We start from the raw sequence: 200,693 nt of genomic DNA, 5'->3' as shown, positions 1-200,693 counted from the left end.
TGGCACGCTGTTGAGTTCTCAAGGAACGGACGCTTCCTTCGGACCGCCTTCCAGCGGGCCCTCCGGGCGCTTCGTTCTTTCGTGTTTCCAGTTTATCAGATGTTTTCCGCTCCGTTTACCGGAGTTTCATTCATCTAATTTCCCGAACTGGCCGGGGCCGCTTTCTGCGACGACCACCACTTTAGCTTATTCCGAGCTGTTACTCGAAATTCACACTCACGCCCGGTCGACGAAAACGTCAACGAACCCAACTGAATGGGCATCGAGGTGAGAGTGGGTCTTGCTGAGTGGGGTGGCCGCTCCAGCGACTCGTTCAACACTAGGCCACCTGGAGGGCATCGTCAAACGTCGAGGGCCGGATCTGTCCAGATCCGGCCCTCGGGGCTCAGAGTCGCAGCTCAGAGCGGGTGCGCTTTCAGCCAGTCGATCAACCGGCAGCTCAGGGAACCGGTCAGCCGGCCGAGACCAGCTCCGCCGCCGCCAGGTTTCGCTTGCCGCGCCGCAGCACCAGCCAGCGCCCGTGCAGCAGGTCCGCCTCGGTCGGCACAGCCTCCTCATCCGTCACCTTGACGTTGTTGAGGTAGGCACCGCCCTCCTTGATCGTCCGGCGGGCGGCCGAGCGGCTCGGCGCCAGGCCGACGGCGACCATCAGGTCGACCACCGGCTGGAGTTCGGACACCTCGGCCTTCGGAACCTCGGCCAGGGCTGCGGCCAGGGTCGGGGCCTCCAGGTCGGCCAGGTCGCCCTGCCCGAACAGCGCCTTGGACGCGGCGACCGCGCGCTCGTACTGCTCGGCGCCGTGCACCAGCGTGGTGAGCTCCTCTGCCAGCGCACGCTGGGCGAGGCGGGCGGCAGGGCGCTCGGCGGTCTCGCGCTCCAGCTCCTCGATCTCCTCCTTCGAGCGGAAGCTGAAGATCCGCAGGAAGTTGGAGACGTCCCGGTCGTCCGCGTTCAGCCAGAACTGGTAGAAGGCGTACGGGGTGGTCAGCTCGGGATCGAGCCAGACCGTGCCGGACTCGGTCTTGCCGAACTTGGTGCCGTCGGCCTTGACGATCAGCGGCGTGGCCAGCGCGTGCACGGACTTGCCGTCGGCCTTGCGGATCAGGTCCGTGCCGGCGGTGAGGTTGCCCCACTGGTCGCTGCCGCCGGTCTGCAGGGTGCAGTCGTAGCGGCGGTTCAGCTCCAGGTAGTCCATGCCCTGGAGGATCTGGTAGCTGAACTCGGTGTAGCTGATGCCCGCGTCGGAGTTGAGCCGTCGGGAGACGGCTTCCTTGGCGATCATGTTGTTGACGCGGAAGTACTTGCCCACGTCACGCAGCAGGCTGATGGCCGACATCCCGGAGGTCCAGTCCAGGTTGTTGACCATGCGCGCCGCGTACGGGCCCTCGAAGTCGAGGAAGCGCGCGATCTGACCACGCAGGCGCTCGACCCAGCCGGCCACCGTCTCGGGGTCGTTGAGCACGCGCTCGGCAGTGGGCTTCGGGTCGCCGATCAGACCCGTGGCACCGCCGACCAGGCCGAGCGGGAGGTTCCCCGCCTGCTGGATGCGGCGCATGGTGAGGATCTGCACCAGGTTGCCGAGGTGCAGGCTGGGGGCCGTCGGGTCGAAGCCGCAATAGAACGTGACCGGGCCGTCCGCGAACGCCTTGCGCAGTGCGTCCTCGTCGGTGGACAGGGCGATCAGCCCACGCCACCGCAGCTCGTCGACGATGTCCGTCACGGTCACGCTTCTCCTTCGATCGGGCGTCTGCCCGGTGTGCTGGCCCGGTTCGGTCGGGCCCCGGGTCGATACGACTCCAGCCTGATAGAGCCTACGCGGTCCCGGCCAGCGAGTTTTCGCCGAGGCACCGTGCCGGGCACCCGCCGCTCTCCCCCGGGTGCCTCTCCGATACCGGAAATTCCGTTGTTCGTCGGCTGTGGGCCCATTCAGAGTGGTTCCACCGCCGTGCGGCGGCAGTGACGTGTGTGGAGACGGTCGTGCCGCCGTGGCACGCCCGTGGGAAGGGTGTGCCGAGTGCGCAACACGCTGGTTCTGAACGCGAGCTACGAGCCCCTGACAACGGTGTCGCTCCAGCGCGCCGTCGTCCTGGTGCTCCAGGACAAGGCGGTGGTGGAGCAGGCGCATCCGCTGCGCTCGATCCGGGGGACGGGCGTGGCCGTCCCGGTGCCACGGGTGATCAGACTGCAACGGTACGTACGGGTGCCGTTCCGACAACAGGCACCGTGGTCGAGGCGGGGTGTCCTGGCCCGGGACCAGCACCTGTGCGCGTACTGCGGGCGCCGGGCCACCACGGTGGACCACCTGCACCCCAAGTCGCGCGGTGGCGAGGACAGCTGGATGAACACCGTGGCCGCGTGCGCCGAGGACAACCAGCGAAAGGCCGACCGGACGCCGGAGCAGGCCGGGATGAGACTGCTGCGGCGGCCGTTCGTGCCGACGCCGCAGGCCACCCTGATGCTGGCGCTCGGCCTGCGCGGCTCGGAGGCCGGGGAGCTGGCCGACTGGCTGCCGGACGTACCGGGCCGGCCGGTCCCGGCGGCCTGACCACACGGTCGTGTGCAAGCGCGTCCGCAAGGGCCTCCGCACAAGCCTGACCGCGAAAGCCTGACCGCGAAGGACCTCAGCCCTTCGCCTGGTAGCCCGCCGCCGTGCCGAAGTTGGCCGAGTGCTCGGGTATGACGACCACCTGGTCGCCGCCGATCACGACCCGCCCGGAGACCAGCAGCGAGCCGGTGCCGGGCGGGAAGTTGCCGCCGACCGCCTCCTGGCCGCCCGCCAGCGGGAAGCGGCCGAGGCGGGCGGGCTGGTCGCGGCGCTCGTCGGCGGCCAGCACCAGCGAGCCGCCGTCGATGCCGACCGCCCGGACGGTGCCCTTGGCGGTGGTCTGCGCCTTCCAGCGCTGCTTGCCGGTGTCCAGGTCGTAGCCGACCGCGGACACCGGCCCGCCGCCGTTCGCCGGGACCAGGGTGGCGACCATGGTGCGGCCCTCGAAGAAGACGTTAGGGGTGGCCGAAAACGTCCCGTGGGCGACGTCCAGCCGGCCGCCGTCGGTGACCACCGGGATCTCGGCGGCCGGGTCGCCGCCGGTGCCCCAGGCGAACACCCGGTCGTCCTCGGGCTTGCCGCCGGTGGTCAGCACCACGGCCGGCTCGGCGGAGAGCACCGCGACCGTCTTCGGCTGGTTGTTCAGGCCCCGCCACCAGGAGACCTTGCCGTCCGCCGTGTTCAGCGCCACGGCCTGGTCGGCGGGCGTCGAGTCGGCGCAGGAGGAGGCGACCAGCACGGTCTTGCCGCTGACGCCACCGGACAGCGTGCAGAACTTGCCCTGCCCGGTGTACTGCCAGACGTCCTTGCCGTCGGCGGAGTCCCAGGCGACCGCGCGGTCGTCGCCGACCGCGATCACCTTGTCCTCGGTGACGCCGATGCGGGCGGTGTAGGCGCCCTTGGCGTCCGAGATGTTCTTGGTCCAGGCGGTCTTGCCGGTCTTGGTGTCCACGGCGGCGACCAGCGTGCAGGGGCTCTTCGGATCGGCCTGCGGCCGGAACAGCGCCGCGCCCAGCCCGGCCGGGTTCACGCCCGCCGACAGCCCGCACGGGACGGCACCGGCCGCCGGGGGCTCGACCGACCAGGTCGGCTTGCCCGCCGTCCGGTCGTACGCGTGCACGCCGGAGCCGTCGGCGCGGACCACCGCGTCGGCCAGCAGCCAGCTGCCGACCAGGGTGTCGTCGCCCCCGCCCTGGGTGGCGGCCGCGGGCTGCGCGGACCAGGCCTTGGCGTGCGCCACCGCGAAGCCGGGCTCGCCGCTGCTGGTCGCGGACGCGCTGCCGCCGCCCTCGGCACCGACCGTCAGTGCGGCCGTGATCAGCACCCCGAGCGCGGCCACCCCGGCGCCGGCCCGCACCATCAGGGCGCGCCGACTGGGCACGTGTTCCCCGGTCAGCACGGCGTCGGCGGCCGCCCGGGCCTTGGCCGCGAGCGAGGAGCCGGAATCGGTGCCGGAGCCGGAACCGGTGCCACCACCGCCCCGCCGAGCCGCCCGGGAGGACGCGGCGGACACGGCAGGCACGGCAGGCACGGCAGCCACGGCAGCCACGGCAGCCACGGCAGCGGCGGACCCAGCGGGCTCCGCCGGCTCCTCCTCGGCAGCGGGCTCAGGCTCCTCCGCAGACTCCTCGATGTGCGGATGGCCGTCGGCCGGGTACCCGGTGCCCGCCGGGACGTACAGCGCCTCCTCAGCCGGCTGCTCCACAGCGGCGTACGGCGCGTACGGCTGCTGCCCGTAGTCCGGGTACTGCTGCTGGTACGGCTGGTACTGCTCCTGGCCGCCGTACTGCCCCTGGCCGTAGTCGCCCTGGACGTACCCGCCCTCCACGTACCCGGTCTGGCCGTACCCAGCCTGCTGGTCGTACTGCGGCTGGTCGTACTGCGGCTGGTCGTACTGCGGCGCCTGCGGCCCGTACCCGGCCGCGCCGTCGTAGCCCGCCGACGGCGCCGGCTGCTGCCACTGCCCCTGCGGCTGCTGCGGGTCGTAGTACCCGCCTTGGGGGTACCACTGCTGCTGGGCGTGGGCGTCTCCGAAGGGCTCCTGCGCCATCGTTACGTCCCTCCCAGCCCCGCCTGCCTGCCGATTGCGGCAGTCAGCATCTCACGCCCGTCCAGGTGCCCCACCCGGGCCCTCGGCGCAGCGCAGCGGGCCGGTCTCAGGCCGCCGACTCGGCGCGCAGGGCCTCGTCGATGCGGGCGGCGAGGGTGAAGTCCAGGCCGGTGAGCCCGCCGGCGCTGTGGGTGGACAGGACGAAGCGCAGGGTGCGCCAGCGGATGTCGATGTCCGGGTGGTGGTCGAGTGCCTCGGCCTGCTCGGCGACGGCGACCACCACCCGGATCGCCGCCGGGAAGTCCGGGGCGTCCGCGCCGCGGGCGATGCTGTCGCCTTCCCGCGCCCACTGCGGCAGGGCCGCCAGGGCCGCCGTGATCTCGTCCTCGCTCAGCCGTGCCCTGCTGCTCATCGGTGCGCTCCGGGTGTCGTCGGTCGGGTGCCGGTCAGGCGGCCTTCCGGCGCGGACGGGCCACCAGTTCGCCACCGCAGTTGGGGCAGCCGGCGGCCATGGCCTCGGTGCAGTCCGGGCAGAAGGTGCACTCGTAGGAACATATCGAGGCGGGGCCGTCCGCGGTCAGCGACACCGCGCAGCGCTCGCACGTCTCGCGCATCTCCAGGGCCACGGCGTATTCCTCCGACTTGAGTACGGTCTGACGTTCATTCAGTTCAGCAGTAGCTTGGTCACGGCCGCGAGCCCGACCACCACGATCACCCCTCGCAGCGCGGTCGGCGGAAGCCTGCGGCCGACCTTGGCGCCGAGCAGGCCGCCGACCAACGAGCCCGCCGCGATCAGCCCGGCGGCCGTCCAGTTGACGGTCGAGGTGAACAGGAAGAACAGCGCGGCGACCCCGTTGACGATCATAGCCAGGGCGTTCTTCACCCCGTTGATCCGCTGCAGGTCCTCCTGGAGCAGCATGCCCATCAGCGCCATCAGCAGGACGCCCTGCGCGGCGCCGAAGTAGCCGCCGTAGATGCCGGTGAGGAACACCCCGGCCAGCAGCACCAGGCTGCCGTCCGGGTCGCCGTCGGGGCGGCGGCGGGCGGCGACGGCCTTGGCCACCCGGGGCTGGATCACCACCAGGACGAGGGCGAGCAGGATCAGCGCCGGGACGATCGCGTCGAAGGCCCCGCTCGGCAGCTTGATCAGCAGCAGCGCGCCGACCAGCCCGCCGAGCAGCGAGGCGGTACCCATGCGCAGCAGGCGGCGGCCCTGGCCGACCAGTTCGCGGCGGTAGCCGATCACGCCGCTGAGCGAACCGGGCACCAGACCGAAGGAGTTGGAGACGTTGGCGGTGACCGGCGGGATGCCGACGGCGAGCAGCACCGGGAAGGTGATCAGAGTGCCGGAGCCGACGATCACATTGATCATCCCGGCACCGACGCCGGCCACCAGGACGGCGATCGCCTCCCAGAGCGTCACGGGTCACCTCTCCTCTCGGTCCTGTCCGAGGGGATCATGCCGGACCCCGTGCCGGCCGGACCAGGCCCGCCCGCCATTCGGGACGTACGCCACAGCGCATTCGGGACGTACGGGACAGCGCCACCGCGTGAAGGCGCCGGGAAAACCCGAGGGCCCGCCACCACCAGGCAGCGGGCCCTCCACCGAACACGGTCACATCACTCCGGGTCGTTCTTGCGGTACTCCCGGGCCGGGTCCACCCGGGGACGGGCGGCGCCCTTCTCGACGTCCACCGGCCGCGGCCCGGCCGCCGGGTCGAGCGGCACCTGGGTGGCCGCCGGGGCCGCCTGAGGGACGCTCGGCGCCGCCACCGCGCCGCCGTTGACCCCACCGTTGGCGCCGCCGCCGTTACCGGTCAGGCCGTTGAAGGCGCCGCCCAGGCCCTTGAGCGCGTCGCCGACCTCGCTGGGGATGATCCAGAGCTTGTTGGAGTCGCCCTTGGCCAGCTCGGGCAGGGTCTGCAGGTACTGGTAGGCGAGCAGCTTCTGGTCGGCGTCGCCGTCGTGGATGGCCTCGAAGACCGTCCGGATCGCGGCCGCCTCACCGTCGGCGCGCAGCACCGCGGCCTGGGCCTCACCCTCGGCCTTGAGCACCTCGGCCTGCTTCTCACCCTCGGCCTTGAGGATCTGCGCCTGGCGCTGACCCTCGGCAGTGAGGATCGCGGCGCGCTTGTCACGGTCGGCGCGCATCTGCTTCTCCATCGAGTCCTGGATGGAGGTCGGCGGCTCGATCGCCTTCAGCTCGACGCGGTTGACCCGGATGCCCCACTTGCCGGTGGCCTCGTCCAGGACGCCGCGCAGACCGGCGTTGATGACCTCGCGGGAGGTCAGCGTGGACTCCAGGTCCATCGAACCGATGATGTTGCGCAGCGTGGTGACGGTCAGCTGCTCGATCGCCTGGATGTAGCTGGCGACCTCGTACGTGGCGGCCCGGGGGTCGGTCACCTGGTAGTAGATGACGGTGTCGATGTTGACGACCAGGTTGTCCTGGGTGATCACCGGCTGCGGCGGGAACGGCACGACCTGCTCGCGCAGGTCGATCCGGTTGCGGACGCGGTCGATGAACGGGACGACGATGTTCAGCCCCGCGTTGAGCGTCCGGGTGTAGCGGCCGAAGCGCTCCACGATCGCGGCGCTGGCCTGCGGGATGACCTGGATCGTCTTGATCAGCGCGATGAAGGCCACCACGACCAGGACGACCAAAACGATAAGGACGGGTTCCACGGACTCTCCCCTAGACGACCAGGGCGGTCGCGCCCTGGATTTCGACGACGTCGACCTTCTGACCCGGCTGGTACACACTGTCCGGATTGAGCGCGCGAGCCGACCAGATCTCGCCGTTGAGCTTGATCCGACCGCCCTCCCCGTCAACGGTTTCCGCGACGACCGCGGTGGCACCCTGGAGCGCCTCGATGCCCATCTTGATCTGCGGGCCCTTCCGCAGCTGCCGGCGGGCGATCGGGCCGACGAAGACCACCAGCCCGACCGAGACCACGACGAAGGTCAGGGTCTCGAGGACCGCTCCCCCGCCCAGCCCGGCCACCCCGGCCGCCGCCAGCGCACCGATCGCGAACAGCGCGAACTCCGGCACCGCGGTGAGCACCAGCGGTATGCCGAGGGCTGCGGCGGCCAGGAGCCACCAGGTCCAGCTGTCCACATGTCCATCCTAGGGAGCGAAGGGCCTTCGAGGCGGACAGTTCCCGCAGGTCGAGGGGCGGAAACCGGTCGCACGTGCGACCGGTTCCGACGGCCTTCCGAGTGATGGGCGGGCGAGGGGTCGGCGAGGGATTCGCTGCGGGGTCGGACGGGGCCTCAGCCCAGCGGCAGGCCCTGGGCCGACCAGCGGTCGCCGTGTCGCTCCAGGGTGAGCGGCAGCCCGAAGCACTTGGAGAGGTTACGGGCGGTCAGCTCGGTGTCGATCGGACCGGCGGTGAGCACCTTGCCCTGGCGGATCATCAGGACGTGGGTGAAGCCGGGGGCGATCTCCTCGACGTGGTGGGTGACCATCGCCATGGCCGGGGCGAACTCGTCCTGGGCGAGCGCGCCGAGCCGGCGGACCAGGTCCTCACGGCCGCCGAGGTCCAGGCCGGCCGCGGGCTCGTCGAGCAGCAGCAGCTCGGGGTCGGTCATCAGGGCGCGGGCGATCAGGGTGCGCTTGCGCTCGCCCTCGGAGAGGGTGCCGAACTTGCGGCCGGTGAGGCTGGCCATGCCCATGCGGTCGAGCAGGGCGAGGGCGCGGCCCTCGTCGGACTGCTCGTAGGTCTCCTGCCAGCTGACCGTCATGCCGTAGGCGGCGGTGAGCACGGTCTGCAGGACGGTCTGCTCGGCCGGCAGCTTGTCGAACATCGCGGCGCCCGCCAGGCCGATCCGGGAGCGCAGTTCGAAGACGTCGATCTCGCCCAGCTTCTCGCCCAGCACCGAGACCTTGCCCGAGGTCGGGAAGAGGTACGAGGAGGCGATCTGCAGCAGGGTGGTCTTGCCGGCGCCGTTCGGGCCCAGGATGACCCAGCGCTCACCCTCGGAGATGGACCACGAGACCTGGTCGACCAGCGCGCGCCCCTCCCGGACCACGGATACGTCCACCAGCTCCAGCACGTCGCTCATGCCTACGCCTTCCCCAATACAAAAAAATCTCGGCCGTCGGTGCGGGCGGCGAGCCTACTCCGGCAGCCGGTGGGCACGGGGTGGGTGCGCCGCACACGCAGGGGCAAACCTACGCCACGCGGATGACCGCCGATTCCGTAGGCTGGCCGGATGCTCGCGACTCCCGCCGACAATCCGTACGAAGAACCCCGTTCGGGGCGCCTGACCGCCTGGGGCAACGCCCTGCTCAGCGGCCTGGTGCCGCCCGACAACGCCGCCGCGGCCGTGCTCGGCGCCGACGAGAGTCACCGGGTGACCGGGCTGCCCGGGGACGAGCCGGGCGAGCAGCACGGGCTGACCTGGGCGCTGGGACGGCTGCGGGTGCTCGGGGTGAAGGGCCTGCGCCTGGCGCTGCCCTCGGCCGGGCACCCGCTGGGGCTGACCGGCCCGGCGGCCTTCAACGAGCGGGCCATGGCGGCCGGCGAGGCGGTGCTCGCGGTGGGGGTGCCGCTCGGCCTGGTGCCGGAGATCACGGTGTACGGCCCGGAGGGGGACCGCTCCGCCACCGTGCTGTGGCGCTGCTCCGAGGTCAACGACGCCGTGCCGGCCGACGTGCCCTCACTGCACGAGGCCGAGCGCGAGCTCGCGGACGGGCTGCGCGAGGCGACCGTCCTGCTCACCCGGCTCGACGTGGCCGGCGCCGGACCGCAGGCGCTGCGCGCCCTGGAGGCCTACCGCCGCCGCGACCACACCGAGCCGCTCGCCCCCGGCTACCCGCCGCGGGCGGTACGGGTCCTGGAGTCGGCCCGGCAGGTGTCCGCGCTGCTGTCGATCGCCTCGGGCGGCCACGGCGCGGCCGTCAGCGCCTCCGAGATGGCGGCCCGCCAGTCCGTCCTGGCGCCGCTGCGGCGCACCGCCCGTCGGGCCCAGGTGGCCGCCTACAACGCCCTGGTGGACGAGCGCGAGGACCGTTAGGGCGGGTCTGACCATTCGCGTCGGATCAGCGCGCGGCGGGAATCACCGGACACGCCTCAGGCGCGCGTCTCACCGTTCCGGACGGCCCAGAGCGCGGCCTGGGTCCGGTCGGAGAGGTCCAGCTTCATCAGGATGTTGGAGACGTGGGTCTTCACCGTCTTCTCCGACAGGTGCAGGCTGCGGGCGATCTCCCGGTTGGAGCGGCCGTCGGCGATGTGGCCGAGCACCTCGCGCTCGCGTTCGGTGAGGGTGCCGCCGCGGCCCTGCGGGGCGCGCGGGCCCTCGTCGGAGAGCAGCGCCTCGGCCAGTTCGGGCTGGAGCAGCACGTGGCCGGCGTGTACGGAACGGATCGCGCCGGCCAGCGCCTCCGGGTCCACGTCCTTGTAGACGTACCCGGCCGCGCCGGCCCGCAGCGCGGGGACCATCGTGCGGTGCTCGGTGAAGCTGGTGACGATCAGGATCCGGGCGCGGCTGCCCTCGTCCTTGAGCGTGCGCAGCGCCTCGATGCCGTCGACACCGGGCATCTTGAGGTCCATCAGGACGACGTCCGGGTCGAGTTCGCGGGCGCGGTCGACGCCCTCGGCCCCGTCGGCGGCCTCCCCGACCACCTCGATGTCGTCCTGGACCTCCAGGAACGTGCGCAGCCCGCGGCGGACCACCTGGTGGTCGTCGACCAGCAGGACGCGGATCGACGGCGTGCTCTCAGGCACCGGGGACCTCCATCTCGACGAGCGTCCCCTTGCCGGGGGCGGATTCCAGGGTCAGCGTGCCGCCCACGGCGGCGGCGCGGTCGCGCATCGACGCCAGGCCGAGGTGCTTGCCGGCCCGGCGGACCGACTCCGGGTCGAAGCCGCGCCCGTCGTCCCGGACCTGCAGGACGGCGCCCCGCGAGGGCGTCCCGAGCAGGGTGACGGTGACGCGGCCGGCGCCGGAGTGGCGCAGCGCGTTGTGCAGCGCCTCCTGGGCGACCCGCAGCAGCGCGGCCTCCTGCGCGGGCGGGAGCGCGCGCACGCCGTCGGCGGCGAAGGCGACGTCGGCGGTGTGGGCCCGGTCGAGGACCTGGACCTGGGAGGCGAGGGTGGCGCTCAGCCCGTCCTCCTCCAAGGCGGCGGGGCGCAGTTCGACCACGACGGCGCGCAGTTCGTCGGCGGCCTCGGCGGCGAGCCGGGCGACCTCGGCGAGTTCGGCCCGGGCGCGGGCCGGGTCGCGGTCGACGAGCTTGGCGGCGGCCTTGGCGGTCAGGCGCAGCGAGAAGAGCTTCTGCGAGACGGCGTCGTGCAGGTCGTGGGCGATCCGGGCGCGCTCGCCGGCCAGGGTGAGTTCGCGGCTGCGTTCGTACAGGCGGGCGTTGGAGAGGGCGAGGGCGGCGTGGGCGGCGAGGATCCGCAGCAGTTCCTCGTCGTGGTCGGTGAACAGGCCGCCGCCGCGCTTGTTGGCGAGGAAGATGACGCCCATCACCCGGGGCTCGTCCTCGGCGGCCTCGCTGTCCAGGACGGGCATGCCGAGGAAGGCGTCCATCTCGGGGTGGGCGGCCGGCCAGCCCTCGAAGGCGGGGGCCCTGCGGACGTCGGCGAGGCGGGTGGGGCCGGTCTCGTGCAGCAGTTCGGCGAGCACGCCGTGCTGGCGGGGCAGCGGGCCGATCGCCCGCCACTGCTCGTCGGTGATGCCGTCGACGACGAACTGGGCGAAGCCGCCGTGGTCGTCCGGCACGCCCAGGGCCGCGTACTCGGCGCCGAGCAGGTCCCGGGCGGAGGCCGTGATCCGGCGCAGCACCTCGCGGACCTCCAGGTGCCGGCTCATCGCGAGCAGCGCCTGGCTGACGGCCTCGATGCCGGCCAGACACGGATCACAGGCCGGCAGCAGGCCGTCGTGCAGACGGCCGACCGGTATCCGGCCATCGGGAAGGGGAGCGGCCGAGGACCGGTGGTCGCTGTACGCGCTGGGCATACCGCCAACCTACCGCCGGGCCGACCGCCCCCGCGTCCGTCCGCGGCCGCGCGGGACGCAGGTCCGCGGACCTAGGCCGATGGGCCCGGAACAGGGCCGATGGGCCCGGAACAAATGAGGGGCGGCTCTCCCCCGTGGGAGAGCCGCCCCTCATCCGAGCAGTGGCCAAGGGCGTCAGCCCTTCTGCATGACCTCCGGCTCGTGCCGACGCTGAAGCCTCGTCACGATGACGCCGATGATGATCGACATCACGACCAGCACGCCCGCATCGATCGACCACTGGGCGACGCTGTGCTTCCACAGCGGGTCGTAGTTCGGGTGCTGGAAGTCCTTGTTCCAGGGGCCCAGGAGGTGCGACAGGTCGAGCGTGGTGGCCACCATGCCGGTGCCCCAGCGGGCGGGCATCAGCCAGCCGACCTGCTCCAGGCCGGGCTTGCCGAAGATCTGGAAGAGGCAGCCGGTGAAGACGACCTGGACGATCGCGAACATGACCAGCAGCGGCATGGTCTTCTCGGCGGTCTTGACCAGCGCGGAGATCATCAGGCCGAACATCATCGCGGCGAAGCTGAGCAGGATCATGCCGCCGGTCATCTCGATGATCGGCAGGTTCTTCACCAGCAGGCCGCCGTGCTCGGGCAGCTTGCGCGGCAGGTAGCCGACGGCGGAGATGATCGCGCCCTGGATCACGCTGAAGAAGCCCAGCACGATGACCTTGGACATCATGTACGCCGAGCGGGAGAGGCCGGTGGCCCGTTCTCGCTCGTAGATCGCCCGTTCCTTGATCAATTCGCGGACTGAGTTGGCCGCACCGGAGAAGCAGGCGCCGATCGCCATGATCATGATGATCGGCCCGGCTCCGGAGTTGAGCCCCGCCGGACTCTTCGGGTTCGGTGCCAGCCCGGGCTCGTTCGGCATCAGCACGCTGACCACGCCGATGACCGCGGGCAGCAGCACCGAAAGCGCCAGGAAGCCGCGGTCCGAGGCGAGCACCGACATGTAGCGGCGCATCAGGGTCCACAGCTGCGAGCCCCAGCTCTGCGGCTTGGGCGGGCGGACGGCCTCCTGGGCGACCTGGACGTGCTGCACCTCGCCCGCGTCGACGGTCGGGGCGGAGTACTGCTGGTAGTGCACCGAACCGCGGTAGCGGCCGGCCCAGTCGTGGTCCGGGTAGTTCTCGAAGGCCTGGAAGACGTCCGCCCAGGTCTCGTACCCGAAGAAGTGCAGCGCCTCGTCCGGCGGGCCGAAGTAGGCCACCGAACCGCCCGGCGCCATCACCAGCAGCCGGTCGCAGAGCGCCAGTTCGGCCACCGAGTGGGTGACGACCAGGATCGTGCGGCCGTCGTCGGCCAGACCGCGCAGCATCTGCATGACCTCGCGGTCCATGCCCGGGTCGAGGCCGGAGGTGGGCTCGTCCAGGAAGATCAGCGAGGGCTTGGTGAGCAGCTCCAGGGCGACCGAGACGCGCTTCTGCTGACCACCGGAGAGCGCGGTGATCTTGTTGTCGGCGCGCTTGTCCAGGCGCAGCTCGTACAGCACCTCGTCGATCCGGGCGTCGCGCTCCTTCGCCTCGGTGTCACCGGGGAAGCGCAGCCGGGCCGCGTACTTGAGGCCCTTTCGAACGGTGAGCTCGCGGTGCAGGATCTCCGACTGCGGCACCAGGCCGATGCGGGAGCGCAGTTCGGCGAACTGCTTGTAGAGGTTGCGGCCGTCGTACAGCACCTCGCCGCGGTCGGCCGGGCGGTAGCCGGTGAGGGCGCGCAGCAGGGTCGACTTGCCGGAGCCGGACGGGCCGATGACCGCGACCAGGGACTTCTCCGGGAGGCCGAAGCTGACGTCGTTGAGCAGGACCTTCTTGCCGCCCTTGTGCTCGACCTCGACGGTCAGATGGCGGGCGGAGAAGGAGACCGCGCCGGTGTCGACGAACTCCTGCAGCTGGTCGCCGACCAGGACGAAACCGGAGTGGCCGACGGTCAGCCGGTCCTGCGGGCCCATCAGCTGACGCTGCACCCGCTGGCCGTTGAGGAAGATGCCGTTGTGGCTGCCGAGGTCGATGATCTCGTAGCGGCCGTCCGGCAGCTGGCGCAGCTCGGCGTGGTGACGGGAGACCTGGAGGTCGGACACCACGACGTCGTTGTCCAGCGCACGGCCGATCCTGACGGTGCGCATGGCGGCCGTCAGGTTGCGGATCATCGTGGGCTGCGGGGCGCCACCGCCGTGCTGCGGCGGGGCCTGGAAGCCCTGCTGCTGCGGGAAGCCGTCGTGCTGCGGCGGCTGGGGCTGCGGCGTGTACTGCGGCGCCTGCTGCTGCGGCACGAACGGCTGCGGCGGCTGCTGCTGGCCCGGCCAGGCCTGCTGCTGGTACGGGTCCTGCCCCGGCCAGGCCTGCTGCGGCCCGGGCTGGTGGGGCGTCGGGACGGGGCCGCGGGCGGTGGCGGCGTCGTGCACCGGGGACGGCTGCGGGGCGGCCGCGACCACGGGTGCCGAGAAGGCGAGGCGGGGACCGTTCTCCGGGTTGCCCAGGTTGACCACGGCACCGGGGAACAGCGGGGCCTGCATGGTGCGGGCTCCGGCCACGTACGTTCCGTTGGTGCTGCCGTGGTCGTCCAGCAGCCAACCGCTACCGTTGAAGCTCATGGTCCCGTGCTGCCAGGAGACCCTGGCGTCGTCGAACGTGAAGTCCGACTGCGGGTTGCGCCCGATGGTGTAGGACCGCCCGGGCTCCAGAGTCCGCTGCTGTCCGTTGATCTCAATGACGAGTTGCGGCACTGCGCGCCTGCCCCGCTCTCTCGGTTCCCCCGAATTGTGGCCCCCGGCCGGGGGTGCTCTGTTCCTCTGACTGACGGGGGGAATCATTCCAGCCCGCCGACCGCCGATGAAAGTCACCCCGGGTGACTGTGACCAGGCTGCTACCGGAGCCCGGGCGCACCCGTGTCCCGCGAGGTGGGACGGGTACCCGCCCCTCAAGGGCCGACGGGTAGCGTGGGACTCACCATGAACGCATCGCCCTTGGCCGCTGAGCCCCTCCCCGCCGCCCAGCCCCGGACCGCGGACGAGCGCACCCTGCTCGTCAAGGTGTTCGGCAAGGACCGCCCCGGCATCACCGCCGGCCTCTTCGCCACCCTGGCCGGCTTCGGCGTCGACGTGATCGACATCGAGCAGGTCGTCACCCGTGGCCGCATCACGCTGTGCGCCCTGGTCACCCCGCCCCACGCGCCCGGCGCCGAGGGCGGCCTGCGGGCCACCGTGCACCGCTGGGCGGACGAGCAGAAGCTGCAGGCCGAGATCCTCTCCGGAATCGGCGACAACCGGCCGCGCCGCGAGGGCCGTTCGCACGTGACGGTGCTCGGCAACCCGCTGACCGCCTCCGCCGTCTCCGCGCTGACCTCCCGGATCACCGCGGCCGGCGGCAACATCGACCGTGTCTTCCGACTCGCCAAGTACCCGGTGACCGCGGTCGAACTGGCCGTCTCCGGTGTCGCCACCGAGGAGCTGCGGGCCGAGCTGGCCCAGGAGGCGGCCACCCAGCGGGTGGACGTCGCGGTGGTGGCGGCCGGACTGGAGCGCCGCGCCAAGCGCCTGGTGGTGATGGACGTGGACTCCACGCTCATCCAGGACGAGGTGATCGAGCTGTTCGCCGCCCACGCGGGCTGTGAGGAGCAGGTCGCCGAGGTGACGGCGGCGGCGATGCGCGGCGAGCTGGACTTCGCCGAGTCGCTGCGCGCCCGGGTGGCGCTGCTGGCGGGGCTGGACGCCTCGGTGACCGACAAGGTCCGCGAGGAGGTCCGGCTCACCCCGGGCGCACGCACCCTGATCCGTACCCTGCAGCGGCTGGGCTTCCAGGTCGCGGTGGTCTCCGGCGGGTTCACGCAGGTCACCGACCACCTGGTGGAGCTGCTGGGGCTGGACTTCGCGGCCGCCAACACCCTGGAGGTGGTGGACGGGAAGTTCACCGGCCGGGTGGTCGGCGAGATCGTGGACCGGGCCGGCAAGGCCCGCTGGCTGGCCCGCTTCGCCGAGCAGGCGAAGGTGCCGCTGGAGCAGACGGTGGCGATCGGCGACGGCGCCAACGACCTGGACATGCTGAACGCGGCCGGGCTCGGGGTGGCCTTCAACGCCAAGCCGGTGGTGCGCGAGGCCGCCGACACCGCGGTGAACGTGCCGTTCCTGGACACCGTGCTCTACCTGCTGGGCATCACCCGTGAGGAGGTCGAGGCCGCCGACGTGCACGACGGCACCCCGACCGAGTGAGGCCTGCGGACGTGAGCGAGGGGCGTGCGGATCCGATCCGCACGCCCCTCGCCGACGTTCCGGCCGTCAGTCCTGCGGCGTGTGGTACGAGACCAGCTCGGCCATGCCCGGCTCGACGCCCTTCCAGGAGCCGGAGAAGCTGAGCACCGCGACCGCCGCCGTCGGGAAGCCGCCCAGCCGCAGCCGGTCCAGCGCGTCGGGGTCGCCCGCGTCCCCGGCCAGCACCTGGGTCAGGCCCAGCACCCCGGGGTTGTGGCCGACCAGCACCACGTCCACGTACTCCTCCGGGGTCTCATGGAGGACGGCGATGATCTCGCCCGGGCTCGCCTCGTAGATCCGCTCCTCGTACACGGTCTTGCGCGTCCGCTTGGGCAGTTCGTGTGCCGCCAGCTTCCACGTCTCGCGGGTGCGCAGGGCGGTGGAGCAGAGCACGAAGTCGGGGTTGATCCCGGAGTCGGCCATCCAGCGGCCGGCGTCCGGGGCCTGGTGGCGGCCCCGGTCGGCCAGCGGCCGCTCATGGTCGTCCACGCCGTTCGGCCAGTCGGCCTTGGCGTGGCGGAGAACGATGATCCTGCGGGGCGTGTCGGCGCTCATACCCAGCAAGCTTGGCAGAAAAGCCGCCCGGGGGCGCGGCGCTCCCGCTCGCCGCCACTCCCCGGGGTGGCGGGTGCCGTCGTGCCCCGTCCACCCGGCCGCCGTCTCGGAATGAACGGGCACCGGGGTACGGCGGCGGTACGGGCGGTGGTCAGCCGATCTGGGCGGCGACGGTGGCGATGATCGCCACCAGCACCACGATGGCACCGAAGGCGAGGGCGATACGGCCGAGCTGCTTGCGGCCGTCGGTGGGGTTCGGGTCGAGAACGGGCATGTCCGGAATTCTCCCACCCCGAACACGCCCGTCGGTCCCCGGCCCTCCCGCCTTGGGCGAGCCTTGACCTTCCCCGTCAGGCCTTGACCTTCTCGGCCGGGTGGACCGCCTCGTCCTCGATGTGCCGGGCCCGCGCGGCACGCAGGCCGAACAGCATCTGCGGCACCAGCAGCAGCGCCAGGAAGCCCAGCGGCCAGTACCACTCGCCGGTGACCTGGTAGATCCGGCCGATCAGGATCGGTCCCGGGATGGAGATCAGGTAGCCGACGCCCTGGGCGAAGGCGGACAGCTGGGCCACCCCGCCCGCGGTCCGGGCGCGCAGCCCGATCATGGTCAGCACCAGCGGGAAGGCGCAGTTGGACAGGCCCACCAGGACGGACCAGACCCACGGCGCCCCGGCCGGGGCGAGCGCCAGACCGGCGTACCCGGCGATGCCGCAGGAGGCCAGCACCACCACGAACAGCCGCTGGTCGCCGCGCCGGGCGGCCAGGTTGGGCAGCACGAAGGAGACCGGCACGCCGATCACCATGGTGACCGCGAGCAGCACCCCGGAGGTGCCCTTGTCGATGCCGGAGTCCTGGAAGATCTTCGGCAGCCAGCCCATCACCACGTACGCGCCGGTGGCCTGGAGCCCGAAGAAGCAGGCCAACGCCCAGGCCGTACGGCTGCGGGTGATCGGCAGCCTGGCGGGGGCCGCGGCGCCGTCGGCGCGCTCGCCGCGCTCGCGCTTGGCGATCAGCACCGGCAGCCAGAGCACCAGGGCGAGCGCGCCCAGCGCGGCCCAGACGCCCAGGCCGTAGCGCCAGTCGCCGCCGAGCGCACTGGTCAGCGGCACGGTGACGGCTGCGGCCAGCGCGGTGCCGGCGGACAGCGCCATGGAGTACAGGCCGATCATCGGACCGACCTTCTCCGGGAAGTACCGCTTGATCACCACCGGCAGCAGCACGTTGGAGACCGCCACACCGGCCAGGGCGAGCGCGGTCAGCAGCAGGAACACCGCGGTGCCGCCGGCGAAGGAGCGGGCCAGCACGCCCGCGGTGATCGCACCCATCCCGGCCGTGACCACCGCGATCGGGCCGATCCGGCGGGCCGCCGCGGGCGCGGCGAAGCCGAACAGCGCGAAGCACAGCGAGGGGACGGCGGTGAGCAGTCCGGCGAGCGTCGGGTTCATCCCGAGATCGCCGCGGACCTGGTCGAGCAGCGGCCCGAGGCTGGTGACCACGGGGCGCAGGTTGAAGGCGGCGGCGGCGATCGCGACGGCGAACAGCAAGCCGAGGTACTCGGCGGAGCCGGAGGGCCGCTCGGTCTGCGGCCGGGCCTCGGTTCGTGGGGAGGCGGCGGTGGTGTCTGCTGCGGGAGGCATAGGCGCCATCATAGAATGATGGGATGAATTGATGCACCTTGGAATTGGCATGATGTGCCGACCGTTCATCAACCGGCCACTTCCCCCAGGGCCCCACCCACCCCGTAGCCGCAAGGAGTCCCCGTGGCGCTGTCATCGCCGAGGCGCACGCCGCTGTCCGACCAGGTGATCGCGCAGCTGCGCGCCCAGATCACCTCCGGGGAGTGGCCCGTCGGCTCGCGCATCCCCACCGAGGCCGCGCTGGTCGAACAGCTCGGGGTGGCCCGCAACACCGTCCGCGAGGCCGTCCGCGCCCTCGCCCACAACGGGCTGCTCGACATCCGGCAGGGCTCCGGCACCTACGTGCTCGCCACCAGCGAGCTGGCCGGGGTGATGCACCGCCGCTTCGCCGACGCCGACCAGGCCCAGGTCGCCGAGCTGCGGACGGCGCTGGAGACCTCCGCGGCGGGCCTGGCCGCGCTCCGCCGCACCGCGCGCGACCTGGAGCTGCTGGACGCCGCGCTCGGCCGCCGTGAGGCCGCCTGGCACTCCGGCGGCGCCGAGGACTTCGTCCAGGCCGACGCCGCCTTCCACCAGGCCGTGGTCGCCGCCGCCCACAACGACGTGCTGCTCGCCGTCTACGCCGACCTCGGCGAGGTCACCCGCGCACACCTGCGCAACGACGTCGGCCCCGAGCTGATCGCCGAGCGCTACATCGGCCACGACACCATCCTGGACGCCATCCGGGCCGGCGACGCCCCGCGCGCCTCGATCGAGGCCGGCCGCGCGATCGGCGCGTGCGGGCCCACCGAGGCCTAGGACCTGCAGAAACGCCGCTGCCCGGCACCCCCGCGGAGGGGGTACCGGGCAGCGGCGGTTTCAGCGGATCAGGCGCCGATGGCGTGCACACCGCCGTCGACGTGGATGATCTCGCCGGTGGTCTTCGGGAACCAGTCCGACAGCAGCGCGACGACGGCGCGGCCGGTCGGCTCCGGGTCGCTCATGTCCCACTTCAGCGGGGAGCGGTGGTTCCAGGTGTCGGCCAGGTCGCCGAAGCCCGGGATGGACTTGGCGGCCATCGAGCCGAGCGGACCGGCCGAGACCAGGTTGCAGCGGATGTCCCGCGGGCCCAGGTAGCGCGCCAGGTAGCGGCTGGTCGACTCCAGGGCGGCCTTGGCCGGGCCCATCCAGTCGTACTGCGGCCAGGCGAACTGGGCGTCGAAGGTCAGGCCGACCACCGAGCCGCCGTCCTGCATCAGCGGCAGCAGCGCCATGGTCAGCGACTTCAGCGAGTACGCCGAGACGTGCATCGCGGTGGCCACGGACTCCCACGGGGTGTCCAGGAAGTTGCCGCCCAGCGCGTCCTGCGGCGCGAAGCCGATCGAGTGGACGATGCCGTCCAGGGTCGGCAGGGTCTCGCGGACCTGGTCCGCGATGCCCGCCAGGTCCTCCGGGCTGGAGACGTCCAGCGACAGCACCTTGACCGGCTTCGGCAGCTTCTTGGCGATCCGCTCGGTCAGGCTCGGGCGCGGGAAGGCGGTGAGGATGATCTCCGCGCCCTGCTCCTGCGCGAGCTTGGCGGTGTGGAATGCGATGGAGGACTCCATCAGCACGCCGGTGACCAGGATCCGCTTGCCTTCGAGGATTCCACTCATGATCAGTGACCCATGCCCAATCCGCCGTCGACGGGAATGACGGCTCCGGTGATGTACGCGGCCTCGTCCGACCCGAGGAACCGCACGGTGGAGGCGACCTCGGCGGGCGCCGCGTAGCGGCCCAGCGGCACGCCGGAGACGATCTCCTTACGGCGCTCGTCGCTGAGCACCGCGGTCATGTCGGTGTCCACGAAGCCGGGGGCCACCACGTTGACGGTGATGTTGCGCGGGCCGAGCTCGCGCGCCAGCGACCGGGCGAAACCGACCAGGCCGGCCTTGGAGGCGGCGTAGTTGGCCTGGCCCGGCGAGCCGGACAGGCCCACCACGGAGGAGATCAGCACCACGCGGCCCTTCTTGGCGCGCATCATCAGCTTCGACGCGCGCTTGACCACCCGGAAGGCGCCGGTCAGGTTGGTGTCCAGGACGGACGTGAAGTCCTCCTCGGACATCCGCAGCAGCAGGGTGTCGTTGGTGATGCCCGCGTTGGCGACCAGCACCTCGACCGCGCCGTGCTTCTGCTCGATCTCGGTGAAGGCGGCGTCGACCTGGGCGGCGTCCGTGATGTCGCAGCGCACCGCGAGGACGTCGTACTTCGCCAGGGCCTCGGGCACCTCACCCGAGCGGCTGGTGATGGCCACCTTGTCGCCCGCTTCGGCGAAGGCCTGGGCGATCGCGAGGCCGATGCCCCGGTTTCCTCCGGTGACGAGAACCGAGCGGCTCAACGATCCACCTCTCTCCGTGTGTGAGCACGTACGTCGGATTGCGTACGCAGTGTGACGCTATCGGGCGGTCGGCGGAGCGGGCGCATCGGGCTCCCACAGCGCCGCACCGGAGGAACTGTCGCAATCCGACAATCCGTACCCGCAGCGTCCGGTGCCCGTCGTCGGGTCCCCGCAGGCCGGAGCGCCCGCCGCGATCGGGGTGACCGCGCGGGAACAACACGGACCGACGCACCCGTTGCCCCCTCGGTGTCGGCCGACCCGGGATTGGCCGTACCCTTCCCCGAACAGTCCCGGCGAGGAACGAAGGCAGGGCGCATGACCAAGGCACGGCCCGGGAGCACCCACCGACGCGGACGACTGCTCGCCCTGACCGCCCTGGCGGCGGGCCTGGGCGCGGCCGCCTGGTCGCTGCGCGACCTGCCCGCGGCGTTCGGGCGCCGCCCGGACGGCGAGCGCGAGGAGCGGGTTCGCAACTCCCCGCAGTACCGCGACGGTGTCTTCCACAACGCGCCCTCGACCCTCGCCCGCGCCGCCGACGCCCCCGGTGTCGACCCTGCGACCGTCCGCCGGATGCTGTTCGACCGGGCCGGCCGCGTCCCCGCCCACCCGGTGCCCACCGTCCGCCCCGCAGCCGCGACCGGCCCGGCCGCCGAGGGCGTGGAGATCACCTGGTACGGGCACGCCTCCGCGCTGGTGGAGATCGAGGGCTCCCGCGTCCTGCTCGACCCGATCTGGAGCGACCGCTGCTCCCCCGCCGCGCACGTCGGCCCCAAGCGGCTGCACCCGGTGCCGGTCGAGCTGGAGGAGCTGCCGCCGGTCGACGTCGTGCTGATCTCGCACGACCACTACGACCACCTCGACATGGCGACCGTCAAGCGCCTGGTGCGCAGCCAGTCCGCGCCCTTCGCGGTGCCGCTCGGCATCGGCGGCCACCTGCGCCGCTGGGGCGTGCCGGAGCACCGGATCATCGAGCTGGACTGGGACGAGACCTGCACCCTGGGCGAGCTGGTGCTCACCCTCACCTCCGCGCACCACTTCTCCGGCCGCGGCCTCACCCGCAACACCACCCTGTGGGGCTCCTGGGTGATCGCCGGCCCCACCCGCAAGGTGTTCTACACCGGCGACTCCGGTTACTTCGAGGGCTACGGCCGGATCGGCGAGCAGCACGGCCCCTTCGACGCCGCCCTGGTGCAGATCGGCGCCTACGACGCGGCCTGGGCCGACATCCACATGACCCCCGAGGACGCCGTCCTCGCCCACCGCGACCTCAGGGCCGGGCTGCTGGTGCCGGTCCACTGGTGCACCTTCAACCTGGGCCTGCACCCGTGGGCCGAGCCGGTCGAGCGGCTGCTCAAGGAGGCCAAGGCCCAGGCCGTCCCGCTGGCCGTGCCGCGCCCCGGCGAGCGGGTCGACGTGGACAACCCGCCGGAGCTGGACGGCTGGTGGGACTCCGTCTCCTGACGGTCCGCCCCGGCGGCGAGCGAAGAACGCCGCCGGCCGAAACCTCGGCGCACCGGGCGAAATGCGCTGGCCGGAAACCCTGTGGACGGGAAATGATGCGGTGCGGGCGTCCCTGTGGGCACCCGCACCGTCACCCTCCGCGACCTGGGAGCCCGATTGCCTCCGATCCCTCCGGCCGACAGCGCAGGCACCCCGCACGGACGCGCCGTCGACCCGCTGTTCCTCGCCCTCCCGCTGCGCACCCTCGCCGACGCCGCCCTCACCCGGGCCCGTGAGCTCGGCGCGAGCCACGCCGACTTCCGGCTGGAGCGGGTCCGCAGCGCCTCCTGGCGGCTGCGCGACGCCCGTCCGGCGGGCACCTCCGACAGCGTGCAGCTGGGCTTCGCCGTCCGCGTCCTGCTGGACGGCTCGTGGGGCTTCGCCGCGGGGGTGGACCTGACTGCCGAGGCCGCTGCGGAGGTCGCCGCCCGGGCCGTCGCGGTGGCCCGGCTCTCCAGCGGGATCAGCCGGGCGGCCGGCTCCACCGAGCGGGTCGAGCTGGCCGACGAGCCCGTCCACCGGGACGTCACCTGGGTCTCCGCGTACGAGGTCAACCCCTTCGAGGTGTCGGACGCGGAGAAGACCGCCCTGCTCGCCGAACGCAGCTCCCGACTGCTGGCCGCCCAGGGCGTCTCGCACGTCCGGGCGGCCCTGCTGACCGTCCAGGAGAACAAGTTCTACGCGGACACCGCGGGCACCATGACGACCCAGCAGCGGATCCGGCTCTACTCCGACCTGGAGGCCACCTCGGTCGACGAGCGCACCGGCGCCTTCGACTCGATGCGCACCCTGGCCCCGCCGGTCGGCCTCGGCTACGAATTCCTCACGGGGGTCCGGGGGTCGTCCCCCGATGGGCGGAGCCTGACCGGCGGCGCGTGGGACTGGGACGCGGAGATCGCCGAACTGCCCGTCCTGCTGGCCGAGAAGATGAAGGCCCCGAGCGTCGAGGCGGGCCGCTACGACCTGGTCATCGACCCGTCCAACCTCTGGCTGACCATCCACGAGTCGATCGGCCACGCCACCGAGCTGGACCGCGCGCTCGGCTACGAGGCCGCCTACGCCGGCACCTCCTTCGCCACCTTCGACCAGCTCGGCACCCTCAAGTACGGCTCCGAGCTGATGCACGTCACCGGCGACCGCACCGCCGAGCACGGCCTGTCCACCATCGGCTACGACGACGAGGGCGTGGCCACCCAGTCCTGGGACCTGATCAAGGACGGGGTCCTGGTCGGCTACCAACTCGACCGCAGCATGGCCAAGTTGAAGGGCTTCGAGCGCTCCAACGGCTGCGCCTTCGCGGACTCCCCGGCGCACGTCCCGGTGCAGCGGATGGCCAACGTCTCGCTCCGGCCCGCCGCCGACGGTCCGGACACCGAGGCCCTGTTCGCCGGGGTGGAGAACGGCCTGTACATCGTCGGCGATCGTTCGTGGTCGATCGACATGCAGAGGTACAACTTCCAGTTCACGGGGCAACGCGCCTACGCCATCAAGAACGGCGAACTCGCCGGCCAGGTCAAGGACTTCGCCTACCAGGCCACCACCACCGACTTCTGGGGCTCGATGGCGGCGGTCGGCGGCCCGCAGACCTACGTGCTCGGCGGTGCCTTCAACTGCGGCAAGGCGCAGCCCGGCCAGATCGCGGCGGTCAGCCACGGCTGCCCGTCGGCGCTGTTCCGCAACGTCAACGTGCTCAACACCCAGCAGGAGGCGGGTCACTGATGACCGCGACGCAGCCCCACGAACTCATCGAGCTGGCACTCGCTCTCTCCCGCGCCGACGGCTGCGTGGTGATCGCCGACGAGGAGTCCACCGCCAACCTGCGCTGGGCCGCCCCTGGAAACAAACCCGGAGGCGCGCTGACCACCAACGGGGTCACCCGCAGCCGCAGCCTCACCGTGATCGCCACCGTGGCCGGCGCCGAGGGCACCGCCTCCGGCGTGGTCTCCCGCGAGGCCGTCACCGCCGAGGACGTCGAGGACCTGGTCCGGGCCGCCGAGGCGGCCGCCCGCGCGGCCGGCCCGGCCGAGGACGCCCAGCCGCTGGTCGCCGACCAGCCGCCTTCCCCGCACTTCACCCAGCCGCCCGCGGAGACCTCGATCGAGGTGTTCGACGCCTTCGGCCCGGCCCTCGGCGAGGCCTTCGCCCGCGCCGCCGCGCAGGGCGAGCTGCTGTACGGCTTCGCCCGGCACGAGATCACCACCAGCTACCTGGGCAGCTCCACCGGCCTGCGGCTGCGCCACGACCAGGCCACCGGCACGGTCGAGATCAACGCCAAGACCGCCGACCTGTCCGGCTCCGCCTGGGTCGGCGCCGCCACCCAGGACTTCGAGGACATCGACGTGGAGGCCCTGCACACCGAGCTGACCAAGCGCCTCGGCTGGGGCGCCCGCAAGATCGACCTGCCGGCCGGGCGGTACGAGACTCTGCTGCCGCCCTCGGCCGTGGCCGACCTGATGGTCTACCTCAGCTGGTCCTCCGGCGGCCGCGACGCCCACGAGGGCCGCACCGTCTTCTCCAAGCCCGGCGGCGGCACCCGGATCGGCGACAAGCTCGCCGGCCTGCCGCTGACGCTGCGCTCCGACCCGCACGAGGAGGGCCTGGAAGCCGTCCCGTTCGTGCTGGCGCACCGCAGCGCCGGCGACGTCTCGGTCTTCGACAACGGCGAGCCGATCACCGCCACCGAGTGGATCCGCGAGGGCGTGCTGGCCGAGCTGATCACCAGCCGCCACGCAGCCGGCCTCACCGGCCTGCCGCTGCGCCCGGCGATCGACAACCTGGTGCTGGAGACGGCCGGCCAGGAGTCCGCGCCGACCCTGGACGAGATGATCGCCCGCACCGAGCGCGGCCTGCTGCTCACCTGCCTCTGGTACATCCGTGAGGTGGACCCGGCGACACTGCTGCTCACCGGCCTCACCCGGGACGGCGTGTACCTGGTGGAGAACGGCGAGGTGGTCGGCGCGGTCAACAACTTCCGGTTCAACGAGTCCCCGGTCGACCTGCTCGGCCGGATCACCGAGGTGGGCCGCACGGTCCACTGCCTGCCCCGCGAGTGGAACGACTGGTTCACCCGCACCGCGATGCCACCCGTGCGTGTCGCGGACTTCAACATGAGTTCGGTCAGCCAGGCCTCATAGCCACTGACCAACGGGGGGATACGAGAGACATGATGGACGAGAAGCGGCTGGTCAGGACGAGCAAGATGCTGTCGCGCATCCTGCGGCACGAGCCGGGGCTGGTGGGGGTCACGCTGGACGGGTCCGGCTGGGTGCGGGTCGACGCCCTGCTCGCCGCCCTCGCGGCGAGGGGCAGACCGGTCACCCGGGCCGAGTTGGACCACGTCGTGGCCGCCAACAACAAGCGCCGGTTCGGCTACTCGCCGGACGGTCTCTCGATCCGCGCCAACCAGGGCCACACGGTGGCGGTCGACCTCGGTCTGACCGCCACCGAGCCGCCCCACGTGCTGTACCACGGCACCGCCGACCGCCACCTGGCGTCGATCTTCCGCGAGGGCCTGCGCCCGATGGCCCGCCAGGACGTGCACCTGTCGGCGGACACCGAGACCGCGACCCGGGTCGGCGCCCGGCACGGCCGCCCGGTGGTGCTGACCGTGAACGCGGCCGCGATGGCGGCGGCCGGCCACGAGTTCCGGCTCAGCGAGAACGGCGTCTGGCTCACCGACGCCGTCCCCCCGCAGTACCTCTCCCGCCGCTCCTAGACCCCACCTGTAGACCCACCTGCGGCCGGACGGCTCCCCTATCACGCCCGACCGGGTGGGCCCCGCCCACCCGGTCTCGTCGTGCCCGGCGCCCGGGCGTACCGTGAGGAGGCCGCGCGGCACGGCGCGCGGGTGCGTGGACGAGGGCGGTAGGACACATGGGCAAGAGCGCCGACGGCGGGCACGTCTACCGGATCACGGGGGCTCGCAGCAGCCTCAGCGAGGACGTCCGGGGGCGTCAGCGCCGTTACGTCATCTCGATGCTGATCCGCACGCTCTGCGTGCTGCTCGCGGTGGTGCTGTGGGACGTCCAGCGGTGGCTGGCCCTCGCCGCGCTGGCGGGCGGCGTGCTGCTGCCGTACTTCGCGGTGCTGATCGCCAACGCGGGCCGGGAGCGGGCGCCGGGTCTGCCGAGCGCCTTCGACATCCCGCACGACACCCCGCTGATGCTCGGCCCCGGTGGTACGGGTGGGGCTGGTGCGTCGACTGGTACAGGACATGCAAAGACCCCCGGCAGCGAAACTTCACAGGACGCGAACTGACCGCCCGATTCGTGGGGGTTGAGCCGGAATCGGCTCGGTGAAAGCTCAAAAGAAGCTCAGATTAATCATGCAAGACCTCCCCATCCGGGGGTCTCGGCGTGACATACTGCGTACGCGCTCCGCATCCCCCGTCGGAGCGACAGACCGACGCCGGGCGGCTCCCCCCGTGGCTGCCCGGCGTCGCCATGCCCGGATCCGGACGGGCCGAGGCCACGTGAAAGACTGACGGCGACGATCGACCCGCCGAGCACCGAGGACGACCCCGATGGACACGCCGCAGACGCCGATCTGCTCCGCCAAGGGCTGCCGGGCGGACGCTCACTGGGTGCTGGTGTGGAACAACCCCAAGCTGCACACCCCGGACCGCCGCAAGACCTGGCTGGCCTGCGAGGAGCACCGCGAGCACCTGTCCCAGTTCCTGGGCGTGCGCGGCTTCCTCAAGGAGGTCGTCGCCTTCGCCGACTACCCCAAGACCCCTGAGGGGCCCGGGACCGAGCAGCCGGGTTAGAGCGTGTCCGACGATTCGCGCCCGGCGGGAATCGTCGGACGTACCTTAGCCCCCGATCGCCGACATCGGCCGCTCGGGCTGGTGGAACTCCGGGTCGTCGATCCCGGCCCCGGCCTTCTTGCCCCACATCGCCGCCCGCCACAGCGCGGCCAGCTCCGCGTCGTCCGCCCCCGAGCGCAGCGCGGTGCGCAGGTCGGTCTCCCCGGTCGCGAACAGGCAGTTGCGCACCTGCCCGTCGGCGGTCAGCCGGGTCCGGTCGCAGGCCCGGCAGAACGGCCTGGTGACCGAGGCGATCACGCCGACCCGGCCCGGCCCGCCATCCACCGACCAGCGCTCGGCGGGCGCCGCGCCCCGGCCCGCGGACGGCTCCGGGGTGAGGGTGAAGCGGGCGGCCAGCAGGTCCAGGATCTCCGCCGCGGTGACCATCGACGAACGGTCCCAGCCGTGCTGGGCGTCCAGCGGCATCTGCTCGATGAAGCGCAGCTCGTAGCCCCGCTCCAGGCACCAGGCCAGCAGGTCGGCCGCCTCGTGGTCGTTGACCCCGCGCATCAGCACCGCGTTCAGCTTCACCGGGGCCAGCCCGGCCGCCTCGGCCGCGGCCAGCCCGTCCAGCACGTCCTGGTGGCGACGGCGGCGGGTGAGCGTGAGGAACACCTCGGGGTCGAGGGTGTCCAGCGAGACGTTGACCCGGTCGAGCCCGGCCTCGTGCAGTGCCGTCGCGGTGCGGGCCAGTCCGATGCCGTTGGTGGTCAGCGACAGCTCGGGGCGCGGCTCCAGCTCCGAGCAGGCGGCCACGATGGCGACCAGCCCGGGACGCAGCAGCGGCTCGCCGCCGGTGAAGCGGACCTCGCGCACGCCCAGGTCCCGTACGGCCAGGCCGACCAGCCGGACGATCTCCTCGTCGGTCAGCAGATCGGGCTTGGCCAGCCACTGCAGGCCTTCCTCCGGCATGCAGTAGGTGCAGCGGAGGTTGCACCGGTCGGTCAGGGAGACCCGCAGGTCGACGGCCTGTCGTCCGAAGGTGTCGAGCAGCACGTGCGTCCCTTCCCGAAATACGGCCGGCCCGGCCACCGTCGCGGCGGGGGCCGGGCCAGCATAGTCATCACGGGACGATCAGTGGGCGCCCAGCCCGGTGAGCGAGCGGACCTCCAGTTCAGCGTACTTCGCCGGGTCGGGTCGCTCCTTGGACAGCAGGGTGCCCAGCCAGCCGGCCAGGAAGCCGATCGGGATGGAGACCAGGCCGGGGTTCTCCAGCGGGAACCAGTGGAAGTCGGTGTTCGGGAAGAGGGAGTTCTTGCCCCCGGACAGCACCGGGGAGAACACCACCAGCACCACCGAGGAGATCAGACCCGCGTAGACCGAGCTGACCGCGCCGGTGGTGGTGAAGCGCTTCCAGAACAGCGAGTAGAGCAGGGTCGGCAGGTTCGCCGAAGCGGCCACCGCGAAGGCCAGCGCGACCAGGGCCGCGGTGCTGAGCTTGCCCGCGTAGAGGCTGAGCACGATGGCGACCGCGCCGATCCCGACGGCGGCCCACTTCGCCGACAGCACCTCCTCCTTCTCGCCGGCCTTCCCGCGCCGGATCACGTTGGCGTACAGGTCATGGGCGAAGGAGGCCGAGGAGGCCAGGGTGAGCCCGGCGACCACCGCGAGGATGGTGGCGAAGGCCACCGCCGAGATCACCGCGAGCATGATCGCCCCACCGGTGGTCCCGGAGCCGCCGCCGAGCTGTTCGGCGAGCAGCGGCGCCGCGGTGTTCCCGGACGGCGTCTTGCCCTCGACGGCCACCATTCCGCTGCGGCCGACCAGCGCCGCCGCGCCGAAGCCGAGCGCCAGGGTCATCAGGTAGAAGACGCCGATGATGCCGATCGCCCAGAGCACCGACTTCCGGGCCGCCTTGGCGGTGGGGACGGTGTAGAACCGGACCAGGATGTGCGGCAGACCGGCGGTGCCGAGCACCAGCGCGATCCCCAGGCTGATGAAGTCGAGCTTGGAGGTGTCGCTGGCCCCGTACTTCAGCCCGGGTTCGAGGAAGGCCGTGCCCTTGCCGCTCGCGGAGGCGGCCGCGCCGAGCAGCTCCGAGGGGTTGAAGTGGTACTTGGCGAGCACCAGGACGGTCATCAGCGCGGCGCCGACGATCAGCAGCACCGCCTTGACGATCTGCACCCACGTGGTGCCCTTCATGCCCCCTATCACCACGTAGACGATCATCAGCGCGCCCACCGCGAGGATGGTCCAGCGCTTGGCGCCCTCCCCGGTGACACCCAGCAGCAGGGCCACCAGCGCCCCGGCGCCGACCATCTGGGCGAGCAGGTAGAAGATCGACACCACGATGGTGGAAACCCCGGCCGCGGTGCGCACCGGGCGCTGGCGCATCCGGAACGCGAGCACGTCCGCCATGGTGAACCGGCCGGAGTTGCGCAGCGGCTCGGCGATCAGCAGCAGCGCGACCAGCCAGGCCACCAGGAAGCCGATCGAGTAGAGGAAGCCGTCATAGCCGTTGAGCGCGATCAGCCCGGCGATGCCGAGGAAGGAGGCGGCGGACATGTAGTCGCCGGAGATGGCCAGACCGTTCTGGAAGCCGGTGAAGCCGCGGCCGCCGGCGTAGAAGTCGGAGGCGCTGCGGTTCTGCCGCCCGGCCCGGACGGTGATGACCAGGGTGGCCACCACGAAGAGTCCGAACAGGGTCATGGTCAGGCCGCGGTGCTCGGTGGCGGAGCTGGCGAGCACGATCATTCGGCGGACTCCCGGGGAGCGTGGACGACGGCACCGTGGGCCTCGCGGATCGCGGCGGCGGGTGGGTCGATCCGCCGGTCCGCGTATCGGGCGTACCAGGCGGCGATGGCGAAGGTGGTGCCGAACTGCAGCAGCCCGAGCACCAGGGCCACGTTGACGTGCCCGAGGACCTTGGCGCCCATCAAGCCGGGCGCGTAGCAGGAGAGCAGGACGTAGAGCAGGTACCAGAGCACGAAGCCGATGGTGACCGGGAAGGCGAAGCTCCGGAACGAGCTCCGCAGGGTACGGAACTCCTCGCTGTCGTCGATGAGTTGGACTTCCGTAGGCGAAGTGGTGATCGGCGGCGAATCCACTCTGTCTCCTCACTCCTTCGGATGCGTAGCGTCGCCCGAGTGGGGCGATCGCACGTGAGGGGTGTCACATGTCCGGTGCGCGCCGCGCAATGCTAGGAGCGTCGTGCCCGCCCCGAAAGGGGTTCACGGCGATCAGTCAGTCATTCACCCCTTCGCACTATCCAATTGGCTGAAAACCGCCACTCGCGCCACTTCCAGGCGCCGCCGCCCCATGCGAAAGGGGTGACACCGACCAGCGGTGCCACCCCTTTTGACGACGCGTCAGAACGCGATGCGGACCTTCAGCGCCGAACGGTCGTCCATCGCCCGGTAGCCGTCCGGCACCCCGTCCAGGTCCACCGTGCGGTCGAACACGAGCCCGGGCTCGATGGCCCCGGACAGCACGTCCGGCAGCAGCTCGGGGATGTACGCGCGGGCCGGCGCGACGCCGCCGTTCAGCGAAACGTTTCGGCCGAACATCTGACCGATATCGACGCCCGCGCTGCCGCCGTGCGGCACACCCACGTAACCGACCGAGCCACCGTCCCGGGCGATCGAGATCGCCGTCCGCATCGACTCCTCGGTGCCGACCGCCTCCAGCACCGCGTGCGCGCCCAGGCCGCCGGTCAGCTCCTTCACCGCCTCGACCGCCGCGTCCCCGCGCTCGGCCACCACGTCGGTCGCCCCGAAGCGCCGGGCCAGCTCGGTCCGGGCGGGGTGCCGGCCCAGCGCGATGATCCGGCCCGCACCCAGCCGGTGCGCCGCCAGCACACCGCACAGGCCCACGGCGCCGTCGCCCACCACCGCGACCGTCACACCCGGACGCACCCGGGCGGAGACCGCCGCGTGATGGCCGGTGGACATCACGTCGGACAGCGCCAGCAGCCCCGGCAGCAGCTTCTCGTCGCCCGCCGCCTCCTTCGGCAGCTTCACCAGCGTCCCGTCCGCGAACGGCACCCGCACCGCCTCGCCCTGGCCGCCGTCCGAGCCGACCTGCCCCCAGAACCCGCCGTGCGGGCAGGAGGTCTGCAGGCCCTCCCGGCAGAACTCGCAGACCCCGTCCGACCAGACAAAGGGCGCCACCACCAGATCGCCCTTCGCGAAGCCCCGGACCTCGGCGCCGACCTCCTCGACCACGCCGAGGAACTCGTGCCCGATCCGCTGCCCGGCCACCCGCTGCGCCACCCCCCGGTAGGCCCACAGGTCGCTGCCGCAGATGCAGGCGTTCACCACCCGGACCACCACGTCCGTCGGGTGCTGGACCGCCGGGTCCGGCACCTCTTCGATCCGGATGTCGTTGGGTCCGTGGATCACGGTGGCGCGCATGCGTTCTTCCTCACACAAATCCGGCCAGAGGGCCGGAAACGATCTCGACCAGGTGTACGACACCCCCGCCGACCACTCTATTCCGGCTCCCCGGTCGCAACATTCCGACCGGCCCCGACCACCACGCCCCTTATCCTGTTGGACCATGCAACCGATCCAGCCCGAGACGTACGGCGCGCCGCGGACCGCCCCGGTCCCCGCCCAGCGCTCCGCCGCCCCCGCCGAGGGCTTCGCGGTCGTCGACGTCGAGACCACCGGTCTCGGCCGCTCCGACCGTGTCATCTCCGCGGGCGTCTACCAGCTGGACCAGGACGGTGAGGTCACCGACCACTGGTACACCCTGGTCAACCCCGAACGGGACCCGGGCCCGGTGTGGATCCACGGCCTCACCTCCGAACTGCTCTCCTGCGCCCCGACCTTCCCCCAGATCGCCGACGAGTTCGCCGCGCGCCTGGAGAACCGTGTCCTGGTCGCCCACAACGCGCTCTTCGACTGGAACATGATCTCCCGCGAGTTCTCCCGGGCCGGCCGCCGCGTCCCGGTCGAGCAGCGACTGTGCACCATGGTCCTCTCCCGCGACCTGCGCCTGCCGCTGCCCAACGGCAAGCTCGCCTCGCTCGCCGCCCACTTCGGCGTCCAGCAGCGCCACGCCCACAACGCCCTGGACGACGCCCGGGTGCTCGCCGAGGCCTTCCGCCCCAGCCTGCACCTGGCCCGTCTGGGCGGTGTGCCCCTCCCGCTCCAGACCTGCGTCGCGGTCACCGACCTCGGCGAGGACGAGCCCGACACCCCCGCCCGCGGCAACTGGACCGGTTCCCAGTACCGCCAGGCCAAGAAGCGCCCGCCCTGCCCGTACCCCAACCCCGGGCGCTGGGAGGACGGCAAGCCCCTGGTCCAGGGCATGCGGGTGGCCTTCACCGGCGACACCGCCACCGACCGCGAGGTGCTGGAGGACCGCACCGTCGAGGCCGGCCTGCACATCGCCACCTCGGTGAGCCGGCTCACCAGCCTCCTGGTCACCAACGAGCCGAACAGCTGGAGCGGCAAGGCCCGCAAGGCCCGCGAGGTCGGCACCCCGGTGGTCGGCGAGGACGCCTTCCTCCAGTTGCTGCGCGAGGTCGCCCCGCACCCCGGTGCGTGAGGCGGTTGTGAGGTCGGCGTACGGTTCCCGTGTGTACCGTTTTCTGCTGACCCGGCAGTGGCTGATCACCATGCTGATCGCGCTGCTGCTGATCCCCGCGACGATCAAGCTGGGTTTCTGGCAGCTGCACCGCCACGAGGCGCGGGTGGCCCGGAACGAGCTGATCGGCAAGGCCCTCACCGCCTCGCCGGAGCCCTACGACACCCTGTCGCCGACCCCCGGCTCCGCGGTGCCCGAGGACGTCACCTGGCACGCCGTGACGGCCACCGGGCAGTACGACCCGGCACACGAGTTCGTGGTCCGCAAGCGGACCGACTCCAACGGGACCATCGGCTACTTCGTCGTCACCCCGCTGAAGCTCTCCGACGGCAAGGGCACCGTCCTGGTCAACCGCGGCTGGGTCCCCTCCGGCGACGGCGCCACCGAGTACCCGCCCGTCCCGGCCGCTCCGACCGGCGAGGTCACCCTGGCCGGCCGCCTGCGCCCCGACGAGACCGCCGGCAGCAGCGGCGGTTTCGTCAAGGACCGGGCCGGCCTGCCCGCCCGCCAGTTCAACCTGATCAACACCGAACAGCAGGCCAAGGAGACCGGCACCACCCTCCTCGGCGGCTACCTCGAACTCACCGGCACCACCCCGGCCCCCGCCGACCAGCCCCAGCTGATCCCCGAGCCCAACCACTCCGACATCGGCCCGCACATGGCCTACGCCATCCAGTGGTGGCTGTTCACCGCGATGATCCCGGTCGGCGTCTGGGTCCTCATCCGCCGCGAAGCCAAGGACCGTGCCAAGCAGGCCGCCGAACCCGAGGTCCCCCTCGACGCCCTCCCGGCCTAGAACATCTAGATCACATCCTCCAACTCCCGCAACAACCGCGCCTTCGCCCGCGCCCCCACCACCGACCGCACCGGCTGCCCACCGCGGAAAACCATCAGCGTCGGCATCGACAGCACCCCGTACGCCGCCTGCGTCCGCGGATTGCGGTCCACGTCCACGCTCACCACCCGCAGCCGGTGCGCCTCCTCCCGCGCGATGTCCGCCAGCACCGGCGCCATCATCCGGCACGGCGGGCACCAGTCCGCCGTGAAGTCCACCAGCACCGGCCCCTCCGCCGCCAACACCTCCGCGGCGAAAGTCTCGTCCGTCACCGCCGGCACACCCGCGATCTCCACCATCGCCTACTCCTTCGTCAGTTCACACACCGGTGGCCGCTCGGAAGCCGCGAGCTCGTCCCGCGCCCGCACCGCCCGCTCGAACTGCCCGGCCACCTGCTGCCGCACGTCCTGCAACTTCGCGATGCACTCGTCCAACTCGGCCAGCTTCCGCCGATACACCTCCAGCGACGCCGGACACGAATCCCCCTCCGGGTGCCCGGCCCGCAGGCACTCCACGAACGGCCGGGTCTCCTCCAACCCGAACCCGAAGTCCTGCAGCATCCGGATCTCCCGCAACAGCCGCAGATCCCCCTCGTCGTACGCCCGGTACCCGTTGCCCGCCCGCCGGGCCGGCAACAACCCCAACTGCTCGTAGTACCGCAACGCCCGCGTGGTCGTCCCCGCCCGCTCCGCCAACTCCCCGATCCGCACGCCGAACCACTCCTCCCGAACAGCCGCCAACGACCGTAAACCTTGCCGCACACGTCAACGCCAGCCACGCCACGCACCCACCCTCCCGAGAGCCCTCCCCCCACACACGAACACCCCCGCAGCCCGGCAAGATGTCCCCATGGATCTAGGACTCAAGGACAAGGCCTACATCGTCACCGGCGCCACCCGAGGCCTCGGCCTCGCCGCCGCCCGCGAACTCGCCGCCGACGGCGCCCGCGTCCTCATCAGCGGCCGCACCCAGCAGGCCGTCGACGCCGCCGTCACCGAACTGAACACCCTCGGCACCGCCCACGGCCTGGTCGCCGACAACGCCGCCCCCGACACCGCCGAACGCCTGATCGCCGAGGCCCACGACCGCTTCGGCCGCCTCGACGGCATCCTGATCAGCGTCGGCGGCCCCCAGGCCGGCCCGGTGGAGACCACCCCCGAGTCCGCCTGGCGCGACGCCTTCGAATCGGTCTTCCTCGGCGCCCTGCGAATCGCCCGCACCGCCGCCGCCGATCTCCGCTCCGGCGGCGTGATCGGCTTCGTGCTCTCCAGCTCGGTCCGCCAGCCGATCCCCGGCCTGGGCATCTCGAACGGCCTGCGCCCCGGCCTGGCCATGGCCGCCAAGGCCCTCGCCGACGAGCTCGGCCCCCGCGGCATCCGGGTGCTCGGCCTGCTCCCGGCCCGGATCGACACCGACCGGGTCCGCGAGCTCGACTCCCTCACCCCCGACCCGGCGGCCGCCCGCGCCCAGCACAGCGCCGACATCCCACTCGGCCGCTACGGCACCCCCGAGGAGTTCGGCAGGGTCGCCGCCTTCCTGCTCTCCCCCGCCGCCTCCTACCTGACCGGCATCATGGTCCCGGTCGACGGCGGCGCGCTCCGTTCCCTCTAGGGCCTGTCCGGCGGACCTCGCCGGGCAGGCCCTGGGCACGCCCTGAGGACGCCCCCCGCCTACACCACCCGCGGGTGCCCCCGCCGACGCCGACGGAACCAGCGCCGGCGCTCGACGGGGGCCCGCTGCAACACCCGGATCCGCAGGTCGGCCGGCAGCTCCGCCAGCCCCAGGCTCCCCAGGGCGTCCGTCCGGGGCCCGTCCTCGAAGTGCTCCACCAGCCCGACCGGATCCCCGCCCGGCGTCAGCCGTACGGCCCCCCGCAGCCGGGGATGCCGCGGCGCCCGCACCAGTCGCACGCCCGCCCGCTCGACCTCCGGCAGCACCGCCGTCCCGTTCTCCAGCGCCTCCTCCAGCGCCCGCGCGCTCACCCGCAGCCGCAGTCCGCCCACCCCCGGCGTGGGCACCGCGATGCTCGACAGCCCGGTCCGCCGCAGCTGCGCCACCAGCCACCACGCCATCCCGACCACCAGCACCGAGAGCACGCCGATCACCGTCGGCCACCACCAGGACGAACCGGCCCACCGCCACCGCGACGGCTTGCTGACCACCGGCTGGTCGGGCGAGGTGAGCGGCCACCAGCTCGGCGGATCCACGCCCAACCGCCGGTACAGGTCGAACCCACCGGCGAGCACCAGCACCCCGCACCCCAGCACAACGACCCCCACCACCCCCAACAGCACCCGGTTGACGACCGTTCGAGTCACCCCGCCGACCCCTCCCCCGCCCCGCCGACGCCGCCACCGGCGGCCCCGCCGGCACCCCCACCGGCCGTCTGCCACCCCGTCGTCCGAACATCCAGTCGCAACGGCCGCGCCAACCCCACCCGCTCCAACTCCTCCCGCAGTTGCCGCTGCACCAACGCCGGATCGGCCGACCCGCTCACCTCCACCCGGATCCTCCGCCGCCCCACCCGGCTCCGCAGGTGGTCGATGCCGTCCAGCCCCGCCGCCCGGTCCGCCAGCAGATGCCCGATCCCGCCCTTGTCGATCGCCGCGCTCGTCCCCCCGTACGGCCGCAGCACCAGCCACCGCCGCAGCCCGGGCGCGATCGCCAGCCAGAGCAGCCACCCGCCGAGCAGGGTCGCGACCCCCGCCCCCACCAGCACCCACGGGTCGTCGAGGTGACGCGTCGCCAGCTCGCCCGCGATCTGCACCCGCCACCGCTTGGCCGGCTGCCCGGCCCGCACCGCGATCACGTCGTACAGCAGTGCTCCCGCCCCCACCAGCACCACCGTGGCGACCAGCGTCGCCGCCCCGGCCCGGGTCGCCCGCAGCCTGGGCACCTTCGGTACGGCCTCCGGGGACTCCTGATCGCCGCTCACAACGCTCCCCGGATGACCAGCTTCTCCACCACGACGACCACGTCGGACACCCTGGTCCCGGTCAACCCCGCCACCTGCGCCCCGACCCGCTCCCGCAGTCCGGCGGCCCACCTGGCGAGGTCGGCCGGAAACGGCAGCTCAACGGCCACCCGCACGGTCACCGTGCTGCCCGGCACCGCCACCGACACCCGGGGCGGCGCCCCCTTCGCCGACCGCCCGGCCCAGGCCTCCGCGAGCAGTTCCCGCGCGACCTGGTCCGCGATCCGGGCGTAGACGCGCTCCGAGACCCGCAGTCGCCCCCGCCGGCCCGGAACGACAGCGGCGGCGGACCCGGGGGCCTTCATCAACGCCGCCGGTCACGGCCGCGGAGCAGGTCCCCGAGGTCACCCAGATCGATGTCGCCCTCCAGCAACCGCCCGACCACGAAGCCGACCAGCCCGAGCGCCGCCACCAGCAGGAACGCCGCGAACCCGCCGAAGTACCCGGCGAAGCCGAGGGCCATGCCCACCACCAGACCGACCATGGCCAGGTCCATCCGCTACTCCCTCGTCCTCCGCCGAACACCCTGGCCGATCCCCGCGGCCGGGTGTCACTTGAGCTTGGGCCGCTGCCCCGGCGCCGTGATCGGCTCCTCTTCCTCCTCGAACTCCGGTTCGTCCGGGAGGTGGACATCGTTGACCGCGATGTTGACCTCGACGACCTCCAGGCCGGTCATCCGCTCCACCGCGTCGATGATGTTCTCCCGCACCTGCCGGGCCAGTTCGGGGATCACCACGCCGTACTCGACCACCAGGGCGATGTCGATCGCGGTCTGCTTCTCGCCGACCTCGGCCTTGATGCCGCGGCCGATGCTGGACTTGCCGCCGGGCACCCGGTCCCGCATCGCCCCGAAGGTACGGGCCAGCCCGGACCCCAGGGCGTGGATGCCGGAAACCTCCCGGGCGGCCATCCCGGCGATCTTCTCGACCACCCCGACGGCCAGTGCCGTCCGGCCGCGCTCGCCGGCGGACCGACCGCCGTCCCCGCCGCCGCCCGTGCCGGAGCCGGGCCTGGCTCCGGGCGGACCGGGGGTGGGGGCGTTGCCGGGGTTCTTGTGCAGGGTCGCGGGCGTCGGAGTGTCAGGCATGGGGCGCATCTCCCGTCGTACGGCTCCAGCTATATCGCAAACCTCCCCAACTCTGACATTTCGCCACGTTCCCCGCCCGCCGGGAGCGCCACGGGGAGCAGCCCGGGGAACACCGAAGGCCCGGCCCCGGGTGTTCCCCGGGGCCGGGCCTCCCACGAACGGCCTACCGGCTCAGTCGCCGATCCCCGCGAGCTCCCGCAGCCGGCGCGCCTGCGCAGCCCGCTCGGCGGAACGCTGCTCGTCGAAGGAGCGCCCGGAGGCCCCCTGCAGCAGCGCCTTGGTCTCGATGACGGCGCCGCGCGGCGCGGCCAGCAGGGCGGCGGCCAGGTCACGGGCGGTGGCGTCCAGCTCGGCGCCGGGGACGGTCACGTTGGCCAGCCCGATCGCGGCGGCCTCCTCGCCGCCGACCCAGCGGCCGGTCGCGCAGATCTCCAGCGCCCGGGCGTAGCCGACGAGTTCGACCAGCGGCTTGGTCCCGGCCAGGTCGGGGACGAGGCCGAGCGAGGTCTCCTTCATAGCGAACTGCACGTCGTCGGCGACCACCCGCAGGTCGCAGCCGAGGGCAAGCTGGAAGCCCGCGCCGACGGCGTGGCCCTGGACGACGGCGATGGAGACCAGGTCGGAACGGCGCCACCAGGTGAAGGCCTCCTGGTAGGAGGCGATGGTGTCGTCCAGCTCCTTGTCAGCGGAGCCCGCGAGCTGGAGGAAGGTGGGCTCGCCGGGGATGCCCTCGGCGGTGAACATGGCCCGGTCCAGCCCGGCGGAGAAGGAGACGCCCTCGGCGCGCAGCAGCACCACCCGGACGCTGCCGGGCAGTTCGCGCCCGGCGGCGGCGAGGGCGCGCCAGAGCGCGGGCGACTGGGCGTTGCGCCGCTTGGGCTGACAGAGGGTGACGACGGCGAGTTCGCCGTCGATCTCCAGGCGGACGCCGTCCCGCTCCCAGCTCGGGGCCTGCGGGTCGGTGGCGGGGGCGGTCATGCGGGGACCTCCGGTGGCGAGGGACGTGGCTACCGGAGAGTAACAAACCTGGGCGCGCGTGGGCAGGGCCCAGGCCCGGAAAGATCGACGGATGGCCGGGAGCCCGGGGATCCGGGCATGACGATCGGCGGCCGGTCCGCTCGACCCGAGGGTGGACGCCCAGCTGCGGTCAGCTGTCGTCTCCCCGGTCGGCGCCGTACCGCCGCGTCATCCAGCTATGGGGTGATGGACCGTCAGGAACCGGCCCCGGCAGTCGCCTTGTTCTTGCCCCGCGTGGCACCGCCGCGGCCCCGGAGGATCACTCCGGACTCGCTCAGCATCCGGTGCACGAAGCCGTACGAACGACCGGTCTCCTCCGCGAGAGCGCGAATGCTCGCCCCGGAGTCGTACTTCTTCTTGAGATCGGCCGCGAGCTTCTCACGCGCGGCACCGGTCACCCGGCTGCCCTTTTTCAGAGTCTCGGCCACCCGTGCCTCCTCGTAGCGTTGCTCGGTCAGATTCCCATGATCACCCATCCACCGCGTCCTGGCCACCCATTCGACGAGGTCGATGTCGCAAATGCGTGGTCCTGCGGTGGTGATCCGAGCGCACCAGGGCGCTCACGCAGAGTGCACGCCCCCGGGTGGGTGCCGCCGTTCGCCGCGAAAGAGCTGATCAGCAGCGTCGGCCCGACCACGATCGAGTGGCGGGCCGACAGGAAGTCCTTAAACGGAATCCGGGGCTACTTCATTCCCGGACACGCCGAAAGGACTAGATTTTCTGGTCCGAAAAACGGATGCGGCGTCTACTTCCGGTCAGGCCAGCGAGACCAGATCGGCGTAGGACGGGTTCCACAGGTCCTCCACGCCGTCCGGCAGCAGGATGATCCGCTCCGGGTCGAGCGCCTCGACCGCTCCCTCGTCGTGGGTGACCAGCACGACCGCCCCGGAGAACTCGCGCAGCGCGCCCAGGATCTCCTCGCGGCTGGCCGGGTCGAGGTTGTTGGTGGGCTCGTCGAGCAGCAGCACGTTGGCGGAGGAGACCACCAGGGTGGCCAGCGCCAGACGGGTCTTCTCACCACCGGAGAGCACCCCGGCCGGCTTGTCCACGTCGTCGCCGGAGAACAGGAAGGAGCCAAGGATCTTGCGGATCTGCACCAGGTCGGTGTCCGGTGCGGCCGAGCGCATGTTCTCCAGGACGGAACGGTCCGCGTCGAGCGTCTCGTGCTCCTGGGCGTAGTAACCGATCTTCAGCCCGTGGCCCGGGATGACCTCCCCGGTGTCCGGCGCCTCCACCCCGGCCAGCATCCGCAGCAGGGTGGTCTTGCCGGCACCGTTGAAACCGAGCACGACGACCCGGGAACCCCGGTCGATCGCCAGGTCGACGTCGGTGAAGATCTCCAGCGAGCCGTAGGACTTGGACAGGCCGCTGGCGGTCAGCGGGGTCTTGCCGCAGGGCGCCGGCTCCGGGAAGCGCAGCTTGGCGACCTTGTCGTTCATCCGGACCTGCTCCAGACCGGAGAGCAGCTTGTCGGCGCGGCGGGCCATGTTCTGCGCGGCCACCGTCTTGGTCGCCTTGGCGCGCATCTTGTCGGCCTGGGCGTTCAGGGTCGCGGCCTTCTTCTCGGCGTTGGCCCGCTCGCGCTTGCGGCGCTTCTCGTCGTCCTCGCGCTGCTGCTGGTACTGCTTCCAGCCCATGTTGTAGACGTCGATGCAGGAGCGGTTGGCGTCCAGGTAGAAGACCTTGTTGACGACCGTCTCGACCAGGTCGACGTCGTGCGAGATGACGATGAAGCCGCCCTTGTAGGTCTTCAGGAAGTCCCGCAGCCAGACGATCGAGTCCGCGTCCAGGTGGTTGGTGGGCTCGTCGAGCAGCAGCACGTCGGAGTCCGAGAACAGGATCCGGGCCAGCTCGACGCGGCGGCGCTGACCACCGGAGAGGGTGTGCAGCGGCTGGCCGAGGATGCGGTCCGGCAGGCCCAACGCGGCGGCGATGGTGGCGGCCTCGGCCTCGGCGGCGTACCCGCCCTTGGTGAGGAACTCGGTCTCCAGCCGGGCGTACTTCTTCATCGCGTTGTCCCGGGTGGCGCCCTTGCCGTTGGCCATCCGGTCCTCGTTCTCGCGCATCTTCTTCAGCACGGTGTCGAGGCCGCGGGCGGAGAGGATGCGGTCCTTGGCGAGGACGTCCAGGTCACCGGTGCGCGGGTCCTGCGGGAGGTAGCCGACCTCGCCCGAACGGGTGACCGTACCGGCGGCCGGCAGGCCCTCGCCGGCCAGCACCTTGGTGAGCGTGGTCTTCCCGGCGCCGTTGCGCCCGACCAGACCGATCCGGTCGCCGGCGGCGACCTTGAAGTTCGCGGACTCGATCAGGATCCGGGCACCGGCGCGCAGCTCAAGGGCGTTGGCGGAAATCATGGCTGGGAACTACTCCTGGGACGTGGGCGGGCGGCCGGGTGCGGGCCCGGGCGGCGGGAAGGGGGGCTTCATCGACGGTCGGCGCGGTGGAGAGGGGCGCCGCCCGCCCGCTAGTGCCCGGAGAAGATAGCCATGACGGCCAGTCTACCGGGCCGCGCGAAACGTCCCGGGGCCGTGACCGCCCCGGGGTGGCCGAGTACCGCCCCGGGGTACCCGAAGCCCCTCGGCTACTGCTGCGCCGCCGTCGGCTGGTCGGTGGGTTGGGCGGTCGCGGTGGCCGTCGGGGCGGCCGGCGCCGCCGGGGTGGCCGTGGCGGCGGGGGCGTCCGCGGTCGGGCCCGCCGACGGGTCCGCGCAGCCGCCCTGGGGTCGGACCGCGGCGAACGGCGCGTCCGGGTTGCCACAGGTCGTCTCGGGCGCGGCCGCCTTGGTGTCGAACACCTTGGGCGGGACGATCGGGCCGTCGGCGATCTCCACCCGACTGGCGTCCAGCACCTTGACCGTGGCGGCCGGGCCGGTGCTCGTCGCCCAACCGTTGCTGTCCAGCCGGTAGCCGGTGATGCCACCGGAGACGGCCAGCCCGCTGCTGTTGGTGCAGCTGCGCGGGATGAGCACCGCGTAGTCGGTGTGGACGGTGCGCAGCGGGTCGTAGAGGCAGCCGTTGGAGGGCCGGTCGTTGTAGCGCAGGTCGCCGTCGGCGTCGCGCAGGCCCATGGTCAGGTTCGGCGTCACCACGGCCAGCCAGGGCGAGCCCTCCCGCTGGACGGTGTGCAGCGCGGCGGCCGCCCGCTGCGCGGCGGTCTGCTTGCGCTGCGCGTCGGTGCGCTTGTCGGCGCCCGGCTCGCCGTCGGCTCGCAGGTAGTCCGCGAGGCCCGGCACCGCGCGGTGCCAGCGCACCTCGTGGTCGCCCGGGCGCACCGACGTGACCAGGCCGTCGTCCCAGACCACGATCGCGTTGTCGCCGGCCATCGCCAGGTAGAGCGCCTCGGCGCCCTCACGGCGGTACGACCAGGCCCGCTCGCCGGTCGTCTTGTGGTAGGCCTCCAGACCGGGGCCGACCACCTTGAGGTCCAGGTCGGCCGAGCTGACCGACTGCGAGTTCACCGGGGTCGCCTCGGCGTCGCCCGACCCCGCCACCCGGTCGCCGAACGGCACCGGCTTGTTGGCGTGCGCCGCCGCACCGGCCGCAAGGACCAGCATCACCGCCAGGGCAGGCAGGATCGACCGGGGGGTGAGTACGCGCGGCGGCTTCCAGGACACGGCCGGAGCGTACCTTTCACCGGGCGCGCGAGTCAGCCCGAAATCGCCGCCCGTCCAGGGTGTCGACCGACCGCCCGGCCTCGCACGCCCGGCCCGCACGCCCGCCCGCCCACCTGCGTCGTCGGCTCCTCGGCCAGGTGGCCGGACGCTCCGCGGTAGGCCGCGCAGGCCTGGTCGGAACGTTACAGAGCTGATACACGGGCGCGTCCCGGCGGGTGTTGCGGCTGACGGCGTTCGAATATCGCCCACTTTAGGGTGACATTCGGCGTTCCCTCCCTCCGGCGACCCTACTGTCGGCGAACGTGACGCCACGGTCCGTCCCCGTCGTCACCGCCCCGCCCCTCTCGCGACGCCCGGAGGAGAGACCATGCGAATCGGTCGTCTGACGCTGGCCGCCGCCGCTCTGCTACTGACGGCCACGGCCAGTGTCCCGGCCGGGACGCCACTCAGCCGGACCGAGCGGCACAGCCTCTCCTCGGACGCCTTCGAGCCGCGCGGCGCCGCCTCCCGCCCGCCGGTCCAACGGCCGGAGCACGAGCCGCCGTTCGGCGCCTTCGTCGGCTCCTGGGACGACTACATCCCACGACTCGGCCAGTACGCCCACTGGCTGGGCAACGCGAACATGCAGGTCGGCCACACCTATCTGGCGGGCAACGGCTGGGCCGACATCGAGGGCGAGCCGGTGGTGCTCGGCAGGTGGTCGCAGTGGCGGCTGGCCGACCCGTCCCGGATGCTCGTGCTCGGCGTGCCGATGCTGGTGCCGGGCGAGGCGAACGTGTCGGACGGCGAGGTCTCCAGGCTGCTCGCCCAGGGCTCGCGCGGGGACTTCGACGGCCACTTCCTCCGGCTCGCCCGCCGACTGGTCGGGCTCGGCGGCTCGGACACCGTCATCACCCTCGGCTGGGAGATGAACGGCGTCACCTACACCCACCGCTGCAAGCCCGACCCGGCCGCCTGGAAGGCCTACTGGCGGCGGATCGTCGGGGTGATGCGCTCGGTGCCCGGGCAGAGGTTCCGCTTCGACTTCGCGCCGAGCCGGGGCCTGGACGCGATCCCGTGGACCACGTGCTACCCCGGCGACGACGTGGTCGACATCATCGGCATGGACAGCTACGACCAGCCGGCCGGCAGCACGTTCGACGATTACGTGCGCGAGCCGTACGGCCTGCAGGATCAGGTGGAGTTCGCCGCCAGGCGCGGCAAGCCGGTCTCGTACCCGGAGTGGGGGCTGTTCCGCAACGGCGACAACCCCGAGTTCGTCCGGCGGATGGTCGACTGGATGCGCACCCACGACACCGCCTACCAGACCGTCACCGACTACTGCCCGCACGGCTTCTTCCAGTGCAGGAGCAATCCGCGTTCGACCGCGGCGTTCAAGCAGCTGCTGTCCGGTTCGAACGGGGCGCCGGCGGTGGTGCCGACGGCGCCGCCGGCCCCGATCGTGCCGGTGGCGCCGAGTACCCCGGCCACACCCACCCCGCCGACTCCGCCCGCCGCGCCCAGCACTCCCGCCGTGCCGGGCGCGACGGCGAGCCCCCCGGCCGGCGCCTCGCCGAGCCCGTCCGCGGCGGGGACGCCCTCGTGGCGGTGAGCGCTGCTGAGCCGTGCTGAGCGGTGCTCGGTGACCGCTCAGCCGCGGCGGCGGGCCGACAGGACCTCCTTCAGCCCGGCGAAGCGGGTGCGCAGCCGGTGCGCAGCCTGCTGGCGGCCGTGCACCGCCCCGGCCCGGGCGGCGGCGGCCGGGGCAGCGCCCGCCGGGCCCAACAGCAGGCGCTGGTTGTGGAGTCGGTCCGGCCGCCACCGTTGCTTGTACGACTCCTGGCCGCGCAGCAGGCCGAGCACCGGGATGCCCGCGCCGACCGTCTCGTCCAGGGCGGCGCTGAACAGCAGCCCGGCGATGTCCAGCCGCTCGCGCAGCACCGGGTGAGCGCCGTACAGGTACAGGCCACCGAAGGACGGGCAGAGCAGCAGCAGGTTCACCGCGACCAGTTCGCCGTTCAGGTGGAACCGGTGGACGGCCGCCCGGCCGGTGGCGACCAGGTCGGTGGTGGACTCGGTCAGGTGCTTGGCGAAGCGCTCGGTCCGGTGCTCGGAGGTGACGCCGCGCTCCTGCCACTGCAGGAAGTGCAGCCGCAGCAGCCCCTCCACCGCGGCCGGCACCTCGGCGACCGGTGTGGAGCTGACCTGCACCCCGGCCTCGGCGATCTTGCGCAGCTTCACCCGGCTGCGCTGGGCGGTCTTGCCGGGCACCCGCTTGAGCAGCCGCTCCATCGGGACGGCCGGCAGGTACTGGCAGAGCGAGTCCTGGTAGCGCCGACGGGACCCGCGCCAGTGCTCGTACACCCGCTGCACCGCCGCCTCGGGGTGCACCTCGCGCAGCTCCAGCCAGTGCCAGGGGCGGGTGAGCGGGAGGGCGGCGGCGAACTCGGCGGCGGCCCGGTCGGCGCACTCGTCGTCGAGCAGGATGTCGTCGTAGTCGACCAGCCCGGCGCCCAGGCCGGTCAGGCCGCCGAACGGGCCGGGGCGCCGCGTGAAGGCGCCGGCGCCGACCAGCCGGCCGTCACGGCGGACCAGCACCACCAGCAGCGCACCGGGGCGGCCGTAGTGGCGCCACCAGGAGCGCTGCCAGCCCGCGGCCTGGAAGAAGGTGGCGGTCCGGCAGCGGGCGGCCAGGTCGTCCCACTCCTCGGCGAGGGTGTCCAGGGCGTCGTCCTCGCGGCGCAGCTCGGTGGTCCAGGCCGGTGCCGCCGACTGGGCCGGCAGACCGGCGGCGGCGCGGGCCTCGGTGCTCATCGCTTGCTCCCGGCGGCGGCCTGGCCCTCGCTGCGCGGGCGGGGGGTGGTCGGGGTTCCGGCCGGCTCAGCGGCCCGCGGGGCCCGCACGGCCTCGGCGGCGGCCCCGCCGCGGCGGCGGGTCGTCATCACCAGCGACCCGAGCAGCACCCCGGCCGCGGCGCCGACCGCGACGTCCAGCTTGCCGGAGGGCGTGGTCGGCTTGTCCGGCTCGGCGGCCGGCGCCAGCGTCACCAGCCGGACGTTGGTGTCCTTGCTGCTGGTGTTGGCGAAGGCGACCAGCGAGCGGGCCACCGCGTCGGCGGTCTGGGCGGCCTCCTGGGCGCGCCTGCCGGTTCCGGTGATCTCGATCATCGGGGCGTCCGGGGAGGTCGTCCCCGACACCAGGGTCTCCAGCTCGGCCAGGGTGTGGCCGGTCTCGGCGGCCGCGACCGCGAGCACCTGCGGCTGGCCCGTCAACCGCCCGTACGCCTGGGCGAAGTTGGTCGCGGTCGCCGCCTCCCCCGGGTTCTGCGGCACCACCAGGACGTAGGCGCTGGCGGCGTACGAGGGGTGCGAGACGACGGCGTACCCGGCGCCGGCCGCGGCGCCCAGCGGCACCGCGAGCGCCACCGGCCACCAGCGGCGGACCAGGCGACGGGCGCTTCGGCGCGGTGTGGTCATGGATGTGGCTCCTCGGGTATGGGACGGCGGTACCGGCGGCGGGCGGTCACACGCGGGCCAGCCGGTCGTAGAGGGCGCCCAGGTCGGCGGCGACCCGGGCGATGTCGTAGTGGCCGACGGCCGGAGGGTGCGGCAGCGGGTCGGCGATGTGGCCGCTCAGCTGCCGCAGGTCGCGCAGCGCGGCGGCGTACGCGGCGGGTTCGGAGGGGATGCGGCGGGCCTGCGGGGCGGCGCTGGGCGGCAGTTCGTCCAGCGCCGGGCAGGCGCTGTGCCGCACCGGCAGCCCGGCCGCGAGACCCTCCAGGACACCGAGGCCGAAGGTCTCCGCGGTGGAGGGGGCGGCCAGCACGTCCATCGCGGCCAGCAGGTCGGGCACGTCGTCGCGCTCGCCGGCGAGCACCAGCCGCTCCCGGACGCCGAGTTCGGCGGCCCGCCGCTCCAGCGCGGCACGCTCGGGACCCTCGCCGACCAGCACCAGCCGGGTGGCCGGGTCGAGCTCGACCAGCGCCTCCAGCAGCACCTCGAAGCGCTTGCCGGAGACCAGCCGGCCGACCCCGCCGACCACCCAACTGCCCTCCGGCAGGCCGAGTTCGGCCCGCACCCGGCGGCGGGCGGCGGCCCACTCGGCGGGCGGGCGCCGATAGCCGGCGGTGTCGATGCCGTTGGGGATCAGCTCGATCCGGCTCGGCGGGACACCCCAGGAGCGCAGGGTCTGGGCGACCTGGCGGGAGACCGCGACGGTGGTGCAGCCGAGTCGTTCGGCCGCCAGGTAGAGGCCCTTGACGCCCCGGGTGACCGGACGGCCCTCGATCACCCCGGCGTGCAACGAGTGCTCGGTGGAGACCACCGCGCGCACCCCGGCCAGCCGCGCGGCCAGCCGGCCGTACAGCTGGGCCCGGTAGAGGTGGGTGTGCACCAGGTCGTAGCGGCCGGCCCGGATCAGCCGGACCAGCCGGGGCAGCGCGCCGAGGTCCCGGTTGCCGCGCATGCCGAGGTGGTGGACGGTCACCCCGTCGGCGCGCAGCGCGTCGGCGACCGCGCCGGGGTTGGTCAGGGCGAGCACCTCGCACCGCTGGTGCGGTGGCAAGTTCCTGAGCAGCAGGTGGAGTTGACGCTCGGCGCCGCCGGAGCCGAGCCCGGTGACGATGTGCAGGACCTTCATGGCCGACGCTCCGTCACTGCCCGCTCTCCACCGAGGTGCTCGGGGTGGACCCCGCGACCACGGCGCAGCTCGGCGACGGCGTCGCGCAGCCGGTGGCGTCCCTTCTTCGCCCGCAGCCGCCAGGCGCCGTCGCGGTCGCCGACGTAGCAGCGCGGCAGGGCGAAGCGGCCGGTGAGCGGGGAGTGGGCGATCGCGACGGCGTAGTCGTACCCGGCCTCGCGCACGGCCAGGGTGGCGGGCAGGTCGACGGCGCCGTACGGGTAGCAGAAGCCGGTGACCGGGCCGCCGACCACCTCCTCCAGCAGCCGCCGGCTCTCCCGGGTCTGGCCCGCGAGGGCGTCGGCGGGCAGGCCGGGCAGCGCCTGGTGGCCGAGGCCGTGTGAGCCGATCTCCCAGCCGGCGGCGGCGAGTCCGGCGACCTCCTCGACGGTGAGCAGCTGCTTGCGCGGGCCCTCGGTGTCCCAGCCGTTGTCCCGCCCGAGCAGATCGGCGACCACGTACGTGGTGGCGGTGAAGCCGTACACCTGCAGGATCGGTACGACGTGGCGGGCGAAGTCCGCGTAGCCGTCGTCGAAGGTCAGGCCGACCAGCTTGTCGTCCCGGCCGCGGGCCCGGGCCCGCATCAGCTCGCGGACCGAGACGCCGCGCCGCCCGCGCCGGTGCAGCCAGGCGATCTGCTCGGCGAACCGCTCGGGGCTGACGGTGAGTTGGTACGGGTCCTCCTCCTCCACCGCCACCGAGTGGTACATCAGGATCCACGGCGAAGAGGAGCCGGAGACGGTCGGTTCGCCGACCGGACGGCGGCTCCTGGGCAGTCGCGCCCGGTCGGGCGGGGCGTCGGTGACGCCCACCCCGGCCGAACGGACGGTCCCCCGTTCATTGTCCATGGGGAAACTTCCCTTCATCGGCGACGGTTGGCGGGTTCAGGGCCTGTCCGGCGGATCTGGTCGGATCGGACCGCGGCGTCCGAGTGCATGCATCGCAAGGCGGAGGATGGGGGCACCTCCCGGCCGCCGGGCTCGGGAAGGGTCCATCGGCGGCTGACGACACCGCGGCGCGGCGCGCTTGTGCTCTGGGGGTACCTCCCGGCCGAAGGCTGGGGGAGCGTCGCGGGCCCGCGCAGATCCGCCGGACAGGCGCTACGGCCCGGGCGGCGGCGAGGAGCGGGCCGCGCACCTCGCGGGCACCGAGCCCGGTGCCGAGGGCGGCGAAGGCCAGCGCCACGGTGAGGCCCCCGAGGAGGGTCGAGAGCAGCGGATCGTCGGTCAGGCCGCCGACGGCGGTGCCGAGCGCGGTGGCCCCGGCGGCGGCGGCGACCAGCCGGCCGTGGCCGCCGATCACCCGGCGCAGTCGCAGCGGGATGCCGCGCAGCACCAGGCCGCGCAGCAGCAGCACGGCGGTCATGGTGATCCCGGCGGCGTTGCCGGCGGCGAGGCCGAGCGCGCCGAAGCGGGCCGTGGCGAGCAGGCCGACCGCGACGGTGACGCCGAGGCCGAGCAGCATCGCGGCGGCCGGGTACCAGTCCAGCAGTCGGCGGCCGCCGTCCTCGGTGCGCGGGTCGGCGGCCCCGCGGACCACCGGGCGCAGCGAGAAGTACGGGCGGATCATCACGCCGATCAGCGCCTGGGCCGGCAGGCCGAAGCTGTACACCCGGATGGCGTCAGCGGTGGCGGCGGTGTCACGGGGGCCGAAGGCGCCGCGCTCGAACAGCAGCGAGACCACCGAGGGGGCGCAGGCCATCAGGAAGGCGGTGCCGAGCAGCACCACCGCCGCGGCCTGGCCGAGGTCCTTCTCGACCCGGTCGCGGGCGGCGGTGAGATCCCCGGCCGCGAGCGCCCGGGCGACCAGCGGGAAGGTGACGGTGCAGATCAGGATGCCCGCCGTCATGGCGAGTTGGGAGACCTTGGCGGCGTAGTTGAGGTGCGAGATGGTGCCGGGCGGCAGGGCCGAGCCGAGACAGCGCTCGACGAAGACCTGGGACTGCCGGGTCAGGGTGAAGGCCGCCACCGGCAGCAGGGCCAGCGGCATCAGCACCAGGGTGTGGCGGGAACGGCTGCTGCGGCCGTCGGCGGCCGGGCCCCGACGCAGTCGGCGCAGGAACGGGCCGATCAGCAGACCGGCCATCAGCAGGCTGCCGAACGCGACGCCGAGGGCGGCGGAGCGTACGCCGAGGTAGCCGTGGAAGCCGAGCAGCAGGGCCAGGATGCCGAGGTTGTAGGCGACGTAGATGCCGGCCGGGGCGGTGAAGCGGTGGTGGACGCGCAGCGCGGCGGCCAGGTAGCCGGCCACGCCGAAGGGCAGCACGGTGATCGCGGTGATCCGGGTGCAGGTGACGGCGAGGTCCGGGTCGGGCAGGCCGGGGGCGAGCAGTCCGACCAGCTGCGGGGCGCCGAGCGCGGCGGCCAGGGCGAGGCCGCTCAGGGCGAGCAGCAGCCAGGGCAGGGTGGCACGGATCAGCTGGCGGACCGGGTCGGGGGCGTCCGGGTCCTCCTCGCGCAGCACCAGGGCGAGGGCGAAGGCGGGCACCATGAGGAAGGACATGGCGTCCTCGATCAGCAGCGGCGCGGCCGTCTCCGGGACGGTCCAGGCGACCAGGAAGGCGTCGGTGCCCTGGTTGGCGCCGAAGTAGCGGGCCAGCAGCAGGTCGCGCAGCAGGCCGAGGCCGGAGCCGGCCGCGCTGAGCAGCGCGGTGATGCCGAAGGCCCTGGCGAGGAAGCCGCGCCGGGGCGCCGGGTCGGGCCCGGGGGCCGGGGGCCTGGCGGGCGCGCTGCGCGGGGCCGGGAGGGTGGAGGCGAGCACGGCCGGCTGGTCGGTGGTCACTGGTCCGCCCCCCGGATGGCGGGAGTTTGAAGACACGCCCTAGCGGCGAGGCCGAGGACGACGGAGGTCAGCACGGTGGTGGTGCCGCCGATGTCGGCGTACAGGAAGTCGACCAGCACCCAGGTGAGCAGGGCGAGCGCGGCAAGGGTCGTGCCGCCAGGGCCTGCCGCTGAGCCGTGACGGTGCCGCAGACAGCCGAGCAGCAGGCCGAGGAAGAGCGCGGCGTAGGCGGTGATGCCGATCAGGCCCTGCTCGCTGAGCACCAGGAAGTACATGTTGTGCGGGGAGAGCAGCGGCTCGCGCTGGAAGCCGATGGTGGAGTCGGCGGCGTCGCTGCCGGAGGACAGCCGCAGCGGAGCGCGGCTGTCGCGCAGCCGCGGGAAGGCCTTCGGTCCGGCGCCGTGCACGGGGTGGTCCTGCCAGATCCGCCCGGCGGTGGCCCACAGGTCGTAGCGGTCGGAGACGGACTGGTCGGGGGCGGCGGAGACGGAGCCGATCGAGCTGAGCCGCTGGGTGACGCCGGAGGCGCCGAGGCCGAGGCCGCCGACCAGGACGACCGCGGCGGCGAGGCCGAGGACGGCGCCGCGCACCAGCAGCCGGGCGTCGGCGCGCAGCAGCAGGACGGTGACGGCGACGCCGGTGGCGATCCAGCTGCCGCGGCTGAAGGAGACCGCGAGCGGGAAGACGAGGAAGGCGGCGGCGGCGAACATCGCGCGGCGCAGCCGGACGTCGCCGCCCGCGCCGCGCTCGCCGAGGGCCAGGGCGAGGGCGGCGAGCAGCCCGTAGCTGACCACGGTGGACATCGCCATGACGTCCAGCGCGCCGAAGGTGCCGACGGCCCGGATCGGCTGGCCGGTGTAGGAGGCGCCGGTGTGGGTGAGGTACTGCTTCGCGCCGACCACGCCCTGGATCTGCGCGGCGAGCACGAAGGAGCCGAGGACCAGGCGCTGGTCGGTGCGGTCGCGCAGCGAGCAGAGCACCGCGGCGGGGACCAGGACGAACACCTGGGTGAGCCGGACGAAGCCGGTGATGCTGGTGGCCGGGTCGATCGAGCCGACGGTGGCCACGGCGGCGGCGACCACGATCCCGCCGAACAGCACGCAGGTGGCGCGGCTGAGCGCGGGCAGTCGGCCGCGCAGCAGGTTCAGCGCGGTGAGGGCGACCAGGGCGAGCGAGGCGACGTCGGCGGCGGTGACGTGGGCCGCGGCGGTGACGTCCTTCTCTCCGCTGGGCACGCAGACCAGCAGGACGGTGGCGGCGGCCAGCAGGCTGGGCCGGTCCGCGAGCGCGGGCAGGGCCCGTCGTAGGGCCGGACGCGGGAGGGCCGGAAGGGTCAGGGCCACGTGGGTCAGCTCCCGTCCGGGTGGAGCATCAGGGCCGCGGTACGGCAGAGGATCTTGACGTCCTGCCAGAGGCTCCAGCTCTCGATGTAGCGGTTGTCGAAGCGGGCCCGGTCCTCGATCGAGGTGTCCCCGCGCAGGCCGTTGACCTGGGCGAGGCCGGTGAGTCCGCCCGGCACGCGGTGGCGGTCGGCGTACTCGGGGTAGGCCTGGCTGAACCGCATGACGAAGTACGGGCGTTCGGGGCGCGGGCCGACCAGGCTCATGTCGCCGCGCAGCACGTTCCACAGCTGCGGCAGCTCGTCCAGCGAGCTCTTGCGCAGCAGGCGGCCGACGGCGCCCATCCGGTGGTCCTGGGAGATGTTCCAGCGGGTCGCCGACTCGTGCTCGTTGCTGGGGCGCAGGGTGCGGAACTTGAGGACGGTGAAGACCCGCCCGTCCAGCCCGGTGCGCTGCTGGCGGAAGAGCACGCCGGGGCCGGTGTCGAAGCGGACGGCGAGGGCGCAGAGCGCCAGGACGGGGGCGAGCACCAGCAGGCCGAGGCCGGCCGCGGTGACGTCCAGGGCGCGCTTGGCGGCCCAGCCGGGGCGGCCCGTCGCCGGGCGGCCGACCCGCAGGCAGGGGAAGCCCCACAGGTGGTCACCGCCGGAGATCGGGGCGGTGGGCAGCGCGCCGTACTCGCGCAGGGCGGGGACGAGCCACACCTGGCAGCCGAGCCGGGCGGCGTCGCGCAGGGCGGCGGCGGTCTCGGCCTCGTCGGCGGCGCCGGCGGTGGCGATCACGTGCTGGACCCGGTGCCGGCGGACCTCGCGCTCCAGCACCTCGCAACCGCCGAGGACGGGCAGGTCGGTGTCGCCGGCCAGCAGCGGCGGGTCGGCGTCCAGGAAGCCGACCGGGCGCATCCCGTACTCGCCGTGCGCGGCGAGTACGGCGGCGACCTTGCGGCCGAGCCGGCCGGCGCCGAGCACCAGGGCCGGACTGGGGCGGCCGCGGCGGACCCGACGGACCAGGGGGTAGAGGACGGCCCGGCCGACGGCGGCGATCGGCAGCTGGGCGCCGAGCAGGACGGCGAGCCGGGCCGGGGTGGCCGGGCCGCAGTCGGGCCAGCGCCCTTCCAGGCAGCCGGCCAGGGTGACCGCGAAGGCGGTGGCGACCACGGCGCGGACGGCCAGTGCGGGCAGTTCGTCCAGGACGGACAGGGTGAGCCGGGTGCGGTAGAGGCCTCCGGCCAGGTTGAGCAGCAGGAGCAGCGGCAGGACGGCGGTGACGCCGAGCAGCGGGGCGAGCGGCACGGTCGGGTCGACGGCCCGGTTGGCGATGCCGGTGGCGGTGCACAGCGCGATCGCGTCGACCTGGGCCAGCGCGAGCGGCAGGGCGAGCCGGGAGCGGATCGCCCTGCGGTACCGGCGGGGCGGCGACACCGCCCGGGTGTGCACCGATCCGGCCGGTCGGTAGAGCAGTCCGGTGGCGGGTCGGCGCGGGCCGGGCAGGAACCCGCCGGAGCGCGGCACACTGTCGTGGTCAATGGTCATCAGCGCACGAACTCCCCTGCTGTGTGCCCGGGGTGACGGTGCCCCGGCACCGGTAGGAGCGGAGCGGCCGTCCCGGCCCGGTGGGCACGGTCCTGACAGCACCTGCTACCGCTGGCGGCTTTCGGTTCTCCCGCGTCGGGGCCGATCGCGGACCGGCCGGTCGCACGGGACACGGTCGCGATGGACTCAGGCGCGAATTTCCGGGATGAAATCGAAACGAAGCAGGAAAAACCAGGTGCGAGAGAACCGGGCGATGCGGGCCGGAAGTTGACTTTCCGTTTCATTCCAGCCGCCCACTCATAGGTATTTCGAATTTCACGCCTCGCCCCATATCCGGTTGAGGATGCGAATGTGAAAGCGCCTGACAGCGGGCATTCACTGCATGTGAAACGATTAGATCCGCTCCGGGACACGGGCCCGGCGGCGCCCGGCAGCCGGACCGGCACCCAGCAGGTGGCGGTACAGAACGTCCACCTGTTCGACCACGGTGCGGACGTCGTGCCGGGCGACCACGTGCTCACGCAGACGGGCGCCGCGCCGCTCGCACTCGATCGGATCGGACAGCGCTTCCGCCATTCGGGCGGCGAGCGCGGCCACGTTCTCCGGTGGCACGACGACCTGCTCCCGCGCCGACTGCGGCAGGCACTCCCGCGCGCCCGGCACATCGGTCAGCAGCACCGGACGGGCGGCCGCCATCGCCTCCAGCGGCGCCAGCGCCATGCCCTCCCACCGCGAGGGGAGCACCACCAGGTCGGCCGCCGTCAGCCACGGGCGCGGGTCCGGCACGTCCCCCACCAACCGGACCCGGGACGGCTCGACCGTCCGCCGGACCAGCTCCGCGATCCGCTGCTCGTCCGGCCCGCCGCCGACCAGCGCCAGCCGGGCCTGCGGCACCCGGCGCAGCACCTCCGGCCAGGCGGCCATCAGCACGTCCTGGCCCTTCTGCCGGCACAACCGCCCGACGCAGACCGCGAGCGGGGCGTCCAGGTCCAGGCCGAGCGCGATCCGGGCGGCCCGGCGGTCGGCGGGCGCGTAGTGGCGCACGTCCACGCCGTTGGGCACCACCGCCCAGTCCGCGTGCACCCCGGCGGCCACGCCGTCCGCCCGCTCCTGGACGCTGACGCACAACAGCCGGTGCGCCCAGCGGGTCGCGAAGCGCTCCCAGTGCAGGGTGGCGATGGCCAGCGCGCCGTCCACGGCGGCGAAGGACCAGGCGTGCGGCTGGAAGACGGTGGGCACCGCGCCGCGCACGGCCAGCCGGCCGGCCAGTCCGGCCTTGGCGCTGTGCAGGTGGACCACGTCGGGCGCGGCGGCCCGGACGATCCGGCGCAGCCGCCAGGCCTCGGCGGCGGTGGACGGGCCGGGCGAGCGTTCGGCGGGCCACTCCCGGACCAGCGCGCCGACCGCGGTGGCCTCCTCGGCCAGTCGGCCGCCGCGCGGGCAGGCGACCAGCACCCGGTGCCCGGCCTCGCGCTGCCCCCGGGCCAGATCGACGACGACGCGGGCGACTCCGCCGTCCACGGGCTGCGAAATGTGAAGGATCGTCATATGCACGGCGGCGAGCCTAGGGTGGCTCCCCCACGCCGGGCGGCCCCCGTCACCCGCAGGTGGCGGACCGTCCACCCGTACGGCTTTCGGCTCGTACGGGTGGGCGAAGCTCCCGAAATTCCAGGCGATTTACCTGCTTTATCGAAACCGTCGGAGTTCCGTCGGGTTCCGCCCCGGTTCCGCCGGAATTCCGTCGGGTCCGCCGCGGTTCCCTCGGAATTCCGTCGGGTTCCGCCGCGGTCCCTCGGGAGTCCGGTCGGGGGTTTCGGAGAGGCTCAGCGGACCTCGGCTGCCAGGTTGGCCAGCACCTGGTCGTGGATCCGGTTCAGGCCCTTGGGGGCGAAGGTGCGCTCGAAGAAGCCGCCGATGCCGGTCGCGCCCTGCCAGGTGGCGGTCACGGTGACCTTGGTGCGGCCCTCGCCGGCGGCCGCGACCGTCCAGGTGATCACCATGCTGGAGTTGGCGTCCTTCTCCACCAGCTGGTCGGGCTTGGGCGCCGAGACGGTGAACAGGCAGTCGCGCACCCGCTTCTCGGTGGCCTGCAGCTTCCAGTGCACCTGGGTGCCGGCGCCGTTCCCGCCGACCCGGACCTCGTACTCGCTGTACTGCGCGGGCAGCAGCTTCGGGCGGGTCACCTGGTAGTCGGCCAGCGCCTCGTACACCCGCTCGGGGGCCGCGTCGTAGACCCGCTCGGTGGTGGCCTGCACCTGTCCCATGACCTTGCTCTCCTCGTGTGGTGGGTACCGCTGTCCGTACCGCTCACCGGCAAGCCAATCACAGGGGCGCGACCGCGACGCGGCGGGATAGGGTGGCCGGTGTGCTCGATCTGGTGACTGCGCTGCGTTACGTGGACCCGCTGCGGGCCGGCGGCTCGGTGCCCGGCGTGGTGGAGACCGACGACCTGGGAACGTACGTGGTCAAGTTCACCGGCGCCGCCCAGGGCCGCAAGGCGCTGGTGGCCGAGGTGATCGTCGGCGAACTGGCCCGGCGGCTCGGACTGCGGGTGCCGGAGCTGCGCCTGGTGGACTTCGACCCGGCGGTAGCCGCGGACGAGCCCGACGCCGAGATCCAGGACATGCTCAAGGCCAGCGGGGGCCTCAACCTCGGGATGGACCTGTTGCCCGGCTCGAAGGACTTCCGGCCGGGGATGATCCCGGTGGACTCCGCCGAGGCCGGTCGGGTGGTCTGGCTGGACGCGCTCACCGGCAACGTCGACCGAACCGTGCACAATCCCAACCTGGTGGTCTGGCACGAGCGGCTCTGGCTGATCGACAACGGCGCCGCGCTGATCTTCCACCACCGCTGGGCCACCGCGGAGGCCTCGGTCGGCAAGCGGTACGACCTCAGCGCCCACGCGCTCGGCGGCTCGGCCCCGGACGTCCGGCTGGCCGACGAGGACCTCGGGCCGCTGGTCACCGTGGAGCTGCTGGAGGAGGTGCTGGCGCTGGTCCCGGACGAGTGGCTGGCCGACGAGCCCGGCTTCGACGCGGTGGACGCCGTCCGGCACGCCTACGTCACCCATCTGGCCGCCCGGGTGGTGCTCTCCGAGGAGTGGCTGCCGGAGGGCTTCGCCACCCCCGAGCAGCTGCGCGAGGCGGAGCGGCGGCGGGCGGCCCGCACCCGGGCCGGGCGCCCGGCCTGGCTGCAGGAGGTGCCGGACCTGCACGGCAAGCCTTCGGTGGAGACGGTCTGGGAGCACCACTTCGACGAGGATTGAGACGTCTCCCGTGGGTCTCGGCGGACCCGGCGAGGACCCGGGGGACAGGCCCTGGACAGGCCCTAGAACGTGACGAGCCCGAGGTGGCCGAGCCAGAGGAAGTACTCGGCCGAGGTGGCGACCAACAGGCCGAGGCCCTTCACCGCGAGCCCGACGGACTTGGGGAGCCCCTGCGCCCGCGTGATCGCGGCCCCGAGGCCGTACCCGAGCAGCGGGACCCCGACGACCAGCACGGCGTAGGCCGGCCCGGCGACCCCCGCGCCGGCGAGCCCGTAGGCCCCGAATACGAGGGCGATCAGCCCGATGTGCAGCAGCATCGGGGCCGCGAGCACCAGTTCGACGACGCCGAGGACGAGTGCGAGCCGGTGCCGCCGGTCGGCCGCGGGGCGGGCGGGGGCCTGCGGTCCGGGGACGGTGGCGGCCATGCCGATCAACTCCTGGGGTGGCTCCGGTGGTGACGGATCCATCCTGTTCCACGGGCGGGACTGCGGCCTGAGTACAGGTACTCAAACGCGGCTGGGGAGCGGGACCATGGGCCCCGCTCCCCAGCTCAGCGTTCAGTGCTCAGCGCATCGTGGTCAGCGCCTCAGCGCCACCACTGGACCGCCTTCTCGGCGTTGATGATGCCCGCGCCGTAGAAGCCGTTGTCGTCCGCGCCGCCCTCACAGGTGGCCTTCCACTGGCCGGCGCCGCCCGGGTTGAACTCGCCGGTCGGGCACGGGTGGGACTCGGCCTGGCTGGTCAGCATCTCGGTCAGCTCGTCCGGGCTGGCCCACGGGAAGGTGGAGGCCAGCAGCGCGACCACACCGGTGACGTGCGGGGTGGCCATCGAGGTGCCCTGCATGTAGCCGTACTTGTTGCCCGGGATGGTGGACAGGATGCGGCCGTCCTTGTCCGGGGTGTTCGGGATCTGGTAGCGCTTGTCACCACCCGGCGCGGCGACGGTCACGACGCCCTTGCCGTAGCTGGAGTAGTACGACTTGTCGCCGTTGACACCCACCGCGGAGACCGCGATGACGCCGGGCAGCTCGGTCGGCAGCGACAGGCAGTCGTTGGTGACCGGGCGGGTGCCGGGGGTGGTGTCGTCCGGGCTGGAGACGTCGGTGGTCTTGTGCGCCAGGTCGATGTTCTCGTTGCCCGCGGCGGCGACGTTGAGGACGCCCTTGCGCTGCGAGAACGCGACGGCCTTACGGACGGCGTCCGTGATCGCGGCCTGGTCCTTGTCGTTCTGGCAGTTGAACATCCACGGGTCGACGTAGTAGCTGTTGTTCGTCACCTTGAAGCCGTGCTCGCCGGCCCAGACGAAGCCGCAGACCGCGTTCTCCGGGTAGATCATGCCGGCGTCGTCGACGACCTTGACCGCGGCCAGCTTCACGTTCGGGGCGATACCGACGACGCCCTTGCCGTTCTTGGCGGCGGCGATGGTGCCGGCCACGTGGGTGCCGTGGTCGCTGGTGGTGGGCTGCCAGGCCTTCCAGTCGGTGTTCGTCTTGCCGTCGATGCAGGAGACCGACTGCGAGGCGTCGACGTTGGCGGCCAGGTCCTCGTGGGTGGCGTCGATGCCGGAGTCCAGCACGCCGACGGTGACATTGCGGCTGCCGAGCGAGATCTTGTGCGCCTTGTCGACACCGATCTGGCGCATGTCCCACTGGTTGGCCTCGTACGGCTCCTGGCCGGCGGCGGCGGTGCCGGTGGGCTCGGCCGCGACGTCGGCCTTGCCCTGGTCGGAGGCGGTGATGCCCTTGGTCCGGCTGGCACCGACGGAGTCGACGCCCTTGGCCAGACGCAGCTTCTCCGCGAACTTGGTGTCGTTCGAGCGGGCGATCACGACGCCGATCTGCTCGTACGACTGGACCACGGTGCCGCCGAGGCCGGTGACGGCCTTCTCCACCTTCTGCACCTGGCCGTGGTTGGCCTTGGTGTTGACGACGTAGCTGAGCAGCGGACCGGTCGTCGAGTCGCCGGTGGGCGCCGCGACGGCGGTGCCGGCCGGCAGCGCGAGGGCGCCGGCGGTGGCGAGCACGACGCCCACCGCCGCGTACCGGGTCCGGCTGATCCGAGGAACTCTCATTGGGGTTGGCCCTCCCGAGTCGTCATGCGGCAGCTGCGGTGTGGCAGGTGCGCGGGGAATGACCGGACGCTAATGAATATTCGCTGATATGCGCAAGAGGTAGTCATCTAATCGTCACATCTCAACCAACAGCGGAGGTTACGAGTCCGCAGTTCAACAAGGGCAACAGAGGCAAAGATTGTTAAAAAGTGATGGTTCGCTGACGAGCCGACGGACTCGAGCGCCTACATCAGAGCGCGTACAGCCGACGGGCGTTGCCGGCGGCGATCATCCGCGTCAGACGCTGCCCGTCCGCGGCCGAACAGGCCCCGTCCGCCTGCCAGTCGGCCAGCAGCGCGCCCAGTCCGTACCGGAACTGAGCGGTGCCCACCAGGAACAGTTCGGGCAGCCCGTAGGCGTCGGTGGAGAACAGCAATTTGCCGAACGGCGCCAGTTCCAGCATCTCACCGAGGACGGCCGCCACCCGCGGCCCGGTGTAGGAGGCGGTCAGCCCGAGGTCGGTGTACACCGTCGGGAAGGCCTGGGCCAGCCAGGCGGCCTGCCGGTGGTACGGGTAAGCGTGCAGCAGCACCAGCGGGACGCCGCTCGGCTCGGCGGCGCGGACGAAGTCGGTCAGTAGGGACGGGTCGGCGCGGTGCAGGGTGAGGTCGGGATCGCCGAAGCCGGTGTGGAGTTGGATCGGCAGGCCGAGCTCGGCGCAGACGTCCACGGCCGTCCAGAGCAGGTGGTGCAGCAGCACCGGATCGGTCAGCCGGCCGCGTCCGCCGCGCAGCCAGGCTCCGGCGGCGGCCACCACCGCGGTGCGCGCGGGCCGTTCGGCCGGGGCCGCCAGGCCGTACCGGTAGGCGAGCACCGACTTCACCGCGACCGCCCCGGTGGCGGCCGCGGCGAGCGCCTCGCCGACGGCCCCCGGCCAGTCCTCGGCGCCGACCGCGACCGCCTCGGCGACCGTCTCCAGCCGGACCACCTCGCGCACCACCGCCCCGGCGGCCTCGGTGAGTTCGGTCAGCGGCAGCAGCTCGTGGCCGGCCGCGGCGGTCAGCCCGGTGTCCACCAGGCAGGTGTCCAGCCCGGCGGCCGCGAGCAGCCGGCGGGTGGCCTCGGCCGCGCCCAGCTCGCGCCGGCGGGCCAGGTAGTCGGCGGCCGGGGTGTGCGCGGGCAGGCCGAGCGCGGGCGGGCACCAGCGCCGTACCGCCAGGCCGAGCGCACTGTCGAAGGGCGAACAGCCGGGCGCGGGTGGGCGGTCGGACTCGGTGAGCAGCCCGGCCAGGGCGTCGTCGGCGAGCTCGGCCGCCACCACGCTGTGGCAGTGGTGGTCGACCAGCGCCGGATCCGGGGCGTGTTCCGGCCGGGCCACCGGTCAGTACCGCCAGCGGGTGGCCGCGATCAACTCCTCGGACCCGATGGCCGCGTACTGCTCGGCCTCGGCCCGGCGCACCGCCAGCACCGCCTGGTAGAGCGGATCGCCGAGCGCCTCGCGCAGCACCGCCGAGCGCTCGTAGGCGGCGATCGCCTCGGCCGGGCTCTGCGGCAGCCGGGGCACCGTACCGGGCTCGACGGTGGCCGGGTCCCCGGTGAACTCCGGCGGCAGCGCGCGGCGTTGGTCCATCCCGGCGAAGCCGGCGGCGAGCACCGCGCCGACCGCGAGGTACGGGTTGGCGCTCGCGTCGAAGCACTTGACCTCGGCGTTCGCGGCGGCGGCGCGCTCCCCGGTGGAGCCGGTGACCAGGCGCATCGCGGCCTCCCGGTTCTCCAGGCCCCAGCACTGGTAGGCCCCGGCCCAGTGCTGGGGCACCAGGCGCAGGTACCCGGCCGGGCTGGAGCAGCCCAGCACCAGCAGTTCGGGCAGCGCCTCGAGCACCCCGGCGAGGAAGCCCTCGGCCTCGACGGTCAGGCCGTGCGGCCCGGGGCCGCCGTGGCCGAGGTTGCGGCCGTCCCGCCAGAGGCTGACGTGCAGGTGCCCGCCGTTGCCGACCCCGTCGGGCTCGACCACGGGGGCGAAGGAGACCCGCAGGCCGTGCTTGGCGGAGACGGCCCGGACGGTGTGCCGGACCAGCACGGCGGTGTCGGCGGCGCCGACCGGGCCCTCGGGGGCGACCGAGACCTCGAACTGGCCCGGGGCGTACTCGGGGTGGATCTGCAGCACGCTCAGCCCCTGCTCGCCGAGGGCGCGCAGGACGTCCCGCAGGTAGTCGGAGAGGTCGGTGAGCCGGTGCATCCCGTAGGCCGGGCCGTACGTCGGGTACTGGGGCGCCTCCTGCGGCGGGCCGTCCAGCGCGACCACCCACTCGACCTCGATGCCGGCCTTGAGGCTCAGCCCGCGCGCGGCCGCGGCGGCCTCCATCCGGCGGGCGAACAGCCGCTGGCAGCCGGGGTGCGGGCCGCCGGCCTGGGTGTGGCGGTCCCCCGGGGCCCAGGCCCAGCCGGGCTGGGCGGCCAGCGCGACGATCCGGTCGACGTCGGGGTAGAGCCTCAGATCGCCGGTGGGGCCGCCGATGATCGGGCTGGTGGTGCTGGTGTCGTCGGCGAGGAACACGTCAAAACAGGGCGCGACACCGATGCCCCACTCGGCCGCGTGCACCAGCCTGCTGAGCGGCACGGCCTTGACCCGGGTGATGCCCGCGTTGTCCACCCAGGTGACGGCCACCGCCTCGACGGCGGCGGTGCGCAGCCGGTCGACGGCCTTCTCGGCCCGCGCGGCGCGCTCGGCCCGCGGGGGCAGCGCGACGGCGGCCGCGAGGGCGCCGTCGTCGGGCCGGTCGACGGGGTCGGCGGCCCGGGCGCTGGCGGTTCCGATGCTCATGTCACCATGCTGCCCCGCCGATTGGGCTTCTGTAACTCCCCTATCGAGTGGTCGAAACGGACGGCCGTCCACCCGTTCACCCGTTCGGGGCGAAGCGGGCGACCAGTTCCCCCGCCGTGATCCGCTCCAGGGCGTCCGGGGCGGCGTCCAGCCGGCCCGGGTAGAGCCGGTACAGCGTCCCGCTCACCCCTTCCGGGACGGGCGTGTCGGCGTGCACCAGGGCCGCGAACGCCCTTGTGCCGACGAGGCGTTCGGCGATCAGCCGGGCGGTGTCGTCGGCCGACTGCTCGGTGCGGTGGTCGCTCTCGTACCGCCCGCGCAGCCGCTCGGCGAAGGCGGCCACCGGCTCGTCCGCGCCCCGGCGGTAGCGGCCCAGTCCGCGGCCGGTGCGGTCGCGCACCCACACCTCGTCGCTGGCGGCCGCCGCGGCGGCGCAGCCGAGGTCCCACAGGGTGGCGCGGGTGCCCGCGGCGAAGTGGGTGGTCACCGCGTGGGCCAGCGAGCCGATCGCGGCGTGGTGCCGGTAGAGGTTGTGGAATCCGGCGCCAGAGCCGACGTTGAGGTCGGTCCAGGTGTAGTCGCGGGTCTGGAAGTCGACGATCATCGGCACGCAGATCCGGGCGTCCCCGGCGAGGTCCAGCCGCTGGCGGACGCTCCCGGGGTGGAAGCTGCCCGTGCGCTGCCGGGCCGCCTCGGAGGGGGTCAGGGTCATGAAGCCGGCGAACGCGTCGGTGAGGTCCTCGAAGGGGATGTCGTTGTAACTGAACACCACCACCACCGCGTACCGGGCGCGGGCCTTGCCCAGCGCCCGTAGGTCCAGGTCGACGAACTCGGTGGCGCCGTGCGGCGGCGGGGCGGTCGTGAAGTCGCCGGAGTGGACGGCGGCACGCGGGCCGAGCACCAGCCGGGTGTAGTCGCACAGGCCGGTGAACTGCCATTCCTCGTCGTAGAAGGCGACCGACAGGTCGAGGTCCACCCGCTGGTGCGGGCGCTGCATCCAGTGCACGAACAGTCGCAGGTACTGCTCGTCCGGGAGCCCCTGCACGCTGCCGCGCGGCACCGCGACCAGGGTCTTGGCGCTGGCCCGCTCGGCGAACGGGACCACCAGGTCGGCGAGGGCGGCGTCCAGGACGACCACCTCGTAGCGCCCCGAAGCGGCCGCCGACTGCCCGGCCCGGCGCAGCAGTTCGGCCTCGATCAGGGCGCAGACCGGCGCGCTCAGCCGGTCCGGGACGGGCTTTCCCCAGTCGAAGCGGGCGTGCGCCGAGGCGACCCGGCCGCGCGGGAAGTACAGCCGTCGCTCGCCGAGTTCGCGCCGCGCGCGCAGCCGCCCGTACGCGCCGAGCAGCGGTCCCTGAGCGACCGCGCGCAGCGCCCCCGGCAGTGCTCCGGCGAGTTCGGCGGGCAGCGGCTCGCCGGGGAACCAGGTGGCGTGCACCCGCAACAGGTGGTGCAGTCGGCGCACCAGTTCGCCGGGGCGGCGGGCCAGCAGCCTGACGGCGGCGGGCAGGTCGCCCTGTGCGAGGGTGTGCTCGACCCGGGCGGCGAAGGTCTCCACGGTCAGCCGGGTGTGGCCGCCGGGCGTCTCGCGCACCCGCAGCGGGGCGGGCGCCTCGCGCAGCTGCGGGCCGAGGCCGTGCAGATCGAGGTCGCTCTGCCGGACCACGGCGAAGGCGGCCGCCGCGTACGGGAAGCGGGTGCGGTGCTCGTACGGGTGCAGCAGTTCGCCGGCCCGCAGCCAGGCCTGCCGGTGGCGGCGCAGGTCCTCGGCGAGGGTGCCGACCGGGAACGCGTCCAGGACGGCGAGGAGTTCGCGGCGCAGCGGGCGGGGCAGGCCCCGAAGCCGCAGCGTGCGGGCGGTCTCGGGCAACAGGTCGGGTTCGGCGCCGGACCAGGCCCAGATCAGTCGCAGGACGTCGGTGGCGGTGGTGAGGTGGGCGGCGAGCAGCGGGCGGGTGTGCTCCGGATCGCGGCGCAGCAGGGCGGCCAGCGCGGTGGCGCGGCTCTCCCGGACCGGGATGGTCTCGGGCAGCCAGGTGGCCGGGTCGGCCGGGGCGTGGTCGAGCAGCAGGGCGAGGTCCTCGCGCTCCTGCGGGTTCAGCGGGGTCTGCCGGGCGAGCAGGGCGGCCAGCGCGGTGCCGGCGAGTTCGGCCGGGTCGCCGAGCTCGGCCAGGCGCAGCGGCTTGAGCTGTCCGCCGGAGGGGAGGTCGCGGGCGGCCTTGCGGGCGGCCCTGGTGTCGAGGGCGAGGTGGTGCTCGCGGTCCAGCGGGGTGCGGCAGAGCGGGCAGCGGCGTGGGCCGCCGTGCTCGGCCAGGTCCTGGTAGCAGTCTCCGCACAGCAGGTGGGCGCAGGGGGCGAGGGCGCCGATCCCGGCCTCCAGGCTGCTGCGCTCGCAGACCAGGCAGACCTGGCCGGGCTGGCAGAGCAGGTAGCCGCGGATCAGTGCGGAGTAGTCGGCGTGGGCGTGCGAGGGCACGCCCACGGGGAAGCGGCGGAACAGCGGGGTGTGTCGGCGGTTGCCGCCGAGCAGGGCATCGATCCCCCGCAGCAGCCGGGTGCCGGCGTCGGCGAGGTCCGCCGGGCGCAGCCGGCCGAGTGCGGTGCGCAGGTCGCGGGTCAGGACGTGTCCGCGCTGGGCCAGGTCGGCTTCCAGGGCGATCAGGCCCTTGGCCGTCCACGGGTCCGGTTCCCCGGGTGCGGCTCCGTCCGGGACCAGGACCACGCCGTGACGGCGCAGCAGGTAATCGTCCAGTCCGGTGCCGGTGGCGGCGGCGTTCTGCTTCCCCACTGCGCTCTGTCCCCCCGACGTCCCCCGATGGATACGACGAAGCGGGGGCGGAGAGTGGGCGCGCTCGGTTCATTTTAAAGATGAGGAGAAGGAAGCACGCCGCGGAGCCGCCCCCGCGTCGATCACCCTAGCGAAGACCGGGCCCGGTCCCCGAACGGTTTTCCGCCGACGCCCCCTTCCTACCGGCGAGTAGCTTCGCTACAGTGGCCGGACACGCATCACCGCCGGGCTTCGGGAGCCGCACCGGCGGGGTCGCGGTCGCCGTGTCCACGGCGGGCGCGCGGTGCGCTTTCACCGGCCGGTGCCGCGAACGGCGGCGGGCCGGGTTTCCCTCCTCGTATCAGGGTCGCTTCCTTCACCGTCGAGCGCCTGAGTACCACGGCACACCCCGCAGTTCGGCCGGAGCGGACCGGCCGCTGCCCGGGTGCCGCCGGAACCCGTCATCTCCCCAGCCCCCGCGCGTGAACCCTCCTCCGGCGGCGGCCGCCCCGTCACCGTCGACGGGTGCGGCGGCGTGCCCGCCGGAGCACGCGCGGGCCCTTCATGACTAGGAGTCAGGACATGGAGCGTCCCTTCCCCACCGTCGCCGTCGTCGGCCTCGGCACGATGGGTGCCGGCGTCGCGGTGGCGGTCGCCAGGAGCGGCCGCCGGGTGATCGGCATCGAGGCGACCGAGGACTCGGCCGCCCGGGCGCTGGCCCGGATCGAGGCGGCGACCGCGCACGCGGTCGACCGGGAGCGGATCACCGCCGAGGAGCGCACCGCGCTGCTGGGCCGGATCTCGGTCGGGCACGCGCTGGCGGCCGCCGCCGAGGCGGACCTGGTGATCGAGGAGGTGCCGGAGCAGCTGGAGCTGAAGCGGGAGGTCTTCGCCGAGCTGGACCGGATCTGCCCGGAGAGCACCGTGCTCGCCACCGGCACCACCGCGCTGTCGGTGACCCGGATCGCCGCCGCGACCGCCCGTCCGGAGCGGGTGCTGGGTCTGCACTTCTTCAACCCGGTGCACACCATGAAGCTGGTCGAGGTGGTCCGCACCGTGCTGACCTCCCCGCAGACCGCCGAGGACGCCGCCGCCTTCGCCCGCGACCTCGGCAAGGAGCCGGTGGCAGCCGGCGACCGGGCCGGCTTCGTGGTGAACGGCCTGCTGTTCGCGTACCTGAACCAGGCCGCGGCGATGTACGAGTCCAAGTACGCCTCGCGCGAGGACATCGACGCCGCGATGCGGCTCGGCTGCGGTCTGCCGATGGGCCCGCTGGCGCTGCTCGACCTGATCGGCATCGACACCGCGCGCACCGTGCTGGAGGCGATGTACGAGCAGTCCCGCGACCGGCTGCACGCGCCCGCGCCGATCCTCGGCCAGCTGGTCGCGGCCGGACTGCTGGGCCGCAAGTCCGGGCGCGGCTTCTACACCTACGAGGCGCCGGGCTCGTCCAAGCCGGTGGACGCGGCGACCGGTCCGGCCAAGCCGAAGGTGCCCGGCCGTACCGTCGGCACCGTCGGCGTCTGCGGCTCGGGGACGATGGCCACCGGCATCGCCGAGGTCTTCGCCAAGGCCGGGCACCCGGTGCTGCTGGCCGCCCGCAGTCAGGAGAAGGCCGACCGGGCCAAGGCGCAGCTGGCCAGGTCGCTGGAGCGCTCGGTCGCCAAGGGCCGGCTGTCCGCCGAGCAGCGGGACGCCGCGCTGGAGCTGGTCACCCCGGTCGGCCAGTACACCGAGCTGGCGGACGTGGACCTGGTGATCGAGGCGGTCGCCGAGGACCTGGCGGTCAAGCGGGAGCTGTTCGCCACCCTGGACAAGATCGTCCGCCCGGGCGCGGTGCTCGCCACCACCACCTCCTCGCTGCCGGTGATCAGCTGCGCGACCGCCACCTCGCGGCCGCAGGACGTGATCGGCATGCACTTCTTCAACCCGGCTCCGGCCATGAAGCTGGTCGAGGTGGTCTCCACCGTGCTGACCGCCCCGGATGTCACCGCGACGGTGCTGGAGCTGACCGCCAAGGTCCGCAAGCACCCGGTGGAGTGCGGCGACCGGGCCGGCTTCATCGTGAACGCGCTGCTGTTCCCGTACCTGAACGACGCGGTGCGGATGCTCCAGGAGCACTACGCGACGGTGGACGACGTCGACACCGCGATGAAGCTGGGCTGCGGCTACCCGATGGGCCCGTTCGAGCTGCTGGACGTGGTCGGCCTGGACGTGTCGCTGGCCATCGAGCAGGTGCTGCACCAGGAGTTCCGCGAGCCGGGCCTGGCCGCGGCGCCGCTGCTGGAGCACCTGGTCGCGGCCGGCTGCCTGGGCCGCAAGACCGGCCGCGGCTTCCGCGACCACGCCCGCCGGTGACCACGCCGTCGCCCGCCGCCCGCCCCGGCTGGACCCCGGGGGCGGTGTCCGCGCGCTGGCCGAGACCGGCCGCGACCGGCCCGGTCGCGCCGGTGCGCCGGGGAAGGGCCGCGGCCCCGCCGCCGGGGGCGTGTAGCGTTCCGGACATGGATCGGGTTCAGTCAGCCTCCCCGCAGCAATCCGCCGCACCGCGCGGCGCCGACCGGGCGGCCTCGTCGGCCGGAGGCACCGGGCCGGACAGCGGGCCGGGCAGCCGCCGGGCGGCTGCGCAGCGCCAGCAGATGCGCCAGGACCTGGCCGCGGCCGCAATGGAGCTGTTCGCCTCGCAGGGCTACGAGGAGACCACGGTCGACCAGATCGCGGCGGCCGCCGGGGTGGCCCGGCGCACCTTCTTCCGGTACTTCCGGTCCAAGGAGGAGGCGATCTTCCCGGACCACGACGACACGCTCGTCCGGGTGGCCGACCTGCTGGCCAGCGCCGAGCCGGAGGAGCACCCGCTGGACGTGGTGTGCCGGGGCATCAAGGAGGTGCTGCGGATGTACGCCTCCACCCCGGGGGTGTCCGTCGCGCGGTACCAGCTGATCCGTCAGGTCCCGGCGCTGCGCGAGCGCGAGATCGCCGTGGTGGCCCGGTACGAGCGGCTGTTCACCCGCTACCTGCTGGGCCGCTTCGACACCGGCGAGTCCATCCCGTCCGGCTGGCAGCGCGGCGGCGAGGACGACTCGATGCTGGCCGAGGTGTCGGCGGCGGCGGTCGTCGCGGCGCACAACCACGTGCTGCGGCGCTGGCTGCGGGCCGGCGGCCGGGGCGACGTGGAGGCGCAGCTGGACCACTCCTTCGAGGTGATCCGGCGGACCTTCTGGGCCGCCAGCGCGCCGGGTGCCAGACGCCGGGGCTCGGTGGTGGCACCGGGTGCCAGTGAGACGCCAGGGGACGTGGTGGCGGAGAGCGCACTGAGTGCCAGCCCCGGAGGTGAGGTGCTCATCACAGTCGCCCGGACAGACGCTCCACTGGACGTCGTGGTGGACAGCATCCGGGCCGCACTGAGTGGCGCCCGGGACGCCTAGGTCGGGTATTCACACAGGTCAGAGGCATATCAAGGGCCCGCGCCGAACAGTCGGCGCGGGCCCTTCGCGTACCCGCGCTACGCGCGTTTCGCACCTTTCCAGGGCGTCGGAATTCCTGACACCCGGTGTCTTTACGAGTGGCACAGGGTGCCACTACCTTGTTACTCACCAGTCGCGGCGCCGCGGCTCCCCACCTCGGCGCGCCGTCGTCCGGCGTTCCCACACCCCGGGAGCAGTGCCAGCCCCGCCCGGACCACCACCGGGCGACAGCCTGACCGCCAACCACCCACCTCAGCGAAGCCGGTGTCCGCTCCCGGCTCCCCCAGACGCCCTGTGACCCTCGCACAGGTACGCCTTCGGAGGCAGCCATGCAGGAAATCCTCGACGCGATCCTCAACCCCGACACCACGTCGGCGGACTTCGCGGCGATCAAGCTCCCCGAGTCCTACCGGGCGGTCACGCTCCACAAGGACGACGAGCAGATGTTCGCGGGCCTGGACAGCCGCGACAAGGACCCCCGCAAGTCCCTTCACCTCGACGAGGTCGCCCTGCCCGAACTGGGCCCCGGCGAGGCCCTGGTCGCCGTCATGGCCAGCGCGGTGAACTACAACACCGTCTGGAGCTCGATCTTCGAGCCGGTCTCCACCTTCGGCTTCCTGGAGCGCTACGGCCGGCTGTCGCCGCTCACCAAGCGCCACGACCTGCCGTACCACGTCGTCGGCTCCGACCTCGCGGGCGTGGTGCTGCGCACCGGCGCCGGGGTCAACGCCTGGAAGCCCGGCGACGAGGTCGTCGCGCACTGCCTCTCGGTCGAACTGGAGTCCGCGGACGGCCACAACGACACGATGATGGACCCGGAGCAGCGCATCTGGGGCTTCGAGACCAACTTCGGCGGCCTGGCCCAGCTCGCCCTGGTGAAGACCAACCAGCTGCTGCCCAAGCCGAAGCACCTCACCTGGGAGGAGGCCGCCTCCCCGGGCCTGGTCAACTCCACCGCCTACCGCCAGCTGGTCTCGCGCAACGGCGCCGGCATGAAGCAGGGCGACAACGTGCTGATCTGGGGCGCCAGCGGCGGCCTCGGCTCGTACGCCACCCAGTACGCGCTGGCCGGCGGCGCCACCCCGATCTGCGTGGTCTCCAACGACCAGAAGGCCGAGATCTGCCGCGCCATGGGCGCCGAGGCGATCATCGACCGCTCGGCCGAGGGCTACAGGTTCTGGAAGGACGAGAACAACCAGGACCCGCGCGAGTGGAAGCGCCTGGGCTCCAAGATCCGCGAGTTCACCGGCGGCGAGGACGTGGACATCGTCTTCGAGCACCCGGGCCGCGAGACCTTCGGCGCCTCGGTGTACGTCACCCGCAAGGGCGGCACCATCGTCACCTGCGCCTCCACCTCCGGCTACATGCACCAGTACGACAACCGCTACCTGTGGATGTCGCTCAAGCGGATCGTCGGCTCGCACTTCGCCAACTACCGCGAGGCCTTCGAGGCCAACCGCCTGATCGCCAAGGGCAAGATCCACCCGACCCTGTCGAAGGTCTACTCCCTGGAGGAGACCGGCCAGGCCGCCCTCGACGTGCACCACAACAAGCACCAGGGCAAGGTCGGTGTGCTCTGCCTGGCCCCGGAGGAGGGCCTGGGCGTGCGCGACGATGAGTTCCGCGCCCAGCACATCGACGCCATCAACCGCTTCCGGAACGTGTGAGACGGATCCGATGACCGAGCCTCAGAAGCGCGACCGCCCCTGGCTGATGCGCACCTACGCCGGCCACTCCACCGCGAGCGACTCCAACGCGCTCTACCGGCGGAACCTGGCGAAGGGCCAGACCGGCCTGTCCGTCGCCTTCGACCTGCCGACCCAGACCGGCTACGACTCCGACCACATCCTCGCCCGCGGCGAGGTGGGCCGGGTCGGCGTCCCGGTCGGCCACGTCGGCGACATGCGCACCCTGTTCGACGGCATCCCGCTCGAACAGACCAACACCTCCATGACGATCAACGCCACCGCGATGTGGCTGCTGGCGCTCTACCAGGTGGTCGCCGAGGAGCAGGGCGCCGACATCGCCAAGCTCACCGGCACCACCCAGAACGACATCGTCAAGGAGTACCTGTCGCGCGGGACGCACGTCTTCCCGCCCGGCCCGTCGGTGCGTCTGATCACCGACATGATCGCCTACACGGTCGGCAACATCCCCAAGTGGAACCCGATCAACATCTGCAGCTACCACCTGCAGGAGGCCGGGGCCACGCCCGTCCAGGAGATCGCCTACGCGATGTGCACCGCCATCTCGGTGCTCGACGCGGTCCGCGACTCCGGGCAGGTGCCGGCCGAGCGGATGGGCGACGTGGTCGCCCGGATCTCCTTCTTCGTGAACGCCGGCGTGCGCTTCGTCGAGGAGATGTGCAAGATGCGCGCCTTCGCCCAGCTCTGGGAGAAGGTCACGCTGGAGCGCTACGGCGTCACCGACCCCAAGCAGCGCCGCTTCCGCTACGGCGTCCAGGTCAACTCGCTGGGCCTGACCGAGGCGCAGCCGGAGAACAACGTCCAGCGGATCGTCCTGGAGATGCTGGCCGTCACCCTCTCCAAGGACGCCCGTGCCCGGGCCGTCCAGCTGCCCGCCTGGAACGAGGCGCTCGGCCTGCCCCGCCCGTGGGACCAGCAGTGGTCGCTGCGGATCCAGCAGGTGCTGGCGTACGAGTCGGACCTGCTGGAGTACGGCGACATCTTCAACGGCTCCGAGGTGATCGAGGCCAAGACCGCCGAGCTGCTGGCCGGTGCCGAGGCCGAGATCGCCAAGGTGCTGGAGATGGGTGGGGTGATTCCGGCCGTCGAGTCCGGTTACCTCAAGTCCAACCTGGTCGCCTCGCACGCCGCCCGCCGGGCCCGGATCGAGTCCGGCGAGGACAAGATCGTCGGGGTCAACTGCTTCGACACCACCGAGCCCAGCCCGCTCACCGCCGACCTCGACACCGCGATCATGGTGGTCGACCCGGCTTCCGAGCGCTCCGTGCTCGCCGCCCTGGAGGCCTGGCGCGGACAGCGCGACGAGGCCGCCGCCCAGGAGGCGCTGGCCGAGCTCAAGGCCGTCGCCGCCACCGAGGCCAACCTGATGCCGGCCACGCTCGCCTGCGCCCGCGCCGGGGTCACTACCGGCGAGTGGTCCTTCGCCCTGCGCGAGGTCTTCGGCGAGTACCGCGCCCCCACCGGCGTGGGCGGCGCGCCCGTCGCCGTGGCCGCCGAGCCCGGCGGGGAGCTGGATCAGGTCCGCGCCGCGGTCGCCGCCACCGCCGAGGAGCTGGGCGCCGGCAAGCTGCGCCTGCTGGTCGGCAAGCCCGGCCTGGACGGACACTCCAACGGCGCCGAGCAGATCGCCGTCCGGGCCCGCGACGCCGGGTTCGAGGTGGTCTACCAGGGCATCCGCCTCACCCCGGAGCAGATCGTCTCCGCCGCCGTCGCGGAGGACGTGCACTGCGTGGGCCTGTCCATCCTCTCGGGCGCGCACGCCGAGCTGGTACCCGACGTCCTGAAGCGGCTGCGCCGCGCCGGGGTGGAGGATGTCCCGGTGATCGTCGGTGGCATCATCCCGGCAGCGGACGGCGAGGCCCTCAAGGCCGCCGGCGTCGCCGCCGTCTTCACCCCGAAGGACTTCGGCATCACGACCATCATCGGCCGGATCGTGGACGAGATCCGGCTGGCCAACAAGCTCCAGCCGTGGACGCCCGCACCGACCGCGGCCACGAACTGACCAGCTGACCAGCTGACCACTGGGAAGGAACTGAACCACCCTCATGAGCAACGCCAGCGACATTTCAAGCAACCGCCTGCGCCCGCGCCGCTCCTGCCTCGCCGTACCGGGCAGCAACCCGCGCTTCCTGGAGAAGGCCCAGGGCCTGCCGGCCGACCAGGTCTTCCTCGACCTGGAGGACGCCTGCGCCCCCCTGGTCAAGGAGAGCGCCCGCCACAACATCGTCGACGCGCTCAACAACGGCGACTGGGGCAACAAGACCAAGGTCGTCCGGGTCAACGACTGGACCACGCACTGGACCTACCGCGACGTGATCACCGTGGTCGAGGGCGCCGGCCCCAACCTGGACTGCATCATGCTCCCCAAGGTCCAGGACGCCGAGCAGGTCAAGGCGCTCGACCTGCTGCTCACCCAGATCGAGAAGACCATGGGCTTCGAGGTCGGCAAGATCGGCATCGAGGCGCAGATCGAGAACGCCAAGGGCCTGATCAACGTCGACGCCATCGCCGAGGCCTCGCCCCGGCTGGAGACCATCATCTTCGGCCCCGCCGACTTCATGGCCTCGATCAACATGAAGTCCCTGGTGGTCGGCGAGCAGCCGCCCGGCTACCCGGCCGACGCCTACCACTACATCCTGATGCGCATCCTGATGGCCGCCCGCGCCAACGACCTGCAGGCGATCGACGGCCCGTACCTGCAGATCCGCAACCAGGAGGGCTACCGCGAGGTCGCCGGCCGCTCCGCCGCCCTCGGCTTCGACGGCAAGTGGGTGCTGCACCCGGACCAGGTCGCCGCCGCGAACGAGATCTACTCGCCCTCGCAGGAGGACTACGACCACGCCGAGCTGATCCTCGACGCGTACGACTACTGCACCTCCGAGGCGGGTGGCGCCAAGGGCTCCGCGATGCTCGGCGACGAGATGATCGACGAGGCCAGCCGCAAGATGGCGCTGGTCATCGCCGGCAAGGGCCGGGCCGCCGGCATGCAGCGCACCACCAAGTTCGAACTGCCCGACACTGACAAGAAGGCGGAGGCCTGAGCCATGCAGTTCGGACGCACCTACGAGGAGTTCGAGGTCGGCGCGGTCTACAAGCACTGGCCCGGGAAGACCGTCACCGAGTACGACGACCACCTCTTCTGCCTGCTCACCATGAACCACCACCCGCTCCACATGGACACCAACTATGCGGAGAAGACGACGGACTTCGGGAAGAACGTCGTCGTGGGCAACTACATCTACTCGCTGCTGCTCGGCATGTCCGTCCCGGACGTCTCCGGCAAGGCGATCGCCAACCTGGAGATCGAGTCGCTGCGCCACATCGCGCCGACCTTCCACGGCGACACCATCTACGGCGAGACCACCGTCCTCGACAAGTGGCCGTCCAAGTCCAAGGACGACCGCGGCATCGTCTACGTCGAGACCAAGGGGTACAAGCAGGACGGCACGGTCGTCTGCATCTTCCGCCGCAAGGTGATGGTGCCGACCGCGACGTACATCAAGGAGCGCGGCGGCGAGCAGCCCGGCCGTCCCGAGCCCCTCGCCTAGCCCCTCCTTATAGATAGGCCCCGGACGGGGAGGCCGCCGTCATCGGCCGACCCCCACCCGGACGGGGGCCCTGCTGTCGCAGCCACGCCTGCAGGGCCCCCGGCAATCCCCCCCCCCGGCCTTTCCGGGGGACCGCAGACCTTCCCCCAGCCCCTCAGACCTTTCCGGAGCCGCACGATGGGACGCCTCGCACAGACCGACGGCCTCACCGAGATCCAGCGGGACATCCTCGCCACCGTGCGGGATTTCGTCGACAAGGAGATCATTCCGGTCGCGACCGAGCTGGAGCACAAGGACGAGTACCCGACCGCCATCGTCGAGGGCATGAAGCAGCTCGGGCTCTTCGGCCTCACCATCCCCGAGGAGTACGGCGGCCTCGGCGAGTCCCTGCTCACCTACGCCCTGGTGGTCGAGGAGATCGCCCGCGGTTGGATGTCGGTCTCCGGCATCGTGAACACCCACTTCATCGTGGCGCACATGATCAACGCCCACGGCACCCAGGAGCAGAAGGACTACTTCCTGCCGAAGATGGCCGCCGGCGAAATCCGCGGCGCCTTCTCGATGTCCGAGCCGGGCCTCGGCTCCGACGTTTCGGCCATCTCCACCAAGGGCGTCAAGGACGGAGAGTTCTACGTCCTCAACGGCCAGAAGATGTGGCTCACCAACGGCGGTACCTCCACCCTGGTCGCGGTCCTGTGCAAGACCGACGAGGGCGGCAACTCCCCGTACAAGAACATGACCACCTTCCTGATCGAGAAGACGGCCGGCTTCGGCCCGAACCCGACCGTCCCGGGCCTCACCGTGCCCGGGAAGATCGAGAAGATGGGCTACAAGGGCGTCGACACCACCGAGCTGGTGCTGCAGGACGTGCGGATCCCGGCCGACCGCATCCTCGGCGGCGTCCCGGGCCGCGGCTTCTACCAGATGATGGACGGCGTCGAGGTCGGCCGCGTCAACGTCGCCGCCCGCGGCTGCGGCGTCGCCCGCCGCGCCTTCGAGCTCGGCATCTCCTACGCCCAGCAGCGCTCCACCTTCGGCAAGAAGATCGCCGAGCACCAGGCGATCCAGTTCAAGCTCGCCGAGATGGCCACCAAGGTCGAGGCCGCCCACCAGATGATGGTGATGGCCGCCCGCAAGAAGGACAGCGGCGAGCGCAACGACCTCGAGGCCGGCATGGCCAAGTACCTGGCCTCCGAGTACTGCAAGGAGGTCGTCGAGGACGCCTTCCGCATCCACGGCGGCTACGGCTTCTCCAAGGAGTACGAGATCGAGCGCCTCTACCGCGAGGCCCCGATGCTGCTCATCGGTGAAGGAACTGCGGAGATCCAGAAGATGATCGTCGGACGCCGGCTCCTGGAGGAGTACCGGATCGCCGAGTGATCACGGGGCCGTCCCCGTCGACGGACGTCCCGGACGGACGTCGACGGGGGGACGGCCCCTCTCGAACCGCCGGTCGACGGGCGTGCGGGCCCGTCCCGGCTGAGCGCCGTGCCCCGTCACGGGCCCGGCCTGGTCCGCCTGGGTCCGGCACGGCCCTCCGGAAAGCGGCCGCAGGGCGTACAGCTGCAGCAACACGCCCTGCGGCCGCTTCCGTGCACCTTCTTCCGGCCGCTACGGCCCGTGTCCCCCTTCGGATTCCGGCCGCTCCCCCGCTGAGACAAGAGTCACCAGCCGTGTCCGGTCCCTTGGGAACCGGACCGGGGCGAGCTACGGTCGTACCGGTGGGATGCGCATACGCGCTCCCACCGGACACATGAACGAGCAGGCGGGTTGCCCACCCACCGTGTGCTCCCGATAGCATCCACCGGGACAGCAAGCCGTCCCTCTATTACCGATCCCGCGGTGGCCCCCGTCCAGCGGCCATGATCCCCCGCGACAAAGGTCTTCGATGCCCATCAGCCCGTCCCCTCACACCTCCGTCACGGACCGCGATGCCCTCGCAGCCCCGGCGGCCGGTCGGCGACCCCGCGTGACCATCGCGCGCGGAGCCACCCCCTGGTTCGTCCCCACCCTCGCCACGGCAGCCGTGACCACCGCCCTCACCCGGCGTAGCGGCAAGTGGGCCCTGGCTGCGGTTCCGGCCTGCGCGCTCAGCGCGGGCATGCTGTGGTTCTTCCGCGACCCCGAGCGTGAGATCGGCACGGGCAGAGTGATCTCCCCCGCCGACGGCGTGGTGCAGAGCATCGACGCCTGGCCGGACGGCCGCACCCGGGTCGCGATCTTCATGAGCCCGCTCAACGTCCACGTCAACCGCGCGCCCCTGCCGGGCACGGTGACGTCGGTGGAGCACGTGGCGGGCGGCTTCGTGCCGGCGTTCAACAAGGACAGCGACCAGAACGAGCGGGTCGTCTGGCACTTCGACACCGAGCTCGGCGACATCGAGATGGTGCAGATCGCGGGGGCCGTGGCCCGTCGCATCGTGCCGTACGTGGCCGCCGGAACCAAGGTCGAGCAGGGCGACCGGATCGGCCTGATCCGGTTCGGGTCCCGGGTCGACACCTACCTGCCGGCCGGCGTCGAGGTCGGCGTCGAGGTCGGCCAGAAGACCACAGCCGGGGTGACGCGCCTTGACCGTGACTGATCCTGAGACAATCGTCGGCCTGGACGACGAGGAGACGGCCCTGCGCCGTCGCCGCTGGGCGCGTGACCGCGAGCTGCGTGCCCCGCGCTCTCCGCAGCACCTGTCCACCGCCGACTTCCTGACCCTGGGGAACGCCGTCTGCGGCTTCCTGGCGATCTACTCGATCACCACCGGGGTCCTGGTCCCGCACATCACCAACCCGGACGCCGCTCCGGACCGGCACAGCGCCGCCACCGCGGTGACGCTGCTGCTGATCGGCTCGATGTGCGACCTCTTCGACGGCCTGGTGGCGCGGAAGCTCCGCTCCTCCGCCCTCGGAGCGGAACTCGACAACCTGGCCGACCTGATCAGCTTCGGCATCGCACCGGCCTACTTCGTCGCGGTCTGGGGCATGGTCTCCCAGGGCTCCAACACCAAGCTCTCGGCGCTGATCGCGCTGACCGTGCTGCTGGCGGTGGTCCTGCGACTGGCCCGCTTCTCGGCCGTCAAGATGCGGCCGGGCGTGTTCCAGGGCATGCCCTGCCCGATGGGCGCGATGACGGTCATCGCCATCGTGCTGCTCGACCCGCCGTTCCTGCCCGGTCTGCTCGCCATCTTCGGCGCCGCGTACCTCATGGTCAGCCGGATCGAGTACCCGAAGCCCCAGGGGCTGCTGGCCACCGCCACGCTCTGCTGGATCGTCGTCTCCATCGGCTGCCTGGCGGCCTGGGCCACCGGCCTGCCCGGCGGTGACACCCTGATGCACGTGGGCGCCTTCGCCCAGATCACGCTCGCGGCGATGGCGCCGCTGCTGGTCATCCGGCGGAAGGTCGGCCAGAAGGTCGGCGACGTCCGCGCCCGGCGGGCGGAGTCGCGGCTCGGCTGAGCCCCCCGTGATGTGTGAAGGGCCCGGAACCTGGTGGTTCCGGGCCCTTCCTCGTTCCCTGGTCCGCTACGCGCCGCCGGTGTGGACGCTGAAGGCGGAGCGCCGGGCCGCCCGGGCCACGCCCGGGTCCGGGTGCACGCCCGAGACCGCCGTCAACACCGAGGCCGCCCGCGGGTGCCCCGACTGCCGGGCCCGGGCGAACAGCCGCACCGGGTCGCCCGCCGAGGCGCCCTCGACGTGGCCCACCAGCAGCTCCGTCTCGCCGTGGTCGAGCACCGCGGCCGCGGTGTCCACCCACAGCCAGGCCGCGTCCTCCGCGCCCAGCACGTCCGCCGGGGAGACGCCCTCGTCCGCGCGCTCCGCCAGCCACAGCAGCGCGTACGGGCGCAGCACCGGCTCGTCCACCGAGGCGCGGACCGCCTGCTCGGCCGGTCCGCCGGCCACCCGCAGCGCCTCGAAGGCGAGCCCGCGCACCAGCGCGTCGTCGCCCTGGGCGGCCTCCAGCAGCTCGGCCACCGCGCGGTCCGCCGGGCGGGCCGCCACCCAGGCGCGGAACTCGGCCCGGGCCGGGCCCGGCGAGTAGTCCGCGCAGGCGTTCAGCAGCTCGAAGGCGCTCTGCTCGATGTGCCCGGCCGCGGTCTGGGCGACCGTGCAGATCTCCTCCAGCTTCGCCCGCACCGCCCAGTGGCCCAGCGGGGACAGCTCGGCGGCATCGTTGCGGCGCACCACGGCGCCGACCGCCGCCAGGCCGTCCAGCATCCAGTCCAGGACGGCGGCCACGTCGGAGGGCGCGGCCGGGGTGTCGATCTGCGGCTCGCGGCAGGTGCCGCGGACGGCGGAGACGGCCGAGGCCGCGTGCGGCACCGGCGACATGCCCGGGCCGCCGAGGGCCGCGCCGACCCGGCGCTCGTCCAGGCCGCGGCGCAGCAGCTCCAGCAGCTCGCTCTCGGCCACCGGGCCGTCCACCAGGTGCAGGAAGGACAGCAGCTGGGGGGCCTGGTCCACGGCCTGCCCGGCCAGCACGGCGAACACGCCGCGCAGCGCGGCGGGCGGCACCGGGGCGAGCAGCGTCCAGGCGTCGAAGAGCCCGGACCAGCCGCGCACCACGGCCTCGTCGTCGTGCTCCCAGGCGTGCAGGCGCCAGCCGGGGCCGGCCCCGCCGTCCCTGGCCTCCACCAAGCCGACCAGCAGCGCCTGCCCCCATGCCTTGGCGGCGGCGCCGACCGTCATGGCCAGCGCCCGGCCCGCCGCACGGGCGTCCTCCGGGAGCAGCTCGCCACGCTTGTCGACCTCGTCCAGTTCACCGGCCCAGCGGGCGATCCGGACGGCGTCCACCAGCATCCGGCGGGCCAGCGGCGCGAGCTCGGCCGGCGCGGGGAAGCCCTCCGGCATGGGAACCCGGCCCCGTCCGGGCGCCGGCGCGGGCCCTCGTCGCCGGGGTACACCGGCCCCGCCCGGCCTGCCACCGGAGGGCCGGTGGGCCGTACCGGGGAGACGGGTCACCGTCGCACCGGTACCGATCGTCGGCGGGAGCGGGGCATCACGGTCGCGCGGGTTCCGAGACGTCACGTCGAGCAGTCTTCCCCTTGCACCGGCCTTCTGTCACATCCGGTTGTCCGTACGACCGGGCGACCGGGGACGGCACCTCCGCAAGATCGGGCAACAGAGGCAAACCGCCTGGCCGGAAACGTGTGGCGGGGTCATGCCAGGGCCGCGGCGGGTCGTCGCCGTGCTCGCTCGCCCGGTCACGCTGCGTGTCGGGATGGGGGTGGGTGGGGCCGCAGTGGGTGGGAATCCGGCCAGGCGGCATGTGTCGGCCGGGTAGGGGTTCGGCACCGGAAGTCGGCGGGGCCGACTTCCGGTGCGCGGGCGGGAACGGCGGGCGGGCGTGAACCGGACAGCGAATCGAACAGGGTCCGCGTGGGCGGCTGCGGACTGCGGGGAGGACCCGCAACCGCCCCGGACCGACGGTGTGGCCCGGGGCGGGGCGACGGCGTGGGGGGTGACGGGGCGGGGGTGCCGCGTGAGGAGTCGGGTGGGTCGACTTCTCACGTTCAGGGCCGATGTCGGCCCGGAGGTGAGCCCCGGCCGGGTCAGAGGAGGGGGGTGAGCCAGCGACGGAGGAGTTCGGTGTAGTGGTCGGGGGCGGAGTTCCACAGAGCGGCGTGGTCGGCTCCCGGGAAGGTCTGGAGGTTGACCACGTCGGGGCGGGCGGCGGCAAGGCGCTGGACGGTGCTGAAGGGCGCGATCCGGTCGCTGGGGCTGTGCAGCACCAGGGTGGGGGCGTACAGGTCCGCGCCCTCGGCGAGGCGGGAGAAGTCGGCCAGGTCGACCCCGGTGCGGCCCTCGGCGGCGAGGGCGCCCAGTTCGGCGGCGACACCGGTGAAGCCGGCCCGGGCGGCGTCGCGGCGGGCGGAGGCGGGCAGGTCGAGGACGGGTGAGTCGAGGATCAGCCCGCTGACGGCGTGGGCCCAGGCCGAGCGGGCCGCCGTGTGCAGGACGGTGGTGGCGCCCAGCGACCAGCCGTAGAGGACCACCCGGCCCGCGCCGTGGTCGAGCGCCAGCCGTACCGCCGACTCGACGTCGCGCCACTCGGTCGCGCCGAAGTGGCTGAGCCCGTCCGGGGAGGCGGGGGCGCCCTCGTCGCCGCGGTAGGTGACGGCCAGGACGGGCAGGCCGAGGCGGTCGAGCACCGGGAGGACCGGCAGGGTCTGCTGACGGTCGGCCTCGGTGCCGTGGACCAGGATCACCCAGGTGCCGCGTTTGCCGTCGAGGTGCCAGGCGGGGAGGGGGCCCAGCTCGCCGTCGGCGCTGGTGTCGGTGAAGGCGAGGCCGAGCGCCTCGGCGGGGTCGCCGAGCAGGACGCGGGGGGTGAAGCGGACCTCGGTACCGGGCGTGAGGGTGCCCCGGTCGGCGCGGACCAGCCGCCGGGTGACGCCCTGCTCGTCGCTGTGCAGGATCTCCTCGACCACAGCGTGCCCGCCGCCCTCCCACTCCACGGCCCAGCGGCCGCGCCGCAGGCTCTCCGGGCGGCGGGTGAAGGTGACCCGGCCGGCGGCGAGGGTCTGCACCAGGATGAGCCCGGCCCCCTCCTCCACGGGCGCCCCCGCCCCCGCCCCCGCCCCCGGACGGACTATCTGCTCGGAGGCCCGGCGGCCGATCGCCACGACGACCCCGGCCCCGACAGCGGCGGCCGCCACAACGGCTGCGGTTCCCCAACGCATATCGTTCCCCGCTCTGCTTCACGGACCGGACGGTGTTCGTACACCAGTTCACCGGAGTCGCGTGCCCCCGGCCACCGGGCTGGGCCGTCCGGGGCGTACGGGAGCAGCGGGGAAGGGGCATCGTCAGACCGGGACGGCCGTCCGCTGGGCGGCGAGGAGGTGCCAGAACCGGGGGGTGAGGGGCGCGGCAGGGGTGCGGGGGCCGCTGGGAGTGCCCCAGTGGGTGGGGACGTGGTGCTCCTGCTGGAGGACGGGCAGGACGGCGGCCAGGTCGGGTTCGGGGACGGGGACGAGGCGGGCGAGGGCACGGAGGTGGGGTTGCCAGCGGCCGGCGACGCACTGGCGCAGGAGCCGGTCGAGGGCCTCGGCGCGGCCGGTGGCCTCGACGAGCTCGGTCAGCCGCAGGCCCAGGACCTGGGCGAGGGCGTGGGTCTGGTCCGGGCCGCCGTCCCAGTGGCCGGTCAGTTCGGCCTCCTGGTACGTGGGCAGGAGCATGCCGATGCGCTCGGCGACGACCTCCTGGCCGAGCTCCCGGGCGATGCGGTGGTCCCGCAGACGCGTCGGGCGGGCGCCCAGCAGGTCGGCGGCGGGGCACCAGAGGGCGCGGGCGAGGGCGATGAACTCGGCCTCTCCGGGACGCAGGTCGCCGTTCTCCCAGGCGAGGACGTGGCCGGGCAGCAGCCGTACACCGTGGGCGGCCATGCCCTCGGCGACCTGTTCCGGGGTCAGGCCGAGGCCGACCCGGTGGGCGCGGGCGGCCTCGGGTGAGAACGGCACCGGGGGCGGGGCGGCGACGGGGGTCTTTCTGCGGCGCATGGCACCGAACGGTAGGTGCGGCCCTCGGCGCGCCCCCAGCCGCCGAACACACGAAGCGGAGCTGACGTGGCCTCCACCGCGCTGGGCGATCGCACAGCGCGGCACCCGGTACACCGTGTGACCAACCCCTCCGCGACCTCGGTTGACGCGCGGATCGGCCGCGTGATGGGATCCTCGGGCCAAACGGAGGCATGGAGAGGAAGCCGGTGCGAGTCCGGCGCGGTCCCGCCACTGTCACCGGGGAGCACGCTCGGAAGTCCCTCCTTGCCCGCCAACGTACAGGAGGGGCCCATCACGGCGGGCTGTCAGAAGCCGCTGGAAGGCCCGGGGGTGCGTCCGACCCGGAAGCCAGGAGACTCTCGCCCCCGGTACGTCGATCCAGGGCGCGGACCCTGAGTGAGGACACGCACGCGATGCAGGCTGCCCCGCCCCGTCCGACTCCGAGCTGCCCGCCGCCGTGCGCCCGCTGACCCGCGCCGCCGCCTTCGCGCTGGGCGCCGTCGCGGGCTACGCCGCCGACGCCCGCTTCGCCGACCCCCGCCGCGGCCACCCGGTCGCCCTCTTCGGCACCGCCGCGACCCGCCTGGAGCGCCGCCTGTGGCGCGACGGCCGTGCGGCCGGGACGGCGTACACGGCGCTGTGCGTGGGCGCGGTCGCGGCCGGCGCGCTGGCCCTGGACCGCACGGTGGGCCGCCGTCCGCTGGGCCGGGCGGCACTGGCCGCGGCGGCGACCTGGACGGTGCTCGGCGGCACCTCGCTGACCCGGGAGGCGCGCACCATCGGCCGCTCGCTCGCCGCAGGCGATCTGACGGCCGCCCGGGAGCGGCTGCCGCACCTGTGCGGGCGGGACCCGAGCGCGCTGGACGGGCAGCAGATCGCCCGCGCGGTGGTCGAGTCGGTGGCCGAGAACACCGCGGACGCCGTGGTGAACGCGCTGGCCTGGGGCGCCCTGGCGGGCACGCCGGGGCTGCTGGCCTTCCGCGCGGTGAACACCCTGGACGCCATGGTGGGCCACCGTTCGCCCCGCTACGCCCGCTTCGGCTGGGCCTCGGCCCGGCTGGACGACGTCGCCGGCTGGCCGGGCGCCCGGCTGACCGCGCTGCTGACGGTGGCCGCCGCACCCGAACCCCGTACCGCCTGGCGGGTCTGGCGCCGGGACGGCTCCGCGCACCCGAGCCCGAACGCGGGCCAGGCCGAGTCGGCCTTCGCCGGCGCGGTCGGCGTACGCCTGGGCGGGACGCTGCACTACGGCGAGCGGGTGGAGCACCGGCCGGTGCTGGGCGAGGAGTTGCGGCCGGTGACGGTGGACGACATCGAGCGGGCCTGCACGCTGTCCCGGCGGGTGGGCGCGCTGGCGCTGGGTACGACGGTCGCGGGCCACGTCCTGCTGCGGCTTCTGATGAGAAGGGGAACGGCATGAGGAACGCGCTGCTGGTCGCCGGGACGACCTCGGACGCGGGCAAGAGCGTGGTGACGGCCGGGATCTGCCGCTGGCTGGCCCGCCAGGGCGTGCACGTCGCGCCGTTCAAGGCGCAGAACATGTCGCTCAACTCCTTCGTCACCACCGACGGCGCCGAGATCGGCCGCGCCCAGGCGATGCAGGCGCAGGCCGCCCGGGTGGAGCCGGAGGCGGCGATGAACCCGGTGCTGCTCAAGCCAGGCGCGGACGGCCGCAGCCAGGTGGTGCTGCTCGGCAAGCCGGTGGCCGAGGTCGGCGCGCTGGACTACCGCGAGCGCAAGCCCGTCCTGCTGGAACGCGCCCTGGAGTGCCTGGCGGACCTGCGCCGCCGCTTCGACGTGGTGGTCTGCGAGGGCGCCGGCTCGCCCGCCGAGATCAACCTGCGCGACCGCGACATCGCCAACATGGGCCTGGCCACCGCCGCCGGGCTGCCCGTCGTGGTGGTCGGCGACATCGACCGCGGCGGGGTGTTCGCGGCGATGTACGGGACGCTGGCGCTGCTGTCGGCCGAGGACCAGCGGCACGTGGCCGGCTGGTTCGTCAACAAGTTCCGCGGCGACGCGCGGCTGCTGGCGCCCGGGCTGGAGATGCTGCGCGGGCTGACCGGCCGTCCGGTGCTGGGCACACTGCCGATGCTGCCGGGACTGTGGCTGGACGCCGAGGACTCGCTCGACCTGTCGACGGTGGTGGACCGGGTGGACGGCCGCGGACCGCTCGGGGCGGACGTGCTGCGGGTGGCCGTGGTGCGCTTCCCCCGGCTGTCCAACTTCACCGACCTGGACGCGCTGGCGCAGGAGCCGGGCGTGCTGGTCCGCTGGGCGACCCGGCCCGAGGAGCTGGCCGACGCCGACCTGGTGGTGCTGCCCGGCACCCGGGCCACCGTGGCGGACCTCGCCTGGCTGCGCGAACGCGGCCTGGAGCCGGCGCTGAAGGCGCGGGCGGCGGCCGGGCTGCCGATCCTCGGGGTCTGCGGCGGGTACCAGATGCTGGCGCGCTCGATCGACGACGAGGTGGAGTCCAGGGCGGGCGTCGTCGACGGGCTCGGGCTGCTGCCGACCCGGGTGCGCTTCGGCGTCGAGAAGGTGCTCGCCCGGCCGGTCGGCGAGGCGTACGGGCAGCGGGTCGTGGGCTACGAGATCCACCACGGGGTGATCGCGGTCGAGGGCGGGGACGGGTTCATCTCCGATGGCACCGGGCGGAGCCTGGACGGCTGCCGGGTCGGCTCGGTCTGGGGCACCACCTGGCACGGCGCGTTGGAGAACGACGGCTTCCGCCGCGAACTCCTGCGCGAGGTCGCCGAGTTGGCGGGCCGGGCGTTCGTTCCGGCGCCGGACACCTGCTTCGCCGACGCGCGCGAGGCCCGGCTGGACCGGCTGGGCGACCTGATCGAGGAGCACGCGGACACCGACGCGCTGTGGAAGCTGATCGAGGGCGGGGTGCCGGCGGCCGGATCGCTGCCGTTCCTGGCGCCCGGAGCACCTGGGAGTGACGCATGACCGACGTCCGCTATCCGTTCACCGCGATCGTCGGCATGGCCGACCTTCGACTCGGGCTGCTGCTGAACGCGGTCTCCCCGGCCGTGGGCGGCGTGCTTGTGCGCGGCGAGAAGGGCACCGCGAAGTCGACCATGGTGCGCGCGCTGGCCGGGCTGCTGCCCTCCATCGCCACCGTGGACGGCTGCCGCTTCGCCTGCGACCCGGCCGCGCCGGACCCGCAGTGCCCGGACGGGCCGCACACCGATCCGTCCGGCTCGCAACACCCCTCCCAGCTGGTCGAGTTGCCGGTCGGCGTGGCCGAGGACCGGATCGTCGGCTCGCTCGACCTGGAGCGGGCGCTCGCCGAGGGCGTCAAGGCGTACGAGCCCGGACTGCTCGCCAAGGCGCACCGCGGGGTGCTCTACATCGACGAGGTGAACCTGCTCCAGGACCACGTGGTGGACCTGCTGCTGGACGCCGCCGCGATGGGCCGCTCGTACGTGGAGCGCGAGGGCGTGTCGGTGCGGCACGCGGCGCGCTTCCTGCTGGTCGGCACCATGAACCCGGAGGAGGGCGAGCTGCGGCCACAGCTGCTCGACCGCTTCGGCCTCACCGTCGAGATCGCCGCCACCCGGGACCCGGCCGAGCGCGCCGAGGTGGTTCGCCGCCGACTCGGGTACGACGCGGACCCGGCCGGCTTCGCGGCGCGGTTCGCGGCGGAGGAGCGGGAGCTCGCCGAACACATCACCGCCGCCCGGGAGTTGCTGCCCAAGGTCGAGCTGCCGGACGTGGCTCTGCGTCAGATCACCGCCGTCTGCGCGGCGTTCGAGGTGGACGGACTGCGCGCCGACATCGTGATGGCCCGCACGGCGGTCGCACTGGCGGCCTGGGCGGGACGGACCGAGGTGCTGGAGGAGGACGTCCGCAAGGCCGCCCAGCTGGCCCTGCCGCACCGGCGGCGGCGCAACCCCTTCGACGCTCCGGGGCTGGACGAGGAGCAGTTGGACCGGACGCTGGAGGAGCACGCGCAGCCGGACGACCCGGAGCCCGAGGGCGACGGCCCGGGTCCGGACGGCGGCCCCGACGGCGACGGCCCGGACGGGGGCGGCCCCGACGGCGGCGGCGCGCCCGAGCCCTTCGACGGCGGCCCGGAGGCGTCCGCTTCCGACACGGCCGCGGACACCCCGTCGGACGCGTCGGACGCCGAGGCGCCCGCGCAGCCGCCCGTACCGGCCCAACACCCCTCCCCCTCGCGGGAGTCGGCACCGGTCGCAGCCGGCGATCCGTACCGGACCCGACTGTTCACCGTGCGGGGCACCGGCCACGGCGCCCAGGGCCGCCGCTCCCCCGCCGAGACCTCCGGCGGGCACACCATCCGCGCCCGGCGGCCGCAGGGCACGCTCAGCCGGCTGCACCTGACCGCCACCCTGCAGGCCGCCGCGCCGCACCAGGTGGCGCGCGGGCGGGACGGCCGGGCGCTGGTGCTGCACAAGGACGACTTCCGCGAACAGGTGCGCCAGGGGCGGGAGTCCAACCTGGTGCTGTTCGTCGTGGACGCCTCCGGCTCGATGGCCGCCCGGCAGCGGATGACCGCCGTCAAGGGCGCGGTGCTGTCGCTGCTGATGGACGCCTACCAGCGCCGCGACAAGATCGGCATGATCACCTTCCGGGGCACCGGCGCCGAGCTGGCGCTGCCGCCCACCTCCTCGGTCGAGGTCGGCGCGGCCCGGCTGGAGTCGCTGCCCACCGGCGGGCGGACCCCGCTGGCCGCGGGCCTGCTGCGGGCGCACGAGGTGCTGCGGGTGGAGCGGCTGCGCGACCCGAACCGGCGCCCGCTGCTGGTCGTGGTGACCGACGGCCGGGCCACCGGCGGGCGGGACGCGCTCACCCGGTCGCACCGCGCGGCCGCGCTGTTCGCCGCCCAGGGCACCGCGAGCGTGGTGCTGGACTGCGAGTCCGGACCGGTCCGGCTGGGCCTGGCCCGTACGCTGGCCCGGCTGCTCGGCGGCGGCGCCGTCAGCCTGGACGAGCTGCGCGCCGAGGGCGTGGCCTCGCTCGTCCGCGAGAACTGCTCCGAGAACCGGTCCACGAGCCGGTCCGTGAACCGTTCCGAGAACCGTGCAACCACCGCGATGCGAAAGGCGGCCTGAGCCGACATGCCCAAGGGTGTCCCCGAAAGCGTTCCCGACGACGGCCTGACGACCCGCCAGCGCCGTACGCAGCCGATCACCGCCGTGCACACCGGCCCCGGCAAGGGCAAGTCCACGGCCGCGTTCGGCATGGCGCTGCGGGCCTGGAACCAGGGCTGGTCGGTCGGGGTGTTCCAGTTCGTGAAGTCCGCCAAGTGGAAGGTCGGCGAGGAGAACGCGCTGCGCGTCCTCGGCGCCTCCGGCGAGGGCGGCACCGTCGACTGGCACAAGATGGGCTCCGGCTGGTCCTGGATCCAGCGCTCCTCCGAGATGGAGATGGACAGCGAGGCGGCCGCCAAGGAGGGTTGGGAGCAGGTCAAGCGCGACCTCGCGGCCGAGACCTACCGCTTCTACGTGCTGGACGAGTTCACCTACCCGATGCACTGGGGGTGGATCGACCCGGAGGAGGTGGTCTCGGTGCTGAAGGACCGCCCGGGCAGCCAGCACGTCGTGATCACCGGCCGGTACGCGCCCGAGCCGCTGACCGAATTCGCCGACCTGGTCACCGAGATGACCAAGGTCAAGCACCCCATGGACGCCGGCCGCAAGGGCCAGCGCGGTATCGAGTGGTGAGCCTGCGCCCGTGAACATCCCCCGCCTCGTCATCGCCGCGCCCTCCTCGGGCGCGGGCAAGACCACCGTCGCCACCGGCTTGATCGCGGCGCTCGCCGCGCGCGGGCTGGCGGTCTCCCCGCACAAGGTCGGCCCGGACTACATCGACCCGGGCTACCACGGACTCGCCGCCGGGCGCCCGGGCCGCAACCTGGACGCCTTCCTGTGCGGGCCGGAGCGGATCGCGCCGCTGTTCCTGCACGGCGCGGCGGGGGCGGACGTCGCGGTGGTCGAGGGGGTCATGGGCCTGTTCGACGGAGCCTCCGGACGCGGGGAGTTGGCGTCCACGGCGCACGTCGCCAAGCTGCTGCGGGCGCCCGTGGTGCTGGTGGTGGACGGCTCCTCGCAGTCCCGGTCGGTGGCCGCACTGGTGCACGGCTTCGCCTCCTGGGATCCGGAGGTCCGGCTGGCCGGGGTGATCCTCAACCGGGTCGCCTCCGACCGGCACGAACGACTCCTGCGCGAGGCCCTGGAGGAGGGCTCCGGCGTTCCGGTGCTGGGCGCGCTGCGCCGCTCGGCGGCGGTCGCCACGCCGTCCCGGCACCTCGGGCTGATCCCCGCGGTGGAGCGCTCGGCGGAGGCGCTGAAGGCGGTCGCGGACATGGGCGAACTGGTCGCCTCCTCGGTCGACCTGGACGCCCTGCTGGAACTCGCCTGTACGGCACCGGAGTTGGACGCCGAGCCATGGGATCCGTCCACCGAGGTCGCACCGGTGGACGGGCGGCCGCGGATCGCGGTGGCGGGCGGCGCGGCATTCTCCTTCTCGTACGCCGAGAACGCCGAACTGCTCGGCGCGGCGGGCGCCGAGGTGGTCCCCTTCGACCCTCTGCACGCCTCCGAGCTGCCCGAGGGGACGGCCGGTCTGGTCATCGGCGGCGGCTTCCCGGAGCTGTACGTACGGGAGTTGAGCGGGAACGCCGAACTGCGCGGGGCCATCGCCCGGTTCGCCGCCTCGGGCGGTCCGATCGCCGCCGAGTGCGCCGGACTGCTGTACCTGGGGCGGGAGTTGGACGGCCTACCGATGTGCGGGGTGCTGGACACCGCGTCCCGGATGACCGAGCGGCTCACCCTCGGCTACCGGGAGGCCGTCGCCCTGCACGACTCCCCGCTCGCCCCGACCGGCACCCGGCTGCGCGGGCACGAGTTCCACCGGACGGTCTGCGAGCCGGGCGCGGGTGAACTCCCCGCCTGGGGTTGGCACCTGCCGACCGGCCCGCGCACCGAGGGCTTCGCGGGCGGCGCCGTACACGCCTCCTACCTGCACCTGCACTGGGCCGGCGCCCCCACGCTGGCCTCCTCGTTCGCGGCCGCGGCGGCGGCCTACCGGGCGGGTCGGTAATCCGGCTGCATCGCCGAGCACTTGCCCCTACGATGCGCGCATGCGTGTGATCGTCCTCAACGGGGGCTCCAGCTCCGGCAAGTCGAGCATCGCCCGCCGCCTGCAGGAGCTGCTGCCGGAGCCGTGGCTGCACCTCGGTGCGGACACCATGGTCTCCGCGCTGCCGCCGCGGCTGCTGGCCGGCGGCGAAGGCATCGGCGGGCTCGACGACGGGGACGGCACGGTCGAGGTCGGGCCGGCCTTCGCCGCGCTGGACGCCGCCTGGACGGTCGGGGTCGCGGCGATGGCCCGGGCCGGGGCGCGGATCGTGGTGGACGAGGTATTCCTCGGTGGGGCCGCCTCCCAGCAGCGCTGGCGGACGGCGCTGGAGGGCCTGGACGTGCTCTGGGTCGGCGTCCGCTGCGCCCCCGAGGTGGCCGCCGCCCGGGAGGCCGCTCGCGGCGACCGGGTCGCCGGGATGGCCGCCGCACAGGCCGAGTCGGTGCACCGGGGCGTCTCGTACGACCTGGTCGTGGACACCTCGCAGTCCTCGGCGGGAGAGTGTGCCCAAGCGCTCCTCGCGCGGGCGACCGCGCCGCATTGAGCCCCGCGCTGGTGACCGCGCCGCGCTTGAGCCCCGCGCGGGCGCCCTCCTGCGGTTGACTGTCCGACGGCAACCCCCTTCCCACGGAGGCACACTCATGGCCAGGCAGCACGAGTACACCGCCGAGATCAGCTGGACCGGCAACCGGGGCACCGGCACCAGCGACTACCGCTCCTACTCCCGCGACGTCGAGGTGTCCGCCGAGAGCCTGCCGACCATCCCCGGCTCCGCCGACCCCGTCTTCCGCGGCGACCCGGCCCGCTGGAACCCGGAGCAGCTGTTGCTCGCCTCGCTCTCCCAGTGCCACCTGCTGTCGTACCTGCACCTGTGCGCGGTGAACGGGGTCGTGGTGACCTCGTACGTCGACCGGCCGGTGGGCACCATGGCCGTGACGGCGGAGGGCGGGCACTTCACCTCGGTGGTGCTGCACCCGCGGATCGAGGTCGCCGAGGCCGGGATGGCGGAGAAGGCGCTCGCCCTGCACGCCGATGCGCGCCGGGCCTGCTTCATCGCCAACTCGGTCAACTTCCCGGTGCGGAACGAGCCCGAGGTGGCGGTCGCGGGCCAGGATTAGCGCGCCTGCGGGCCGGGGCTACAGCGCGAGGGTCTGCCAGCCCCGGGTGATCTGGTCGTGGACGCCCGCCGGGTCCGGCGCCGTCGGCTGGGCCGCCGCGAGCGCCGCCAGCAGGGCGGTGCCGTCCGCCGGGCGCTGCGCCGGGTCGATCGCCAGCGCGCGGGTGACGACGGCGGCGAGGCCCGGGTCGAGGGCCTGGACCGCTGCCAGCGCGGCCGGTTCGGGCCCGGTGTCCACGATCCGCCGGATCACCGCGCCGGTGCTGGTCGCCGCGAACGGGCTGGCGCCGTGCGCCGCGCACACCACGCAGCACGCCCAGGCCCACACGTCGGCGGGCGTGCCGACCCGCTCCTCGCCGAACTGCTCGGGCGCCATGTACGTCAGGGTGCCCGGCCCGCCGCCGGTGGCGGTGAGCCGGGTGCCATCCACGATCGCCGCGATGCCGAAGTCCAGCAGGCGCGGGCCGGCCGTGGTCAGCATGATGTTGGCGGGCTTGAGGTCCCGGTGGACCAGCCCGAGCCGGTGCACCCCGGACAGCGCCACGGCCAGCGCCAGCGCGAGGGCGCGCAGCGCCTCGGCGGAGCGGATCGGCCCCTGCTCGCGCAGGTGGACGTCCAGCGGGTGGCCGTCCAGCAACTCCATGGCCAGGTACGGACGTCCGGCGTCCACGCCCGCGTCGAGCACCCGGGCGGTGTACGCACCGGGGACCATGGCCAGCACCTCGGACTCGCGCTGGAAGCGGCGCAACAGCTCGGCGTCGTTGAGGAGTTCGAGGTTGATGGTCTTGAGCGCGACCTGGGTGGCGGAGCCCTGGCGCTGGGCGAGGTAGACCGTGCCCATGCCGCCGGAGCCGATCCGGCCGAGGAGCTGGTAGCCGCCGATCGTGCGGGGCTCGTGGGGGCTGAGCGGGCTGCCGAGGGGCGGGCTCGATTGCACGGGCGGGGCAGTCGGGGGCGACGGGGCGGGCTGGGCGAACTGCGTGGGGACGTACGACGCCTGGGGCGGGACGGTGGCTGCGTACGGGTTCGGAGCTGCCAGGGGTGCCTGGAACGCCTGGGCCTGTTGCGCGCTCGCCCCCTCCGCGCCGACCGGCTTGGGGTGGCGGCTCACGAGTACGGCGACGATCTGGAACACCACGGCGACGAGGAGCAGTCCGACCGGCAGGACGAACACGCCGATCACCGCGCGGAGCACGAGCAGGCCGATGACCTGGGCCCGGGTCCGGCCGGCCGACCACGCCTGCTGGGGCAGGCCGTTGGTCAGCAGCTTGCGTTGGGTCAGGTAGCAGAGCAGCAGCCAGAGCAGCAGACACGTGACGAAGGTGGCGATGTACCAGGTCCGCACCAGGACGAGGGACATGTGCGTCTGGAAGGCGAGGTATCTCACGTTGTCGAGGTCGAACGGCTGCCCCAGTCCCTCGTAGAGGACGCTGCTCCAGACTCGCAGGAGAGCCAGCAGCCCCACGACGGCCAGCAGGCCCACCGCGAGCTCGCCGACGGTCGCGCCGACGCCGCCCGGCGCACCCGCGGTCGCGTCCGCGCCGGTGGCCGCCAACGCCCGTCGGCGGGTCGCCGTTTGGGCGCGCACCAGCACCGGGAGTGTCGCCAACCGCAGCAGCAGCGCCGCACCGATCGTGGTCAGTACGGCGATCTCCAACGTGTTCAGCATGCTTCCCCCTGGCTGATCGAGCACACGGAGTATAGGGGCGCCTGCGGTCGCTAGACCTCCGCGTCGAGCAGCGCGGTGAGGTAGCGGTCGATATCCTCGCGCAGTTCCTCTGGCATCGGCACGCGCCAGTGCCCGCTGCCGGCCGTCGCGTTGAACAGCACGCCGTCGCTCCAGCGGATCAGCCGACGAGCATCCGCCTCCGGGTCGGTGGAGCCGGCGGCGGCGAGCAGGTCGGCGGCGAGCTGGGCAAAGCGGGCGCCCAGGCGGTCGTAGACGGCGCGCAGTTCGGGCCTGCGGGTGGCCTCCAGGGCGAGCTCCAGGCGGGCCAGGGTGAGCCTGCGGCCGCTGGTGAGCGCCTGGAAGAGCGCCTCCGCGCCGACCTCGACCAGCAGGTCGCGCGGCGGAAGGGTGGACTGCGGCGGCTCGACCTCGGTGAAGACCGGGTAGTCGGCGGTCTCCCGCTCGACGATCCGGGTGAGCACGAGTTCCAGCAGGGCGGACCTGGTCCGGGCGAGGTTGGAGGTCGAGCCGGCGGGCAGGCCGGCCGCCTCGTCCACGGCACGGTGGGTGAGCCCGCGCAGGCCAGCGTCGGCGATCAGGTCGATGGCGGCGTCGGCGATCAGGGTCGGTCGCGGGGGTGTCATGGGTCCGATCATGGCCCTTCCGGTCGAGCCCCCCAACTCACTACAGCCGTAGTTTACGTTGCACTACACATGTAGTACGGTGCTGGAGCAAGCGGAAACTACACCTGTAGTGACCCGATCGTGCGAAGAGGAGCCCCTCATGCCTCCCATGGGCCTGCACCAGGCGATCGTCATCGGCGGCGGCATCGGCGGTCTCACCACCGCCCTCGCCCTCCACCGGCAGGGCATCCCCGCCACCGTCCACGAACGCGCCGCCTCACTGGAACCCGTCGGCGCCGGGCTCGCCCTCGCCCCCAACGCCCTGCGCGCCCTCGACCGGCTCGGCGTCGGCCCCCGGCTGCGCGCCCTCGCCGCCCCGCACCCCGCCGTCGGCGTGCGCCATCCCTCCGGCCGCTGGCTCGCCCGTACCAGCACCGCCGCCGTCGAGTCCCACTTCGGCGACCCGATCGCCGCCGTCGCCCGCGCCGACGTCATCGCCGCCCTGGTCGACGCCCTCCCCGAGGGCGCCGTCCGCACCGACTCCCCCGCCACCGTCATCGACCCGGGCGACGACCGGCAGCCCGCCGTCGTCCGCACCCCCGACGGGGAGCAGCCCGCCGGACTGGTCGTCGCCGCCGACGGCATCCGCTCCGCCACCCGCGGCCTGCTCTTCCCCCGGCACCCCGGCCCGCGCTACAGCGGCTTCACCACCTGGCGCAGCATCGTCACCCCCGGCCGCCGCCCGGCCGCCGCCGGCGAGGTCTGGGGCCGCGGCAGCCTCGCCGGGATCGTCCCGCTCGCCGACGGCCGGGTCTACGTCTACGGCGCGGCCCTCGCCCCGGCCGGCGCCCGGGCGGCCGGCGAACACGCCGAACTCCAGCGGCTGTTCGGCGACTGGTGCGCACCCGTCCCCCAGCTCTTCGCGATGGCCGAGCCCGACCGGGTGCTCCGCCACGACGTCTGGGAACTGGCCGACCCCCTGCCCGCCTACCACCACGGCCGGGTCGCCCTCCTCGGCGACGCCGCCCACGCCATGTGCCCCTTCCTGGGCCAGGGCGCCTGCCAGGCCATCGAGGACGCCGTCGTCCTCGCCTCCCTGCTCACCCCCGACACCGACCTCGCCACCGCCCTCCCCGCCTACACCGCCACCCGCCTCCCCCGCACCACCGCCGTCGTCACCGCCTCCCGCCGCGTCGGCACCCTCGTCGCCCTCCACACCCCCGCCGCCACCCTCCTGCGCAACACCGCCCTCACCCTCGCCGGCCTCCTCCCCGCCCGCGTCCTGCTGAGCCGCTCCGCGGCGACGTACGACTGGCAGCCGCCGGCATTGAGCGGCGGGGCGTGAAACGCCTCCTCCGCACCAACGCGATGTCCACACCAACGCGATGGCTGGACGGGCAGCCCCGCCTCGGTGCCGGGTTTCACACGGCGATCGGGACAATCTCGATCCAGCACTCCGCGACGCTGGGAGCGATCATGGGCCGGGCGTCTTCCGCATCAGCTTCGGTGAGGAAGACGCCGGCAGCCGAAATGCCCGGTCCGCCGGCCCGATCGACCCGGGTCATGACGACGTGGACGTCGCGATAGCGCTCCCGGCGGACCGGGCCGTCGTCGGTGGCGCCCAGGGCGGTGGTCAGTTCCTGCACCGAGGCGAGGTTGAAGCGGGGGCCGGCGCCGAACAACGGCTGGCTGGGCCAGCGAGGACGGCCGGCGTCGACGTCGTTGAAGAAGCTCAGCCGGGTGGGAGACAGGACGCCCTCGTGCCAGCCGACGGCCATGGCCACGAGGTAGTCGATTTCGCCGTTGCTTTCCAACATGAAGACGCGATCATCGCGGCAGAAGCGAATGCCGGGGTAGGCGGTCCGAATGCTTTCGGCCTCCTGAACAGTTGCGCATCGGATGACCACACCGTCGTAGTCGTCCCGGATCTTCAAGACTCCAGCAGGCTTGAACAGCACGTCGATCGTGGTGTCGGCAGGATCACCGGGGCTATCCGGGTCCGCGTGGCTGCGCAACAGCAGTTGGCCGTGGCTGTCGGTGTAGGCCGAGAGCTGGAACCTGCGATCACTTCTGAAGAGTTCCGTGCCCGGCTGCAGCGCGGACTCGGTGTTGAGTCACTCCCTGGTTGTCATGCGAGCAACGCTGTCGATCGTTTCCGCCGCTCGTCAACTCGATTGGGCCGGGGACATTCACCGATGACCGCGATCGATCGGGCCGTCACCTTGGCGGAGTTCGGCTCGGTTGCCGGGAGTTCGGGGTGGCCGCTCCCCCGCTGGACCGAGCCGGGCCGGATGTCGGTGCCGGTTGCGATGATGGCCGGCATGACTGACTCCAGCCGGGCCATCGCCGACTACTGGAACGCGGCTTCGTCGGGTTTCGACGACGAGCCGGATCACGGGTTGCGGGCGGCGCCGACGCGGGAGGCGTGGACGCGGCGGGTGCGGGGGTGGTTGCCGCCGGGGCCTGCGGATGTGCTTGATGTCGGGTGCGGGACAGGCTCGTTGGCAGAGCTGGTCGCGGCGGGTGGGCATCGGGTGACCGGGGTGGATCTGGCGCCGCGGATGGCGGCGCGGGCACGGGCGAAGCTCGCGGCCGCAGGGGTGCCAGGGCGGTTCCTGGTGGGTGACGCGACGGCGCCCCCGCTTCAGGAGGGCAGCTTCGACGTCGTGCTGTCACGCCACGTGATCTGGACGATTCCCGAGCCGGAACGGGCACTGCGGGCCTGGGCGCGGCTGCTCCGGCCCGGCGGGCGGCTGGTCCTGGTCGAGGGGCGGTGGCGCGAAACCGCCGAGCAGACGGCCCCGTACGTCGCCGGCGCGGAGCGCCTGCCGTGGGGCGGCGGCATCGGGGCGGCGGAACTCGCGGCAGTGGTACGCCCGTTGGTGGCCGAGCTGCGCATCGAGCCGCTCAGCGAGGACGCCGCCCTGTGGGGCGGCCCGGTGCACGACGAGCGCTACGCGCTGATCGCCCAGCTGTAACTGGCCGTCACATGCTGCTGCCGAAGGTCCCGTTGAGCTGGTCGGCGCGGAAGCAGGCGGCGCAGCGGAGGCGGGTGTAGATCGCCACCGCACCCATGAAGACGTCCTCGCGGCCGTCCAGCGGGGACTCGGAGTGGGCGGGCCTGCCGCAGTCCAGGCAGCGGCGGTTCGGGCGGGCGAGGATCGAGCAGGTGCGGCAGACCAGGTGGGTCGGGTGCTCGGCGTGCACGACGACGGGCTGCGGCCCGCCGTGCAGCAGGTGGTCGCACCACGTGCAGGACTCGTCCTCCTGCGCCGCCAGCATCCGGGCCCGGGTCTCCTGCTGCCACTTGGCCGCGTTCTGCAGCGGCACCTTCACCGGCGGGCCCCACCCGGCGGCCGCGAGCCACTGGGCGCCCTCCGTCCCCGCCGCCCGCAACTGGTCGTCGACGGCGATGTCCCTGGGGGTCTTGCGCTTCATCGGGCCCCTCCTCCGGTGCGGCTTCCCGATGGGACAACGCGGCCGGACAGGTCGTGGACACGCGAACCACCGCACCACTACGGCCGCATGCCGTGCACCAGGGCGGGGAGCGTCGCCCGCCAGGCGACCCCTTGCCCCGGCCGCCGCGGGGCCGGCACGGCAAGGGGCACTGACAGTGGCTCAGTCGAGGAGCGGTTCGGTGTCGCCGTGGGCGATGAGGAGTTTGCGCAGCAGGGTGTCGAGTTGGGCGCGCTCGTCGGCGTCGAGCGCGGTGAGGATGCGCTCCTCGTTCTCCAGGTGGCCGGGCAGGGCGGCGTCGATGAGCTCCTTGCCGGCCGGGGTGAGCCGGACCAGGACGGCGCGGCGGTCGGTCGGGCAGGGATTGCGTTCGACCAGGCCCTTGGCGGAGAGCTTGTCGACGCGGTTGGTGATGGCACCGGAGGTGACCATGGCGGACTTGAGCAGGGCGCGGGCGTTGAGTTCGTAGGGCTCGCCGGAGCGGCGCAGGGTGGCGAGGACGTCGAACTCGGAGGAGTCCAGGCCGCAGGTGGCGAAGTAGTCGCGCAGGGCGTTGTCGACCCGGACGTTCAACCGCCGCAGCCGGCCGATCAGGGCCATGGCCTCCAGGTCCAGGTCGGGGTCGACCCTTCGCCACTGCTCGGCGATGTCGTCGACGGTGTCGCGATGCTGCATGGCTGCCGCCCTCTCGTCGTACTGCGCTCCCGGTCCCGCCGGTCGCATATATCTTAACATTCACATACTTGACGTTCACCGATCCCTGGGCGTAGAAATATCTCAACGTTCAGATAATCAACGTTGAGGGGGACGTCATGGACCGCAAGCGCGCCGCGATCGCCGCCACCGCCGCACTGGCCCCGGCCGCCTGGGGCACCACCTACCTGGTCACCACCCAGCTGTTGCCCGAAGGCCGCCCGCTGCTGCTCGCCGCGCTGCGGGCGCTGCCGGCCGGGCTGCTCCTGCTGCTGATCGGCCGCAGACTGCCCAAGGGGCGCTGGTGGGGGCGCGCGGCGGTGCTCGGGATGCTCAACATCGGGCTGTTCTTCCCGCTGATGTTCGTCGGCGCGTACCGGTTGCCCGGCGGCGTCGCGGCCACCATCGGGGCGATCCAGCCGCTGCTCGTCGCCGGGTTCTCGATCGGGGTGCTCGGTGTCCGGCCCGGACGGCGGGCGCTGCTCGCCGGGCTGGTCGGGGTCGGCGGGGTGGCCCTGCTGGTGCTCAAGAGCGGGGCGAAGCTGGACGGCCTCGGGATCGCCGCGATGGTCGCGGGTGTCGCGCTGATGGCCATGGGCACCGTACTCACCCGCCGCTGGGGCCGCCCCGAGGGGGCGACCCTGCTCGACCTCACCGCGTGGCAGCTGCTCGCCGGGTCGGTCTTCCTGGTCCCGCTGGCGGCGGTGGTCGAGGGCGCGCCGCCGGCACTGAGCGGCGCCAACCTGGCGGGCTTCGCCTACCTCGGCCTGTTCAGCACGGCGCTCGGGTACGTGCTGTGGTTCCGCGGCATCGAGCGCCTGGGCGCCGGGCCGGCGTCCTTCCTGGGACTGGTCAACCCGGTGGTGGCGACGGTCGGCGGCCTGCTGGTCCTCGGCCAGACCCTCACCCCGTGGCAGGTCCTCGGCCTGCTGCTGGCGCTCGGCGCGCTGCTGGTCGGCCAGTCCCCGAGCCGTCCGGCCACCGCGACGGGCCAGGCGCCCGCGCCCCTCTCCGTCCCCGCGCCCTCGTCCGACGTGCTGCGCGCGGCTCAGCCGGTGGCGCGGATGTAGATGTCGGCGGCGCCCGGCAGGCCGCCGGGGATGGTGGCGACGTAGATCCGGCGGGCGCCGGCCGGGTGGACGGGGACGGGGACGGCGGAAGGGGTCCAGCCGGGGGTCGGGGTAGCCGTCCAGGTGGGCGGCGGGGTCGGGGCCGGGGAGGGACTGCCCTCCCCGACCCCGGCCTTGGCATCCGGCTCGGCCGAGGGCTCAGGGGGTGCAGAAAGTTTCGGGGGCTCAGAGGGTTCATCGGACGCGTCGGCGTCGGCGTCGGCGTCGGCGTCGGCGTCGGCGTCGGCGTCGGCACTCGGGTCCGCGGGGCCGCCGTCCGCCGGCTGCGCCGCGATGGCGACCGGGGCGGACGTCGCCTCGGACGGGGACGCGACCGCCGACGGGGAGGCCGCGGCCGAGGGGCTCGCCGACGGCTCCGGCGGCTCCGGCAGCTCCGGCGCCTCGGCCGGCTCGTCCCCGCCGAGCGCCGCCGCGAGGTCCGGCGGCAGCGGGGCGGTCGGCCCGGGCGCCGGGAGGTCGTAGGTCCGCAGGAAGTCCCCGAGCCCCGGGTCCTTGCCTCCCCCGAGCCGGTAGTGCAGGTAGGCGATCGGCGCCCCGTCCGACGTCCGGGTGTAGACCGTGCTGACCGGCACGTAGTACCGCCCGGCTCCCGGATGCTGGGAGGGGTGGAGACCGGCCAGGCGCTCGGCGCGGTCGCGGTCGGTTTCCCGGCCGACCTGGTCGGCGGTGAGCGCGTTGACGCCGCGCACCACGAGGGCGGCGGCGACGGACACGCCGAGCACCAGCCCGACGGCGACGGTGCGCCGCAGGACCGGGCGGCCGTGCAGGGCGGGCCAGGAGTCGGCCACCATGCGCTCGGGTGGGATGCCGTCCACGGTTTCTCGCTCCCCCGTTTCGATCAGGACGTTCGATCGGGCCATCCGATCAGATCGGGACAGCCGATCAGGACGTCACATTCCCTTGAGGGGACCGTAGCCCAGAGTTCCTCAGCCCAGGTAGGCGGGGGCGACCGCAGCCTCGGTGACCAGTCGAGCGCCGCCGGAGCCGTCCGCCGGGACGGTCCACAGGTCGGCGCCGTAGTCCCCGGGCAGGGCGTACAGCAGGGTGCCGTTGTCGGACCAGAGTGCCTGGTCGTCGATGTTGCGCTGCTCGGCGGTCGCGGTCTCGGTCATCGTGCCCAGGTCGAGGACGTACAGCCGCCAGGGGGAGTCGGCGGACAGGCCGGGGACGCGCTTCTTGTACGCGATGTGGGTGCCGTCCGGGGAGAGCGAGGGGCACTCCACGTTGTCGTGCAGGGTGGTCAGGGTGCGGGCGGCGAGGTCGCCGCGGACCAGGTGGGTATGCCCGCCGGTGGCTAGGGTGGCGTAGAAGGTGTTGTCGTCGGCGAAGGTGACGCCCCAGATGTTGACGTCGTGCGCCTGGTACGGGTGGCCGTCCTTGACGACGGCGAAGTCCTCCAGGTTCTCCCGCAGGTTCCAGTCCCGGACGTCCACGATCGAGGTGCGGGTGGAGAAGTCGGTGCCCGCGTAGGAGTCGCCGCTGACGAAGACCGTCCAGGCGGCGAGGTGCCCGGACGGGGAGACCCGGGAGCGGGTGGGGATGCCGGCGGCGGGGAACGAGCGCCGCTCGTGCAGGTGGTCGTCCAGGATGACGGCGCGGTAGGTGTCCTCCAGCGCTCCGTGCTGGGCCTGCAGGCAGATACCGGTGCCGGCGGCGGCGTGGAAGCGCAGGCACTGCGTGCCGGAGGCGGTGCGCGGGCCGTCCGGCCGGTCGGCGGGGACGGTGGTGATCTCGTCCCGGTGCGGGCCCCAGGCCATGTTGCGGAACATCAACTGACGTCCCTTCGAAGGGACTTGAAGAGACACCGACCCCGGGTTGACGGCCGGACCGCCGGTCTGGGTGCGGTCCCGCTCTGCGGTGCGGTCGGCGGCGTACAGGACGGCGCCGGTGCCGACCGCGCCGAGCACCAGGACGGCGACCAGCAGCACGATCAGCCTGGTCCGGTTCTGCAGGTTCACGAACGCTCCTCGGCGGCAACGGGTTCGGACGTGCGCAGCACCACCGCCGCGCCGCCCACGCACAGCGCCAGCGCGCCCGCCGACCAGGCCAGCGCGCTCGGGCCGCCCTCCGCGCTCCACAGCGCGCCGAACAGCAGCGAGCAGGCGAACCGGGCCAGCACCTGCCCGGTGCCGACCAGGGCCAGCCCGGCGCCGCGCTGTTCGGCGGGCACCGTGTCGGCCGCGGCGGCGGCGAGCACCCCGTCGGTGGCGGCGTAGAAGGAGCCGTGCAGCACCAGTACGCAGATCACCGCCGGCAGCCCGCGCAGCGGCGACAGCAGCAGCCCGTACGCCGGCAGCAGCACCCCGTGCCCGAGCAGGAAGAGCCGGCGGCGGCCGATCCGGTCGGCGAGCGAGCCGAACGGGACGGCGAGCAGCAGGAAGGCGGCCGCGGTGCCGAGCGGCAGCAGCGGGAACAGGTCGACGGACAGGCCGAGTCGGCGCTGGATCAGCAGGTAGAGGAAGGAGTCGCTGACGGTGGTGAGCCCGAGCAGCACGGCACACAGGGTGAGCCGGCGCAGTCCGGGAAGGCGCAGCAGGGTGAGGCTGTCGCGCAGCGAGGGGACGCCGGCCGACGGATCGTCACCGTACGGCCGGTTCGGCACGAACAGCAGCAGGATCAGCACACCCAGCGCGGCGACGCAGGCGCTGACCGTGAACACGGCGTCGTAGCCGTGCCGTTCACCGCCGTCGGCGAGCAGCGGGCCGCCCGCGAGGCGCAGCACCAGGAAGGCGGTGAGCGGGCCGAGCAGGGCGCCGGCCGTGTCCATCGCCCGGTGCACGCCGAACGCCCGGCCGCGGTGGGCGGGTTCGGTGGCGAGCGAGATCATCGCGTCCCGGGGCGCGGTGCGCAGGCCCTTGCCGGTGCGGTCGACGGCGATGACGGCGCCGATCAGCGGCACGGTGTGGACGAACGGCAGCAGCGGGCGGCACAGCGCGGACAGCCCGTACCCGACGGCCGCGACGGCCTTGTGGCGGGCGGCCCCGTCGCGGCCGCGGCGGTCGGCGAGGTGGCCGCCGACGAGCCGGACCAGGGCGCTGAAGCCGTTCTGGATGCCGTCGAGCAGCCCGAAGCCGAGCGGGGACAGGCCGAGTCCGGTGAGCAGGTAGAGCGGCAGGACGGCATTGACCATCTCGGAGGAGATGTCGGTGACCATGCTGACGGCGCCGAGGGCGATGACCGCCCCCGGCACGGCGCGCAGGGCGGCGCCCCGCCGCACCGGGCCGGTGGCCGGTGCGGCGGGGGCCTTGGAGCTGCGGGAGTCCGCGACGTACACGGGCGTCAGTTCCAGATGCCGGTGATGTCGGAGGCCCCGGCGGAGTTGCCGGCGTGGGCGTTGACGCCGGCCAGGTCCTCCAGAGTGTGCAGCACGTCGTAGTGGTTGTAGGTGGTGGCGGCGGAGCTGCCCGGGGCGACGTGGGCGCCGTAGACCAGGGTCGGGATGCGGTTGCCGGCCAGGCGGTTGTCCTCGTCGAAGGTCACCACCAGCAGGCTGTTGTTGTTCTTGGCCCACTGGGCGTACGCATCGAGGTTGGTCTGCAGCCAGGAGTCGCCGGTACCCACCGAACAGTCGTGCATGTCGTCGCAGAGGTCCGGGATGACGAAGGAGACCTTGGGCAGGGTGGTGAAGTCGGTCGGGAACGCGTCCATGCCGTAGGCGCTGGAGGTGGGCACGTTGCCGAAGCCGAACCACGGGTTGTGCTTCTGCGCGTAGTTGTCGACGCGGCAGTCGGTGGCGCCGGGGGCGGGCAGGCCCTCGTTGTAGCTGGCCCAGGTCTGGTTGGCGGCGAGCAGCTCGGAGGCCAGGTTCGGCTGCTGCAGCGCGCCGACGTCCACGCAGCTGTCGTCGACGATGCCCTGCGAGCTGCCGGAGAACAGCATGTAGTAGTTGGGCTGGCTGGGGTGGGTGAGCGCGTACGACTGGGTCAGCGTCGCGCCGCCGGCCGCCAGGGTGCCGTTGATGTACGGCGCGTTGGAGCTGCCGATGACCTGCGAGTACGCGTGATTCTCCATCATCACGACGATCACGTGGTCGGGCGAGGGCAGGCCGACCGCGGTGTCGGCGGCCGCGCTGCCGCCCGCGGCCCACAGGCCGAGCGAGCCGGCGACCAGGCCGAGGCCGGTGGCGATGGCGGTGAGCGGGCGGAGCGGACGACGACGGGCGGGGCGCGGGCCGGCGGTGGGGGTGCCGGGGGTGCGGAGTCGTGCGAAGGCCATGGGGTCCTCCGAGTGTCGGGCTTCCGGGGCGGGAGCGCCGAGAACAGTAGGATCGCGGCATGTCGTGTACCGCACAAGAGAAGTGAAGAACAGACGAACAGCTGCGACGCGGTCCCCGTACGAAGCAACGGAGTCCGCGTCGGATCTCACACGCGCCGTGATTGACCCCTTCCGCCGCGCGTGGTGGGATCACGGGGGCCCGTCGACGTAGGGCCGGGGACGGCAAGGAGTGCGGTACGTGATCGGACTGGTCGCCATCTACGGGCCGGGCCGCCCGCTGACCGACGAGCTGCAGGCCCTCTGGCCGGAGAGCAGCTACGCCTACCGGGCCTCGCGCGGCAACTGCTTCCAGGGGCCGGAGGCGATGCACTTCGCCCTCAGTCGGCACCGGCAGGTGATCGCCGTCGGGTCGCTCGCCGCCGTCGTCGGGCTGCTGACCGACGACCGCGTGAACGTTCCGCGCGGCGCCGAGGTGCTCTGTCTGGACCCGGGACGGCGCTGGGTGATCCCGCTGACCCACACGGACTCGGCCGAGGAGCTGGCCCGGGAGGTGGCGGCCGCCCTCGGGGTCACCCCGGTGTTCACCGGCCCGCCGTCCGCCCCCGAGAACCCGCTCGCCGTCCTGACGTCACACGCCGTGCGCTACCACCGGGCCGGCTCCGCCGCCACCGAGCAGGCGGCTAGGGACGGACGGCCGGTGCGGCTGGTCACCGACGTGCCGTACCCGCTGCCCCCGCTGCCCCCGAACATCCGGCCGGACGCGCCCGAGGACGCCCCCGTGCTGCGGGTCACCGACCAGGAGGACCCGGGCAACAGCGACCTCCTGGTCGTCCCGCGCACCCTGGTCGTCGGCATCGGCGCGGGCAGCGGCACCGAAGCGGCCGACGCGATGAAGCTGCTGATGGCCGTGCTCGCGGAGACCGGCCACCTCCGCTCGGCGATCGCCCGGTTGGCCACCGTGGCCGGCAAGGCGGACCACCCGGCGGTGCGCTGGGCCGCGCGCTGCCTGAACGTGCCGGTGGACGAGCACCCGGCCGATGAACTGGCCCGGCTCACGGTGCCGAACCCCTCCGAGGTCGTCGGCACGGCGGTCGGCACCGCGAGCGTGGCCGAGGCCGCGGCGCTCGCGAGCTCGAACGGCGGTCGACTCGTGGTCACCAAGCGGAAGTCGGCGACGACGACGGTCGCGATCGCCCGGGCCGCGGTGCGCGGCCGGCTGGCGCTGGTCGGCCTCGGGCCGGGGGCCCACGACCTGCTGGTGCCGCGCGCCCTGACGGAGCTGCGGCGCGCCTCGGTGGTGGTGGGCAGGCCGGAGGCGGTCGAGGCGGTGGCCGGACTGCTCCGGCCGGGGACGCGGCAGGTCGCGGTGCCGGAGCCCGGGACGGTACGGAACGCCCGCGGAGTGGTACTGGACTGGGCCGGAGTCGCGACGGACGGCACCGGACAGGTGGTCGACCACACCGGAGCGGCCATCGCGCTGGCCGCCCACGGGCACGCCGTCGCGCTGGTCGCCCTCGGCGACGGTACCGGGCTCGCCGTGCCGCCGGGCCCGTACGACGTCCACCGGGTACCCGGCCTTCCCATCGACCAGCGAGGAGCCTCCACGTGACCGCCCCCGAACCCGACCTGCGCCACCACGGCGACGCCGAGGTGCGCGCCGCCGGCCGCGGACTGGTCGACCTCGCGGTCAACGTCCGCACCGGCACGCCCCCGGCCTGGCTGCGCGAGCACCTGGCCGCCACCCTCGGCGACCTCGCCGCCTACCCCGACCAGAGCGCCGCCCGCGCCGCGGTGGCCGCCCGGCACGGGCGCCCGGTCGGCGAGGTGCTGCTCACCTCGGGGGCGGCGGAGGCCTTCGTGCTGCTCGCCCGTGTGGTGACCGCTCGTCACATCGCTGTCGTGCATCCACAGTTCACCGAACCGGAGGCCGCGCTGCGGGACGCCGGGCACCGGGTGCACCGGGTGCTGCTCACCGCCGAGGACGGGTTCAGGCTCGGCGCCGTCCCCGAGGAGGCGGACCTGGTCGTCCTCGGCAACCCCACCAACCCGACCTCCGTGCTGCACCCCGCCGAGACGGTCACCGCACTCGCCCGCCCCGGGCGCACCCTGGTGGTGGACGAGGCGTTCATGGACACCGTCCCGGGCGAGCGGGAGTCCCTGGCCTCGGCCCGGGACCTGCCCGGCCAGGTCGTCGTCCTGCGCAGCCTCACCAAGACCTGGGGCCTGGCCGGGCTGCGGATCGGCTACGCCCTCGGACCGGCACCACTGATCGCCGCCCTCGGCGCCGCCCAGCCGCTCTGGCCGGTCTCCACCCCCGCACTGGCCGCCGCCGAGATCTGCAGCGGCCCGGCCGCGCTGGCCGAGGCGGAGCAGGCTGCCGCCGAACTGGCCCTGTGGCGGGCGTACTTGGTGAAGGGCCTGACCGCCGTCCCGGGCCTGCGGATGTACGGCGAAGCGGCCGCCTCCTTCGTCCTGGTCCGACTACCGGGCGCGGCGGCCGTGCGCGAGCGGCTGCGCGAGCACGGCTTCGCCGTCCGGCGCGGGGACACCTTCCCCGGGCTCGGCGAGGACTGGCTGCGGATCGCCGTCCGGGGCGAGGAGACCACCGACCGATTCCTCAACGCCCTGGAGACGGTGCTCAGTTCAACCTGACACCGATCGGCCTGACCCCGGCCAGCCGGACCCCGTCGCCGGGCTCGATCCGGCCGGGCGCCAGCACCTGCGCGTACACCCCGGCGCAGGGCAGTTCCGGCATGCCCTCCAGGGGGACCAGCCGGTTCCGCTCGGCCGGGATCCGCAGCGCCTCGGTGCGGCGGGGCAGCGGGCCGTGCCGCAGGGCCGGGACGGCGCAGCGCGGGGTGGGCACCACGACCCGCAGCCGCAGCGTCGGGCCGATCGTCAACTCCCGCCCCACCCAGGCGTTCTCGACGAATCCCTCGCCCTCGGTGCGGATCACCAGGTTCGGCCGGTAGCGCTCGGCCTCGGCGCCGACGGCCGCCAGCGTCGAGCTGGTGATCAGGTGCAGCGGGGCGAAGTCGAAGAAGCCGCCCTCCGGTGCGGCCCGCCCCAACTCATTGACGGTGACGGGCACTTCCGCCGCGATCCCGTGCGCCAACACCTCCTCCGGCACGGCCCGCTCGACCGTCGCGCCGGGCGGGCGCTCGGCGATCAGGGCGAGCTTGCGGCCGAGCGCCTCGGACAGCTCCGCCTCGTCCGCCTCGCACCCGTCCGGGCCGGTGATCGCCACCCCGCCGTCCGTCGCGACCGCCGCCGAGTACCGGAGCAGGCCGGCCCACAACCGGGGGTTCTTGGCGCTGGCCACCCGCCCGGTCTCCACGTCCAGCAGCGCCCGGCCACGGTCCCCGGCCAGGCCGCGCTCGTCCACCTCGGCGGCCGAAAGCTCCTCCCCCAGCAGCGACTTGACCGGATAGCGGCGCAGCCGCTCGACCCGTCCGATCAGCATTCCCCCTCCGCCCACTCCCGCAGCGCCGCGAAGTGCAGCTCCCGCAGGCCGGCTCGGGGGTCGACCCACAGCGGCAGCGCCGGGGCCGGGTGGTTCGCCGCAATCCACTCGATGTCCTGCGGGCCGAGCTCGTCGTCCAGCCAGACGAACGGTCGCCCGGCCGCCCAGGCCACCAGCTCCCTGGTCTTCCAGTGCAGCCCGTCCGGATCCTGCCGGAACACCTCCGTCCAGGGTATGTACGGGAGTTCGGGCAGTCCGACGCGCGGTCCGATGAAGGTGTTCGCCTCGTCCATCCAGGTCGTCGCCCACACCAGCTCGTACGGCAGCGCCAGCAACTCCGCCCCGTGCGCCGGGTTCAGCCACACCCGCAGCGGCTTCACCACACCGTCCGCCCACCCCGCCGACGTCTCCGCCCACCAGGTGGGCAGCAGGGGCTTCTGGGTCATGCCAGGAATTGTCTGGCGGGCGCCCTGGATTGACCAGCGATTTGCGCAGGATCGGCGATCTCTGCAGGAGCAGCGATCTACGCGGTCACGGCCGGCTCCACAGGTTGCCGAGGCCGAGGAGTAGCGCAACGTCCGCAGGCCCCTCCCCACCCGGGGAGGGGCCTGCGGACGTAGGTGCCTCAGGGGCGGATCAGACCTGGCCGGCCTTCTCCAGGGCCTCGCAGCAGGTGTTGATCAGCAGGCGGGTGACGACGTAGGGGTCGATGTTGGCGTTCGGGCGACGGTCCTCGATGTAGCCCTTCTTCTCCACCTCGACCTGCCACGGGATGCGGACCGAGGCGCCGCGGTCGGAGACGCCGTAGCTGTAGACGTTCCACGGGGCGGTCTCGTGCTTGCCGGTCAGGCGGGACTGGATGTCGTCACCGTACTGGTTGACGTGCTCCAGCACCTTCTCCTGGGAGGCGCCGAGGGACTCGCAGGCGGTGATGATGGCGTCGTAGCCCTCGCGCATCGCCTTGGTGGAGAAGTTGGTGTGCGCACCCGCGCCGTTCCAGTCGCCACGGGCCGGCTTGGCGTCCAGGGTGGCGTCGATGCCGAACTCCTCGGCGGTGCGGTACAGCAGGTAGCGGGCGATCCACAGGTCGTCCGAGACGGACAGCGCGTCGACCGGGCCGATCTGGAACTCCCACTGGCCGGGCATGACCTCGGCGTTGATGCCGCAGATGGCCAGGCCGGCGTCGATGCAGCGGTCCAGGTGCAGCTCGACGATCTCGCGGCCGAAGACCTCCTCGGCGCCGACGCCGCAGTAGTAGCCACCCTGCGGGGCCGGGAAGCCGCCCTCCGGGAAGCCGAGCGGGCGGGAGCCCTTGAAGAAGGTGTACTCCTGCTCGATGCCGAAGATCGACTCCTGCGCGGAGTACTTCTCCTCGACCTCGCGCAGCAGGGCGCGGGTGTTGGACTCGTGCGGGGTGCCGTTCGTCTCCAGGACCTCGCACAGGACGAGGATGTTGTCACCGCCGCGGATCGGGTCCTTGACGACCTTCACCGGCTCCAGCACGCGGTCCGAGGCGTGGCCCTCGGCCTGGTTGGTCGAGGAACCGTCGAAGCCCCAGGTGGGGATCTTGTCGGCGTTGGGCAGGACGCGAGTCTTGGAACGGAGCTTCGCGGTCGGCTTGGTGCCGTCGATCCAGATGTACTCGGCCTTGATAGCCACGGCGGGTCCCTCGCATTGCTGGGTGGTGGGTGCCCGCGTAGCGTCGCAAGCCGCCGTTTCCCGGTTGTTCCTCTCATGTAACGCGCATGTGAACCAACCGTCCGCGTTGGCACGGTCACGGTGCGGAAGTGCCGGGCGCGGCACTCCCGCCCCCAAGGGTGCCCACGGCTCAGTACCTACGGACTCAGTACCGACGGACTCAGTGCCGACGGGCGTGCGCGGCCCGACGGCGCCGGGTGGCCCAGAGCGCGGCGGCCCCGCCCGCGACCAGGGCGGCGGCCCCGGCGGCCAGCGGACCGGTGGCGCTGCCACCGCCCGTGGTGGCGAGCTTCTCCGGCTTCTCCGCCGCTGCCTGCGGCACGGCGGCCCGCGAGGTGGTGGTGTCGGCCACCGGCTGGGCGGCGGGCGCACTGGTGGGTGCGGCGCTCGGGGTGTCCGCGACAGAGGGAGTGGCCGACGGCGCGGAGGGCTTCTCACAGCTCACCGAGGCGACGGTGATCTTCCCGGTGACCTTGGCGACGTTCAGGTTCAGCGGGTTCACCTCCACCTGCACCTCCAGCGCGGAGGCGGCGGCGGTGGTCGTGGTGGTGGTCTTCTTGGAGAACTCCACCGACACGCTGCCGACCAGTGGCACGTCCACCTTGGTCGGACCGTACAGCCCGACCGTGACCGGCTTGCCCAGCACGCTCAGCTTGGCGGGCGCGACCACGTTCGCGGTCGGCTGCCCGTCGACCGGACAGGTCGCCTCGGCGCTCATCGCCTCCAGGCCGAGCAGCGCGGTGGCGGGCAGGCCGGGGGCGTGCACGTCGGCGTTGACCAGCTTGACGGAGGCGGCGGTGCCCTTGGCGTCGGCGCGGGTGACGGACTTGCCGACGTCCGCCTTGACCAGCTCGACCGGGCCGGCCTGGTCGACCCCGTCCACCTTGGCGGTGAGCACCGGAGCGTCGCGCTGCTCGGGTGTCTCCACCTTGTTGAGCGCGATGTTCACGGGGACGTCCACGGCCTTGTTCAACAGGCTGACGTCCAGGTCGAGTTCGGCGGTGACGGCGCGCGCCTTGCCCACCGAGGGCGTGGGAGCCGGAGCGGCCTGGACGGGGCCTGCGGTGAGCGCGGTGCTCGCCATCACGGCAGCAGCTGCGGAAACGACTCGGCGAGAAGACATGGTGGTACCCCCACACAGATGAAACGATGAGCCGCCAGTCTTCTCGAAACAGCCCGTCACATGAGCACCACGGACCGTCATTTCACTCGTTGGAGTGAGTTTGACGCTCCGCGCCGACTCAACTCTGCTACGGCAGCCGCCAGTCCACCGGCTGCGCCCCCTGCTGCACCAGCAGCTCGTTCGCCCGGCTGAACGGCCGGGAGCCGAAGAAGCCGCCGTTCGCCGAGTACGGGCTCGGGTGCGCCGACTCGATCGCCGGGATGTCCCCGAGCAGCGGCCGCAGGTTGCGGGCGTCGCGGCCCCACAGGATCGCCACCAACGGGCCGCCGCGCGCCGCCAGCGCCCGGATCGCCTGCTCGGTGACCTCCTCCCAGCCCTTGCCCCGGTGCGCGGCCGGCTTGCGCGGCGCGGTGGTCAGCGCGCGGTTGAGCAGCAGCACGCCCTGGTCGGTCCACGGGGTGAGATCCCCGTTGGACGGCTGCGGCAGGCCGAGGTCGTTGCCGTACTCCTGGAAGATGTTGATCAGGCTCGCCGGGATCGGCCGCACCTCCGGCCCCACCGAGAAGCTGAGCCCCACGGCGTGGCCCGGGGTCGGGTACGGGTCCTGCCCGACGATCAGCACCCGCACGTCGGCGAAGGGCTGCTGGAAGGCCCGCAGCACGTTCGGGCCGGAGGGCAGGTAGGTACGGCCGGCGGCCAGTTCGGCGCGCAGGAAGTCGCCCATGGCGGCGACCCGCCCGGCGACCGGCTCCAGGGCGGTGGCCCAACCGGGCTCGACGATCTCGTTCAGTGGACGCGGTGCCATGGTGGCCACCCTATCGGCCTACACCGACAGCGCGTTCAGCGGATGATCATGTGAACGAGAAGCCCGACGAGGGCCCCGCGAGGAGCGCCGGATCACCCCACCGGCCGCCCCCGCAGCACCACCAAGTCCGGGTCCGCCAGCACCCGGACGTCCTCCCGGGGGTCCTCCTCGTACACCACGAAGTCCGCCGGAGCGCCCTCCGCCAGCCCCGGCCGCCCCAGCCACGCCCGCGCGCCCCAACTCGCCGCCGACAGCGCCTCGGCCGGGCTCAGCCCCGCCTTCACCAGCTCCGCCACCTCGTCCGCGACCAGCCCGTGCGCGAGCGAGCCGCCCGCGTCCGTCCCGACGAACACCGGGATGCCCGCGTCGTGCGCGGCACCCACCGTGTCGTACCGGCGCTCGTGCAGCCGCCGCATGTGCGCCGCCCAGGCCGGGAACTTGCCCTCCCCGCCGGCCGCCAGCTCCGGGAAGGTGGCGATGTTGACCAGCGTCGGGACGATCGCGACCCCGCGCTCGGCGAAGGCCGGGATCAGCTCCTCGGTCAGCCCGGTGGCGTGCTCGACGCAGTCGATCCCGGCCGCCAGCAGGTCCGGCAGCGACTCGGCCGCGAAGCAGTGCGCGGTGACCCGCGCGCCCTCCTCGTGCGCCGCCGCGATCGCCTCGACCAGCGCGTCCCCGGGCCAGCAGGCGGCGAGGTCACCGCGATCGCGGTCGATCCAGTCGCCGACCAGCTTCACCCAGCCGTCGCCGCGCCGGGCCTCGGCCCGGACGTAGGCGGCGAGGTCGCCGGGCTCGATCTCGTGCGCGTAGTTGCGGATGTAGCGGCGGGTGCGGGCGATGTGCCGCCCGGCGCGGATGATCCGGGGCAGGTCCTCGCGCTCGTCGATCCAGCGGGTGTCGGCGGCCGAGCCGGCGTCGCGGATCAGCAGGGTGCCGGCGTCGCGGTCGGTGAGCGCCTGCTTCTCGCTGGTCTCGGCGTCCACCGCGCCGTGCGCGTCCAGTCCGACGTGGCAGTGCGCGTCCACCAGGCCGGGCAGCACGAAACCGGTCAACGACCGGACGTCCCCGGCGGTCGGCGGGCGGGTGAAGCTCACCCGGCCGTCCACCACCCAGAGCTCGTCCCGGACCTCCTCCGGACCGACCAGCACCCGACCCCGGACGTGCAGCACCGCGCCATCGCTCATGGCCGCACTCTACCGACGGGGGCGTTCCCTGTAAGCAGCGAGAATGCGGCAGACTCGTTGCGGCACCCACCATCCCTGCAGCGAAAGGCTTCCAGACCGTGAGTCCCTTCCTCGACCTCCCCCCGCTCAACGCCGCCGGGTTCGCGGCGATCGAGGACCAGGTGGCCGCGCTGCTGCACACCGAGGCCGACGTGATCGTCACCCAGGGCGAGGCGCTCCTCCCGCTGGAAGCCGCCATCCGCGGGGCCGCGCACCCGGGCTCCACCGCGCTCAACATCGTCACCGGCCCGTACGGGCAGACCTTCGGCAACTGGCTGCGCTCCTGCGGGGCCGAGGTCGTCGACCTCGCCGTGCCCTTCGACAGCGCGGTGAGCGCCGCGCAGGTGGCCGCGGCCCTGGACGCCGCCCCGGGGATCGACTTCGTCTCCCTGGTGCACGCCGAGGCCGCCACCGGCAACACCAACCCGGTCGCCGAGATCGCCGCCGTGGTCCGCGAGCACGGCGCACTGCTGATGCTCGACGCGGTCGCCTCAGTCGCCGCCGAGCCGCTGCTCACCGACGAGTGGGGCATCGACCTGTGCGTCATCGGCGGCCAGAAGGCGATGGGCGGCCCGGCCGGGGTCTCCGCCGTCTCCGTCTCCGAGCGCGCCTGGGAGCGGATCGCCGCCAACCCGGCCGCCCCGCGCCGCTCCTACCTGTCCCTCCTGGACTGGAAGGAGCGCTGGACCGACGCCGGTCGCGCCGTACTCCCGCACGCCCCGGCCCAGTTGGAGATGCTGGCGCTCGGCGCCTGCCTGGACCGGATCGCCGCCGACGGGCTGCCCGCCGTGATCGCCCGGCACCGCGCCGCCTCCGCCGCCACCCGGGCCGGTGTCCGGGCGCTGAGTACGCTCAGCCCGTACGTCCACGAGGATGCTCACGCGGCCCCGGTCGCCACCACCCTGCGCACCCCGGCCGGTCTGCACGCCGCCGAGCTCGCCGCCGCCCTCGACCCGGCCCTGCCGGTCCAGCCCGGCGGCGGCGCCCTGGCCGCGGAGATGTTGCGGGTCAACCACTACGGCCCGGCGGCCTCGCTGGAGACCGTCGGCGCCTGCCTCGCCGCCCTCGCGACGGCCACGAAGGCCGACGCCGGGCCGGCCCTGGCGGCCGCCGAGACCGCCTGGCAAGCCACCGTCGGCGCCTAGGACGGAAACGCCGAGCGGCCCCCGGGGAGCCATCCCCGGGAGCCGCTGTGTCCCGAGCGGCTCAGTGCCCGCCCGCGTCCATCACCTCGACGCCGCGGATGTTCCGCTCGATCTCCTCGGCCGGCAGCGCGACCGCCAGCGCCCAGTAGTAGACGACCAGCGAGAACAGCACCACGACCAGGATGTCCCACCACAGCGGCAGGTTCCCCTGCGAGCCCTCGCCGAAGGTGCCCTGCCAGGAGATGATCCCCATCCCGACCAGGTAGGCCGGCAGCCACTGCCCCGCCTTGAAGTCCATCCGCGGCGCGTTGGGCACCCCCTTCGACGCGGCGTACGCGGAGTACCCGCCGAGCAGCACGTACCCGATGATGATCGCCAGCCCCAGCCGCCACAGGGTGTCCCAGCCGGACCAGTAGATGATCAGGCTCGACACCGCGAAGGCCAGCGGCGAGACGATCGTGCCGCCGCGCAGGTGGTACGAGCGCTCCATCCCCGGCAGCCGCTTGCGCAGCACCCCGAAGGCCAGCGGCGCGCCCGCGTACATCAGCACGACGGCCGAGGTGATGAAGCCGACCAGCCGCTGCCAGCTCGGGAAGGGCAGGAAGCAGAGCACGCCGGCGACCCAGGCGATGACCAGGCCGAGCCAGGGCACCGAGTTGCGGTCGGTGTACTGCAGGGCCTGCGGCGCGTAGCCGTTGCGGCTCAGGCCGTAGGTGACCCGGGAGCTGGAGGTGATGTAGACCAGCCCGGTGCCGGCCGGAGAGATCACCGCGTCGAGGAAGAGGATGGTCGCCAGCCAGCCGAGACCGATCAGGGTCGCGAGGCCCGCGAACGGGCCGCTGATGCCGGGGTAGTCGAGCTTGTCCCAGCCGCCCGCGAAGGTCGACGGCGGCAGGGCGCCGATGAACACCACCTGGAGCGTCACGTAGATGACCGTGCCGATCACCACCGACCCGAGGACGGCCCGGGGGATGTCCCGGCGGGGATTGCGGCTCTCACCCGCCCACTGGATGGCCTGCTCGAAGCCCAGCAGTGCGAAGATCACCCCGCTGGTGCTGATCGCCGCGAGCACACCCTTGGCCTTGTGCGGCGCGAAGCCGTGGACGGTGAAGTTGGAACCGTGGAACTCGGTGAACCCGAGCGCGAAGATGGTCAGGACCGGGACGGCGACCTTCCATACGGTGGCCACGCTGTTGGTGTGGGCGAGAAGCCTCACCCCCAGGAAGTTGATCGCGACGAACACCCCGAGCAGCACGGCCGCGACCACGAAACCCGCCCCGGTCAGCGTCAGGTCCTCGTTCAGGAGGCCTTCCGCCCACGTCCAGTGCCGGGCGTAGTTGATCATCGCCTGCACCTCGATCGGCGCGATGGTCGCGGCCTGCAGCCAGGTGAACCACCCGAACGACATCCCCGCGAACCCGCCGAACGCGTAGTGCGGATACCGCGCCGTACCGCCCGCCACCGGGAACAGCCCACCCAGCTCGGCGTGGATCAGCGCCAGCAGGATGATCGCCACCGCGCCGATGCCCCAGGACAACAACGCCGCCGGCCCGGCCGCCACCGCCGCCTTCTGCGCCCCGAACAGCCAGCCGGAGCCGATGATCGCCCCGACCGAGGCCCACAGCAGCCCGACGAGGCCGACCTCGCGCTTGAGCCCGGTATGCCCTTGGGAGGGCGGGGTCGTGGTATCGGGATGGGCCATGGCGCAGCGCCTCTCACCTCGGGGGGAATCCCCCCGACAGTGCCGCAGCACCCGGGACTCCCCCACGCCGAAACGCGCTCCGGCCCACCCCTGTCAGCCGGACGGCGGAAGAGGCCTGCGGTGCCGCCCGGTCCCCCTTCGCAGCAGTGCCACCGGCGTATCGTCCTGCGGCTCGATCAGCTCCCCGTCGCGCCGCATGATCAGCGGATAGGCCTCCGAGAAATCCGCGGCAACGGTCACCGGCCGCCAGGCTCGCCCGTCCCACTCGACCACCAGCCGCGGGACGTCCTGGAACGGATGCAGTCCCCGCCGATCCTCGGGCGCGAGCACCAGCGCGTCCCGCGTCCCCGGCGGCCGGTCCCGACCGGCCCGGGCGGCGTACCATTCCGCGAGCGATTCGTCCTCAGGAAAGACCACGTTCGGATCCTCCAGCTCGGCATCGCCCCGAGATTAGTCCGTTGCGCTCGCTCGAACCTCAGAACAAGCCGCCCCGGCCGGGGAGGCCGGGGCGGTCCACCCGCGCGGTCAGACTGCGCCGAACTCCCCACATCGCACGGCGGAGACGAAGTCCGACCAGGCGTCGGCCCGGAAGACCAGGGAAGGGCCCTCGGAGTCCTTCGAGTCACGGACAGGAACAGTGTCGGAGGCGACCAAGTTCCCCGCTACCTCAATGCAGTTGCCGCCGTTGCTGCTGTACGAGGATTTGAACCACGCGGGTTCGATGGCGGTCACGGTAGTTCCTCCCTTAGCCGGCTGATCAGGGCCACGGACTCAGCTTGCGAGAGCGCGAGGGCCTGCAGCTGATATTGACTTCCTCCCCGGCCCAGAGGCTGGGGATCCCTACCACGGTCAAGTGACCGTCTCGTTGGGTTCCTGCTTCTTCACGCTGTGCCGGGACGGATCCCCGGTCTTACCTGCGCTCGACAGGCTGTCACCGCCAGTCCGGCGGCCTTGGCTATATTGACGGCAGCGTTCACGTCCCGGTCCAGCCATACGCCGCATGCCGGGCACTGCCAGGTGCGAACGTGTAGCGGTTTGGGGCCGTCCCTGACGCCACAGCGCGAGCAGACCTGAGAGGTCGGCTCGCACCGTCCAATCTTGACCAGGGTCCGGCCGTGCTTCGCCGCCTTGTACTCCAGCATGGTCACGAATGCCGACCATCCGGCGTCGTACACAGACTTGGCCAGCCGGGTCCGAGCGAGTCCCTTGACTGCCAGATCCTCAATGGCAACCGCTTGGTTCTCGCGGATGATCTTCATTGAGAGCTGGTGGTGGAACTCGCGCCGGGCGTCGGCCACCCGCGCGTGGACGCGGGCGACCTTGCGGCGGGCTTTGTCGCGGTTCTTGCTGCCCTTCTCCTTGCGGGACAGAGCCTGCTGCGCGCGCTTGAGCTTCTTCTCGGCCCGACGCAGGAAGCGCGGGGCGTCGATCTTCCGTCCGTCGGACAGAACGGCGAAGTGCCCGAGCCCGAGGTCGAGGCCGATGGTCGGCTCCGCTTCCGGCAGGGCTTCGGATTCGGTCTCCACGACGAAACTGGCGAAGTACCTCCCGGCGCTGTCCTTGACCACGGTGACCGTCGACGGCGTGGATGGCAGGGCGCGGGACCACTTCACGGTCACGTCGCCGATCTTCGGCAAGCGCAACTTCCCGCCCGTGGTGATCTTCCATGCGGCGTTCGCGGTGAACCTCACCGACTGCCGGGTGTCCTTGCGGGACTTGAAGCGGGGCGGTCCCATCTTCGGCCGCTTGCCCTTGAGGCTGTCGAAGAAGTTCCGGTACGCGGCGTCCAAATCTCGAAGGGACTGCTGCAACACCACGGCCGACACATCGGCGAGCCACGCGCGCTCGGGGGTCTTCTTCGCCGCCGTGAGCCGCTTGGACAGCTCACCGGAGGTGACGAACGGCAGGCCAGCGGCTCGGGCGGTCTCGCGGACGCGAAGCGCATCGTTGTAGACCACCCGAGCACACCCGAACGCGAGGGCCAACGCAGAACGCTGACCAACAGTCGGGTACACGCGGAACGAATACCGGAGCTGCATGACAATCACGATACCCATTTGGTTTATGTCACCGCGATGGAATCCGAATCCCGACCTGCGCATAGGTAGTCCCTACGGGTCAGAGTACGTGGGCCGCCCTGAGAGCTCTCGGGGCGGCCCAACACTCGCTCGCTCAGACCGTGCCGAACTTCCCACTGCGCACGGCGGAGACGAAGGCCGACCAGGCGTCGGCCGGGAAGACCAGGGCGGGGCCGTCGGGATCCTTGCTGTCCCTTACGGGCACCCGGTCGAGGAACCCGTCCGCGACCTCCACGCACTGCCCTTCCTGGACGCTGTAGCTACTCGTGCGCCATGCGGCGCCTGTCAGATCATCCATCCTCAAAACCTCTCCGCACTTGTCGGATGAACTCTCGGCTCTCCGAGCGGGACAACGCCTCGACTTGCAGTTGATCGTACTCACCAGCCCACTCGGCCAAGGTGTCTGGTTCCCGCTCAAGGAAGCCACGTCGCTGCGTCTCGCCGTATCCCACGATGGTCCTATTCGGCAGGGTCAGCAAGGTAATTGGAAGCCCAAACGGCCTGTCCTCGCCGAGCGAGAACGGGCTGATCTGCACAACCATCTGAGGCTGAACGGACAGCTCCTCCAGACGTACGAGCTGCTCCACCATGACGTCCCGACCACCGATAGCTCGGCGCAGGCAACCCTCGTCTATGACCGCATGGACTCGGGGCGCCGGATGCTGGCTCAGACGTTGCTGTCGATGCAGCAGCAGCGAGAGTCGCTCTTCAGCCTGCTGTTGAGTTGCCCACCCTCGGCGAACTCGCGCTTCCTGGTAGGCCCTCGCATAGGCAGGGGCCTGGAAGAGGCTTGGAACGATGTTGATCTCGAACAACCGCACGGCCACGGCATCCGCTTCACTGCGCAGGTACTCGCCGAATCCCTCAAACAGAACTCTGTGCCCCAACTTGCGCCACGCTCGTTCGAAGCGCTCAGGCGTCTCGAACGCGACATCAAGCCTTCTGGAAAGTGGAAGAGTTGGAGGCTTGCGGCCAGTTTCGACGGCGGACACATGAACGGCCGAGTACCCAATGAGGGCCGCCAGGTGTTCCTGCGTCCAGCCTCTCGCCTCTCGCAACTCGCGAAGTTCCGCACCGAACTTGGCAGTGGGTGAGGCATCCGGATCAAGTTCCTTGCGATTCATGATCGTTGGAGGCCCTTCCTTCCTTGGGGAAAGGTTGAAGTACTCCACATCCTAGACCGCAGTTGGGACCCCGGGTAGTCATCTCACTACTGAGAGGAGCGGGCCTTGAAGCTGCGCCGAACCCCCTCTGCTCCGCGTTCCCCCCGACTCTGCAAGGTCGGCACGGCGGCCCCCACACGCCAGAACCCCACCGAGCGCTTCCAGGTGGTGATCTACCTGGCCAAGAACAGCCCCGCCTTCCCCGAGTTGGAGATGCGCAGCTGCGAGGAGTACGCGCTCACCCACAACTGGGACGTCACCCTCACCGTCGTGGACGACGAGACGGAGAAGCCCCCGGAGCAACGCCCCCTGCTCCTGGCAGCGTTGCAGACGGTCAAGGACAAGGGTGCCGGAGCAATCCTGGCCCCCTCCAAGACCGCCGTCTCCCCCATCGACGGCGAGTTCGACGAGTTCGCCGCCCAGGTCGAGAAGGCCGGCGGCTTCCTCCAGGTGGCCTGCCGATGAGCAGCCGATACGGGATCGTTCCCGCCGACGCCCACGGCGGGGCCTCGTACCCGGTCTGGGTCATCCAGGACCGCGAGACCGGCCGCCTGGTGAAGGCGCTGCCGCCCCGCCCCGAACCGCTGCGGTTCTACTCGTACGACCAGGCGGAGCGATGGGTGCGCGTCAACGAGCAGCGCCACCCGGACCCGGAGGTCGCCTGATGGCCGCTACCCTCTCCCGCAAGCGATACGAGATCCGTCTGATCAACTCCCGGAGCCCGCACTTCCTCCTGATGGAGTGCTGGGGCCTGTGGGACCCGGACCACCATCGGTACCTCCGCGTGCGAGGCAGTTCGGACAGGATCAGACGCTTCTACACCCGCGCCGCCGCCGAGGCCTACCTCCGTTCCACGCCCGGCAGTCTCCTGTAGCCGGACACATGGCAGTCACCGCGCGGCCCCGTCCTGCCGGGCAGGGCGGGGCCGCGCGACGGGGCAACCGAGTCAGGCGGGCACCTCGGCGAGGTGGCGGAACTTGCGGGCGTCGTTGGCCAGGGTGTCCATGTCGAGCGTGATGTCGTCGCGGTGCTCCATGTAGACGGCCCACATGCTGCCGTCGACCCAGACGCAGAAGGCCATGTCCTGGGGCTTCCCGGCCTTCATCATGTTGGTGGCGTGGCCGCACGTCATGACGCCGCCGCGGTCGCCCGGGTCGACCGTGCGCAGGCCCACGACGTGCTGGCCGGTGGTCACCTGGGTGATCACGTCGTCGATCCGGGCCGAGGGCGAGATGGCGGGCAGCTCACTGACGGCGACGACGACGGTCCGCGACCTGCCCTCGGTCTGGTAGCCGCCGAGCTTCGCGTAGCCCAGGGCCGGCGTCGCCTTGGGGAGGCGCTCTGCGGGGACGCTCGGCAGCCCCAGGAAGTCCTTCGGCGGGCTGTAGCGGTACGCGCCGAAGTCGGCGATGTTGTCGGCGAAGACGACCGCAAGGGCGGTGACGCCGACGAACGCGAGGGCGGCCAGGGTCAGCCAGAGCCGGAGGCGGGAGCGCCGGGGCGGAGGCGAGACCGGGGCGACGGGGGTCATGTCCACCAGGACGTCGTCGGCCGGGGTTTGATCTTGATCGAGCACCGGCATATCCGAGCAGGTCAGGGCTGCGGACGCAAGGGATTTGACAGCGGTCTCGACGGACAGTTCCCCGGACGTTCATCCGACCGGCACCCGGGACTCACCAAGGACCGGCAGGCTCCGGCCCAGCGGGTGAAGTTGGCTATACAACTCTACCCTGGCTGGATGTCGAGGAGGAGAGACCCATGACCGAGCAACCGCCGCCCTACTGGCTGCGCGACAACTGCCCGTGCGCCGAGTGCCGGGACCCGCGCAACGGCCAGAAGCTGTTCCAGATCGACGACCTGCTGTCGGACCTCACCATCGCGGCGAGCAAGGAGCTCGACGGGAACCTGGAGGTGCTCTGGTCCGACGGGCACCGCTCCCGCTACCCGCTCACCTGGCTCCACGAGGAAGCCGAGGACGACGGGCGCAGCGAGCAGGGCAAGCGGCTGTGGGCGGCCGCCGACTTCGCGCGCGGCATCCCCGAGGCCGACTGGGCGGCCTACCTCACCGACCCCGCCGAGCAGGCCGCGGTGCTGGCCGCCGTCCGCCGCAGCGGCTTCGCCGTGCTGCGCGGGGTGCCGACCGTGGAGCGGCAGGTGCTCCGGGTGGCGGAGAGCTTCGGCTACGTCCGGGTCACCAACTACGGCGAGCTGTTCGACGTCCGGGTCGAGCCGGACCCGAACAACCTCGCGTTCACGGACAGAGCCATCGCCCCGCACACCGACAACCCGTACCGGGACCCGGTGCCGACCCTCCAGCTGCTGCACTGCTTGGAGAACTCGGCGACCGGCGGCGACTCCGGCCTGGTCGATGGCTTCAAGGCGGCGTCCCTGCTGCGCGAGGAGGCCCCCGAGGACTTCGCGGCGCTCACCCGCACCCCCGTCCCCTTCGTCTTCCGCGACCGCCGCACCGAACTGCGCGCCGACCGCCCGCTGATCGACGTGGACCCGCTCGGCCGGATCCGCGAGGTGCGCTTCAACAACCGCTCTTTCGGCACCCTGCGCGGAAGCGGCAGCGACCTGGAGGCCTTCTACACCGCCTACCGCCGCTTCGCCGCGATCACCCTGCGCCCCGAGCTCCAGCTCACCTTCCGGCTCGACCCGGGCGACTGCCTGGTCTTCGACAACACCCGCCTACTGCACGCCCGTACGGCCTTCGAGCAGGACGGCCGGCGCCACCTCCAGGGCTGCTACGCCGACCTCGACTCGCTGTCGAGCACCCTCGCCGTACTGCACCGCCGCACCGCCGCCCTGGACGGGATCGCCGAGCTGTTCGCGGGCGAGGGCGCCGGGGAGTACCTGGGCGAGGCCGTGACCATGGCCGAGCACATGCTGCAGGCCGCCGCCGCGGCCGAGGCGGCCGGGGTGCCGGACCACCTGGTCGCCGCCGCGCTGCTGCACGATGTAGGTCACTTCCAGGGTGCCCTGCACGGACGGGACCTGATGCGCGGGCGGGACAACCGGCACAGCCACACCGGTGCGGACTGGCTGGCCCGCTGGTTCGGCCCGGAGGTCACCGAGCCGGTCCGGCTGCACGTGGCCGCCAAGCGTTACCTGTGCGCGGTCGAGCCCGACTACCGCGCCCGGCTCTCCGAAGCCTCCGAGTACACCCTGAAGGTGCAGGGCGGCCCGATGGACGAGCGCGAGGCCGCCGCCTTCGCCGAACTCCCGGGCGCCGCCGACGCGGTGGCCGTCCGCCGCTGGGACGAGCAGGCGAAGGAGCCCGACGCGAAGGCGCCGGACTTCGAGCACTACCGCCCGCTGCTCGCCGCGCTCATGCACTGAAACGCGAAGCGCGCCCGGGAGCTCAGTCCATCTCCCGGGCGTGCCGCGAAAGCGCCGACGTGGCCAGCGAGTTGTGCACGCTGAAGGCCACCGTCCCGGGCAGGTAGCGGTCCTGGGACCACTCCACCGGCGTGCCGGTCGGGTCCGTCGTACGCCGCCGCTCGCGCAGCAGCGGGCCGCCCCGACGGCAGCCGAGCAGCCGGGCGTCCTCCGCGTTGGCCGCGACGATGTCGATGGTGTGGTCGGCGTCGGTGAACAGGATGCCGTGCTCGCGCAGCACCTCGGTGTGCGAGACCACGTCCGGCGGCAGCTCGGCGACGATCTCGCCGACCCGCGGCGGGTAGATGGTGCGCTCGACCATCACCGGCGTGCCGGAGAGCGTGCGCAGCCGGACCGTCACATACACCTCGGCGCCCGGTTCCAGGCGCAGCTGCTCGCGCTCGGCGGCATCGGCCGGGCGGCGCACCAGCGAGTCCAGGATGCCGCCGGGCTCCTCGCCCATCGAGTACGCCCAGTGCGTGAAACTGAGCAGTTCGGAGAAGCTCTGCACCCGGGCGCCCCCGAGCACCACCCGCCGGGTGCCGCGGCGGGAGGTGACCAGCCCGTCCGAGCGCAGCACGGCGAGCGCCTGGCGGACGGTGCCGCGGGAGACCCCGTACTGCTCGGCCAGCGCGCCCTCGGCGGGCAGCCGGCCCGCCTCGCCGTACGCGCCGGTGGTGATGGCCTCGCGCAGATCGGCGGCGACCTTGCGGTACAGGGCGCCGGCAGCGCGCTCGGCGGGGCGCCCGGGCTCTACTGCCACGTCAGTCAATGTCCCTCCTGGGGCGGTGTCCTGCGCAGCCGTACCGGCGCGGACAGCCCGACCTTATCCCGCTGCGCCTTCAGAGCATCGCACCATACGGATCACGCTCCGGTGGCCGGATTCCACCGTTCCCACAGCCGACCCCGGTTCTGAGCCGTCCGTTCACCTTCCCGTCACCGGACTCCGGCGTACTTACGTCCGTCAGCGAAGTTGGCTAGTCAACTCGGACGGATCCGAACTCACCTCGGACCGCTCCGAACCGCCGCTCGCTCGATCCCCGATCAAGACACCCGCTTGCAGTTCCCCCTTCTCAGGAGACTGACCCGTGTCCGTGCACCGCGCCCGCACCGCCGCCTTCGCGGCCGTCCTGACCGCCGCCGCGCTGTCCCTCACCGCCTGCGGTTCCGCCGGCTCCTCCTCCGCGAAGTCCGGCGGCGACGCCGCGGGCGGCAAGAGCGCCAAGACCGCCACCTCCGTCGCCGACCTCGGTGGCATGGACGCCCTGGTCGCCGCCGCCAAGAAGGAGGGCAAGCTCCACGTCATCACGCTGCCGCGCGACTGGGCGAACTACGGCAAGCTGATGGACGACTTCAAGGCCAAGTACGGCATCGAGATCGAGGACGAGAACCCGGACGGCTCCAGCCAGGACGAGATCAACGCGATCACCTCCCGCAAGGGCCAGGACCGCGCCCCCGACGTCGTCGACCTGGGCTCCGCCTTCGCGATCAGCGCCGGCAAGCAGGGCCTGCTGGCCCCCTACAAGGTGACCGACTTCGACAAGATCCCGGCCACCATGAAGGACGCCAACGGTCTGAGCTACAACGACTACGGCGGCTACATGTCGATCGGCTGCGACGCCAAGAAGGTGTCCGTCTGCCCGAAGACCTTCGCCGACCTGCTCAAGCCCGACTACAAGGGCATGGTCGCCCTGAACGGCAACCCGACCAAGGCCGGTGCCGCCTTCGGCGCCGTCTACGCGGCCGCGCTCGCCAACGGCGGCTCGCTGGACAACATCCAGCCCGGCATCGACTTCTTCGGCAAGGTCAAGCAGACCGGCAACTTCAACCCGGTCGAGGTCACCCCGGCGACCATCGAGAAGGGCGAGACCCCGATCAGCATCGACTGGTCGTACCTGAACGCCGGCTACAGCGACAAGTTCAAGGACAAGGGCATCGACTGGCAGGTGGCCATCCCCTCGGACGGCTCCTACGCCCAGTACTACAACCAGGCGATCAACAAGGACGCCCCGCACCCGGCCGCCGCGCGCCTGTGGGAGGAGTACCTCTACAGCGCCCAGGGCCAGAACGGCTTCCTCGGCGGCTACGCCACCCCCGCCCTGTTCGACTCGATGAAGGCCGCCGGCACCCTGGACGCTGCCGCCGCCGCCAAGCTCCCGAACGTCGAGAAGCCCTTCACCACCTTCCCGACCCAGGACCAGACGGACGCGGCCAAGAAGGTCGTGACCGAGAACTGGGCCAAGGCGATCGCGGGCTGACCTGAGATGACCACGGCTCCCACCCCGGTGCCGGCCACCGCCTCCGCCGCTCACAGCGGTGGAGGCGACGCCGCCGGAACCGCCTCCCCCACCCCGGCCCCGGCCACCGCCGCCACCGCGGCGTCCGCCCGGGCCCCCCGCCCGGCCAAGCGCCGGGCCGGCGGCAGCCGCGCCTGGCTCGCCGCCCTCCCCCTGCTGCTCTTCTTCGTGATCGGCTTCGGCCTGCCGGCCGTCGCGATCGCCATCGGCGCGTTCACCACCTCCTCGGACGCACCCGACGGCGGCGGCACCTTCACCACCGACAACCTCACCGGCTCCCTCCAGGGCGCGTACTGGACGGCCCTGTGGGGCAGCGTGAAGCTCTCCCTGCTGACCGCGCTGATCGCCACCGTGGTCGGTCTGCCGCTGGCCCAGGCCGTGGCGACCTCCCGGTTCCGGGCCTTCCGCGAGGCCGTGATGTCCGCCTCCGGCGTGCTCGCCAACTTCGGCGGCGTCCCACTGGCCTTCATGTTCGTCGCCACCCTCGGCAACTCCGGTGAGGTCACCAAGAAGCTCGGTCTGACCAAACACGGCTGGAACCTCTACACCTTCTCCGGCCTGTCGGTGGTCTACCTCTACTTCCTGGTCCCGCTGATGGTCATCACCATCACCCCGGCCCTGGAGGGCCTCAAGGCCCAGTGGCGCGAGGCCGCGTCCAACAACGGCGCCACCTCGCTGCAGTACTGGCGGCACGTGGCACTGCCCGTCCTGCTGCCCTCGCTGCTCGGCGGCTTCGTGCTGCTGTTCGGCGCCTCCTTCGCCGCGTACGCCACCGCCGAGGCCATGGTGGGCAGTTCGGTGCCGCTGATCTCGATGCAGATCGGCGACGCGCTGTCCGGCAACGTCCTGGTCGGCCAGGGCAACCTCGCCCTCGCCCTCGGCCTCGACATGATCGTGGTCGCCTGCCTGGTGATGGCCCTGTACCTGCCCCTTCAGCGCCGGAGTGCCAAGTGGCTCGCCTGATCAATCGCATCCGTTTCGGCCGCGGCCTGGTCCTGCTGATCTGCGGGGTCTACTTCGCGGTGCCGATGGCCGCCTCGCTGTGGTTCAGCATCGACGACAACAAGGGCGGCACCACCTTCCGCGCCTACACCGAGCTGCTGAACGCCCCGGGCTTCACCGACAGCCTGGTGCTCAGCCTCGAACTGGCCGCCGTCACCGTCGCGGTGCTGCTGCTCCTGCTCGTCCCGGCGGTGCTCGCCGCCCGGCTCGGCGCGCCGAAGCTGGGCCCGGTGATCGAGGTGATGTGCTCGATGCCGCTGGTCGTCCCGGTCGTCGCGCTCACCACCGGCATCATCGGCGTGCTGCGCTGGGGCCCGGACTACCTGCAGGACACCCCGTTCTTCCAGACCATCGTGGCCATCCAGGACCCGGAGTTCCCGATCGTCCTGGTCATCGCGTACGTGCTGATGGCCCTGCCGTTCGCCTACCGGGCGATCGACGCCGGCCTGCGCGGCGTGGACGTGGTCACCCTGGTCGAGGCCGCCCGCAACTGCGGGGCCGGCTGGCTGCGCGCGGTGTTCACCGTCGTCCTGCCCAACCTGCGCAGCTCGCTGCTGAACGCCGCCGTGCTCACCGTCGCCCTGGTGCTCGGCGAGTTCACCACCGCCTCGATCCTCGGCTTCGCCCCCTTCTCGGTGTGGATCAACTCCAACGGCAAGAGCGACGGCCAGATGTCCGTCGCGGTCTCGATGCTCAGCCTGCTGATCGTCTGGCTCGTCCTGCTGCTGATGTCCGCCGTCGGCCGCGGCCGCAAGACCGCCCGGTCCTGAACCACCCCCCGCTTTCCAGGAGTCACCAGTCATGACCACGGCCACCGCCCCCGTCACCGGCGTCGCGCTCGCCCCCGGCAGCGCCACCGTCGAGTTCCGCTCGCTGCGCCGCGCCTTCGGTGCCACCACCGCCCTCGACGGCCTCGACCTGACCGTCCACCCCGGTGAGCTGGTCGCCCTGCTCGGCCCGTCCGGCTGCGGCAAGACCACCGCGCTGCGCATCCTGGCCGGCTTCGAGCGGCACGACTCGGGCGAGGTCCTGGTCGACGGCCAGGACATCACCTCGATCCCGGCGCACAAGCGCGACGCGGGCATGGTGTTCCAGTCCTACAGCCTCTTCCCGCACCTGACCGCGCTGGACAACATCGCCTTCGGCCTGCGGATGCGCGGCACCGGCAAGGCCGAACGCCGCAAGCGCGCCGAGGAGTTGCTGGAGTTGGTCGGCCTGCCGCACCGCGCCGGCCACTACCCGCACCAGATGTCCGGCGGCCAGCAGCAGCGCATCGCGCTCGCCCGCGCACTCGCCCTGCAGCCGCGTGTGCTGCTGCTGGACGAGCCGCTGTCCGCGCTGGACGCCAAGGTCCGCCTCCAGCTGCGCGAGGAGATCCGTCGTCTGCAGCAGGAGTTGGGCATCACCACCCTGTTCGTCACCCACGACCAGGAGGAGGCGCTGTCGATGGCCGACCGGGTCGCGGTGCTGCGCGCCGGCAGGCTGGAGCAGTGCGCCACCCCGTCGGAGCTGTACGGGCGGCCGGCCACCGCCTTCGTCGCCGAGTTCGTCGGCACCATGAGCCGCATCCCGTGCACCCGCACCTCGGACGGCGTCGAGGTGCTCGGCCGCCGCCACGCGGTGGACGGCGGGATCCCGGCCGACGGCGACCTGCAGGTGCTGGTCCGCCCGGAGAACGTCACCCTCACCCCGTCCGAGAACGGCCCGGCACTGGTGATCACCGCATCCTTCCTGGGCGCCGTCACCCGGCTCACCGTCCGCCTGGACGACGGCACCGAGGTCAAGGCCGACTTGCCCACCGAGGCCGCCGCCGCCCTGCCGGCCGGCTCGCGCGCCGACCTCACGCTGCCGGAGCGCCCGGTGCTGGTGGACCGCCGCCCCGCCTGAGAACCCCGCTGCCGGAGAATCTGCTGCTGAGAGTCCCACCACGGGGCTCTTGCCGCGGAGGTTCCCGCCGGAGGGAGTCTCGCTGCCGAAGCTCGTACCGCCCCCGCACCGTCTGAAGAACCGCCGAAGGTACCGCCATGCCTGAATCCGTATCCGCACTCCCCTCCGCCGTCCTCTTCGACATGGACGGAACCCTGGTCGACACCGAGCAACTCTGGTGGCAGGCCGCCGCCGAGCTCGCCGAGGAGCTGAACCGCCCGCTCACCGACCAGGACTCCCCCGAGGTCCTCGGCCAGGCCGTCGAGCACACCGCCGCCCACCTGCGAAAGGTCAGCGGCACCGCCCTCGGCGAAGCCGAACTCGCCGCCCGGCTGGGCGACTCCTTCGCCGCCAAGGTCGCCGCCGAGACGGTGCCGCGCCCCGGCGCGCTCGCCCTGCTGGCCGCCCTGCGCGAGGCCCGGGTGCCCACCGCGCTGGTCTCCGCCTCCCCGCGCCGGGTGGTCGACCTCGTGCTCTCGGCGATCGGCCGCGACTGGTTCGAGGTCACCCTGGCCGCCGAGGACACCGTCCGCACCAAGCCCGCGCCCGACCCGTACCTGGCCGCCGCCGAGCGGCTCGGCCTGGACCCGGCGGCCTGCGTCGCCGTCGAGGACACCCCGACCGGCGTCACCTCCGCCAACGCGGCCGGCTGCGTGGTGCTCGTCGTGCCGTCCACCGCCGTCCCGATGCCGACCGGCGACCGGATCACCCTGCTGACCAGCCTGGAACAGGTCGATCTCGCGCTGCTCGGGAAGCTCTGCGCCGCGCCGGCGGTTTGACAGCGACATGTCCTACCTCCTGCTCGCCCTCGCCATCGTCAGCGAGGTCTGCGCCACCAGCTGCCTCAAACTCACCGAGGGGTTCACCCGCCTCTGGCCCAGCATCGGGGTCGGGATCGGCTACGCGCTCTCCTTCTTCCTGCTCGGCCGCGCCCTCAAGCACATCCCGGTCTCGGTCGCGTACGCGGTCTGGTCGGGCGCCGGGACGGCGGCGGTCGCCGGGATAGGCGTGGTCACCTTCGGCGAGTCGCTGGGGAAGCCGCAGTGGCTGGGGCTCGCGCTGGTGATCGTCGGGGTGGTCGTGCTCAACCTCAAGGGCAGCCACTGACGATTCGTCAATTGATCGACCGCGGGGCCGGGGTGGGACGTCGGGTGCACCGACCTCCCACCCCGGCCCGTTCGCTACCGTGTCCCCCATGACGACCCCAAGGCCCCACCACTACCGCTTCGTTCACCGCGCGCTCTCCCGCCAGGTCCTGGAATTCGGCCCGCGGGTGGCCAGTCCGGCCCCGGACGGCGGCAGCCTGCTGCCCGTCCTCACCGGGATCTGGGACGACCTCGGCGAGACCCTCCCGCCCGAGGACCGGCTGCCCAGCCACGGCCTCGACTGCCGCCACCTCGCCACCGACGACCACGCGATACTCCTGGTCACCCTGCCCACCCCGATCTGCGCCACCGAGGCCCACTTCGCCGCCGCCGTCCTCCCCCGGGGCGCCAAGGCCGTCCGCTACCTGACCCTGGAGCACGCGCTCAACCCGCTCGACGGCAGCCCCGGCACCGTCCTCGGCGAGTGGACCACCGAGAGCCACCTCAACCACGGGCCCGGCCCCTCCCCCGTCGCCGAACTCTTCGTCGCCGCAGTGGTGAGGCTCACCGCCCCGAAGAAGCGCGGCTTCTGGCGCCGCTGACGTCCCGGCGCCGCTGAACCCTGCGCACTTTCAACCGTGCACGCCCCTCCCCCGGCAAGGATCCCGTACTCGTACGGGTGGAAACCGGCAGCACGAATCGCCCACGCACCAACCGGCGTTATGCTCGGCCGGTCCGACAACCGACGCATCGGGGGAGAAAATGGCCGAATTCACGGTCAGTCCCGAGTTCCTGGCCAAGCTCGCCAAGGACCTCAAGGGCTGCGGCGACGAACTCGACCAGGGACTGAAGGCGCTCAAGGAGGCGAGCCGCGACGGTCTCGGCTTCGACTTCCTGGAGGACGCCGGCAAGCACTTCCAGGAGAAGTGGGAGTACGGCCTCAAGAAGGTCCGCGACTGCGTCAAGGTCCTCGACGACGGTCTGGACAAGGTCGCGCAGTCCTACGACGGCACCGAGAAGAGCATCACCAAGGCCCTCACCCCGGCGGCGGGGCAGTCGTGACCGATCCCAAGCCCGACTGGTCCGGCCTCGGCTTCAACCCCACCCCCGGCGACCCCGCCGCCGTGGCCGGCCTCAGCGGCAGCCTGCGCCGGGTCTCCCAGCACCTGACCGGCGTCCACACCACGCTCTCCCAGATCTCCGACAACCAGGGCCAGTGGACCGGCGACGCCGCCAAGGCCTTCGCCGCCCAGTTCGGGAAGCTCCCCGGGTACCTGCAGGACGCCGCCGACTCGATCACCGCCGCCTACCAGGCCCTCGACACCTGGTACCAGACGCTGAACGAACACCAGCCCAAGGCCGCCGAGTTGGCCCGCGCCGCGATCGCCGCCAAGCAGGGCAAGGAGCAGGCCGAACAGGCCCACCGCACCGCGGCCGCCGCCCCCGACCTCGCACTGGCCGGCAAGAGCTTCCCCGACGACGCCTCACTCGCCGCCGCCGAACAGCGCTACAACACCGCCAAGAACCACCTCGACCAGGCCGCCAAGCTGGTCAACAGCGCCACCGCGACCCTCACCGGCCTCCAGAGCCAGGCCCACGAACTCGCCGAGGGCCACAAGTCCGACGCCCGCAAGACCGCCACCGCCATCCGCAAGGCCGCCGACAGCAAGGCCCCGCCGGAGCCGGGCTGGCTCAGCAAGGTCGGCAACTGGCTGAAGAACCACGGCGCGGACCTGCTGACGGTGGCCGCGGGCGTCTGCGGCGTCGCGGCGATCTTCTTCCCGGCGTTCGCGCTGCCGGCGATCCTGCTGAGCTTGGCGGCGGCGGGCGCGCACACGACCAAGTACATCGCCGAAGGAAAGCTCCTTCCGCCGCAGAAGAACATCGGCAACTGGCTGGCACTGGGCGGTGACCTCCTCGGAGCGATCCCCGGAGCTGGCGTCGCCAAGTCCGGCTGGACCGCGGCCCGGGAGGCGAGCGCCGCCGGCTCGGGCCTGCGCGGAGCGATGAGCGCTGGAACGACCGAGGTCCGGGTCGCCGCCCGAGCCGCCGACCCGGCAAGTCCGATCTTCACCAAGACGATCGAGAAGCAGGCCGTCAAGTACGGGGTCTCCAAGGAAACCGCGATGAACATCTCCGACGGCGTCCAGGCCGTCACCACCGCCGGACTCAACGCCCCGACCGCGTACGCCCTCACCCAGGACAACCCGAGCGATGACCTCGACAGCGCGGTCAACTACACCACCGGCGCCAACAACGTCGTCGGCTCCGTCGGCGTCGGCTCCAGCGGTGGCAAGCTCTACCCCGTCGTCGGCACCGTGGCCGCCGTCGGCAGCCTGCTCGGCACGGGCGGATGGGCGGCGGGCTATGGCCGTTGAGACCTCCGAGACCGCGGTCCCCCCGTTCTGGCTGTCCCTGCCGCCGGGCTTCTCCTCCCTCGACCTGGACGAGGACCCCGGCGACCGGATGGAACGCACCGCGGAGATCCTGGACACCGTCTTCCCGACTGCGCGCCCCGAGCAGAGGCTCAGCGTCGTGATCGCTGCCGAAACCGCCCTGCAGGCCCAACTGCGCGAGGGCGCCGTCCACGTCTCCAGCTGCCTGGTCCGGGCTGAGGACGGCGAACCTGTCCACGGCACGTTCACCCTCTTCGTCCGCCCACAGGAACTCGGCCCGCGCGACACCTACCCCGACCGCGTCGCCGGTGAGTTGGCCGCGGCCTGGCCGGACGCCGACGTCGGCGTGGTGGATCTGCCCCTCGGCCGCGCCGCCCTCGCCGCCCGGGACCTCACCGCCTCAGTGCCCGGCGTGGTGTGGGGCGTGCCCGAGTCCAGCGTCAGCACGGTGCGCCAGCTCGAACTGCTGATCCCGCACCCGTGGAGCCCACACGTGCTTGCCGCCGTCTTCACCACCGAGGACCTCGACTACTGGCCCGAGTGGCTGCCGCTACTGGCCACCGCATTCCGCGGAATCTCCTTCCACCCGCCCCGGGACACAAGCCTCGACGACCTGCCGCCCGAGCAGTGGGACAACATCCGGAAGGCCTTCGGATGACCGTCACGCGAGACGACCCGACCACGCGCACCGGCAACGGCTGGCTCCGCCGCGTTCTCGCGCTCATCGGCATCCTGACCTGCCTGTTCGTCGGAGTCGTCCTCGCCTACGTCTACGTCGGCACCCTCCTGGCCTTCGTCCTGGCGTTCCTGTACCTCGTGGCGGTGGGCGTCGGAGTCTCGAAGCTCGGAGTTCCCGGCAGCGACCCCGAGTTCAAGGAATTCGGCGCCTCTCTGGTCCTGGCCGTCATCGTCCTGCTGATGGCCACCGGGGCGGGTGCGGACGCCTGGCACAACATGATGCTGTCCTCGGGCCGGGACGTGCGCGCCGTGGTCGTCTCCGAGCACGTCGAAAAGTCCTCCCGCGGATCGACGACGCGAACGTACACCCTCGTGTCGAGGGGCGAAGGAACCGTCCCCGGGGGGCCGTTGAAGCCCGATTCCGAGCGGTTCAACCCCGGCGACACGGTCACCGTCCGGATGGACCCGGCCGGCCGCGTCGCGCCCAAGCTCCCGGGTGAGGCCGACTCGCCGGCATCCCTCTGGCTCGCCGTCGGGCTCAACGCAGGCTTCGCGCTCATCCTGCTGTGGTTCGCCCGGCCCTGACGCAAGTCCGGGACCATCTCACCAACACTCGGTCAAGATTCCCGCCGGAACAGGCAAAGTGACCATCGTCACACGAACCAGCCACAACCCCGGCCCTCTGACCAGGCATCTCACCCCTCGCTGCTAATGACGCGACAAAGTACGGGGGATGACGCCATGGCAGATGACGCAGCGAAAGCCGGCGGGCCGGAGTTCAAGATCCAGCCGGGGGACCTGAAGGACGCGGCGCCGACCTTCGAGACCCAGAGCAAAGCACTCAAGGACGCGCTCGACAAGCTCAAGAAGAGTCTCACCGAGGACGGGGCCCCCTGGGGCAGCGACAAGCAGGGCAACGAGTTCGCGGCGGCCTACAACACCCCGCACGACCACGTGCTCTCCGGGCTCGACATCCTGGTCAAGGGCATCAACAGCATCAACGAGGGGCTGCACGCCCACGCCGACAACCACGCCGGTGCGGACAACCAGGCCAAGAAAAACATGACGATATGACCGGCGCTCGTTCCCGGACGGGAGCCTCGTATGGGTGAGTCCACGGCGGCGAAGGCCGTCCAGAAGCTCACCGGCATGTGGTGGCCCGACGCCGACCCGGACAAGCTCCGTAAGGTCGCGGACGCCTGGGACGCGATGGCCACCGCCATCGACAACGTCACCGTCCCCACCAACCAGGCCGCCGCCGCCATCGTCGCCAACAACCACGGCCCCGCGATCGACGCCTTCGGCAAGTTCTGGGGCCAGTACTACGGCGGCAAGGACAGCGCCGGCAAGGGCAAGGGCTGGCTCCCCGAAACCGCCGACGCCTGCCGCGCCCTCGCCAAGGCGCTGCGGGACTTCGCCCACGAGGTCGACAAGGCCGTCAAGAAACTCGAAGAGGAAGCCGCGATCGTCGGCGCCACCCTGGTGGCCGGCACCGCCCTCGCCTTCTTCACCGCCGGCATCTCCGAGGGCGTCGCCGCGGGCGCCGCCGCGGGCATCGTCGCCACCGCCGCCGGCCTCGGCGTCGCCGTCTCCGAAACCATCGCCACCATCGCCGCCACCGTCCTGGTCGGCGCCGCCTTCGGCGCCGTCGAAGCCATCACCGTCGACCTCGCCGTCGCCCAGCCCATCCGCGTCGAACTCTTCGACGACGGCGGCTACAGCGCCAAGGAGGCCCTCGACTCCGCCAAGACCGGTGAAATCATGGGCGCCGCCGGCGGCGGCCTCGGCGCCGGCGGACGCGTCGTCGCCAACGCCGCCGAACGCGCCGAAGGCGCCTCCGTCGCCCTCGCCGGCCTCGCCAAGGTCGCGAACGCCGCCGACACCCTCCCCGGCCGCATGGTCACCGGCGCCGGCCTCACCTACGGCTACGACACCGCGTTCAAGACCGGCCCCATCATGCCCCTCGACCTCATCCTCGGCGCCGTCGGCGGAGCGGCCGCGCCCGGCCGGGGCAAGACTGAGTTTCCCGACACGGAGGGCTGGGGCGGCGCCGGGTGGGTGGAGAAGCCGACGAAGTTCGCTGGCGATGCGTTCGAAAAGATACGTGCGACCCCCAACAAGGTCGACCTGCCGAAGATCTCCGAGAACACCGGTATCGACCTGACCGTGCTGCGCCAGGTCAAGTCTCACCTGTTTCGCGAACAGCACAAGGTGGAGATCGCCCCGCTCACCTCCAAGACAGGCCTCTTCACTCCTCGTGACGACATCGCGGCTCTCTGGCAGGACGCCCACGCGGGCAAACTCGATGCCGCAGGACTGAAGGAGTTCCACTCGCTGATGGCCCATGAGTACATCGAGAGCGAGTTGATGAGAGCAGGGCTTCCCTACGTCTCGGACCATCCGGCGGTCTGGGACTCCGACAACAGCAAGCTGTCCCCGAAGGACGTGAGCAAGGCCGGTGCCCACGATCTGTCTCCGCATCCCGTCAAAGGCCACTTCCGCGCCTGGGAGGATTCGTTGGGCATCACACCGCCCAAGACAGCACTCGCGGACGACCTTTCGAACATTGATAGCGTGGTTTCCGAGATCAAGCAGGAATTGAAGAGGAACGGGGTGAAACTCAAGTGACGGATGATCCGTCGCGTGTCGTGCTGGAGCGCTTGCGGGCGGTCGAATGGAGTGACTGGGACGGCGCACTGGCCCACACCCGCTCCCGGGCCGCGCTGATGCGCGAGTACCTGCGCCGGTCCGCTCTCTGGGCCGACGCGTTCGATGCCGCAGACCTCTGGCCGTTTTTCGACATCGCCCAGCACATCGATCCCGCAGTCCGCGCTGATCCCGACATTGCCACCGACCTGGAGGCATACCTCTCGGGCGCCGTGCGGCGTCGTACCATCCGAGAAACCTGCCGCGGCGCTGTGCACTGGCCGACGTTCCGCCGCGAGACGAAGGTCGCCCTCCCCGGCCTGCCCGACCCCTACGACCCGCTACTGCTCCTGTACGAGCGCGGAGGCGGCTTCTACGTCGAGGAGCACATCGATCTCGACGGCATCTCCGTCCCCCTGGGCCAGTTGTCAGGCCATCTCTCCCACACTCCGATCACCAACCTCGATCTGGCCACGCTCGAGGCCCTGGACACAGCCTGAACGGCAGTACCGTTGGCGGCTCCAGCACGGCCGGAGCCGCCAACGCTGCGAACCACCCGAGCGCTCGCGCGAAAGGTCACGACCTCAAGTGAGTTCCGACGCTGTGCAGTCGATGGTTGACCGCCTCAAAGCCCTCAACTGGACGTCACACGGCGAGGCCCTCGAGAAGAGCTACTCCCGCGCGGCACTCATGAAGGAGTACTTGCGTCGGACCGCACTCTGGCTCGACGTCTACGGGGACACCAGGTATTGGCCCGTCTTCGATCTCGCAGCCATCGTGGCACCGGAGGTACGGGCCGCCCCGGCGGTGGTTGCGGATGTCAAGGAATTCGTCGACGCGGCCTCGCACAGGTGGTACGCCGCCGAAACCTCAGTAGCCGCCGTCCAGTGGGCAGCCCTCTCCGACGTCCCCGGGCTGAACCTCCCCCCGCTGCCCGACCCCTTCGAACCCCTGATCCGGGTCTACGAACGCGGTGGCCTCTTCTCGTACGCCAATGGCTTCGTCGACTTCGACACGACCATGGTGCCGTGCCGCGACTGGCGCGCCCACCTGTCGCCTACCCCCGTCGTCGAACTCGACGACGCCGCCCTCGACGCCCTCGACGACAGGAGCTGGGCCGAACTCCGCACCCTGGCGGGCTCGCACCAATTCCCCGGCCGACAACAGTTGACCGGCACACGCACGACCACGGTGGACCGCCTGGCCGCCATCAACTGAACCTACCGTGAGGGCCACGACGCGCATGCGGCCTCCCGGTGAAGCGGAGACATATGCCCATCTGGCGAAAATCCACGCATGCCTCCTCCTCGGCAGCGAGGAACTCCCGCTCCCGCCCGACTGGGGAGACCGGGCTGTGGGACGACCTGTCCGGCTTCATGCAGTTGTATCTGAACGTCGAGGTGGCCGACCCGTACTACCTGCCCAAAACCCGACGCACGATCCGCAGCTTCCCTTCGGACGACGCCCTCCGGCGGGGCTTCGAACGGATGCTCGCCGAACAGACCATGACCCGTGGGGAGTTCTGTGAGAACACCTGGCTCGACTTCGAGACAGACGAGGAGATGTACGAGTACCTGAAGAAGATCCACGCCTACCTCTTCCTCGACCAAGGGGAACCCCCTCAGCCGCCCGACTGAGGAATCCATGGAACCCCGAACTGAGGCTTCAGCCTCAGTTCGGGGTTCCGGCGCGGCCGGAGCCGCCAACGCTCCCCAATCAACCCTGGAGTAGTGGCGAGCCAATGAACAAAAGCCGCACTGATGCATTGATGGAACGCCTGACCGCCGTCCGGTGGACCAACCTGGAAGGCCGCAACGCGCATGTCGCCTCCCGGTCCCGGCTGATGGTCGAGTACCTTCGCCGGGCCTCGCTCTGGGCCGAGGTACTCGGCGGCCCGCCGAAGTGGCCCATCTTCGACATCGCCGGGGCCCTCGCCCCGGCGGTCCGGGTGGACCCCGAGGTGGCCGCGTGGCTTGAGGAGTTCCTCGTAACACACGTCGGCGGCATCGAGACCGAGAACGCCTGCCGCGCCGCCGTACGATGGGCAACCCTTCGGGACACGCCGGGGGTGGGACTTCCCGACCTGCCGGACCCGTTCGAGCCCCTCCTCCTCGTGTACGAGCGAGGCGGGGAGGTCATCGCCGACGAGAGCCGGGCCTTCAACTTCGGCGGCCGACGAGTGCAGATCAAGCCCTGGCGTGAGCACCTCTCCGCGGAGCCCGCGACCGCCCTCGACTCCGACGCCCTAGACGCTCTGGACGCCTCGGACGTCTGGCGAGCCGTCATATAGCTGCGGCAGGAAGCCGTATGAACGGCATACGGATTCCGTCAAGGCCGAGCAGCCGCACACGAACCCCCCGTTACCGTCTCCCCGATACAGCGATCAGCGACACGGGGGTGTTCCATGGCCGACTTCACCGTCAGCCCGGAGTTCCTCGCCAAGCTCTGCCAGGACCTCAAGGGCTGCGGCGACGAACTCGACCAGGGATTGCAGGCGTTGAAGGGGGCGAGCCGCGATGGGCTCGGGTACGACTTCCTGGAGGAGGCGGGCAAGCACTTCCAGGAGAAGTGGGAGTTCGGGCTCGGCAAGGTCCGCGAGTCCGTCAAGGTACTGGTCGAGGGCCTGGAGAAGGTGCAGCAGGGCTACGACGGCACCGAGCAGAGCATCATCAAAGCCCTCACCCCGCAGAGTGCCTGATGGCCGACCAGACACCGACCTGGGACGGCCTCGGCTTCAACCCGGCGCCGGGTGACCAGACCGCCGTGACCAATCTGAGCGCGACCCTGCGCCGGGTCGCCGGACACCTGGGGACCATCCACACCACCCTGTCGCAGATCTCCGACCACCAGGGCCAGTGGACCGGCAAGGCCGCCGACAAGTTCGCCGAGAACTTCGGCAAGCTCCCCGACTACCTGCGGGACGCCTCCGACTCGATCACCACCGCGTATGGCGCGCTCGACACCTGGTACAAGGCGCTCACCGAACACCAGCCCAAGGCGGCCGAGTTGGAGCGCCAGGCGGTCGCCGCCCGGCAGCACAAGTCCGAGGCCGACCAGGGGTACACGACCGCCGCCGCCAACCCCGACCTCAAGCTGGCCGGTCAGAGCTTCCCCGACGACGCCTCGCTCGCCGCCGCCACGACGCGCTACAACACGGCGAAGAAGCACCTCGACGAGGCGGCCGCCACCGTGCGCAGCGCCACGGAGGATCTGCAGCACCTCCAGAGCCAGGGCGCCACCCTGCAGACCACCCACAGCGGCGACGCCCACAAAACGGCGGACACCATCCGTAAGGCCGCCGACAGCAAGGCCCCGCCGGAGCCCGGCTGGCTGGACAAGGTCGGCAACTGGTTCAAGAACCACGGCGCCGACCTGCTGACGGTCGCGGCGAGCGTCGCCGGCGTCGCGGCGATCTTCTTCCCGCCCCTCGCTCTGGCCGCCGTCGCACTGAGCCTCGCCGCGGCGGGCGCGCACGCGGCGCAGTACGGCTGGAGCGGGCTCATGCCGCCGTCACGGGAGAACCTCGGCAACTGGCTCACCTTGTCCGGTGACGTTCTCGGCGCGTTCCCCCTTCTGGGAGCAGGGGCCAAGGGCGCGATCACCGCCGGGAAGGTGGGCCTCAAGGCGGGTGTCTCCGCGGGCACCAAAGCCGGGGTCGCCAAGGTGGGTTTCGAGGCGGGCGCGATCAAGGGCCTGGACCCGGCGAACCCCATCTTCAAGACCCTGATCGAGAAGCCGGCCCTGAGTCGCGGCGTCTCCCTGGAGAGGGCCCAGAACCTCACCGACGGGGTGCAGGGCGCCGCCACTCTGGTCCTGACCGCGCCGACGGCGTACTCGCTCACCGAGGACAACCCCAGCGACCTGCTCAACACCTCCGTGAACAGCACCACCGGAGCCGGCAACGTCGTCGGCGGGACCGGGCTCGCGTGGGGCGGCAGCAAGTCCGCCAAGGTCGTGGGCGGGGTCCTGGCCGTCGGGAACGTCTTCGGGGTGGGCGCTTGGTTGGCGGGCAAATGACCACGGAGACCCCTTCGCTCTGGCTCTCCCTGCCCGTGGGCTTCACGGCCATCGACCTGGCCGCGGATCCCGGCGACCGGATGGAACGCGTGGCGGCCGGTCTGAGCGCCGCCTTCTCCGCCGCGCGCCCCGAGCAGACGCTCGGCGTCGCCATCGCCGCCGAGACCGCCATCCAGGCCCAACTACGTGACGGCGTCGTCCACTTCTCCGTCTGCCTGGCCCAGGCATCGGACGGCACATCCGTCCTGGGCACCTTCTCCCTCTTCATCCGGCCGGAGGAACTCGGCCTCCCCGGCACCTATCCCCAGCGCGTCGCCGAGCAACTCGCCGCCGCCTGGCCGGAGGCCGACGTCGGCGTGCTCGAACTGCCCCTCGGGCGCACGGCGGTGGCCGTCCGCGATGTGCCGGTACCGGTGCCCGGGACGGTCTACGACGTGCCGGAGTCGACCGTCACCACCGTGCGCCAAACGGAGTTCCTGATCCCGCACCCGTGGAGCCCCCACGTGGTCGCGGCCGTCTTCACCACCGAGCAGGTCGAGTACTGGGAAGAATGGCTGTCGGCGGTCGCCGCCGCCGTCAACGGGATCTCCTTCTACCCGCCCCGCGACGAGACCCTGGACGACCTGCCGCCCGAGCGGTGGGACAACATCCGGAAGGCGTTCGACTGACGGCGGTGTTCGGTCGGCGGTGTTCGGCCGTCGACATTCGACCGGTGGCGTTCGGCCGGTGGCGAGAGGAGGTTCGGCGTGATGCGGTTCCTGCTGGACGTGCGGATGGTCCTGCTCGGCCTGGTGGGCCTCGGAAACCTGTGGTGGCTCTTCCGACTGATCACGGTCCGCAGGCTCCGCCGGCAGCGCGAGGGTGTGCCCGTGGAGCAGCAACTCGCCGAGCTGCGCGCCGAACTGGCGGCGGCACCGAGCGACACCGTGCTGTTCGACCTGCTGAAGGCGAAGTACCCGGCGGTCGGGGCCGAGCAGGCCGCCGAGGTGGCGCGGTCCGTCGGGCCCTGGCAGGTGACCGAGCGCGGGCCCGACGGCGCGCCAAGCTGGGTGTTCCGACACGCCGAGCGCGCACCGCAGGACCGACCTCCGGCCGAGCAACGGAAATTGGGGCCGCTGGTGAAGCTGCTCTCGGTGGTCTGTACGCTACTCGCGCTGGCCGCTGTCTGGTTCGCCTATCCGCACGTCAACCGCCTTGGCCTGGCCGGGATCTGGGTCGTCTACGGCACGGTGCTCCTACTGGTGATGCGCTGGGACGTCGGCTGGGCGCAGTCGGTCCTGCTGCTGCTGCCGACCCTCGCGGTCGGCGGCTTCGCGTTCATCATGGTCATCGGCTGGGCGCACTCCCACGCGGTGGAGAAGGCCGGCGGTTCGGGCGGCATGCCGGATTCGGCCGGCCTGATGGTGTCGCTCCTGTTCGGCCCGTTGGCGGCCGTCATGCCGATCCTCGTCGAGAAGGGCCAGGCCGAGGAGAGCCCGGCCCGGAAGGACGCGGGCGAGCGGCGCTGAGCGCACGCGAGGGGGCGGGCCCGTGGGCCCGCCCCGAAGGCCGTCACGATCCCGGCGTAGCCTTCCACCCCGTCGTACCGAGGATCGGGGGAAGCATGGCGGGAACGAGATCCCGGCGCGGGACCATCGCGCTGGCGACCGCGCTGGTGGCAGCGGCGCCCATCGGAACCTTCGGGCTGGTGCTGCTGAGCACCTACGTCAGCTGGGGCCTGGCCTGGTTCCTCGGTCTGGGGATCGGGATCGCCTGGATCGTGGGCCTGGTCCGGCTGCTCGGGTTCGTCGGCTGCTGGGTGGCGGTCGTGTCGGTCGCGCTGTGGGGCGGGGCGCTGGCGGAGGTGGTCGCGGCCCGGGACGCGGTGATCCTGAACGCCCGCGGGATCACCGTCACGGCCCAGGTCGCCCAGGCGCACGACCATCCGCACGACAAGCACCCGAACTCGACGTACGACCTGGTCGGCGAGCTCGGCCTGCCGATCCCCAACGGCACGGTGTACGGGGGCCTGCACGCGCACGCGGTCGGCGACCGGCTGCTGGTCCGCTACGACCCGGAGGGCGTCGCGGCCGCGAGCGCCCCGGACGACATCGACGCCGCCGAGCACCTGGCCATCGCCGCCACCCTGGACGCCGTCCTGATGGCCATCACCGCCGGCCTGGGCGTAGCGGTCGTCCGCACCGGTCGCCCGCGCCGGGTCCCGTTCCGCCGGGCGGGCAGCGTCAGCAGAACTCCCCGCGACGCCGCCCGCCCCCAGCGATGAACTACCCCCGCGCCACCCGCGCCCGCAGGTAGTTGCGCCGCCCGAAGTTCGGCTCGTCCACCGCCGTCAGCTCCTCCACCTGGAACCGGTACAGCGCCGCCGCCCCGCCCCCGGTGAGGTACTGCCGCCGGACCTCCTCGTCCTGAGCGAAGGACGGGTACCGCCCCTGGTACGCCGCCAGTGCCGCCTCCGCCTGCCGCCCCCAGGCCTCGCTCGCGCTCCCGGCCAGCTGGAGCCCGCGCAGCTGCTCGCCGAAGACCGGCGGCGGCAGGAAGACGGTGGCGGCGGCCCGGGCCTCCTCGGCGAGGTGGTGGCTGTGCCGGGTGGAGCGCTCGCTGACGAAGTACAGGGCGAGGTCGTCGTCGTACGCGAAGAAGGCCAGGTTGGCGTGCGGCCCGTGCTCGTGGCCGGCGGTGGCGAGGGTGAGCACCATGGCCTCGGCGAGCAGTCCTTCGACGCCCTTGTGCAGCAGGTCGCCCGGCCAGTCCCCCTGCGTGATGTCGAGTCGGTACGGCATTCGGCACTCCCTCCACTGGCACGCCCGGTGCCTTCGCGCCCCGAGCACGACTGAGCCGGGCGGGCGCCCCTGCGAAGGGGCCCACGCCCGGCTCACATGCTCCACCCGCCGTCCGAAACCGGACAAGGGGCACAGCGGAATGCCGATCGGTACTACCGCGCCCGGTGCGACGCGTACCCGCGGGCCACCACCGGCATCGCGCCGGGGCCCAGCAGCGGACGCAGCGCGCCCGAGCGCATCCGGTCCACCAGCGGCCCGCAGCGCCCGGCCAGCGGCGCCAGCACCAGCGCGACCAGGATGCCGACCAGCGCGCCGACCGCCACGTCGTGCGGGTAGTGCACGCCGACCCAGACCCGGGAGGCGGCCATCAGCGCCGCGAAGACCGTGGCGACGACGCCGAGCCGCCGGCTGACGAACCAGAGCGAGATCGCGGCGGCGAAGGCGATCACCGAGTGGTTGCTCGGGAAGGACCAGTCCCCGGTTCCCGGGCAGGTCTCCAGCGAGACGCTGCCGCGGATCTGCGCGCAGGGCCGGAGCTCGTCGACGAGGCTCTTCAGGACGGAGTTGACGCCGTACGCGATGACCACGATCACCGGCGAGGCCAGCACCCTGGCCATCAGCACGGAGTCGGCGCCGCGCGCCCGCCACCAGGCGTAGAGCATGAAGACCGCGAACAGTCCGAGGCCGATCGCCGACCAGATCTTGATCACGTCGTTCAGCCAGTGCGGCGCCGACTGCACCCACCCGTTGACCCGGGTGTACAGGCTGCCGTCGATGCCGCTGCCGTCATAGACGGCCAGAGCCCGAGAGGACATCACACGTCACCTCCGTGACGGCGCGCCTTACGGGCGCGGAACAGTTCGAGAACAATGGGGAGCACGGAGACAACTACTACCAGACCGATGATCGGCAGCAGATACCGGTCGATGCTGGGTATCGAGGACCCGAGCCCGTACCCGGCCAGCACGACTCCGACGGCCCAGACCGCACCGCCGGTCACCTGCCAGAAGGTGAACGAGCGGACCGGCACCTCCAGCACGCCGCAGAGCGGGTTCAGCACCGTCCGGACCACGGGGATGAACCGGGCCAGCACGATCGCCTTGCCGTGCCCGTACTTGCCCAGCAGTTCCTCGGCCCGCTCGACGCCCTCCAGCAGGCTCCTGCGCTCGGTGCGGCGCAGCAGCGCCCGGCCGCCGCGCCGACCGATCAGGTAGCCGACCTGGGCCCCGAGCAACGCCCCGACCAGGGCGGCGGGCAGCACCTGCCACAGGTGCAGCTGCGGGCCCTTGGTGGCGCCGGGCACGCAGAGCAGGCCGGCGGTGAACAGCAGGGAGTCGCCGGGCAGGAAGAAGCCGACCAGCAGGCCGGTCTCGGCGAACAGCACCACGGCGATGCCGAGGGCGCCGAAGGCGGCGAGCAGCGAGGACGCGTCCAGCGGGTTCACCGCCAGGTGAGCCGCGCCCAGGTGAGCCGCGTCGAGGGGGAACTGAAGCAAGGCTGGCGGACCTCCCGTACGTTGGAGGGCGGTTCACAGCGGAACCCGCCCCGACCGTCTACAGTGACGTAGACGGTCTACACGACTGTAGACGAATCCTGGAGGAAGCGCCGCCATGTCCGACGTACCGTCCGCCCGCCGGCCCGCCGGGGAGCTGGAGTCCGAGGTGCTGGCCGCCCTCTGGTCGGCCCGGCAGCCGATGACGCCGCAGGACGTCCAGACGGCGCTCGGCCGGCACCTCGCCCGCACCACCATCGCGACGATCCTGGCGCGGCTGCACGACAAGGGGACGGTCGAGCGCACCCGGGCCGGCCGCGCCTACGCCTACACCCCGACCGTCCAGGACACCGCGGGCCTGGCCGCCCGCCGAATGCACACCGAGCTGGGCCGCGAGGCCGACCGCTCCACCGTGCTCGCCCGCTTCGTCTCCGACCTCTCCGCCGAGGACGAGCAGCTGCTGCGCGAACTGCTGGGCGACGGCGGGCCGGGACCGGCGGGAGCCGGCGCCCCATGATGCTCGCCGTCTGGGCCCCGCTGCTGCTGCCGTTCCTGGCCGCCCCGCTGGCCCGCCGCCTCGCCGAGGCGCTGGCGCCCCGGGCCGCGGCCTGGCTGCTGGCCGGCACCGCCGCCGTCCTGGCCGGCGGGACCCTGTGCTCGCTCGGCCTGCTCGCCGCCGCCGGACTGCTCCAGCTGCCCCCGGTCGCCGCCCTCGGCCACCTCTCGCTGCCCTGGCTGACCGCCGCGGCGCCGGACGCCCCGCTCGGGGCCGCCGTGGCGGGCCTCGCGCTCGCCGCGCTCACCGCGCTGGCGGTGCGCACCGCCCGCCGCCGCCGACAGGACCTGCGGACCGCCCGGGCCGCCCTGCCCACGCTGACCTCAGCCGACCGGCATCCGGACATGCGCCCCTGGCGCGCCTCCATGCGCCGGGCGCGCTCCGCAGGATGGTTGCAGCCCGGTGCGAACCCGCTCACCGCCCTGCTGTCGCCGCCCGAGGACCACCCGCTCACCGTCCTGGACGACGAGCGGGCCGACGCCTTCGCCCTGCCCGGCCGACTGCGCCGCCCCGGCCGACCGGGCGAGCCCGGCCGGATCGTGGTCACCTCCGGCATGCTGCGCGCCCTCAGCGGGCCCGAGCGCTCCGCCCTGCTCGCCCATGAGCGCGCCCACCTGGCCGCCCGCCACCACGTCTTCCTCGCCCTCGCCGAGCACGCCGCCGCCCTCCACCCGGCGCTCCGCCCACTGCGCACGCCCCTCGGGTACCACCTGGAGCGCTGGGCCGACGAAGTGGCAGCGGCCCGGGTCGGCGACCGCGCCGTGACCGCCCGCGCGGTCGGCCGGGCCGCCCTCGCCGCGAGCCGTTCGCCCTGGCCGGCCCGCCCCCGGCTGGTCGCCGCCGCCCACTCCGGCCCGGTCCCGCGCCGGGTCGCGGCGCTGCTCCAGCCCCGCCCCACCGCCACCCCGGGCACCCGGCTGCGGGCCGTCGCCCTGGCCCTGGCCGCCTGCCTGGCGCTGACCACCGGCGCCACCCTGGAGGCCACCGCCGATCTGCACCACACCGTCGAGGCCGCCCAGCACGAACCGGGCCGGGGACGCTAGGTCACCCTGGGGGGGTCCCGTACCGACCGGTGTGCCGACTTGGCAGACCCCGTCCCCACCGGCCCACCGCACCCGTACGCTTTCGTCAGCGCGTCGACCCCGGCGCGTCCTCGAACGGCGGCGAGGAGCAACGCGAGTGCGGCAGACCGGACGGCAGTCCCGACGACCAGAGCGCCGCACCCCGCCGACCGCGGCGGAGCTGGCCAAGGTCCACGAGCGCACCCTCGCCGACGCCGCCGCCCGCGAACTCGCCCTCCCCGAGACCGGCGGGCCCGGTTCGTCCGGCGGTGCCGGCGGGCCGGGCCTGCTCGAACCCCGCCCCGAGATCGGCGACTCCTGGGCCCGGCTGCGCCGCCTCGGCCTCGACCCCGACGCCGGCGCCGCCACCGCCCTGCTCGGCCCCGCCGAACTGGAGCAGCGCCGCCGGGCCAGCGGGCTGGACACCGTCATGCCGGTGCTGCGCGAGACCCTGCTCGATACGGCCGACCCGGCCCCGCTGATCCTGGCGATCGCCGACGCCGAGGGCCATGTGCTCTGGCAGGACGGCGAGCGCGGGCTGCGCCGCAGCGCCGACCGGATCGGCTTCGTCACCGGCGCCCGCTGGATCGAGGAGAGCGTCGGCACCAACGGCATCGCCGTCGCGCTGCGCGCCCAGCGCCCGATGCACGTCCACTCCGCCGAGCACTACCTGCGCAGCCACCACACCTGGACCTGCGTGGCCGCACCCGTGCACGACCCGGCCACCGGACGGCTGGTCGGCGCGATCAACCTCAGTGGACCGGCCCACAACGTCCGCCCGTTCCTGCTCCAGCTCACCGCCACCGCCGCCCGACTCGCCGAGACCGAGCTGCGCGCCCACCGGCTGGAGGCGCTGCACCAGCTGCGCACCCTGGCCGCCCCGCTGCTCGCCCGGGTCGGCGGCCCGGCCCTGGTGGTGGACGCGGCCGGCTGGACCGCCGCCGCGGCCGGACTGCCACCGCCCAGCCGGCTGCGCGTGCCCAGCGAGGGCTGGGTCCCGGCGGCCGTGCACTGGGTGCCCGGCCTGGGCGAGTGCGTGCTGGAACCGCTCGCGGACGGCTGGCTGGTGCGTCCGGTCCGCTCGCCCGAGGCGGACGGCGCCGGCACGGTGAGCGCCGAACAGGCCGAGGGCGCCCGGCTCCGGCTCGACCTGCGCCGCCCGGACCGCCCCGAACTGTACGTACGGGGCGCGGCCGACAGCTGGTCGCACCCGCTCAGCCCGCGCCACGCCGAACTGCTGCTCCTGCTGGCCACCTCACGCGAGGGCAGCACCGCGGCACAGCTCGCCGAGGCGCTGTTCGGCGACGCGGGGCGGACGGTGACGATCCGGGCCGAGCTCTCCCGGCTGCGCCGCTACCTGGGCGGGCTGCTGGCCCACCGACCGTACCGCTTCGCCGACTCGGTGCTGGTCACCGTGGACGGGCCGGAGGACCCGTACGACCTGCTGCCCGCCTCCACCGCCCCGGCGGTCCGGCGGCTGCGGGCCGGGCTCGCGGCGGGCACGGTACGGCTGCCGGGCGCCGCTGCGCCCGTACCGGCACCGCGCCCCGCAGGGGACGGGACGGCCGGTGCTCAGCCGCCCGCGAGCAGCGTGGCCAGCTGGTCGTCGGTCGGGCCGCAGTCGCGTTCCTCCTCGACGGAGACCAGCGCGTAGGTGCGCTCCAGCCAGGCCTGGACCCGGGGTTTGGAGGCCTCCAGCAGGGCGCTGCCGTGCGGGGATTCGAGCGCCAGGTGCAAGGTCGAGCCGTGGCAGGGGCAGTAGGCCGGCCACAGCTTGACGTCGCCCTGGCCGCTCAACGAGCGCAGGCCGTCGCGCAGCAGGTCGCGGGAGAACACCCAGTCCGCCTCGTCCGGCCGCCCCAGATGGAAGGTCAGCAGCACCTCGTACGGGCGCGAGGCGTCGAAGCGGAACCTGGTGCGCACCTCGCCGACCACTTCCTCGCCCAGCGAGATCCGCAGCATCAGCACCTCCTCCACCGCCGCCGGAGCGGCGGTGGAGCCGCCCCCATCGCCGCCCGTGGGGGTGGCGGCGAGGGGGGCACTGGAGGCTGCGGACAGCGGGTCGGGCGGCATGACGGTCTCTCCGGGAACGGCGCGGGATGCCATCAGACTGCGTCACCCGCGGCCGGGCGGGCAAGGGTTGCAAGGGGGTTGCAATAACCCCCGTCCGAGCCGGACACCCCTTACCGGAGATGGCCAGACGGATCGTCAACTTCCGCCTGCCGAATGGGTGTCGGGAGAATGGACGGATTTCGTCCGCGCTGCAGCCGCCCACTGGTACGCTCTCCCCCTCCCCGCGCGGGCCCGCGGCGGAACCGGTGCGAATCGCCCGGATCCGGGCCCGGCGGCAGCGCGTGGGAGAATACGGCCGACGCGACGGCGACTTCGGAGAGGGAGGGGTCCGGTGGCTGCGCGCGAGAACACCGCGCGGGACGTGCGGGACGTGCGGCACGAACCCGAACAGCACGGTCGGCACGGTCGGCCGCGCCCCTTCGGCGGCCGGTTCCGGCTGCCCACCCTGCGCTTCTCCGGCGCCGCGATGGCGATGTCCACCGTCGTCGGCATCAGCATCGCCACCACCCTCCTGCTCAACGAGCAGCAGGGCATCGGCCGTCGGGCCGGCGTCGCCCGGGTCGGCACCACCCCGCCGCCCACCCCGAGCAGCACCGACCAGGCCGAGGCGGCCGCCGAACACACCCCGGCCGCTCCCCCGCCCTCCGGCCGCCCGCACGGCTCCCGGCCCACCGGGCACCCCTCCACGCACCCCTCCGCGCACCCGTCCGCCCCGGCGAACGCCGCCACCCCGCCGCCGGCCGGGCTCCCGGCGGGCACGTCGACCCCGGTCACGCCGTCGACCGGCGGGCAGGCCTCGACCGGACAGGAGCCCGGCTCCTCCGCCAACACCCCCGCCGCGGGCACCGGCGCGGGCCCCCAGGCGGGCGCCGCGGCCGGGCCCTCGCCTTCGGCCCAGCCCCTCACGCCCTCCGACGGTCAGCCCGGCACCGACACCTCCAACGCCGGGCAGCCGGGCGGAACCCAGTCACCGCACCCGCCCGGGCTCCGGCCGATCGCCCCGACCCGACCCGCACCGGCGCAGCCGGCCCCGCCGCCCGTCCCCGTGGTCCCGGGCGACACCGGCGCCGCCGGGGAGACCACGGGGGACGCCGATGCCGTCCCCGGTGTCACCGGCTCCGCCTACTCGACCGAACCCACCGGCACGGAGGCCGACCAGGCCCTGACCGGCACCGGTCACGCCGCCCCGCTCGGGCGGGCCGGCCTCCGGCACGCGCTCGACCTCGCCGTGGCCGAGCCGGTCACCGCGCTGCAGGCCGAATTCCGGCTTGCCCCGGGAGAGTTGGCCCCCGGCAGCGGCGCCGCCTGGACGGACCTGCCGGGCGCCGTGGTGACCGTCCAACAGGAGCGCGGCGCCTTGGTCTACCGCTTCACCACCCCGCCCGGGACGGACGTCAAGCCCGGCCGCTACAGCTTCGTCGTGCGCGGCACCCGCCCGGCCGAACCGGTCGGCGCGGTGCGCAAGGCGGCCCCGCTGGAGAGCTGGAACGCCGCCGCCTTCGGCATCGACCACCCCCGGGCGGTCGCCGCGCTCGGCGGCTTCGGCCCGCTGCTGCCGCTGCCCGCCCAGCCGTTGGCGCACGCACCCCGCTGACCCGCGCTTCGCCGACCCGCTGACCCGGCGCTTCGCCGACCCCGTGTACACCGACCCGCTGACCCACCCTCGGCCGATCCGAAGTTCCGACGATCGGACAGCACAGCACTCCCACCGGGCGCATCCCCGCACCCTCGTTCGTTACTGTGAGCAGCACCCGACCCGGCACCCCCAGCGGCCCCGGCCCGGGCCGTCGTTCCGCACCCGAGGAGGAGTCCTTGTCCACCGTCCTGACCCAAGGCGGCAACGCACCCCTGACCGCCGCGCGGGTGACCGTCGAGGTCACCGCGCCCAAGGCGCTGGACGTCTCCGGCCTGCTGCTGACCGACGCCGGCAAGGTCCGCTCGGACGCCGACTTCGTCTTCTTCAACGCCCCGCACGGCCCGGGCGTCAGCCTCCGCCCGGCCACCGCCGGAGCGCCGGACGCGATCACCGTCGACACCCCGGCCGTCCCGGCCGACATCAGCAAGATCGTGGTCACCGTCAGCCCGGCCGACCAGTCCTCCACCTTCGCCGGGATCGAACCCACCGCCACCGTCCGGGACGCCGACACCGGCGCCGTCCTGGTCACCTTCACCCCGCCCCGGCTGGGCCTGGAGACCGCACTCGTCGTGGTCGAGGTCTACCGGCGCAACGGGTCCTGGAAGGTGCGCGCGGTCGGCCAGGGCTACGCCGACGGCCTGGCGGGCATCGCCACCGACTTCGGCGTCAGCGTCGACGACTCCCCCGCCTCGGCGCCCGAGCCCTCGGCCCCGGCGCCGACCGCAGCCCCGGCCGCGGCCGCGACATCGCCGAGTGCGCCGACCGTCCAGATCACCTCCCCGGCCGCCCCGCCGCTGCCTCCCGTCCCGCCCGCGCCGCCGGCTCCACCCGTGAGCCCCGTCCCTCCGGTCGACCCGCGGATCGCCCTCGCCACCCCGCCGGTCCCCCCGACCCCGCCCGCGCCGCCCGCCGCGCCGCCGGCCCCGGCCGACCGCCCCAAGGTGACCCTGGACAAGGGCCGGGTCAGCCTGGTCAAGGGCAGCTCCGTCTCCCTGGTGAAGAACGGCCGCCCGTTCCTCTCCTCGGTCCGGATGGCGCTCGGCTGGGAGTCCGCCGCCCGCGGCCGCGACATCGACCTGGACGCCTCCTGCCTGGCCTTCGACGCCCGGCACCAGCGGCTGGAGACGGCCTGGTTCATGAAGCTGAACATCTTCAACGGCGCGATCGCCCACTCCGGCGACAACCTGGTCGGCGGTGACGGCGGCGACGACGAGGCGATCACCGTCCACCTGGAGGGCCTCCCGGCCGAGGTCCACGCGCTGGTCTTCGTGGTCAACTCCTTCTCCGGCCAGAAGTTCACCGAGGTGCGCAACGCCTACTGCCGTCTGGTGGACGTCCGGAGCGAGGAGGAGCTGGTCCGCTTCGACCTCACCCACTCCGAGCCGTACACCGGCGTGGTGATGTGCAAGCTCGTCCGTCGCCCCTCCGGCGAGTGGGAGATGACGGCGCTCGGCGAGTTCGTCGACGGCAAGACCGCCCGGGCCATGATCGAGCCCTCCGCCGCACTGCTTTAGCCCACAACGTCACGGGTACGCCCGCGAATTCACCCTCCTGAGGCCTCAAGTCGTCCACGAGCCGACTCGATCTCCCCTTAGGGGGGTGAATCGCACTCTCCCCTGCACTCGTTGAGGAGAGACCGTGCCACGCCTCCTGTCCCGCCTCGCCGTTGCCGGCACCGCCGTCGCACTCGCCGCCGGCCTGATCACCCCCACCACCGCCGAGGCCGCCACCAGGCCCGCCACCCGCACCGGCGCGCTGCGGTGGGCCGCCCTCGGCGACTCCTACACGGCGGGCATGATCGAGGCCACCGGCGACCTGACTGAGCCCCGCGACGGCTGCGCCCGAACCACCGGGTCCTACCCCGAGCTCATCCGCCGCGACCTCGGCTCCCTGGTGAGCCTGCGCGACGTCAGCTGCAGCGGCGCCACCGGCAAGAACGTGTACGCGACCGCGCAGAGCCCGATCGGCCGCCCGCTCCCGCCGCTCGGCACCGACCCCGACGCGCCCTACCCGCCCGTCCCGCCGCAGATCGACGCGGTCGGCCCGGCCACCGACCTGATCACCGTCGGCGTGGGCGGCAACGACCTCGGCTTCGGCGAGATCCTCAAGAGCTGCATCGAACTCGGCGCCACCACCTTCGGCCAGGGCACGCCCTGCAAGGACAAGTACGACGCCGAACTGCCCGACCGGTTCAACCGCCTGCGCGCCGACTACGACCGGATGCTCACCGCGTTGCACGCCAGGGCCCCGTTCGCCAAGGTCCTCACCGTCGGCTACCCGCACCTGATGCCCGAGGACACCGACCTCTGCCGGTACGGCGACCTGCTGCAGTTCTCCACCTTCGCCACCGGCGACCTCGCCTGGGCCCGCGACGCCGTCCTCCGGCCGCTCAACGCGGTCATCGCCCAGGACGCCGCCGCCCACGGCGACACGTTCGTCGACCTCTACCCCGCCACCGCCGGCCACAGCGTCTGCGACTCCGACCACTGGCTGGACGGCGTGCTGACCAGCGTCCTCCCCCTCGAGTACGCCCTGGTCCACCCCAATGCCAAGGGCCAGGCCATCGTCGCCGCCCTGGTCGAGGACGCCGCCCTCGGCGGCTGACCGACGAGCGCCGTGCGGAAAACCACTGGCCGGACCACCTCTCCCCCGATCATCCTGTCCGAATGCCCATTCGCGAAGCCACCCCCGAGGACTGGCCGGCCATCTGGCCGTTCTTCCACGCCATCGTCGCCGCCGGCGAGACCTTCCCCTACCCCCTGGACATGTCCTCGGAGTTGGGCCGGGAATGGTGGATGCACTCCGCCCCCGACCACACCGTGGTCGCGGTGGACGAGGACGGACGCGTCGTCGGCACCGCCACCATGAACCGCAACCGCCCCGGAAACGGCTCTCACGTGGCCAGCGCCAGCTACATGGTCGACCCGGCCCACCACGGCCGGGGCATCGGCCGGGCCCTGGTCGAGTACTCCCTCGACTGGGCCCGCCGGGCCGGCTACCGCGCCATGCAGTTCAACGCGGTCGTCGCCAACAACCACCACGCCGTGAAGCTCTACCGGTCCCTCGGCTTCGAGATCGTCGGCACCGTCCCCGAGGCCTTCCTCCACCCGGTCGACGGCTACGTCGGCCTGCACGTCATGTACCGCCCTCTGTAAGGGACTTACTCCTCGATCGCCCCGCCGACCGTGCGCAGGTGCCTCCGGAAGCTGTACGCCGGACGGGCTGCGCGCAGCGCCAGGTACTCCTCGAACCTGGTCTGCTCGCGCAGCGTGTCGCCCGAGCGGATCCGCTCGGCCTGCGCACGCTCGGTACCGGCGATCCCGGCGGCCGCCTCCAGCACCTCCCCCACCCGGGCGGCCGGCACGAACAGCACCCCGTCCGCGTCCGCGAACACCACGTCGTCGGCGCCCACCAGGTGCGGCCCCACCCGCGCCGACACCAGCGCCTCCGGTTCCCGTTCGTCCAGCCGCATCGGCCCCAGCGGCAGCGCCCCGTAGCTGAACACCGGCAGCCCGATCTCCACCAGTTCCCGGGTGTCCCGGTGCAGCCCCCACACCACGATCCCGGCCACCCCGGCGGCCCGCGCCTCCAGCACGGCGAGATCCCCGATACAGGCCTCGTCCGTCCGCCCGCCGTTGTCGATCACCAGCACGTCCCCGTCCCGCGCCGCCCCGTACGCCTCCAGGAACACGTCCACACTCCCGTAGTGCCGCACCGGCAGCACCCGCCCCGCCACCCGGGCCCCCGGCACCACCCCACCGACCCCCACCGGCGCCGCCCGCAACCCCACCCCGACCCGCACACACGCATCCGCCACCACCGCGGCGGACAGCCCCTCGAACTGCTTCAGCATCCCCAACTCCTCCAGAAGAAAGCCTAGTTGACCAGCAGCGGGATCCTACGTCGGGCCTCAAACTCACACCATCGAGTGAAAGTCCGCCGTGTACTGCATAACCCGGCCCGGCGGCGAATAGCGTGACGCCCATCTGAAGGAGGGGCATCATGAGTGCTGTGGCGCATGAGCAACCGATCACGGGCTCCCCATCGCAGGCCGACATCCTGCTGGAGAGCTTTCTGAGCCTGCACTCCCCCGAAGGCTTCCGAGCTGAGCTGATCGAGGGAGAGATCATCGTGGCACCACCGCCGGACGGCGATCACGAGGACCACATCAGTCACCTGATCAAGCAGGTGATCCGGCGATCCAAAACCGACATGAGCGTGTCCGGCGGCAAGGGCCTCCGCCTGGTGAGCGGCGGTCTCTGCCCGAAGAACCACGTCATCCCGGACGCCACGTTCTCCCCCGAGGAGCTCCGCCTCTTCCGGGGCGCTCCGTCCTGGATGGAGCCGGACGGCGTCGCCATGGTGGCGGAAGTGACCTCCGCCAAGCCCGACCAGGACCGCGTCACCAAGCGCCACTGCTACGCCCGGGCCGAAATTCCGCTCTACCTCCTCATCGATCGGGAGAAGTCACAGGTCAGCCTCTTCGGCAAGCCGCACCGCGAGGAGTACACCGAGGTTCACCTGGCAGCCTTCGGCGAACCGCTCGCCCTCCCCGCCCCGTTCGGCTTCGAGCTCGACACCAAGCCCTTCCTCTAGGAACCACGGAACGGCCCGTACCCCCTCCCACACAGGGGGTACGAGCCGTTCCGGCATGCGGAGCGCGCTAGTTGCGGGTGGCCATGGCGCGCAGGAAGAAGGTCAGGTTGGCCGGGCGCTCGGCGAGGCGGCGCATGAAGTAGCCGTACCACTCCTGGCCGTACGGGAGGTACACGCGCATGGTGTTGCCCTCGCCGGCGAGGCGCAGCTGCTCCTCGGGGCGGATGCCGAACAGCATCTGGTACTCGAAGGAGTCCCGGGTGCGGTTGTTCCACTCGGCCAGCTGGCCGGCGATCTTGATCATGTTGGGGTCGTGCGAGGCGATCATCGGGTAGCCCTCGCCCGCCATCAGGATCTTCAGCGCGCGGACGTACGCGAGGTCGACCTCGTGCTTGCCCTGGAAGGCGACCGACTCGGGCTCCTTGTAGGCGCCCTTGCACAGACGCACGCGCGAGCCCGCGCCGGAGAACTCGCGGCAGTCGGCCTCGGTGCGGCGCAGGTAGGCCTGGAGGACGATGCCCAGCCAGGGGAAGTCCGCCCGCAGCTCGCGCGCGATGGCGAGGGTGGAGTCCGTGGTGGTGTGGTCCTCCATGTCGAGGGTCACCGTGGTGCCGGCGTCGGCGGCGGCCTCGCAGATGCGGCGGGCGTTCTCCAGCGCGATCTTCTCGCCGTCCACCGGCAGGAACTGGCCGACGGCCGACAGCTTGACCGACACCTCGGCGCCGGCCGCGAGGCCGGTCTCCTTGAGGGCCTTGAGCAGGTGCTCGTAGGCCTCGGCGGTGCCGGCGGCCTGGGCGGCGTCCTGGGTGTCCTCACCGAGGTGGTCAAGGGTGACCTTGCGGCCGGTGGCGACCAGGTCGTCGCAGGCGGTGACGGCGTCGTCGAGGGCCTCGCCCGCGACGAAACGCTCGACTATCGCGTGGGTCGGGGGGAACTTCTCGACCACGGTGCGGACCTGCGGGGACCGGGAGGCCGCGAGAAGGGCGGAACGGAGCATCGTGACTCCTGGAGCTGGTGTTTCCAAGGGTGGCAGAAAAGGGCCGGGGCGGCGGTACCACAGGAGGTGTCGCGCGCAGCGCGCCCAAGAAGGGTGGCGGCGGGCGACGGGTGGGACGCCGCCCCGGCGGGCGACGCCCGGCTGCGGGACCGGGCGTCGCGGGTGACCGATGGCCTCTACAGCGGACCGGTCGGCATCAGGGCTGGTCAGCCCATGTGCGGGTAGCGGTAGTCGGTCGGCGGGACGAAGGTCTCCTTGACCGAGCGGGTCGAGGTCCAGCGCGCCAGGTTCTGCTTGGCGCCGGCCTTGTCGTTGGTGCCGGAGGCCCGGCCGCCGCCGAAGGGCTGCTGGCCGACGACGGCGCCGGTCGGCTTGTCGTTGATGTAGAAGTTGCCGGCCGCGAAGCGCAGCTTGTGCATCGCGTCCTGGGCCGCCGCGCGGTCCTGGGCGATGATCGAGCCGGTCAGGCCGTACGACGACACCGACTCCATCTGCGCCAGCATCTCGTCGTACTTCTCGTCCTCGTAGACGTACACGGCGAGGATCGGGCCGAAGTACTCGTCGCGGAAGTACTCCGAAGCCGGGTCCTGGCACACGAGCACGGTCGGGCGGACGAAGTAGCCGACCGAGTCGTCGTAGGTGCCGCCGGCGAGGACCTCCACCTGCGGGTCGGCCTGGGCGCGGTCGATGGCGGCCTTGTTCTTGGCGAAGGCGCGCTCGTCGATGACCGCCGACATGAAGTTGGACAGGTCGGAGACGTCGCCCATGGTGAGGCCGTCGACCTCGGCGGCGAACTCGTCCTTCAGGCCGGCCCACAGCGAGGCCGGGACGTAGGCCCGCGACAGCGCCGAGCACTTCTGGCCCTGGAACTCGAAGGCGCCGCGGGTCATCGCGGTCTTCAGGACCTTCGGGTCGGCGGACGGGTGGGCGACCAGGAAGTCCTTGCCGCCGGTCTCGCCGACGATCCGCGGGTAGGTGCGGTAGCCGGCGATGTTCTCGCCCACGGAACGCCACAGGTGCTGGAAGGTGGCGGTGGAGCCGGTGAAGTGGATGCCGGCCAGCGCCGGGTGCTTGAGCGCCACGGCGGAGACATCCAGGCCGTCGCCGGTCACCATGTTGATGACGCCCTTGGGCAGGCCGGCCTCCTCCAGCAGCTGCATCAGCAGGTGCGCGGAGAACTGCTGGGTCGGGGACGGCTTCCACAGCACCACGTTGCCCATCAGCGCGGGCGCGGTCGGCAGGTTGCCGGCGATCGCGGTGAAGTTGAACGGGGTGATCGCGTAGACGAAGCCCTCCAGCGGGCGGTGGTCGCTGCGGTTCCACACGCCGTCCGAGGAGATCGGCTGCTCGGCCATGATCTGGCGGGCGAAGTGCACGTTGAAGCGCAGGAAGTCGACCAGCTCGCAGGGGGTGTCGATCTCGGCCTGCTGGGCGGTCTTGGACTGGCCGAGCATGGTGGCGGCGGCCAGGGTCTCGCGCCAGGGGCCGGCCAGCAGGTCGGCGGCCTTGAGGAAGATCGCGGCACGGGAGTCGAAGGAGAGCGCCTGCCAGGCCGGGGCCGCGGCCAGGGCAGCGTCGATGGCGTCCTGCGCGTCGGCCTGGGTGGCGTTGCGCAGGGTGCCGAGCCTCGCCGCGTGGTTGTGCGGCTGGACGACGTGGATCTCGGTGCCGCCGCCCATCCGGCGCTCACCGTTGATCGTCATGGTCAGCTGGACCGGCTCCTGGCCGCCCAGCTCCTTCAGCTTGGCCTCCAGACGGGCCCGTTCCGGGCTGCCGGGGGCGTAGCTGTGGACCGGCTCGTTCACCGGCGCGGGGACCTGGGTCACAGCGTCCATGAAGCGCACGCTCTCCTTCGTTCAGTGCGGGGGGATTGCCGGCGCGGGTCGCACGCCGGCCACAGCACGAACGCTATTCCTGCCCGCCCGGCCACATGATTGGCCGGGCGGCTAAATTCCCCCGTACGGCGTTGTCCGGGCCGACGAAAGGGGTCACGCGACGGTCACGACCGGCCCCACGGGCCCCACGGCCTCGTGGTCACGACCGCCCGTCAGGCGGCCCGCCCGTGACGGCCCGTCCCCGGGACCGGGGTCACCCGTCGGTCCCAGTCGATCCGGTAGCCGTGGACGGGCCGGAGCATCTTCTCCGGGCTCATGAAGGTCCGCATCGCGATCGGCGCGACCAGCTTGAACACCATCCGCCCGACCGCCCCGGAGGTCTTCTGGTTGTTGGTGCGGGCCGCGTCGGCGGCGATCTTCTCGACCCGGGGCCGGCGCATCGCCTCGTACGCGGCGAAGGCGGCGGTGTGGTCGGGCAGGTCGCGCAGGCAGCGGGCGAGTTCGACGGCGCTCTCGACGGCCAGCGAGACGCCCTGTCCGGAGCTGTTGGACGGCGCGTGCACCGAGTCGCCGACCAGCACCATCCGGCCGCGGTACCAGTGCGGGACGGACGGCATGATCTCCAGCCGGGGGAAGGTCTCCATGGTCTCCACGTCCGCCATCCGCAGGACCTCGCGGGCGGGCAGGTCCTCGGCGTGCAGCTCCCGGCAGCGGCGCAGCCACTCCGTCATGCCGACGGCGCGGACCTTCTCCGGGGTCAGCGGCTCGGGCTGCGGGATGTTGCTGAACCAGGCGGTCCCGCTGCCGTCGGCCAGACCCCAGTAGCCGAAGAAGGCGCGGGCGCCGTTGGCGAAGTGCACCGACTCGCCGCGGCCGGCCCGGCCGGGCAGCCGGTAGGAGCTGTAGCCGCCGATGCCGAGCAGACCGGTGTACTGCGCGGCGGGCGCGGCCGGGTCGATCAGGGTGCGGACGGTGGAGCCGGTGCCGTCGGTACCGATCAGCAGGTCGCCGGTGGCACTGCTGCCGTCGGCGAACCGGGCGGTGATGCCGTCGACGCCCTCCTCGGCGCCGACCAGCCGCTTGCCGTGGTGGATCGCGATGCCGGTCTCGCCGAGCCGCCGCTGCAACACCTCGTACAGTTCGGCGCGCCGCATCAACCGTCCGCGCGGCAGGTCGGCGAGGCCGGTGAACTCGGCCAGCACGCCGCCCTTGCCGTCCTCGATCACCATCGGGCCGACGGCCTGCCCGATCCGGTCGACGTCCGCCTCCAGCCCGACGAGGGCCAGCGCGCCGAGCCCGTTGGGTGCGATCATGAAGGTTCCGCCGATGCCCTCGGCGGAGGTCCGGTAGGCCTCGAAGATCTCCGCCTCGACGCCGGCCTTGCGCAGCGCCAGCGCCATCACCGGACCGGCGATGCCGCCGCCGATGATCAGGGCCTTCTTGGTGGTGCGGGTGGTGCCGGTGGTGCCGGTGGTGCCGGTGGTGCCGGTGGTGCTCATTCCAGGCTCCTCATGAATTCCTGCAGGGTCCGGTTGAAGTCCGGCTCCCCGAGCTGTCCGATGAGGCTCTCGGTGAAGCGCCGCTCGGCCTGCAGCAGCGCGAGGGCGTACTCCTCCTCGACGACGAACATCGGGTGGACGTCCATCTCGACGGCCTTGCGCAGCATCGCGCGCGAGGCGTCGATCCGGGCGTCCAGTGCCTCCAGCCGCCGGCCGAGCAGGTCGGCCGACTCCGCGGTCGGGAGCACCACGAGCAGGCACAGCGCCACGCCGAAGGCCGGGTACTCCTCCTGTGGTTCGGCGATCCACTCGCGCATCCAGTCCATGAGCTCCGTCTGGCCCTCGGGCGTGAGGGCGTAGACGGTGCGCTCCGGCCGCTGGGTGTCGCGGACGGTCTCCTGCTCGGCGACGAACCCGGCCTTCCGCAGCTGCTCCACGACCATGTACAGCGAGCTGCGGTTGTACTTGATGTTCCGGTCCTTGCCGTGCTCCTTGAGCCGGCGCCCCATCTCGTACGGGTGCATCGGCTCGGCTCCGAGCTCGGCCAGGACCGCGAGGGCCAGCGGGTTCGACACCTTGCGTCGCTTCGCCATGAGAACGTTCCTCATCACTTGGTCAGTACCGACTATCCAGCGTCGAATAGTCAGAGTCAACTATTTAGGAATGACGAACCACAACTCTGTCCGCCCGGCTAAAATCAACCACACGGCGTTGTCCGAGCGGATGAAGGAGGGCCCGGCGTGACCACCCCCGGTCTCCCGCTCCGCCGACTGCTGATGTCCCTGGGCGAGCCGCTGGTCGAACTCCAGGCCGCCCCACAGGGGTTGGACGTCCCGGTCCGCGACGTCGCGATCCTCGACCCGGAGGACCCGCCCACCGCCGCCCCCGGCGAACTCGTCCTCGCCATCGGCGCCCGGGGCCGCGCCGCCCTCCCCGCCCTGCGCGCCGCCGGCCGGGCCGGCGCCGCCGCCGTCGCGGTCAAGCTGGACGGCCCCGGCCAGGCCGACGCCCTGCGCGAGGCCGCCACCGACGCGGGCGTCGCCCTGCTGTCGGTGCGCCGGGAGACCCGCTGGGAGCACCTGGACTCGCTCGCCCGCGCGATCATCGCCGGTCCGGAGGCCCCGGACGCTCCCGGCGCCCCGGAGCCCAACGCGGGCGACCTCTTCTCCCTCGCCCAGACCGTCGCCGTGCTCACCAACGGCATCGTCTCGATCGAGGACACCTCCAGCCGGGTGCTCGCCTACTCCCGTTCCTCCGACTCCGACGAGGTCGACGACCTGCGCCGGCTGTCCATCCTCGGCTGGCAGGGCCCGGAGCCGTACCTCTCCAAGCTCCGCGAGTGGGGCATCTTCCAGCACCTGCGCACCTCGGACACCCCGATCGCGGTCGAGCCGCACCCCGAGCTCGGCCTGCGCCGCCGCCTCGCGGTCGGCATCCGGGCCGGGGCGCAGCCGCTCGGCACCATCTGGGTACAGGAGGGCGCCCAGCCGCTGGCCCCGCTGGCCGAACAGGCCCTGGTCGGCGCCGCCCGGGTGGCAGCCGCCCAACTGGTGCGCCGTCGCCGCGAGTTGTCCGCCGACGTCCGACTCACCCAGACCCTGCTGACCGGGCTGCTGGAGGGCTCCACCGGCCCGCAGTCGCTGGCCACCCACCTGGGCCTGGACGTGCGCCGCCCGGCCACCGTACTGGCGTACGGCGCTTACGCCACCGAGGCACTGCACCGCTCCGACGTCACCGGCCTGATCTCGGTGCACACCGCCGCCCGGCACCGCACCGCGCTGCTCGCCCCGATCGAGTCCCGGGTCTACGTGCTGCTGCCCGAGCTCCCGCCCGGCCTGCCGATGGCCACCGTGCGCGGCTGGGCGACCGAGGTGGTCACGGCGGCCCGGGAGCACCTCGGGGTGCCGCTGCGCGCGGCGATCGGCTCCACCGTCGACGGCCTGGCCCAGGTGCCCGACTCCCGCGCCCAGGCGGACCGGATCCTGGACGCCATGGGCCGCGGCGGGGTGGACCTCGACGTCGCGGCGCTGATCGACGTCCAGGCCGAGGTGCTGGTCAGCGAGGTGCTGGCGCTGCTCCAGGACCGCACCGGCCTGCGCGACCCGCGGCTGACCGCGCTCACCGAGTACGACCGCCGGCACGGCACCCGGCTCGCCGAGTCGGTGCTCGCCTGGCTGGACGCGCTCGGCGAGGTCCGGGTCGCCGCCGACGCCCTGCACATCCACCCCAACACCCTGCGCTACCGGGTCCGCCGCGCCGAGCAGTTGACCGGCATCGACCTCGCCCAGCCACAGCAGCGGCTGCTGGCGATGCTGCAACTGCGACTGCCCGCGGACGAGTAGTCCGCAGGCGGCACCCCCTTCGGAATCGACGCCCGTCACTCACCGACAGGTGCCGACCGGCGACTCACCCATGAGCAGCGCTCTCCCGGGACCGGGTCATCCGCGCCCTGCCCGCCACTGCTCCCAGGCCGCCAGCCACAGCTGCTCGGCCAGCCGGTGCTCCTCCCAGACCGCGGCCCCGCCGCCGCCCGGCCGCTCCCGCCACAGCTGCTCCCAGGCCCGCTGCGCCGGCAGGCTGGCCACCTCGCTGGCGAACACCGTGTACCGGACGACCTCCTCCACGGCCGCCTCACCCGCCGACGTGCCGATCAGCCAATGCGTCTGCTGGGACAGCCGGTTGAGGTGGTTCACCATCGAGGTCACCGCCGCCGCGGCCTCCTCCCGGGTCTCGGTGGCGAGCCGCATCTGCTGGCGCACCGCCGTCTCCCAGCGCACCGCGCAGGCGTCCCCGCGCAGCGCCCGCGGCAGCCTCGGTGTGCGCCCCACCCGGACCTGCGCCTCGATCGCGGCGGTCTCCGCGATGCTCTGCGCGATCAGCTCCCGGTGCGCCTCCAGCCCGATCACGGGCGGCAGTTCACGCTCCTCGACCGGTACGTACCGGGCCCGCCGGGAGGCGAGGTCGCGCAGCAGGTCGGTGCGCCCGCTCAGATAGCGCTCGAAGTCCCCTATCCCGCCGAGCTCCACACCGCCGGGGACGACCCCGCGCCCGCACACCGTGACGGTCAGTCCGCCGACCCGCAGCCGCCCGGCCCAGACCGGCCCGGCCGACTGCGCTCCACCCGGCTGGGCTCCGCCCGGCGCCACCGGCCGGTCCTCGTGCACCTCCACCGCGCAGGGCTCGCCGTCCACGGTGATCCACTCGCGCAGCGCCCGCACCCGGCCCGGCCCGTCGCCCTCGTCGATGCCCAACTGCTCGTAGACGCGGTCCCGTTCGTCCTCGACCACGTCCTCCAGCTCGGGCAGCAGCTCGACGTGCTCGGCCCCCGGCCGGTAGGTGCGCACGGTCACGTACGGTCCGGCCGCGGACGTCCAGTCGCCGCACTGCACCTCGACCCAGCGCAGCTCGCCACCGCAGGTCTCGAAGGCGGCCAGCGCCTCGCCGCGGCGGGCCGGCCCGGCGGTCACGCCGTACACCGGGAAGTCGAGCGCGGCCAGGGTCCGGCGGGAGAAATCCTCCTGGTCGGCGCAACGATCCCGCCCGCCCAGCCGGGTCGGGCCTGGCCCTCCGTCGTTGCGCTCCTGGGGCCTTCCGCCGCTCTCCCGCACCATCCTGTGCCGCACCCCCGAGTTCTCGCGCCCGCACCGCTGACGCCACCTTACGTGCCCGGAGCTGCCGGGTCATCAGCTCGGCTGCCCTCCGGGGGCGGTGGCCGTGTCAGGCGGCCCGGTTGTCAGCCGCCCTCCCTACGCTGGCCGTATGACCGCACAGAGCACGCCGGAGCAGCACGGCTTCCCCGCCCGGATCAGCATCGTCACCCTCGGGGTCTCCGACCTCGACCGCAGCGCCCGCTTCTACGAGAGCCTCGGCTGGAAGCGCTCCGCCGCCTCCAGCCCGGAGATCGTCTGGTTCCGCACCGCCGACTCGGTGCTCGGCCTCTTCCCGACCGAGGAGCTGGCCGCCGACGCGGGCGTCCCCTCGACCGGCGAGCCCTCCTTCCGCGGCGTCACCCTCGCGGTGAACCTGGAGTCCCCCGCGCTGGTGGACGCCGCGCTGCGGACGGCGGTCGAGGCCGGCGCCGTGGTGGTCAAGCCGCCGGTCCCGACCGGCTGGGGCGGCTACTCCGGCTACTTCGAGGACCCGGACGGGCACCTGTGGGAGCTGGCCCACAACCCGTTCTTCCCCTTCACCGAGGACGGCTCGCTGGACCTCCCGTGAAGCGCCGCCCCGGACATGGCCCCAGGGCCTAGCCCCGGGACCGCGCCTTGAAGGCCGCCTTGCGCGCCTCCTTGGCCAGCGCCCGGTCCGGGTGCAGCTCGCCGATCGCCTCCAGGACGTCCGCCGTGTACGGGTGGTCGACCCGCCACAGCTCGCCGAACCACTCCGCCGGATCGCCGTTCACCGGCAGGTCGGTGATCAGCTCGCGCAGCAGCTCGGCGTCGCCGCCGTTGTCCAGCAGCTGGGCGGCGAAGGTGTCGATCACCGTCCACAGCGCCATCGCCCGATCCGGGACCGGCACGTCCGCCGCGCCCTGCGCGGACAGCCAGGCCCTGGCCGCTCCGCCCAGCTCCGGGTCGTCCAGCACCTCCCGGACGGCGGGCTCGGCGCCCGGCCCCAGCAGGTTGAGTGCCGAGACGCACAGCATCCGGCGCAGCGGCCCGTACCCGTCGTCGCCGCGCGCCGCCGCCAGCAGCTCGCGGGCCGCCGCCGCCGGCTCCCGGCCGGCGATCCAGACCCTGAGCTCCTCCTCCGGCAGCACATTGGCCGACTCGCACACCCCGCGCAGCAGCTCGGCCGCGTTCCCCTGGGCCAGCTCGCCGACCAGCGGCGCGTCGTAGCCGTCCTCCAGCAGCCACTGCCGGATGCCGTACTGACCGAGCGGGGTGAGCCGGACCAGCCCGAAGCGGGCCGACTCCTCCTCGTCCAGCGGCGCCTCCCCGACAACGGCCGGCTCCTCGCCCTCCTCCTCGTCGAACAGCTCCGGGTCGATCGGACGGTAGTCCAGCAGACCCAGCTCGGCGAGGTCGCCCAGCATCGGGTCCAGCGCGACCATCACATCGGTGATGTCCCCGAGCAGCTCCTCGCTCGGCTCCTCGCCCTCCGGCACCACCAGCAGCGCGGCCAGCACGCCCAGCGGCACCGTCTCGTTGCCCGGCTCGGCGAAGGCGGTGGTCTCGTACAGCACCTGCAGCGCCTCGTCGAGCAGCTCGGCGGCGGCCTCCCGGGCCTCCTCGACCTCGGAGAGCCCGTCCTCGTCCTCCCCGGCGGCTTCGGCCTCCTCGGACGGCTCCGTCGGCTCTTCCGGCATCGAGTCCGCCTCCACCGCCAGCTCCCGGACGATCCCGGCGGCGGTCAGCCACAGCTCCAGGACGGTCTCCGGGTCCCCCTGCTCGGCGGGTTCCAGATCCGGCCCCGGCACCGCGACGTGCTCCCCGGCCGCGGTCGTCCCCAGCTCCACCAGGTCCAGGTCGCAGGCCAGCGACCAGGCCCGCAGCGCCTCGACCTCGGCCTCCTCGGGGACCTCGCCCTCGGCCGGGGCCAGCCCCAGCAGCCGCGCCGCGGATGCCTGGTCCTCCTCGACCAGGTCGCCGAACTCGTCCACCACCCGGTGCGGGGCGGCCCAGCGGGCCAGCGCCAGGGCGTAGCCGAACATCGGCACGGCCTTCGCCTGCTCGGCCAGCTCCTGGTCGGCCGGCAGCTTCACCGGCGGCACCAGGACGGCGGCGTCGTCCAGGTCCTCGTCGTCCAGGCCGTGCGCGGCGAACGCCCCGTAGAGGTCCTGCAGCTCCATGTCGGCCGGCAGGACCGCCTCGGCCGCGCTCTCTCCCGCCGAAGCCCCGGCGTTCTTCCGACGTCGTCCGGCCATCGTTGTGCGCTCTCCCTCAGCCAGCGGTCAGCCCCATCAGCGCCGCGTACCCGTCTACCACCTCAGCGTATAGGTCGGGCACCCCCGATGCCCGGCCTCAAGGGGCGCGTACAGGGGCGCGCGCCGCCGGTTTGCGCCCACCCTTTATCCTTCGAACTGGTACCCGCGCACACCCCGCGCGGTCCACCGGGCAACGAAGCCCGAATCCTCAGCTCATCCGCTCCACCAGGGAGCCCCGCACCGCGGCCACCACCACAGCGCCTCCGGACGGGCGCGCCGGCACATCCCGCCGACCCGGTGGTGCCCTGCCACAGGAGACCCCTCACATGGCGGACCTCTCCCCCGCCGGCGCCGTGCTGCCCACCGCGCAGCTCGACGGACGCCGACTGTCGGAGGCCCTGCTCCCCCTGGAGCTCGCGCCGCGCGCCCAGCTCCAGCTCTCCGCGATCAGCCGCTGGAACGCGATGCGCGGAGTCCGCGTCGGCCTGGTCTCGGTCGCCCTGCTGCTGATGCTGATCGGTGCCAACCTGGCGACGCCGATCTACCCGCTCCTCCAGCAGCGCCTCGGGCTCGGCCCGCTCGACACCACGATCCTCTTCACGATCTACGTCTTCGCGCTGGTCCCGGTGCTGGCCATCGTCGGCCACTGGTCCGACCACCTCGGCCGTCGTGCCCTGATCCTGCCCGCCGTCGCGCTGGCCGCCGCCGGCGACGTCGTGTTCGCCACCTCCGGCAGTTTCTGGCAGCTCGCCGCCGGCCGGGCGATCCAGGGCATCGCGGTCGGCCTGTCCACCGGCGCCGCCGGGGCCGCCCTCGGCGACCTGCTGCCGGATCACCCGACCCTGGCCGCCAAGCTCACCCTGGCCTGTTCCGCGGGCGGCGTCGCGCTCGGCCCGATCGTCGGCGCCCTGCTGGCCAACGGCTCGGACCCGCTGCTGACGCCCTTCCTGCTGCACGCCATCGCGCTCCTGGCGCTCTGCGTGCCACTGGCCGTGGTCCACCCGCGGATGCCCGGGCGCAACCGTCCGCCGGCCTCCCCGCCGCGCATCACCACCCCGGCCCACCTGCGCCCGCAGCGCCTGCGGCTGCCGCGTGCGGGGCGCCGCGAGTTCCTGCTCGCCGCCGGTGCCGGGTTCATCTCGTACGGCGTCTTCGGCGTCTACCTGGCCCTCGCCCCGTCCTTCTCCGCCAAGCTGCTGCACACCTCCTCGCACCTGACCGGCGCGATCGTGGCCGCCCTGCTGCTCGGCTCCTCGGCCGCCGCCCAGTTGATCGTCCCGCCGACCGCCGACCGCCTGGTCATCGCCCTCGGCATGACCGGCCTGGCCACGGGCCTCGGCCTGGTCGTCGCCGCCGGGTACACCGGCACCCCGGCGCTGCTCTTCATCGGCAGCGTCCTCGGCGGCATCTGCCAGGGCGTGGCCTTCCGCTCCCTGTTCACCACCGCCGTCGCCGCGATGAACCCGGAACGCCGAGGCTCCGAGCTCTCCGCCCTCTGGATCATCGTCTACCTCGGCAGCTCCGCCCCCATCATCGCCGTCGGCGCCCTGGTCCAGCGCTACGGCCTCCTCCCCGCCGTCAGCGGCTTCGCGACCCTGGCGGCCCTCCTCTGCACGGCCCTGGCCATCGCCGTGGCCCGCAAGCCCACGACACGCTGACACCAACGGCACATGCCACCGCCCGGGACTCGACCGTCCCGGGCGGTGGCATTTCACCCTGGACCTACGGGTTCCAGGGATTCCATCCCTCGGTGCTGATCTCGAAATCGAACGGCTTCGGCAGCCGGACGACTTCGCCGAACTTCCACTCCCCCAGCACCTCGTACGTCCCCTCAGCCTTGTTCGGCTCAGCGAACAGCGTCACACCGGGCTGTCGCGGGTCGCGATCGACCAACAGGTGGTACGGAATCCCGGTCCGCGCGTACCCGCTCCACTTGACCAGCTGCCGCAACCGCGCCGGAGCCGACAACCCCAGCTCCGCCCGCAGGCGCCGCTCGTAGCGTTCGACGTCCTGCAGGGCCTCGCCGGGGTTGCCCTCGGCGAGGTGGGCCCGGATCAGCGAGGCCTGGCTGCTCTCGCGCAACGGGTCGGCGCGGACGGCGGCGCCGGCGGCGGCCACCGCCTCGGGGAAACGACGGGCGCCGACGAAGGCGCGGGCCAGGGCCTCGAGCGCGTGGACCCGCAGGCGCCGCCAGTTGTCGGCCTCCAGCAGCGTCCAGTCCTCGTACCAGCCCGGCAGCAGGTCCGCCGAGAGGTCCTCGACGGCCGCCAGCCCGAGGCCCGCCCGGGCGGGGACCGCACCGGGCGCCAGGATCCGGTGGGCCAGCGTCCTCGCCTCGCGGATGTCCACGCCGACGCCGTCGGCCAGCCTCAGCTCGGTCGGGCCGACCTCCAGTGCCTCCCGGCCCGCCGCCGGGAGCCGGGACAGCGCCGAGCGCAGGCTCGCGTACGCGCAGCGCTCCGCGGCGTCCGGCCAGAGCGTCCCGGCCACCAGCGCGCGCGGCACCCTCCCGTTGCAACACAGCGCCACGAAGGCGAGTAAGCGCTCCGCCCCCGCGGACAGGGCCACCGACGCGGCATCGACCGAGAGGTCGAAGCCGCCGAGCAGAGCGAGCCGCACGCCTGGCCCGGGGGCCGGGGAGCGCCGATCGCCGCAGGCCATCGCACCGCCGTCTCTTCGTGTACGGATCTGCCCCTTCTCCATGCTCCGCCGCCCGCTCTGCACTGTCGACCGCAAACGCCACGTGCGCGGCGGCCAGGTCCAGCCCGTTGATCCCCGTCGGCGGCGCGGGCGGCGTCACCCGCTCGTGAGCGTGGTGCTGATCGCCGGACCCACCGGGCACAGCGGCGTCACGGCTGTGTCACGCCCCCCTCGGAAGATCGCAGATATGAGGGCGGACGGGCGGATCCGCTGGGCGCACGACTCATCGCAGTGGAGCAGACGGTGCCGAGAGCGCCCGCACCCCCGCCGCGGGTGGCGGCACGAACGGCATCCCTACGCCCTCCACAGTCCCGAGCAAGCCCGAGAAAGGGACCACGATGCATATCAACACCCGCACCGCGCGGCGCCTGTCAGCCATCCTCGCCGTCCCCGTGCTGCTGCTCACCGGAGGACCGATCTCCGTGGCGGTTCCCAGCACGGCGACCGTCGCACCCGCCCTCGCCCCCACCCAGGGAGACACGGGCAGCGTGCTGACCCTGGTCAACAAGGCACGGGCCGACGCGGGCTGTCCGGCCCTCAACGTGAACTCCCAGCTCGTCCAGGCGGCCCAGGCCCACAGCAACGACATGGCGAAGACCGGGACGCTGTCCCACACCGGCTCCGACGGGTCCAGCGCCGGTGACCGCGTCACCAAAGCCGGTTACAGGTGGAGCGCCTACGCCGAGAACATAGCCCAGGGCTACGGCAGTGCGCAGGCCACCTTCGACGGCTGGATGAACAGCTCGGGCCACAAGGCCAACATGCTCAACTGCGCCTACAAGGACACCGGCATCGCCGACACGAACGGCTACTGGACCCAGGTCTTCGCCACACCCTAGTGACCACCCGGGACCTCCCGCGCCGCCTCCGCCACGTCCCCTACGAAACGGAGAACGCCGCTGCCCGGAACGGAGAAACCGTCCCGGGCAGCGGCGTTCGCGCAGAGAAGATCTCAGACGTTGAAGCCGAGCGCGCGGAGCTGCTCGCGGCCGTCGTCGGTGATCTTGTCCGGGCCCCACGGCGGCATCCAGACCCAGTTGATCCGCAGGTCCTTCACCAGACCGTCGGTGGCGGTCTTGGCCTGGTCCTCGATGACGTCGGTCAGCGGGCAGGCCGCCGAGGTGAGCGTCATGTCGATGGTGGCCACGTCGGACTCGTCGATGTGGATGCCGTAGATCAGGCCCAGGTTGACGACGTCGATGCCCAGTTCGGGGTCGACGACGTCCATCAGGGCCTCGGTCAGGTCCTCGACCGACACGGTGCCGGCGGTGGTGCCGACGATGACGCCGTTCGGCTGCTCCTCCGCAGTGGAGGCCTGGGCGTCGGTGGTGGTGTTCTCGTCACTCATGGTCTGTCCTCCTTCGCGGGGTCAGTCGTTGGCGGGGTGGGCGAGGGCCTGGGCGGTGGCGTCCTTCCAGGCCATCCAGCTGAGCAGGGCGCACTTGACCCGGGCCGGGTACTTGGAGACGCCGGCGAACGCGACCGCGTCCTCCAGCACCTCCTCGTCGCCCTCGCCCTGGCCCTTGCTCTGCATCAGCTCCAGGAAGGCCTCCTGGACCGCCTGCGCCTCACCGACGGTCTTGCCGACCACCAGGTCGTTCAGCACCGAGGCGCTGGCCTGGCTGATCGAACAGCCCTGGGACTCGTACGAGACGTCGGCGACCGTCGCGCCGTCGAGCTTCACCCGCAGGGTGATCTCGTCGCCGCACGTCGGGTTGACGTGGTGCACTTCGGCGTCGCCGTCCCGCAGCCCCTTGCCGTGGGGATTGCGGTAGTGGTCCAGGATGATGTCCTGGTACATCGAGTCGAGCTTCATGTCCTGCGCGTCCCGTCAGCCGAAGAAGTTCCGGACGTGGTGCAGGCCGTCGATCAGCGCGTCGACCTCGCCCGGCGTCGAGTACAGGTAGAACGACGCCCGCGTGGTCGCCGGAATTCCGTACCGCAGGCAGACCGGCCGCGCGCAGTGGTGCCCGACGCGTACGGCGATGCCCTGCTCGTCCAGCACCTGGCCAACGTCGTGCGGGTGGATGTCGCCGAGGGTGAAGGAGATCGCGGCACCGCGGTCCACGGCCGTGCGCGGGCCGATGATCCGCAGCTCCGGCACCTCCAGCAGGCGCTCCACCGCGTACTCGGTGATCGCGTGCTCGTGCGCCGCGATCTTCTCCATGCCGATGCCCTGGAGGTAGTCGATCGCCGCGCCCAGCCCGACCGCCTGGGCGATCGGCGGGGTACCGGCCTCGAACTTGTGCGGCGCCGGGGCATAGGTGGACGAGCCCATGGTGACGGTCTCGATCATCTCGCCGCCGCCGAGGAACGGCGGGAGGTCCTCCAGCAGCTCCTGGCGGCCCCACAGCACGCCGATGCCGGTCGGGGCCAGCATCTTGTGGCCGGTGAAGGCGACGAAGTCGGCCTCCAGCGCCTGCACGTCCAGCACCATGTGCGGCGCGGCCTGCGAGGCGTCGATGACGACCAGCGCGCCGACCGACTGGGCCTTGCGGACGATCGTCTCGACCGGGTTGATCGTGCCCAGCAGGTTGGAGACCAGGGTGAAGGAGACCACCTTGGTCTTCTCGGTGATCAGCTCGTCGATGTTCGACAGGTCGAGCCGGCCCTCGTCGGTCAGCCCGAACCACTTGAGCTTCGCACCGGTGCGCTGCGACAGCAGCTGCCACGGGACGATGTTGGAGTGGTGCTCCATCTCCGTGATCACGATCTCGGAGTCGGCGTCCACCCGGTACGGCTCGTCGGCCCAACCGAGCATGTTGGCCACGAGGTTGAGCGACTCCGAGGCGTTCTTGGTGAAGATCACCTCGTTGCGGCTCGGCGCGTTGATGAACGCCGCGACCTTGTCGCGGGCGCCCTCGTACAGCGCCGTGGCCTCCTCGGCGAGCACGTGCACGCCGCGGTGGACGTTGGCGTTGTGCCGCTCGTAGTAGGCGGTCAGGGCCTCCAGCACCTGGCGCGGCTTCTGCGAGGTGGCCGCGTTGTCCAGGTAGACCAGCGGCTTCCCCTCGTGCAGCACGCGCTGCAGGACCGGGAAGTCCTTGCGGATCGCGTCGGTGTCGAGCAGACCGGACAGCGGGGTATGGGTCACTCGGAAGCGCCGCCCTTCACATACGCCTCGTAGCCCTCGTTCTCCAGCTTGTCGGCCAGCTCGGCACCACCGGACTCGACGATGCGGCCGCCCGCGAAGACGTGGACGTAGTCGGGCTTGATGTACCGCAGGATGCGGGTGTAGTGGGTCACCAGCAGGGTGCCGACCTCGCCGGTCGAGCGCACCCGGTTGATGCCCTCGGAGACGATCCGCAGCGCGTCGACGTCCAGGCCGGAGTCGGTCTCGTCGAGGATCGCGATCTTCGGCTTGAGCAGCTCCAGCTGGAGGATCTCGTGGCGCTTCTTCTCACCGCCGGAGAAGCCCTCGTTGACGTTGCGCTCGGCGAAGGCCGGGTCCATCTGGAGGGCGGCCATCGCCTCCTTGACCTCCTTCACCCACAGCCGCAGCTTCGGGGCCTCGCCGCGGACGGCGGTGGCGGCGGTGCGCAGGAAGTTGCTGACCGAGACACCCGGGACCTCGACCGGGTACTGCATGGCCAGGAACACGCCGGCCTTGGCGCGCTCGTCGACGGACATCTCCAGGACGTCCTCGCCGTCCAGCAGCACCGAGCCGCCGGTGACGGTGTACTTGGGGTGGCCGGCCAGCGAGTAGGCCAGGGTGGACTTGCCGGAGCCGTTCGGACCCATGATGGCGTGGGTCTCGCCCTGCTTCACGGTCAGGTCGACGCCCTTCAGGATCTCGCGCGGGCCGCTCTCGGCCTCGACGGAGACGTGCAGGTCGCGGATTTCAAGGGTTGCCATGTGTACTCAGGACTCCTGGTTGACGGAGACGAGCACATCGTCCCCTTCGATCTTTACGGGGTAGACAGCGACCGGCTTGGTGGCGGGCAGGCCGGAGGGCTTGCCGGTGCGCAGATCGAAGCTGGAGCCGTGCAGCCAGCACTCGATCATGCAGTCCTCGACCTCGCCCTCGGAAAGCGAGACGTTCGCGTGCGAGCAGATGTCGTTGATCGCGAACACCCCCTCGTCGGTGCGGACGACGGAGACCGGCACGCCGTTGAGGTCCACGCGCTTGGGCACGTCCTCCTGGAGGTCGCTCAGCGCGCAGGCACGGAGGAAGGTCATCGTGGTCAGACCGCCGCTTCCAGCTCGGCCTCGATCTTCTCCATGAGCTGCTCCTGCACCTCGGCCACGCCGATCTGCTGCAGCAGCTCGGCGAAGAAGCCGCGGACCACCAGGCGGCGGGCCTCGTCGGCCGGGATGCCGCGAGCCATCAGGTAGAACAGCTGCTCGTCGTCGAAGCGGCCGGTCGCGGAGGCGTGGCCGGCGCCGACGATCTCGCCGGTCTCGATCTCCAGGTTCGGGATCGAGTCGACCCGGGCGCCATCGGTGAGCACCAGGTTGCGGTTGAGCTCGTAGGTGTCGGTACCGAGCGCGGCGGCGCGGATCAGCACGTCGCCGACCCAGACCGCGTGGGCGTCCTGGCCCTGCAGCGCGCCCTTGTACGCCACGTTCGACCGGCAGTGCGGCTTGTCGTGGTCGATGATCAGGCGGTGCTCCAGGTGCTGGCCGGCGTCGGCGAAGTACAGGCCGAACAGCTCGGCCTCGCCGCCGGGGCCGGCGTAGTTGACCCGCGGGTGCAGGCGGACCAGGTCACCGCCGAAGGTGACGACCACGGACTTGAACGAGGCGTCCCGGCCGACCAGCGCGTTGTGCTGCGCGGCGTGCACGGCGTCCCGGTCCCAGTCCTGGACGGAGACGAAGGTGAGCTTGGCGCCGTCGCCGACCAGCAGCTCGACGTTGGCGGCCCGGGTGCCGGTGCCCACGTGGTTCAGCACCACGACGGCCTCGGCGAACGGCTTGACGTCGATCACCACGTGGGCGAAGCGGACCCCGCCCTCGGCGCGCACGTCGATCCTGACCGGCTCGGTCAGCACCGCGTCCTTGGGGACGGTGACCACGAGCGCCTGCTCGAAGGCGCTGAAGGCCTGCGCGGCGACCCGGTCGACCGGCTTGCCGGCCTTTCCCAGGCGGGCGTCGTCCCGGCCGACGGTCTCGGCGGTGACGCCGTCCGGCAGCATGAACTCGACCTTGTCCTCGCCCCGCTCGGCGGCGGCCGCGGTCCCGTCGTGCAGCCCGCCGAGGCGGTGCAGCGGGGTGAACCGCCAGTCCTCCTCGCGGCCGTGCGGCACTGGGAAGTCGTTCACGTCGTAGGAGGGCTTGACCGCGACGCGCGCGTCGATCGGCTGCTGGACCGCGGTCCGGCCGGTGCCGGGGCCGGCGAGCTGCGCGCCCGCGCCGGCGGTGCCGACCTCGATCGAACCGGCGGTGGTGGAGCCGGTGGTGTTCTGCTCAGCCATGGCTGTTCGTTGTGCTCTCTTCCTCAAAAGTCGGATGGGATCGCGGAGCGGCTGAGCGTCAGCCGACCGCGCCCTCCATCTGCAGCTCGATCAGCCGGTTGAGCTCCAGCGCGTACTCCATCGGCAGCTCACGCGCGATCGGCTCGACGAAGCCGCGGACGATCATCGCCATCGCCTCGGTCTCGGTCAGACCGCGGCTCATCAGGTAGAACAGCTGGTCCTCGCTGACCTTGGAGACGGTCGCCTCGTGGCCCATGGACACGTCGTCCTCGCGGACATCCACGTACGGGTAGGTGTCCGAGCGGGAGATCGTGTCGACCAGCAGCGCGTCGCACAGCACGTTGGACTTGGCGCCGTGCGAGCCCTCGCCGATCTCGATCAGACCGCGGTAGGAGGTCCGGCCGCCGCCGCGCGCCACCGACTTGGAGACGATGTGCGAGGAGGTGTTCGGCGCCATGTGCACCATCTTGGCGCCGGCGTCCTGGTGCTGGCCCTCGCCCGCGAAGGCGATCGACAGGGTCTCGCCCTTGGCGTGCTCGCCCATCAGGTAGACGGCCGGGTACTTCATGGTGACCTTGGAGCCGATGTTGCCGTCGACCCACTCCATGGTCGCGCCCTCGTACGCCACGGCGCGCTTGGTGACCAGGTTGTACACGTTGTTCGACCAGTTCTGGATGGTCGTGTAGCGGCAGCGGCCGCCCTTCTTGACGATGATCTCCACGACCGCCGAGTGCAGCGAGTCGGAGGAGTAGATCGGCGCGGTGCAGCCCTCGACGTAGTGGACGTAGGCGTCCTCGTCGACGATGATCAGCGTCCGCTCGAACTGGCCCATGTTCTCGGTGTTGATCCGGAAGTAGGCCTGCAGCGGGATGTCGACGTGCACGCCCTTCGGCACGTAGATGAACGAGCCGCCGGACCACACGGCCGTGTTCAGCGCGGCGAACTTGTTGTCGCCGGCCGGGATGACGGTGCCGAAGTACTCCTTGAAGATCTCCGGGTGCTCGCGGAGCGCGGTGTCGGTGTCCAGGAAGATGACGCCCTGCTCCTCCAGGTCCTCGCGGATCTGGTGGTAGACGACCTCGGACTCGTACTGGGCGGCGACACCGGCGACCAGGCGCTGCTTCTCCGCCTCCGGGATGCCCAGCTTGTCGTAGGTGGCCTTGATGTCCGCCGGCAGGTCCTCCCAGGACTCGGCCTGCTTCTCGGTGGAGCGGACGAAGTACTTGATGTTGTCGAAGTCGATGCCGGAGAGGTCGGAACCCCAGGTCGGCATGGGCTTCTTGCCGAACAGCTTCAGGCCCTTGAGACGCAGGTTCAGCATCCACTCGGACTCGTTCTTCTTCGCCGAGATGTCGCGGACGACGTCCTCGCTGAGCCCGCGCTTGGCCGCGGCACCGGCGGTGTCCGGGTCGGCCCAGCCGTACTCGTAATTGCCCAGGCCCTCGAGCTCGGGGTGCGAAACGGTGTCAGTCATGCGAGCTTCCTAACGCGCGGACGCTGAATCTTCGGTGGACGTACCGGCAGTCGGCACTGCATCGGAGCCGCGGCCCGCCGGGGGCTGGGCAGGCGACGATGCGGCACCGGGTGCCGGCACATAGGTGGTGCAGACCCCGTCGCCGTGGGCGATGGTGGCCAGCCGTTGCACATGGGTGCCCAGGAGCTGGGAGAAGACCTCGGTCTCCGCCTCGCAGAGCTGCGGGAACTGCTCGGCGATGTGCGCGACCGGGCAGTGGTGCTGGCAGAGCTGGGCGCCCGCCGGGGCCTTGGCCGCGGCCGACGGGACACGCCGCACCGTGGCAGCGTACCCGTCCGCACTCAGCGCCTGGGCCAGGGCCTCCGGGCGCTCCTGCGCCTCGGCCCGGGCCAGGGTCTCCTGGTACTTCTCGCCCTGCCTGCCGAACCGGGCGCGGGCGAAGGCGGCGACCGCCTCCTCGCCCGCCTTGCCGCCGCCCACCGCGTCCGAGATCCAGCGCAGCGCGTCGGCCGCGAGCTGGTCGTAGGCCTGGTAGAAGGCGTCCCGGCCGCCGTCGGTGAGGGCGAAGACCTTGGCCGGACGGCCGCGGCCCCGGCTGCCGTAGACCCGCTGCTCGCGGGACTCGACCAGGCCGGCGGCGGCCAGTCCGTCGAGGTGGCGGCGGACGGCGGCGGCGGTGAGGCCGAGCCGGTTCGCCAGGTCGGCGGCGGAGGAGGGGCCGTGGTCCAGGATCGAGCGGGCGACCCGGTCGCGGGTGGCGCGGTGGCCCTCCAGCAGCACCTCGGCCGCCGTCACGGGCACGTCACAGTCGGGGGCCGGTTCGGCCTCCCGCTGCGGGGCGTGCTCGCGCATGTTTTTCACAACACCAGTGTTGCGTAATTACTTCCGTCAGGACAAGCCGTGATCCAGGCCTCACCGGTGTCATCTGTCACGCAGGCAAGGCTTACCTGACCTGTGTGAACGATCATCCGGGCTGCCGTCCGGCAGGTCCGTTCGGCCCTCTTACACTCGCCGGTATGCACTCCGAACCCGCGGTCCAGATCGCCGGGCTGGTCAAGCGCTACGGCGACAAGTCGGCCGTGGACGGTCTCGACCTCACCATCGCGACCGGCGCGATCACCGCCGTCCTCGGCCCCAACGGCGCCGGCAAGACCACCACCATCGAGACCTGCGAGGGCTACCGCCGCCCCGACGCCGGCACCGTCCGCGTCCTCGGCCTCGACCCGGTCACCCAGAGCGCGCAGCTGCGCCCCCGGATCGGCGTCATGCTGCAGTCCGGCGGTGTGTACGCGGGCGCGCGCGCCGTCGAGATGCTGCGCCACACCGCCAAGCTGCACGCCCACCCGCTGGACGTGGACGCCCTGGTCGAGCGCCTCGGCCTCGGCTCCTGCGGCCGCACCACCTACCGCCGGCTCTCCGGCGGCCAGCAGCAGCGGCTCGCCCTGGCGATGGCCGTGGTCGGCCGCCCCGAGCTGGTCTTCCTGGACGAGCCCACCGCCGGCCTCGACCCGCAGGCCCGACGCGCCACCTGGGAGCTGGTCCGCGACCTGCGCCGGGACGGCGTCACCGTGGTGGTCACCACCCACCACATGGACGAGGCCGAGCAGCTCGCCGACCGCGTCGCCGTCGTCGACCGCGGCAAGGTGATCGCCCACGACACCACCGAGGAGCTGTGCCGCGGCGGCGCCGAGAACGCCCTGCGCTTCGACGGCCCGCCCGGGCTCGACCTCGGCCCGCTGCTCAAGGAGCTGCCCGCGGGCGCCACCGCCGTCGAGACCACCCCCGGCAGCTACCGCGTCGAGGCGCCGGTGGACCCGCAGCTGGTGGCCACCGTCACCGGCTGGTGCGCGGCCTCCGGCATCCTGCCCGAGCGGCTGTCCGTGCAGCGCCGCAGCCTCGAAGACGTCTTCCTCGACCTGACCGGACGGGAGCTCCGCTCGTGACTTCGACCGACTACTCGCCCAAGCCGGGCGCCGCGCCGGTCGGCAGGATGCTGCTCGCCCAGACCGCCTTCGAGACGAAGATGCTGCTGCGCAACGGTGAGCAGCTGCTGCTCACCGTGGTCATCCCGACCGTGCTGCTGGTGCTCTTCTCCGCCGTCGACATCGTCGCGGTGGAGGGCCCCGGCAAGCGGGTCGACTTCCTGGCGCCCGGCCTGCTCGCGCTCGCCGTGATGTCCACCGCCTTCACCGGGCAGGCCATCGCCACCGGCTTCGAGCGTCGCTACGGCGTGCTCAAGCGGCTCGGCGCCAGCCCGCTGCCCCGCTGGGCGCTGCTGACCGCCAAGACCGGTTGCGTGCTGGTCACCGAGGCGCTGCAGGTCGCCCTGCTGTCGGTGATCGCGCTGGCGCTCGGCTGGTCCCCGCAGGGCAACCCCTTGACCGTCGCCGCGCTGCTGGTCCTCGGCACCGCCGCCTTCTCCGGGCTCGGCCTGCTGATGGCCGGCACCCTGAAGGCCGAGGCCACGCTGGCCGGCGCCAACCTGGTGTTCATCCTGCTGCTGCTCGCGGGCGGGGTGATCGTGCCGCTCAGCAAGTTCCCCGGGGCCGTGCGGTCGGTGCTGGAGCTGCTGCCGATCTCTGCACTCTCGGACGGCCTGCGGTCGGTGCTCCAGCACGGCGCCGGGGTGCCCTGGTCGGACCTGGGCATCCTGGCCGGCTGGTCCGTGCTCGGCCTCGCGGCGGCCGCCCGCTTCTTCCGGTGGGAATAGTCCTCAGCACTCAACGCGCAACGCCCCCGGCCTCAACTGGCCGGGGGCGTTGTCGTTTTGGGCCGACGGCGCGTCAGCCCTGGCTGCCGCCGCGGCGCTTGCGGGCGAGCAGCACGAGCGCGCCGCCGACCAGCAGCACCCCGCCGCCGACCGCCGCGATCATCGGGGTGGCGTCGCTGCTACCGGTCTGGGCGAGCGCCGGGGCACTGGTGGCGGGCGCCGGGGCGGCCGGGGCCTGGCTGGGGGTGGTCGTCTGCGACGGGACTGAAGGGGCCGACGGGGTCGGGGTGGCCGAGGGGGTTCCCGACGGGGTGGTGCTCGGAGTCGGGACCGGGGTCGGCGTCTGGGTGGGGGTGGGGGTGGGGGTGGGGGTCTTGGTGGGAGTCGGAGTCGGAGTCGGAGTCGGTGTGTGGCACGGCTCGATGGTCTTGGTCTCGTTGATGTTCCAGCCCTTCTCGGCCGGGTTCTCCGTGGTGGTGACCACCAGGTTCGCCTTGACCGGGGCGTCGTGGTCCTTCACCGGGAAGGTGCCGTGGAACTCCGCGGGGAAGGCCTTGGCGTCCAGGACCTTCTCGCCGTCGATGGTGAGGCTGACGGTGTTCTTCACGTCAGGCTTGGGGCTGTAGTTGATCAGATCGATGACGACCTTGTCGCAGGTCACCGACCAAGTCGGTACGTGCGCCGAGGCGTTGGTGGCCAGCGCCAAGGGCAGGAGAAAACCGGCCGCCGCCGTGCCGGCGAGTGCCGTCGCACCGATCCGAATGTGCCGCTGCTGTCGCGCCATTACCCTGTTCCCCTCCGAACGGTCTTGCGCAGCAGGCGGGTTGAAGTGGTTCGCGGTGGCCCGCTACGACTGTCCGGGGGACTCTACCGGCACTCCCGCACCTCGCCACACCCCGCCGTGCGACCGGATTTCGCCTGTCGGTCCGTTCCCGGATGTGCTTGACCAGCCCATCACAGCCGCCACCTCGCCGAATGCGGATTCGGCAAACTTGACTGAACTTCGTCACCTTTCAGACTGATCGGCGGCCCCGGCGGTCAAGGTCAGCTCGGAAGGGACCGAAAGAGGTACGGACCGATCCACACCCTTCCGACCAGGCGGATGAATGGTCAAGACCACTGACCGCCTTGCCCGAACCGTCCGCTTTGCGCTCCCGGTCACCCCGCCCGCGCCCCGCCCCAAGATCGCTTGTAAGGCCGCCTACGATTAATGCCGTGCGTACCCCCTTCTCCCTGCTCGCCGAGCGCTGGCAGCCCTCCGCCGCGATGGTCCGGCGCGCCGCGTTCGCCGCGCTGGTGATGAGCGTCGTGATCGTCGTCACCGGCGGCGCCGTCCGGCTCACCGCCTCCGGCCTCGGCTGTACCACTTGGCCCCGCTGCACCGGCGACAGCCTCACGCCCACCCCTGAGATGGGCTTCCACGGCATCGTCGAGTTCACCAACCGGATGCTCACCTACGTGCTGAGCGCCGCCGTCGGCTGGGCGATCCTGGCCGCCCGCTGCCACCGCCCCTGGCGGCGCAGCATGACCAAGCTCGGCTGGGCGCAGTTCTGGCTGGTGATGAGCAACGCCGTGCTCGGCGGCATCACCGTGTTGACCGGTCTCAACCCGTACACCGTCGCGGCGCACATGATCGCCGCGATGGCCCTGGTCTGGGTCGCCCTGCTGATGTGGGAGCGGGCGAAGGAAGGCGACGGCCCGCCGAAGCTCGCGGTAGCCCGACCGATCCACCAGCTCTCCTACGTCCTGGTCACCGTGGTCGGCCTGCTGGTCGCAGCCGGCACCCTGGTGACCGGCGCCGGACACCACCCCGGAACGCCCCAAGACAACAAGATCGTCCCGCGCATCCCGATCGACTACGACAGGTTGGCCCAGTTCCACGCCGACTTCGCCTTCATCTCGGTCGGCCTGACCATCGCGATGATCTTCGTCTTCGCGGCGATCAAGGCCCCGCAGGCGGCCAAGTCCCGCACCAAGGAACTGCTCGCAGTTCTCCTCCTCCAGGGCGTCCTGGGCTTCATCCAGTACTTCACCGACGCCCCCGAGCTCATGGTCGGCCTCCACATGCTCGGCGCCACGCTCACCTGGATCGCCGCCCTCCGTATCCCCCTCGCCCTGCGCACCCGCGAGGCCGAGGAGGCCCCCACCGACGCCCCGGCCCAGCGGACACCTGAGACCGCCAGCCTCTAGCCTCTAAGGCACGCAGAAGGCCCGCATCGCAGGATGCGGGCCTTCTGCATACCCAGCCCCGGGCCTTCCGCAGGCTCCCTCTGAGGTGCGTAGAAGGCCCCCATCACATGGAGCTCGCCATGCTGGTGGCCTTGATCCGCTCACGATCCCGAGCGGACCAGGGCCACCCGCGTTCGTTGCTATCGCTGTTGGGCGGGCCAGGGGACCGACGTCTCAGCTTCGGTGGTGTAGTCGACGCCGGGGACGTCCCAGCCGTACAGCTGACGGAACTGGCTGTAGAACCAGTCGGGACCGGCCGGGTCGGCGGCGAGCGCCCCCGCAGGGTCGGCCCACAGTTCCCGCACCCGCTGCTGCACTGCGGACTCGAGTTCCCAGCCGTCCAGGCGGATGCGGCCCTGCCCGTCCAGCACGAGCGACTTCGCGCCGCTCAGCTGCTCCCACAGGTCCACGGCCTGGTCGGTGGTGGTGTGCCAGCCGTCCTCGCCGAGGACGTTGCGCAGCAGCGAGGTGTAGAGGGCGATGGAGGGGATGGCGGTGGAGGCCTGGGTAACGGCGGCACCGGCGACGACGGTGAACGCCCGGCCCCGGTCGGCCAGCACAGTGGTCTGCAACTGCTCGGCGGTCGCCTCCAGGTGCTCCTTGGCGGCGCCGATGGTGCCCTGGCGGTAGACCGGTGCGGTGATCTCAGAGCCCACGTAGGACAGCGCGGTAGTAGTGAAATCGGGGCCCAGGAGGTTGTTGTCGGCCAGGGCCTGCACCCACAGCCGCCAGTCCTCGCCGCCCATGACCTTCACGGTTGCGGCGTGCTCGGCCTCGTCGGCGGGGGTGAGGTCGATGCTGCCGATCTGGGGGACGCCATCCTCGAAGACGAGGGAGGGTGAGGTGTAGGGGTGGCCGAGCGGCTTGATCACCGAGTGGTGGACCTCGCCGGTGGCCGGGTCGGTGCGCCGGGGCGAGGCGAGGGAGTAGATGAGGTAGTCGACCGCGCCGTACCGGTCGGCCAGGAGCTTGAGGACCTCTGCGCGGGTGGCGTCCGCGTAGGCGTCGGCATTGACGAAGGTGAAGTCGCCGCCGGCCTGCTCGACCAGGCCGGCGGTCGCGGCGGTGCGGTACCAGCCGGCGGTGGCGGTGCGCCGCTCGCTGGCCGGCGTCTCGTAGGCGACGCCGACTCCGCAGATGCCGTGGCGGCGCAGGCCGGCCAGCAGGATCGCCAGGCCGTACCCGGCGCTGGAGCCCAGCACCAGGGCGACCGGGGCCCGCCCGGTGCGGGCGGCGGGGGTGATGGACTCCCACAGCCGGTGCACGGTGGCGTCGCTGCCGGTGGGGTGGGAGTTGACGATCAGGTAGCCCCGTTGCTTGGGGGTGATCTGCTGCATGCTCACGCGGTGGTGCCCTCTCCGGTGGGGTGGCCGTGCCGGGCGAGCAGGTCGTTCAGGTCGCCGATGGTGTGCAGGCGGCCGACCTCCTCGTCCGGGATGACCATGTTCAGGCGCGTCTCCAGGGTGACGACGAGCTCGTGGAGGGCGAGGCTGTCGATCCCGAGATCGTGCTGCAGGTGTGCGTCGTTCGGGATCGTATCGGCGTCGGTGGCCGCCGCCTGCGCCAGAGCGTGACGGAGGATGTGCGCTGTGGTTGTAGGGGTCGTCATTGCGGTGGGTGTCCTTCGTCGGCTACCCGGCCGCCGGGAGGCGCCGGAGCAGATCCTGGATGGGGATGATCGGCAGCCGGACAACCGGCGGCAGGCCGCGCTCGGTTGCGCCAGCGGTTGGACAGCAGACCGCAGGAGTCGCAGAACCCGCCGCAGGTGGTGTTCTGGGGTGAACTCGGCCGACACCTCGCCGTACAGGTCCTTGAGGCCACCGCCGTTGACGATCGTCCGCAGGTACTCGGAGTCGTTGGCGCGTCCGAGGATTGCGCGCAGCGGCTCGGTGAAGACGTTTTTACGTAGAGGCCCCCTCGGGATGGGGGCCTCTACGTAACCCACCTGTTCGCCGCCAGCGGGCGAATCGACATTGTCACAGCAGGTGTCGGCCGTCGTGGGTTCGGATGCTTGGTGCCGTGTCGTCCCGAAGCGCGTCCAGGACACGTACGGCATAGACCTCGGCCATGCGGTCGGAGACCTCGTCCGGTGTGAGCCAGTCGACTTCGACCGACTCGTCCGAGGTCCGCTCCGCCCCGTTCTCCGGTCGACAGCGGAAGACGAGGGCGACGATCCCTCGGCTCACGTTCTTGTAGACGCCGGTCAGCCGCTCCACGCCGACCTTGATCCCGGTCTCCTCGTAGACCTCGCGGCGCACGCCGTCTTCAACGGACTCCGCCAGCTCCAGCACCCCGCCCGGCGGCTCCCACATCCCGTTGTCAGCCCGGCGAATCGCCAGCACCCGGCCGTCCTCGCGCACCACCACCCCCGCGACGGACACCGAGTGAAGAGGCGTGGCCGCCCCGACGCTGTCACCCATGCGCGGAGGACCCGAGATAGACCTTCTGCCACTCCAGCGAGGTCATGGTGAGAGCTGCCTCGGCGAGTTCCCGGGCAGAGTCGGTCTTCAGGCTGCCGAGGCTGCTGTCGATCCAGGGCTGGACGTTCTGGTAGCCCTGCTCCCGGTACTCGACCGCTTGGAGGAGGCATTCGAGCTTGTCGGCGTCGTGCGCGACAACCACCTCCGGGCTCTCACCGTTCTCATACTCCTCGACGACTGCGTTGACCCCGGTTACAACAGCGGGGTGAGCGGCGCTGACCTGGTCGGCAGTTACCCGCTCGTTGGAGGCCGCGGTGAGGTATCGCCGGCCGATGTGCGGGATGTCGCCGATGCGAGTTTCTTGCGTGTCGTGGAAAAGGCACAGCAGGGCGACCCTCGCCGGGTCGGCACCCTCCATCATCGCGAGGACCGCACCAACGACACCGGTACGGAAGGAGTGTTCAGCGATCGTCTCGGGGTCCTTCACCCCGGCGATCCACCAGCCCGACCGTTTCGCCCGCTTGAGCATCCCCGCTTCGAACAGGTATCCCGCAGTGCCCTTCGCCTGCCCGTTCTCTGCCATGGCCGCCCTCTCTCAAACGCGGTAACCGCCTGTCCGGAGACCGTAGTACACGGACTCCAACTTGCGCCGGGACTCGGAAGACAGAGTTCCATCATCGAGCAGAACGCCAACTCTTCCAGCCAATTCCCGTGCCACATAAGGATCGGAGTCGAGCAGGTTCCGGCGAGAGAGGACCAGGGCCCAGACGGAATGAACGTACAAATCGGTGTACTCAACGGCCCGGTCGAGCCGCACGGCGAGTTCCCGTAGGAGCGCCGAGGCGTCCCAGGCTGGTCGGTCACGCTCAGCCATGAAACAGTCATCCGTCTGAGGGCGGCGGTCGAGTCCGAGCCAATGCGCCCAGTAGTTCAGGTTGGCTGCCTCGGCCTGGTCATGGTCGGCGATGGATCTGTTGATGAAGTCCCCCAGCAAAGTCGGGTCGCCCTGACGAGCCAACGCCGCCGCAACCGATCTCGCTTCGGCCCATCGTGGAGACCAGCCATCGACAGTCGCAGTCAACGCACCCCTGCGGCGCAATCCATCAAACCAATTCGCAGCATCCCATTGCCGGTCGTACGAAGCGAGGTACCAGGCTTGTCGACGCAGAAGAGCCGCGTCCGATCCAGCCTGCCCTGCCACATCCGAGGCAGTCCGGACCTTCTGGAAGAACCGTTCTCGCAGCCCGGGTTCGAGTAGAGGCGACGACGCAACCGGCCCACGTCGCGCGACCGGAATCGTCGAGTACGCGGCGACCACTCCGGGGAGGACTCCGCTGACCGCCCAGCCGATCATGTGCGTGGTGTCTCGCGTAAGAACCCATCCTGCGAGCGGGTGTTCACGAAGCCGGGCCCTGATCGGCTCCGCTCTGAGAATCTCGCCCAGGAGGAGGTCAGCGTCCATCGCAGTGGAGAGCATGTCCACCAAGCCCGGCGGGGCACCGAGAATGATCAGCTTGCGGCGCATCGCCACGAGGTTGCCCGCTCTGGTGGACGACAGCGGACGCCGTCCGGACTCCCATCCCTGGAGAGTGCTCTTGTCGACACCAAGCTCCTCCGCCAACTCCTCCTGAGTCCGCGGGATCTGCTCGCGAATGACCTTGAAGAGATAGCCGGCGATGGCACCTTCCGGTTCCCGCTCAGGTGAAGGCCGACTCCCAGTCAGTGTTGTTTCTCGCCTCGTCGGCGATTGCGCAGCCATCGGGACTCCCCCTGGCCTTGATCGGCCGGGTAACTCGTACTGGCGGTCCGTCGGACCGGTGCGTCACGCAGCGTAGCGTCGTAGATGCGACGCGGGGCCGTGATGCGGCTCGGAAATCGTAGTTCCGACGAAGCAGCACGCGGCCCTCGAATGCCCGGATCCTCAGCCGAATTAGGTACTCGACCCCGTTGCCGGTCGGGCCAGTTCACATTGGAGTTGCCATGCCGCATGCGTTGCTGGAGGCTCACGCGCCTCCCTACGCCAGCTCGATGCCGGTCGCCAGCCTGCTGCTGCCCTACCTGCCGGAATCGGTGGCCGCTGCGCGCCGGTTCGTCGTGGCGAAGCTGCGGGAGTGGGGGCGGGACGACCTGGTGGACGACGCCTCGGTGATCGTCAGCGAGCTGGCCACCAACTCCATCAAGACCGGCTGCCAGACGCGCATGGTCGTTGCCGTGCGCCGCCCGACCGACCGCACCGTCCGCATCCTCGTCGGTGACGGTTCCCGCTCGATGCCCGTGATGATCCAGGCCGGGCCCGACGCCACGTCGGGCCGGGGTCTGGCGATGGTCCACCGGCTCACTCACGGCCGCTGGGGCGTCACGGCCCTCCCGTTCGGGAAGGTCGTCCACGCCGACCTCGCCGTTTCCATGCCGACTTCCCGGTGAACTGGCAGCCGCCGGACGACGGTTACGACTCCGACGATGCGCCGCCGTCCGCCCCTGATCCGACACAGGTCTGGGCCGCCTACGGGGTATCCGCCGCTGCCGGGCTGCACGTCGTCGTCGCGGCCCTGGTGTTGATCAATCGCTCCCACTGAACTCCCGCCCGCGCCGCCGGGCCGGCGGCGCGGGCGGGATCACCTCGCACCACCATGAATCAGGAGGCGCAGTACAGATGACAACCGCACCGTGGGGCACCACCCGCATGGGGCCGTACCCCGAGTCCAGCCCGATCCCCGCCCTGACGCCCGTGATCGACCCCGAAACGCAGGTCGCCGTGTTCGTGGACGAGCACGGCCGCACGGTCGAGATGGGCGCGCACGGCACCAGCACCAGCGGACTCACGCCCACCACCACCTCGCCCGGCGACGGGGCCGGGCCGGGCGGGGCCACCGACGCCGACAGCACCGAGTCCTACGACCAGGACCAGAGTTCTGGCTGATGGGCAACCGAAGCGGGTCGGTGCTGGTACTGACCAATCCCCTTGACGTGACAGCGGATGCGGTACTGCGGGTGCTCGCGGAGCGCCGGGTTCCGGTGGTCCGTCTCGATCCCGGCACTGACCTGCACACGGGTGCCTCGCTGACCGCCGCGTACCGCACGGGCGACCAGCGGGGCACCCTGCACACCGCCAGCCGGGAACTCGATCTCTCCGGAGTCCGGTCCGTCTGGGTGCGCCGGGCCTCGCCCTACGAAGGCCCGCCCGACCTGGACGGGCAGGACCGCCGGTTCGCCGCCTCGCAGTGCTTCTGGGGCGCGGGTGGCATCCTCGCGTCACTCCCCGACGCGCACTACGTGAACCACCCGTGGGCCAACCGCGCCGCTGAGCACAAACCGGCGCAGCTTGCCGCCGCGCAGCGCTTCGGGTTCCTGGTCCCCGACACGGTGATCACGGACAACGAGCACGAGGCGCGGGAGTTCGTGACGTCCCACACCGATGGGGCGGTCTACAAGCCGCTCTGGAACACCCCCTACTCGGTCAACGGGCAACCCCACGCCGTGTGGGTGCGTGAGGTGTCCGAGGCCGAAATCACGGCAGCAGTAAGCGTGTGCCCGCACATGTTCCAAGCCAAGGTCGACAAGGCCTTCGACGTACGGGTGACCGCCGTCGGCGACCGCCTGTTCGGTGTCCGGATCGACAGCCCTGATCTCGACTGGCGTCAGCGGCAGGACCGGATGACCTGCACGGCGATCGACATCCCCGAGCCGGTCGCACGTTCGATCGCCGCTTACCTCGGCGAATTCCGCCTGGTGTACGGCGCGTTCGACTTCGCCATGACCTCCGCCGGGGACTGGTACTTCCTTGAGTGCAACCCGAACGGCCAGTGGGCATGGCAGCCGGCCGAGACCACCACGGCGATCGCCCACGCCATCGCCGACCAGCTAGTGAAAGGTTCCGGTACGTGAGCACATCGGATCAGCTCCGCGCCGCCTTGGTCGACGCGTTCACCGGGGATGACAGGATCACCGACCCGGAATGGGAGAGCGCCGCCAGAGCGGTCCCCCGGGAACTGTTCGCAGGGTCGTTCTTCCTGCCGGTCCCGGGAAGCAATCCAACCGCCTACCGGCCCGTGTTCAAGGGCGAGCCCGGCTGGCTGGAGCACGTCTACTCGAACGAGACGCTGATCACCCAACTCGACGGACGGACACGCCCCGAGGACGTGACCGGCGGCACCGCGACCGGGGCCCCGTCCTCGTCGTCCACCCTGCCGTCCCTGGTTCTGCGCATGTGGCACCAGCTCGGCACCGAGGCCGGGCACCGGGTCCTGGAGATCGGAACCGGAACCGGCTACTCGACCGCCCTCGGCGCCCACCGACTCGGCGACTCCAACCTCACCAGCATCGAATACGACCCGAAGGTGGGCGAGGCTGCCGCCGCCGCCATCAAGGCGGCCGGGTACTCCCCGCGGCTGATCATCGGAGACGGGCTGCTCGGCGACCCGGACGGGGATCAGTACGACCGGCTCATCGCCACCTGTTCGGTCCGCTACGTCCCGCTTCCGTGGCTGCACCAGGTGAAGCCCGGCGGCCGGATCCTGGTCACGCTGTCCGGCTGGTCCTTCGGCTTCGGTCTCGCGCTGCTGGTCGTGACCGGCCCCGGAGAAGCCACTGGCCGCTTCCTGCCCGGTTACACCAGTTTCATGATCGCCCGACCCCACGACCGGCCACCCCGCCAAAGCCTGTCGCTGCTACCCGGAGACGAACGCCCGACCCGGATCGACCCCGAGATCATCGGCACCTGGACCGGCAACTGGGTCGCGCAACTCGCAGCGCCCTCGGCCGAGCGGATGGGAGCGGGCGGGCAGCAGATCCTCTGGGACGTGGCCACGGGATCGCAGGCCCGGACCGTGCCCAACCCGGGAGGCGGGTGGACCGTGGTCCAGCGCGGCCCGCTCCGACTCTGGGACCTGGTGGAAAGTGCCGTCGAAGCCTGGCAGGACGCGGGCCAGCCGCACCAGGAAGGCTTTGGGATCACCGTCTCGGGCTCGGGACAACGCGTGTGGATCGGGCGCGAGGACGGGCCGGGCTGGAACCTGCCCATCTGAAGACGACGGCCCGGCTCCCCCACCTGGGGGAGCCGGGCCGTCGCCGTGTACCAAAGCCGAGGATCAGCCGCCGAGCTGGATGCCGGCCATCCGCTTCCACTCGTACGCGCCGGTCTTGACCTTGAGGCCCAGCTCGCCCTCGAAGTCGTCGTGCAGGGTCAGCCCGGCCAGCTCGGCGGCCCGGCGGCCGACGGCGTAGCTCGGGGCCACCTGGTCGCCCCAGGCGCCGTCCGCGCCGACCACCACGATCCGGGTGGCCACGGCGCCGACGTACTCGACGACCGCGTCGGCGCTGCCGCCGTGCTGCTGGGCGAAGCTGGTCAGGTTCTTGGCGATGCGCTTGGCGCGGCGCTCGGTACGGGCGTCCGGCGCGGCGGCGGTGGCGGTCTCTGCGCTGCTCATGCCCGCATGCTACCCACCGGTAGACGCGCTGGCGACGGGAGCGGCCTGTGCACCGGGCCACATACTGGAGACGTGACGTTCCAAGGCTGGCCGGCCGAGGCGCTCGACTTCTACGAGCACCTGGAGGCCGACAATTCGAAGACCTTCTGGCAGGCCCACAAGGAGCAGTACGACGACGCCGTACGGGCCCCGATGGAGCTGCTGCTCGCCGATCTGGAGCCGGAGTTCGGTCCGGGGAAGATCTTCCGCCCGAACCGCGACATCCGCTTCAGCGCCGACAAGTCCCCGTACAAGACGCACATCGGCGCGCACCTGGAGACCGGCGGCTACATCCAGCTCTCCGCCGATGGACTGGTCTGCGGCAACGGCATGTACCGCCTCGCCCCGGACCAGCTGGAGCGCTACCGTGCCGCCGTCGCCGAGGACGTCAGCGGCGCCGAGCTGGAGCGGGTGATCGCCACGGTGGAGAAGGACGGCCCGCAGGTGTTCGGCCGGGACTCCCTCAAGTCCGCCCCGCGCGGCTTCCCCAAGGACCACCCGAGGATCGAGCTGCTGCGCCACAAGGGCCTGGTGGCCTGGCAGGAGTGGGCGCCCGCGAAGTGGCTCGGCACCCGGACCGCCTACGCCCGGATCACCGCCTTCCTACGCGCCTCCCAGCCGCTCAAGGACTGGCTGGACGGCCACGTCGGTCCCTCCGAACTGCCCGCCCGCTGAGACGGTTCGAGAACTCGACGGCGCCCCGGACGCGAGAGAGCCCCGATCCGTCGGACCGGGGCTCTCTCCGCTTCAGCCTTACTTCACGAACGGGTCGATCGCGCAGACCACGAACAGCAGCGACAGGTAGGTGATCGACCAGTGGAACAGCCGCATCTCCTTCAGCTTGGCGCCCACGATCCCGGCCTTGGCCCGGCCGTACAGCGCGTGCGCCTCGCGCAGCCACGCCGCGCCGAGCACCACCGCCACCACCGGGTACAGCCAGCTCATGTGCCCCAGCGGCCACACCGCCAGCGAGGTCGCCACCATCACCCAGGAGTAGGCGACGACCTGCTTGCCGACCGCGACGTTGCCCTTGACCACCGGCAGCATCGGCACGCCCGCGCGCAGGTAGTCGTCGCGCACCTTCATCGACAGCACCCAGGTGTGCGGCGGGGTCCAGAAGAACACCACCAGGAACAGCGCGACCGCGGCCCAGGACACCGAGTCGGTGACCGAGGACCAGCCGATCAGCACCGGCATGCAGCCGGCGATGCCGCCCCAGACGATGTTCTGCGAGGTGCGCCGCTTGAGCCCCAGCGTGTAGACGAACACGTAGAACAGCAGGGCGCCCAGCGCCAGCCCGGCGGAGAGCCAGTTGACACCGAAGCCCAGCAGCAGGGTGGAGACGACCGCGAGCGCGACGCCGAACACCAGCGCCTCGCGCGGCGACACCATCCCGGTGACGATCGGCCGCCGCTCGGTGCGGGACATCAGCGCGTCGATGTCGCGGTCGATGTACATGTTGAGGGCGTTGGCGCCGCCCGCCGAGAGGTAGCCGCCGACCACGACCTTCAGCACCAGCAGCATGTCCGGCACACCCTGCTGGGCCAGGAACATCACCGGCACGGTGCTCATCAGCAGCAGCTCGATGATCCGAGGCTTGGTCAGTGCGACGAAGGCGCCGACACGGGCTCCGATCGGCCGGTGATGCGCAGGCGTCGCCCCGGTGACCCCGGCGGGACGGGTTTCGACGGCGGTCACTAACACCCCAACTGAAGATGAATCCTCGCAGGCGTCCACAGGAACGAAGGGTCCCGAATCGTCCGCTCTGCGCGTACCACGCCACCATAGACGCTCCATATATCCCATCCGGCTCCGGGGTCCCCGACGAGGCGGATGGCGCACCCCGGAGTGAACCGTCTGGGTGAAGCCACGAACCGCTTCCGGCGCGCCCCCACGACCCGTGCCGACGACCCGGGCGGCGTGGGGCGGCAAACCGGGGGAGCCTGGGACAAAATCAGTCAGAACGCCCTAGTGGGAATCACCATGCGGAAATCCCGGTTGTCTCGCCACGGAGGGTGAGCCCCGGGCCGGACGGTAGGCTCGCACGCAGAAGCGGGATCTACCCTCCGTGACCGGCACCACCCACAGTCGGGACCACAGCGCCGTGGCCGACCCGGTCCCCATTCACGGGGTCACTCTTCACAATGGAAGGAGCCCTGAGACAGGGTGAGCACTGCGCCGACGAACGCATTCGAGTGGACGGAACTGGACGAGCGCACGGTTGACACGGCGCGCGTCCTGGCCATGGACGCTGTCCAGAAGGTCGGCAACGGACACCCCGGGACGGCCATGTCGCTGGCCCCCGCGGCGTACCTGATCTTCCAGCGCTTCCTGCGCCACGACCCGACCGACCCGGCCTGGGCCGGCCGCGACCGCTTCGTCCTCTCCCCCGGGCACACCAGCCTGACCCTCTACACCCAGCTGTACCTCTCGGGTTACGGCCTGGAGCTGGACGACCTCAAGGCCTTCCGCGTGGGCGGCAGCCGCACCCCCGGCCACCCCGAGCACGGCCACACCGCCGGCGTCGAGACCACCACCGGCCCGCTCGGCCAGGGCATCGCCAACGCGGTCGGCATGGCGATGGCCGCCCGCTACGAGCGCGGCCTGTTCGACCCGGAGGCCCCGGCCGGAGAGTCCCCCTTCGACCACACCGTCTGGGCCATCGTCTCCGACGGCGACCTGGAGGAGGGCATCTCCGCCGAGGCCTCCTCGCTGGCCGGCCACCAGAAGCTGGGCAACCTGGTCGCCCTGTACGACGACAACCACATCTCGATCGAGGGTGACACCGAGACCGCCTTCTCCGAGGACGTCCTCAAGCGCTACGAGGCCTACGGCTGGCACGTGCAGCGGGTGACCCCGAAGGCCAACGGCGACATCGACGTCGAGGCCCTCGCCGGGGCGCTGGCCGCCGCCAAGGCCGAGACCTCCCGCCCGTCGATCATCGCGATGCGCACCATCATCGCCTGGCCGGCCCCGAACGCCCAGGACACCGCCAAGGCGCACGGCTCCGCGCTCGGCGCCGAGGAGATCGCCGCCACCAAGAAGGTCCTGGGCTTCGACCCGGAGAAGACCTTCGAGGTCAGCGACCAGGTCATCGAGCACGCCCGCCTCGTCATCAAGCGCGGCAAGGCCGCGCGCGACCAGTGGCAGCAGTCCTTCGACGCCTGGCGCGCCGCCAACCCGCAGCGCGGCGCCGAGTTCGACCGCATCCAGGCCGGCGAGCTGCCCGAGGGCTGGAAGAAGGCCGTCCCCTCCTTCCCGGCCGGCAAGGACGTCGCCACCCGCAAGGCCTCCGGCGAGACCCTCAAGGCGCTCGGCGCGGTGATCCCGGAGCTGTGGGGCGGCTCGGCCGACCTCGCGGAGTCCAACCTCACCACCATCGACGAGGACAGCTCCTTCCTCCCCGAGGGCAACCCGCTGAAGTCCGCCAGCCCGTACGGCCGGACGATTCACTTCGGCATCCGCGAGCACGCCATGGGCTCGACCATGAACGGCATCGCGCTGCACGGCAAGACCCGCGTCTACGGCGGCACCTTCCTGGTCTTCGCCGACTACATGCGCCCGGCCGTGCGCCTGGCCGCGCTGATGAAGCTGCCGGTCACCTACGTCTGGACGCACGACTCGATCGGCCTCGGCGAGGACGGCCCGACCCACCAGCCGGTCGAGCACATGGCCTCGCTGCGCGCCATCCCGGGCCTGGCCATGGTCCGCCCGGCCGACGCCAACGAGACCGCCGTCGCCTGGCGCACCGTCATCGAGCGCCAGACCACCCACCCCGGCCCGGTCGGCCTGGCGCTCACCCGCCAGAACGTCCCGACCTTCGACCGCGAGGTCTACGCCTCCGCCGAAGGCACCGCGAAGGGCGGCTACATCCTGGCCGAGGCCTCCAACGGCGACCCGCAGGTGATCCTGCTGGGCACCGGCTCCGAGGTCCAGCTGGCCGTCCAGGCCCGCGAGGTCCTGGAGGCCGAGGGCATCGCCACCCGTGTGGTCTCGGTCCCGTCCTTCGAGTGGTTCCAGGAGCAGGACCAGGCCTACCGTGACAGCGTGCTGCCGCCGTCCGTCAAGGCCCGCGTCTCGGTCGAGGCCGGCATCGCCCAGGGCTGGCGCGAGCTGGTCGGCGACCACGGCCGGATCGTCTCGCTGGAGCACTTCGGTGCCTCCGCCGACTACAAGGTGCTGTTCGAGGAGTTCGGCCTGACCGCCGAGCGCGTGGTGGCCGAGGCCCACAACGCCCTGCGCTCCCTCGAAGCCGTCAACCGCTAACGGTTCCCACCCGCACGGGCCACCCTGGCCGCGAGTGCGGGATGACAGCCGGGCCCGAGACCCGCACGTCGACGGCCCGGCTCCTCTGACTACTCCACGAAGCAGAAGAAGACGAAGGACTGAAGCACCATGACTGACGCACTGAAGCGCCTCAGCGACGAAGGCGTTGCGATCTGGCTGGACGACCTCAGCCGCAAGCGGCTGAACTCCGGCAACCTGGCCGAGCTGGTGCAGAACAAGCACGTGGTGGGCGTCACCACCAACCCGACCATCTTCCAGAAGGCCATCGCCGGCAGCGGCGACACCTCCTACGACGGCCAGCTGCGCGACCTCGCGGTCCGCAAGGTCACCACCGACGAGGCGATCCGCATGATCACCACCTCGGACGTGCGCGACGCCGCCGACGTGCTGCGCCCGGTCTACGACGCCTCCAACGGCCGCGACGGCCGGGTCTCCATCGAGGTCGACCCGCGCCTGGCGCACGAGACCGCCCCCACCGTGGCCGAGGCCAAGCAGCTGTGGTGGCTGGTCGACCGCCCGAACGTCTTCATCAAGATCCCCGCCACCAAGGCCGGCCTGCCCGCCATCAGCGAGGTCATCGGTCTGGGCATCAGCGTCAACGTCACGCTGATCTTCTCCCTGGACCGCTACAAGGCCGTCATGGACGCCTACCTGACCGGTCTGGAGGCCGCCAAGGCCAAGGGCCTGGACCTCTCCCAGATCGAGTCGGTCGCCTCCTTCTTCGTGTCCCGCGTGGACACCGAGATCGACAAGCGCCTGGACAAGATCGGCGGCGACGCCAAGGACCTGCGCTCCAAGGCCGCCCTGGCCAACGCCCGCCTCGCCTACCAGGCGTACGAGGAGGTCTTCGGCTCGGTCGACGGCAAGACCGACGGCAGCGCCCGCTGGAAGGCCCTGGAGGCCGCCGGTGCCAAGCCGCAGCGCCCGCTCTGGGCCTCCACCGGCGTCAAGGACCCGGCCCTGCCGGACACCCTGTACGTCACCGAGCTGGTCGCCCCCGGCACCGTGAACACGATGCCCGAGGCCACCCTGGACGCCACCGGCGACCACGGCGTCGTCACCGGCAACACCATCGTCCCGAACTACGCCGACGCCAAGGCCGTCCTGGACGCCATCGCGGCCGCCGGCGTGGACTACGACGACGTGGTCCAGGTCCTGGAGGACGAGGGCGTGGAGAAGTTCGAGCAGTCCTGGAAGGAACTGCTCGACACCGTCACCGCCTCGCTCGCGTCCTTCGCTGACCAGAAGTGACCCCTGCTCACAGCCAACGCACGAAAGCGGAGCCCATCAAGTGAGCACTGATTTCCCTGAGTTGACTCCGGAATCGGACGCAGACGACCTCCCGCCCGCCCCCGTCAACCCGCTTCGTGACCCCTCCGACCGGCGGCTCCCGCGCATCGCGGGGCCGTCCGGCCTGGTCATCTTCGGGGTCACCGGCGACCTGTCCCGCAAGAAGCTGATGCCGGCGATCTACGACCTGGCCAACCGCGGTCTGCTGCCGCCGGGCTTCTCGCTCGTCGGCTTCGCCCGCCGCGACTGGGAGGACGAGGACTTCGCCCAGATCGTGCACGACGCGGTCAAGGAGCACGCCCGGACGCCGTTCCGGGAGGAGGTCTGGCAGCAGCTCGCCAAGGGCATGCGCTTCGTCCAGGGCACCTTCGACGACGACGAGGCCTTCGACAAGCTCCGCGCCACCATCGAGGAGCTCGACAAGGCCCAGGGCACCGGCGGCAACTTCGCCTTCTACCTGTCCGTCCCGCCGAAGTTCTTCCCGACCGTCGTCCAGCAGCTCAAGAAGCACGGCCTGGCCGACCCGCCGCAGGGCTCCTGGCGCCGCGCCGTCATCGAGAAGCCCTTCGGCCACGACCTGGAGAGCGCCCAGGAGCTCAACAAGGTCGTCCACGAGGTCTTCCCCCGGGACGAGGTCTTCCGGATCGACCACTACCTGGGCAAGGAGACGGTCCAGAACATCCTGGCGCTGCGCTTCGCCAACCAGATGTTCGAGCCGATCTGGAACCGGTCGTACGTCGACCACGTGCAGATCACCATGGCCGAGGACATCGGCATCGGCGGCCGGGCCGGCTACTACGACGGCATCGGCTCCGCCCGTGACGTCATCCAGAACCACCTGCTGCAGCTGATGGCGCTCACCGCCATCGAGGAGCCGGCGTCCTTCCACCCGAAGGCGCTGGTGGCCGAGAAGCTCAAGGTGCTCAACGCCGTCAAGCTCCCGGCCGACCTCGGTCAGCACACCGTGCGCGGCCAGTACGCGGCCGGCTGGCAGGGCGGCGAGGAGGTCGTCGGCTACCTGGACGAGGAGGGCATCAACCCCGACTCCAAGACCGACACCTACGCGGCCATCAAGCTGGAGATCAACAACCGCCGCTGGGCGGGCGTCCCGTTCTACCTGCGCACCGGCAAGCGGCTGGGCCGCCGGGTCACCGAGATCGCGGTGGTCTTCCAGCGCGCCCCGTACCTGCCGTTCGACTCCTACGCGACCGAGGAGCTGGGGCAGAACGCCCTGGTCATCCGGGTCCAGCCGGACGAGGGCGTGACGGTGCGGTTCGGCTCCAAGGTGCCGGGCACCTCCTTCGAGGTCCGGGACGTCACGATGGACTTCGCCTACGGCGAGTCCTTCACCGAGTCCAGCCCGGAGGCGTACGAGCGGCTCATCCTCGACGTGCTGCTCGGCGACGCCAACCTGTTCCCGCGTCACCAGGAGGTCGAGCTCTCCTGGCAGATCCTCGACCCGATCGAGAGGTACTGGGACTCCCACGGCAAGCCGGCCCAGTACGCGGCGGGCACCTGGGGCCCCGCCGAGGCGGACGAGATGCTCGCACGAGACGGCAGGAGCTGGCGCCGGCCATGAAGATCGACCTCACCAACACGACGTCCAGCAAGATCAACGCCGCGCTGATGGAGGCGCGCCGGACCAGCGGCTCCACCGCCGCCGGCATGGTGCTCACCCTGGTGATCGTGACCGACGAGGGCAGCGCCTACGACGCCCTCAAGGCCGCCAACGACGCCTCCCGCGAGCACCCGATGCGCACCCTCGCGGTGATCAAGCGCGCCGGGCGCTCGCCCCGGGCCCGTGCCGAGACCCGCCTGGACGCCGAGATCCTGGTCGGCTCGGACGCCGGCTCCGGCGAGACGGTCATCCTGCGCATGCACGGCGAACTCGTCGCGCACGCCCAGTCGGTGGTCCTGCCGCTGCTGCTGCCGGACGCCCCGACCGTCGTCTGGTGGCCGGACAACGCGCCGCTGCACCCGGCGCAGGACCCGCTGGGGTCGCTCGCCCAGCGCCGGATCACCGACGCGGTCACCGCCGAGTCCCCGGTCGGCCAGCTCGCCCAGCGGGCCGAGAGCTACACCCCGGGCGACACCGACCTGGCCTGGACCCGGATCACCGGCTGGCGCTCGATGCTGGCCGCCGCGCTGGACCAGCGGCCGTCCCGGATCATCTCCGCGGCGGTCGAGGGCGAGTCCTACAACCCCAGCGTCGAGCTGCTCGGCCTCTGGCTGACCAACCGGCTGCACGTGCCGGTCGAGCGGGTCGTCACCGGCGGCCCGGGCATCACCGCGGTGCACCTGCGGACCAAGGACGGGGACATCACCCTGGACCGCCCGGACGGCCTGATGGGCACGCTCTCCATGCCCGGCTCGCCGGACCGCCAGGTGGCGCTCAAGCGGCGCGAAACCTCGGAGCTGATCGCCGAGGAGCTGCGCCGACTGGACCCGGACGACATCTACGCGACGGCCGTGCGCACGCCCGTCGAGCGGCTGCGCGAGCCGGCGGGCGCCGAGCAGACGGCAGCCGAGCAGGCTGCCCAGGCCGTCACCGACGCCACGGTGGCCAACCCCTCCCAGGTGGCCGCCGACGGTGCGGAGAAGGCCGCGAAGAAGGCCCCGGGCAAGCGCGCCGCCAAGGGGAGCGCATGACCGCCACGCCCCCGCAGCTGGTCGTCCACCGGGACAAGGAGCTGATGGCCCAGGCGGCCGCGGCCCGGCTGATCACCCGGATCGTGGACGCCCAGGCCGCCCGCGGCACCGCCTCGGTGGTGCTCACCGGCGGGCGAAACGGCAACGCCCTGCTGGCCGCGATCGCCGCCTCCCCGGCACGCGACGCGGTCGACTGGGGCCGGCTGGACCTGTGGTGGGGCGACGAGCGCTTCGTGCCCGCCGCCGACCCGGACCGCAACGCCGTCCAGGCCCGCGCCGAGCTGCTGGACGCCGTCCCGCTCGACCCGGCGCGGGTGCACGAGATGCCCGCCTCGGACGAGGTGGACGGCTCGGACGTGGAGTCGGCCGCCGCCCGCTACGCGGAGGAGCTGGCGAAGGCCGCCGGGCCGGGCGACCGGCTCGGCGTCCCGGCCTTCGACGTGCTGCTGCTCGGCGTCGGCCCGGACACCCACGTCGCCTCGCTCTTCCCGGAGCACCCGGGCGTGCGGGAGACCGAGCTGACCGTGGTCGGCGTGCGCGGGGCCCCCAAGCCCCCGCCGACCCGGATCTCGCTCACCCTCCCGGCGATCCGGGCGGCCCGCGAGGTCTGGCTGCTGGCCGCCGGCGAGGACAAGGCGGGCGCGGTCGCGCTGGCCCTGTCCGGCCCCGGCGAGCTCCAGGCGCCCGCCTCCGGAGCGCGCGGCCGCAGCCGCACCCTGTGGCTGCTGGACCGCGCCGCCGCGGAGCGGATCCCGCCGCAGCTGTACCCGCCGGCCTCGGCGTAGCAGCCGCGAACGCCGAAGGGCGCCACCGTCACTCGACGGTGGCGCCCCTTTTTTGGCACTCGGCTCGCTCGCGGGTTGGCTCGCTCGCGCGGGTCGGGTTTCGCGTCAGATCTCGCCGCGCAGCTTGGCCAGCGCCTCGGCGAGGATCGCCTCGCCGTCGGCGTCGGTGCGCCGCTCACGGACGTAGGCGAGGTGGGTCTTGTACGGCTCGTTGCGCGAGGGCGCCGGCGGGTTGTGCTCGTCCTGCCCGGCCGGGAAGCCGCAGCGCGGGCAGTCCCAGGTGTCCGGGATGACGGCCTCGGCGGCGAAGCTGGGCCGGGTCTCGTGCTTGTTGGCGCACCAGAAGGAGATCCGGCTGCGCGGGGCGGACTCGCCGCGCTCCGCCTCCCCCATCGGGCCGGCCCCGACCCTGCTGCCACGGATGGCGTTGCCACTTGCCACGGTCTGACTCCCTGCGTGCTGGTGCGCCGACCCTCCGCGGTGCGCGTCGGTGGCGAAAGTCGTCCTAGTGTAAGCAGGACTTAAGCATCCGCCACCATCGCCTCCGCCCCCGACCGTCCCAGGATAGGCGCTCGGGCGACGGGGCGTCAGGGTTGTGTCAGCTCTGGTACTTGAGGACCAGGCCCAGCACGATGATGCAGGCGAACCAGCCGAGGCCGACCACGATGGTGATGCGGTCCAGGTTGCGCTCGGCCACCGCCGAACCGCCGCCGGTCGACATCGCGCCACCGCCGAACATGTCCGACAGGCCGCCGCCCTTCCCCTTGTGCAGCAGCACCAGCAGGACCATCAACAGACTGAAGATGATCAGGGCAATCGAGAACCCGAGAACCACGACGGGACCAACTCTCTCGTATCTTCGGCGAAGGGGCCGGGCCGCGTACGGCGGTCCGGCCCCAAAGCCTACGTTGCTGCGGCGGCGTTAGCCTACTGCCTGCTCACGGTAGCGCACGATCTTGACGAACTCGTCGGCGTCCAGCGAGGCACCGCCGATCAGGCCGCCGTCGATGTCGGGCTTGGCCATCAGACCGGCCGCGCTCGACGACTTCACCGAACCGCCGTACAGCACGCGGACCTTGTCGGCCAGCTCGGCGTCGTACAGCTCGGCGATCCGCTTGCGGATGGCGGCGCAGACCTCCTGCGCGTCCTCCGGGGTGGCCACCTCGCCGGTGCCGATCGCCCAGACCGGCTCGTACGCGACCACGATGGACTCGGCCTGGTGGGCGGGGATGCCCTCCAGCGCGCCGTCCAGCTGGGCCAGGGTGTACTCGACGTGGGTACCGGCCCTGCGGATGTCCAGCGGCTCGCCGATGCACAGGATCGGGGTGACCCCGGCCCGGTAGGCGGCCTTCACCTTGGCGTTGACGATCCCCTCGTTCTCGCCGTGGTACTGGCGGCGCTCCGAGTGGCCGATCACCGCGTAGGTGCACTGGAGCTTGGCCAGCATCGAGCCGGAGACCTCGCCGGTGTAGGCGCCACCGTCGTGCTGCGAGATGTCCTGCGAGCCGTACTTGATCTTCAGCTTGTCGCCGAAGACCAGGGTCTGCACCGAACGCAGGTCGGTGAACGGCACCAGGACGGCGACCTCGACGGCCTCGTAGTCCTTGTCGGCCAGCGCGAACGCCAGCTTCTGGGTGTGCTGGATGGCCTCAAGGTGGTTGAGGTTCATCTTCCAGTTGCCCGCCATCAGCGGGAGACGGTCGGTCATGTGGTTTCAGTCCTCCAGAGCGGCGAGACCGGGGAGGGTCTTGCCCTCCAGGTACTCGAGGCTCGCGCCGCCGCCGGTCGAGATGTGTCCGAACGCGTTCTCGTCGAAGCCCAGGGTGCGGACGGCCGCGGCGGAGTCGCCGCCGCCGACCACGGTGAACGCGCTGCTGTCGATCAGGGCCTGCGCGACGGCCTTGGTGCCGTTCGCGTAGTCCGGGTGCTCGAAGACGCCCATCGGGCCGTTCCAGAACACGGTGCCGGCGTCGGCCAGCTTCGCCGCGTACAGCTCGCGGGTCTTCGGGCCGATGTCCAGGCCCTCCTTGTCGGCCGGGATCGCGTCCGCGGCGACGGTGTCCGGGTTGGCCGGGGTCTTGCCCTTGAGGTCCGGGAACTCGGCGGAGACCAGGACGTCCACGGGCAGGACGAACTCGACGCCCCGCTTCTCGGCCTCGGCCAGGTACTCCAGGCACTTCGGCTTCTGGTCCGCCTGCAGCAGCGAGATGCCGACCTCGTGACCCTTGGCCGCGAGGAAGGTGTACGCCATGCCGCCGCCGATCAGGATCCGGTCGGCCTTCTTCAGCAGGTTGTCGATCACACCGAGCTTGTCCGAGACCTTGGCCCCGCCGAGCACGACCACGTAGGGGCGCGCGACGTCCTCGGTGAGCTTCTTCAGCACACCGACCTCGGCGGCGATCAGGTCGCCGGCGGCGTGCGGCAGGAGCTCGGGCAGGTCGTAGACCGAGGCGTGCTTGCGGTGCACGGCGCCGAAGCCGTCGCCCACGTACAGGTCGGCCAGGACGGCCAGCCGCTCGGCGAAGGCCTTGCGCTCGGCGTCGTCCTTGCTGGTCTCACCGGCGTTGAAGCGCAGGTTCTCCAGCAGCGCGACCTCGCCGTCGGCCAGCGCGGCCACGGTGGCCGCGGCGCTCTCGCCCACGGTGTCGGTGGCGAACGCGACGCTCTTGCCGAGGATCTCGCCGAGACGCTCGGCCACCGGGGCGAGCGAGAACTTCGGGTCCGGCTCGCCCTTGGGGCGGCCGAGGTGGGAGGCGACGACGACCTTGGCGCCGCGCTCGAGGAGCTTGGCGATGGTCGGCGCGACGGCGCGGATCCGGCCGTCGTCGGTGATCGTCTCGCCGTCCAGCGGGACGTTCAGGTCGGCGCGCACGAAGACGCGCTTGCCGGCGACGTCCAGGTCTTCGATGGTCTTCACTGGTTCTTCGGTCTCCCGGGGAGATGGTTGATGCGCAGAGGCGGCACGGCGCAGGGGCCGCCTGAGAAGTCCTTGTACGCAGAGCGAGGGCCCGGTCGGCTCGGTTTCGCCGTCCGGGCCCTCGCCCCTACATCACGTCAGCTCCCACTGCGTCAGAGCTGTCCACCGACGAGGGCGACCAGGTCGACGACGCGGTTCGAGTAACCCCACTCGTTGTCGTACCAGCCGAGCACCTTGACCTGGTTGCCCTGGACCATGGTCAGGCTGGAGTCGAAGATGCAGGAGGCCGGGTCGTTGACGATGTCCGAGGAGACGATCGGGTCCTCGGTGTAGGCCAGGATGCCCTTGAGCGGGCCCTCCTGCGCGGCCTTCTGGAAGGCCGCGTTGACCTCGTCCTTGGTGACCTCACGCTCCAGGGTGACGACCAGGTCCGTGATGGAGCCGGTCGGGACCGGGACGCGCAGCGAGGTGCCGTCCAGCTTGCCCTTCAGCTCCGGCAGGACCAGGGCGGTCGCCTTGGCGGCACCGGTCGAGGTCGGGATGATGTTCTGCGACGCGGCGCGGGCGCGGCGCAGGTCCTTGTGCGGGAAGTCCAGGGTCACCTGGTCGTTGGTGAACGCGTGGACGGTGGTCATCAGACCCTTGACGATGCCGAAGCTCTCGTTCAGCACCTTGGCCATCGGCGCCACGCAGTTGGTGGTGCAGGAGGCGTTGGAGATGATGTCGTGCTTGGCGGCGTCGTACTTGTCGTCGTTCACACCCAGGACGATGGTGACGTCCTCGTCGGTGGCGGGCGCCGAGATGATGACCTTCTTCGCGCCGGCGGCGAGGTGCTTCTTCGCGGCCTCGGCCTTGGTGAAGATGCCGGTGGACTCGACGACGATGTCGGCGCCCAGCTCGGCCCACGGCAGGTTGGCGGGGTCACGCTCGGCGGTCACCTTGAAGGTGTGGCCGTCGACGGTGATGCTGTCCTCGGTGTGCGAGACCTCGCCCGGGAAGGTGCCCAGGGTGGTGTCGTACTTGAGCAGGTGAGCCAGGGTCTTCGTGTCGGTGAGGTCGTTGACACCGACGATCTCGATGTCAGCGCCCTGGGCCTTGACCGCGCGGAAGAAGTTGCGGCCGATGCGGCCGAAGCCGTTGATGCCTACCCGGATCGTCACGAACCGATCTCCTCGTTAGGTACGCCGGCGTGAAGCCGACGGGGGTGAGATTTGGGAAGTCCCCGACCGCCTATGACCCTACCCCTCCGGGCGCTGGGAGGGCACATCGCGCCACCTCGTGAGACTTGGCGTGGCGCACCGTAAACCCGATTTCAGGCCGTCCGGCCTTGGTCCGGCGGGCAGTTGGTCCCGGGCCAGTGGTCTCTACCAATTCGGGGCTTCCGGGCCGGCCCGGAAACGACCGCGGCCGGTGTCCGTCATCCGGACACCGGCCGCTGTTACTCGCCCACTCGCCTCCGGGGCGCTCCGACCCGGTGCCGACGGTCGGCGCTCCTGCGCTCTCCCCCAGCCTTCGGCCGGGGGGACCCCCACCTCGCTTGTCGCTTCTCCCTTTCGACACCGGCGCGCCCCTTCGACTCGAGGCAGGAGCGCTCACGGAGCGTGATCGTCAGTTGAGCGCCATCTCGTCGGTCAGATTGGCCTCGGTGCTCGGCAGGCCGAGCTCGGCGGCGCGCTTGTCGGCCATCGCCAGCAGTCGGCGGATCCGGCCGGCCACCGCGTCCTTGGTCAACGGCGGGTCGGCGAGCGCGCCCAGCTCCTCCAGCGAGGCCTGCTTGTGCTGCATCCGCAGCTGGCCGGCCGCGGCCAGGTGCTCGGGCACCTCCTCGCCGAGGATCTCCAGCGCGCGCTGCACCCGGGCGCCGGCCGCGACCGCGGCGCGGGCCGAGCGGCGCAGGTTGGCGTCGTCGAAGTTGGCCAGGCGGTTGGCGGTGGCCCGGACCTCGCGCCGCATCCGGCGCTCCTCCCAGGCGAGCACCGACTCGTGCGCGCCGAGGCGGGTCAGCAGCGCGCCGATCGCGTCGCCGTCGCGGATCACCACCCGGTCCACGCCGCGCACCTCGCGGGCCTTGGCCGGGATGCCGAGCCTGCGCGCCGCGCCGACCAGGGCGAGGGCGGCCTCGGAGCCGGGGCAGGTGATCTCCAGCGAGGAGGAGCGGCCCGGCTCGGTGAGCGAGCCGTGCGCCAGGAAGGCCCCGCGCCAGGCAGCCTCGGCATCGCAGGTGGCGCCGGAGACGACCGCCGGGGGCAGGCCCCGGATCGGGCGCCCGCGCCCGTCCACGAGGCCGGTCTGGCGCGCGAGCAGCTCGCCGTCCTTGACCACCCGGACGACGAAGCGGCTGCCGCGTCGCAGTCCGCCCGGGGCCATCACCACGAGGTCGGAGGAGTGCCCGAAGATCTCCAGGAGGTCCTTGCGCAGCCGGCGCGCCGCCGCCCCGGTGTCGAGCTCCGCCTCGATCACGATGCGGCCGCTCACGATGTGCAGTCCGCCCGCGAACCGCAGGATCGCCGACACCTCCGCCTTGCGACAGCAGGCCCGGGTGACCGGGAGTCGGCTGATCTCGTCCTTCACCGCTGGAGTCATCGCCATGGCCCGATCCTTCCATGTGTCCGGAAAATCCGGTCGTACGCGGCCGCCAACAGCTCCGGGTCGTGTCGCGGGGTGCCGTCGGTGCGGGCCACCGTGCCGAGCACCAGAGCGGCACCCATCCGTTCGGCGGCCTTCTCCAGACCGGCCAGGTCCGCCTGGCCGAAGGCACCACCCGTGACAGCGCGCTCGTCCACCAGGATCGCATCCACGGCGAGCTGCGGAGCGTGGTCGGCGATGACCTCCAGGTGACGCTGCGGGGTGAAGCCCTCGGTCTCCCCGGGCTGCGGGGCCAGGTTGAGGGTGAGCAGACGGCGGGCGCGGGTCTCGGTCAGCGCCTTGGCCAGCTCGGGCACCAGCAGGTGCGGCAGCACGCTGGTGAACCAGGAGCCGGGGCCGAGCACCACCCAGTCCGCCTCCCGGACCGCCGTGACCGCCTCCGGGACGGCCGGCGGCCCGTCCGGCAGCAGCCGGATCGACTGCACGGTGCCGGGGGTGACCGCCACGCTGGCCTGGCCGCGCACGGCCGTGACCTCGGCCGGGCGGGCCGGGTCGTGGCCGCGCACGCTCGCCTCGATGTCCAGCGGCACCGCCGACATCGGCAGCACCCGGCCCTGGACGTTCAGCAGCCGGCCGACCCAGTCCAGCGCCGCCACCGGGTCGCCGAGCTTCTCCCAGAGCGCGACGATCAGGAGGTTGCCGACCGCGTGCCCACCCAGCTCACCGTTGCCGGTGAAACGCTGCTGGATCACCTCGGACCAGGTGCGGCCCCACTCGTCGTCCCCGCACAGCGCGGCCAGCGCCTTGCGCAGGTCCCCCGGCGGCAGCACGCCCAGCTCCTCGCGCAGCCGGCCGCTGGAGCCGCCGTCGTCGGCGACGGTGACCACGGCGGTGAGGTCGCTGGTGAGCCGGCGCAACGCGGACAGCGAGGCGGACAGGCCCTGGCCGCCGCCGAGCGCGGTGATCCGGGGAGCCGGATTGGCCCGGGCGGGACTGCTGCGCGGACGGCCGGGCGTCGGGCTGCCCGCCCGTTCGCCGGCCTTGCTCTGCGGCTGTCGCCCGGGCACGTATCCCGCCACACTCACCTCGTGTTCCTCGGCCCCGCCACCGGCTCCGCCGGTGGCCCGGCAGGGAAGGCGGCGGTTACTCCCGTCCCATGTCACGGTGGACGAGCACCGTCTCGACTCCGTCGGCGATGAGACGCTTGGTCAGACGCTCGGACATGGCGACGCTGCGGTGCTTGCCACCGGTGCAGCCTACGGCAAGCGTCATGTAGCGCTTCCCCTCCCGCCGGTAGCCCTCGGTAACGATCCGGAGCAGCTCGGCATAACCGTTCAGGAACTCGTTGGCACCGGGCTGCTGGAACACGTAGTCGGCGACGTCCGCGTCGGTGCCGGTACGGGCCCTCAGCTCGGGCACCCAGTGCGGGTTGGGCAGGAAGCGGCAGTCCACCACGAGGTCGGCGTCGACCGGCAGGCCGTACTTGAAGCCGAAGGACATCACGGTGGCGCGCAGCTCGGGCTCGTCGTGGTCGGCGAACTGGGCGTCCAGCTTGGCGCGCAGCTGGTGCACGTTGAGGTTGGAGGTGTCGATCACCAGGTCGGCCTCGCCGCGCAGGTCGCGCAGCAGGTCGCGTTCCTGGGCGATGCCGTCCACGATCCGGCCGTCGGCCTGCAGCGGGTGCGGGCGGCGCACGCTCTCGAAGCGGCGCACCAGGGCCTCGTCGGAGGAGTCGAGGAAGACCACCCGGAGGCGGACGCCGCGCTTCTCCAGCTCGTCCAGCGAGGTGAGCAGGTCGTCGAAGAACTGGCGGCCGCGGACGTCCACGACCACGCCGATCCGGGCGACGTTGCCCTGGGAGCGGGCGCCCAGGTCGACCATGGTGGGGATCAGGGCCGGCGGCAGGTTGTCCACCACGAACCAGCCGAGGTCCTCCAGGCACTTCGCGGCGGTGGAGCGGCCGGCTCCGGACATGCCGGAGATGATCACCAGCTCCGGCGCGTTCTCGGCCACGTCTGACACGGTCACTTCGGTTCCCCGCTCTCGGTCTTTCTGCTGGGGAGAACGCGCACGGCACGGCCGCCCTTCCCCGTCCCGGGCAGGCGGGCGGAGTCGGGGCGCGCCGACAGACGGGCGGCGTCGGCCGTCATGGCGTCTCCTGGGATGGTGCGGTCTGGGGTGCTGCGGCCACCGGCCCGGCGGCCTGGTCGGCCCCGTCCTCGATGATCTCGCCGGTCGCGGTGTTGACCGCGGGAGCGGCGGGTGTACGCGACGACAACGCCGCCGCAACAGTCTCCGCGGTGCGGCGTCCGATACCGGGTACCGCGCAGAGTTCGTCGACGGTGGCGGCCCGGAGCTTCTTCAGCGAGCCGAAGTGCTTGAGCAGCGCCTGGCGGCGAGTCTCGCCGAGGCCCGGGACGGAGTCCAGTTCCCCGGCGGTGAGTCGCTTGGAACGCTTGTTGCGCTGGTACCCGATCGCGAAGCGGTGGGCCTCGTCGCGGACCCGCTGGAGCAGGTAGAGGCCCTCGCTGGAGCGCGGCAGCACGACCGGGTCGTCCTCGCCGGGCAGCCAGACCTCCTCCAGGCGCTTGGCCAGACCGCACAGCGCGACGTCGTCGATGCCGAGCTCCTCCAGGGCCCGCTTGGCCGCGGCGACCTGCGGCTGGCCGCCGTCGACCACCAGCAGCTGCGGCGGGTAGGCGAAGCGCTTGGGGCGGCCCTCCTCGTCCCGGGCGGGGGTGCCACTGCCGGATTCGGAGGTGGCGGGCCGGTCCTCCTCGGGGACGGCCCACTCACCGGTCTGCTCGCGCTCCTGGAGGTAGCGGCGGAAGCGGCGGCTGATCACCTCGTGCATCGAGCGGACGTCGTCCTGGCCCTCGAAGCCCTTGATCTGGAAGCGCCGGTACTCGCTCTTGCGGGCCAGGCCGTCCTCGAAGACGACCATCGAGGCGACCACGTCCTCGCCCTGGAGGTGGGAGATGTCGTAGCACTCGATGCGCAGCGGGACGGAGTCCAGCTCCAGCGCGTCGGCGATCTCCTGCAGGGCGCGGCTGCGGGTGGTCAGGTCGGAAGCGCGCTTGGTCTTGTGCAGCGCCAGCGCCTGCTGGGCGTTGCGCTGCACGGTGGCCATCAGGTCCTTCTTGTCGCCGCGCTGCGGGATGCGCAGGTCGACCTGGCTGCCGCGCAGGTCGCTCAGCCACTCCTTTATCGGGGCGGCCGGTTCGGGCAGGGCGGGGACCAGCACCTCGCGCGGGACCGATTCGCTGCGTTCGTCCGGAGTGGCGCCGCCGTAGAGCTGCTGGAGGGCGTGCTCGACCAGGCCGGCGGTGTCGACGTCCTCGACCTTGTCGGTGACCCAGCCGCGCTGGCCGCGCACCCGGCCGCCGCGGACGTGGAAGATCTGCACGGCGGCCTCGAGTTCGTCCTCGGCGAGGGCCAGCAGGTCGGCGTCGGTGGCGTCGGCGAGCACGATGGCGTTCTTCTCCATCGCTCGCTTGAGGGCGCCGATGTCGTCCCGCAGCCGGGCCGCCTTCTCGTACTCCATCCCGGCGGCCGCCTCCTGCATCTGCTCTTCCAGCCGGCGCAGGTAGTTGCCGGTGCGCCCGGCCATGAAGTCGCAGAAGTCCTCGGCCAGCGCCCGGTGTTCGTCCGCCGAGACCTTGCCGACGCAGGGCGCGGCGCACTTGCCGATGTAGCCCAGCAGGCAGGGGCGGCCGACCTGTCGGGCGCGCTTGAACACGCCGTTGGAGCAGGTGCGGACGGGGAAGACGCGCAGCAGCAGGTCGACCGTCTCGCGGATCGCCCAGGCGTGCCCGTACGGGCCGAAGTAGCGCACGCCCTTCTTGTGCGCCCCGCGCATCACCTGGACCCGCGGGTACTCCTCGTTGAGGGTGACGGCGAGTTCCGGATAGCTCTTGTCGTCGCGGTACTTGACGTTGAACCGCGGGTCGAACTCCTTGATCCAGGAGTACTCCAGCTGGAGCGCCTCGACCTCGGTGCCGACCACGGTCCACTCCACCGAGGCGGCGGTGGTGACCATGGTCGCGGTGCGCGGGTGCAGGCCGGCCAAGTCCTGGAAGTAGGACGACAGGCGCGGCCGCAGGCTCTTGGCCTTGCCGACGTAGATGACCCGGCCGTGGGCGTCGCGGAACTTGTAGACGCCCGGGGAGGTCGGGATCGCGCCCGGCGCCGGGCGGTAGGTGCTCGGGTCAGCCATGAGTCCACCGTACCGAGTGCGGTCGGGGCTGTGGGGACAAGATCAATCGAGAGGAGCTCAACTGCTTCAGCTCGGGGTGACCTTGAGGTTCCCGCCCTCGACCGTGACGGTGTAGGCGGGCAGCGGGCTGGGGGCCGGGCCGTCCTGCACCGCGCCGTCGGCGATGCCGAAGCGGCTGCCGTGGCAGGGGCACTGGATCTGCTCCTTCTTCACCTGGTCCACGATGCAGCCGGCGTGGGTGCACTTGGCGCTGAAGGCCTTGTACTGGCCGGCGGTCGGCTGGGTGACCACGATCTTCTGCTCGCGGAAGACCTTGCCGCCGCCCTCCGGGATCGCCGAGGCCGGGCCGAGGTCCACCGGGCCCTTGGGGGCGCTGCCGGAGTCGGAGGAGCCGGAGGAGGAGCCGCAGCCGGTGAGCGCCACGGTGCCGCCGACCGCCAGGGCGGCCGCGGCCCCGCAGAGCAGGGTGCGGCGGGAGGCGGCGGGGCTGGTCTCGGGGGCCTCGGACATCGGTGCGCTCCTGGCGGGGTTCGGCTGCGGGACGGGCCACCGCTGGGTGGGCCCGTGGAAGTCTATGCGGCACGCGCCCCGCCGCTCCCGGGGTGGGAGCGGCGGGGCGGCGAACGAACTACTTCTTGGCGGCGGCCCGCTTGCGCGGCGCCCTCTTGGCGGGTGCCGCGACCGGGGCGTCGGCGAAGTCGCTCGGCAGGATGTCCCGCAGGAACTTGCCGGTGTGGCTCTCCGGGACGGCCGCGATCTGCTCCGGGGTGCCCTCGGCGACCACCGTGCCGCCGCCGGAGCCGCCCTCGGGGCCCATGTCGACGACCCAGTCGGCGGTCTTGATCACATCGAGGTTGTGCTCGATGACGATCACCGTGTTGCCCTTGTCGACCAGCCCGCTGAGCACCTTGATCAGCTTGCTGATGTCCTCGAAGTGCAGACCGGTGGTGGGCTCGTCCAGCACGTAGACCGTCCGCCCGGTGGAGCGCTTCTGCAGCTCCGACGCGAGCTTGACGCGCTGCGCCTCGCCGCCGGAGAGCGTCGGCGCGGACTGGCCGAGCCGGACGTAGCCGAGGCCGACGTCGTTGAGCGTCCTGAGGTGGCGGGCGATCGCCGGGACGGCCTCGAAGAAGCCCAGCGCCTCCTCGATCGGCATGTCCAGCACCTCGGCGATGGACTTGCCCTTGTAGTGGACCTCCAGCGTCTCCCGGTTGTACCGGGCGCCGTGACAGACCTCGCACGGCACGTAGACGTCCGGCAGGAAGTTCATCTCGATCTTGATGGTGCCGTCGCCGGTGCAGTTCTCGCAGCGGCCGCCCTTGACGTTGAAGGAGAAGCGGCCGGGCAGGTAGCCGCGGACCTTGGCCTCTTGGGTCTCCGCGAAGAGCCGGCGGACGTGGTCGAACACTCCGGTGTAGGTGGCCGGATTGGACCGCGGGGTGCGGCCGATCGGCGACTGGTCGACGTGCACCACCTTGTCCACCAGGTCGGTGCCGGTGATCCGGGTGTGCCGGCCGGGCACGCTGCGGGCGCCGTTCAGCTCCCGGGCGAGGTGGGTGTAGAGGATGTCGTTGACGAGCGTCGACTTGCCGGAGCCGGAGACGCCGGTGATCGCGGTCAGGGTGCCGAGCGGGAAGCCGACCGTGACGTCCTTGAGGTTGTGCTCGCGGGCGCCGTGGACGGTCAGCTGGCGCTTCTTGTCCCGGTCGCGGCGGGCGGCCGGGATCGGGATGGACCTCTTGCCGGAGAGGTACTGGCCGGTCAGCGACTCCTTGTTGCCGAGCAGCTGCTTCAGCGAACCGGAGTGCACCACCTTGCCGCCGTGCTCGCCGGCGCCCGGGCCGATGTCCACCACCCAGTCCGCGGTCTTGATGGTGTCCTCGTCGTGCTCGACCACGATCAGGGTGTTGCCGATGTCGCGCAGCCGCACCAGCGTCTCGATCAGCCGGTGGTTGTCCCGCTGGTGCAGGCCGATGGACGGCTCGTCCAGCACGTACAGCACGCCGACCAGGCCGGAGCCGATCTGGGTGGCCAGCCGGATGCGCTGGGCCTCGCCGCCGGACAGGGTGCCGGCCGCGCGGTCCAGGGAGAGGTAGTCCAGGCCGACGTCGACCAGGAAGCGCAGCCGCTCGTTGACCT

General features: G+C 72.3%; 198 protein-coding genes, 1 pseudogene and 1 riboswitch (1 of these 200 cut by a window edge). Of the genes and pseudogenes, 90 read left to right on the top strand and 109 right to left on the bottom strand.

What is annotated here, in order from left to right; genetic code table 11:
* Positions 1 to 451 precede the first annotated feature (451 nt).
* On the bottom strand, positions 452 to 1,720 hold the full coding sequence (gene tyrS / locus ACH4E7_RS14490) for a tyrosine--tRNA ligase (RefSeq protein WP_396249386.1): 1,269 nt from the start codon (positions 1,718 to 1,720) through the stop codon (positions 452 to 454).
* 294 nt (positions 1,721 to 2,014) lie between these two features.
* Here tyrS and ACH4E7_RS14485 point away from each other — a divergent pair, with 294 nt between their 5' ends.
* Positions 2,015 to 2,545: an HNH endonuclease gene (locus ACH4E7_RS14485; RefSeq protein WP_396249367.1), complete on the top strand. Its 531-nt coding sequence runs from the start codon at positions 2,015 to 2,017 to the stop codon at positions 2,543 to 2,545.
* Positions 2,546 to 2,621: 76 nt separating this feature from the next.
* Here the strand turns inward: ACH4E7_RS14485 and ACH4E7_RS14480 are convergent, their stop codons facing one another.
* The 7 genes from ACH4E7_RS14480 to ACH4E7_RS14450 all read right to left on the bottom strand — a co-directional run bounded on the left by ACH4E7_RS14480 (position 2,622) and on the right by ACH4E7_RS14450 (position 8,660).
* Positions 2,622 to 4,595: a PQQ-binding-like beta-propeller repeat protein gene (locus tag ACH4E7_RS14480; RefSeq protein ID WP_396249366.1), complete on the bottom strand. Its 1,974-nt coding sequence runs from the start codon at positions 4,593 to 4,595 to the stop codon at positions 2,622 to 2,624.
* Between the two features lie 106 nt (positions 4,596 to 4,701).
* Complete coding sequence (locus tag ACH4E7_RS14475) at positions 4,702 to 5,007, bottom strand: 4a-hydroxytetrahydrobiopterin dehydratase (protein WP_396249365.1); 306 nt, start codon at positions 5,005 to 5,007, stop codon at positions 4,702 to 4,704.
* 34 nt (positions 5,008 to 5,041) lie between these two features.
* Complete coding sequence (locus tag ACH4E7_RS14470) at positions 5,042 to 5,221, bottom strand: DUF1272 domain-containing protein (protein ID WP_355676778.1); 180 nt, start codon at positions 5,219 to 5,221, stop codon at positions 5,042 to 5,044.
* 38 nt (positions 5,222 to 5,259) lie between these two features.
* The gene (locus tag ACH4E7_RS14465) at positions 5,260 to 6,018 is read right to left on the bottom strand and encodes a sulfite exporter TauE/SafE family protein (protein WP_396249364.1); all 759 of its coding nucleotides are present in this window, start codon (positions 6,016 to 6,018) and stop codon (positions 5,260 to 5,262) included.
* A 197-nt stretch (positions 6,019 to 6,215) separates the two neighbouring features.
* A complete protein-coding gene (locus ACH4E7_RS14460; RefSeq protein ID WP_396249363.1) occupies positions 6,216 to 7,280 on the bottom strand; it encodes an SPFH domain-containing protein in 1,065 nt (354 codons plus the stop codon).
* A 10-nt stretch (positions 7,281 to 7,290) separates the two neighbouring features.
* Positions 7,291 to 7,713 (bottom strand): NfeD family protein, encoded by a 423-nt coding sequence (locus tag ACH4E7_RS14455; RefSeq protein WP_396249362.1) that lies wholly within the window; start codon positions 7,711 to 7,713, stop codon positions 7,291 to 7,293.
* 155 nt (positions 7,714 to 7,868) lie between these two features.
* A complete protein-coding gene (locus ACH4E7_RS14450; protein ID WP_396249361.1) occupies positions 7,869 to 8,660 on the bottom strand; it encodes an ABC transporter ATP-binding protein in 792 nt (263 codons plus the stop codon).
* A 150-nt stretch (positions 8,661 to 8,810) separates the two neighbouring features.
* On the opposite strand from ACH4E7_RS14450, the gene ACH4E7_RS14445 reads away from it, so the two are divergent.
* On the top strand, positions 8,811 to 9,614 hold the full coding sequence (locus ACH4E7_RS14445) for a hypothetical protein (protein ID WP_396249360.1): 804 nt from the start codon (positions 8,811 to 8,813) through the stop codon (positions 9,612 to 9,614).
* Positions 9,615 to 9,670: 56 nt separating this feature from the next.
* Here the strand turns inward: ACH4E7_RS14445 and ACH4E7_RS14440 are convergent, their stop codons facing one another.
* The 3 genes from ACH4E7_RS14440 to ACH4E7_RS14430 form a co-directional block, all read right to left on the bottom strand.
* On the bottom strand, positions 9,671 to 10,324 hold the full coding sequence (locus ACH4E7_RS14440; protein ID WP_396249359.1) for a response regulator: 654 nt from the start codon (positions 10,322 to 10,324) through the stop codon (positions 9,671 to 9,673).
* The gene (locus tag ACH4E7_RS14435) at positions 10,317 to 11,414 is read right to left on the bottom strand and encodes a GAF domain-containing sensor histidine kinase (RefSeq protein WP_396249385.1); all 1,098 of its coding nucleotides are present in this window, start codon (positions 11,412 to 11,414) and stop codon (positions 10,317 to 10,319) included. Before ACH4E7_RS14435 ends, ACH4E7_RS14440 begins: the two co-directional genes overlap by 8 nt.
* Positions 11,415 to 11,735: 321 nt before the next feature.
* Complete coding sequence (locus tag ACH4E7_RS14430) at positions 11,736 to 14,327, bottom strand: FHA domain-containing protein (protein ID WP_396249358.1); 2,592 nt, start codon at positions 14,325 to 14,327, stop codon at positions 11,736 to 11,738.
* Between the two features lie 225 nt (positions 14,328 to 14,552).
* On the opposite strand from ACH4E7_RS14430, the gene serB reads away from it, so the two are divergent.
* Positions 14,553 to 15,809: a phosphoserine phosphatase SerB gene (gene serB / locus ACH4E7_RS14425; protein ID WP_396249357.1), complete on the top strand. Its 1,257-nt coding sequence runs from the start codon at positions 14,553 to 14,555 to the stop codon at positions 15,807 to 15,809.
* Between the two features lie 66 nt (positions 15,810 to 15,875).
* Here the strand turns inward: serB and ACH4E7_RS14420 are convergent, their stop codons facing one another.
* The 3 genes from ACH4E7_RS14420 to ACH4E7_RS14410 all read right to left on the bottom strand — a co-directional run bounded on the left by ACH4E7_RS14420 (position 15,876) and on the right by ACH4E7_RS14410 (position 18,040).
* On the bottom strand, positions 15,876 to 16,403 hold the full coding sequence (locus ACH4E7_RS14420; RefSeq protein WP_396249356.1) for a SixA phosphatase family protein: 528 nt from the start codon (positions 16,401 to 16,403) through the stop codon (positions 15,876 to 15,878).
* Positions 16,404 to 16,554: 151 nt separating this feature from the next.
* Positions 16,555 to 16,677: an SGM_5486 family transporter-associated protein gene (locus ACH4E7_RS14415; RefSeq protein WP_355676768.1), complete on the bottom strand. Its 123-nt coding sequence runs from the start codon at positions 16,675 to 16,677 to the stop codon at positions 16,555 to 16,557.
* Positions 16,678 to 16,753: 76 nt separating this feature from the next.
* Positions 16,754 to 18,040 carry a CynX/NimT family MFS transporter gene (locus tag ACH4E7_RS14410; protein ID WP_396249355.1) on the bottom strand — a complete coding sequence of 429 codons (1,287 nt, stop codon included), beginning with the start codon at positions 18,038 to 18,040 and terminating at the stop codon, positions 16,754 to 16,756.
* Between the two features lie 123 nt (positions 18,041 to 18,163).
* Here ACH4E7_RS14410 and ACH4E7_RS14405 point away from each other — a divergent pair, with 123 nt between their 5' ends.
* Positions 18,164 to 18,838, top strand: a complete 675-nt coding sequence (locus tag ACH4E7_RS14405) for a FadR/GntR family transcriptional regulator (RefSeq protein WP_396249354.1) — start codon at positions 18,164 to 18,166, stop codon at positions 18,836 to 18,838.
* Between the two features lie 68 nt (positions 18,839 to 18,906).
* Here the strand turns inward: ACH4E7_RS14405 and fabI are convergent, their stop codons facing one another.
* On the bottom strand, positions 18,907 to 19,674 hold the full coding sequence (gene fabI, locus ACH4E7_RS14400; RefSeq protein WP_396249353.1) for an enoyl-ACP reductase FabI: 768 nt from the start codon (positions 19,672 to 19,674) through the stop codon (positions 18,907 to 18,909).
* A 2-nt stretch (positions 19,675 to 19,676) separates the two neighbouring features.
* Complete coding sequence (gene fabG, locus ACH4E7_RS14395) at positions 19,677 to 20,396, bottom strand: 3-oxoacyl-[acyl-carrier-protein] reductase (protein ID WP_396249352.1); 720 nt, start codon at positions 20,394 to 20,396, stop codon at positions 19,677 to 19,679.
* Between the two features lie 315 nt (positions 20,397 to 20,711).
* Here fabG and ACH4E7_RS14390 point away from each other — a divergent pair, with 315 nt between their 5' ends.
* The 6 genes from ACH4E7_RS14390 (at position 20,712) to ACH4E7_RS14365 (ending at position 26,661) form a co-directional block, all read left to right on the top strand.
* The gene (locus ACH4E7_RS14390; RefSeq protein ID WP_396249351.1) at positions 20,712 to 21,857 is read left to right on the top strand and encodes an MBL fold metallo-hydrolase; all 1,146 of its coding nucleotides are present in this window, start codon (positions 20,712 to 20,714) and stop codon (positions 21,855 to 21,857) included.
* 165 nt (positions 21,858 to 22,022) lie between these two features.
* Entirely contained in the window at positions 22,023 to 23,615 is a 1,593-nt protein-coding gene (locus ACH4E7_RS14385) for a TldD/PmbA family protein (RefSeq protein ID WP_396249384.1), read from the top strand.
* Complete coding sequence (locus ACH4E7_RS14380) at positions 23,615 to 25,030, top strand: metallopeptidase TldD-related protein (RefSeq protein ID WP_396249350.1); 1,416 nt, start codon at positions 23,615 to 23,617, stop codon at positions 25,028 to 25,030. Before ACH4E7_RS14385 ends, ACH4E7_RS14380 begins: the two co-directional genes overlap by 1 nt.
* 32 nt (positions 25,031 to 25,062) lie before the next feature.
* The gene (locus ACH4E7_RS14375; protein ID WP_396249383.1) at positions 25,063 to 25,611 is read left to right on the top strand and encodes an RNA 2'-phosphotransferase; all 549 of its coding nucleotides are present in this window, start codon (positions 25,063 to 25,065) and stop codon (positions 25,609 to 25,611) included.
* Positions 25,612 to 25,769: 158 nt separating this feature from the next.
* Entirely contained in the window at positions 25,770 to 26,153 is a 384-nt protein-coding gene (locus tag ACH4E7_RS14370) for a DUF3099 domain-containing protein (protein ID WP_396249349.1), read from the top strand.
* Positions 26,154 to 26,418: 265 nt separating this feature from the next.
* Positions 26,419 to 26,661, top strand: coding sequence for a hypothetical protein (locus ACH4E7_RS14365; protein ID WP_396249348.1), 243 nt, complete (start codon positions 26,419 to 26,421; stop codon positions 26,659 to 26,661).
* 45 nt (positions 26,662 to 26,706) lie between these two features.
* Here ACH4E7_RS14365 and moaA read toward each other — a convergent pair whose 3' ends face one another.
* From moaA to ACH4E7_RS14345, 4 genes are all read right to left on the bottom strand, one after another.
* Complete coding sequence (gene moaA / locus ACH4E7_RS14360) at positions 26,707 to 27,696, bottom strand: GTP 3',8-cyclase MoaA (protein WP_396249347.1); 990 nt, start codon at positions 27,694 to 27,696, stop codon at positions 26,707 to 26,709.
* 78 nt (positions 27,697 to 27,774) lie between these two features.
* Entirely contained in the window at positions 27,775 to 29,394 is a 1,620-nt protein-coding gene (locus tag ACH4E7_RS14355; RefSeq protein WP_396249346.1) for a cation acetate symporter, read from the bottom strand.
* Complete coding sequence (locus ACH4E7_RS14350; protein WP_396249345.1) at positions 29,391 to 29,747, bottom strand: DUF485 domain-containing protein; 357 nt, start codon at positions 29,745 to 29,747, stop codon at positions 29,391 to 29,393. Before ACH4E7_RS14350 ends, ACH4E7_RS14355 begins: the two co-directional genes overlap by 4 nt.
* 261 nt (positions 29,748 to 30,008) lie before the next feature.
* Positions 30,009 to 31,052 carry a zinc-dependent alcohol dehydrogenase family protein gene (locus ACH4E7_RS14345; protein WP_396249344.1) on the bottom strand — a complete coding sequence of 348 codons (1,044 nt, stop codon included), beginning with the start codon at positions 31,050 to 31,052 and terminating at the stop codon, positions 30,009 to 30,011.
* A gap of 145 nt (positions 31,053 to 31,197) precedes the next feature.
* Here ACH4E7_RS14345 and ACH4E7_RS14340 point away from each other — a divergent pair, with 145 nt between their 5' ends.
* Both ACH4E7_RS14340 and ACH4E7_RS14335 read left to right on the top strand, forming a co-directional pair.
* Entirely contained in the window at positions 31,198 to 32,193 is a 996-nt protein-coding gene (locus ACH4E7_RS14340) for a DEDDh family exonuclease (protein ID WP_396249343.1), read from the top strand.
* Positions 32,194 to 32,224: 31 nt separating this feature from the next.
* Positions 32,225 to 33,028: an SURF1 family protein gene (locus ACH4E7_RS14335; protein WP_396249342.1), complete on the top strand. Its 804-nt coding sequence runs from the start codon at positions 32,225 to 32,227 to the stop codon at positions 33,026 to 33,028.
* Between the two features lie 5 nt (positions 33,029 to 33,033).
* Here the strand turns inward: ACH4E7_RS14335 and trxA are convergent, their stop codons facing one another.
* Both trxA and ACH4E7_RS14325 read right to left on the bottom strand, forming a co-directional pair.
* Positions 33,034 to 33,366 carry a thioredoxin gene (trxA, locus tag ACH4E7_RS14330; RefSeq protein ID WP_396249341.1) on the bottom strand — a complete coding sequence of 111 codons (333 nt, stop codon included), beginning with the start codon at positions 33,364 to 33,366 and terminating at the stop codon, positions 33,034 to 33,036.
* A 3-nt stretch (positions 33,367 to 33,369) separates the two neighbouring features.
* Positions 33,370 to 33,777 carry a MerR family transcriptional regulator gene (locus tag ACH4E7_RS14325; RefSeq protein ID WP_396249382.1) on the bottom strand — a complete coding sequence of 136 codons (408 nt, stop codon included), beginning with the start codon at positions 33,775 to 33,777 and terminating at the stop codon, positions 33,370 to 33,372.
* 139 nt (positions 33,778 to 33,916) lie between these two features.
* On the opposite strand from ACH4E7_RS14325, the gene ACH4E7_RS14320 reads away from it, so the two are divergent.
* Positions 33,917 to 34,678, top strand: coding sequence for an SDR family oxidoreductase (locus tag ACH4E7_RS14320; RefSeq protein ID WP_396249340.1), 762 nt, complete (start codon positions 33,917 to 33,919; stop codon positions 34,676 to 34,678).
* A 59-nt stretch (positions 34,679 to 34,737) separates the two neighbouring features.
* Here the strand turns inward: ACH4E7_RS14320 and ACH4E7_RS14315 are convergent, their stop codons facing one another.
* Both ACH4E7_RS14315 and ACH4E7_RS14310 read right to left on the bottom strand, forming a co-directional pair.
* Entirely contained in the window at positions 34,738 to 35,385 is a 648-nt protein-coding gene (locus tag ACH4E7_RS14315) for an alkaline shock response membrane anchor protein AmaP (RefSeq protein WP_396249339.1), read from the bottom strand.
* A complete protein-coding gene (locus ACH4E7_RS14310) occupies positions 35,382 to 36,002 on the bottom strand; it encodes a DUF6286 domain-containing protein (protein WP_396249338.1) in 621 nt (206 codons plus the stop codon). Before ACH4E7_RS14310 ends, ACH4E7_RS14315 begins: the two co-directional genes overlap by 4 nt.
* Before the next feature lie 12 nt (positions 36,003 to 36,014).
* Here ACH4E7_RS14310 and ACH4E7_RS14305 point away from each other — a divergent pair, with 12 nt between their 5' ends.
* On the top strand, positions 36,015 to 36,275 hold the full coding sequence (locus ACH4E7_RS14305; protein WP_396249337.1) for a hypothetical protein: 261 nt from the start codon (positions 36,015 to 36,017) through the stop codon (positions 36,273 to 36,275).
* 70 nt (positions 36,276 to 36,345) lie between these two features.
* Here the strand turns inward: ACH4E7_RS14305 and ACH4E7_RS14300 are convergent, their stop codons facing one another.
* The 6 genes from ACH4E7_RS14300 to ACH4E7_RS14275 all read right to left on the bottom strand — a co-directional run bounded on the left by ACH4E7_RS14300 (position 36,346) and on the right by ACH4E7_RS14275 (position 41,758).
* Positions 36,346 to 36,537, bottom strand: coding sequence for a hypothetical protein (locus ACH4E7_RS14300; RefSeq protein ID WP_355674818.1), 192 nt, complete (start codon positions 36,535 to 36,537; stop codon positions 36,346 to 36,348).
* A gap of 54 nt (positions 36,538 to 36,591) precedes the next feature.
* Positions 36,592 to 37,128, bottom strand: coding sequence for an Asp23/Gls24 family envelope stress response protein (locus tag ACH4E7_RS14295; protein WP_396249336.1), 537 nt, complete (start codon positions 37,126 to 37,128; stop codon positions 36,592 to 36,594).
* A 171-nt stretch (positions 37,129 to 37,299) separates the two neighbouring features.
* On the bottom strand, positions 37,300 to 38,106 hold the full coding sequence (locus ACH4E7_RS14290; protein ID WP_396249335.1) for an enoyl-CoA hydratase/isomerase family protein: 807 nt from the start codon (positions 38,104 to 38,106) through the stop codon (positions 37,300 to 37,302).
* A 233-nt stretch (positions 38,107 to 38,339) separates the two neighbouring features.
* Positions 38,340 to 38,573 (bottom strand): helix-turn-helix domain-containing protein, encoded by a 234-nt coding sequence (locus ACH4E7_RS14285; protein ID WP_030059940.1) that lies wholly within the window; start codon positions 38,571 to 38,573, stop codon positions 38,340 to 38,342.
* 327 nt (positions 38,574 to 38,900) lie between these two features.
* Positions 38,901 to 40,499 carry an ABC-F family ATP-binding cassette domain-containing protein gene (locus tag ACH4E7_RS14280; protein WP_355674815.1) on the bottom strand — a complete coding sequence of 533 codons (1,599 nt, stop codon included), beginning with the start codon at positions 40,497 to 40,499 and terminating at the stop codon, positions 38,901 to 38,903.
* Positions 40,500 to 40,726: 227 nt separating this feature from the next.
* Positions 40,727 to 41,758 (bottom strand): hypothetical protein, encoded by a 1,032-nt coding sequence (locus ACH4E7_RS14275; RefSeq protein ID WP_396249334.1) that lies wholly within the window; start codon positions 41,756 to 41,758, stop codon positions 40,727 to 40,729.
* 367 nt (positions 41,759 to 42,125) lie between these two features.
* On the opposite strand from ACH4E7_RS14275, the gene ACH4E7_RS14270 reads away from it, so the two are divergent.
* Positions 42,126 to 43,349: a glycoside hydrolase family 26 protein gene (locus ACH4E7_RS14270; RefSeq protein WP_396249333.1), complete on the top strand. Its 1,224-nt coding sequence runs from the start codon at positions 42,126 to 42,128 to the stop codon at positions 43,347 to 43,349.
* Positions 43,350 to 43,387: 38 nt separating this feature from the next.
* Here the strand turns inward: ACH4E7_RS14270 and ACH4E7_RS14265 are convergent, their stop codons facing one another.
* From ACH4E7_RS14265 to ACH4E7_RS14225, 9 genes are all read right to left on the bottom strand, one after another.
* Positions 43,388 to 44,551: a GNAT family N-acetyltransferase gene (locus tag ACH4E7_RS14265; protein WP_396249332.1), complete on the bottom strand. Its 1,164-nt coding sequence runs from the start codon at positions 44,549 to 44,551 to the stop codon at positions 43,388 to 43,390.
* Positions 44,548 to 45,213 carry a Wzz/FepE/Etk N-terminal domain-containing protein gene (locus tag ACH4E7_RS14260; RefSeq protein ID WP_396249331.1) on the bottom strand — a complete coding sequence of 222 codons (666 nt, stop codon included), beginning with the start codon at positions 45,211 to 45,213 and terminating at the stop codon, positions 44,548 to 44,550. Before ACH4E7_RS14260 ends, ACH4E7_RS14265 begins: the two co-directional genes overlap by 4 nt.
* 46 nt (positions 45,214 to 45,259) lie before the next feature.
* The gene (locus tag ACH4E7_RS14255; RefSeq protein WP_396249330.1) at positions 45,260 to 46,375 is read right to left on the bottom strand and encodes a glycosyltransferase; all 1,116 of its coding nucleotides are present in this window, start codon (positions 46,373 to 46,375) and stop codon (positions 45,260 to 45,262) included.
* Positions 46,372 to 47,262: a polysaccharide deacetylase family protein gene (locus tag ACH4E7_RS14250; protein WP_396249329.1), complete on the bottom strand. Its 891-nt coding sequence runs from the start codon at positions 47,260 to 47,262 to the stop codon at positions 46,372 to 46,374. The genes ACH4E7_RS14255 and ACH4E7_RS14250 overlap by 4 nt, the downstream gene beginning before the upstream one ends.
* Entirely contained in the window at positions 47,252 to 49,195 is a 1,944-nt protein-coding gene (locus ACH4E7_RS14245; RefSeq protein WP_396249328.1) for a lipid II flippase MurJ, read from the bottom strand. Before ACH4E7_RS14245 ends, ACH4E7_RS14250 begins: the two co-directional genes overlap by 11 nt.
* Positions 49,192 to 50,538, bottom strand: coding sequence for an O-antigen ligase family protein (locus tag ACH4E7_RS14240; protein ID WP_396249327.1), 1,347 nt, complete (start codon positions 50,536 to 50,538; stop codon positions 49,192 to 49,194). The genes ACH4E7_RS14245 and ACH4E7_RS14240 overlap by 4 nt, the downstream gene beginning before the upstream one ends.
* 5 nt (positions 50,539 to 50,543) lie before the next feature.
* Positions 50,544 to 52,067 (bottom strand): sugar transferase, encoded by a 1,524-nt coding sequence (locus tag ACH4E7_RS14235; RefSeq protein WP_396249326.1) that lies wholly within the window; start codon positions 52,065 to 52,067, stop codon positions 50,544 to 50,546.
* A 393-nt stretch (positions 52,068 to 52,460) separates the two neighbouring features.
* On the bottom strand, positions 52,461 to 53,588 hold the full coding sequence (locus ACH4E7_RS14230; RefSeq protein WP_396249325.1) for a glycosyltransferase: 1,128 nt from the start codon (positions 53,586 to 53,588) through the stop codon (positions 52,461 to 52,463).
* A gap of 302 nt (positions 53,589 to 53,890) precedes the next feature.
* Positions 53,891 to 54,331: an SRPBCC family protein gene (locus ACH4E7_RS14225; RefSeq protein WP_396249324.1), complete on the bottom strand. Its 441-nt coding sequence runs from the start codon at positions 54,329 to 54,331 to the stop codon at positions 53,891 to 53,893.
* A gap of 101 nt (positions 54,332 to 54,432) precedes the next feature.
* Between ACH4E7_RS14225 and ACH4E7_RS14220 the strand changes: the two genes are divergently transcribed.
* On the top strand, positions 54,433 to 55,332 hold the full coding sequence (locus ACH4E7_RS14220) for a HipA family kinase (protein WP_396249323.1): 900 nt from the start codon (positions 54,433 to 54,435) through the stop codon (positions 55,330 to 55,332).
* Between the two features lie 62 nt (positions 55,333 to 55,394).
* On the opposite strand, the gene ACH4E7_RS14215 is transcribed toward ACH4E7_RS14220, so the two are convergent.
* The 5 genes from ACH4E7_RS14215 to ACH4E7_RS14195 all read right to left on the bottom strand — a co-directional run bounded on the left by ACH4E7_RS14215 (position 55,395) and on the right by ACH4E7_RS14195 (position 62,994).
* A complete protein-coding gene (locus tag ACH4E7_RS14215) occupies positions 55,395 to 55,757 on the bottom strand; it encodes a hypothetical protein (RefSeq protein ID WP_396249322.1) in 363 nt (120 codons plus the stop codon).
* A gap of 161 nt (positions 55,758 to 55,918) precedes the next feature.
* On the bottom strand, positions 55,919 to 57,403 hold the full coding sequence (locus ACH4E7_RS14210) for a S8 family peptidase (protein WP_396249321.1): 1,485 nt from the start codon (positions 57,401 to 57,403) through the stop codon (positions 55,919 to 55,921).
* Between the two features lie 229 nt (positions 57,404 to 57,632).
* Positions 57,633 to 58,760, bottom strand: coding sequence for an amidohydrolase family protein (locus tag ACH4E7_RS14205; protein WP_396249320.1), 1,128 nt, complete (start codon positions 58,758 to 58,760; stop codon positions 57,633 to 57,635).
* 3 nt (positions 58,761 to 58,763) lie between these two features.
* Complete coding sequence (locus ACH4E7_RS14200) at positions 58,764 to 60,206, bottom strand: glutamine synthetase (protein WP_396249319.1); 1,443 nt, start codon at positions 60,204 to 60,206, stop codon at positions 58,764 to 58,766.
* 76 nt (positions 60,207 to 60,282) lie between these two features.
* Positions 60,283 to 62,994 (bottom strand): MXAN_6230/SCO0854 family RING domain-containing protein, encoded by a 2,712-nt coding sequence (locus tag ACH4E7_RS14195; protein ID WP_396249318.1) that lies wholly within the window; start codon positions 62,992 to 62,994, stop codon positions 60,283 to 60,285.
* A 561-nt stretch (positions 62,995 to 63,555) separates the two neighbouring features.
* Here ACH4E7_RS14195 and ACH4E7_RS14190 point away from each other — a divergent pair.
* From ACH4E7_RS14190 to ACH4E7_RS14150, 9 genes are all read left to right on the top strand, one after another.
* Positions 63,556 to 65,331, top strand: a complete 1,776-nt coding sequence (locus ACH4E7_RS14190; RefSeq protein ID WP_396249317.1) for a 3-hydroxyacyl-CoA dehydrogenase family protein — start codon at positions 63,556 to 63,558, stop codon at positions 65,329 to 65,331.
* 146 nt (positions 65,332 to 65,477) lie between these two features.
* Positions 65,478 to 66,398, top strand: coding sequence for a TetR family transcriptional regulator (locus ACH4E7_RS14185; protein ID WP_396249316.1), 921 nt, complete (start codon positions 65,478 to 65,480; stop codon positions 66,396 to 66,398).
* 368 nt (positions 66,399 to 66,766) lie between these two features.
* On the top strand, positions 66,767 to 68,104 hold the full coding sequence (ccrA, locus tag ACH4E7_RS14180; protein ID WP_396249315.1) for a crotonyl-CoA carboxylase/reductase: 1,338 nt from the start codon (positions 66,767 to 66,769) through the stop codon (positions 68,102 to 68,104).
* Positions 68,105 to 68,114: 10 nt separating this feature from the next.
* The gene (locus ACH4E7_RS14175) at positions 68,115 to 70,145 is read left to right on the top strand and encodes a protein meaA (RefSeq protein WP_396249314.1); all 2,031 of its coding nucleotides are present in this window, start codon (positions 68,115 to 68,117) and stop codon (positions 70,143 to 70,145) included.
* A gap of 43 nt (positions 70,146 to 70,188) precedes the next feature.
* Positions 70,189 to 71,184: an HpcH/HpaI aldolase/citrate lyase family protein gene (locus ACH4E7_RS14170; protein ID WP_396249313.1), complete on the top strand. Its 996-nt coding sequence runs from the start codon at positions 70,189 to 70,191 to the stop codon at positions 71,182 to 71,184.
* Between the two features lie 3 nt (positions 71,185 to 71,187).
* Positions 71,188 to 71,691 carry a MaoC family dehydratase gene (locus ACH4E7_RS14165; RefSeq protein WP_396249312.1) on the top strand — a complete coding sequence of 168 codons (504 nt, stop codon included), beginning with the start codon at positions 71,188 to 71,190 and terminating at the stop codon, positions 71,689 to 71,691.
* Positions 71,692 to 71,868: 177 nt separating this feature from the next.
* Entirely contained in the window at positions 71,869 to 73,071 is a 1,203-nt protein-coding gene (locus ACH4E7_RS14160; protein ID WP_396249311.1) for an acyl-CoA dehydrogenase family protein, read from the top strand.
* 508 nt (positions 73,072 to 73,579) lie between these two features.
* On the top strand, positions 73,580 to 74,272 hold the full coding sequence (locus ACH4E7_RS14155; RefSeq protein WP_396249310.1) for a phosphatidylserine decarboxylase: 693 nt from the start codon (positions 73,580 to 73,582) through the stop codon (positions 74,270 to 74,272).
* Entirely contained in the window at positions 74,259 to 75,137 is an 879-nt protein-coding gene (locus ACH4E7_RS14150; protein WP_392903669.1) for a CDP-alcohol phosphatidyltransferase family protein, read from the top strand. The genes ACH4E7_RS14155 and ACH4E7_RS14150 overlap by 14 nt, the downstream gene beginning before the upstream one ends.
* A gap of 66 nt (positions 75,138 to 75,203) precedes the next feature.
* On the opposite strand, the gene ACH4E7_RS14145 is transcribed toward ACH4E7_RS14150, so the two are convergent.
* From ACH4E7_RS14145 to ACH4E7_RS14135, 3 genes are all read right to left on the bottom strand, one after another.
* On the bottom strand, positions 75,204 to 76,529 hold the full coding sequence (locus ACH4E7_RS14145) for a hypothetical protein (protein WP_396249309.1): 1,326 nt from the start codon (positions 76,527 to 76,529) through the stop codon (positions 75,204 to 75,206).
* A gap of 701 nt (positions 76,530 to 77,230) precedes the next feature.
* Positions 77,231 to 78,337: an alpha/beta hydrolase family protein gene (locus ACH4E7_RS14140; RefSeq protein ID WP_396249308.1), complete on the bottom strand. Its 1,107-nt coding sequence runs from the start codon at positions 78,335 to 78,337 to the stop codon at positions 77,231 to 77,233.
* A gap of 147 nt (positions 78,338 to 78,484) precedes the next feature.
* Entirely contained in the window at positions 78,485 to 79,177 is a 693-nt protein-coding gene (locus ACH4E7_RS14135) for a helix-turn-helix domain-containing protein (RefSeq protein WP_396249307.1), read from the bottom strand.
* Between the two features lie 195 nt (positions 79,178 to 79,372).
* A riboswitch (cobalamin riboswitch) is annotated at positions 79,373 to 79,536 on the top strand.
* Positions 79,537 to 79,634: 98 nt separating this feature from the next.
* Between ACH4E7_RS14135 and ACH4E7_RS14130 the strand changes: the two genes are divergently transcribed.
* The 7 genes from ACH4E7_RS14130 (at position 79,635) to ACH4E7_RS14100 (ending at position 87,408) form a co-directional block, all read left to right on the top strand.
* Positions 79,635 to 80,597, top strand: coding sequence for a cobalamin biosynthesis protein (locus ACH4E7_RS14130; protein ID WP_396249306.1), 963 nt, complete (start codon positions 79,635 to 79,637; stop codon positions 80,595 to 80,597).
* Positions 80,594 to 82,132 carry a cobyric acid synthase gene (locus tag ACH4E7_RS14125; protein ID WP_396249305.1) on the top strand — a complete coding sequence of 513 codons (1,539 nt, stop codon included), beginning with the start codon at positions 80,594 to 80,596 and terminating at the stop codon, positions 82,130 to 82,132. The genes ACH4E7_RS14130 and ACH4E7_RS14125 overlap by 4 nt, the downstream gene beginning before the upstream one ends.
* Positions 82,129 to 84,261, top strand: a complete 2,133-nt coding sequence (locus ACH4E7_RS14120; protein WP_396249304.1) for a putative cobaltochelatase — start codon at positions 82,129 to 82,131, stop codon at positions 84,259 to 84,261. Before ACH4E7_RS14125 ends, ACH4E7_RS14120 begins: the two co-directional genes overlap by 4 nt.
* A gap of 6 nt (positions 84,262 to 84,267) precedes the next feature.
* Positions 84,268 to 84,873: a cob(I)yrinic acid a,c-diamide adenosyltransferase gene (gene cobO, locus ACH4E7_RS14115; RefSeq protein ID WP_396249303.1), complete on the top strand. Its 606-nt coding sequence runs from the start codon at positions 84,268 to 84,270 to the stop codon at positions 84,871 to 84,873.
* Positions 84,874 to 84,883: 10 nt separating this feature from the next.
* The gene (locus ACH4E7_RS14110) at positions 84,884 to 86,251 is read left to right on the top strand and encodes a cobyrinate a,c-diamide synthase (protein ID WP_396249302.1); all 1,368 of its coding nucleotides are present in this window, start codon (positions 84,884 to 84,886) and stop codon (positions 86,249 to 86,251) included.
* Between the two features lie 46 nt (positions 86,252 to 86,297).
* Positions 86,298 to 86,834, top strand: coding sequence for a chloramphenicol phosphotransferase CPT (gene cpt / locus ACH4E7_RS14105; RefSeq protein WP_396249381.1), 537 nt, complete (start codon positions 86,298 to 86,300; stop codon positions 86,832 to 86,834).
* A gap of 97 nt (positions 86,835 to 86,931) precedes the next feature.
* Positions 86,932 to 87,408 (top strand): OsmC family protein, encoded by a 477-nt coding sequence (locus tag ACH4E7_RS14100; RefSeq protein WP_396249301.1) that lies wholly within the window; start codon positions 86,932 to 86,934, stop codon positions 87,406 to 87,408.
* 18 nt (positions 87,409 to 87,426) lie between these two features.
* Here ACH4E7_RS14100 and ACH4E7_RS14095 read toward each other — a convergent pair whose 3' ends face one another.
* Positions 87,427 to 89,076, bottom strand: coding sequence for a serine/threonine-protein kinase (locus tag ACH4E7_RS14095; RefSeq protein WP_396249300.1), 1,650 nt, complete (start codon positions 89,074 to 89,076; stop codon positions 87,427 to 87,429).
* Between the two features lie 50 nt (positions 89,077 to 89,126).
* Complete coding sequence (locus tag ACH4E7_RS14090; RefSeq protein ID WP_396249299.1) at positions 89,127 to 89,720, bottom strand: TetR/AcrR family transcriptional regulator; 594 nt, start codon at positions 89,718 to 89,720, stop codon at positions 89,127 to 89,129.
* A gap of 139 nt (positions 89,721 to 89,859) precedes the next feature.
* Between ACH4E7_RS14090 and ACH4E7_RS14085 the strand changes: the two genes are divergently transcribed.
* A complete protein-coding gene (locus ACH4E7_RS14085; protein ID WP_396249298.1) occupies positions 89,860 to 91,044 on the top strand; it encodes an FAD-dependent monooxygenase in 1,185 nt (394 codons plus the stop codon).
* A gap of 76 nt (positions 91,045 to 91,120) precedes the next feature.
* Here ACH4E7_RS14085 and ACH4E7_RS14080 read toward each other — a convergent pair whose 3' ends face one another.
* Positions 91,121 to 91,714 (bottom strand): hypothetical protein, encoded by a 594-nt coding sequence (locus ACH4E7_RS14080; RefSeq protein ID WP_396249297.1) that lies wholly within the window; start codon positions 91,712 to 91,714, stop codon positions 91,121 to 91,123.
* Between the two features lie 306 nt (positions 91,715 to 92,020).
* Here ACH4E7_RS14080 and ACH4E7_RS14075 point away from each other — a divergent pair, with 306 nt between their 5' ends.
* Complete coding sequence (locus tag ACH4E7_RS14075; protein WP_396249380.1) at positions 92,021 to 92,677, top strand: class I SAM-dependent methyltransferase; 657 nt, start codon at positions 92,021 to 92,023, stop codon at positions 92,675 to 92,677.
* Positions 92,678 to 92,684: 7 nt separating this feature from the next.
* Here the strand turns inward: ACH4E7_RS14075 and ACH4E7_RS14070 are convergent, their stop codons facing one another.
* Positions 92,685 to 93,137, bottom strand: a complete 453-nt coding sequence (locus ACH4E7_RS14070) for a hypothetical protein (protein ID WP_396249296.1) — start codon at positions 93,135 to 93,137, stop codon at positions 92,685 to 92,687.
* 180 nt (positions 93,138 to 93,317) lie between these two features.
* Positions 93,318 to 93,830, bottom strand: a complete 513-nt coding sequence (locus ACH4E7_RS14065) for a MarR family winged helix-turn-helix transcriptional regulator (protein ID WP_396249295.1) — start codon at positions 93,828 to 93,830, stop codon at positions 93,318 to 93,320.
* A gap of 137 nt (positions 93,831 to 93,967) precedes the next feature.
* On the opposite strand from ACH4E7_RS14065, the gene ACH4E7_RS14060 reads away from it, so the two are divergent.
* Entirely contained in the window at positions 93,968 to 94,918 is a 951-nt protein-coding gene (locus ACH4E7_RS14060; RefSeq protein WP_396249294.1) for an EamA family transporter, read from the top strand.
* On the opposite strand, the gene ACH4E7_RS14055 is transcribed toward ACH4E7_RS14060, so the two are convergent.
* From ACH4E7_RS14055 to ACH4E7_RS14040, 4 genes are all read right to left on the bottom strand, one after another.
* Positions 94,897 to 95,793, bottom strand: coding sequence for a hypothetical protein (locus tag ACH4E7_RS14055; RefSeq protein ID WP_396249293.1), 897 nt, complete (start codon positions 95,791 to 95,793; stop codon positions 94,897 to 94,899). The genes ACH4E7_RS14060 and ACH4E7_RS14055 overlap by 22 nt on opposite strands.
* Positions 95,794 to 95,904: 111 nt before the next feature.
* Positions 95,905 to 96,930: a TolB family protein gene (locus ACH4E7_RS14050; RefSeq protein ID WP_396249379.1), complete on the bottom strand. Its 1,026-nt coding sequence runs from the start codon at positions 96,928 to 96,930 to the stop codon at positions 95,905 to 95,907.
* 2 nt (positions 96,931 to 96,932) lie between these two features.
* Positions 96,933 to 98,252, bottom strand: coding sequence for an MFS transporter (locus ACH4E7_RS14045; RefSeq protein WP_396249292.1), 1,320 nt, complete (start codon positions 98,250 to 98,252; stop codon positions 96,933 to 96,935).
* 5 nt (positions 98,253 to 98,257) lie between these two features.
* On the bottom strand, positions 98,258 to 99,193 hold the full coding sequence (locus ACH4E7_RS14040) for an alkaline phosphatase family protein (protein ID WP_396249291.1): 936 nt from the start codon (positions 99,191 to 99,193) through the stop codon (positions 98,258 to 98,260).
* A gap of 238 nt (positions 99,194 to 99,431) precedes the next feature.
* Between ACH4E7_RS14040 and ACH4E7_RS14035 the strand changes: the two genes are divergently transcribed.
* On the top strand, positions 99,432 to 100,802 hold the full coding sequence (locus ACH4E7_RS14035; protein WP_396249290.1) for a cobalamin biosynthesis protein: 1,371 nt from the start codon (positions 99,432 to 99,434) through the stop codon (positions 100,800 to 100,802).
* The gene (gene cobC / locus ACH4E7_RS14030; RefSeq protein ID WP_396249289.1) at positions 100,799 to 101,845 is read left to right on the top strand and encodes an Rv2231c family pyridoxal phosphate-dependent protein CobC; all 1,047 of its coding nucleotides are present in this window, start codon (positions 100,799 to 100,801) and stop codon (positions 101,843 to 101,845) included. Before ACH4E7_RS14035 ends, cobC begins: the two co-directional genes overlap by 4 nt.
* On the opposite strand, the gene ACH4E7_RS14025 is transcribed toward cobC, so the two are convergent.
* The 6 genes from ACH4E7_RS14025 to ACH4E7_RS14000 form a co-directional block, all read right to left on the bottom strand.
* Entirely contained in the window at positions 101,832 to 102,656 is an 825-nt protein-coding gene (locus ACH4E7_RS14025) for an MOSC domain-containing protein (protein WP_396249288.1), read from the bottom strand. The genes cobC and ACH4E7_RS14025 overlap by 14 nt on opposite strands.
* Positions 102,650 to 103,102 carry a hypothetical protein gene (locus ACH4E7_RS14020; protein WP_396249287.1) on the bottom strand — a complete coding sequence of 151 codons (453 nt, stop codon included), beginning with the start codon at positions 103,100 to 103,102 and terminating at the stop codon, positions 102,650 to 102,652. Before ACH4E7_RS14020 ends, ACH4E7_RS14025 begins: the two co-directional genes overlap by 7 nt.
* A gap of 190 nt (positions 103,103 to 103,292) precedes the next feature.
* Positions 103,293 to 104,315 carry a glutamine synthetase GlnII gene (gene glnII, locus ACH4E7_RS14015; protein WP_396249286.1) on the bottom strand — a complete coding sequence of 341 codons (1,023 nt, stop codon included), beginning with the start codon at positions 104,313 to 104,315 and terminating at the stop codon, positions 103,293 to 103,295.
* Between the two features lie 199 nt (positions 104,316 to 104,514).
* Positions 104,515 to 105,477 carry an SCO1860 family LAETG-anchored protein gene (locus ACH4E7_RS14010; RefSeq protein WP_396249285.1) on the bottom strand — a complete coding sequence of 321 codons (963 nt, stop codon included), beginning with the start codon at positions 105,475 to 105,477 and terminating at the stop codon, positions 104,515 to 104,517.
* 127 nt (positions 105,478 to 105,604) lie between these two features.
* Complete coding sequence (locus ACH4E7_RS14005) at positions 105,605 to 106,282, bottom strand: uracil-DNA glycosylase (protein WP_396249284.1); 678 nt, start codon at positions 106,280 to 106,282, stop codon at positions 105,605 to 105,607.
* 92 nt (positions 106,283 to 106,374) lie between these two features.
* Positions 106,375 to 107,466, bottom strand: coding sequence for an amidohydrolase family protein (locus tag ACH4E7_RS14000; protein WP_396249283.1), 1,092 nt, complete (start codon positions 107,464 to 107,466; stop codon positions 106,375 to 106,377).
* Positions 107,467 to 107,564: 98 nt separating this feature from the next.
* Between ACH4E7_RS14000 and ACH4E7_RS13995 the strand changes: the two genes are divergently transcribed.
* On the top strand, positions 107,565 to 108,650 hold the full coding sequence (locus ACH4E7_RS13995) for a pyridoxal-phosphate-dependent aminotransferase family protein (RefSeq protein WP_396249282.1): 1,086 nt from the start codon (positions 107,565 to 107,567) through the stop codon (positions 108,648 to 108,650).
* A gap of 61 nt (positions 108,651 to 108,711) precedes the next feature.
* Here ACH4E7_RS13995 and ACH4E7_RS13990 read toward each other — a convergent pair whose 3' ends face one another.
* The 6 genes and pseudogenes from ACH4E7_RS13990 to ACH4E7_RS13965 all read right to left on the bottom strand — a co-directional run bounded on the left by ACH4E7_RS13990 (position 108,712) and on the right by ACH4E7_RS13965 (position 113,602).
* A complete protein-coding gene (locus ACH4E7_RS13990) occupies positions 108,712 to 110,352 on the bottom strand; it encodes an APC family permease (RefSeq protein ID WP_396249281.1) in 1,641 nt (546 codons plus the stop codon).
* Positions 110,353 to 110,445: 93 nt separating this feature from the next.
* A complete protein-coding gene (locus ACH4E7_RS13985) occupies positions 110,446 to 110,769 on the bottom strand; it encodes a DUF6087 family protein (protein ID WP_396249280.1) in 324 nt (107 codons plus the stop codon).
* Positions 110,770 to 110,877: 108 nt separating this feature from the next.
* The gene (locus ACH4E7_RS13980; protein WP_396249279.1) at positions 110,878 to 111,084 is read right to left on the bottom strand and encodes a DUF397 domain-containing protein; all 207 of its coding nucleotides are present in this window, start codon (positions 111,082 to 111,084) and stop codon (positions 110,878 to 110,880) included.
* A 25-nt stretch (positions 111,085 to 111,109) separates the two neighbouring features.
* A pseudogene (locus tag ACH4E7_RS13975) lies at positions 111,110 to 112,391 on the bottom strand (RNA-guided endonuclease InsQ/TnpB family protein).
* Positions 112,392 to 112,524: 133 nt separating this feature from the next.
* Positions 112,525 to 112,728: a DUF397 domain-containing protein gene (locus tag ACH4E7_RS13970; RefSeq protein ID WP_396249278.1), complete on the bottom strand. Its 204-nt coding sequence runs from the start codon at positions 112,726 to 112,728 to the stop codon at positions 112,525 to 112,527.
* Positions 112,721 to 113,602, bottom strand: a complete 882-nt coding sequence (locus ACH4E7_RS13965) for a Scr1 family TA system antitoxin-like transcriptional regulator (RefSeq protein ID WP_396249277.1) — start codon at positions 113,600 to 113,602, stop codon at positions 112,721 to 112,723. Before ACH4E7_RS13965 ends, ACH4E7_RS13970 begins: the two co-directional genes overlap by 8 nt.
* 57 nt (positions 113,603 to 113,659) lie before the next feature.
* Here ACH4E7_RS13965 and ACH4E7_RS13960 point away from each other — a divergent pair, with 57 nt between their 5' ends.
* Genes ACH4E7_RS13960 through ACH4E7_RS13950 form a run of 3 tightly spaced genes read left to right on the top strand, consistent with a single transcriptional unit; the run spans position 113,660 to position 114,467 of the window.
* The gene (locus ACH4E7_RS13960; RefSeq protein ID WP_396249276.1) at positions 113,660 to 114,058 is read left to right on the top strand and encodes a hypothetical protein; all 399 of its coding nucleotides are present in this window, start codon (positions 113,660 to 113,662) and stop codon (positions 114,056 to 114,058) included.
* Positions 114,055 to 114,258, top strand: coding sequence for a hypothetical protein (locus tag ACH4E7_RS13955; protein WP_396249275.1), 204 nt, complete (start codon positions 114,055 to 114,057; stop codon positions 114,256 to 114,258). The genes ACH4E7_RS13960 and ACH4E7_RS13955 overlap by 4 nt, the downstream gene beginning before the upstream one ends.
* Complete coding sequence (locus ACH4E7_RS13950) at positions 114,258 to 114,467, top strand: hypothetical protein (protein ID WP_396249274.1); 210 nt, start codon at positions 114,258 to 114,260, stop codon at positions 114,465 to 114,467. The genes ACH4E7_RS13955 and ACH4E7_RS13950 overlap by 1 nt, the downstream gene beginning before the upstream one ends.
* A 72-nt stretch (positions 114,468 to 114,539) precedes the next feature.
* On the opposite strand, the gene ACH4E7_RS13945 is transcribed toward ACH4E7_RS13950, so the two are convergent.
* The gene (locus ACH4E7_RS13945; protein ID WP_396249273.1) at positions 114,540 to 115,169 is read right to left on the bottom strand and encodes a hypothetical protein; all 630 of its coding nucleotides are present in this window, start codon (positions 115,167 to 115,169) and stop codon (positions 114,540 to 114,542) included.
* Positions 115,170 to 115,351: 182 nt separating this feature from the next.
* Here ACH4E7_RS13945 and ACH4E7_RS13940 point away from each other — a divergent pair, with 182 nt between their 5' ends.
* The gene (locus ACH4E7_RS13940; protein WP_396249272.1) at positions 115,352 to 116,935 is read left to right on the top strand and encodes a phosphonate degradation HD-domain oxygenase; all 1,584 of its coding nucleotides are present in this window, start codon (positions 115,352 to 115,354) and stop codon (positions 116,933 to 116,935) included.
* A gap of 22 nt (positions 116,936 to 116,957) precedes the next feature.
* On the opposite strand, the gene ACH4E7_RS13935 is transcribed toward ACH4E7_RS13940, so the two are convergent.
* On the bottom strand, positions 116,958 to 117,737 hold the full coding sequence (locus tag ACH4E7_RS13935; RefSeq protein ID WP_355672624.1) for a GntR family transcriptional regulator: 780 nt from the start codon (positions 117,735 to 117,737) through the stop codon (positions 116,958 to 116,960).
* A gap of 325 nt (positions 117,738 to 118,062) precedes the next feature.
* Between ACH4E7_RS13935 and ACH4E7_RS13930 the strand changes: the two genes are divergently transcribed.
* The 22 genes from ACH4E7_RS13930 (at position 118,063) to ACH4E7_RS13825 (ending at position 135,284) form a co-directional block, all read left to right on the top strand.
* Positions 118,063 to 119,232 (top strand): ABC transporter substrate-binding protein, encoded by a 1,170-nt coding sequence (locus tag ACH4E7_RS13930; RefSeq protein WP_396249271.1) that lies wholly within the window; start codon positions 118,063 to 118,065, stop codon positions 119,230 to 119,232.
* A gap of 6 nt (positions 119,233 to 119,238) precedes the next feature.
* On the top strand, positions 119,239 to 120,234 hold the full coding sequence (locus tag ACH4E7_RS13925; RefSeq protein ID WP_396249270.1) for an ABC transporter permease: 996 nt from the start codon (positions 119,239 to 119,241) through the stop codon (positions 120,232 to 120,234).
* On the top strand, positions 120,234 to 121,043 hold the full coding sequence (locus ACH4E7_RS13920; RefSeq protein WP_396249378.1) for an ABC transporter permease: 810 nt from the start codon (positions 120,234 to 120,236) through the stop codon (positions 121,041 to 121,043). Before ACH4E7_RS13925 ends, ACH4E7_RS13920 begins: the two co-directional genes overlap by 1 nt.
* Positions 121,044 to 121,074: 31 nt before the next feature.
* A complete protein-coding gene (locus tag ACH4E7_RS13915; RefSeq protein ID WP_396249269.1) occupies positions 121,075 to 122,160 on the top strand; it encodes an ABC transporter ATP-binding protein in 1,086 nt (361 codons plus the stop codon).
* Positions 122,161 to 122,297: 137 nt separating this feature from the next.
* Positions 122,298 to 122,978, top strand: coding sequence for an HAD family hydrolase (locus ACH4E7_RS13910; RefSeq protein ID WP_396249268.1), 681 nt, complete (start codon positions 122,298 to 122,300; stop codon positions 122,976 to 122,978).
* 7 nt (positions 122,979 to 122,985) lie between these two features.
* On the top strand, positions 122,986 to 123,306 hold the full coding sequence (locus ACH4E7_RS13905) for a DMT family transporter (protein WP_396249267.1): 321 nt from the start codon (positions 122,986 to 122,988) through the stop codon (positions 123,304 to 123,306).
* 88 nt (positions 123,307 to 123,394) lie between these two features.
* Positions 123,395 to 123,886, top strand: a complete 492-nt coding sequence (locus ACH4E7_RS13900; protein WP_396249266.1) for a hypothetical protein — start codon at positions 123,395 to 123,397, stop codon at positions 123,884 to 123,886.
* A 160-nt stretch (positions 123,887 to 124,046) separates the two neighbouring features.
* On the top strand, positions 124,047 to 124,346 hold the full coding sequence (locus ACH4E7_RS13895) for a hypothetical protein (RefSeq protein WP_396249265.1): 300 nt from the start codon (positions 124,047 to 124,049) through the stop codon (positions 124,344 to 124,346).
* A complete protein-coding gene (locus ACH4E7_RS13890) occupies positions 124,343 to 125,662 on the top strand; it encodes a WXG100 family type VII secretion target (RefSeq protein ID WP_396249264.1) in 1,320 nt (439 codons plus the stop codon). Before ACH4E7_RS13895 ends, ACH4E7_RS13890 begins: the two co-directional genes overlap by 4 nt.
* Positions 125,652 to 126,338: a hypothetical protein gene (locus ACH4E7_RS13885; RefSeq protein ID WP_396249263.1), complete on the top strand. Its 687-nt coding sequence runs from the start codon at positions 125,652 to 125,654 to the stop codon at positions 126,336 to 126,338. The genes ACH4E7_RS13890 and ACH4E7_RS13885 overlap by 11 nt, the downstream gene beginning before the upstream one ends.
* Entirely contained in the window at positions 126,335 to 126,943 is a 609-nt protein-coding gene (locus ACH4E7_RS13880; protein WP_396249262.1) for a hypothetical protein, read from the top strand. Before ACH4E7_RS13885 ends, ACH4E7_RS13880 begins: the two co-directional genes overlap by 4 nt.
* Positions 126,944 to 127,099: 156 nt before the next feature.
* Positions 127,100 to 127,432 (top strand): WXG100 family type VII secretion target, encoded by a 333-nt coding sequence (locus ACH4E7_RS13875; RefSeq protein WP_396249261.1) that lies wholly within the window; start codon positions 127,100 to 127,102, stop codon positions 127,430 to 127,432.
* 30 nt (positions 127,433 to 127,462) lie between these two features.
* Positions 127,463 to 128,986 carry a hypothetical protein gene (locus ACH4E7_RS13870; RefSeq protein ID WP_396249260.1) on the top strand — a complete coding sequence of 508 codons (1,524 nt, stop codon included), beginning with the start codon at positions 127,463 to 127,465 and terminating at the stop codon, positions 128,984 to 128,986.
* Positions 128,983 to 129,504 carry a hypothetical protein gene (locus ACH4E7_RS13865; protein ID WP_396249259.1) on the top strand — a complete coding sequence of 174 codons (522 nt, stop codon included), beginning with the start codon at positions 128,983 to 128,985 and terminating at the stop codon, positions 129,502 to 129,504. The genes ACH4E7_RS13870 and ACH4E7_RS13865 overlap by 4 nt, the downstream gene beginning before the upstream one ends.
* Positions 129,505 to 129,592: 88 nt before the next feature.
* Positions 129,593 to 130,222: a hypothetical protein gene (locus ACH4E7_RS13860; protein ID WP_396249258.1), complete on the top strand. Its 630-nt coding sequence runs from the start codon at positions 129,593 to 129,595 to the stop codon at positions 130,220 to 130,222.
* A 53-nt stretch (positions 130,223 to 130,275) separates the two neighbouring features.
* Positions 130,276 to 130,641, top strand: coding sequence for a hypothetical protein (locus ACH4E7_RS13855; protein WP_396249257.1), 366 nt, complete (start codon positions 130,276 to 130,278; stop codon positions 130,639 to 130,641).
* Positions 130,642 to 130,772: 131 nt separating this feature from the next.
* Positions 130,773 to 131,294 (top strand): hypothetical protein, encoded by a 522-nt coding sequence (locus tag ACH4E7_RS13850; RefSeq protein WP_396249256.1) that lies wholly within the window; start codon positions 130,773 to 130,775, stop codon positions 131,292 to 131,294.
* Between the two features lie 114 nt (positions 131,295 to 131,408).
* Positions 131,409 to 131,702, top strand: a complete 294-nt coding sequence (locus ACH4E7_RS13845) for a hypothetical protein (RefSeq protein ID WP_396249255.1) — start codon at positions 131,409 to 131,411, stop codon at positions 131,700 to 131,702.
* The gene (locus tag ACH4E7_RS13840; RefSeq protein ID WP_396249254.1) at positions 131,702 to 133,021 is read left to right on the top strand and encodes a putative T7SS-secreted protein; all 1,320 of its coding nucleotides are present in this window, start codon (positions 131,702 to 131,704) and stop codon (positions 133,019 to 133,021) included. Before ACH4E7_RS13845 ends, ACH4E7_RS13840 begins: the two co-directional genes overlap by 1 nt.
* Complete coding sequence (locus ACH4E7_RS13835) at positions 133,018 to 133,689, top strand: hypothetical protein (RefSeq protein WP_396249253.1); 672 nt, start codon at positions 133,018 to 133,020, stop codon at positions 133,687 to 133,689. Before ACH4E7_RS13840 ends, ACH4E7_RS13835 begins: the two co-directional genes overlap by 4 nt.
* 78 nt (positions 133,690 to 133,767) lie before the next feature.
* Positions 133,768 to 134,529, top strand: coding sequence for a hypothetical protein (locus ACH4E7_RS13830; RefSeq protein WP_396249252.1), 762 nt, complete (start codon positions 133,768 to 133,770; stop codon positions 134,527 to 134,529).
* A gap of 95 nt (positions 134,530 to 134,624) precedes the next feature.
* The gene (locus tag ACH4E7_RS13825; protein ID WP_396249251.1) at positions 134,625 to 135,284 is read left to right on the top strand and encodes a hypothetical protein; all 660 of its coding nucleotides are present in this window, start codon (positions 134,625 to 134,627) and stop codon (positions 135,282 to 135,284) included.
* A 1-nt stretch (position 135,285) separates the two neighbouring features.
* On the opposite strand, the gene ACH4E7_RS13820 is transcribed toward ACH4E7_RS13825, so the two are convergent.
* The 3 genes from ACH4E7_RS13820 to ACH4E7_RS13810 form a co-directional block, all read right to left on the bottom strand.
* Positions 135,286 to 135,801: a pyridoxamine 5'-phosphate oxidase family protein gene (locus tag ACH4E7_RS13820; RefSeq protein WP_396249250.1), complete on the bottom strand. Its 516-nt coding sequence runs from the start codon at positions 135,799 to 135,801 to the stop codon at positions 135,286 to 135,288.
* 152 nt (positions 135,802 to 135,953) lie between these two features.
* Complete coding sequence (locus tag ACH4E7_RS13815; protein WP_396249249.1) at positions 135,954 to 136,616, bottom strand: phosphatase PAP2 family protein; 663 nt, start codon at positions 136,614 to 136,616, stop codon at positions 135,954 to 135,956.
* On the bottom strand, positions 136,616 to 137,296 hold the full coding sequence (locus ACH4E7_RS13810) for a DedA family protein (protein ID WP_396249248.1): 681 nt from the start codon (positions 137,294 to 137,296) through the stop codon (positions 136,616 to 136,618). Before ACH4E7_RS13810 ends, ACH4E7_RS13815 begins: the two co-directional genes overlap by 1 nt.
* 115 nt (positions 137,297 to 137,411) lie before the next feature.
* Here ACH4E7_RS13810 and ACH4E7_RS13805 point away from each other — a divergent pair, with 115 nt between their 5' ends.
* The 3 genes from ACH4E7_RS13805 (at position 137,412) to ACH4E7_RS13795 (ending at position 140,564) form a co-directional block, all read left to right on the top strand.
* Positions 137,412 to 137,810 (top strand): BlaI/MecI/CopY family transcriptional regulator, encoded by a 399-nt coding sequence (locus tag ACH4E7_RS13805; RefSeq protein WP_396249247.1) that lies wholly within the window; start codon positions 137,412 to 137,414, stop codon positions 137,808 to 137,810.
* Complete coding sequence (locus ACH4E7_RS13800) at positions 137,807 to 138,892, top strand: M56 family metallopeptidase (protein WP_396249246.1); 1,086 nt, start codon at positions 137,807 to 137,809, stop codon at positions 138,890 to 138,892. Before ACH4E7_RS13805 ends, ACH4E7_RS13800 begins: the two co-directional genes overlap by 4 nt.
* A 136-nt stretch (positions 138,893 to 139,028) precedes the next feature.
* Complete coding sequence (locus tag ACH4E7_RS13795; protein WP_396249245.1) at positions 139,029 to 140,564, top strand: GAF domain-containing protein; 1,536 nt, start codon at positions 139,029 to 139,031, stop codon at positions 140,562 to 140,564.
* Here the strand turns inward: ACH4E7_RS13795 and ACH4E7_RS13790 are convergent.
* Positions 140,483 to 140,983 carry an SsgA family sporulation/cell division regulator gene (locus tag ACH4E7_RS13790; protein WP_396249244.1) on the bottom strand — a complete coding sequence of 167 codons (501 nt, stop codon included), beginning with the start codon at positions 140,981 to 140,983 and terminating at the stop codon, positions 140,483 to 140,485. The genes ACH4E7_RS13795 and ACH4E7_RS13790 overlap by 82 nt on opposite strands.
* Positions 140,984 to 141,314: 331 nt before the next feature.
* Here ACH4E7_RS13790 and ACH4E7_RS13785 point away from each other — a divergent pair, with 331 nt between their 5' ends.
* From ACH4E7_RS13785 to ACH4E7_RS13770, 4 genes are all read left to right on the top strand, one after another.
* Positions 141,315 to 142,577: a hypothetical protein gene (locus ACH4E7_RS13785; protein WP_396249243.1), complete on the top strand. Its 1,263-nt coding sequence runs from the start codon at positions 141,315 to 141,317 to the stop codon at positions 142,575 to 142,577.
* Between the two features lie 230 nt (positions 142,578 to 142,807).
* On the top strand, positions 142,808 to 144,133 hold the full coding sequence (locus ACH4E7_RS13780; RefSeq protein ID WP_396249376.1) for a TerD family protein: 1,326 nt from the start codon (positions 142,808 to 142,810) through the stop codon (positions 144,131 to 144,133).
* Positions 144,134 to 144,257: 124 nt separating this feature from the next.
* Positions 144,258 to 145,223: an SGNH/GDSL hydrolase family protein gene (locus ACH4E7_RS13775; protein ID WP_396249242.1), complete on the top strand. Its 966-nt coding sequence runs from the start codon at positions 144,258 to 144,260 to the stop codon at positions 145,221 to 145,223.
* Positions 145,224 to 145,285: 62 nt separating this feature from the next.
* Positions 145,286 to 145,774, top strand: a complete 489-nt coding sequence (locus ACH4E7_RS13770) for a GNAT family N-acetyltransferase (protein WP_396249241.1) — start codon at positions 145,286 to 145,288, stop codon at positions 145,772 to 145,774.
* Between the two features lie 5 nt (positions 145,775 to 145,779).
* Here the strand turns inward: ACH4E7_RS13770 and ACH4E7_RS13765 are convergent, their stop codons facing one another.
* A complete protein-coding gene (locus tag ACH4E7_RS13765) occupies positions 145,780 to 146,472 on the bottom strand; it encodes an RraA family protein (protein ID WP_396249240.1) in 693 nt (230 codons plus the stop codon).
* Positions 146,473 to 146,621: 149 nt separating this feature from the next.
* On the opposite strand from ACH4E7_RS13765, the gene ACH4E7_RS13760 reads away from it, so the two are divergent.
* Positions 146,622 to 147,215 (top strand): Uma2 family endonuclease, encoded by a 594-nt coding sequence (locus ACH4E7_RS13760; protein WP_396249239.1) that lies wholly within the window; start codon positions 146,622 to 146,624, stop codon positions 147,213 to 147,215.
* 67 nt (positions 147,216 to 147,282) lie between these two features.
* On the opposite strand, the gene ACH4E7_RS13755 is transcribed toward ACH4E7_RS13760, so the two are convergent.
* The 4 genes from ACH4E7_RS13755 to ACH4E7_RS13740 form a co-directional block, all read right to left on the bottom strand.
* Positions 147,283 to 148,212 carry a proline dehydrogenase family protein gene (locus ACH4E7_RS13755; RefSeq protein WP_396249238.1) on the bottom strand — a complete coding sequence of 310 codons (930 nt, stop codon included), beginning with the start codon at positions 148,210 to 148,212 and terminating at the stop codon, positions 147,283 to 147,285.
* A gap of 206 nt (positions 148,213 to 148,418) precedes the next feature.
* Positions 148,419 to 150,047: an L-glutamate gamma-semialdehyde dehydrogenase gene (gene pruA / locus ACH4E7_RS13750; RefSeq protein WP_396249237.1), complete on the bottom strand. Its 1,629-nt coding sequence runs from the start codon at positions 150,045 to 150,047 to the stop codon at positions 148,419 to 148,421.
* Positions 150,048 to 150,259: 212 nt separating this feature from the next.
* Positions 150,260 to 151,546, bottom strand: coding sequence for an FAD-dependent oxidoreductase (locus ACH4E7_RS13745; protein WP_396249236.1), 1,287 nt, complete (start codon positions 151,544 to 151,546; stop codon positions 150,260 to 150,262).
* Positions 151,543 to 152,139 (bottom strand): PadR family transcriptional regulator, encoded by a 597-nt coding sequence (locus ACH4E7_RS13740; RefSeq protein WP_396249235.1) that lies wholly within the window; start codon positions 152,137 to 152,139, stop codon positions 151,543 to 151,545. The genes ACH4E7_RS13745 and ACH4E7_RS13740 overlap by 4 nt, the downstream gene beginning before the upstream one ends.
* Positions 152,140 to 152,286: 147 nt before the next feature.
* On the opposite strand from ACH4E7_RS13740, the gene ACH4E7_RS13735 reads away from it, so the two are divergent.
* Positions 152,287 to 153,888 carry a PucR family transcriptional regulator gene (locus ACH4E7_RS13735; RefSeq protein ID WP_396249234.1) on the top strand — a complete coding sequence of 534 codons (1,602 nt, stop codon included), beginning with the start codon at positions 152,287 to 152,289 and terminating at the stop codon, positions 153,886 to 153,888.
* Positions 153,889 to 153,984: 96 nt separating this feature from the next.
* Here ACH4E7_RS13735 and ACH4E7_RS13730 read toward each other — a convergent pair whose 3' ends face one another.
* Positions 153,985 to 155,157, bottom strand: coding sequence for a hypothetical protein (locus ACH4E7_RS13730; RefSeq protein ID WP_396249233.1), 1,173 nt, complete (start codon positions 155,155 to 155,157; stop codon positions 153,985 to 153,987).
* Between the two features lie 148 nt (positions 155,158 to 155,305).
* Here ACH4E7_RS13730 and ACH4E7_RS13725 point away from each other — a divergent pair, with 148 nt between their 5' ends.
* Positions 155,306 to 155,764: a VOC family protein gene (locus ACH4E7_RS13725; protein WP_396249232.1), complete on the top strand. Its 459-nt coding sequence runs from the start codon at positions 155,306 to 155,308 to the stop codon at positions 155,762 to 155,764.
* A gap of 28 nt (positions 155,765 to 155,792) precedes the next feature.
* Here ACH4E7_RS13725 and ACH4E7_RS13720 read toward each other — a convergent pair whose 3' ends face one another.
* Entirely contained in the window at positions 155,793 to 157,412 is a 1,620-nt protein-coding gene (locus tag ACH4E7_RS13720; RefSeq protein ID WP_396249231.1) for a hypothetical protein, read from the bottom strand.
* Positions 157,413 to 157,738: 326 nt separating this feature from the next.
* Here ACH4E7_RS13720 and ACH4E7_RS13715 point away from each other — a divergent pair, with 326 nt between their 5' ends.
* Entirely contained in the window at positions 157,739 to 159,070 is a 1,332-nt protein-coding gene (locus ACH4E7_RS13715; protein ID WP_396249230.1) for an MFS transporter, read from the top strand.
* Between the two features lie 64 nt (positions 159,071 to 159,134).
* Here ACH4E7_RS13715 and ACH4E7_RS13710 read toward each other — a convergent pair whose 3' ends face one another.
* The gene (locus ACH4E7_RS13710; RefSeq protein WP_396249229.1) at positions 159,135 to 160,073 is read right to left on the bottom strand and encodes a BTAD domain-containing putative transcriptional regulator; all 939 of its coding nucleotides are present in this window, start codon (positions 160,071 to 160,073) and stop codon (positions 159,135 to 159,137) included.
* Between the two features lie 377 nt (positions 160,074 to 160,450).
* Here ACH4E7_RS13710 and ACH4E7_RS13705 point away from each other — a divergent pair, with 377 nt between their 5' ends.
* Complete coding sequence (locus ACH4E7_RS13705) at positions 160,451 to 160,951, top strand: CAP domain-containing protein (protein ID WP_396249228.1); 501 nt, start codon at positions 160,451 to 160,453, stop codon at positions 160,949 to 160,951.
* A 113-nt stretch (positions 160,952 to 161,064) separates the two neighbouring features.
* Here the strand turns inward: ACH4E7_RS13705 and ACH4E7_RS13700 are convergent, their stop codons facing one another.
* Genes ACH4E7_RS13700 through ACH4E7_RS13665 form a run of 8 tightly spaced genes read right to left on the bottom strand, consistent with a single transcriptional unit; the run spans position 161,065 to position 167,852 of the window.
* A complete protein-coding gene (locus ACH4E7_RS13700; protein WP_396249227.1) occupies positions 161,065 to 161,460 on the bottom strand; it encodes a metal-sulfur cluster assembly factor in 396 nt (131 codons plus the stop codon).
* 21 nt (positions 161,461 to 161,481) lie between these two features.
* Entirely contained in the window at positions 161,482 to 161,928 is a 447-nt protein-coding gene (sufU, locus tag ACH4E7_RS13695) for a Fe-S cluster assembly sulfur transfer protein SufU (protein ID WP_380610990.1), read from the bottom strand.
* A gap of 15 nt (positions 161,929 to 161,943) precedes the next feature.
* Complete coding sequence (locus ACH4E7_RS13690) at positions 161,944 to 163,206, bottom strand: cysteine desulfurase (RefSeq protein WP_396249226.1); 1,263 nt, start codon at positions 163,204 to 163,206, stop codon at positions 161,944 to 161,946.
* Positions 163,203 to 163,967, bottom strand: coding sequence for a Fe-S cluster assembly ATPase SufC (sufC, locus tag ACH4E7_RS13685; protein WP_033354871.1), 765 nt, complete (start codon positions 163,965 to 163,967; stop codon positions 163,203 to 163,205). The genes ACH4E7_RS13690 and sufC overlap by 4 nt, the downstream gene beginning before the upstream one ends.
* Before the next feature lie 6 nt (positions 163,968 to 163,973).
* Positions 163,974 to 164,291: a bifunctional 3-phenylpropionate/cinnamic acid dioxygenase ferredoxin subunit gene (locus ACH4E7_RS13680; RefSeq protein ID WP_153463212.1), complete on the bottom strand. Its 318-nt coding sequence runs from the start codon at positions 164,289 to 164,291 to the stop codon at positions 163,974 to 163,976.
* Positions 164,292 to 164,296: 5 nt separating this feature from the next.
* Positions 164,297 to 165,526 (bottom strand): Fe-S cluster assembly protein SufD, encoded by a 1,230-nt coding sequence (gene sufD, locus ACH4E7_RS13675; RefSeq protein WP_396249225.1) that lies wholly within the window; start codon positions 165,524 to 165,526, stop codon positions 164,297 to 164,299.
* A gap of 58 nt (positions 165,527 to 165,584) precedes the next feature.
* Positions 165,585 to 167,000 (bottom strand): Fe-S cluster assembly protein SufB, encoded by a 1,416-nt coding sequence (gene sufB / locus ACH4E7_RS13670; RefSeq protein WP_396249224.1) that lies wholly within the window; start codon positions 166,998 to 167,000, stop codon positions 165,585 to 165,587.
* Positions 167,001 to 167,009: 9 nt separating this feature from the next.
* Positions 167,010 to 167,852: a helix-turn-helix transcriptional regulator gene (locus ACH4E7_RS13665; protein WP_396249375.1), complete on the bottom strand. Its 843-nt coding sequence runs from the start codon at positions 167,850 to 167,852 to the stop codon at positions 167,010 to 167,012.
* A gap of 164 nt (positions 167,853 to 168,016) precedes the next feature.
* Here ACH4E7_RS13665 and ACH4E7_RS13660 point away from each other — a divergent pair, with 164 nt between their 5' ends.
* A complete protein-coding gene (locus ACH4E7_RS13660; RefSeq protein ID WP_396249223.1) occupies positions 168,017 to 168,943 on the top strand; it encodes an ABC transporter ATP-binding protein in 927 nt (308 codons plus the stop codon).
* Positions 168,944 to 168,990: 47 nt separating this feature from the next.
* Positions 168,991 to 169,710, top strand: coding sequence for an ABC transporter permease (locus tag ACH4E7_RS13655; protein ID WP_396249374.1), 720 nt, complete (start codon positions 168,991 to 168,993; stop codon positions 169,708 to 169,710).
* 73 nt (positions 169,711 to 169,783) lie between these two features.
* Here ACH4E7_RS13655 and ACH4E7_RS13650 read toward each other — a convergent pair whose 3' ends face one another.
* The gene (locus ACH4E7_RS13650; RefSeq protein WP_396249222.1) at positions 169,784 to 170,494 is read right to left on the bottom strand and encodes an LAETG motif-containing sortase-dependent surface protein; all 711 of its coding nucleotides are present in this window, start codon (positions 170,492 to 170,494) and stop codon (positions 169,784 to 169,786) included.
* A gap of 431 nt (positions 170,495 to 170,925) precedes the next feature.
* Between ACH4E7_RS13650 and ACH4E7_RS13645 the strand changes: the two genes are divergently transcribed.
* Positions 170,926 to 171,900 (top strand): heme A synthase, encoded by a 975-nt coding sequence (locus ACH4E7_RS13645; protein WP_396249221.1) that lies wholly within the window; start codon positions 170,926 to 170,928, stop codon positions 171,898 to 171,900.
* 179 nt (positions 171,901 to 172,079) lie between these two features.
* Here ACH4E7_RS13645 and ACH4E7_RS13640 read toward each other — a convergent pair whose 3' ends face one another.
* The 5 genes from ACH4E7_RS13640 to ACH4E7_RS13620 all read right to left on the bottom strand — a co-directional run bounded on the left by ACH4E7_RS13640 (position 172,080) and on the right by ACH4E7_RS13620 (position 176,118).
* Complete coding sequence (locus ACH4E7_RS13640; RefSeq protein WP_396249373.1) at positions 172,080 to 173,276, bottom strand: enoyl-[acyl-carrier-protein] reductase FabV; 1,197 nt, start codon at positions 173,274 to 173,276, stop codon at positions 172,080 to 172,082.
* Between the two features lie 2 nt (positions 173,277 to 173,278).
* A complete protein-coding gene (locus tag ACH4E7_RS13635) occupies positions 173,279 to 173,548 on the bottom strand; it encodes a phosphopantetheine-binding protein (RefSeq protein ID WP_396249220.1) in 270 nt (89 codons plus the stop codon).
* Positions 173,549 to 173,915: 367 nt separating this feature from the next.
* On the bottom strand, positions 173,916 to 174,359 hold the full coding sequence (locus ACH4E7_RS13630) for an NUDIX hydrolase (protein ID WP_396249219.1): 444 nt from the start codon (positions 174,357 to 174,359) through the stop codon (positions 173,916 to 173,918).
* On the bottom strand, positions 174,352 to 174,942 hold the full coding sequence (locus ACH4E7_RS13625; protein WP_396249218.1) for an HD family hydrolase: 591 nt from the start codon (positions 174,940 to 174,942) through the stop codon (positions 174,352 to 174,354). Before ACH4E7_RS13625 ends, ACH4E7_RS13630 begins: the two co-directional genes overlap by 8 nt.
* Positions 174,943 to 174,954: 12 nt before the next feature.
* The gene (locus tag ACH4E7_RS13620; protein WP_396249217.1) at positions 174,955 to 176,118 is read right to left on the bottom strand and encodes a helix-turn-helix domain-containing protein; all 1,164 of its coding nucleotides are present in this window, start codon (positions 176,116 to 176,118) and stop codon (positions 174,955 to 174,957) included.
* Between the two features lie 269 nt (positions 176,119 to 176,387).
* On the opposite strand from ACH4E7_RS13620, the gene ACH4E7_RS13615 reads away from it, so the two are divergent.
* The 5 genes from ACH4E7_RS13615 to tgmC all read left to right on the top strand — a co-directional run bounded on the left by ACH4E7_RS13615 (position 176,388) and on the right by tgmC (position 179,383).
* Positions 176,388 to 176,783, top strand: a complete 396-nt coding sequence (locus ACH4E7_RS13615; RefSeq protein WP_396249216.1) for an ATP-binding protein — start codon at positions 176,388 to 176,390, stop codon at positions 176,781 to 176,783.
* Complete coding sequence (locus ACH4E7_RS13610) at positions 176,780 to 176,935, top strand: hypothetical protein (RefSeq protein WP_396249215.1); 156 nt, start codon at positions 176,780 to 176,782, stop codon at positions 176,933 to 176,935. Before ACH4E7_RS13615 ends, ACH4E7_RS13610 begins: the two co-directional genes overlap by 4 nt.
* 77 nt (positions 176,936 to 177,012) lie before the next feature.
* A complete protein-coding gene (tgmA, locus tag ACH4E7_RS13605; RefSeq protein WP_396249214.1) occupies positions 177,013 to 177,279 on the top strand; it encodes a putative ATP-grasp-modified RiPP in 267 nt (88 codons plus the stop codon).
* Positions 177,279 to 178,244, top strand: coding sequence for an ATP-grasp ribosomal peptide maturase (gene tgmB / locus ACH4E7_RS13600; RefSeq protein WP_396249213.1), 966 nt, complete (start codon positions 177,279 to 177,281; stop codon positions 178,242 to 178,244). Before tgmA ends, tgmB begins: the two co-directional genes overlap by 1 nt.
* A complete protein-coding gene (gene tgmC, locus ACH4E7_RS13595; RefSeq protein ID WP_396249212.1) occupies positions 178,241 to 179,383 on the top strand; it encodes an ATP-grasp peptide maturase system methyltransferase in 1,143 nt (380 codons plus the stop codon). Before tgmB ends, tgmC begins: the two co-directional genes overlap by 4 nt.
* A 63-nt stretch (positions 179,384 to 179,446) precedes the next feature.
* Here the strand turns inward: tgmC and ACH4E7_RS13590 are convergent, their stop codons facing one another.
* Positions 179,447 to 179,785: a hypothetical protein gene (locus ACH4E7_RS13590; RefSeq protein ID WP_396249211.1), complete on the bottom strand. Its 339-nt coding sequence runs from the start codon at positions 179,783 to 179,785 to the stop codon at positions 179,447 to 179,449.
* A 72-nt stretch (positions 179,786 to 179,857) separates the two neighbouring features.
* Here ACH4E7_RS13590 and ACH4E7_RS13585 point away from each other — a divergent pair, with 72 nt between their 5' ends.
* Positions 179,858 to 180,499, top strand: a complete 642-nt coding sequence (locus ACH4E7_RS13585) for a DUF2461 domain-containing protein (protein ID WP_396249210.1) — start codon at positions 179,858 to 179,860, stop codon at positions 180,497 to 180,499.
* Between the two features lie 78 nt (positions 180,500 to 180,577).
* Here ACH4E7_RS13585 and ACH4E7_RS13580 read toward each other — a convergent pair whose 3' ends face one another.
* Positions 180,578 to 181,528, bottom strand: a complete 951-nt coding sequence (locus ACH4E7_RS13580; protein WP_396249209.1) for a heme o synthase — start codon at positions 181,526 to 181,528, stop codon at positions 180,578 to 180,580.
* Between the two features lie 462 nt (positions 181,529 to 181,990).
* Between ACH4E7_RS13580 and tkt the strand changes: the two genes are divergently transcribed.
* The 5 genes from tkt (at position 181,991) to pgl (ending at position 188,835) form a co-directional block, all read left to right on the top strand.
* Positions 181,991 to 184,090: a transketolase gene (gene tkt, locus ACH4E7_RS13575; RefSeq protein WP_396249208.1), complete on the top strand. Its 2,100-nt coding sequence runs from the start codon at positions 181,991 to 181,993 to the stop codon at positions 184,088 to 184,090.
* Between the two features lie 129 nt (positions 184,091 to 184,219).
* Positions 184,220 to 185,362, top strand: coding sequence for a transaldolase (gene tal / locus ACH4E7_RS13570; RefSeq protein ID WP_396249207.1), 1,143 nt, complete (start codon positions 184,220 to 184,222; stop codon positions 185,360 to 185,362).
* Between the two features lie 61 nt (positions 185,363 to 185,423).
* On the top strand, positions 185,424 to 186,980 hold the full coding sequence (gene zwf, locus ACH4E7_RS13565; protein WP_396249372.1) for a glucose-6-phosphate dehydrogenase: 1,557 nt from the start codon (positions 185,424 to 185,426) through the stop codon (positions 186,978 to 186,980).
* Entirely contained in the window at positions 186,977 to 188,050 is a 1,074-nt protein-coding gene (gene opcA / locus ACH4E7_RS13560) for a glucose-6-phosphate dehydrogenase assembly protein OpcA (protein ID WP_396249206.1), read from the top strand. Before zwf ends, opcA begins: the two co-directional genes overlap by 4 nt.
* Complete coding sequence (gene pgl, locus ACH4E7_RS13555; RefSeq protein WP_396249205.1) at positions 188,047 to 188,835, top strand: 6-phosphogluconolactonase; 789 nt, start codon at positions 188,047 to 188,049, stop codon at positions 188,833 to 188,835. The genes opcA and pgl overlap by 4 nt, the downstream gene beginning before the upstream one ends.
* A gap of 105 nt (positions 188,836 to 188,940) precedes the next feature.
* Here pgl and ACH4E7_RS13550 read toward each other — a convergent pair whose 3' ends face one another.
* From ACH4E7_RS13550 to uvrA, 11 genes are all read right to left on the bottom strand, one after another.
* Positions 188,941 to 189,276, bottom strand: coding sequence for an RNA polymerase-binding protein RbpA (locus ACH4E7_RS13550; RefSeq protein ID WP_033353465.1), 336 nt, complete (start codon positions 189,274 to 189,276; stop codon positions 188,941 to 188,943).
* A gap of 157 nt (positions 189,277 to 189,433) precedes the next feature.
* A complete protein-coding gene (gene secG, locus ACH4E7_RS13545; protein WP_393026151.1) occupies positions 189,434 to 189,670 on the bottom strand; it encodes a preprotein translocase subunit SecG in 237 nt (78 codons plus the stop codon).
* A gap of 87 nt (positions 189,671 to 189,757) precedes the next feature.
* Positions 189,758 to 190,543, bottom strand: coding sequence for a triose-phosphate isomerase (gene tpiA, locus ACH4E7_RS13540; protein ID WP_396249204.1), 786 nt, complete (start codon positions 190,541 to 190,543; stop codon positions 189,758 to 189,760).
* Positions 190,544 to 190,549: 6 nt separating this feature from the next.
* Complete coding sequence (locus tag ACH4E7_RS13535) at positions 190,550 to 191,752, bottom strand: phosphoglycerate kinase (protein ID WP_396249203.1); 1,203 nt, start codon at positions 191,750 to 191,752, stop codon at positions 190,550 to 190,552.
* A gap of 152 nt (positions 191,753 to 191,904) precedes the next feature.
* Positions 191,905 to 192,912 (bottom strand): type I glyceraldehyde-3-phosphate dehydrogenase, encoded by a 1,008-nt coding sequence (gene gap, locus ACH4E7_RS13530; protein WP_396249202.1) that lies wholly within the window; start codon positions 192,910 to 192,912, stop codon positions 191,905 to 191,907.
* A 448-nt stretch (positions 192,913 to 193,360) separates the two neighbouring features.
* The gene (gene whiA, locus ACH4E7_RS13525; RefSeq protein ID WP_188308910.1) at positions 193,361 to 194,341 is read right to left on the bottom strand and encodes a DNA-binding protein WhiA; all 981 of its coding nucleotides are present in this window, start codon (positions 194,339 to 194,341) and stop codon (positions 193,361 to 193,363) included.
* Positions 194,332 to 195,417, bottom strand: a complete 1,086-nt coding sequence (gene yvcK / locus ACH4E7_RS13520) for a uridine diphosphate-N-acetylglucosamine-binding protein YvcK (RefSeq protein ID WP_396249371.1) — start codon at positions 195,415 to 195,417, stop codon at positions 194,332 to 194,334. Before yvcK ends, whiA begins: the two co-directional genes overlap by 10 nt.
* A gap of 64 nt (positions 195,418 to 195,481) precedes the next feature.
* On the bottom strand, positions 195,482 to 196,366 hold the full coding sequence (rapZ, locus tag ACH4E7_RS13515) for an RNase adapter RapZ (protein ID WP_270143324.1): 885 nt from the start codon (positions 196,364 to 196,366) through the stop codon (positions 195,482 to 195,484).
* 118 nt (positions 196,367 to 196,484) lie between these two features.
* Positions 196,485 to 198,554: an excinuclease ABC subunit UvrC gene (gene uvrC, locus ACH4E7_RS13510; RefSeq protein ID WP_396249201.1), complete on the bottom strand. Its 2,070-nt coding sequence runs from the start codon at positions 198,552 to 198,554 to the stop codon at positions 196,485 to 196,487.
* A gap of 66 nt (positions 198,555 to 198,620) precedes the next feature.
* The gene (locus ACH4E7_RS13505; protein WP_396249200.1) at positions 198,621 to 199,064 is read right to left on the bottom strand and encodes a Rieske (2Fe-2S) protein; all 444 of its coding nucleotides are present in this window, start codon (positions 199,062 to 199,064) and stop codon (positions 198,621 to 198,623) included.
* 118 nt (positions 199,065 to 199,182) lie between these two features.
* On the bottom strand, positions 199,183 to 200,693 hold the 3' portion of the coding sequence (gene uvrA / locus ACH4E7_RS13500; RefSeq protein WP_396249199.1) for an excinuclease ABC subunit UvrA. Its footprint extends 1,399 nt past the window's final position; 1,511 of the gene's 2,910 nt are visible here — the last part of the coding sequence; the start codon falls outside the window, past its right edge; the stop codon is at positions 199,183 to 199,185.

The organism is Kitasatospora sp. NPDC018058, assembly GCF_044327205.1.
Lineage (GTDB): Bacteria > Actinomycetota > Actinomycetes > Streptomycetales > Streptomycetaceae > Kitasatospora.
This window is presented reverse-complemented; position numbering and strand designations above follow the sequence as displayed.

What these genes read in the sequence shown, in the direction of transcription:
- ACH4E7_RS14480 (WP_396249366.1), bottom strand. Translation starts at nt 4,595, where the DNA reads ATGGCGCAGGAGCCCTTCGGAGACGCCCACGCCCAGCAGCAGTGGTAC.
- ACH4E7_RS14475 (WP_396249365.1), bottom strand. Translation starts at nt 5,007, where the DNA reads ATGAGCAGCAGGGCACGGCTGAGCGAGGACGAGATCACGGCGGCCCTG.
- ACH4E7_RS14450 (WP_396249361.1), bottom strand. Translation starts at nt 8,660, where the DNA reads ATGAGCGACGTGCTGGAGCTGGTGGACGTATCCGTGGTCCGGGAGGGG.
- ACH4E7_RS14445 (WP_396249360.1), top strand. Translation starts at nt 8,811, where the DNA reads ATGCTCGCGACTCCCGCCGACAATCCGTACGAAGAACCCCGTTCGGGG.
- ACH4E7_RS14435 (WP_396249385.1), bottom strand. Translation starts at nt 11,414, where the DNA reads ATGAGCCGGCACCTGGAGGTCCGCGAGGTGCTGCGCCGGATCACGGCC.
- serB (WP_396249357.1), top strand. Translation starts at nt 14,553, where the DNA reads ATGAACGCATCGCCCTTGGCCGCTGAGCCCCTCCCCGCCGCCCAGCCC.
- ACH4E7_RS14420 (WP_396249356.1), bottom strand. Translation starts at nt 16,403, where the DNA reads ATGAGCGCCGACACGCCCCGCAGGATCATCGTTCTCCGCCACGCCAAG.
- ACH4E7_RS14415 (WP_355676768.1), bottom strand. Translation starts at nt 16,677, where the DNA reads ATGCCCGTTCTCGACCCGAACCCCACCGACGGCCGCAAGCAGCTCGGC.
- ACH4E7_RS14410 (WP_396249355.1), bottom strand. Translation starts at nt 18,040, where the DNA reads ATGCCTCCCGCAGCAGACACCACCGCCGCCTCCCCACGAACCGAGGCC.
- fabI (WP_396249353.1), bottom strand. Translation starts at nt 19,674, where the DNA reads ATGAGTGGAATCCTCGAAGGCAAGCGGATCCTGGTCACCGGCGTGCTG.
- ACH4E7_RS14390 (WP_396249351.1), top strand. Translation starts at nt 20,712, where the DNA reads ATGACCAAGGCACGGCCCGGGAGCACCCACCGACGCGGACGACTGCTC.
- ACH4E7_RS14380 (WP_396249350.1), top strand. Translation starts at nt 23,615, where the DNA reads ATGACCGCGACGCAGCCCCACGAACTCATCGAGCTGGCACTCGCTCTC.
- ACH4E7_RS14375 (WP_396249383.1), top strand. Translation starts at nt 25,063, where the DNA reads ATGGACGAGAAGCGGCTGGTCAGGACGAGCAAGATGCTGTCGCGCATC.
- ACH4E7_RS14370 (WP_396249349.1), top strand. Translation starts at nt 25,770, where the DNA reads ATGGGCAAGAGCGCCGACGGCGGGCACGTCTACCGGATCACGGGGGCT.
- ACH4E7_RS14365 (WP_396249348.1), top strand. Translation starts at nt 26,419, where the DNA reads ATGGACACGCCGCAGACGCCGATCTGCTCCGCCAAGGGCTGCCGGGCG.
- ACH4E7_RS14355 (WP_396249346.1), bottom strand. Translation starts at nt 29,394, where the DNA reads ATGATCGTGCTCGCCAGCTCCGCCACCGAGCACCGCGGCCTGACCATG.
- ACH4E7_RS14345 (WP_396249344.1), bottom strand. Translation starts at nt 31,052, where the DNA reads ATGCGCGCCACCGTGATCCACGGACCCAACGACATCCGGATCGAAGAG.
- ACH4E7_RS14340 (WP_396249343.1), top strand. Translation starts at nt 31,198, where the DNA reads ATGCAACCGATCCAGCCCGAGACGTACGGCGCGCCGCGGACCGCCCCG.
- trxA (WP_396249341.1), bottom strand. Translation starts at nt 33,366, where the DNA reads ATGGTGGAGATCGCGGGTGTGCCGGCGGTGACGGACGAGACTTTCGCC.
- ACH4E7_RS14320 (WP_396249340.1), top strand. Translation starts at nt 33,917, where the DNA reads ATGGATCTAGGACTCAAGGACAAGGCCTACATCGTCACCGGCGCCACC.
- ACH4E7_RS14305 (WP_396249337.1), top strand. Translation starts at nt 36,015, where the DNA reads ATGACCAGCTTCTCCACCACGACGACCACGTCGGACACCCTGGTCCCG.
- ACH4E7_RS14300 (WP_355674818.1), bottom strand. Translation starts at nt 36,537, where the DNA reads ATGGACCTGGCCATGGTCGGTCTGGTGGTGGGCATGGCCCTCGGCTTC.
- ACH4E7_RS14295 (WP_396249336.1), bottom strand. Translation starts at nt 37,128, where the DNA reads ATGCCTGACACTCCGACGCCCGCGACCCTGCACAAGAACCCCGGCAAC.
- ACH4E7_RS14290 (WP_396249335.1), bottom strand. Translation starts at nt 38,106, where the DNA reads ATGACCGCCCCCGCCACCGACCCGCAGGCCCCGAGCTGGGAGCGGGAC.
- ACH4E7_RS14280 (WP_355674815.1), bottom strand. Translation starts at nt 40,499, where the DNA reads ATGATTTCCGCCAACGCCCTTGAGCTGCGCGCCGGTGCCCGGATCCTG.
- ACH4E7_RS14270 (WP_396249333.1), top strand. Translation starts at nt 42,126, where the DNA reads ATGCGAATCGGTCGTCTGACGCTGGCCGCCGCCGCTCTGCTACTGACG.
- ACH4E7_RS14265 (WP_396249332.1), bottom strand. Translation starts at nt 44,551, where the DNA reads ATGAGCACCGAGGCCCGCGCCGCCGCCGGTCTGCCGGCCCAGTCGGCG.
- ACH4E7_RS14260 (WP_396249331.1), bottom strand. Translation starts at nt 45,213, where the DNA reads ATGACCACACCGCGCCGAAGCGCCCGTCGCCTGGTCCGCCGCTGGTGG.
- ACH4E7_RS14255 (WP_396249330.1), bottom strand. Translation starts at nt 46,375, where the DNA reads ATGAAGGTCCTGCACATCGTCACCGGGCTCGGCTCCGGCGGCGCCGAG.
- ACH4E7_RS14250 (WP_396249329.1), bottom strand. Translation starts at nt 47,262, where the DNA reads ATGGACAATGAACGGGGGACCGTCCGTTCGGCCGGGGTGGGCGTCACC.
- ACH4E7_RS14235 (WP_396249326.1), bottom strand. Translation starts at nt 52,067, where the DNA reads ATGACCATTGACCACGACAGTGTGCCGCGCTCCGGCGGGTTCCTGCCC.
- ACH4E7_RS14225 (WP_396249324.1), bottom strand. Translation starts at nt 54,331, where the DNA reads ATGGGACAGGTGCAGGCCACCACCGAGCGGGTCTACGACGCGGCCCCC.
- ACH4E7_RS14215 (WP_396249322.1), bottom strand. Translation starts at nt 55,757, where the DNA reads ATGGCCGCCACCGTCCCCGGACCGCAGGCCCCCGCCCGCCCCGCGGCC.
- ACH4E7_RS14210 (WP_396249321.1), bottom strand. Translation starts at nt 57,403, where the DNA reads ATGAGAGTTCCTCGGATCAGCCGGACCCGGTACGCGGCGGTGGGCGTC.
- ACH4E7_RS14200 (WP_396249319.1), bottom strand. Translation starts at nt 60,206, where the DNA reads ATGAGCATCGGAACCGCCAGCGCCCGGGCCGCCGACCCCGTCGACCGG.
- ACH4E7_RS14190 (WP_396249317.1), top strand. Translation starts at nt 63,556, where the DNA reads ATGGAGCGTCCCTTCCCCACCGTCGCCGTCGTCGGCCTCGGCACGATG.
- ACH4E7_RS14185 (WP_396249316.1), top strand. Translation starts at nt 65,478, where the DNA reads ATGGATCGGGTTCAGTCAGCCTCCCCGCAGCAATCCGCCGCACCGCGC.
- ccrA (WP_396249315.1), top strand. Translation starts at nt 66,767, where the DNA reads ATGCAGGAAATCCTCGACGCGATCCTCAACCCCGACACCACGTCGGCG.
- ACH4E7_RS14175 (WP_396249314.1), top strand. Translation starts at nt 68,115, where the DNA reads ATGACCGAGCCTCAGAAGCGCGACCGCCCCTGGCTGATGCGCACCTAC.
- ACH4E7_RS14170 (WP_396249313.1), top strand. Translation starts at nt 70,189, where the DNA reads ATGAGCAACGCCAGCGACATTTCAAGCAACCGCCTGCGCCCGCGCCGC.
- ACH4E7_RS14165 (WP_396249312.1), top strand. Translation starts at nt 71,188, where the DNA reads ATGCAGTTCGGACGCACCTACGAGGAGTTCGAGGTCGGCGCGGTCTAC.
- ACH4E7_RS14160 (WP_396249311.1), top strand. Translation starts at nt 71,869, where the DNA reads ATGGGACGCCTCGCACAGACCGACGGCCTCACCGAGATCCAGCGGGAC.
- ACH4E7_RS14155 (WP_396249310.1), top strand. Translation starts at nt 73,580, where the DNA reads ATGCCCATCAGCCCGTCCCCTCACACCTCCGTCACGGACCGCGATGCC.
- ACH4E7_RS14145 (WP_396249309.1), bottom strand. Translation starts at nt 76,529, where the DNA reads ATGCCGGAGGGCTTCCCCGCGCCGGCCGAGCTCGCGCCGCTGGCCCGC.
- ACH4E7_RS14135 (WP_396249307.1), bottom strand. Translation starts at nt 79,177, where the DNA reads ATGCGCCGCAGAAAGACCCCCGTCGCCGCCCCGCCCCCGGTGCCGTTC.
- ACH4E7_RS14125 (WP_396249305.1), top strand. Translation starts at nt 80,594, where the DNA reads ATGAGGAACGCGCTGCTGGTCGCCGGGACGACCTCGGACGCGGGCAAG.
- ACH4E7_RS14120 (WP_396249304.1), top strand. Translation starts at nt 82,129, where the DNA reads ATGACCGACGTCCGCTATCCGTTCACCGCGATCGTCGGCATGGCCGAC.
- cobO (WP_396249303.1), top strand. Translation starts at nt 84,268, where the DNA reads ATGCCCAAGGGTGTCCCCGAAAGCGTTCCCGACGACGGCCTGACGACC.
- ACH4E7_RS14100 (WP_396249301.1), top strand. Translation starts at nt 86,932, where the DNA reads ATGGCCAGGCAGCACGAGTACACCGCCGAGATCAGCTGGACCGGCAAC.
- ACH4E7_RS14095 (WP_396249300.1), bottom strand. Translation starts at nt 89,076, where the DNA reads ATGCTGAACACGTTGGAGATCGCCGTACTGACCACGATCGGTGCGGCG.
- ACH4E7_RS14090 (WP_396249299.1), bottom strand. Translation starts at nt 89,720, where the DNA reads ATGACACCCCCGCGACCGACCCTGATCGCCGACGCCGCCATCGACCTG.
- ACH4E7_RS14085 (WP_396249298.1), top strand. Translation starts at nt 89,860, where the DNA reads ATGCCTCCCATGGGCCTGCACCAGGCGATCGTCATCGGCGGCGGCATC.
- ACH4E7_RS14075 (WP_396249380.1), top strand. Translation starts at nt 92,021, where the DNA reads ATGACTGACTCCAGCCGGGCCATCGCCGACTACTGGAACGCGGCTTCG.
- ACH4E7_RS14070 (WP_396249296.1), bottom strand. Translation starts at nt 93,137, where the DNA reads ATGAAGCGCAAGACCCCCAGGGACATCGCCGTCGACGACCAGTTGCGG.
- ACH4E7_RS14065 (WP_396249295.1), bottom strand. Translation starts at nt 93,830, where the DNA reads ATGCAGCATCGCGACACCGTCGACGACATCGCCGAGCAGTGGCGAAGG.
- ACH4E7_RS14060 (WP_396249294.1), top strand. Translation starts at nt 93,968, where the DNA reads ATGGACCGCAAGCGCGCCGCGATCGCCGCCACCGCCGCACTGGCCCCG.
- ACH4E7_RS14040 (WP_396249291.1), bottom strand. Translation starts at nt 99,193, where the DNA reads ATGGCCTTCGCACGACTCCGCACCCCCGGCACCCCCACCGCCGGCCCG.
- ACH4E7_RS14025 (WP_396249288.1), bottom strand. Translation starts at nt 102,656, where the DNA reads ATGCTGATCGGACGGGTCGAGCGGCTGCGCCGCTATCCGGTCAAGTCG.
- ACH4E7_RS14020 (WP_396249287.1), bottom strand. Translation starts at nt 103,102, where the DNA reads ATGACCCAGAAGCCCCTGCTGCCCACCTGGTGGGCGGAGACGTCGGCG.
- ACH4E7_RS14010 (WP_396249285.1), bottom strand. Translation starts at nt 105,477, where the DNA reads ATGTCTTCTCGCCGAGTCGTTTCCGCAGCTGCTGCCGTGATGGCGAGC.
- ACH4E7_RS14005 (WP_396249284.1), bottom strand. Translation starts at nt 106,282, where the DNA reads ATGGCACCGCGTCCACTGAACGAGATCGTCGAGCCCGGTTGGGCCACC.
- ACH4E7_RS14000 (WP_396249283.1), bottom strand. Translation starts at nt 107,466, where the DNA reads ATGAGCGATGGCGCGGTGCTGCACGTCCGGGGTCGGGTGCTGGTCGGT.
- ACH4E7_RS13990 (WP_396249281.1), bottom strand. Translation starts at nt 110,352, where the DNA reads ATGGCCCATCCCGATACCACGACCCCGCCCTCCCAAGGGCATACCGGG.
- ACH4E7_RS13970 (WP_396249278.1), bottom strand. Translation starts at nt 112,728, where the DNA reads ATGGATGATCTGACAGGCGCCGCATGGCGCACGAGTAGCTACAGCGTC.
- ACH4E7_RS13955 (WP_396249275.1), top strand. Translation starts at nt 114,055, where the DNA reads ATGAGCAGCCGATACGGGATCGTTCCCGCCGACGCCCACGGCGGGGCC.
- ACH4E7_RS13950 (WP_396249274.1), top strand. Translation starts at nt 114,258, where the DNA reads ATGGCCGCTACCCTCTCCCGCAAGCGATACGAGATCCGTCTGATCAAC.
- ACH4E7_RS13940 (WP_396249272.1), top strand. Translation starts at nt 115,352, where the DNA reads ATGACCGAGCAACCGCCGCCCTACTGGCTGCGCGACAACTGCCCGTGC.
- ACH4E7_RS13925 (WP_396249270.1), top strand. Translation starts at nt 119,239, where the DNA reads ATGACCACGGCTCCCACCCCGGTGCCGGCCACCGCCTCCGCCGCTCAC.
- ACH4E7_RS13915 (WP_396249269.1), top strand. Translation starts at nt 121,075, where the DNA reads ATGACCACGGCCACCGCCCCCGTCACCGGCGTCGCGCTCGCCCCCGGC.
- ACH4E7_RS13910 (WP_396249268.1), top strand. Translation starts at nt 122,298, where the DNA reads ATGCCTGAATCCGTATCCGCACTCCCCTCCGCCGTCCTCTTCGACATG.
- ACH4E7_RS13905 (WP_396249267.1), top strand. Translation starts at nt 122,986, where the DNA reads ATGTCCTACCTCCTGCTCGCCCTCGCCATCGTCAGCGAGGTCTGCGCC.
- ACH4E7_RS13900 (WP_396249266.1), top strand. Translation starts at nt 123,395, where the DNA reads ATGACGACCCCAAGGCCCCACCACTACCGCTTCGTTCACCGCGCGCTC.
- ACH4E7_RS13895 (WP_396249265.1), top strand. Translation starts at nt 124,047, where the DNA reads ATGGCCGAATTCACGGTCAGTCCCGAGTTCCTGGCCAAGCTCGCCAAG.
- ACH4E7_RS13885 (WP_396249263.1), top strand. Translation starts at nt 125,652, where the DNA reads ATGGCCGTTGAGACCTCCGAGACCGCGGTCCCCCCGTTCTGGCTGTCC.
- ACH4E7_RS13880 (WP_396249262.1), top strand. Translation starts at nt 126,335, where the DNA reads ATGACCGTCACGCGAGACGACCCGACCACGCGCACCGGCAACGGCTGG.
- ACH4E7_RS13875 (WP_396249261.1), top strand. Translation starts at nt 127,100, where the DNA reads ATGGCAGATGACGCAGCGAAAGCCGGCGGGCCGGAGTTCAAGATCCAG.
- ACH4E7_RS13870 (WP_396249260.1), top strand. Translation starts at nt 127,463, where the DNA reads ATGGGTGAGTCCACGGCGGCGAAGGCCGTCCAGAAGCTCACCGGCATG.
- ACH4E7_RS13855 (WP_396249257.1), top strand. Translation starts at nt 130,276, where the DNA reads ATGCCCATCTGGCGAAAATCCACGCATGCCTCCTCCTCGGCAGCGAGG.
- ACH4E7_RS13850 (WP_396249256.1), top strand. Translation starts at nt 130,773, where the DNA reads ATGGAACGCCTGACCGCCGTCCGGTGGACCAACCTGGAAGGCCGCAAC.
- ACH4E7_RS13845 (WP_396249255.1), top strand. Translation starts at nt 131,409, where the DNA reads ATGGCCGACTTCACCGTCAGCCCGGAGTTCCTCGCCAAGCTCTGCCAG.
- ACH4E7_RS13840 (WP_396249254.1), top strand. Translation starts at nt 131,702, where the DNA reads ATGGCCGACCAGACACCGACCTGGGACGGCCTCGGCTTCAACCCGGCG.
- ACH4E7_RS13835 (WP_396249253.1), top strand. Translation starts at nt 133,018, where the DNA reads ATGACCACGGAGACCCCTTCGCTCTGGCTCTCCCTGCCCGTGGGCTTC.
- ACH4E7_RS13825 (WP_396249251.1), top strand. Translation starts at nt 134,625, where the DNA reads ATGGCGGGAACGAGATCCCGGCGCGGGACCATCGCGCTGGCGACCGCG.
- ACH4E7_RS13820 (WP_396249250.1), bottom strand. Translation starts at nt 135,801, where the DNA reads ATGCCGTACCGACTCGACATCACGCAGGGGGACTGGCCGGGCGACCTG.
- ACH4E7_RS13815 (WP_396249249.1), bottom strand. Translation starts at nt 136,616, where the DNA reads ATGTCCTCTCGGGCTCTGGCCGTCTATGACGGCAGCGGCATCGACGGC.
- ACH4E7_RS13805 (WP_396249247.1), top strand. Translation starts at nt 137,412, where the DNA reads ATGTCCGACGTACCGTCCGCCCGCCGGCCCGCCGGGGAGCTGGAGTCC.
- ACH4E7_RS13800 (WP_396249246.1), top strand. Translation starts at nt 137,807, where the DNA reads ATGATGCTCGCCGTCTGGGCCCCGCTGCTGCTGCCGTTCCTGGCCGCC.
- ACH4E7_RS13790 (WP_396249244.1), bottom strand. Translation starts at nt 140,983, where the DNA reads ATGCCGCCCGACCCGCTGTCCGCAGCCTCCAGTGCCCCCCTCGCCGCC.
- ACH4E7_RS13770 (WP_396249241.1), top strand. Translation starts at nt 145,286, where the DNA reads ATGCCCATTCGCGAAGCCACCCCCGAGGACTGGCCGGCCATCTGGCCG.
- ACH4E7_RS13765 (WP_396249240.1), bottom strand. Translation starts at nt 146,472, where the DNA reads ATGCTGAAGCAGTTCGAGGGGCTGTCCGCCGCGGTGGTGGCGGATGCG.
- ACH4E7_RS13760 (WP_396249239.1), top strand. Translation starts at nt 146,622, where the DNA reads ATGAGTGCTGTGGCGCATGAGCAACCGATCACGGGCTCCCCATCGCAG.
- ACH4E7_RS13755 (WP_396249238.1), bottom strand. Translation starts at nt 148,212, where the DNA reads ATGCTCCGTTCCGCCCTTCTCGCGGCCTCCCGGTCCCCGCAGGTCCGC.
- pruA (WP_396249237.1), bottom strand. Translation starts at nt 150,047, where the DNA reads ATGGACGCTGTGACCCAGGTCCCCGCGCCGGTGAACGAGCCGGTCCAC.
- ACH4E7_RS13745 (WP_396249236.1), bottom strand. Translation starts at nt 151,546, where the DNA reads ATGAGCACCACCGGCACCACCGGCACCACCGGCACCACCGGCACCACC.
- ACH4E7_RS13740 (WP_396249235.1), bottom strand. Translation starts at nt 152,139, where the DNA reads ATGGCGAAGCGACGCAAGGTGTCGAACCCGCTGGCCCTCGCGGTCCTG.
- ACH4E7_RS13730 (WP_396249233.1), bottom strand. Translation starts at nt 155,157, where the DNA reads ATGGTGCGGGAGAGCGGCGGAAGGCCCCAGGAGCGCAACGACGGAGGG.
- ACH4E7_RS13725 (WP_396249232.1), top strand. Translation starts at nt 155,306, where the DNA reads ATGACCGCACAGAGCACGCCGGAGCAGCACGGCTTCCCCGCCCGGATC.
- ACH4E7_RS13720 (WP_396249231.1), bottom strand. Translation starts at nt 157,412, where the DNA reads ATGGCCGGACGACGTCGGAAGAACGCCGGGGCTTCGGCGGGAGAGAGC.
- ACH4E7_RS13715 (WP_396249230.1), top strand. Translation starts at nt 157,739, where the DNA reads ATGGCGGACCTCTCCCCCGCCGGCGCCGTGCTGCCCACCGCGCAGCTC.
- ACH4E7_RS13710 (WP_396249229.1), bottom strand. Translation starts at nt 160,073, where the DNA reads ATGGCCTGCGGCGATCGGCGCTCCCCGGCCCCCGGGCCAGGCGTGCGG.
- ACH4E7_RS13705 (WP_396249228.1), top strand. Translation starts at nt 160,451, where the DNA reads ATGCATATCAACACCCGCACCGCGCGGCGCCTGTCAGCCATCCTCGCC.
- ACH4E7_RS13700 (WP_396249227.1), bottom strand. Translation starts at nt 161,460, where the DNA reads ATGAGTGACGAGAACACCACCACCGACGCCCAGGCCTCCACTGCGGAG.
- sufU (WP_380610990.1), bottom strand. Translation starts at nt 161,928, where the DNA reads ATGAAGCTCGACTCGATGTACCAGGACATCATCCTGGACCACTACCGC.
- sufC (WP_033354871.1), bottom strand. Translation starts at nt 163,967, where the DNA reads ATGGCAACCCTTGAAATCCGCGACCTGCACGTCTCCGTCGAGGCCGAG.
- ACH4E7_RS13680 (WP_153463212.1), bottom strand. Translation starts at nt 164,291, where the DNA reads ATGACCTTCCTCCGTGCCTGCGCGCTGAGCGACCTCCAGGAGGACGTG.
- sufD (WP_396249225.1), bottom strand. Translation starts at nt 165,526, where the DNA reads ATGGCTGAGCAGAACACCACCGGCTCCACCACCGCCGGTTCGATCGAG.
- sufB (WP_396249224.1), bottom strand. Translation starts at nt 167,000, where the DNA reads ATGACTGACACCGTTTCGCACCCCGAGCTCGAGGGCCTGGGCAATTAC.
- ACH4E7_RS13665 (WP_396249375.1), bottom strand. Translation starts at nt 167,852, where the DNA reads ATGCGCGAGCACGCCCCGCAGCGGGAGGCCGAACCGGCCCCCGACTGT.
- ACH4E7_RS13660 (WP_396249223.1), top strand. Translation starts at nt 168,017, where the DNA reads ATGCACTCCGAACCCGCGGTCCAGATCGCCGGGCTGGTCAAGCGCTAC.
- ACH4E7_RS13655 (WP_396249374.1), top strand. Translation starts at nt 168,991, where the DNA reads ATGCTGCTCGCCCAGACCGCCTTCGAGACGAAGATGCTGCTGCGCAAC.
- ACH4E7_RS13650 (WP_396249222.1), bottom strand. Translation starts at nt 170,494, where the DNA reads ATGGCGCGACAGCAGCGGCACATTCGGATCGGTGCGACGGCACTCGCC.
- ACH4E7_RS13640 (WP_396249373.1), bottom strand. Translation starts at nt 173,276, where the DNA reads ATGCAGCAGATCACCCCCAAGCAACGGGGCTACCTGATCGTCAACTCC.
- ACH4E7_RS13635 (WP_396249220.1), bottom strand. Translation starts at nt 173,548, where the DNA reads ATGACGACCCCTACAACCACAGCGCACATCCTCCGTCACGCTCTGGCG.
- ACH4E7_RS13630 (WP_396249219.1), bottom strand. Translation starts at nt 174,359, where the DNA reads ATGGGTGACAGCGTCGGGGCGGCCACGCCTCTTCACTCGGTGTCCGTC.
- ACH4E7_RS13625 (WP_396249218.1), bottom strand. Translation starts at nt 174,942, where the DNA reads ATGGCAGAGAACGGGCAGGCGAAGGGCACTGCGGGATACCTGTTCGAA.
- ACH4E7_RS13620 (WP_396249217.1), bottom strand. Translation starts at nt 176,118, where the DNA reads ATGGCTGCGCAATCGCCGACGAGGCGAGAAACAACACTGACTGGGAGT.
- ACH4E7_RS13615 (WP_396249216.1), top strand. Translation starts at nt 176,388, where the DNA reads ATGCCGGTCGCCAGCCTGCTGCTGCCCTACCTGCCGGAATCGGTGGCC.
- tgmA (WP_396249214.1), top strand. Translation starts at nt 177,013, where the DNA reads ATGACAACCGCACCGTGGGGCACCACCCGCATGGGGCCGTACCCCGAG.
- tgmB (WP_396249213.1), top strand. Translation starts at nt 177,279, where the DNA reads ATGGGCAACCGAAGCGGGTCGGTGCTGGTACTGACCAATCCCCTTGAC.
- ACH4E7_RS13590 (WP_396249211.1), bottom strand. Translation starts at nt 179,785, where the DNA reads ATGAGCAGCGCAGAGACCGCCACCGCCGCCGCGCCGGACGCCCGTACC.
- tal (WP_396249207.1), top strand. Translation starts at nt 184,220, where the DNA reads ATGACTGACGCACTGAAGCGCCTCAGCGACGAAGGCGTTGCGATCTGG.
- opcA (WP_396249206.1), top strand. Translation starts at nt 186,977, where the DNA reads ATGAAGATCGACCTCACCAACACGACGTCCAGCAAGATCAACGCCGCG.
- pgl (WP_396249205.1), top strand. Translation starts at nt 188,047, where the DNA reads ATGACCGCCACGCCCCCGCAGCTGGTCGTCCACCGGGACAAGGAGCTG.
- tpiA (WP_396249204.1), bottom strand. Translation starts at nt 190,543, where the DNA reads ATGACCGACCGTCTCCCGCTGATGGCGGGCAACTGGAAGATGAACCTC.
- whiA (WP_188308910.1), bottom strand. Translation starts at nt 194,341, where the DNA reads ATGGCGATGACTCCAGCGGTGAAGGACGAGATCAGCCGACTCCCGGTC.
- uvrC (WP_396249201.1), bottom strand. Translation starts at nt 198,554, where the DNA reads ATGGCTGACCCGAGCACCTACCGCCCGGCGCCGGGCGCGATCCCGACC.
- ACH4E7_RS13505 (WP_396249200.1), bottom strand. Translation starts at nt 199,064, where the DNA reads ATGTCCGAGGCCCCCGAGACCAGCCCCGCCGCCTCCCGCCGCACCCTG.